General features: G+C 62.3%; 232 protein-coding genes, 2 tRNA genes and 6 pseudogenes (2 of these 240 running past the window's edge). 135 read left to right on the forward strand and 105 right to left on the reverse strand.

From position 1 onward, the window contains the following. Window positions 1-1,917, reverse strand: the 5' portion of a protein-coding gene (gene katG, locus QN085_RS15410) for a catalase/peroxidase HPI (protein ID WP_285687114.1). It extends 333 nt beyond the left edge of the window; 1,917 of the gene's 2,250 nt are visible here — the first part of the coding sequence; the start codon lies at window positions 1,915-1,917; its stop codon lies beyond the left edge, outside the window. Between the two features lie 362 nt (window positions 1,918-2,279). Here katG and QN085_RS15415 point away from each other — a divergent pair, with 362 nt between their 5' ends. Together QN085_RS15415 and QN085_RS15420 are read left to right on the forward strand one after the other, a co-directional pair. After that, on the forward strand, window positions 2,280-3,185 hold the full coding sequence (locus QN085_RS15415) for a LysR family transcriptional regulator (RefSeq protein ID WP_013973059.1): 906 nt from the start codon (window positions 2,280-2,282) through the stop codon (window positions 3,183-3,185). Between the two features lie 99 nt (window positions 3,186-3,284). Then, window positions 3,285-3,881: a hypothetical protein gene (locus tag QN085_RS15420; RefSeq protein WP_023660812.1), complete on the forward strand. Its 597-nt coding sequence runs from the start codon at window positions 3,285-3,287 to the stop codon at window positions 3,879-3,881. A gap of 106 nt (window positions 3,882-3,987) precedes the next feature. Here QN085_RS15420 and QN085_RS15425 read toward each other — a convergent pair whose 3' ends face one another. Continuing rightward, window positions 3,988-4,866: a DMT family transporter gene (locus tag QN085_RS15425; RefSeq protein ID WP_015270753.1), complete on the reverse strand. Its 879-nt coding sequence runs from the start codon at window positions 4,864-4,866 to the stop codon at window positions 3,988-3,990. A gap of 247 nt (window positions 4,867-5,113) precedes the next feature. On the opposite strand from QN085_RS15425, the gene QN085_RS15430 reads away from it, so the two are divergent. After that, the gene (locus QN085_RS15430) at window positions 5,114-5,938 is read left to right on the forward strand and encodes an aldo/keto reductase (protein ID WP_041505874.1); all 825 of its coding nucleotides are present in this window, start codon (window positions 5,114-5,116) and stop codon (window positions 5,936-5,938) included. A 173-nt stretch (window positions 5,939-6,111) separates the two neighbouring features. Here QN085_RS15430 and QN085_RS15435 read toward each other — a convergent pair whose 3' ends face one another. From QN085_RS15435 to QN085_RS15455, 5 genes are all read right to left on the reverse strand, one after another. Further along, window positions 6,112-8,208, reverse strand: coding sequence for a putative bifunctional diguanylate cyclase/phosphodiesterase (locus QN085_RS15435; RefSeq protein WP_041505873.1), 2,097 nt, complete (start codon window positions 8,206-8,208; stop codon window positions 6,112-6,114). Between the two features lie 128 nt (window positions 8,209-8,336). Beyond that, window positions 8,337-8,831, reverse strand: coding sequence for a GNAT family N-acetyltransferase (locus tag QN085_RS15440; protein ID WP_015270756.1), 495 nt, complete (start codon window positions 8,829-8,831; stop codon window positions 8,337-8,339). Window positions 8,832-9,079: 248 nt separating this feature from the next. Then, window positions 9,080-10,015, reverse strand: coding sequence for a catechol 1,2-dioxygenase (gene catA / locus QN085_RS15445; RefSeq protein ID WP_013973065.1), 936 nt, complete (start codon window positions 10,013-10,015; stop codon window positions 9,080-9,082). 43 nt (window positions 10,016-10,058) lie between these two features. Continuing rightward, on the reverse strand, window positions 10,059-10,349 hold the full coding sequence (gene catC / locus QN085_RS15450) for a muconolactone Delta-isomerase (RefSeq protein WP_013973066.1): 291 nt from the start codon (window positions 10,347-10,349) through the stop codon (window positions 10,059-10,061). A 139-nt stretch (window positions 10,350-10,488) separates the two neighbouring features. Continuing rightward, window positions 10,489-11,610, reverse strand: coding sequence for a muconate cycloisomerase family protein (locus tag QN085_RS15455; protein ID WP_024088025.1), 1,122 nt, complete (start codon window positions 11,608-11,610; stop codon window positions 10,489-10,491). Between the two features lie 135 nt (window positions 11,611-11,745). Between QN085_RS15455 and catR the strand changes: the two genes are divergently transcribed. Both catR and dsdA read left to right on the forward strand, forming a co-directional pair. Further along, window positions 11,746-12,618 carry an HTH-type transcriptional regulator CatR gene (gene catR, locus QN085_RS15460; RefSeq protein ID WP_013973068.1) on the forward strand — a complete coding sequence of 291 codons (873 nt, stop codon included), beginning with the start codon at window positions 11,746-11,748 and terminating at the stop codon, window positions 12,616-12,618. A 202-nt stretch (window positions 12,619-12,820) separates the two neighbouring features. Next, window positions 12,821-14,155, forward strand: a complete 1,335-nt coding sequence (gene dsdA, locus QN085_RS15465) for a D-serine ammonia-lyase (RefSeq protein ID WP_013973069.1) — start codon at window positions 12,821-12,823, stop codon at window positions 14,153-14,155. Window positions 14,156-14,316: 161 nt separating this feature from the next. Here dsdA and QN085_RS15470 read toward each other — a convergent pair whose 3' ends face one another. From QN085_RS15470 to QN085_RS15545, 16 genes are all read right to left on the reverse strand, one after another. Next, entirely contained in the window at window positions 14,317-15,150 is an 834-nt protein-coding gene (locus QN085_RS15470) for a LuxR C-terminal-related transcriptional regulator (RefSeq protein ID WP_230397086.1), read from the reverse strand. Window positions 15,151-15,203: 53 nt separating this feature from the next. Beyond that, window positions 15,204-16,616 carry an aminotransferase gene (locus QN085_RS15475; protein ID WP_013973071.1) on the reverse strand — a complete coding sequence of 471 codons (1,413 nt, stop codon included), beginning with the start codon at window positions 16,614-16,616 and terminating at the stop codon, window positions 15,204-15,206. Window positions 16,617-16,650: 34 nt separating this feature from the next. Continuing rightward, a complete protein-coding gene (locus tag QN085_RS15480; protein ID WP_013973072.1) occupies window positions 16,651-17,754 on the reverse strand; it encodes a polyamine ABC transporter substrate-binding protein in 1,104 nt (367 codons plus the stop codon). 275 nt (window positions 17,755-18,029) lie between these two features. Then, entirely contained in the window at window positions 18,030-18,731 is a 702-nt protein-coding gene (locus tag QN085_RS15485; RefSeq protein WP_024087323.1) for an NAD(P)H-dependent oxidoreductase, read from the reverse strand. Between the two features lie 42 nt (window positions 18,732-18,773). Beyond that, the gene (locus tag QN085_RS15490; protein WP_041505871.1) at window positions 18,774-20,189 is read right to left on the reverse strand and encodes an aldehyde dehydrogenase family protein; all 1,416 of its coding nucleotides are present in this window, start codon (window positions 20,187-20,189) and stop codon (window positions 18,774-18,776) included. Next, window positions 20,182-21,372 (reverse strand): pyridoxal phosphate-dependent aminotransferase, encoded by a 1,191-nt coding sequence (locus tag QN085_RS15495; protein ID WP_041505870.1) that lies wholly within the window; start codon window positions 21,370-21,372, stop codon window positions 20,182-20,184. The genes QN085_RS15490 and QN085_RS15495 overlap by 8 nt, the downstream gene beginning before the upstream one ends. A 23-nt stretch (window positions 21,373-21,395) precedes the next feature. Continuing rightward, window positions 21,396-22,625, reverse strand: coding sequence for an alanine racemase (gene alr, locus QN085_RS15500; RefSeq protein ID WP_023663463.1), 1,230 nt, complete (start codon window positions 22,623-22,625; stop codon window positions 21,396-21,398). 34 nt (window positions 22,626-22,659) lie between these two features. Beyond that, window positions 22,660-24,267: a 5-guanidino-2-oxopentanoate decarboxylase gene (locus QN085_RS15505; protein ID WP_041505869.1), complete on the reverse strand. Its 1,608-nt coding sequence runs from the start codon at window positions 24,265-24,267 to the stop codon at window positions 22,660-22,662. Then, entirely contained in the window at window positions 24,260-26,377 is a 2,118-nt protein-coding gene (locus QN085_RS15510; RefSeq protein ID WP_285687135.1) for an acetate--CoA ligase family protein, read from the reverse strand. The genes QN085_RS15505 and QN085_RS15510 overlap by 8 nt, the downstream gene beginning before the upstream one ends. Before the next feature lie 17 nt (window positions 26,378-26,394). Further along, window positions 26,395-27,555 carry an acyl-CoA dehydrogenase family protein gene (locus QN085_RS15515; RefSeq protein WP_039613897.1) on the reverse strand — a complete coding sequence of 387 codons (1,161 nt, stop codon included), beginning with the start codon at window positions 27,553-27,555 and terminating at the stop codon, window positions 26,395-26,397. Between the two features lie 33 nt (window positions 27,556-27,588). Further along, a complete protein-coding gene (locus QN085_RS15520) occupies window positions 27,589-28,383 on the reverse strand; it encodes an enoyl-CoA hydratase/isomerase family protein (RefSeq protein ID WP_013973080.1) in 795 nt (264 codons plus the stop codon). 340 nt (window positions 28,384-28,723) lie between these two features. Beyond that, window positions 28,724-30,130, reverse strand: a complete 1,407-nt coding sequence (locus QN085_RS15525; RefSeq protein ID WP_013973081.1) for an amino acid permease — start codon at window positions 30,128-30,130, stop codon at window positions 28,724-28,726. Window positions 30,131-30,347: 217 nt separating this feature from the next. After that, entirely contained in the window at window positions 30,348-32,600 is a 2,253-nt protein-coding gene (locus QN085_RS15530) for a hybrid sensor histidine kinase/response regulator (RefSeq protein WP_013973082.1), read from the reverse strand. Further along, window positions 32,597-33,373, reverse strand: a complete 777-nt coding sequence (locus tag QN085_RS15535; RefSeq protein ID WP_013973083.1) for a substrate-binding periplasmic protein — start codon at window positions 33,371-33,373, stop codon at window positions 32,597-32,599. Before QN085_RS15535 ends, QN085_RS15530 begins: the two co-directional genes overlap by 4 nt. Further along, window positions 33,370-34,086 (reverse strand): response regulator, encoded by a 717-nt coding sequence (locus QN085_RS15540; protein WP_013973084.1) that lies wholly within the window; start codon window positions 34,084-34,086, stop codon window positions 33,370-33,372. The genes QN085_RS15535 and QN085_RS15540 overlap by 4 nt, the downstream gene beginning before the upstream one ends. 75 nt (window positions 34,087-34,161) lie before the next feature. After that, entirely contained in the window at window positions 34,162-34,806 is a 645-nt protein-coding gene (locus QN085_RS15545; protein WP_013973085.1) for a TetR family transcriptional regulator C-terminal domain-containing protein, read from the reverse strand. Window positions 34,807-34,908: 102 nt separating this feature from the next. Between QN085_RS15545 and QN085_RS15550 the strand changes: the two genes are divergently transcribed. Further along, window positions 34,909-35,655 (forward strand): enoyl-CoA hydratase, encoded by a 747-nt coding sequence (locus QN085_RS15550; protein WP_041505866.1) that lies wholly within the window; start codon window positions 34,909-34,911, stop codon window positions 35,653-35,655. A gap of 145 nt (window positions 35,656-35,800) precedes the next feature. Here QN085_RS15550 and QN085_RS15555 read toward each other — a convergent pair whose 3' ends face one another. Genes QN085_RS15555 through QN085_RS15565 form a run of 3 tightly spaced genes read right to left on the reverse strand, consistent with a single transcriptional unit; the run spans window position 35,801 to window position 39,973 of the window. Beyond that, window positions 35,801-36,856, reverse strand: a complete 1,056-nt coding sequence (locus tag QN085_RS15555; protein WP_041505865.1) for a lipocalin-like domain-containing protein — start codon at window positions 36,854-36,856, stop codon at window positions 35,801-35,803. Beyond that, window positions 36,846-39,308: an ABC transporter permease gene (locus tag QN085_RS15560; RefSeq protein ID WP_041505864.1), complete on the reverse strand. Its 2,463-nt coding sequence runs from the start codon at window positions 39,306-39,308 to the stop codon at window positions 36,846-36,848. Before QN085_RS15560 ends, QN085_RS15555 begins: the two co-directional genes overlap by 11 nt. Beyond that, a complete protein-coding gene (locus QN085_RS15565) occupies window positions 39,305-39,973 on the reverse strand; it encodes an ABC transporter ATP-binding protein (protein WP_013973089.1) in 669 nt (222 codons plus the stop codon). The genes QN085_RS15560 and QN085_RS15565 overlap by 4 nt, the downstream gene beginning before the upstream one ends. Window positions 39,974-40,316: 343 nt before the next feature. Between QN085_RS15565 and tssG the strand changes: the two genes are divergently transcribed. The 3 genes from tssG to tssJ are packed head-to-tail and all read left to right on the forward strand — an operon-like array spanning window position 40,317 to window position 42,672. Further along, window positions 40,317-41,327 (forward strand): type VI secretion system baseplate subunit TssG, encoded by a 1,011-nt coding sequence (tssG, locus tag QN085_RS15570; RefSeq protein ID WP_023663128.1) that lies wholly within the window; start codon window positions 40,317-40,319, stop codon window positions 41,325-41,327. Further along, window positions 41,324-41,893, forward strand: coding sequence for an FHA domain-containing protein (locus QN085_RS15575; RefSeq protein ID WP_038409794.1), 570 nt, complete (start codon window positions 41,324-41,326; stop codon window positions 41,891-41,893). Before tssG ends, QN085_RS15575 begins: the two co-directional genes overlap by 4 nt. Beyond that, the gene (gene tssJ, locus QN085_RS15580) at window positions 41,890-42,672 is read left to right on the forward strand and encodes a type VI secretion system lipoprotein TssJ (RefSeq protein ID WP_285687149.1); all 783 of its coding nucleotides are present in this window, start codon (window positions 41,890-41,892) and stop codon (window positions 42,670-42,672) included. Before QN085_RS15575 ends, tssJ begins: the two co-directional genes overlap by 4 nt. A 118-nt stretch (window positions 42,673-42,790) precedes the next feature. Here the strand turns inward: tssJ and tssM are convergent, their stop codons facing one another. Further along, window positions 42,791-46,453, reverse strand: coding sequence for a type VI secretion system membrane subunit TssM (gene tssM / locus QN085_RS15585; protein ID WP_285687151.1), 3,663 nt, complete (start codon window positions 46,451-46,453; stop codon window positions 42,791-42,793). 292 nt (window positions 46,454-46,745) lie between these two features. On the opposite strand from tssM, the gene tssF reads away from it, so the two are divergent. The 4 genes from tssF to mrdA all read left to right on the forward strand — a co-directional run bounded on the left by tssF (window position 46,746) and on the right by mrdA (window position 53,104). Further along, a complete protein-coding gene (gene tssF, locus QN085_RS15590) occupies window positions 46,746-48,509 on the forward strand; it encodes a type VI secretion system baseplate subunit TssF (protein WP_025338730.1) in 1,764 nt (587 codons plus the stop codon). 15 nt (window positions 48,510-48,524) lie between these two features. Beyond that, window positions 48,525-49,328 (forward strand): type IVB secretion system protein IcmH/DotU, encoded by an 804-nt coding sequence (gene icmH, locus QN085_RS15595; protein ID WP_285687155.1) that lies wholly within the window; start codon window positions 48,525-48,527, stop codon window positions 49,326-49,328. A gap of 242 nt (window positions 49,329-49,570) precedes the next feature. Then, on the forward strand, window positions 49,571-50,923 hold the full coding sequence (gene tssI / locus QN085_RS15600; protein WP_285687157.1) for a type VI secretion system tip protein TssI/VgrG: 1,353 nt from the start codon (window positions 49,571-49,573) through the stop codon (window positions 50,921-50,923). 285 nt (window positions 50,924-51,208) lie between these two features. After that, on the forward strand, window positions 51,209-53,104 hold the full coding sequence (gene mrdA, locus QN085_RS15605; protein ID WP_041505863.1) for a penicillin-binding protein 2: 1,896 nt from the start codon (window positions 51,209-51,211) through the stop codon (window positions 53,102-53,104). 144 nt (window positions 53,105-53,248) lie between these two features. Here mrdA and QN085_RS15610 read toward each other — a convergent pair whose 3' ends face one another. Further along, window positions 53,249-53,656, reverse strand: coding sequence for a hypothetical protein (locus QN085_RS15610; RefSeq protein ID WP_232109030.1), 408 nt, complete (start codon window positions 53,654-53,656; stop codon window positions 53,249-53,251). Here QN085_RS15610 and QN085_RS15615 point away from each other — a divergent pair. Continuing rightward, window positions 53,643-53,885: a hypothetical protein gene (locus QN085_RS15615; RefSeq protein ID WP_023662350.1), complete on the forward strand. Its 243-nt coding sequence runs from the start codon at window positions 53,643-53,645 to the stop codon at window positions 53,883-53,885. The genes QN085_RS15610 and QN085_RS15615 overlap by 14 nt on opposite strands. Window positions 53,886-53,979: 94 nt before the next feature. Here QN085_RS15615 and QN085_RS15620 read toward each other — a convergent pair whose 3' ends face one another. Then, window positions 53,980-54,606, reverse strand: a complete 627-nt coding sequence (locus QN085_RS15620) for a glutathione S-transferase family protein (protein WP_024087331.1) — start codon at window positions 54,604-54,606, stop codon at window positions 53,980-53,982. Window positions 54,607-54,777: 171 nt separating this feature from the next. On the opposite strand from QN085_RS15620, the gene QN085_RS15625 reads away from it, so the two are divergent. Next, window positions 54,778-55,095 (forward strand): DUF2388 domain-containing protein, encoded by a 318-nt coding sequence (locus tag QN085_RS15625; protein WP_003260922.1) that lies wholly within the window; start codon window positions 54,778-54,780, stop codon window positions 55,093-55,095. A gap of 129 nt (window positions 55,096-55,224) precedes the next feature. On the opposite strand, the gene glcC is transcribed toward QN085_RS15625, so the two are convergent. Further along, window positions 55,225-55,989, reverse strand: a complete 765-nt coding sequence (gene glcC, locus QN085_RS15630; RefSeq protein ID WP_024087332.1) for a transcriptional regulator GlcC — start codon at window positions 55,987-55,989, stop codon at window positions 55,225-55,227. 194 nt (window positions 55,990-56,183) lie between these two features. Between glcC and glcD the strand changes: the two genes are divergently transcribed. The 7 genes from glcD (at window position 56,184) to pdxR (ending at window position 64,826) form a co-directional block, all read left to right on the forward strand. Next, window positions 56,184-57,683 carry a glycolate oxidase subunit GlcD gene (glcD, locus tag QN085_RS15635; protein WP_023663459.1) on the forward strand — a complete coding sequence of 500 codons (1,500 nt, stop codon included), beginning with the start codon at window positions 56,184-56,186 and terminating at the stop codon, window positions 57,681-57,683. Then, the gene (glcE, locus tag QN085_RS15640; RefSeq protein ID WP_041505862.1) at window positions 57,683-58,735 is read left to right on the forward strand and encodes a glycolate oxidase subunit GlcE; all 1,053 of its coding nucleotides are present in this window, start codon (window positions 57,683-57,685) and stop codon (window positions 58,733-58,735) included. Before glcD ends, glcE begins: the two co-directional genes overlap by 1 nt. A gap of 9 nt (window positions 58,736-58,744) precedes the next feature. After that, a complete protein-coding gene (glcF, locus tag QN085_RS15645) occupies window positions 58,745-59,980 on the forward strand; it encodes a glycolate oxidase subunit GlcF (RefSeq protein WP_013973100.1) in 1,236 nt (411 codons plus the stop codon). Then, window positions 59,973-60,371, forward strand: a complete 399-nt coding sequence (locus QN085_RS15650) for a heme-binding protein (RefSeq protein ID WP_024087335.1) — start codon at window positions 59,973-59,975, stop codon at window positions 60,369-60,371. Before glcF ends, QN085_RS15650 begins: the two co-directional genes overlap by 8 nt. A 152-nt stretch (window positions 60,372-60,523) precedes the next feature. Further along, on the forward strand, window positions 60,524-62,695 hold the full coding sequence (locus QN085_RS15655) for a malate synthase G (protein ID WP_013973102.1): 2,172 nt from the start codon (window positions 60,524-60,526) through the stop codon (window positions 62,693-62,695). Between the two features lie 168 nt (window positions 62,696-62,863). Beyond that, window positions 62,864-63,202 (forward strand): hypothetical protein, encoded by a 339-nt coding sequence (locus QN085_RS15660; RefSeq protein WP_013973103.1) that lies wholly within the window; start codon window positions 62,864-62,866, stop codon window positions 63,200-63,202. Between the two features lie 190 nt (window positions 63,203-63,392). Continuing rightward, window positions 63,393-64,826: a MocR-like pyridoxine biosynthesis transcription factor PdxR gene (gene pdxR, locus QN085_RS15665; RefSeq protein WP_013973104.1), complete on the forward strand. Its 1,434-nt coding sequence runs from the start codon at window positions 63,393-63,395 to the stop codon at window positions 64,824-64,826. On the opposite strand, the gene QN085_RS15670 is transcribed toward pdxR, so the two are convergent. Next, complete coding sequence (locus QN085_RS15670) at window positions 64,819-66,015, reverse strand: cyanate transporter (protein WP_041505861.1); 1,197 nt, start codon at window positions 66,013-66,015, stop codon at window positions 64,819-64,821. The two genes, pdxR and QN085_RS15670, sit on opposite strands and share 8 nt — an antisense overlap. Continuing rightward, window positions 66,012-66,470 carry a nucleoside deaminase gene (locus tag QN085_RS15675; RefSeq protein WP_013973106.1) on the reverse strand — a complete coding sequence of 153 codons (459 nt, stop codon included), beginning with the start codon at window positions 66,468-66,470 and terminating at the stop codon, window positions 66,012-66,014. Before QN085_RS15675 ends, QN085_RS15670 begins: the two co-directional genes overlap by 4 nt. Window positions 66,471-66,667: 197 nt before the next feature. On the opposite strand from QN085_RS15675, the gene QN085_RS15680 reads away from it, so the two are divergent. Next, window positions 66,668-67,105, forward strand: coding sequence for a carboxymuconolactone decarboxylase family protein (locus QN085_RS15680; protein ID WP_023661771.1), 438 nt, complete (start codon window positions 66,668-66,670; stop codon window positions 67,103-67,105). A gap of 130 nt (window positions 67,106-67,235) precedes the next feature. Here QN085_RS15680 and QN085_RS15685 read toward each other — a convergent pair whose 3' ends face one another. Continuing rightward, window positions 67,236-68,246, reverse strand: coding sequence for an AraC family transcriptional regulator (locus QN085_RS15685; RefSeq protein ID WP_003259468.1), 1,011 nt, complete (start codon window positions 68,244-68,246; stop codon window positions 67,236-67,238). A gap of 168 nt (window positions 68,247-68,414) precedes the next feature. Here QN085_RS15685 and QN085_RS15690 point away from each other — a divergent pair, with 168 nt between their 5' ends. Genes QN085_RS15690 through QN085_RS15700 form a run of 3 tightly spaced genes read left to right on the forward strand, consistent with a single transcriptional unit; the run spans window position 68,415 to window position 71,055 of the window. After that, the gene (locus QN085_RS15690) at window positions 68,415-69,599 is read left to right on the forward strand and encodes an acetyl-CoA C-acyltransferase family protein (RefSeq protein ID WP_013973108.1); all 1,185 of its coding nucleotides are present in this window, start codon (window positions 68,415-68,417) and stop codon (window positions 69,597-69,599) included. Between the two features lie 13 nt (window positions 69,600-69,612). Beyond that, window positions 69,613-70,461: a 3-hydroxybutyryl-CoA dehydrogenase gene (locus tag QN085_RS15695; protein ID WP_013973109.1), complete on the forward strand. Its 849-nt coding sequence runs from the start codon at window positions 69,613-69,615 to the stop codon at window positions 70,459-70,461. Window positions 70,462-70,473: 12 nt separating this feature from the next. Beyond that, on the forward strand, window positions 70,474-71,055 hold the full coding sequence (locus QN085_RS15700; RefSeq protein ID WP_013973110.1) for a TetR/AcrR family transcriptional regulator: 582 nt from the start codon (window positions 70,474-70,476) through the stop codon (window positions 71,053-71,055). A 109-nt stretch (window positions 71,056-71,164) separates the two neighbouring features. Here QN085_RS15700 and QN085_RS15705 read toward each other — a convergent pair whose 3' ends face one another. From QN085_RS15705 to QN085_RS15725, 5 genes are read right to left on the reverse strand one after another with little or no spacing between them, the layout of a single operon-like run. Continuing rightward, on the reverse strand, window positions 71,165-71,542 hold the full coding sequence (locus QN085_RS15705) for a response regulator (protein WP_003256176.1): 378 nt from the start codon (window positions 71,540-71,542) through the stop codon (window positions 71,165-71,167). Window positions 71,543-71,586: 44 nt separating this feature from the next. Then, window positions 71,587-72,813 carry a hybrid sensor histidine kinase/response regulator gene (locus QN085_RS15710; RefSeq protein ID WP_023660825.1) on the reverse strand — a complete coding sequence of 409 codons (1,227 nt, stop codon included), beginning with the start codon at window positions 72,811-72,813 and terminating at the stop codon, window positions 71,587-71,589. Then, a complete protein-coding gene (locus QN085_RS15715) occupies window positions 72,807-73,382 on the reverse strand; it encodes a chemotaxis protein CheB (RefSeq protein ID WP_013973112.1) in 576 nt (191 codons plus the stop codon). The genes QN085_RS15710 and QN085_RS15715 overlap by 7 nt, the downstream gene beginning before the upstream one ends. Further along, the gene (locus QN085_RS15720) at window positions 73,379-74,200 is read right to left on the reverse strand and encodes a CheR family methyltransferase (protein WP_003259474.1); all 822 of its coding nucleotides are present in this window, start codon (window positions 74,198-74,200) and stop codon (window positions 73,379-73,381) included. Before QN085_RS15720 ends, QN085_RS15715 begins: the two co-directional genes overlap by 4 nt. Beyond that, window positions 74,197-77,664 (reverse strand): response regulator, encoded by a 3,468-nt coding sequence (locus QN085_RS15725; protein ID WP_024087339.1) that lies wholly within the window; start codon window positions 77,662-77,664, stop codon window positions 74,197-74,199. Before QN085_RS15725 ends, QN085_RS15720 begins: the two co-directional genes overlap by 4 nt. A 246-nt stretch (window positions 77,665-77,910) precedes the next feature. Here QN085_RS15725 and QN085_RS15730 point away from each other — a divergent pair, with 246 nt between their 5' ends. Next, entirely contained in the window at window positions 77,911-78,261 is a 351-nt protein-coding gene (locus tag QN085_RS15730; protein WP_023660826.1) for a response regulator, read from the forward strand. Between the two features lie 120 nt (window positions 78,262-78,381). Here QN085_RS15730 and cobF read toward each other — a convergent pair whose 3' ends face one another. Then, window positions 78,382-79,131: a precorrin-6A synthase (deacetylating) gene (gene cobF, locus QN085_RS15735; protein WP_023660827.1), complete on the reverse strand. Its 750-nt coding sequence runs from the start codon at window positions 79,129-79,131 to the stop codon at window positions 78,382-78,384. 67 nt (window positions 79,132-79,198) lie between these two features. Then, complete coding sequence (locus QN085_RS15740; RefSeq protein ID WP_024087340.1) at window positions 79,199-80,488, reverse strand: OprD family porin; 1,290 nt, start codon at window positions 80,486-80,488, stop codon at window positions 79,199-79,201. Window positions 80,489-80,849: 361 nt separating this feature from the next. Here QN085_RS15740 and QN085_RS15745 point away from each other — a divergent pair, with 361 nt between their 5' ends. The 3 genes from QN085_RS15745 (at window position 80,850) to QN085_RS15755 (ending at window position 82,302) form a co-directional block, all read left to right on the forward strand. Next, a complete protein-coding gene (locus QN085_RS15745) occupies window positions 80,850-81,209 on the forward strand; it encodes a histone-like nucleoid-structuring protein, MvaT/MvaU family (protein ID WP_015270810.1) in 360 nt (119 codons plus the stop codon). Between the two features lie 225 nt (window positions 81,210-81,434). Continuing rightward, window positions 81,435-81,962 (forward strand): lactoylglutathione lyase, encoded by a 528-nt coding sequence (gene gloA / locus QN085_RS15750; RefSeq protein WP_013973118.1) that lies wholly within the window; start codon window positions 81,435-81,437, stop codon window positions 81,960-81,962. Window positions 81,963-82,059: 97 nt separating this feature from the next. Next, complete coding sequence (locus QN085_RS15755) at window positions 82,060-82,302, forward strand: hypothetical protein (RefSeq protein ID WP_023660829.1); 243 nt, start codon at window positions 82,060-82,062, stop codon at window positions 82,300-82,302. 127 nt (window positions 82,303-82,429) lie between these two features. On the opposite strand, the gene QN085_RS15760 is transcribed toward QN085_RS15755, so the two are convergent. Beyond that, window positions 82,430-83,251 carry a shikimate 5-dehydrogenase gene (locus QN085_RS15760; protein ID WP_024087341.1) on the reverse strand — a complete coding sequence of 274 codons (822 nt, stop codon included), beginning with the start codon at window positions 83,249-83,251 and terminating at the stop codon, window positions 82,430-82,432. A gap of 162 nt (window positions 83,252-83,413) precedes the next feature. Here QN085_RS15760 and QN085_RS15765 point away from each other — a divergent pair, with 162 nt between their 5' ends. Together QN085_RS15765 and QN085_RS15770 are read left to right on the forward strand one after the other, a co-directional pair. Further along, window positions 83,414-83,758, forward strand: a complete 345-nt coding sequence (locus tag QN085_RS15765) for a hypothetical protein (RefSeq protein ID WP_015270813.1) — start codon at window positions 83,414-83,416, stop codon at window positions 83,756-83,758. Window positions 83,759-83,852: 94 nt separating this feature from the next. Continuing rightward, window positions 83,853-84,035 carry a hypothetical protein gene (locus QN085_RS15770; protein ID WP_003259487.1) on the forward strand — a complete coding sequence of 61 codons (183 nt, stop codon included), beginning with the start codon at window positions 83,853-83,855 and terminating at the stop codon, window positions 84,033-84,035. Window positions 84,036-84,108: 73 nt separating this feature from the next. Here the strand turns inward: QN085_RS15770 and QN085_RS15775 are convergent, their stop codons facing one another. Together QN085_RS15775 and QN085_RS15780 are read right to left on the reverse strand one after the other, a co-directional pair. Further along, window positions 84,109-84,594 carry a glycoside hydrolase family 24 protein gene (locus QN085_RS15775; protein ID WP_023662614.1) on the reverse strand — a complete coding sequence of 162 codons (486 nt, stop codon included), beginning with the start codon at window positions 84,592-84,594 and terminating at the stop codon, window positions 84,109-84,111. 64 nt (window positions 84,595-84,658) lie between these two features. Then, window positions 84,659-85,024 (reverse strand): hypothetical protein, encoded by a 366-nt coding sequence (locus QN085_RS15780; protein ID WP_013973123.1) that lies wholly within the window; start codon window positions 85,022-85,024, stop codon window positions 84,659-84,661. Between the two features lie 162 nt (window positions 85,025-85,186). Between QN085_RS15780 and QN085_RS15785 the strand changes: the two genes are divergently transcribed. Beyond that, on the forward strand, window positions 85,187-86,011 hold the full coding sequence (locus QN085_RS15785) for a S24 family peptidase (RefSeq protein WP_013973124.1): 825 nt from the start codon (window positions 85,187-85,189) through the stop codon (window positions 86,009-86,011). A gap of 302 nt (window positions 86,012-86,313) precedes the next feature. Here the strand turns inward: QN085_RS15785 and QN085_RS15790 are convergent, their stop codons facing one another. Further along, entirely contained in the window at window positions 86,314-86,637 is a 324-nt protein-coding gene (locus QN085_RS15790) for a DUF1654 domain-containing protein (RefSeq protein ID WP_023662493.1), read from the reverse strand. A 237-nt stretch (window positions 86,638-86,874) separates the two neighbouring features. On the opposite strand from QN085_RS15790, the gene QN085_RS15795 reads away from it, so the two are divergent. Together QN085_RS15795 and QN085_RS15800 are read left to right on the forward strand one after the other, a co-directional pair. Continuing rightward, a complete protein-coding gene (locus QN085_RS15795) occupies window positions 86,875-87,549 on the forward strand; it encodes a polysaccharide lyase family 7 protein (protein WP_023662494.1) in 675 nt (224 codons plus the stop codon). A gap of 166 nt (window positions 87,550-87,715) precedes the next feature. Continuing rightward, the gene (locus QN085_RS15800) at window positions 87,716-88,846 is read left to right on the forward strand and encodes a sensor histidine kinase (RefSeq protein WP_031325291.1); all 1,131 of its coding nucleotides are present in this window, start codon (window positions 87,716-87,718) and stop codon (window positions 88,844-88,846) included. Window positions 88,847-89,151: 305 nt separating this feature from the next. Here the strand turns inward: QN085_RS15800 and QN085_RS15805 are convergent, their stop codons facing one another. After that, window positions 89,152-89,346, reverse strand: a complete 195-nt coding sequence (locus QN085_RS15805) for a hypothetical protein (protein WP_285687205.1) — start codon at window positions 89,344-89,346, stop codon at window positions 89,152-89,154. Between the two features lie 101 nt (window positions 89,347-89,447). On the opposite strand from QN085_RS15805, the gene QN085_RS15810 reads away from it, so the two are divergent. From QN085_RS15810 to QN085_RS15825, 4 genes are all read left to right on the forward strand, one after another. Beyond that, entirely contained in the window at window positions 89,448-89,930 is a 483-nt protein-coding gene (locus tag QN085_RS15810) for a DUF6998 domain-containing protein (RefSeq protein ID WP_285687207.1), read from the forward strand. Between the two features lie 408 nt (window positions 89,931-90,338). Further along, the gene (locus QN085_RS15815) at window positions 90,339-91,052 is read left to right on the forward strand and encodes a hypothetical protein (RefSeq protein ID WP_285687208.1); all 714 of its coding nucleotides are present in this window, start codon (window positions 90,339-90,341) and stop codon (window positions 91,050-91,052) included. A 567-nt stretch (window positions 91,053-91,619) separates the two neighbouring features. Further along, window positions 91,620-91,862, forward strand: coding sequence for a DNA ligase-like domain-containing protein (locus tag QN085_RS15820; protein WP_285691313.1), 243 nt, complete (start codon window positions 91,620-91,622; stop codon window positions 91,860-91,862). Continuing rightward, a complete protein-coding gene (locus QN085_RS15825; RefSeq protein WP_108479875.1) occupies window positions 91,843-92,157 on the forward strand; it encodes a hypothetical protein in 315 nt (104 codons plus the stop codon). Before QN085_RS15820 ends, QN085_RS15825 begins: the two co-directional genes overlap by 20 nt. A 14-nt stretch (window positions 92,158-92,171) precedes the next feature. Here the strand turns inward: QN085_RS15825 and QN085_RS15830 are convergent, their stop codons facing one another. Further along, complete coding sequence (locus tag QN085_RS15830) at window positions 92,172-93,071, reverse strand: alpha/beta fold hydrolase (RefSeq protein ID WP_285687214.1); 900 nt, start codon at window positions 93,069-93,071, stop codon at window positions 92,172-92,174. Between the two features lie 23 nt (window positions 93,072-93,094). Beyond that, window positions 93,095-94,135: a MerR family transcriptional regulator gene (locus QN085_RS15835; RefSeq protein ID WP_285687216.1), complete on the reverse strand. Its 1,041-nt coding sequence runs from the start codon at window positions 94,133-94,135 to the stop codon at window positions 93,095-93,097. 43 nt (window positions 94,136-94,178) lie between these two features. Here QN085_RS15835 and QN085_RS15840 point away from each other — a divergent pair, with 43 nt between their 5' ends. Further along, on the forward strand, window positions 94,179-94,337 hold the full coding sequence (locus QN085_RS15840) for a hypothetical protein (protein ID WP_285687217.1): 159 nt from the start codon (window positions 94,179-94,181) through the stop codon (window positions 94,335-94,337). A gap of 118 nt (window positions 94,338-94,455) precedes the next feature. Here QN085_RS15840 and QN085_RS15845 read toward each other — a convergent pair whose 3' ends face one another. The 9 genes from QN085_RS15845 to QN085_RS15885 form a co-directional block, all read right to left on the reverse strand. Further along, window positions 94,456-95,142, reverse strand: coding sequence for a hypothetical protein (locus QN085_RS15845; RefSeq protein WP_285687219.1), 687 nt, complete (start codon window positions 95,140-95,142; stop codon window positions 94,456-94,458). An 11-nt stretch (window positions 95,143-95,153) separates the two neighbouring features. Next, window positions 95,154-95,471 carry a hypothetical protein gene (locus QN085_RS15850; protein WP_285687221.1) on the reverse strand — a complete coding sequence of 106 codons (318 nt, stop codon included), beginning with the start codon at window positions 95,469-95,471 and terminating at the stop codon, window positions 95,154-95,156. Then, entirely contained in the window at window positions 95,468-95,716 is a 249-nt protein-coding gene (locus QN085_RS15855; RefSeq protein ID WP_285687223.1) for a hypothetical protein, read from the reverse strand. The genes QN085_RS15850 and QN085_RS15855 overlap by 4 nt, the downstream gene beginning before the upstream one ends. Beyond that, window positions 95,713-97,011, reverse strand: a complete 1,299-nt coding sequence (locus QN085_RS15860; RefSeq protein ID WP_285687225.1) for a tyrosine-type recombinase/integrase — start codon at window positions 97,009-97,011, stop codon at window positions 95,713-95,715. Before QN085_RS15860 ends, QN085_RS15855 begins: the two co-directional genes overlap by 4 nt. After that, window positions 97,008-97,436: a VRR-NUC domain-containing protein gene (locus tag QN085_RS15865; protein WP_285687227.1), complete on the reverse strand. Its 429-nt coding sequence runs from the start codon at window positions 97,434-97,436 to the stop codon at window positions 97,008-97,010. Before QN085_RS15865 ends, QN085_RS15860 begins: the two co-directional genes overlap by 4 nt. Beyond that, on the reverse strand, window positions 97,433-97,729 hold the full coding sequence (locus QN085_RS15870) for a DUF1364 domain-containing protein (protein WP_285687229.1): 297 nt from the start codon (window positions 97,727-97,729) through the stop codon (window positions 97,433-97,435). Before QN085_RS15870 ends, QN085_RS15865 begins: the two co-directional genes overlap by 4 nt. A gap of 25 nt (window positions 97,730-97,754) precedes the next feature. Next, window positions 97,755-98,438 (reverse strand): replication protein P, encoded by a 684-nt coding sequence (locus tag QN085_RS15875; protein ID WP_285687231.1) that lies wholly within the window; start codon window positions 98,436-98,438, stop codon window positions 97,755-97,757. Next, window positions 98,435-99,163, reverse strand: coding sequence for a DnaT-like ssDNA-binding domain-containing protein (locus tag QN085_RS15880; protein ID WP_285687233.1), 729 nt, complete (start codon window positions 99,161-99,163; stop codon window positions 98,435-98,437). Before QN085_RS15880 ends, QN085_RS15875 begins: the two co-directional genes overlap by 4 nt. 239 nt (window positions 99,164-99,402) lie before the next feature. Further along, window positions 99,403-99,651: a transcriptional regulator gene (locus QN085_RS15885; RefSeq protein ID WP_285687235.1), complete on the reverse strand. Its 249-nt coding sequence runs from the start codon at window positions 99,649-99,651 to the stop codon at window positions 99,403-99,405. A 96-nt stretch (window positions 99,652-99,747) separates the two neighbouring features. Here QN085_RS15885 and QN085_RS15890 point away from each other — a divergent pair, with 96 nt between their 5' ends. The 3 genes from QN085_RS15890 to QN085_RS15900 all read left to right on the forward strand — a co-directional run bounded on the left by QN085_RS15890 (window position 99,748) and on the right by QN085_RS15900 (window position 101,510). Beyond that, a complete protein-coding gene (locus tag QN085_RS15890) occupies window positions 99,748-100,590 on the forward strand; it encodes a S24 family peptidase (protein ID WP_285687237.1) in 843 nt (280 codons plus the stop codon). An 88-nt stretch (window positions 100,591-100,678) separates the two neighbouring features. After that, window positions 100,679-101,029: a hypothetical protein gene (locus QN085_RS15895; RefSeq protein ID WP_285687239.1), complete on the forward strand. Its 351-nt coding sequence runs from the start codon at window positions 100,679-100,681 to the stop codon at window positions 101,027-101,029. Then, the gene (locus QN085_RS15900) at window positions 101,004-101,510 is read left to right on the forward strand and encodes a hypothetical protein (protein ID WP_285687241.1); all 507 of its coding nucleotides are present in this window, start codon (window positions 101,004-101,006) and stop codon (window positions 101,508-101,510) included. Before QN085_RS15895 ends, QN085_RS15900 begins: the two co-directional genes overlap by 26 nt. A 157-nt stretch (window positions 101,511-101,667) precedes the next feature. Here the strand turns inward: QN085_RS15900 and QN085_RS15905 are convergent, their stop codons facing one another. Further along, a complete protein-coding gene (locus QN085_RS15905; protein ID WP_285687243.1) occupies window positions 101,668-102,165 on the reverse strand; it encodes a hypothetical protein in 498 nt (165 codons plus the stop codon). Between the two features lie 119 nt (window positions 102,166-102,284). After that, window positions 102,285-102,611: a DUF1654 domain-containing protein gene (locus QN085_RS15910; protein ID WP_285687245.1), complete on the reverse strand. Its 327-nt coding sequence runs from the start codon at window positions 102,609-102,611 to the stop codon at window positions 102,285-102,287. Window positions 102,612-102,795: 184 nt separating this feature from the next. Here QN085_RS15910 and QN085_RS15915 point away from each other — a divergent pair. After that, a pseudogene (locus tag QN085_RS15915) lies at window positions 102,796-102,975 on the forward strand (hypothetical protein); the annotation flags it as partial. After that, the gene (locus QN085_RS15920) at window positions 102,972-103,430 is read left to right on the forward strand and encodes a hypothetical protein (RefSeq protein ID WP_285687247.1); all 459 of its coding nucleotides are present in this window, start codon (window positions 102,972-102,974) and stop codon (window positions 103,428-103,430) included. The pseudogene QN085_RS15915 and the gene QN085_RS15920, both read left to right, overlap by 4 nt. A gap of 193 nt (window positions 103,431-103,623) precedes the next feature. Here the strand turns inward: QN085_RS15920 and QN085_RS15925 are convergent, their stop codons facing one another. Then, on the reverse strand, window positions 103,624-103,923 hold the full coding sequence (locus QN085_RS15925) for a hypothetical protein (protein ID WP_285687249.1): 300 nt from the start codon (window positions 103,921-103,923) through the stop codon (window positions 103,624-103,626). Window positions 103,924-104,048: 125 nt separating this feature from the next. On the opposite strand from QN085_RS15925, the pseudogene QN085_RS15930 reads away from it, so the two are divergent. Then, window positions 104,049-104,654: pseudogene (locus tag QN085_RS15930) on the forward strand (hypothetical protein). A 64-nt stretch (window positions 104,655-104,718) separates the two neighbouring features. Here the strand turns inward: QN085_RS15930 and QN085_RS15935 are convergent. After that, window positions 104,719-105,405, reverse strand: a complete 687-nt coding sequence (locus tag QN085_RS15935; RefSeq protein WP_196184412.1) for a hypothetical protein — start codon at window positions 105,403-105,405, stop codon at window positions 104,719-104,721. A 61-nt stretch (window positions 105,406-105,466) separates the two neighbouring features. On the opposite strand from QN085_RS15935, the gene QN085_RS15940 reads away from it, so the two are divergent. Next, complete coding sequence (locus QN085_RS15940; RefSeq protein ID WP_285687253.1) at window positions 105,467-106,390, forward strand: DNA cytosine methyltransferase; 924 nt, start codon at window positions 105,467-105,469, stop codon at window positions 106,388-106,390. Window positions 106,391-106,551: 161 nt separating this feature from the next. Continuing rightward, window positions 106,552-107,121 (forward strand): hypothetical protein, encoded by a 570-nt coding sequence (locus QN085_RS15945; protein WP_285687255.1) that lies wholly within the window; start codon window positions 106,552-106,554, stop codon window positions 107,119-107,121. Window positions 107,122-107,222: 101 nt separating this feature from the next. Here the strand turns inward: QN085_RS15945 and QN085_RS15950 are convergent, their stop codons facing one another. Next, a complete protein-coding gene (locus tag QN085_RS15950) occupies window positions 107,223-107,450 on the reverse strand; it encodes a hypothetical protein (protein ID WP_039615414.1) in 228 nt (75 codons plus the stop codon). Between the two features lie 123 nt (window positions 107,451-107,573). Here QN085_RS15950 and QN085_RS15955 point away from each other — a divergent pair, with 123 nt between their 5' ends. The 9 genes from QN085_RS15955 to pbpG all read left to right on the forward strand — a co-directional run bounded on the left by QN085_RS15955 (window position 107,574) and on the right by pbpG (window position 112,291). Beyond that, entirely contained in the window at window positions 107,574-107,903 is a 330-nt protein-coding gene (locus QN085_RS15955) for a hypothetical protein (protein WP_023662811.1), read from the forward strand. Beyond that, window positions 107,900-108,178 carry a hypothetical protein gene (locus QN085_RS15960; protein WP_285687260.1) on the forward strand — a complete coding sequence of 93 codons (279 nt, stop codon included), beginning with the start codon at window positions 107,900-107,902 and terminating at the stop codon, window positions 108,176-108,178. Before QN085_RS15955 ends, QN085_RS15960 begins: the two co-directional genes overlap by 4 nt. A gap of 187 nt (window positions 108,179-108,365) precedes the next feature. Beyond that, window positions 108,366-108,761 carry a phage protein NinX family protein gene (locus QN085_RS15965; RefSeq protein ID WP_285687262.1) on the forward strand — a complete coding sequence of 132 codons (396 nt, stop codon included), beginning with the start codon at window positions 108,366-108,368 and terminating at the stop codon, window positions 108,759-108,761. After that, window positions 108,758-109,093, forward strand: coding sequence for a hypothetical protein (locus QN085_RS15970; RefSeq protein WP_285687264.1), 336 nt, complete (start codon window positions 108,758-108,760; stop codon window positions 109,091-109,093). The genes QN085_RS15965 and QN085_RS15970 overlap by 4 nt, the downstream gene beginning before the upstream one ends. Before the next feature lie 43 nt (window positions 109,094-109,136). After that, complete coding sequence (locus QN085_RS15975) at window positions 109,137-109,400, forward strand: hypothetical protein (RefSeq protein ID WP_285687266.1); 264 nt, start codon at window positions 109,137-109,139, stop codon at window positions 109,398-109,400. Window positions 109,401-109,462: 62 nt separating this feature from the next. Continuing rightward, complete coding sequence (locus QN085_RS15980) at window positions 109,463-109,819, forward strand: hypothetical protein (RefSeq protein WP_285687269.1); 357 nt, start codon at window positions 109,463-109,465, stop codon at window positions 109,817-109,819. 38 nt (window positions 109,820-109,857) lie between these two features. After that, window positions 109,858-110,199: a hypothetical protein gene (locus QN085_RS15985; RefSeq protein ID WP_247727032.1), complete on the forward strand. Its 342-nt coding sequence runs from the start codon at window positions 109,858-109,860 to the stop codon at window positions 110,197-110,199. Then, complete coding sequence (locus tag QN085_RS15990) at window positions 110,100-111,233, forward strand: tyrosine-type recombinase/integrase (protein ID WP_285691317.1); 1,134 nt, start codon at window positions 110,100-110,102, stop codon at window positions 111,231-111,233. The genes QN085_RS15985 and QN085_RS15990 overlap by 100 nt, the downstream gene beginning before the upstream one ends. Window positions 111,234-111,364: 131 nt before the next feature. After that, window positions 111,365-112,291: a D-alanyl-D-alanine endopeptidase gene (gene pbpG / locus QN085_RS15995; protein WP_023662495.1), complete on the forward strand. Its 927-nt coding sequence runs from the start codon at window positions 111,365-111,367 to the stop codon at window positions 112,289-112,291. 150 nt (window positions 112,292-112,441) lie between these two features. Here pbpG and QN085_RS16000 read toward each other — a convergent pair whose 3' ends face one another. Continuing rightward, window positions 112,442-112,888, reverse strand: a complete 447-nt coding sequence (locus QN085_RS16000; protein WP_013973129.1) for a hypothetical protein — start codon at window positions 112,886-112,888, stop codon at window positions 112,442-112,444. Window positions 112,889-113,059: 171 nt separating this feature from the next. Here QN085_RS16000 and QN085_RS16005 point away from each other — a divergent pair, with 171 nt between their 5' ends. The 9 genes from QN085_RS16005 to QN085_RS16045 all read left to right on the forward strand — a co-directional run bounded on the left by QN085_RS16005 (window position 113,060) and on the right by QN085_RS16045 (window position 120,718). Further along, window positions 113,060-114,394, forward strand: coding sequence for a lysine N(6)-hydroxylase/L-ornithine N(5)-oxygenase family protein (locus QN085_RS16005; RefSeq protein WP_023662496.1), 1,335 nt, complete (start codon window positions 113,060-113,062; stop codon window positions 114,392-114,394). A 290-nt stretch (window positions 114,395-114,684) separates the two neighbouring features. Further along, window positions 114,685-115,878, forward strand: a complete 1,194-nt coding sequence (locus QN085_RS16010; RefSeq protein ID WP_013973131.1) for a PepSY-associated TM helix domain-containing protein — start codon at window positions 114,685-114,687, stop codon at window positions 115,876-115,878. Then, window positions 115,875-116,414, forward strand: a complete 540-nt coding sequence (locus tag QN085_RS16015; RefSeq protein WP_013973132.1) for a PA2404 family protein — start codon at window positions 115,875-115,877, stop codon at window positions 116,412-116,414. Before QN085_RS16010 ends, QN085_RS16015 begins: the two co-directional genes overlap by 4 nt. Continuing rightward, entirely contained in the window at window positions 116,411-116,731 is a 321-nt protein-coding gene (locus tag QN085_RS16020; protein ID WP_013973133.1) for a hypothetical protein, read from the forward strand. The genes QN085_RS16015 and QN085_RS16020 overlap by 4 nt, the downstream gene beginning before the upstream one ends. Next, the gene (locus QN085_RS16025) at window positions 116,728-117,297 is read left to right on the forward strand and encodes a DUF6162 family protein (protein WP_041505860.1); all 570 of its coding nucleotides are present in this window, start codon (window positions 116,728-116,730) and stop codon (window positions 117,295-117,297) included. Before QN085_RS16020 ends, QN085_RS16025 begins: the two co-directional genes overlap by 4 nt. A 16-nt stretch (window positions 117,298-117,313) precedes the next feature. Beyond that, complete coding sequence (locus QN085_RS16030) at window positions 117,314-118,216, forward strand: metal ABC transporter substrate-binding protein (protein ID WP_023662805.1); 903 nt, start codon at window positions 117,314-117,316, stop codon at window positions 118,214-118,216. After that, entirely contained in the window at window positions 118,213-118,959 is a 747-nt protein-coding gene (locus QN085_RS16035) for a metal ABC transporter ATP-binding protein (protein ID WP_041505859.1), read from the forward strand. The genes QN085_RS16030 and QN085_RS16035 overlap by 4 nt, the downstream gene beginning before the upstream one ends. Further along, window positions 118,959-119,858, forward strand: a complete 900-nt coding sequence (locus tag QN085_RS16040) for a metal ABC transporter permease (protein WP_285687285.1) — start codon at window positions 118,959-118,961, stop codon at window positions 119,856-119,858. The genes QN085_RS16035 and QN085_RS16040 overlap by 1 nt, the downstream gene beginning before the upstream one ends. Then, window positions 119,855-120,718: a metal ABC transporter solute-binding protein, Zn/Mn family gene (locus QN085_RS16045; RefSeq protein ID WP_023662803.1), complete on the forward strand. Its 864-nt coding sequence runs from the start codon at window positions 119,855-119,857 to the stop codon at window positions 120,716-120,718. Before QN085_RS16040 ends, QN085_RS16045 begins: the two co-directional genes overlap by 4 nt. Window positions 120,719-120,879: 161 nt before the next feature. Here QN085_RS16045 and QN085_RS16050 read toward each other — a convergent pair whose 3' ends face one another. The 5 genes from QN085_RS16050 to QN085_RS16070 form a co-directional block, all read right to left on the reverse strand. Beyond that, window positions 120,880-121,932 (reverse strand): DUF1615 domain-containing protein, encoded by a 1,053-nt coding sequence (locus QN085_RS16050; protein WP_024087350.1) that lies wholly within the window; start codon window positions 121,930-121,932, stop codon window positions 120,880-120,882. A 26-nt stretch (window positions 121,933-121,958) separates the two neighbouring features. Continuing rightward, a complete protein-coding gene (locus QN085_RS16055; protein ID WP_023662802.1) occupies window positions 121,959-122,510 on the reverse strand; it encodes a hydrolase in 552 nt (183 codons plus the stop codon). A gap of 57 nt (window positions 122,511-122,567) precedes the next feature. Beyond that, window positions 122,568-123,287 (reverse strand): thioesterase II family protein, encoded by a 720-nt coding sequence (locus QN085_RS16060; RefSeq protein ID WP_041505858.1) that lies wholly within the window; start codon window positions 123,285-123,287, stop codon window positions 122,568-122,570. Then, window positions 123,284-123,505, reverse strand: a complete 222-nt coding sequence (locus QN085_RS16065; RefSeq protein ID WP_003256222.1) for an MbtH family protein — start codon at window positions 123,503-123,505, stop codon at window positions 123,284-123,286. The genes QN085_RS16060 and QN085_RS16065 overlap by 4 nt, the downstream gene beginning before the upstream one ends. Before the next feature lie 103 nt (window positions 123,506-123,608). Beyond that, window positions 123,609-124,010 (reverse strand): hypothetical protein, encoded by a 402-nt coding sequence (locus tag QN085_RS16070; RefSeq protein ID WP_023662857.1) that lies wholly within the window; start codon window positions 124,008-124,010, stop codon window positions 123,609-123,611. 240 nt (window positions 124,011-124,250) lie between these two features. Between QN085_RS16070 and purU the strand changes: the two genes are divergently transcribed. From purU to QN085_RS16100, 6 genes are read left to right on the forward strand one after another with little or no spacing between them, the layout of a single operon-like run. Beyond that, window positions 124,251-125,117 carry a formyltetrahydrofolate deformylase gene (gene purU / locus QN085_RS16075; protein ID WP_023662858.1) on the forward strand — a complete coding sequence of 289 codons (867 nt, stop codon included), beginning with the start codon at window positions 124,251-124,253 and terminating at the stop codon, window positions 125,115-125,117. Beyond that, window positions 125,114-126,025 carry a bifunctional methylenetetrahydrofolate dehydrogenase/methenyltetrahydrofolate cyclohydrolase FolD gene (gene folD / locus QN085_RS16080; protein ID WP_013973143.1) on the forward strand — a complete coding sequence of 304 codons (912 nt, stop codon included), beginning with the start codon at window positions 125,114-125,116 and terminating at the stop codon, window positions 126,023-126,025. The genes purU and folD overlap by 4 nt, the downstream gene beginning before the upstream one ends. Beyond that, complete coding sequence (locus QN085_RS16085; RefSeq protein WP_023662859.1) at window positions 126,007-127,248, forward strand: FAD-dependent oxidoreductase; 1,242 nt, start codon at window positions 126,007-126,009, stop codon at window positions 127,246-127,248. Before folD ends, QN085_RS16085 begins: the two co-directional genes overlap by 19 nt. Window positions 127,249-127,260: 12 nt before the next feature. Continuing rightward, window positions 127,261-127,566 carry a sarcosine oxidase subunit delta gene (locus QN085_RS16090; protein WP_023662860.1) on the forward strand — a complete coding sequence of 102 codons (306 nt, stop codon included), beginning with the start codon at window positions 127,261-127,263 and terminating at the stop codon, window positions 127,564-127,566. Continuing rightward, on the forward strand, window positions 127,563-130,466 hold the full coding sequence (locus QN085_RS16095) for a 2Fe-2S iron-sulfur cluster-binding protein (protein WP_041505857.1): 2,904 nt from the start codon (window positions 127,563-127,565) through the stop codon (window positions 130,464-130,466). The genes QN085_RS16090 and QN085_RS16095 overlap by 4 nt, the downstream gene beginning before the upstream one ends. Window positions 130,467-130,469: 3 nt before the next feature. Beyond that, the gene (locus tag QN085_RS16100) at window positions 130,470-131,075 is read left to right on the forward strand and encodes a sarcosine oxidase subunit gamma (RefSeq protein WP_023661815.1); all 606 of its coding nucleotides are present in this window, start codon (window positions 130,470-130,472) and stop codon (window positions 131,073-131,075) included. Window positions 131,076-131,249: 174 nt separating this feature from the next. Here the strand turns inward: QN085_RS16100 and QN085_RS16105 are convergent, their stop codons facing one another. After that, window positions 131,250-132,134, reverse strand: a complete 885-nt coding sequence (locus QN085_RS16105) for a LysR family transcriptional regulator (RefSeq protein ID WP_023661816.1) — start codon at window positions 132,132-132,134, stop codon at window positions 131,250-131,252. Between the two features lie 145 nt (window positions 132,135-132,279). Here QN085_RS16105 and QN085_RS16110 point away from each other — a divergent pair, with 145 nt between their 5' ends. Beyond that, entirely contained in the window at window positions 132,280-133,299 is a 1,020-nt protein-coding gene (locus QN085_RS16110) for an alpha/beta hydrolase (RefSeq protein WP_023661817.1), read from the forward strand. Between the two features lie 54 nt (window positions 133,300-133,353). Beyond that, window positions 133,354-134,076, forward strand: a complete 723-nt coding sequence (locus QN085_RS16115) for a pirin family protein (protein WP_013973150.1) — start codon at window positions 133,354-133,356, stop codon at window positions 134,074-134,076. Window positions 134,077-134,190: 114 nt separating this feature from the next. Here the strand turns inward: QN085_RS16115 and QN085_RS16120 are convergent, their stop codons facing one another. Further along, complete coding sequence (locus QN085_RS16120) at window positions 134,191-134,484, reverse strand: DUF1330 domain-containing protein (protein WP_023662089.1); 294 nt, start codon at window positions 134,482-134,484, stop codon at window positions 134,191-134,193. A gap of 78 nt (window positions 134,485-134,562) precedes the next feature. Here QN085_RS16120 and ribBA point away from each other — a divergent pair, with 78 nt between their 5' ends. From ribBA to QN085_RS16155, 7 genes are all read left to right on the forward strand, one after another. Beyond that, window positions 134,563-135,684, forward strand: a complete 1,122-nt coding sequence (ribBA, locus tag QN085_RS16125; RefSeq protein ID WP_013973152.1) for a bifunctional 3,4-dihydroxy-2-butanone-4-phosphate synthase/GTP cyclohydrolase II — start codon at window positions 134,563-134,565, stop codon at window positions 135,682-135,684. A 329-nt stretch (window positions 135,685-136,013) separates the two neighbouring features. Beyond that, the gene (locus tag QN085_RS16130) at window positions 136,014-137,039 is read left to right on the forward strand and encodes an ABC transporter substrate-binding protein (protein ID WP_013973153.1); all 1,026 of its coding nucleotides are present in this window, start codon (window positions 136,014-136,016) and stop codon (window positions 137,037-137,039) included. Further along, window positions 137,036-137,953 (forward strand): ABC transporter permease, encoded by a 918-nt coding sequence (locus QN085_RS16135; RefSeq protein WP_015270844.1) that lies wholly within the window; start codon window positions 137,036-137,038, stop codon window positions 137,951-137,953. Before QN085_RS16130 ends, QN085_RS16135 begins: the two co-directional genes overlap by 4 nt. A 6-nt stretch (window positions 137,954-137,959) precedes the next feature. Continuing rightward, entirely contained in the window at window positions 137,960-138,769 is an 810-nt protein-coding gene (locus tag QN085_RS16140) for an ABC transporter permease (protein ID WP_015270845.1), read from the forward strand. 19 nt (window positions 138,770-138,788) lie between these two features. Then, window positions 138,789-139,937, forward strand: a complete 1,149-nt coding sequence (locus QN085_RS16145; protein ID WP_013973156.1) for an ABC transporter ATP-binding protein — start codon at window positions 138,789-138,791, stop codon at window positions 139,935-139,937. A 143-nt stretch (window positions 139,938-140,080) separates the two neighbouring features. Further along, window positions 140,081-141,388, forward strand: coding sequence for a substrate-binding domain-containing protein (locus tag QN085_RS16150; RefSeq protein ID WP_024087359.1), 1,308 nt, complete (start codon window positions 140,081-140,083; stop codon window positions 141,386-141,388). A 189-nt stretch (window positions 141,389-141,577) separates the two neighbouring features. Continuing rightward, window positions 141,578-142,642: a TerC family protein gene (locus QN085_RS16155; protein ID WP_024087360.1), complete on the forward strand. Its 1,065-nt coding sequence runs from the start codon at window positions 141,578-141,580 to the stop codon at window positions 142,640-142,642. Window positions 142,643-142,948: 306 nt separating this feature from the next. Here the strand turns inward: QN085_RS16155 and QN085_RS16160 are convergent, their stop codons facing one another. Next, window positions 142,949-144,178, reverse strand: coding sequence for an acyl-CoA dehydrogenase (locus QN085_RS16160; protein WP_013973159.1), 1,230 nt, complete (start codon window positions 144,176-144,178; stop codon window positions 142,949-142,951). A 140-nt stretch (window positions 144,179-144,318) separates the two neighbouring features. On the opposite strand from QN085_RS16160, the gene QN085_RS16165 reads away from it, so the two are divergent. Next, on the forward strand, window positions 144,319-145,245 hold the full coding sequence (locus QN085_RS16165) for a LysR family transcriptional regulator (protein ID WP_013973160.1): 927 nt from the start codon (window positions 144,319-144,321) through the stop codon (window positions 145,243-145,245). Between the two features lie 171 nt (window positions 145,246-145,416). Continuing rightward, window positions 145,417-146,571, forward strand: coding sequence for a cysteine desulfurase family protein (locus QN085_RS16170; RefSeq protein ID WP_285687309.1), 1,155 nt, complete (start codon window positions 145,417-145,419; stop codon window positions 146,569-146,571). A gap of 7 nt (window positions 146,572-146,578) precedes the next feature. On the opposite strand, the gene QN085_RS16175 is transcribed toward QN085_RS16170, so the two are convergent. The 3 genes from QN085_RS16175 to nfsB form a co-directional block, all read right to left on the reverse strand. Next, window positions 146,579-147,016: an RES family NAD+ phosphorylase gene (locus tag QN085_RS16175; protein ID WP_015270851.1), complete on the reverse strand. Its 438-nt coding sequence runs from the start codon at window positions 147,014-147,016 to the stop codon at window positions 146,579-146,581. After that, window positions 147,013-147,462, reverse strand: a complete 450-nt coding sequence (locus QN085_RS16180; RefSeq protein WP_013973163.1) for an Xre family toxin-antitoxin system antitoxin — start codon at window positions 147,460-147,462, stop codon at window positions 147,013-147,015. The genes QN085_RS16175 and QN085_RS16180 overlap by 4 nt, the downstream gene beginning before the upstream one ends. A 98-nt stretch (window positions 147,463-147,560) precedes the next feature. After that, window positions 147,561-148,214 (reverse strand): oxygen-insensitive NAD(P)H nitroreductase, encoded by a 654-nt coding sequence (gene nfsB / locus QN085_RS16185; protein ID WP_013973164.1) that lies wholly within the window; start codon window positions 148,212-148,214, stop codon window positions 147,561-147,563. A gap of 104 nt (window positions 148,215-148,318) precedes the next feature. Here nfsB and QN085_RS16190 point away from each other — a divergent pair, with 104 nt between their 5' ends. From QN085_RS16190 to QN085_RS16200, 3 genes are read left to right on the forward strand one after another with little or no spacing between them, the layout of a single operon-like run. Continuing rightward, a complete protein-coding gene (locus QN085_RS16190) occupies window positions 148,319-149,242 on the forward strand; it encodes a LysR family transcriptional regulator (protein WP_013973165.1) in 924 nt (307 codons plus the stop codon). Between the two features lie 47 nt (window positions 149,243-149,289). Then, on the forward strand, window positions 149,290-150,120 hold the full coding sequence (locus tag QN085_RS16195) for an AraC family transcriptional regulator (RefSeq protein ID WP_013973166.1): 831 nt from the start codon (window positions 149,290-149,292) through the stop codon (window positions 150,118-150,120). Between the two features lie 50 nt (window positions 150,121-150,170). Further along, window positions 150,171-150,755, forward strand: a complete 585-nt coding sequence (locus QN085_RS16200) for a LysE family translocator (protein WP_041505856.1) — start codon at window positions 150,171-150,173, stop codon at window positions 150,753-150,755. A 120-nt stretch (window positions 150,756-150,875) separates the two neighbouring features. On the opposite strand, the gene QN085_RS16205 is transcribed toward QN085_RS16200, so the two are convergent. Then, a complete protein-coding gene (locus QN085_RS16205) occupies window positions 150,876-152,093 on the reverse strand; it encodes a sugar transporter (RefSeq protein ID WP_041505855.1) in 1,218 nt (405 codons plus the stop codon). A 204-nt stretch (window positions 152,094-152,297) separates the two neighbouring features. Between QN085_RS16205 and QN085_RS16210 the strand changes: the two genes are divergently transcribed. Beyond that, complete coding sequence (locus QN085_RS16210) at window positions 152,298-153,617, forward strand: PQQ-binding-like beta-propeller repeat protein (RefSeq protein ID WP_013973169.1); 1,320 nt, start codon at window positions 152,298-152,300, stop codon at window positions 153,615-153,617. A gap of 136 nt (window positions 153,618-153,753) precedes the next feature. On the opposite strand, the gene calA is transcribed toward QN085_RS16210, so the two are convergent. After that, window positions 153,754-154,806: a vanillin reductase gene (gene calA, locus QN085_RS16215; RefSeq protein ID WP_041506439.1), complete on the reverse strand. Its 1,053-nt coding sequence runs from the start codon at window positions 154,804-154,806 to the stop codon at window positions 153,754-153,756. Between the two features lie 180 nt (window positions 154,807-154,986). Between calA and QN085_RS16220 the strand changes: the two genes are divergently transcribed. After that, window positions 154,987-155,892 (forward strand): AraC family transcriptional regulator, encoded by a 906-nt coding sequence (locus tag QN085_RS16220; protein WP_024087366.1) that lies wholly within the window; start codon window positions 154,987-154,989, stop codon window positions 155,890-155,892. A gap of 105 nt (window positions 155,893-155,997) precedes the next feature. On the opposite strand, the gene thpR is transcribed toward QN085_RS16220, so the two are convergent. Further along, window positions 155,998-156,543, reverse strand: coding sequence for an RNA 2',3'-cyclic phosphodiesterase (gene thpR / locus QN085_RS16225; RefSeq protein WP_013973172.1), 546 nt, complete (start codon window positions 156,541-156,543; stop codon window positions 155,998-156,000). 125 nt (window positions 156,544-156,668) lie between these two features. Here thpR and QN085_RS16230 point away from each other — a divergent pair, with 125 nt between their 5' ends. The 6 genes from QN085_RS16230 (at window position 156,669) to QN085_RS16255 (ending at window position 161,737) form a co-directional block, all read left to right on the forward strand. Continuing rightward, the gene (locus tag QN085_RS16230; protein WP_031325150.1) at window positions 156,669-157,472 is read left to right on the forward strand and encodes a hypothetical protein; all 804 of its coding nucleotides are present in this window, start codon (window positions 156,669-156,671) and stop codon (window positions 157,470-157,472) included. 147 nt (window positions 157,473-157,619) lie between these two features. Further along, complete coding sequence (lpxO, locus tag QN085_RS16235; RefSeq protein WP_023662367.1) at window positions 157,620-158,519, forward strand: lipid A hydroxylase LpxO; 900 nt, start codon at window positions 157,620-157,622, stop codon at window positions 158,517-158,519. A 119-nt stretch (window positions 158,520-158,638) separates the two neighbouring features. Then, the gene (locus tag QN085_RS16240; RefSeq protein ID WP_013973174.1) at window positions 158,639-158,983 is read left to right on the forward strand and encodes a carboxymuconolactone decarboxylase family protein; all 345 of its coding nucleotides are present in this window, start codon (window positions 158,639-158,641) and stop codon (window positions 158,981-158,983) included. Between the two features lie 78 nt (window positions 158,984-159,061). Continuing rightward, window positions 159,062-159,631 (forward strand): GNAT family N-acetyltransferase, encoded by a 570-nt coding sequence (locus QN085_RS16245; protein WP_023662368.1) that lies wholly within the window; start codon window positions 159,062-159,064, stop codon window positions 159,629-159,631. Between the two features lie 78 nt (window positions 159,632-159,709). Next, window positions 159,710-160,921 carry a serine/threonine transporter SstT gene (sstT, locus tag QN085_RS16250; protein WP_023662369.1) on the forward strand — a complete coding sequence of 404 codons (1,212 nt, stop codon included), beginning with the start codon at window positions 159,710-159,712 and terminating at the stop codon, window positions 160,919-160,921. A gap of 168 nt (window positions 160,922-161,089) precedes the next feature. Further along, entirely contained in the window at window positions 161,090-161,737 is a 648-nt protein-coding gene (locus QN085_RS16255) for a YceH family protein (protein ID WP_023661273.1), read from the forward strand. A 4-nt stretch (window positions 161,738-161,741) separates the two neighbouring features. Here QN085_RS16255 and QN085_RS16260 read toward each other — a convergent pair whose 3' ends face one another. The 9 genes from QN085_RS16260 to QN085_RS16300 all read right to left on the reverse strand — a co-directional run bounded on the left by QN085_RS16260 (window position 161,742) and on the right by QN085_RS16300 (window position 170,585). Beyond that, window positions 161,742-161,930: a hypothetical protein gene (locus QN085_RS16260; protein ID WP_013973178.1), complete on the reverse strand. Its 189-nt coding sequence runs from the start codon at window positions 161,928-161,930 to the stop codon at window positions 161,742-161,744. Between the two features lie 169 nt (window positions 161,931-162,099). Then, window positions 162,100-163,662 carry an alkyl hydroperoxide reductase subunit F gene (ahpF, locus tag QN085_RS16265; RefSeq protein ID WP_013973179.1) on the reverse strand — a complete coding sequence of 521 codons (1,563 nt, stop codon included), beginning with the start codon at window positions 163,660-163,662 and terminating at the stop codon, window positions 162,100-162,102. Window positions 163,663-163,786: 124 nt separating this feature from the next. After that, on the reverse strand, window positions 163,787-164,350 hold the full coding sequence (gene ahpC, locus QN085_RS16270) for an alkyl hydroperoxide reductase subunit C (protein WP_004375926.1): 564 nt from the start codon (window positions 164,348-164,350) through the stop codon (window positions 163,787-163,789). Window positions 164,351-164,706: 356 nt separating this feature from the next. Then, the gene (locus QN085_RS16275) at window positions 164,707-165,657 is read right to left on the reverse strand and encodes an IS110 family transposase (RefSeq protein ID WP_013970357.1); all 951 of its coding nucleotides are present in this window, start codon (window positions 165,655-165,657) and stop codon (window positions 164,707-164,709) included. Between the two features lie 243 nt (window positions 165,658-165,900). Further along, window positions 165,901-167,256, reverse strand: a complete 1,356-nt coding sequence (gene gorA / locus QN085_RS16280) for a glutathione-disulfide reductase (protein ID WP_013973180.1) — start codon at window positions 167,254-167,256, stop codon at window positions 165,901-165,903. 188 nt (window positions 167,257-167,444) lie between these two features. Further along, the gene (galU, locus tag QN085_RS16285) at window positions 167,445-168,284 is read right to left on the reverse strand and encodes a UTP--glucose-1-phosphate uridylyltransferase GalU (RefSeq protein WP_013973181.1); all 840 of its coding nucleotides are present in this window, start codon (window positions 168,282-168,284) and stop codon (window positions 167,445-167,447) included. 302 nt (window positions 168,285-168,586) lie between these two features. Then, a complete protein-coding gene (locus QN085_RS16290) occupies window positions 168,587-169,501 on the reverse strand; it encodes a c-type cytochrome (protein WP_013973182.1) in 915 nt (304 codons plus the stop codon). After that, entirely contained in the window at window positions 169,498-170,148 is a 651-nt protein-coding gene (locus tag QN085_RS16295) for a c-type cytochrome (RefSeq protein ID WP_023662562.1), read from the reverse strand. Before QN085_RS16295 ends, QN085_RS16290 begins: the two co-directional genes overlap by 4 nt. A 77-nt stretch (window positions 170,149-170,225) precedes the next feature. Continuing rightward, window positions 170,226-170,585 carry a hypothetical protein gene (locus tag QN085_RS16300; RefSeq protein WP_024087369.1) on the reverse strand — a complete coding sequence of 120 codons (360 nt, stop codon included), beginning with the start codon at window positions 170,583-170,585 and terminating at the stop codon, window positions 170,226-170,228. Window positions 170,586-170,745: 160 nt separating this feature from the next. Between QN085_RS16300 and QN085_RS16305 the strand changes: the two genes are divergently transcribed. From QN085_RS16305 to csrA, 8 genes are all read left to right on the forward strand, one after another. Beyond that, entirely contained in the window at window positions 170,746-171,048 is a 303-nt protein-coding gene (locus QN085_RS16305) for a DUF1883 domain-containing protein (RefSeq protein ID WP_004375922.1), read from the forward strand. Window positions 171,049-171,055: 7 nt separating this feature from the next. After that, window positions 171,056-171,226: a hypothetical protein gene (locus tag QN085_RS16310; protein WP_013973186.1), complete on the forward strand. Its 171-nt coding sequence runs from the start codon at window positions 171,056-171,058 to the stop codon at window positions 171,224-171,226. Window positions 171,227-171,269: 43 nt separating this feature from the next. Next, complete coding sequence (locus tag QN085_RS16315; RefSeq protein WP_041505854.1) at window positions 171,270-172,358, forward strand: NAD(P)H-dependent flavin oxidoreductase; 1,089 nt, start codon at window positions 171,270-171,272, stop codon at window positions 172,356-172,358. Window positions 172,359-172,539: 181 nt separating this feature from the next. Next, complete coding sequence (modA, locus tag QN085_RS16320; protein ID WP_023662423.1) at window positions 172,540-173,298, forward strand: molybdate ABC transporter substrate-binding protein; 759 nt, start codon at window positions 172,540-172,542, stop codon at window positions 173,296-173,298. Further along, window positions 173,298-173,978 (forward strand): molybdate ABC transporter permease subunit, encoded by a 681-nt coding sequence (gene modB, locus QN085_RS16325; protein WP_013973189.1) that lies wholly within the window; start codon window positions 173,298-173,300, stop codon window positions 173,976-173,978. Before modA ends, modB begins: the two co-directional genes overlap by 1 nt. Window position 173,979: 1 nt before the next feature. Then, a complete protein-coding gene (modC, locus tag QN085_RS16330; RefSeq protein WP_038409937.1) occupies window positions 173,980-175,071 on the forward strand; it encodes a molybdenum ABC transporter ATP-binding protein in 1,092 nt (363 codons plus the stop codon). Window positions 175,072-175,128: 57 nt separating this feature from the next. Then, window positions 175,129-176,151 (forward strand): DNA topoisomerase IB, encoded by a 1,023-nt coding sequence (locus tag QN085_RS16335; protein ID WP_013973191.1) that lies wholly within the window; start codon window positions 175,129-175,131, stop codon window positions 176,149-176,151. Window positions 176,152-176,404: 253 nt separating this feature from the next. Beyond that, window positions 176,405-176,602 (forward strand): carbon storage regulator CsrA, encoded by a 198-nt coding sequence (gene csrA / locus QN085_RS16340; protein ID WP_004375914.1) that lies wholly within the window; start codon window positions 176,405-176,407, stop codon window positions 176,600-176,602. 45 nt (window positions 176,603-176,647) lie between these two features. On the opposite strand, the gene QN085_RS16345 is transcribed toward csrA, so the two are convergent. Genes QN085_RS16345 through QN085_RS16360 form a run of 4 tightly spaced genes read right to left on the reverse strand, consistent with a single transcriptional unit; the run spans window position 176,648 to window position 179,943 of the window. After that, the gene (locus QN085_RS16345) at window positions 176,648-177,001 is read right to left on the reverse strand and encodes a response regulator (protein WP_013973192.1); all 354 of its coding nucleotides are present in this window, start codon (window positions 176,999-177,001) and stop codon (window positions 176,648-176,650) included. Between the two features lie 11 nt (window positions 177,002-177,012). Next, window positions 177,013-178,458: an ATPase domain-containing protein gene (locus tag QN085_RS16350; RefSeq protein ID WP_013973193.1), complete on the reverse strand. Its 1,446-nt coding sequence runs from the start codon at window positions 178,456-178,458 to the stop codon at window positions 177,013-177,015. Between the two features lie 6 nt (window positions 178,459-178,464). Further along, window positions 178,465-179,625, reverse strand: a complete 1,161-nt coding sequence (locus tag QN085_RS16355; RefSeq protein ID WP_031325628.1) for a two-component system sensor histidine kinase NtrB — start codon at window positions 179,623-179,625, stop codon at window positions 178,465-178,467. A gap of 42 nt (window positions 179,626-179,667) precedes the next feature. Then, complete coding sequence (locus QN085_RS16360) at window positions 179,668-179,943, reverse strand: hypothetical protein (protein ID WP_031325629.1); 276 nt, start codon at window positions 179,941-179,943, stop codon at window positions 179,668-179,670. Between the two features lie 202 nt (window positions 179,944-180,145). Between QN085_RS16360 and QN085_RS16365 the strand changes: the two genes are divergently transcribed. Together QN085_RS16365 and QN085_RS16370 are read left to right on the forward strand one after the other, a co-directional pair. Beyond that, window positions 180,146-180,230: transfer RNA gene (locus QN085_RS16365), tRNA-Leu, on the forward strand. 105 nt (window positions 180,231-180,335) lie between these two features. Continuing rightward, the gene (locus QN085_RS16370; protein ID WP_015270882.1) at window positions 180,336-180,749 is read left to right on the forward strand and encodes a DoxX family protein; all 414 of its coding nucleotides are present in this window, start codon (window positions 180,336-180,338) and stop codon (window positions 180,747-180,749) included. A 1-nt stretch (window position 180,750) separates the two neighbouring features. Here the strand turns inward: QN085_RS16370 and QN085_RS16375 are convergent, their stop codons facing one another. Further along, on the reverse strand, window positions 180,751-180,948 hold the full coding sequence (locus QN085_RS16375; RefSeq protein WP_013973197.1) for a hypothetical protein: 198 nt from the start codon (window positions 180,946-180,948) through the stop codon (window positions 180,751-180,753). Window positions 180,949-181,407: 459 nt separating this feature from the next. Between QN085_RS16375 and adhP the strand changes: the two genes are divergently transcribed. Further along, entirely contained in the window at window positions 181,408-182,418 is a 1,011-nt protein-coding gene (adhP, locus tag QN085_RS16380) for an alcohol dehydrogenase AdhP (RefSeq protein WP_013973198.1), read from the forward strand. A 165-nt stretch (window positions 182,419-182,583) separates the two neighbouring features. Continuing rightward, window positions 182,584-182,820 (forward strand): hypothetical protein, encoded by a 237-nt coding sequence (locus QN085_RS16385; protein WP_013973199.1) that lies wholly within the window; start codon window positions 182,584-182,586, stop codon window positions 182,818-182,820. Window positions 182,821-183,061: 241 nt separating this feature from the next. Here QN085_RS16385 and QN085_RS16390 read toward each other — a convergent pair whose 3' ends face one another. Next, on the reverse strand, window positions 183,062-184,258 hold the full coding sequence (locus QN085_RS16390) for an IS256 family transposase (RefSeq protein WP_060501916.1): 1,197 nt from the start codon (window positions 184,256-184,258) through the stop codon (window positions 183,062-183,064). Between the two features lie 265 nt (window positions 184,259-184,523). Then, complete coding sequence (locus tag QN085_RS16395; RefSeq protein ID WP_023662808.1) at window positions 184,524-185,738, reverse strand: aldose 1-epimerase family protein; 1,215 nt, start codon at window positions 185,736-185,738, stop codon at window positions 184,524-184,526. 217 nt (window positions 185,739-185,955) lie between these two features. Here QN085_RS16395 and QN085_RS16400 point away from each other — a divergent pair, with 217 nt between their 5' ends. After that, entirely contained in the window at window positions 185,956-186,849 is an 894-nt protein-coding gene (locus tag QN085_RS16400; RefSeq protein WP_023662809.1) for a LysR substrate-binding domain-containing protein, read from the forward strand. A gap of 98 nt (window positions 186,850-186,947) precedes the next feature. Beyond that, the gene (locus tag QN085_RS16405) at window positions 186,948-187,652 is read left to right on the forward strand and encodes an SDR family oxidoreductase (protein ID WP_013973202.1); all 705 of its coding nucleotides are present in this window, start codon (window positions 186,948-186,950) and stop codon (window positions 187,650-187,652) included. Window positions 187,653-187,805: 153 nt separating this feature from the next. Here QN085_RS16405 and QN085_RS16410 read toward each other — a convergent pair whose 3' ends face one another. Both QN085_RS16410 and QN085_RS16415 read right to left on the reverse strand, forming a co-directional pair. Further along, on the reverse strand, window positions 187,806-188,255 hold the full coding sequence (locus QN085_RS16410) for a carboxymuconolactone decarboxylase family protein (protein ID WP_013973203.1): 450 nt from the start codon (window positions 188,253-188,255) through the stop codon (window positions 187,806-187,808). Window positions 188,256-188,389: 134 nt separating this feature from the next. Next, window positions 188,390-188,683, reverse strand: a pseudogene (locus tag QN085_RS16415) (DUF2514 family protein); the annotation flags it as partial. Between QN085_RS16415 and QN085_RS16420 the strand changes: the two are divergent. Beyond that, window positions 188,681-189,088 (forward strand): annotated as a pseudogene (locus tag QN085_RS16420) (RNA-directed DNA polymerase); the annotation flags it as partial. The pseudogenes QN085_RS16415 and QN085_RS16420 sit on opposite strands and share 3 nt — an antisense overlap. A gap of 98 nt (window positions 189,089-189,186) precedes the next feature. Here the strand turns inward: QN085_RS16420 and QN085_RS16425 are convergent. Further along, a complete protein-coding gene (locus QN085_RS16425) occupies window positions 189,187-189,414 on the reverse strand; it encodes a hypothetical protein (RefSeq protein ID WP_023662810.1) in 228 nt (75 codons plus the stop codon). A gap of 123 nt (window positions 189,415-189,537) precedes the next feature. Between QN085_RS16425 and QN085_RS16430 the strand changes: the two genes are divergently transcribed. From QN085_RS16430 to QN085_RS16445, 4 genes are all read left to right on the forward strand, one after another. Then, window positions 189,538-189,867, forward strand: a complete 330-nt coding sequence (locus QN085_RS16430; RefSeq protein WP_023662811.1) for a hypothetical protein — start codon at window positions 189,538-189,540, stop codon at window positions 189,865-189,867. A gap of 545 nt (window positions 189,868-190,412) precedes the next feature. Beyond that, window positions 190,413-190,793 (forward strand): hypothetical protein, encoded by a 381-nt coding sequence (locus QN085_RS16435; protein WP_023662813.1) that lies wholly within the window; start codon window positions 190,413-190,415, stop codon window positions 190,791-190,793. A 39-nt stretch (window positions 190,794-190,832) separates the two neighbouring features. Continuing rightward, window positions 190,833-191,078, forward strand: coding sequence for a DUF4224 domain-containing protein (locus tag QN085_RS16440; protein WP_003251051.1), 246 nt, complete (start codon window positions 190,833-190,835; stop codon window positions 191,076-191,078). A 1-nt stretch (window position 191,079) separates the two neighbouring features. Further along, window positions 191,080-192,132 (forward strand): tyrosine-type recombinase/integrase, encoded by a 1,053-nt coding sequence (locus tag QN085_RS16445; protein WP_013973206.1) that lies wholly within the window; start codon window positions 191,080-191,082, stop codon window positions 192,130-192,132. A gap of 98 nt (window positions 192,133-192,230) precedes the next feature. Here QN085_RS16445 and QN085_RS16450 read toward each other — a convergent pair. Next, window positions 192,231-192,304, reverse strand: a tRNA-Cys gene (locus QN085_RS16450). 154 nt (window positions 192,305-192,458) lie between these two features. Beyond that, window positions 192,459-193,478 (reverse strand): protease SohB, encoded by a 1,020-nt coding sequence (gene sohB, locus QN085_RS16455; protein WP_023662815.1) that lies wholly within the window; start codon window positions 193,476-193,478, stop codon window positions 192,459-192,461. 197 nt (window positions 193,479-193,675) lie between these two features. On the opposite strand from sohB, the gene QN085_RS16460 reads away from it, so the two are divergent. The 4 genes from QN085_RS16460 to QN085_RS16475 all read left to right on the forward strand — a co-directional run bounded on the left by QN085_RS16460 (window position 193,676) and on the right by QN085_RS16475 (window position 196,837). Beyond that, window positions 193,676-194,386: a histidine phosphatase family protein gene (locus tag QN085_RS16460; protein WP_013973208.1), complete on the forward strand. Its 711-nt coding sequence runs from the start codon at window positions 193,676-193,678 to the stop codon at window positions 194,384-194,386. A 56-nt stretch (window positions 194,387-194,442) separates the two neighbouring features. After that, window positions 194,443-194,760, forward strand: a complete 318-nt coding sequence (locus QN085_RS16465; protein WP_003257405.1) for an SCP2 sterol-binding domain-containing protein — start codon at window positions 194,443-194,445, stop codon at window positions 194,758-194,760. 205 nt (window positions 194,761-194,965) lie between these two features. Next, the gene (locus tag QN085_RS16470) at window positions 194,966-196,033 is read left to right on the forward strand and encodes a phosphotransferase family protein (protein ID WP_023662816.1); all 1,068 of its coding nucleotides are present in this window, start codon (window positions 194,966-194,968) and stop codon (window positions 196,031-196,033) included. 36 nt (window positions 196,034-196,069) lie between these two features. Continuing rightward, entirely contained in the window at window positions 196,070-196,837 is a 768-nt protein-coding gene (locus tag QN085_RS16475) for an SDR family oxidoreductase (protein WP_015270905.1), read from the forward strand. Here the strand turns inward: QN085_RS16475 and QN085_RS16480 are convergent, their stop codons facing one another. Both QN085_RS16480 and QN085_RS16485 read right to left on the reverse strand, forming a co-directional pair. Next, window positions 196,838-197,659: a class I SAM-dependent methyltransferase gene (locus QN085_RS16480; protein ID WP_013973212.1), complete on the reverse strand. Its 822-nt coding sequence runs from the start codon at window positions 197,657-197,659 to the stop codon at window positions 196,838-196,840. A gap of 231 nt (window positions 197,660-197,890) precedes the next feature. Beyond that, window positions 197,891-198,241 (reverse strand): hypothetical protein, encoded by a 351-nt coding sequence (locus QN085_RS16485; RefSeq protein WP_016498900.1) that lies wholly within the window; start codon window positions 198,239-198,241, stop codon window positions 197,891-197,893. Between the two features lie 114 nt (window positions 198,242-198,355). On the opposite strand from QN085_RS16485, the gene QN085_RS16490 reads away from it, so the two are divergent. From QN085_RS16490 to QN085_RS16510, 5 genes are all read left to right on the forward strand, one after another. Then, the gene (locus tag QN085_RS16490; protein WP_003257402.1) at window positions 198,356-198,646 is read left to right on the forward strand and encodes an RcnB family protein; all 291 of its coding nucleotides are present in this window, start codon (window positions 198,356-198,358) and stop codon (window positions 198,644-198,646) included. Between the two features lie 129 nt (window positions 198,647-198,775). Next, entirely contained in the window at window positions 198,776-198,967 is a 192-nt protein-coding gene (locus tag QN085_RS16495) for a hypothetical protein (protein WP_003257401.1), read from the forward strand. A gap of 74 nt (window positions 198,968-199,041) precedes the next feature. Further along, window positions 199,042-199,425 (forward strand): glycine zipper domain-containing protein, encoded by a 384-nt coding sequence (locus QN085_RS16500; protein ID WP_013973215.1) that lies wholly within the window; start codon window positions 199,042-199,044, stop codon window positions 199,423-199,425. Between the two features lie 138 nt (window positions 199,426-199,563). Beyond that, window positions 199,564-201,393, forward strand: coding sequence for an SLC13 family permease (locus QN085_RS16505; RefSeq protein WP_023662098.1), 1,830 nt, complete (start codon window positions 199,564-199,566; stop codon window positions 201,391-201,393). 137 nt (window positions 201,394-201,530) lie between these two features. Beyond that, on the forward strand, window positions 201,531-202,955 hold the full coding sequence (locus QN085_RS16510; RefSeq protein WP_041505853.1) for a GGDEF domain-containing protein: 1,425 nt from the start codon (window positions 201,531-201,533) through the stop codon (window positions 202,953-202,955). A gap of 1 nt (window position 202,956) precedes the next feature. Here the strand turns inward: QN085_RS16510 and QN085_RS16515 are convergent, their stop codons facing one another. After that, window positions 202,957-203,718: a sulfite exporter TauE/SafE family protein gene (locus tag QN085_RS16515; protein ID WP_023662099.1), complete on the reverse strand. Its 762-nt coding sequence runs from the start codon at window positions 203,716-203,718 to the stop codon at window positions 202,957-202,959. Between the two features lie 98 nt (window positions 203,719-203,816). Between QN085_RS16515 and QN085_RS16520 the strand changes: the two genes are divergently transcribed. From QN085_RS16520 to QN085_RS16535, 4 genes are all read left to right on the forward strand, one after another. Further along, on the forward strand, window positions 203,817-204,722 hold the full coding sequence (locus QN085_RS16520; protein WP_024087383.1) for a LysR family transcriptional regulator: 906 nt from the start codon (window positions 203,817-203,819) through the stop codon (window positions 204,720-204,722). 838 nt (window positions 204,723-205,560) lie between these two features. After that, window positions 205,561-206,139, forward strand: a complete 579-nt coding sequence (locus QN085_RS16525; protein ID WP_023662101.1) for a cysteine hydrolase family protein — start codon at window positions 205,561-205,563, stop codon at window positions 206,137-206,139. A 120-nt stretch (window positions 206,140-206,259) separates the two neighbouring features. After that, window positions 206,260-206,460 (forward strand): hypothetical protein, encoded by a 201-nt coding sequence (locus QN085_RS16530; RefSeq protein ID WP_013973221.1) that lies wholly within the window; start codon window positions 206,260-206,262, stop codon window positions 206,458-206,460. Window positions 206,461-206,780: 320 nt separating this feature from the next. Further along, window positions 206,781-206,966, forward strand: a complete 186-nt coding sequence (locus QN085_RS16535) for a hypothetical protein (protein ID WP_013973222.1) — start codon at window positions 206,781-206,783, stop codon at window positions 206,964-206,966. A 104-nt stretch (window positions 206,967-207,070) separates the two neighbouring features. On the opposite strand, the gene QN085_RS16540 is transcribed toward QN085_RS16535, so the two are convergent. After that, entirely contained in the window at window positions 207,071-207,229 is a 159-nt protein-coding gene (locus QN085_RS16540) for a hypothetical protein (RefSeq protein ID WP_156155233.1), read from the reverse strand. 928 nt (window positions 207,230-208,157) lie between these two features. Here QN085_RS16540 and QN085_RS16545 point away from each other — a divergent pair. The 5 genes from QN085_RS16545 (at window position 208,158) to QN085_RS16565 (ending at window position 212,047) form a co-directional block, all read left to right on the forward strand. Then, window positions 208,158-208,499, forward strand: a complete 342-nt coding sequence (locus QN085_RS16545; protein ID WP_096010195.1) for a helix-turn-helix domain-containing protein — start codon at window positions 208,158-208,160, stop codon at window positions 208,497-208,499. 388 nt (window positions 208,500-208,887) lie between these two features. Beyond that, complete coding sequence (locus QN085_RS16550; RefSeq protein WP_096010194.1) at window positions 208,888-209,307, forward strand: hypothetical protein; 420 nt, start codon at window positions 208,888-208,890, stop codon at window positions 209,305-209,307. Beyond that, complete coding sequence (locus QN085_RS16555; protein ID WP_096010193.1) at window positions 209,304-209,717, forward strand: hypothetical protein; 414 nt, start codon at window positions 209,304-209,306, stop codon at window positions 209,715-209,717. Before QN085_RS16550 ends, QN085_RS16555 begins: the two co-directional genes overlap by 4 nt. A gap of 92 nt (window positions 209,718-209,809) precedes the next feature. Next, window positions 209,810-211,045, forward strand: coding sequence for a hypothetical protein (locus QN085_RS16560; RefSeq protein ID WP_143133098.1), 1,236 nt, complete (start codon window positions 209,810-209,812; stop codon window positions 211,043-211,045). Between the two features lie 192 nt (window positions 211,046-211,237). Then, a complete protein-coding gene (locus QN085_RS16565; RefSeq protein ID WP_143133096.1) occupies window positions 211,238-212,047 on the forward strand; it encodes a DUF6236 family protein in 810 nt (269 codons plus the stop codon). Window positions 212,048-212,052: 5 nt separating this feature from the next. Here QN085_RS16565 and QN085_RS16570 read toward each other — a convergent pair. Continuing rightward, window positions 212,053-212,538: pseudogene (locus QN085_RS16570) on the reverse strand (phage portal protein); the annotation flags it as partial. A 101-nt stretch (window positions 212,539-212,639) separates the two neighbouring features. Between QN085_RS16570 and QN085_RS16575 the strand changes: the two are divergent. Further along, window positions 212,640-212,939, forward strand: coding sequence for a site-specific integrase (locus QN085_RS16575; protein WP_352230947.1), 300 nt, complete (start codon window positions 212,640-212,642; stop codon window positions 212,937-212,939). A 415-nt stretch (window positions 212,940-213,354) separates the two neighbouring features. After that, entirely contained in the window at window positions 213,355-213,483 is a 129-nt protein-coding gene (locus QN085_RS16580) for a hypothetical protein (RefSeq protein WP_285687400.1), read from the forward strand. A gap of 350 nt (window positions 213,484-213,833) precedes the next feature. On the opposite strand, the gene QN085_RS16585 is transcribed toward QN085_RS16580, so the two are convergent. The 3 genes and pseudogenes from QN085_RS16585 to QN085_RS16595 all read right to left on the reverse strand — a co-directional run. Beyond that, window positions 213,834-215,183, reverse strand: coding sequence for a hypothetical protein (locus QN085_RS16585; RefSeq protein WP_285687401.1), 1,350 nt, complete (start codon window positions 215,181-215,183; stop codon window positions 213,834-213,836). Beyond that, the gene (locus tag QN085_RS16590) at window positions 215,180-216,388 is read right to left on the reverse strand and encodes a hypothetical protein (protein WP_285687403.1); all 1,209 of its coding nucleotides are present in this window, start codon (window positions 216,386-216,388) and stop codon (window positions 215,180-215,182) included. Before QN085_RS16590 ends, QN085_RS16585 begins: the two co-directional genes overlap by 4 nt. Before the next feature lie 679 nt (window positions 216,389-217,067). Continuing rightward, window positions 217,068-217,388 (reverse strand): annotated as a pseudogene (locus tag QN085_RS16595) (lysis system spanin subunit); the annotation flags it as partial. Window positions 217,389-217,517: 129 nt separating this feature from the next. Here QN085_RS16595 and QN085_RS16600 point away from each other — a divergent pair. Together QN085_RS16600 and QN085_RS16605 are read left to right on the forward strand one after the other, a co-directional pair. Beyond that, a complete protein-coding gene (locus QN085_RS16600) occupies window positions 217,518-217,805 on the forward strand; it encodes a DUF4224 domain-containing protein (protein ID WP_285687405.1) in 288 nt (95 codons plus the stop codon). Window positions 217,806-217,808: 3 nt separating this feature from the next. Further along, on the forward strand, window positions 217,809-218,659 hold the 5' portion of the coding sequence (locus QN085_RS16605; RefSeq protein ID WP_285687406.1) for a tyrosine-type recombinase/integrase. The gene runs 217 nt beyond the window's last position; 851 of the gene's 1,068 nt are visible here — the first part of the coding sequence; its start codon is at window positions 217,809-217,811; its stop codon lies beyond the right edge, outside the window.

The following is a 218,659-nucleotide window of genomic DNA, read 5'->3' on the forward strand; positions in this document are numbered from 1 at the left end:
GCGCAGGCCGCCGATCAGCACGGTCAGTTCCGGCGCGGTCAGGGTCAGCAATTGGGCCTTGTCCAGCAGCAGTTTCTCGGCCTTGACGCTGTAGCGGGCCTTGGTGAAGTTGCGGAAGCCATCAGCCAGCGGTTCCAGCACGGCGAACGACTCGACGTCGGTCTGCGCCTGGGAGGCATCGACACGCCCAGGGCGGAACGCCACGCTGACGTTGTGCCCGGCGTCCTTGGCAGCCTTTTCCACTGCGGCGCCACCGGCCAGAACGATCAGGTCGGCCAGGGAGATTGTCTTGCCACCGGCATTGAACTCGGCCTGGATTTTCTCCAGCGCCGCCAGCACCTTGCCTGTGCCCTGGTTCGCCGCCCAATCCTTCTGCGGCGCCAGGCGCAGGCGGCCACCATTGGCCCCGCCACGCTTGTCCGAACCGCGGAAGGTCGACGCCGCTGCCCAGGCAGTGGCCACCAGCTCGCCAACGCTCAGGCCCGCCGCCAGCACCTTGGCCTTGAGCGCGGCAATGTCCTGCTCGCCTACCAGCGGGTGATCCACTTTTGGCAGCGGGTCTTGCCACAGCAGCTCTTCGTTGGGCATTTCCGGGCCCAGATAGCGCGCCAATGGGCCCATGTCGCGGTGGATCAGCTTGTACCAGGCGCGGGCGAAGGCGTCCGCCAGCTGGTCAGGGTTATCCTTGAAGCGGCGGGCGATCGGCTCGTAGATCGGGTCGAAACGCAACGCCAGGTCGGAGGTGAGCATGGAAGGCGCGTGGCGCTTGGCCGGGTCATGGGCATCCGGCACGGTGCCTGCCCCCTTGCCCTCCTTCGGCCGCCACTGGTGGGCACCAGCCGGGCTCTTGGTCAGTTCCCAGTCGAAGTTGAACAGGTTGTTGAGGTATTCGTTGCTCCATCGGGTGGGGGTGGAAGTCCAGGTCACTTCCAGGCCGCTGGTGATGGTATCGCCACCCTTGCCGCTGCCGAACTTGTTGGCCCAGCCCAACCCCTGCAGCTCCAGGCCTGCTGCTTCCGGCTCGGGGCCGACGTTGTCGGCAGGGCCGGCACCGTGGGTCTTGCCAAAGGCGTGGCCACCGGCGATCAGCGCAACGGTTTCTTCATCGTTCATGGCCATGCGGCCGAAGGTTTCACGGATGTCCTTGCCCGAGGCTACCGGGTCGGGGTTGCCCTCCGGGCCTTCCGGGTTCACGTAGATCAAGCCCATCTGCACGGCGGCCAGCGGGTTTTCCAGGTTGCGCTCGACCTCCAGGGTACGGCCCTGCTCCTCGGGGCGCTTGGCCGGTTCCGCCACCAGGTCGCCCTTGCCGGGCGGCTGGGCCTTGCCGTAGCGGGTGTCACCGCCCAGCCAGACCTTTTCCGAGCCCCAGTACACATCTTCGTCCGGCTCCCACACATCGGCGCGCCCGCCGGAGAAGCCAAAGGTCTTGAAGCCCATGGACTCGAGGGCGACGTTGCCGGTGAGCACGATCAGGTCGGCCCAGGAAATCTTGTTGCCGTACTTCTGCTTGATCGGCCACAGTAGCCGCCGGGCCTTGTCCAGGCTGACGTTGTCCGGCCAACTGTTGAGCGGGGCGAAGCGCTGCTGGCCAGAGCCCGCACCACCCCGGCCATCGCCGATGCGGTAGGTGCCGGCGCTGTGCCAGGCCATGCGGATGAACAACGGGCCATAATGGCCGAAGTCGGCGGGCCACCAGTCCTGGGAGTCGGTCATCAAGGCGGTCAGGTCTTTCTTCAGTGCCTGGAAGTCGAGGCTCTTGAACGCCTTGGCATAATCGAAATCCGGGTCCATCGGGTCGGATTTGGAGGAATGTTGATGAAGAATTCTCAGGTTGAGCTGGTCAGGCCACCAGTCACGGTTGGTGGTGCCGCCACCTGCGGTTTGATGGAACGGGCATTTCGATTCGTCCGACATCTGCGGGTACCTTTGGGTCGGTTATCCAGATTTCCGGTCTATGCCAGGTGTTCTTTCAGCCGAGCGCGTGGGCTCGTGCTACCCCTCATCAGGTCTACACGGGGCTTGCGAAGCTGTCATGACGGGGTTGGCGTGGTCTTGCACACAGGTGCTGACATGCCGCCCGCTGGCAGAATTCGCGGGGCCAGGGGAAAGACTAGCCGAGCTTGGGCAGAGTTCTAATAGAGTGCCTATTGAGGGGCGATAGCTTGGCTCTGTCAGGTTCGTGCCCGCGAACAGGCCGGCACATCCATACAAGGCAACCAAGCTGCCCGCATGCTCCAATACAACGCCAACCCTTCCAACCCGGAACCCGTACCCTCATGAATCGCAACGACCTGCGCCGCGTCGACATGAACCTGCTGGTACTGTTCGAAGCCCTGATGATCGAACGCAACCTGACCCGGGTCGGCGAAAAGCTGTTCATCACCCAGTCCACCGTCAGCGCCGCCCTCGCCCGCCTGCGTGAGCTGTTCGACGACCCGCTGCTGATCCGCAACGGCCGGGCCATGGAGCCCACGCCACGGGCCATGCAGATCTTCGCCGAGCTGGGGCCGGCCATGGATGTGATTTCCGCCGCCATCAGCCGCGCCCGCGAGTTCGACCCGGTCAACAGCTGCAACGTGTTCCGCCTGGGCCTGTCGGACGATGCCGAATTCGGCCTGTTCCCGGCCCTGCTGCAGGCGCTGCGCGAAGAGGCCCCGAATATCAGTGTGGTGGTGCGCCGGGCCAACTTCCTGCTGATGCCGGGGCTGCTGGCCAGCGGCGAAATTTCGGTGGGCGTAAGCTACACCACGGACCTGCCGGCCACCGCCAAGCGCCGCAAGCTGCGCAACATCGGCGTGCGGGTGCTGCGCGCCGATGACCGCCCGGGCCCGCTGACCCTCGACGAATACTGCGCCCGCCCGCATGTGATGGTGTCGTTCTCCGGCGACATGAGCGGCAATATCGACCTCGACCTGGCACGCATCGGCCGCTGCCGCAAGGTGGTGCTGGCGGTGCCGCAGTTCGGCAGCCTGCGCGCCCTGCTGCGCAACACCGAGCTGATCGCCACGGTGCCGGACTATGCCGCCTGCGCCCTGGCCGACGACGGCAGCCTGCGCGCCGACCCGGCGCCGTTCGACATCACCGAGGCCGAACTGTCGATGGTCTGGAGCGGTGCCCAGGACAATGACCCGGCCGAGCGCTGGCTGCGCGAGCGCATCCTGCAGTTCATGGCCACGCAGTGATGCATCGACCTCATCGATAGCCACCATGAATGCCATCAAGTTCCGCTGCGGCCAGCCCGGGCGGAAGATGGCGGCATTCACCGATTGATGAGGCCTCCCATGAAAACCGGCATGATCGCTGCCCTGCTCGCCTTGCTGGCCGCCCTTGGCGGTTGTGCCAGCCCGGCAGCTACCGACACGCAGCCTTACGGGCACTTCTATTCGGCCACGGCCATTTCCAGTGTCGCCCTGGCCCCTGGCCAACGGGTGGCGGTACTGCTGGGGCGTGATGCCGAAGCAACCCTCGAATACCTCAGCAGCCATCGCACCCAGGCAGGCGCACCGGCCCAGGGCCAGCGTGCCCCTGTTGCGACCCTGGGCAGCGAAAGCCAGGCGTATGACTGGCTGGCGCGGTCACTGGCGCAGCAGTTTGCCGAAGTGACTTTCTATGACGACCTGGACACACTGCTGGGCGACCACCCGGACGTGATCGTGCTGCTGGACACCGAAAGCCGTTTGGCCAGTGCGGAGATCGAAAGCCGGGTAGTAGCGCGCTTTTTCGATGACCAGCTGACCTATATCGGCCGCGCTGAGGGGCGGGCCCGCAAAAGCCTGGGCGATGTGGCGAGGGTGGTCGAGGATGAGCGGGCGGTGCAGGCGGATGCCTTGCGCGACTTTGACGACTCATTGCAGGCGTTGTTGAAGGGTCGCGTTTGAGGGCCCCTTCGCGGGTGAACCCGCTCCCACAGGTACAGCGCCCTGTCCGCGGACTGCGCTGTACCTGTGGGAGCGGGTTTACCCGCGAAGAGGCCACTACAGGTTGTCACTTACCCCGCTGCATCCACGCCGCCCCCAGCCCGCTGAGGCAGATCACCGAGATTCCCACCAGGCTCAGGGTGTCCGGCACCTGGCTGTAGACAACCAACCCAAGCAACCCGGCGAACACGATCTGGCAATAGCTGAATGGCGCCAGCAACGCAGGTGCCGCATGGCGGAAGGCCTGGGTCAGCAGCAGGTGCGCCGTCATGCCAAAGCCCCCCAGCGCCAGCATCAGCAGCGCATGGTCCCAACGCGGCATCTCCCAGAAGAACGGCACCAACGCACTCATCGCCAGGGTGTTGCACAACCCCGCATAGAAGTTGCTGGTGGTCGGGCTGTCGTGCGCGGCCAGGATGCGCGTCAGCAACTGATAGAAGCAGAAGCCCAGCGCCGAACCAAACGGATACAGGATGGCCGGGGTGAACATCGCCCCGCCCGGGTGCACCACCACCAGCACGCCGATGAAGCCCATCACCACCGCCACCCACTGCCCCACCGTCACCCGCTCCTTCAGCAGTGGCGCCGACAGCGCGGTGACCAGCACCGGGGCAAGGAAGTTGACCGCCGTGGCCTCGGCCAGTGGCAGGTACTGCAGGCCTGTGGTGAACAGCAGGCTGGTACTCAGCAGGCTCAGGGCGCGTAACGTCTGCAACAGAGGGCGGCGAGTGCGCAGCACGTTGAGGCCGGCCTTGGGCAGGAAGATGCCGGCCATCAGCAGCGTGTGCACCACATACCGCGCCCACACCACCATGATGATCGGGTACAGACCGCCCAGGAACTTGGACAGGGCATCGTGACTGGCGAACAGGAACGTCGCCACCACCACCAGGGCGATGCCGCGCAGGGGTTGGTTGACTCCGGACAGCGGTGTGCTGGAACTCATGGCACTCTCGATGACGGCGCGGCTGGATGCGGCGCCCAGGGAAGGCCGCGCAGGCATAGCCTGGCGGATGCAACAGCTCGAATTTTAGAAGAGATGCCGAAGAATAAGGAAGTTCAATCGCCGCCAGCCAAGGCCGACTGCAATTTCTGTTCGCTGATCGACCACTTTCCGCCCCACGCGCATGGCCCGTGCCGTGCTGATCGCCGACCATCGAATGCGAACCCTGCACACCCTACAAGGAATTTACATGCAAAGGCTCACCACCCGTAACGGCCTGGCCCTGCCCGCGATCGGCCTGGGCACCTGGCCAATGACCGGCAGCGAGTGCACCCAGGCCGTGCGCCAGGCGCTTGAATTGGGTTACCGGCACATAGACACTGCCACTGCCTATGACAACGAAGCCGCCGTCGGCCAGGCACTGCGCGACAGCGATGTACCGCGCGAGCAGATTCACCTGACCACCAAGGTATGGTGGGATCGCCTGGCGCCCAAGGCCATGCGCCAGTCGCTGGAGGACAGCCTGCGCGCCCTGGGTACCGAGCAGGTCGACCTGTTCCACATCCACTGGCCCAGCCAGGACTGGGACCTGGCCCGCAGCATCGAAACCCTGGTGGCCCTGCGTGACGAGGGCAAGGCGCGCAGCATCGGCGTGGCCAACTTCCCGCTGGGGCTGCTGCGCCAGGTGGTGGAAACCCTGGGCGCGCCGTTGTCGGCGATCCAGGTGGAATACCACGTGCTGCTCGGCCAGCAACCGCTGCTGGACTATGCCCGCCGCCACGACCTGCTGCTCACCGCCTACACCCCGCTGGCCCGTGGGCAGGCGGCGGCGCAGCCGGTGATCCAGGCGATCGCCCGCAAGCATGGCGTACTGCCCAGCCAGGTGGCGCTGAAGTGGTTGCTGGACCAGGACGGTGTGGCGGTGATCCCCAAGGCCGGCAGCCGCGAGAACCAGCTGGCCAACCTGGCGGCGTCGAACGTGCAACTGGATGACGAGGACCGCGCGGCGATCGCCGGGTTGCCGAAGGACCAGCGGGTGGTGAGCCCGGCGTTTGCGCCAGACTGGAACAGCTAAGCCTTGATCAAGCCTTGAAAGCTTGCACGGCCCATGTGGGAGCGGGTTCACCCGCGAACACCGGCGCAGCCGGTGCCAGCCACCGTGTCGCCTGCTTCGCGGGTGAACCCGCTCCCACAGGTACTGCGCCGGGCCGATCGGCTGCGGTGATTCTGCAGGCCCGCGCAAGGGCACTATGCCGGCGTCACGACTTGCTTCAACCGCTCGTTCGCCGGTGCCGGCCGCCCGTACAGGTAACCCTGGAAGTGCGAGCAACCCTCCGCCACCAACCGGCGCATCTGCTCCTCCGACTCCACCCCCTCGGCCGTGGTCTTGATCATCAGGCTGTTGGACAGGTCGGTAATGGCGCGAATGATCGACATCGCCTCGCGGCTGTCGCACATGTCATGCACGAACGACTTGTCGATCTTGATCCGGTCGAACGGGAACGAACGCAGGTAACCCAGCGAGGAGTATCCGGTGCCGAAATCGTCCAGCGAAATGGACACGCCCAGGTCCTTCAGTGCACGCAGGGTACGCACGTTTTCCTCGCTGTTGCCCAGCAGCACCGACTCGGTGACCTCCAGTTCCAACCGCTGTGGCGGCAGGCCGGAGTCGGCCAGCGCCAGGGCCACGGTGTGCACCAGGTTGGCATTCTTGAACTGCACTGCCGACAGGTTGACCGACACCGTCTGCTCGCTGTCCCAGCTGGCCGCCTCCTGGCAGGCCAGGTTCAGCGCCCGGGTGCCCAGTTCGTGGATCAGCCCGGTTTCCTCGGCGATGGGGATGAAGTCCATGGGCATGACCATGCCACGGGTCGGGTGCTCCCAGCGCAGCAACGCCTCGTAGCCGGTAACGCTGCTGGTCTGCTGGTCGACCACCGGCTGGTAGTGCAGCTGCAACTGGCCCAGGTGCAGCGCAGTGCGCAGGTCGGTTTCCACCAGGCGGCGCTGGCGGGCGGCGACGTCCAGTTCGACGCTGAAGCACTCGTAGCGGTTGCGACCATTGCGCTTGGCCTCGTACAGCGCCATGTCGGCGTAGCCCAGCAGTTGCTCGGCCTGGTCGCTGTCTTCCGGCGCAATGGCAATGCCGATGCTCACCCCCACCGTAAACTGGTGCCCCTCGATCTGAAACGGTGGGCAGATCGCGTTGATCAGGCGCTGCGCAGTGTTGCATGCGGCCTCCCGGCCTTCCAGGCCGGTCAGCACCACCGCAAACTCGTCGCCGCCCAGGCGGGCCAGGGTGTCGTGCTCGCGCAGCTCGCGGCGCAGGCGCTTGCCCAGCGCGCGCAGCAGCTTGTCGCCAAAGGCGTGGCCCAGCGAATCGTTGATGTTCTTGAAGTTGTCCAGGTCCAGGCACAGTGCGGCGGTCAGCTTGGCGTGCTCGCTGTCACGCAACAGGGCCTGGCGCAGGCGTTCGTTGAAAAGGGTGCGGTTGGGCAGCCCGGTCAACGCATCGTGGTGGGCCATGTGGTGGATCTGCGCGTGGGCGGCCAGCTCTTCGGTGGCATCTTCGGCAACGAACAACACATAGTCGGCCTGGCCTTCACGGTTCTGGCTAAGCAAGGTGCGGCTGCGCAGGGTGCGTGGGCCACAGGCCGTGTCGACCCGGGTTTCGGCAGCATGCCCCTTGGTGCTGCGGGCGCCACGGGCCAGTTGCTGTTCCAGGTAACCGGCAACGCCCGGTGCCAGGCACTCGCCGGGCAACTGCCCGATCATGCTGCGCTGCGGCCCGCCGAACAGGCGTTCGGCCTGCTGGTTGGCCAGCAGGATGCGCTGGCTCTCCAGGTCCTGGACAATGACGCTGGCGGGGATGTTGGCAATCACCGAATCAAGGAACTGCGACAGCTTGGCCATTTCCTGGCTGTACTGCTCGGCCAGCTCCTTGGCCTGCAGCAGTTCCAGCTCTTGCCGGTGACGCTCGGAAATGTCGCGGGTGACCTTGGCAAAACCCACCAGTTGCCCGGCATCGTCGTACACCGCGTCGATCACCACATGGGCATGGAAGACCGTGCCGTCCTTGCGCAGGCGCGAACCGATCTCTTCGAAGCGCCCGGTGCTGCGGGCCTGCTCAAGGTTCAGCGCCGGCAGCCCGGCGGCGCGCTCGGCATCGGTGTAGAACAACGAGTAGTGCTTGCCGACGATTTCCTCGGCCAGGTAACCCTTGGCGCGCTGGGCGCCGGGGTTCCAGTTGGCGACGATACCTTCGGGGGTGAGCAGGTAGAAGGCATAGTCCACCACACTCTGGATCAACAGCCGGTACATGATGTCGGGGCTTGCGACTAGCGACATGACTTTTACCTGGGCCTTCGAAAGGCATGAAAAGGATTGGTGGCATTATGCCTTCGATGACGACTTTGTGAAGTAGCTCACAAAAAGCCACGATCCCTTCAATTAGCGAACGAAGGCTTGCAACCCCCTCAATGGCGGGCGCCCGTGACCAGGAAATTGAGCAAGCCCGGTTCGTCATCCAGGGCTATGGGCTGCGCCGGGCGCGACAGCTCGGCCAGCACGGCATTGCAGAAGGCCACGGCAGGCATGTCCTGTGCGTAACAGCGCATCAACCAGTCGCCCTCGCCGCCCAGTAGTTGCAATGCCACCGCCCGGCCGATGCCCTGTCGGCGGTACTTTTTCAGGATGAACAGGTCAGCCAGTTCGAACGCGTCGATGCCCGGCAGCTCGCTGCGTTCGACCAGCACGAAACCGGCGATGAAACCGTCTGCCAGCACCAGGTACGCGCCCCAGCCATCGGCCCCCCAGTAACGTTGCAGGTGCTCGTCATGGATATAGAAGCGGCCGTCCACTTCGACGTCTTCCTGCTCCCAGTCCGAGGACTCGTAGGCGTAGAACTGATAGAGGTTGCGAATCAGCGGGGCCTGGTCGGCAGTGGTTGCCAACAGTTCGATGGGCAGCATGGTGAGGGGCTCGGGTAAAAAGGCGGATTCTAGATCAACCGCCCCTGGCAGCAAAAAGCCCAGGCCCTCCCCGCACGGAAAGGCCCAGGCAAAACCAACACAAATACATCACTCATTGATTTAGCAGGCCCCTGTGGGAGCGGGTTCACCCGCGAACACCGGCACAGCCGGTGCCATACATCGAGTCGCATTCTTCGCGGGTAAACCCGCTCCCACAACGACCTCTACAACCGGAGCGATAACATCACTCAGGCCCCCTGCAACGCGCGCGGGCGGTGGCTGCGCGCCTCGGCGTCTGGCGCCTTGGCCGCCTGCAGATGGAAGTCGAACGCCAGCTCGGCAAAGCGCTCACCCTCTACGCCGCGAGCACGCGCTGCCGCAGCATCCTCGACAAAGCGCAGCTCGCCGACCAGCCCGTCACGGGTGGCATAGGCAAAGTCATCCCACAAGTACTTGTCGCCGGCCAGGTTTATCTGCGTGGTCAGGTGCCGGTGCCCGGGCGCAGAGATGAAGAAGTGCACATGCGCCGGGCGCTGGCCGTGACGGCCGAGCAGGTCCAGGCATTCCTGGGTTGGTCCCTGCGGGTCGCAACCGTACCCCGACGGTACGATGGAGCGCGCGCGGTAGCGCCCTTCGGCATCGGTGATGATGCGCCGGCGCAGGTTGTACTCGGACTGGGTAGTGTCGAAGTACGAATAGGTACCCTGGGTGTTGGCATGCCACAGGTCGACGGTGGCGCCGGCCAACGGCTTGCCTTCGGCATCGAACACCTGGCCCTGGAGGAACATCACCACGCCCGGGTCGCTGCCGTCATCCATGCGCGTTTCACCGTGCGCCAGCGGCGCGCCTGCCACATACAGCGGGCCTTCGATGGTGCGCGGGGTGCCGCCAGTCAGGCCGGCCTCGGCGTCCTTGGCGTCCTGCAACAGGTCGAGGAAGTGCTCGATGCCCAGGCCCGCCGCCAGCAGGCCGGCTTCGTTACGGCCACCCAGGCGGTTGAGGTAGTCGACGGCATGCCAGAACTCGTCTTCGGTGATTTCCAGGTCCTCGACCAGGCGTGCAGTGTCCTGCAGCACACGCAGGATGATCTGCTTGAAGCGTGGGTTGCCTTCAGCATGGCCCAGGCCGGCCACTTCCTTGAAGAACGCCTGAACATCGGCAGTGTGGGAAATTTTAACGGTCATCGTGCTTGCCTCATCTTGTTCTTGTCAGGTAGACAGGTGCGACTCAGCGGTCGTCGCTGTGAATCGACGAGGGGTGCCGGCACAGGCCGTCTACCTCGATATCCATGTACGGGAACAGCGGCAGCTGCATCAGGGTGTCGTGCAGCGCCTCGACGCTGGGTACATCGAACACGCTGTAGTTGGCGTAGTGCCCGGCAATGCGCCACAGGTGGCGCCAGGTGCCTTCGCGCTGCAGGCGCTGGGCCAGTTCCTTTTCGTCGGCCTTGAGCCGGGCGGCCTTGGCCGGGTCCATGTCGACCGGCAGTTTCACGGTCATCTTCACGTGGAACAGCATGCTGGTATCTCCTTTCTCTGATTTGGCGCAAACACTGTGGGAGCGGGTTTACCCGCGAACACGGGCGAAGCCCGTGCCATCCACCGCGTCGCCTGCTTCGCGGCTAAAGCCGCTCCCACAGGGTTCTGTGTGTGTTCGTTCAGCGGCGGGCGAAGCGCGCCAGGCGCTGTTCGTCCAGGGTCAGGCCCAGGCCTGGGGTACGTGGAATGTGCAGCTGGAAGTCGCGGTATTGCGGCGGCTCGTTGACGATTTCTTCGGTCAGCAGCAGCGGCCCGAACAGCTCGGTGCCCCAGGTGAGCTGGCGCAGGGTCAGGAAGGCATGAGCCGAAGCCAGGGTGCCGATCGAGCCTTCGAGCATGGTCCCGCCATACAAGGCGATGCCGGCAGCCTCGGCGATTTGCGCGGTACGCAGTACGGCCCGCGGGCCGCCGTTCTTGGCTATTTTCAGGGCGAAGATGCTGGCCGCGCCGTCGGCAGCCAGGCTGAAGGCGTCCTCGACGCTTTCGATCGACTCGTCGGCCATGATCGGTGCCGGGCTGCGCTGGTTCAGGCGTACCTGGCCGCTGCGGTTGATACGCGAAATCGGTTGCTCGATCAGGTCGATGCCGTTTTCGCCAAGCACCTGGCAGGCACGGATGGCCTGGGATTCGTCCCAGTACTGGTTGACGTCGACCCGCACGCTGGCGCTGTCGCCCAGCTCGCGCTTGATCGCCACCACGTGCTTTAGGTCCTGGGCCAACGGGTTGGCGCCAATCTTCAGCTTGAACACCCGATGCCGACGAATCTCCAGCATGTGCTGGGCTTCGGCGATGTCCCGGGCGGTATCGCCGCTGGCCAAGGTCCAGGCCACTTCCAGGCTGTCGCGCACGCGGCCACCCAGCAGTTCGCTGACCGGCAGGCCCAGGCGTTTGCCCTGGGCATCGAGCAAGGCGCTTTCGATACCCGACTTGGCAAAGGTATTGCCCTTGGCCAGCTTGTCCAGCTTGAGCATGGCGGCGTTGATGTTGTCAGCCGGCAAGCCAACCAGCGCCGGCGCCAGGTGCGCATCGATGTTGGCCTTGATGCCCTCCGGGCTTTCGTAGCCATAGGCCAGGCCGCCGATGGTGGTGGCCTCGCCGATGCCTTCCACGCCATCACTGCAGCGAACACGCAATACCACAAGGGTCTGCTGCTGCATGGTGTGCATCGCCAGCTTGTGCGGGCGAATGGTCGGCAGGTCGACGATAATTGCCTCGATACGTTCAATCAGCACGCTTGTCATTGTTGCCAGGTCCCGTTGTTTCGGGCTGCCAGCCGCAGGCCCGAGTGGTGCATTTACTTGCTTGTTCAAGGATTGCGCGAGACCCTGATAGCCGTCCAATATCGAATGAATCTCCCACCATACCCTGGAGGTCTGATGGAGCTGCGCCACTTGCGTTACTTCAAGGTCCTGGCCGAAACCCTGAACTTCACTCGCGCCGCCGAGCTGCTGCACATTGCCCAGCCGCCGCTGAGCCGGCAGATCAGCCAACTCGAGGACCAGCTCGGTACCTTGCTGGTAGTGCGCGAGCGCCCGCTGCGGCTGACAGAGGCGGGTCGCTTCTTCTACGAACAGAGCTGCACCGTGCTGCAGCAGCTGCAGAACATCAGCGACAACACCCGTCGCATTGGCCAGGGCCAGCGCCAGTGGCTGGGGATCGGCTTCGCCCCGTCGACCCTGTACAAGGTGCTGCCGGAGCTGATCCGCGAGCTGCGCCAGGACAGCGAGCTGGAACTGGGCCTCAACGAGATGACCACGCTGCAGCAGGTGGAGGCGCTGAAAAGCGGGCGCATCGACATCGCCTTCGGGCGCATTCGCATCGATGACCCGGCGATTCACCAACAAGTGCTGTGCGAGGACCCGCTGGTGGCGGTATTGCCCAAGGATCACCCGCTGGCGAGCAGCCCGCTTACACTTGCCCAGCTGGCTGGCGAGGCGTTCATCCTCTACCCGGCCAACCCGCGGCCCAGCTATGCCGACCATGTGCTGGCACTGTTCGCCCACCACGGCATGAGCATCCACGTCAGCCAATGGGCCAACGAACTGCAGACCGCCATCGGCCTGGTGGCCGTCGGCGTGGGCGTGACCCTGGTGCCGGCGTCGGTGCAACAGCAGCACCGCACCGATATCGAATATGTAAGCCTGCTCGACAGCGGCGCCGTCAGCCCGATCATCCTCAGCCGGCGCAAGGGCGATGTGAGCCCGATCGTGCAGCGCTGCCTGACATTGATTGCACAACAGGCCGAATGAGCACGCGCTCCCTGACCTCAACGGTCTGGCTAAACACCTGCCCCCTGTGGGAGCGGGTTCACCCGCGAACACGGGCGAAGCCCGTGCCATGCACCGAGTTGAATTCTTCGCGGGTAAACCCGCTCCCACAGGGTCCGCGTCTGTCTGTAGGCGCACTTTTGTGTCACACCCCGGCCATCATCAACCAACAGGAATACCCAGCATGATTCACGGCAAGACACTGCAAGCATGGTGCAGCTCCCACCCCCTGATCGACGACCTGGTGGCCCTGCGCGAAACCCGTTGGTTCAACCCGCACATTGCCCCGGCCGCCCAAGCCCTGGCCGACGTCGGTTTAAGCGCCGCCGATGTCAGTGCTGCCAGTGCCCGCCTGGCACGCTTTGCCCCCTACCTGGCCAGCGTGTTCCCGGATACCGCCGCCACCGGCGGCATCATCGAGTCACCACTGCGCCCGCTGCCCAAACTGCATGCCACCTTGCTGCAGGCAGCGGGCCTGCCTGCCAGCGGTTCACTTTGGCTCAAGGCCGACAGCGAGCTGCCGATCTCTGGCTCGATCAAGGCCCGCGGCGGTATTCATGAAGTGCTCAAGCATGCCGAAGACCTTGCCCTGGCAGCCGGCCTGATCAGCCTCGACAGCGATTACCGGGAACTGGCCAGCGACCAGGCCCGGCAATTCTTCAGCCAGTACAAGGTTGCGGTCGGCTCGACCGGCAACCTCGGCCTGTCGATCGGCATCATGAGCGCCAGACTGGGCTTTCAGGCGACCGTGCACATGTCGGCCGATGCCCGCCAGTGGAAGAAGGACAAACTGCGCGCCCATGGCGTGAACGTGGTCGAGTACGAAAGCGACTACAGCGTGGCGGTGGAGCAAGGGCGCCAGCAGGCGGCGGCGGACCCGGGCTGCTACTTCGTCGACGACGAGAACTCGCCACACCTGTTCCTCGGCTATGCCGTGGCGGCCGAGCGGCTGGCCGCCCAGTTCGAAGCCGCGGGCATCAAGGTAGATGCCGAGCACCCCTTGTTCGTCTACCTGCCCTGTGGGGTCGGCGGTGGCCCCGGTGGCGTGGCGTTCGGCCTGAAGCTGATCTGGGGCGACCATGTGCACTGCATCTTCGCCGAGCCCACCCACTCACCGTGCATGTTCCTGGGGGTGTATAGCGGTTTGCATGACGCCACCAGCGTGCAGGATTTCGGCATCGACAACCTGACCGCCGCCGACGGCCTGGCGGTGGGCCGCCCTTCCGGCTTTGTCGGCAAGGCGATGCAGCGTTTGCTCGATGGTTATTACACGGTCAGCGACGAGGCGCTGTACCGGCTGTTGGTATTGGCCCATGACCAGGAGAATGCGCGGCTGGAGCCTTCGGCGCTGGCGGGGATGCCGGGCATGGTCAGGGTGCTTGAAGCGCCTGAGTACCTGGCGCGCATGGGCCTGTCGGCCGGGCGCATGGGCCGGGCTACGCATCTGGTGTGGGGGACCGGTGGCAGCATGGTGCCGGACGCGGAGTTTGCGGCCTATCTGGCTAAAGGCAGGGGCTGAGAGTTATTGGGGGGCAGCGCTATACCTGTGGGAGCGGGTTCACCCGCGAACACGGGCGAAGCCCGTGCCATCCACCGCGGTGTCTGCTTCGCGGGTGAACCCGCTCCCACAGGGATCGCGCCAGCTTTCAAATAGTGAGCAAGGCAGTTGCTCCTTTGCTGCTATACCGGCAGGTGATCACCGCGCAGCCAGTCGATAAACCGCGCAAACAACTCCGACTGCGAGTTGATCTCCAGCTTCAGGTACAGGTTCTTGCGGTGCATGCGTACGGTTTCCGGCGAGATGCCCAGCTCCAGCGCGGTGGACTTCACCGAATGCCCACGCAAGATCATGTGCGCCACCTCCCGCTCACGGTCGGTCAGCACCTGGCAGCCGAAACTGTCGAACGCCGCCTGCAGGCTGCCACGCTCCGCCGAAGCGGGGCCGGGCTCCAGATGGTGCCGAGCGTAGCGCCCCAGCAGCTCGCGTACCATCGGCTCCAGCGCGCGCAGCAGGTCGATCTGCCCCGTACTCAGCCGTGTGCCGCTGCAGCCCTGGAACAGGCTCAGCGACAACTTGCGGCCAGCGCTGAGGTCGACGATGTAGTAGCTGTCTTCACTGCAACCGGTACCCAGGTAGTAGGCCTTGTAGTAGTCGCTGTCGAAGAAGTTGTCCGGGGCGATTTCCTGCAGGTGGTAGAAGCCCTCGGCCAGGCCGCTCTGCACGGCCAGGCAGAACGGGTCGAGCAGGTAGCCGGCAGTGAAGTAGCGCTCCAGCACGGCGGCGCGGTGCAGGTCGGGGATGCCTTGCTGGTACAACAGTTGCGGTGCCCGCCCCTGGCACTCGAGGCTGATCATCATCGATTCCACCCGCACCAGCTGGCCGATGGCGGCTGCCACATGCGCCAGCGCCTCGGGCGTTTCGCTGTGGGCCAGTGCGCGCTGCAGCGCCGCATGCCATTGCTGCAGCGCGCCCAGTGAAAGGGTAAGCGGGGTGTCGGGAGAGGCCTGGGTCATGCCCGGCAGTCTAGCCTGCCAGGCACGCCCGCGCACAGCCCTTTGCGCCAGGTTCATCGGCCCTGGTACAGGCCAAGCGCCGTGAGTTCGCGCGCGGTTTCGATGATGCACTGGCGCAGGGTTTCGACAATCTCGTCCACTTGCGCATGGGTGACGATCAACGGCGGCGACATCACGTTCAGGTGCATGATCGGCCGCACCAGCAGCCCTTTGGCCTGGGCCTTGCTGTGGATGCGTTCGCCGATGTTCACCTCGTCGGCGAACAGCGTCTTGCTGGCCTTGTCGGCAACGAACTCGACACAGGCCATCAGCTTCATGCAGCGCACATCCCCCACCAACGGCAGCTCGCGCAGGCTTTGCAGGCGCTGCTCCAGGTAGCCGCCAACATCCTTGACGTGCTCCAGCAAATGCTCGCGTTCGATGATCTCGATGTTCTTCAGCGCCGCGGTGCAGCACACCGGGTGGCCACTGTAGGTGAAGCCGTGGGTGAAGCAGCGGCCCTTGCCCGGCTCGGCGATCACCTGCCAGATGCGCTCGGAGAAGATGCACGCCCCCAGCGGCAGGTAGGCCGAGGTCAGGCCCTTGGCGGTAGTGATGATGTCGGGGGTTACGCCGAACAGTTCCTCGCTGGCGAAGAAGGTGCCCAGGCGCCCGAACGAGGTCACCACTTCGTCGGCGACGAACAGGATGTCGTAGGTCTGGCACAGCTGCCACATGCGCTGGAAGTAGCCCGTGGGCGGAATGATCACCCCGCCCGAGCCCATGATCGGCTCGGCGAAGAACGCCGCCACGTTGTCGGCCCCCAGCGAGAGAATCTTGTCCTCGAACTCGGCCACCAGGAAGTCGAGGAACTCGGCCTCGTCCATGTCGTGCGGGGCGCGGTACGGGTTGGGGTTGGACACGTGGTGGATCAGGTCGTGCTGATAATCGAACTCCGGCACCCGGTCAGCGGCCTTGTTGCCGAGCGACATGGTCAGCGTGGTGGAGCCGTGGTAGGCGTTGTAGCGGGCGATGATGTGCTTCTTGTGCGGCTTGCCACGGCAGTTCTGGTAGTACTGGATCAGCCGGTAGGCAGTGTCGACCGCGGTCGAGCCGCCGGTGGTGAGGAACACATGGTTCAGGTCACCCGGCGCCAGCTGCGCAAGCTTCTGGCACAGCTCGATGGCCACGTCGTTGGCCATGTCGGAGAACGGGTTGGAATAGGCCAGCTGGCGTACCTGGTCCGCGATGGCCAGGGCCATTTCCTCGCGGCCCAGGCCAATGTTGGTGCACCACATGCCGCCGACGGCATCGAGGAAGCGGTTGCCGTGGGTATCGCGGATGTAGGCGCCCTCACCGGCAACGATGTTCAGCGCGCCTTGCTCGCGGTGCTCGTCGAACACGTGGTAACCGTGCATGTAGTGGGCCTTGTCGGCTTCCACCAGCGGGTCGTGGGCAATGGCGAATGCTTTGCTTGGGGTGGCCATGGGCAGCTCCTTGGCAGTGATCGTTGGGCAGTGTTCAGAAACCGGTCTTGACCGTGCTCCAGACCCGGGTGATGGCGCGCATGTCCTTCGGGCTCTGGGTTTTCTGCGCGAACAGGCGCTCGCGGGTTTGCGCGTCGGGGTAGATGGCCGGGTCCTGGCGGATCTCGTCGCGCACCAGCGCCGTGGCGGCGGCGTTGCTGTTGGCGTAGTGGATGTAGTCGGTGACCTTGGCCATGGTCTGCGGCTGCAGCAGGAACTCGATGAAGCGGTGGGCGTTGGCCGCGTGCGGCGCATCCTTGGGGATGTACAGGTTGTCGAACCAGATCAGCGAGCCTTCCTGGGGGATGAAGAACGACAGCTTGATGTCCTTCTTCGCTTCCACCGCGCGGGCCTGGGCGGTGGCGTAGTCGCCGGACCAGGTCAGGGCCAGGCAGACATCGCCGTTGGGCAGGCTGGTGAGGTAGTTGACCGAATCGAACTTGCGAATGTACGGGCGAATGCCCAACAGCAGTTGTTCGGCCGCCTTGAGGTCGGCCGGTGATGCGCTGCGTGGGTCCTTGCCCAGGTACTGCAGGGCCAGCGGGATGACTTCGGTCGGCGCGTCCATCAGGGTGACGCCACAGTCGGCGAAGCGCGAGACGATCCTGGGGTCGAACAGCATGGCCAGCGAGCCGATGGGGGCATCGGGCATGCGCGCGGTGATCTTGTCGACGTTGTAGGTCACCCCCGAGCTGCCCCAGGTATAGGGCGCCGAATATTTCAGGCCGGGGTCGTAGCCTTGCAGGTTGTTCACCACCTGCTGGTCGAGGTTGTGCCAGCTTGGCAGTTGCTGCTTGTCCAGCGCCTGGAATACCCCGGCGCTGATCAGCGGGGGGACCAGAGAAGCGTTGAGCATGACCAGGTCGTAGCCGGAGCGGCCGGTGAGCAGTTTGGTCTGTACCGTTTCGTAGCCGTCGAAGGTGTCGTAGATGACCTTGATGCCGGTGGCCTTCTCGAAGTCGGCCAGGGTGGTTTCGCCGATATAGTCGGTCCAGTTGTACAACCGCAACGTGTTACCGCTGTCCACCTCTGCCGCCTGGGCCAGGCTGGCGCCAGACGCCAGCAGCAGACCGCCAATCACCTTCAGTACCTTGCGCATGGCAACTCCATCGTGTGAATGCTCGGGATCGAGCCGATGGGGGCACTATCGAGGGATTTGCCGAAGGGGGACATACCCCGAATGTGTGGGTGGTCGCTTTTTGGCGGAATGTCGTACGCCGACAGAATTCTGGGGCTGCTTTGCAGCCCTTTCGCGACACAAGGCCGCTCCCACAGGTTCACTGCCGGCTTCGAAGGCTGCGCAGTCCTTGTGGGAGCGGCCTTGTGTCGCGAAAGGGCCGCAACGCGGCCCCAGTGGCTGGTACAGGAGAAAAGTCAGGTTAGTGGGTAAAGCGCCTCATCAAACTGCTCCAGGCGCGGGAACACCAGTGGCTGGTCGTCCGGGAGCTGCTCCAGGCGCTGCCGGTACTGCTGCAAGAACACCTGCCGCGCCTCGTCACTGATGTACGGCACATGCCAGGCCACGAACGGCGGCAGCACCTCGAACCCCACATAGGCCAGCGTGCCGCGCAAGATCGGCCGCAGCATGTCCTCCAGCGGCCCATGAATCGCCCCGTCGCCAAACATGTGCTCGCGCCCGCCCAGGGTCACGGTCACCAGCGCTTTCTTGCCCGCCAAACCGCCCTGGTCGTAGAAGCGCTTGCCGCCATAGCACACCCCCGACACCAGCACGCGGTCGATCCAGCCCTTGAGCATGGCCGGCGCCGAGAACCAGAAGATCGGGAAGTTCAGCACCAGCAAGTCGGCCCACAGCAGCTTGTCCAGCTCCTGCCGGATATCCGCGGCAATGGCGCCACGCTTGACCCCTTGGCGCTGCTCCAGGGCATACACCAGGTACTCGGAGTTCTCGCGCTGGCTGAAGTCATCGGCGCTGGCCACCGGGTTCCAGCCCATGGCGTACAGGTCGCTGACCTGCACCTGGTGGCCCTGGGCGCGGAAGGTTTCCACGGCCTGGTCACGCAGGGCAGCAGTGAACGATTGCGGCTCGGGGTGAGCGTGGACGATCAGTACATTCACAAACATTCTCCTCACACAAAACAGGTTGTCTTCCAGCTGTGCTCAGCACTGCACCGCTTTCACCTCGACGAACTCGGCCAGGCCCTCCTCGCCCCACTCGCGCCCGTTGCCCGACTGCTTGTAGCCACCAAACGGTGCCTGGTAGTTGAACCCGCCACCGTTGATGAAGCACTGCCCGGCGCGTATCTGCCGCGCCAGGGCCAGGCCGTGCTCACGGCTACCGGCCCACACCGCACTGGACAGGCCGAACGGCGAATCGTTGGCCTGGGCCAGCGCCTGGGCCTCGTCGGCATAGGGGATCAGGCACAGCACCGGGCCGAAGATTTCCTCCTGGGCGATGCGCATGCGGTTGTCGACATCGGCGAACAAGGTCGGCGCCACGTAGAAGCCGCGCTCGAAGCCGGCTGGCGTATCACCGCCGCACAGCAGGCGCGCGCCCTCTTCCTGGCCCAGGCGAATGTAGTCGAGCACGGTGCGCCGCTGGCCTGCCGAACACATCGGCCCGAGGAAGCTGGCCGGGTCACGCGGGTCGCCCATGACCAGCGCCCGGGTCTCGGCCTCGGCAATCTCCAGCGCCTCGGCGTAGCGGCTGGCCGGCAGCAGCATGCGGGTCAGGGCCGTGCAGGTCTGCCCCGAGTTGATCATCACGTCCTGCACGCCATGGCGCACCGCCGCGTGCAGGTCGGCGTCGGCGGTGATCAGCAGAGGCGACTTGCCGCCCAGCTCCAGGCACACCCGCTTCACCGTCGGCGCGGCCGCCTGGGCCACGCGCACCCCGGCGCCGGTGGAGCCGGTGAACGACACCATGTCCACCTGCGGGTGCCGGGCCAGGGCCTCGCCAACCTTGGCCCCCGGCCCGCTGACCAGGTTGAACACCCCGGCCGGCAGGCCGATGGCCTCGATCATCTCGGCCAGCAGGAACGCATGCAGCGGTGTTTCCTGGCTGGGCTTGACCACCACCGTGCAGCCGGCGGCCAGGGCCGGCGCCAGCTTGCCGATCATCTGGTGCAGCGGGTAGTTCCACGGGTTGATGAACGCGCACACGCCAACGGCTTCGCGGTACACCAGCGAGTTGCCGACTTCGCGCACCTCATCCATCAGCCCGGCCAGTTCGGCGTACTGCTCCAGCCCGGCAATCGGGCCCTCCACCTGTACCGCCTGGCACCACTGCACCGGCATGCCCAACTCGTCGGTGATGACCGAGGCCATTTCCGCCGCGCGGCTTTTCAGCTGTGCAGCCAGCGCCGTTATATAGCCGGCACGTACGCTGGACGGCGTGCGCGACCAGCCATCGAAGGCCCGCCGCGCGGCCATGACCGCCCGTTCGACATCGGCCTCGGCGCCCAGCGGCACCCGGCCGATGGCCTGTTCGGTGGCCGGGTCGATCACCTCGGCCATGCCCTGCCCGCTCGGTACCTGCCAGGCGCCGTCGATGTACAGCCGCGCATACTCACGCATGGCCGTAGTCCCGTTTCAGTTCGTCGGCACAGCAGGCGATGCGCCGGCAGGCATCGATCAGCGCCGCATTGCCCAGCACCAGGCCCAGGCGGATATGCCCGGCAGCGCTGGGGCCGAACGCTTCGCCGGCAAGCACCGACACGCCTTGGCTGTCCAACAGGTAGTCGGCAAAGGTCTGGGCAGATACGCCGGTCTCGCGGATATCGACCATCACGAACATACCGCCATCGGGCTTGAGCACCTTGATGCCCGGGCAGTCGGCCAACTGCTCGCACACCAGGTCGCGACGCTGGCGATAGGCTTCGCGCATAACATCCAGTTCCGGCAGCTGCTGCTCCAGTGCCACCACGGCGGCGTCCTGGATGAAGTCCGGCGAACCGTACAGCATGCACAGGGCGAGGTTTTCCAGATGGGTGGCAAGTTCGGTCGAACCGACCACCCAGCCCACCCGCCAACCGGTCATGGCATGCGACTTCGACAGGCTGTTGAGGGTGGCGGTGCGCTCGGCCATGCCCGGCAGGCTGCCAGGGCTGACATGCTCGCCGTCGTACAACAGCTCGCTATACACCTCGTCAGAGATCAACCACAGATCGTGGGCGATGCACAGCTCGGCCAGCGCCTCCCAGGTGGCACGCGGCAGGCTCGCCCCCGAGGGGTTGTGCGGGCTGTTCAGGGCCAGGGCACGGGTGCGCGGGGTGATGCGCGCGGCCACGTCACGCGGGCACACGCGAAAGCCGTTCTCCGGCTTGACCGGCACCGGTACCACCTTGGCGCCACAAGCCCCGAACACCGCCTCGTAGGTCACGTACATGGGCTCGGCGACAATTACCTCGTCACCCGGGTCGAGCACGCACTGGGCCACGCAGTACAGCGCGCACTGGGCCCCCGCCAGCACCGTCACCTGGTCGGCATCGACGGCCTGGCCGCTGCGCTGGCGGTGGCGGTTGGCGATGGCCTGGCGCAGCGCCAGCTTGCCGCGCACATCGGCGTAATGGGTGTGGCCCGAACGCAGGCTGTCGATGGCCGCCTCGACGATCGGCGCGGGGGTGTCGAAGTCCGGGTCACCCACCGAAAGCAGCAGGATATCCCTACCCTCGGCCTGCAGCGCCAGGGCGCGATAGTGGATGTCCCAGGCCGCAGCCCCGTCGCCGGCGATGTGTTGAGTGAGCTTGGCGTAGCGCATGGCAATCTCCCTTCATTGGCAGTTCAGTCGACGAGAATCTTCGGGTTGGAACTGCCCCATACGGTGTAGAGGTCGGCGAGCAACGCGCCGTTGATTTCTTCTATCTCGGCCTGGGTGATCTCCCCCCCGGCCTGTTTGCCGAACAGCACCACTTCGTTGCCCCCCTTCACATCGGGGAAGTCGGTGACATCGACCATCAAGGTGTTCATCGACACCTTGCCCACCACTGGCACTCGGTGGCCGTTGATCAGCACATGGCCCTTGTTGGTGAACACCCGGCGGTAGCCATCGGAGTAACCCACGGTGATGTTGGCCAGGCGCGAATCACGCGCCAGGGTGAAGGTGCGGTCGTAGCCGACGGTGTTGCCTGCCGGGTAGCTGTGCACCGCCGCCACGTGCGACTTGAACTGCATGACACGTTGGTATTCGGTGCGCGTCGGCACGGTGTCGCCGAACAGCGCGCCACCGGTACGCACCATGTCCAGGTGCGCTTCCGGCACTTCCAGCGTAGCGAAGGAGTTGGCGGCATGCAGGGTGAGCTTGCTGCGATCAAGTTTCGCGTGCTTGATCAGCCAGTCGGTCTGTTCGTTGAACGCTGCCAGGCCTTTGCGCACATCGTCCTTGTCTTCCACGGCGAAGTGAGTCATCAGCGCGACCAGCTGGAGGTGCTTCTGGTCAGTGATCTGCAGCGCTTCACCCCGGCCGGACCAGGTGGTCATTTCCACGCCGTTGCGGCTCATGCCGCTGGAATTGAGCGCCATGTGAATGCGCAGGGTCTTGCCATGGCGTTCGGCGATGGCATCGAGCTGGCGGGCGAACTCGGCGCTGCCAACCAGCTCTTCCATGTCGTACTGCAAGGCATCTTCCACTTCGCCGAGGCTGGCCAGGCGTACCCGCACCAGTTGCCCGGTGAAGCCGCTGGCGCGGACCACGCGTGCCTCCTCGTTGCTGGCCACCGCCACGCAGGGCACGCCCTGGGCGATGATCGACGGCATGACCAGGCCGATACCGTGGCCATAGGCGTCGGCCTTGAGCACGGCGCACAGCTTGGACTTGCCGCCCAGCTCGGCCTGCAAGGTACGGATGTTGTGTTGCAGTGCGCCGGCACTGATTTCGACCCAGGCGTTGCTGTTCTGCGCGGTCAGGGCGGTGGTGCCGTTGTCCATCGACAGGGGCGGTGCGGCGTACAGCGGGCCCTGGCCAGTGATCAGCAGAGCGAGGGATGCAGCCAGGAGGGTACGGCTAAATTGCATGGTGATTTCTCTTGTTGTTCGTGGTGTCTGCCGCTTAGCAGACGCAGGTGTGTTTGAGTTCGATGAAGGTGACGCCGGGGGTGGCGAAACCGCTGGCCAGATCGGCCTGCAGCGCGTCCAGGTCACGCGGCTGGCGCACCGTGCAACCAAAGGCGCGGGCCAGGCCGATGAAGTCCGGGTTGCGTGGCAGTACGCCGACCGGCTCGATGTCCAGCCCGAGCATGTCGTCGCGGATCTGGCCAAGGGCGTCATTGTTCCATAACAGCACGACCAGTGGCCGGTCCAGTTCTTCGACTGCCGTGGCCAGCTCCTGGGCGGTGTAGAGGAAGCCGCCGTCGCCCACCAGCACCAGGCCTGGGCGATGGTCGCTGGCGAACATGCCGCCGATGCCGGCCGGCAGGCCATAGCCAAGGGTGCCGTAGCCGGTGGGGTTCAGCCAGCTGCGCGGCGCCCGGCTGGCGAAGGCGTAGTTGCCGGTGTAGGCCAACTGGGTCATGTCGCTGCTGACGAAGGCATCGTCGGGCAGCACGGCGGCAATGCGGTCGAGAATCGCCTGGTGCACGGCCTGCAGTGGCGCATGCCCGCCGCGAATGGCCTGGCGCAGGTTGGCCACGGCTTCGCTGGCCTGGGCCGGGTCACGATCCAGCTCTGGCAGGTGCTCGAGCAGGCCGGCCAGGGTTTGCCGGGCATCCCCGTGCAGCGCTATGGCACAGGGGTAGAAGTCGTTGAACTTGCGCGGGTCGATGTCCACGCGTAGCAGCTCGCCGCTGATCGGCAGGCGCTCGCGCCAGAAGTCGGTGTCGGCCATTTCGGTACCTACTGCCAGCACCACGTCGGCCTGGCTGATCAGCTGCCAGCCGGGCTCGACGCACAGGCTGGCGCCGGCATTCAGTGGCGCGTCCGCTGGCAGCAGGCCCTTGCCGGCCACGCTGGTGAACAATGGCGCTGCCAGCCGAGTGCTCAGCTGCTGCAGCTGCTCGGCCGCGTGCAATGCCCCTCCGCCGGCAATGATCATCGGGCGCTTGGCGGCGGCCAGTTTCATGGCGGCCTGGTCGAGGATGTCGCGGCAAGGCTGGCCGCGCCCGGGGCGGCGCACTACCTCATTGCTCCAGTCACGGCTGACCGGTGCGGCCAGTACGTCCAGCGGCACCGAGATGTGCACCGGGCGCGGCCGTTCGCTGTCGAACACAGCCCATGCGCGGGCGATCAGTTCGGGCAGGTCGTCGCCGCGCAGGGCCACGGCGGAGAACGCGGTAATCGGCGCGGTCATGGCGCGCTGGTCCTGGGTTTCGTGCAGGCAGCCCCAGCCCTTGCCCAGGCTGGCAGTGTGGTTGACGCTGGAAATCACCAGCATCGGGATGGAGTCGGCGTAGGCCTGGCCGATGGCGGTGGCGGCATTGGTCACGCCCGGGCCGGTGATGACGAAGCACACCCCCGGTTTGCCGCTTACCCGTGCATAGCCGTCGGCCATGAAGCCGGCGCCCTGCTCGTGGCGGGTCAGCACATGACGGATGCCGCTGCCCGGCAGGCCGCGGTACAGCTCCAGGGTGTGCACGCCGGGGATGCCGAATACCGTCTCCACGCCGTAGTTGGCCAGCAGGCGCACCAACGCCTGGCCGGCGGTCGGGGTGTGCTTATTCATGTCGTTCTCCTTGCGCCTGGCCGAGGCGGATCAGCGCGTCGACCGCGGTGGTGCCGTGGGCACCGACCATCAATGGGTTCACATCCAGTTCCAGCAGTTGCCCGGCGTTCTCGCAGGCGTAGTCGGCCACCGCGCGGATAGCCGCAACCAGTGCGTCGAGGTCGGCGGCCGGGCGGCCACGGAAGCCTTGCAGCAGGCTGGCACTGCGCAGGCCGAGCAGCGCGCTGCGGATGGCATCGTCGGTGGTTGGCAGCAACAGGCTGACGCTGTCCTTGAGCAGCTCGACCAGCACGCCACCGGCACCGATCACCAGGGCCAGGGCGAAGTCGTGCTCGCGCTTGATGCCAACGATCAGTTCGGCCAGCGGCGGCTCGGCCATCGGTTCGAGCAGCACCTGGTCGAACGCTACCTGCGGGGCGTAGGCGGCGATGCGCTGGCGCATCTGCACCAGCGCAACCTCGAGGGCGGCGGCATCGCGCAGGTTCAGCGCCACCGCACCGGCTTCGGTCTTGTGCGGCAGTTGCGCGCTGACCGCCTTCAATACCAGCGGGTAGCCGACGCGGGCGGCATCTGCCACGGCGCGCTCGGGTGTGCTCAGCACCCCTGCCGGTACCGGCAGGCCGAAGGCACGCAGGGCTTGCTTGGATTGCCATTCGTCCAGCAGCTGGCCCTCGCCCGCGATGGCCTTCGGGCACAGCGGCACCCGCGCGGCCTCACCCTGTTCCAGTAGCCGCTGGCGGTTGCGCTGGTAGGTGACGATGCGGCCCCAGGCTGCCAGGCCATCCTCCACGCCCTGCAGGGCGGCGATGCCACGCGCGTGCAAACGCTCGCGCGCGCAGGCGGGCAACAGCTCCGGGAATGCCGAGGTGACGAAGCCGATCTTGCCGTGGCGCTCCAGTGCATCGCAGTACAGCGCCAGCAGCAGGTCGCATTCCTTGCGTTCGCCGGTGAACGCCGCCGGGTAGTCCAGCACCAGCATGGCCGCGTCGGCTGCGCCGCTCAGGGTGCTGTCGAGCATGCGTTGCAGAGCCGCTGCATCACCCCAGATGGCCGTGGTGAAGTCCAGCGGGTTGACCAGGTTGGCATAGGCCGGCAGCACCTCGGCCAACTGCGCCACCTGCCCTTGTTCGAGCTTCGGCAGGACCAGCTGGTTGCGCTCGGCATAGTCGGCGATCAAGCCGGCATCGCCACCCGAGCAGGCCAGGGCGATCAGCTCGCCATTCACCGGAAGGCGCCCACAGGCGGCGGCCTTGAGGGTTTCAACGAAGCTCACCGGGCCACTGACGCGGATCACGCCCAGGCGCTGGAACAGGCTGTCGTACAAGGCATCGGAGCCGGACAGCGAGCTGGTGTGGCTGAGCGCCAGTTCGGCGCCAATCTGCGAAACGCCGGTCTTCAGCGCAATGATCGGCGTGCCCTGCTGCAATGCCTTGCAGGCAGCACGGGCGAAGCCCGGCACGTTCTTCAGGCCTTCCAGGTGCAGGCCGATGGCGGTTACCCGTGGGTCGTCGAGCAGCACGTCCATCAGCTCGGCCACGCCCAGTTGTGCCTGGTTGCCGACCGAGGCCATGTAGGCCACCGGCAGCGATCGGTCGCTCATCGACAGGTTGTAGGCGAAGTTGCCGCTCTGGGTGAGGATCGCCACGCCCTTCTCCACCTGCTGGCCACCATGGGCCACCGGCCACAGGGCAGCGCCGTGCAGGTAGTCGAGCAGGCCGTAGCAGTTGGGGCCGAGCAAGGCCATGTTGCCGGCGGCGGTGAGCAGGCGCTGCTGCAGCTGGCGGCCCTCTTCGCCGCTTTCGGCAAAGCCCGCGGCATAGCAGATGGCGCCACCGGCGCCGCGTGCGGCCAGCTCGGCAACACACTGCAGGGTCAGTTCGCGGTTGGTGGCGATGAACACCGCGTCCGGGGCATGGGGCAAGTCGGCCACACGTGCTACACAGGGAATGCCTTCGAGGCTGTCATGCTGCGGGTTGACCAGCCACAGCTCGCCACCAAAGCCACCTTCGGCGCAGCGCTTCAGCGCCCGCGCCATGCTGCGCCCGCCGACGAAGGCCAGGTGCCGGGGGGCCAGCAGGCGCTTGAGGTTGTCACGAATCGAATGCGACATGGGTGTTCTCCTGGCGTTCAGCGCAGCAGCGGGCGCAGCAGTTCGCGGGCGATGATGTGCCGCTGGATTTCCGAGGTGCCTTCCCAGATGCGCTCGATGCGTGCGTTGCGCCAGATGCGCTCGACCGGCCCTTCATCCATCAGGCCCATGCCGCCAAAGATCTGCACGGCTTCGTCGGCAACCTTGCCCAGCACCTCGCTGGCGAACAGCTTGGCCATGCCGGCCTCACCGTCGGTCATGCTGCCCTGGTCCATCTTCCAGGCGGTGTGCAGGGTGAGCATTTCCGCAGCGCGAATCTGCGTGGCCATGTCGGCCAGCTTGAACGACACGCCCTGGTAGCTGCCGATGGCCTGGCCGAACTGCTTGCGGTCGGCGGCCCATTGCAGCGACAGGTCGAGGGCACGCTGGGCCTGGCCCACGCAGTTGGCGGCGACCATCACCCGGCCGGCGGTGAGCCAGGCGTTGGCCACCTCCCAGCCCTTGCCGACCTCGCCCAGCACCTTGCTGGCCGGCACCCGGCAGTCGTCGAAGAACAGCTCGTAGGTGTGGTAGCCACGGTTGCTCACGCACTTGGGGCCACGGCGGATGGTCATGCCCGGCGTGCCCCGGTCGACCAGCAAGGCCGTTACCGCATTTCGCTTGCGCCCGTTGTGCTCGTAGGTGTCGGTGACGGCGAAGACGATGGCGAAATCGGCGTGGCCGGCATGGCTGATGAAGTGCTTGCTGCCGTTGATGACGAAGTCGTCACCCTGGCGCACGGCACGGGTCTTGATGGCGTTGGCATCGGAGCCGGCGCCCGGCTCGGTGAGGGCGAAGCAGTCGATCTTCTCGCCCTGCACGCAGGGCAACAGGTAGTCGTTGATCTGCTCGTCCTTGCAGGCCATGAGGATTTTCGATGGCCGCGCGACGAACACGTGCAAGGCCCAGGACACCTTGGACAGTTCGCGCTCGATAAGCGCCTGGGACAGATAGTCCAGGCCACCGCCGCCGACCTCCTCGGGCATGTTGAAGGCATAGAACCCGGCGGCGATGGCCTTGCCACGGATCTGCGCAGCCAGCTCGGGCGATACGGCATCGGCGCGGTCCACCGCCTCCTCATGGGGCAGCAGCTCCTTGGCGACAAAACTGCGTACCGCTTCCACCAACATTTCTTGTTCTTGGGTCAGTTGGAAATTCATCTGCGAAGGTCCTGGTGAGGGTCGGTTATCGGGTTACTGGCCGGTAAAACGGGGTGCGCGTCGCTCCACCGAGGCTTGCAGTGCCTCGGCACCGTCCTGGCTGCGGCCGCACAGCAGGCCGGCCTGGCGCTCGGCCTCCAGCTGCTCGGCCAGGGTGCGCCGCGCGCCATCGCGGATCAGCCGCTTGGTCTGCGCGTAGGCGAAGGTGGGGCCGTTGGCCAGGCGCCCGGCCAGCTCGGCGGCCACGGCGGGCAGTTGCTCGTCGGCACAGACTTCGCTGACCAGCCCGGCCGCCAGGGCACGTTCGGCACCCCACAGTTCATCGAGGAACAACAGGCGCTTGGCCTGCTCGCTGCCGATCAGCCGTGGCAGGTGCCAGCTGGCACCGGCATCGGGGCTGTAGCCCATGCTGGTGTAGCCGGCCTTGAAGCGCGCCGAGGCCGCGGCGATGCGCAGGTCGCAGCACAGGCTGAGGTCCATGCCACCGCCCACGGCGGTGCCGTTGATGGCAGCGATGGTGGGCTTGTCGAGGCTGTGCAGGCGCAACATCAGGGCGTGGGCGGTTTCGGTCCAGCCGTAGCTTTCCAGGGTGCCCTGGGCCTCGGCCGCGGCCCATTCGGCCAGGTCGGCACCGGCGCAGAAGCTGCGGCCGCTGCCGGTCAGCACCACCACGCGCACGGTCGGGTCGCTGTTGCAGGTTTCCAGCAGGGCGTGCAGTTGCTTGAGGGTGGGGATGTCCAGCGCATTGCGCTGCTCGGGGCGGTTGAGGGTGATCCAGGCAACGCCGGCTTCGACCTTGCTCAACAGTGACGACGACGGGGTGGTCATGGGGGGCCTCGGTGTTGTTGTGATGGTTTGAGAGGGCTTGATGAGGGAGATACTAAACGAGTGTTCAACAAGGCGGCAATTGGGCGGGGATGGGGCTGTAACAACGCTTGAAAACGATATATATCGTTGTTTTTATTAGCTTTATTTGTTGCATCAAGGTTGAGATAGGAGGTGGTTGTTACAACTTTGTACAACTGACGGATTGCTGGGGGCGCTTTGCGCCCCTTTCGCGACACAAGGCCGCTCCCACAAGTCATTCGCAGACTTCAGGTCTGCGCGGTACCTGTGGGAGCGGCCTTGCGTCGCGATGGGCTGCGTAGCAGCCCCCGAGATTGAAACCTCAGACCCCTGGCACGCTCGGCTCGAAGGCCCCCTGCCGACGGCGGTTGACGAAGAAGTACGCCGCGTAGCACAGGGCAATGAAGCCAAAGCCCCAGTACAACGACGGCCGCTGGGTTTCATCCAGCGCCAGGAACACGAACAGCGAGCTGCACAGGGTGATGCACAGCAGCGGCACCAGCGGGTACAGCGGCGCCTTGTACTTCAGGTCCTGCAGTTGCCCACCATCTCGCAGGTAGGCCTTGCGGAAGCGGTATTGCGCCAGGGCGATGACGATCCAGGTCACGGTGCCGGACATGCCACTCACCGCCATCAACACCATGAACAGAGTGTCGGCGGCAATGAAACTGGTCATCAGCGAGATCAGCGCGAAGCACAGGGTGATGCTCAGCGCACGCAACGGCACGCCACGCTTGCTCAGCGGCGACAGGCTTTTCGGCGCCATGCCGCTCTTCGACATGGCCCAGAGGATGCGCGTGGAGGCATACAGCCCGGAGTTGCCCACCGAAAGGATGGCGGTGAGGATGACGAAGTTCATCAGGTCGGCGGCAAAGGGAATACCCACCATGTCGAACACCTGCACGAACGGGCTTTCCATCAGCCCGGCCTGCTCGAACGGCACGATGGCCGAGAGCACGGCAATCGCCAGTACGTAGAAGATCAGCACGCGGAACACCACGTTGCGCACGGCCCGCGGGATGCTCTTTTCCGGGTGCTCGGTCTCGCCGGCCGCCACCCCCATGATTTCACAGCCCTGGAAGGCATAGACCACGGTCATCATCACCGCGAACACCGCCGACAGGCCATGGGGGAACAGCGACTCGCCCACCAGGTTGTCCAGCATCGGTGCTGGCGCCCCGCTGCTCAGCGGGATGGCGCCGAAGATCACCAACAGGCCGATGATGATGAAGCCGAGGATGGTCGCCACCTTGATCCCCGAGAACCAGTACTCCGCCTCGCCGAAGGCACGGGTGGCCAGGGCGTTGAGGCCGAACAGCACGACCACGAACAGCGCCGACCAATACCAGATCGGCACCTCCGGGAACCAGCGGGTCATCAGCATGCCGGCGGCGGTGAACTCCAGGCCCACGGTGGTGGCCCAGCTCATCCAGTACACCCAGCCGATCATGAAGCCGGTGGCCGGGCCGATGAACTTGGTGGCGTGGGCCTGGAACGAACCGGACACCGGCATCTGCACCGACAGCTCGCCCAGGCAGACCATCACTAGGTACATCAGCAAACCCGCGACCAGGTAGGCCAGGATCGCGCCTATCGGGCCACCCTGGTTGATGGTCACACCCGAGCCCATGAACAGCCCGGTGCCGATCACCCCGCCCAGCGACAGCATGAAGATGTGCCGGCTTTTCAGCGCGCGGGTGAGCTGGATCTTTTCGCGGTTGTCAGTCATGGCGCACCTCGCCTTTGCGGCCGGTGCCATACCACGCGGGGGTGCCGCACGGTGTGTTGGGAAGGAGGGGCTGAGCGCTACGGCATGTCATTATTCTTGTCTCCAATAAGCCTCATGGACCGCGTGCAACACGGTTGCCTTGGATTATTGGAAACGGATGTAAGGTGCCGTTGAACGAACGGATCGAAGATGTAAAAAGTCGTAAGGTTTTTGTACGTCAGCTCTGGATCAACTGTTCCAGGGTGGCGCGGGCCTGGGCAAGCTCGGTGGCCAGCGGCGCGGCGAGCGCTTTCAATGCCTGTTCGTCATGCTGCCGGGCAGCGTCCTCAAGGCGACGCAACAACGCAGCCAGCCCACAAAAGCCCAGGGAATCGCAACTGCCGGCCAGGCGGTGGGCCAGGTGCAGCACTTCGGTAAAGTCCTGGGCCGGCAGCGCCTCGGCCAACGCCGTGGCGTGATGTTCCAGCGACTGGCGCAGCACCTTCAACAGGCCTTGCAGCTTCTGTTCACCCAGCAGCGAGCGATGGGTGTCCAGCAACGACCAGTCCATTGTCGCGTCGACGCCAACCACTTCAGCAGGCGCCGCTTCGGCCAGCGCCTGGCGCAGGTTGTCCAGCCGCAGGGGCTTGGCCAGCACTCCCTGCATGCCGGCATCCAGGTAGCCTGGGACTTGCCCCGGCTGCACGCCAGCCGTCAGTGCCAGGACCCGGCTATGGCGGTTCGGCCCGGGCGTGGCACGCAGTTGCCGGCACAGCTCCACCCCGCTCATGCCCGGCAGATGCACGTCGAGCAGGATCAGGTCGAAGCGCCGCTGTGCGCAGGCCTGCAAGGCTTGCACGGCGTCTTCTGCAAAGCTCACCCGGTGGCCATCGCGCAGCAGCAAACCGCCGGCCACCTCGCGGTTCAGTGCCACGTCTTCGACCACCAAGATGTCCAGGCTGGCCATGGGCGACGGGGCTGGTGAACTGGCCAGCACTGGCTGCCCGCGGGCCAAGTCGAGCTCGAACCAGAAGCGACTGCCCTGCCCTTGCACGCTGTCCAGGCCAATGCAGCCCCCCAGTTTTTCCACCAGGTGCTTGCAGATCGCCAGGCCCAGGCCGGTGCCGCCGTAGCGCCGGGCCACCGCCTCGCTGGCCTGGACGAAGCGGTCGAAGACCCTGGCCTGCACAGCCGGCTCGATGCCGATGCCATTGTCGCTGACCGACACCCGCACGCGCTGCGAGCCCTGGTCACTGGCCAGTACCTGCACCGCAAGCCGCACTTGCCCCTGTTCGGTGAACTTGATGGCATTGGCCAGCAGGTTGCTGAGCACCTGGCGCAGGTACTGTTCGGCACCGTGCTGGTAATCGGCCAATTGCTCGTCGATATCCAGCTGCAGGGTGTCGCCATTGTCCCGGGCCATGGGTTCAAGCAGCGCCAGCACTTCCTGGCACAACTGGCGTAGCGAAAAACCGACCAGCTCCGCGCGGCTCTCGCCCTCCTCGAGCCGGGCGAAATACAGCACCTCGTTGAGAATCGCCAGCAACCCCTCGCCGGCCTTGTACAAGGCCTCGACGCGCTGGCGGTCGGCCGCCTCCAGCCGGCCGCCGCGCAGCAGCTCGGCCATGCCGAGAATGCCGTTGAGCGGGGTACGCAGCTCATGGCTCATGGTCGCCAGGAAGCGTGACTTGGCCAGGTTGGCGGCTTCGGCCTCGTCCTTGGCCCGGGCCAGGCTGGCGGTACGCCGCTCGACCATGGCCTGCAGTTCGTCGCGCTTGTCCTGCAGCGCCAGGCGGTCGCGCTCGCGGCGTTCGATGTCACTGAGGATGGCGCGGCGCATGTCATCCAGGGCATTGGCCACGGTGTCGATCTCGTCCGGGCGCGTTGACGGGCGGCGCCCCAGGCGCAACGGTTCCTGCCATTGGCCGGCGCCAATACGCCGGGCGAACTCGGCCATCACTTGCAGGTGGCGGGTGACCAGGCGGTAGAACAGCCCCGACAGCGCCACCGCCAGGCCACACAGGAACACGCCCATCCAAAGCAGGCTGGCAAGGCCAGTGGCATACAGCCGCCGGTGCACCGCGCCCAGGTCGATGCTCACTTCCAGCTCGCCCAGGTGCCTGGCCGGCCCCGAGGGCGGCTGGTAATCAAGGGGGAAACGTTCGATACGCAGCGGCCCCTTGGGCTCGGCGAGGCCGCGCAGCATCTGGAAATCGTCACTGACCAGACGCACCCGGGCGACATCGGAAAAGTCCACCAGGCCCCGCAATTGTGTATCCAGCTGTGCCTCATCCAGGTCCCACAGGCTGCGCTCCAGGCTGGCCAGGTAACCGGCGCGGATCAGCGCCATACGCGCCTCGATATCGCGCATCTCGCGGCGGTATTCGAAGTACAGCTGCACCGAGCTGGCCAGCACGGTAAAGCACAGGCTGAACAGCAGGATGAACAGCAGCAGGCGGCGCAGCAAGCCATCGGTGCGCAGGCGGATCATCGGGAGTCCGCCGGCAGGTTGACCATGTCGCGGTAGGTCACTTCGCTCTGCTCCAGCCAGCGCTCGATCTCGCCGGCCTGGTTCATGCGCAGCAACTGCGCGTCTATTTCGTCCATATGCTGGCTCAAGGGCGATTGCCGTGATATCGCGACGCGCAGGTAGTCCACGCTCAGGGCCGTGGGCAATACGCGGATGTCCTGCGCCCCGGGCAGCTTTTCGATGAACAGCTGGCCGGTGCGCCGCTCCTGGATCACGTAGTCGATGCGCCCACGGATCAGCTTGCCGAAGTTCTGCTGGCTGGACGAAACCCGTTCGATGTTCTGGTGGCGGGCGACGAAGCGGTCGAAGTCGGCGCCGTAGCTTTCGCCGTACAGCAGGCCGCCGCGGTAACTGGCCAGGTCTTCCAGGCGCTGGAACTGCACCGGCCGCAGGCGGTTGTAGAACACCGCCACTTCCTCGCGCACCACCGGCACCGTGGAAAAGCGCATGCGTTGGTCACGCTGGTCGCTGTTGTAGGCCAGCACCACGTCCACCCGCCCGGCGGCGGCGTCCATCAGGCAGCGCTTCCAGTTGCCCAGCACCACGGTCTGCACTTCGTAGCCCATGCGCGCGAACAGCTCTCGCACCACGGTGGGGGCCAGGCCGCGCACCTGGTGGCCGTCACTCCAGGAAATCGGCGGGTACACCGGGTAATCGCAATAGCGCACCGGCTGCTTTGCACTGGCTTGCACGGCGAACAATGCCAAGGCCAGCACCCAGGCGCTGCGGGTCATGCCGCCACGCTGGCGGTGAACAGGTAGCCGGTGCCGTGGATGGTGATGATCAGTTGGGGCTCGGCCGGGTCGTCGTGCAGCTTGCGCCGCAGGCGGCCGACCAGCACGTCGATGGAGCGGTCGTTGGGCACCCATTCGCGGTTGCGGATCTGGTCCATCAACTGGTCGCGGCTGAGGGTGTGGCCGCTGTTGCGCAGGAACACGCTGAGCAACTGGAACTCGCCATGGGTCAGCAGGGTTTGCCCGCCACGGGCGTCGATCAGGCGCCGGCGGTCGGTGTCCAGCGCCCAGTCGGCGAACTGCTTCAGCGATTGCGCGCAGGCCGGCGTCGGGTGCACCTCGCGGGCATGGCGCACACGGCGGACCAGGTTCTTGGCGCGGGATACCAGTTCGCGGGGGTTGAGCGGTTTGATCACGTAGTCGTCGGCGCCGCATTCCAGGCCGACGATACGGTCGATGTCGTCGTTGCGGCCGGTGATGAGGATGATGCCGACCTCCGAACGTACCCGCAGCTCACGGGTCAGGGTGAGGCCGTCCTTGCCGGGCAGGCGGATGTCCAGCAGCACCAGGTCGACATCCTGGCTGCCGAGCAGTGCTTCGGCCTTTTCCGCGGTGTCGGCGCAGTGCACGTCATAGCCTTCCTGGGACAGATAGGCCTGCAGCAAGTCACGAATAAGCGGATCGTCATCGACGATCAATACCCGAGGCGTCATTGCGTGTCGTCTCTTTTTTTTATTGGTTTGTTCTACACACTCGCGACAGCAGCCTACTCGTTACTGAACAGGCGATCAACAGCCCTCCGGCAGGCTGAAGCGACGCCGGCCACCGGCCTGCAGGCCATCGACCCAGGCCTCGCAGATCAGCACGCCCTGGTCGGGGGTGAAGGTACCGGGGTTGAGCCCCGACTCCAGCCACAGGCCATCGAGCAAGGCGCTCAGGCTGATGGCCGCGAGGTCGGCATCGAAGCCCTGCCAGCCCTCCTCCCCGGCCAGCGTGGCCAGCAGCCCGCTCAGCTCATTGCGGTACTCACCATAGGAATGGTCATGCACCTGATTGATCGCATCGGCGGTCTTCACCGCGCCCCAGAACGCCAGCCAGGCGTCGAGCAACTGCGGGTCGAGCAGCTCGGCGCAGAACGAGGCACGGAAGAACGCCGACAGCCGCTCGCGGGCATTGGGCGCGGCCTGGGCCATGGCCTCGCGCAGCAGGCCCATCACCCGACCGGTGACCGCCATGTAGGCTTCGGCCACCAGCTCATCCTTGCCGGCGTAGTGATGGCTGATCAACCCGACCGAAACCCCGGCTTCTGCCGAAATCTTGCGGATCGACGCACCCTGAAAGCCATGGCGCTTGAGGCAAACCAGGGTCGCCTCGACCAGGTTGGCTTTGCGCAATTCCGGCAGCATGCGGTGGTAGCGGGCTTCCTGGTTCATCGGCGGCTCTCGGGCTAGGGGCTGGACTGAACGACTGTACAACAAGCCGGACTGCGTGATAAACCCTTGCCAACCTTGCCCACAACAACAAAAACGGCTGCCATGAACGACCTGATCACACGTGACCTGGACCAGGGCCTGCTGACCCTGTCCTTCAACCGCCCCGACAAGCTCAATGCCGTGAACACCGCCATGTACCAACAGCTGGGCGACCTGCTGCTGGCAGCAGGTGAAGACCCTGATGTCGAAGCCATCATCATCACCGGTGGGCCGCAGTGCTTTACCGCCGGCAATGACTTGCGCGACTTCCTCGATAACCCGCCTGCCGACCTGGACAGCCCGGTGTTCCGCCTGATGCGGGTGGTGATGGGCCTGGACAAACCGCTGATTGCCGCGGTCAGTGGCGCGGCGATCGGCATCGGTGCCACCTTGCTGTTGCATTGCGACCAGGTGCTGGTCAGCCGTACGACCAAGTTGCGCATCCCTTTCGCGCCGTTGGGCGTGTGCCCGGAGTTTGGTTCCAGCCTGCTGCTGCCGCGTTTGCTTGGCCCTGCCCGGGCGGCTCGCCTGCTGCTGGCAAACGAGTTGCTTGATGGCGAACGGATGGTGGCCTGGGGGCTGGCCAATGAACTGCATGAAGACGGTGAACAGTGCCTGGCAGCTGCCCGGCGCCTGGCGCGGCAGCTGCAAGGCTACCCGCAGGCGGCGCTGCGCATCAGCAAGCGGCTGCTCAAGGACGGCCAGCGGGCCGAGCTCGAGGCGACAGTGGCGCGGGAGGCCCGGTTGTTCATCGAGTGCTTGCGCACTGAAGAAGCGCGAGCGGTATTGCGAGGGTTGATCAAAGATTGAAAACCTGGGGCCGCGTTGCGGCCCATTCGCGACACAAGGCCGCACCCACAGGTACAGCGACAACCTCGAGATCAACGCTGCACCCGCGGGCTTGCCGGCGATGGGCTGCAACACAGCCCCAGGAAAGCTCAGCCCCCCAGGATTGCTAATAGCCGGTCATCTCCAGATACCCACGGCCACCCGCACTCCCGGTCAAGCGCACTGGCCCCTCCCAATACGGGAACCGTGTATCCATCCAGGCCTGCGATTCCACAGCCTCGACCTGCACATCCACGCCATGCCCCGGCACCTGCACCCGCCATCGCGTCGGCACCTGCTTGCCGTTCTTCTGCCGAGCCCAGGCCAGCGCCTGTAGCTGGATCTGCGCCCCCTGCAGCACCACCACTTCACCCTGCGGGCCAACCCAGGTCCCGGCGCGATACGCCTCCCCCTGCACTTCGCGCACCTGGAACAGCATCAGCCTGGCGCCACTGTCCAGGTGCAGGGAAAACCAGTCCCAACCCGTCTGCCCGGCAGCCAGCGGCTGGCTGCTCCATTCCCGATCCAGCCAGGCCCGGCCGGTGACGGCAATGCACTGGCCGTCACGCTGCACTTCCCCACTCACCCGATAGAACGGCTGACTGTAATAGTACGAAGCCTGCCCCTTGCCGGACTTCTCGCTGTAGCCCTGGTCCCCGTGCAGCACCAAGGGCCGATCGCTGTGCAGTTGCAGGTCATAGCGAAAGCCGTCACCACCGGCGACCATTTGCAGATGCTCGATGCCACTGCTGCCCTGCAACGACCAGTCATTGATCCACGCCCGGAACGGCTGGGCTTGCACGCCAGCCTGGCCGATACCCCCGCGCGCCAAGGTTTCGCCAGACCGATGCCCCCCGGGACCGGTCAGCGCCGCATGCCCCATCCACAGGTTCGGGCTGCTCCAGCCGGCAGTCTCGGGGCCTGGGCGCAGGGCCGAGCGAAACAGCGTCCACTGCACGCCCCAGTCCTGCCCCTGGAAGTCCTGGAGGTTGGCGGTGACATACCACCATTCGATGCGAAAGCCATCGTGGGCCCCATGGTCACGCGGAAATTCCAGGCGATGGCCGCGCCGTACCTGGCTGAATTCACCCGCCTGCTGCCCGAGCCCGGCATAGCTTTGCTCGGCGGGCTGATCACAGCCGCCCAGCAACCCACACAGCAACAGCCAGGCGCTACGCTTCATCGGCAAACGGCCTCAACAGTTCGCGCGGCTGGCGACGCGCCAGCTGCCACAAGGGCCACGCGCTGGCCAACAGGCTGGTAAGCATGCCCAGCACCGCCAGGTGCAGCAGTTGCGCAGGGAACACGTAGAGCGGCAAACGCCAGCCGAATGCCTGCACGTTCACCACCGCGACCAGGCACCAGGCCAGCAGGATGCCCAGCGGTATCGCCAGCAGCACGGTAAGGCTGCTCAGCAGCAGTGTCTGCCCGAGGCTCAGCCACACCAGGTGCGTGCGCCACACACCCAGTGCCCACAGCGGCGCCAGCTGGCCCAGGCGGGTCTGGCCCAGGGTCAGCAGGTTGATGAACAGCGCCACGCCTGCCACGCCAAGGGTAAGGCTGTTGAGCGCGGCGGTGGCGGCGAAGGTGCGGTTGAACACGTCGGTCGACCAGCGTTTGAGACGCGCCTGCTCGACCACACGGCTGTCGTCCAGGGCGAAGCGCTGTTGCAATGCAGCCTCGAGCGCCGACGCCTGATCGCCCACCAGATCGACACTCAACCCGGTCAGGGTTGCCTGTGGCCAATGCCCGCGCAGCCAGCCGGCATTGACCAGCATGTGCCCTTTGGGGTTGCCGTAATCGGCATAGATGCCCACAACACTCAGGGCTGGCGAAGTGTCTGCGGGCAGCCTCAGGCGATCGCCCAGCTGCAGCTTCAGTCGCCTGGCCAACTGTTCACTGAGCATCACGGCCTGCCCGGCGGCCAGTTGTTGCCAGGCCTGCTTTTGCTGCGCCAGCAATGGCCAGCGAGTGCGATAGACGGGATGATCGACGATGCCCTGGAGCTGCACCGGCCAGCCCTGCAGCTGTGTTTCCACACGCCAGCCGGGCAACACCACACTCACCGAAGGTTGCTGCCCAAGCCACTCGGCTATCTGCAAGCCCTGGGCGGAGTCCCTTGGGGTGACATACAGGTCGGCGGACAGGCGCAGGTCAAGCCAGCCGACAAAGGTCTTGCGAAAGCCCTCGGTCATGCTGCCCACGCCGACGCTGGCCGCCAGCGCCAGCAACAGTGCCATCAACGCCAGGCTCAGGGCCGGCAGTTGCTGGCGGCTGTCGGCGACGAACCATTGCGACAAAGGCCGCCGGCAATGGCGCGCCAGCCAGGCCAGCACCCGGTCGAGCAAGGCCGGCAGCAGCAGCGCCGCCGCCAGCAGCAAGCCTGCCAGCAGGCCGAACGCGCTGGGCAGGCTGTCGCCCAGCACGCCACAGCCCAGGGCCAGCAAAAGCAACAGGCCGGCCACCAGGGCCTGGCGCCGCAACCAAGGCCCCTGGGCCAACCGCCATGCCTGAGGTTGCGCCAGCGCCAGCAACGGCAACTGCGCCGCACGCAGTACACTACCCAAACCCGCCAGCAGCGCCCCCAGCACGCTCACCAGCACGCCCATCAGCCACCACCCTGCGGGCAGGCTCAGCGCCCCGGCGACCTGGGCGCCATACAGGCCGCGCAAGCTGGCGGCCACATCGGGCAGCAACCACGCGGCCAGCCCGTAACCACTGGCCACGCCGGCCAGGCCGCCCAGCACCGCGAACAGCCCCAGCTCCAGCACCAAGGCGCACAGCAGGGTTTGCAGGCTGATGCCACAGGCGCGCAGGTTGCGAATCAGGCCGCGCCGCTGTTCCAGTGCCAAACCGATTGCGGCATGAGCAATGAACAGGCCGACGACAAACGCCAGCAGGCCAAGGGCGGTCAGGTTTAGGTGGAAACTGTCGGTCAGCCGCTGCAAGCCGCCATCGTCCTGCCGGGGTTGCAGCTCAAGGTAAGGCGCGATATCCGCCGGCAACGGCCTCGGCGTGCCGGCCACCAGCAGGCGCGACAACTGCCCGGGTGCATGCAGCAACGCCTGGGCATGGCCGATATCCACCACGATCAACCCCGGGGCCAGCGCTGGCTGCAGAACCAACGGCGGCAGCAGTTGCCCTTCGCTGTCGCGTACTGACGCCCCGGGGCCTGCATTCAGCTGGCGCAAGGTGTCTGACCCGACCCAGGCTTGCCCGGGCATGCCGACAAAGGCCTGCAGATCGAACGTTCCGGGCTGCACACCGGCGATGCTGCTGGCCGGCGGCAGGCTCAACGGCTCGATGCCGATCAACCGCACGCTGCGCGCCGGCTCACCAGCAAAGCGCAAGCGCCCTTCCAGTACCGGCGTCACCGCCCAGCCCAGCCTGCGCAACTGCACGTACAGTGCCTGGTCGAAGCGCTCGCCACGGCGCGGCACCAGTTGCGCCTGCAACGGCCCGGCCAGCACCGCACTGGCCCGGGCATAGTCGCTGCGTGCCTGGCTGTTCAGCGCCTGCACGCCGGTCCACAGCGCCGTGGCCAGCCACAGGCCGGTGAAGATGCTGAAAAACTGCACGCGATGGCGCCGCCAGTGGCTGAGCAGCGCGAGCAGGGCCAGCGATAGCAGCCTCATCCGCCCTGCTCGGGCCGCACGCGGCCGGCCTGCAGGTAACAACGCTGCTGAAGGCGCGCTGCCAGCCGCGGGCTGTGGGTCACCATCAGCACCCCACTGCCAGCCTCGGCGACCAGCTGCAACAGCAGGCTCAACACCTCATCGCTGCTGGTTTCATCGAGGCTGCCGGTGGGTTCGTCGGCCAGCAACCAGGCCGGGCGCCCGGCCAGGGCGCGGCCGATGGCGACCCGCTGTTGCTGGCCGCCAGACAATTGCTCCGGGTAACGCGCCAGCAAATCCGCCAAACCCAGGCGCTGCGCCAGGTAGGCCAGCCAATCGGGATCATGCCGACCGGCCAGCCGGGCCTGGAACGCAAGATTGGCCCCCACGTCCAGGCTGCTGATCAGGTTGTATTGCTGGAACACCAGGCCGATGCCCTCCCGCCGCCACAACGCCAGCGACGCCTCGGAACGGCTGTCGAGCGGGGTGTCGTCGATCAGGATGCGGCCACTGTCGGCACGGTCCAGGCCGGCCACCAGGTGCAGCAAGGTACTCTTTCCGCTACCCGACTCGCCCATCAGCGCCAGGCTGCTGCCGCGCGCCAGGCGCAGGTCGACGCCCTGCAGTACCGGAAGCGGGCCTTGGGGGGTGGGGAATGATTTGTGGAGGTTTTCGATGACCAGCATCGACGGGCCTTGGTGGGTTCAGGGGTCTTCTTAGGAATAGCAGGTTCATGGCGGTGTGAACGAACACTCGTCGTTTTCCTCGATAAAGCAATTTCCGACTCTATTCGAAAAGCGGTATCCAGCTTCAACTCTCGATGAACTTATTAATTCCACGACCCTGAAAGCCTTACCGAAAAGTCAATATAAACAGCCCCGCGCCAATAAAAAAAGACACTTCCTACAGAAAGTTCTTTTTATTGGTCGATATCCACTTTCAAACGAAAAAACAATGACCTGAATCAGAAACTATCGACTACGATCAGCATTCACTTCGCACCCGTTAGTTACGGCAAGAGACTCAACCATGGAAAAACCAGTAGTTCCGCACGCCGCTGGCCAGGTCGATATCGCTTTGGAAAGCGCCCACCAGTACGCCTATTTCCAGCTACTGGAATTGCTGTATCACGTACACGACGACGATCTGGAACAACGCCCACTTGCTCGAGAGACGAGACGCCGATTACGGCTGGAAGTGTCCCCCAGTCTGTCTTTCCCTGTTGCCGATGTGTTGCGCGCCAATCGCTTGAAGGACGACCGCTACCGCATCCAGGCAAGTTTTCTGGGCCTGCATGGCACAGACTCGCCATTGCCCACTTACTACCTTGACGAGATCGCCTACGAAAACGCACACGGCATCGGTTTACGCCCGGCTTTCCTCAATTTCTTCAACCATCGCCTTCATACCCTGCTCCATCAAGGATGGCGCAAATACCGCTACTACGTGCGCTTCCAACCGGGCGCGAAGGACGGTTTCTCCCGCTATGTCTTCGCCCTGATCGGCCTGGACGACTCAGCACTACGCGGCGCTACGCCGCTACCCTGGAGCCGCTTGCTCAGTTTCGTGGGAATGATCGCCAGCCGCAGCCGCTCGCCCGGCATGGTAGCCGGCATGATCGCGCATTGTTTCGACCTCCAGCAGGTTGCCATCCGCGAATTCGAAAAGCGCACCGTGTCCATTCCCACTTCCCAACGCAACTGCCTGGGGGCCAGAAACTACCAACTCGGCAACAACTTCCTGGTTGGCGACAGCATCGAGTCACGCAGCAGCAAGTTCACCATTGTGATTGCAGGCCTGGATCAGCAGCAGTTCCGCGAATTCCTGCCCAGCGGTGACAACTACCAGAGGCTGGCGCGGCTGGTGGAGTTCCTGCTCCGTGATGTCGGGGCCTATGACCTGGAGTTACGCATGTGCGCCGAGCAAGCCCCACCCTTCAGCCTACGGGCCGCGCATGGCACCCACCTCGGTTGGACAAGCTTCATCGCCAACCGCAATGACCCCACGCCTCCCCCTGTTCGCATCACGGTACGCACATGAGTACAAATGTTCTCCCCTCCAGCATCACGCTCACCGTCCTCAACCCGGAAAAACTCTTGCAAGGCAGCGAACCGCGGCATCGCTTCGATCGGGCTGGCGGCTCCATCGGCAGTCAAGGTGCTTGGCGCCTGCATGATCGGGGCGTTCGCATCCTGCCGGTGCACTGCGAAATCGGCTGGCATGAAGGCCATTTCTGCATCATTGACCACAGCGGCAAAAGTTTCATGAATGGCAGTGACTCCCAGTTGCTTTCGGGTACGCCTATCCGCCTCAGGCACAACGACAGACTGCAGATGGGTGACTATCAGATTGCCATACACCTGGGCGAGGACGAGGTAGAGCCGGAGCCGCATACCGGCAGAGACCCACTCTGCGAGCTGGGGGTTAATCAGCAGATGTGCCCGCTGCAGATACTTGGCGTACCGATTACGGATATCGCCGGATTTTTCCAAACCTCAATGCCTGGGCCTGTGGATGAGCTTGATCCGTTGGCCTATCTGGACAGGGCCGCACAAGCCCGGGTTGACCCGGCCATAGTCGAAATATTCGGCAAGGAGGTGCAATGAACAAGCCTGTAGGTTTGCTACTGGCCTGCCTGGCGATCAGTGGCTGTACTTCGATCAGCAAGATCTACCAGGTGGCGATGGATCCGTCTTTGCCAGTCGGTGGCCCCAACAATGAAATCAGCCACCTGGCGCTGAGCCTCTACGCCGCAGACGCCCCTGCGCCTGTCAGCCTCGAACCGACAGATTCAGGCGAACAAATACCGCTGCATGGCCACCCGGAACAGCTGGCGGCTAACCTCAGCGCCACAAGTCCTGTCGAGTTGACTGACAAGCTGAGTTCACTGGCGGAGCAGCTGCACCGCAACTACCCCGCTTCTGTCGAGGGCGAGCAAGCCATCGTCGGGCCGAAGGCGCCTGCCGCATTGGCCAGTTACGCAACGCCCCAAACTTCTTTGCCTGAGGAACTCGACCTGCAACCACAACACCAGGCCCCGTCATCCATCGTTTTCAAGGTACTTCAGCTCCGGGACGATTCGTTGTTGCTGGATGCCACTTATGAGCAAGTCGAAGAAGACCTGGATAAATCGCTGGGCACCACGCTGATCAGCGTCGATGACTACCGTCTGACCCCTGGCCAGTTCAAGTTCATCGAACACGAAGAAATCAACGAGCGCACCCGCTACATCGCCGTCGTTGCTCGCTTGGGCGATAACCCCAAGGGCCGCTGGAAAGATGCAGTACGCATCCAGGCACGCGGTTACAACCATACCGTACACGTTCACTTCGAGAACAACGCCGTTGAACTCAGGCAAGACAGTGAATACCGTCGTGACAAATGATCCGTCCAAATAAGAAATGAGCATCCTGTGAAGGCCGGACCAGGCACCGGAACAAACAGACAACGAATCCCGACCCAGGCCACTGGTATCGGGATTCTTGGGTGGCCTGCGCCGTGCCCTATCGCCCGGCCACTTCGCTGGCCGTGCCGTCACGCAACAACCGCTGCGGCAGGGCGAACCCTGCAAAGAGCTGGCGGGTAAAGGGGTTGTTTGCGCCCGTGGTGTGAACCTTGTAGCGCGCCGTATCGCCGGCAATCATGAAACCGAGATCGATACTGGTGGATGTACGGGCATTCAGCCCACCGCGGCTGAGCAGGCGGTAGAGCGACCAGGGGCCGTGATAGCCCAGGCTGACAGTGGTACCCGCAACCTGCACCAGGGTGACACGGCTATGCCCACTCTCCCCGGCAGGGCCCGGCCAGGTCATGCCGATCGGCTCCTTGCCCCGGTCCGCAAACGCATGCAGCTGCCCATCCAGGTCAAAGACACTGCCGCGCAAGCCACCGCTGATCGCCAGGGGCTCGAGGCCAAAACTCACGTTCAGCTCCCCGCGATTGTCGAAAAACGCATTGCGTATGGCTTCAGCCTGCTTCAGCTGCACCATGACTTCGGGGCGGACCAGGTAACCTTCATCCGCACGGGAGTAAAGGGCATCGAGGTTGTCTTCGAGAAACACCGCAAGGTACTGGTCCTGGAAGCGCTTGAGCTGGCCTTGCGGGCCAAAGAAGGCTTCAAAATCCTTGAGTGACACATCCGGCCCGGCCGGGTCGATGGGATAGCGTGAGGCCAGTCGTTCCTGGTAGACGCTGTAAACCTCGGCATCCCAACGCTGCTCCAGCTCCCGTAACGCCATGACCATCAGCACCTGCGAAGTCTGCTCCGCCAGCTGGCGAACATGCCGATTGAGGGGTTCCGGCAGGCCCGTGGCAATGCGCTGAAGGTTGCGAATGGGGTCGGGCGCCGTTTCCGAAAAACGGCTCAACACTAGCGCCAGGGCGGCCTTGCCCCGGTCAGGGCTGTCCTGCACCGCCTTCACGTAGTCGTGTACAGCGCTGATCGCCTGGAGTGTTTCGTCATGGTAGGACGGTTTGTCACCCCGCCCGTCGAGCATCCCCGAAAGCCCCGCGAAAGACCGATAGATACCCATGGCCTGCATGCGAACCTGCGGATCGGCTTTCGATTCCTTCTCGCTGTCCGCGGCCTGCGGATAGATCAGCGTATTGCTGCGCACGGTTTCCAGCAGCCGGCGTATCGGCGCTGCCGGGCCGCTGACTTGTTCCAGAACACCCAAGGCATGCGCAAGATCGCTGAATTCGGCAACCGAAAACTGGTTCAGCACACGCCGCCAACTGTCGATGTAGTCGGCGCTGTACAGGGCTCGCAGACGCTCCGCCAGGGCCTGGTGGTCCATGTCGGAGTAGTCGAGGCTACGCCGCTCCCCTAGCACCCACTGGTCGACCAGGGCGAGGTCGGCCACGTTCTGGCTATGCTGGTCGAAATAGTCGCGAAAGCCCGTCGCCGTCAGTAAAGGTGGCAGGGACAAATTGGCGTCGACGGCCGCCTGGTGATCGCGCTCGACCAGTGGCCTGTAGACGATATCGAACGCTGGGCCGATCTCGTTGCGCAAATCCAGCTCACCGTGCAATTGCTCCCGAGCCTGCTGCCTCAAGCCGATGTAGACACGCTCGGCCAGCGGCAGCTTGCGCAACTGCTGCTGCGCTTGGGCAACGACTTTCCGGTACTCCGGCAGCTCGACATCTGCGTAGGCCAAAGCGTACCTGAGGTGGCGCATCAGCGCGGCCTGCAGCTGGCCCTGGCCCGGATACGCCCTTTGCCACTCGCGAGCCATCCATTGCTCGACCATCTCTGCCCGACGATTACCGCGATCTTCGATCATGCGATACACGCGCAATGCCGCCAATTGCTCGTCGCTACCAGGGGCAGCTTGCTTGACAGACGCTGCCACGCCGCCCGCAATCACCGGTAGAAAGCGCTGGGCCAGGGCATTCAGGTACGCCTGGTCCACTTGCGGGCCAATGGCTTTGCCCTGGTACAGCCCCATATCCGTGAACACGCTCCAACCAGAGCGATAATCGCCGTACAGGCTCACGGCATCACGGATCTCATTCAACGGCAGCAGCAGGCTGCGCCCGGTCAAATCATCCTTGGCTTCCGTGCTGGTGTTGCTGAACGCAAGGCTTTTCTCCAGTACCTGCTCCGCCTTGTCGCGGTTGACGCTGTAGAAGTACGTCCAACCACCGGCCATGGCCAACCCGCACACACTCGCCGCCACGGCGCCGCCCTTCAACAGGCGGCCCTTGTGCCGGGCGACCTTGCGGTTGTCGCCCGCCAGGCCGGCCTCGGGGTAGACCACGCGTTGCAACAGCCGCTGCGCGAAATACACCACGGAGGTGCCTTGCGGCTTGGTCGACAAAGCCGGGGGAGCGAAGGCAAAGGCGCGGGCAGAAGCATCCGCAAGCAGGTTGCGCACTTCGCCTCGCTGGTAGACCGAGGAAAAGTACAGGCCACGCACCAGGGGTGGGGTGCTGTAGCGGTCACTGACCAGTACATCACCAAGGAAATTCAGCAACATCTCCTGCGCCCCGCTCAGCTCCCGAAGCAGCGAGCAGGCGCTCTTGCCCGTGGTGCCAGGCGCGCCCACGGTAGCGCTCATCAGTTGCCTGCCAAGGCGCCCCAGGAAGCCCTGATAGGCTCCCTCCAACTCCTGCAGCCAGGCATCGGAGTCCTTTACCGAACCCAGCGTGAAGGTAAAGCCCTGCACCTCTTCCCGCTCACGGGCCGGGAGCGCGGCGAACAGTTCCTCGAAACCGTCCAGCAAGTCGAACTTGCTCATCACCACGTACAGCGGCAAGCGCGTACCCAACTCACCGCCCAGCTCCGTCAAGCGCGCGCGCAGCATCAATGCCAGGTCACGTCGCGCCTTCGCCGATCGCCCGAACAGGTTGACCATATCCACCAGCAAGACCACGCCATTGAGTGGCCGTCGGCTGCGGTTCTGGGCAAGCCAGCCAATCATGTGCCGCCACAGGCGTCGCTCGACGCCCACCGGCAGGCCTTTGGGCTCGGCCAGTTCTCTCCCCTTCAGTGCCGCCTCCTGCACAGCTGGCAGGGTGTTGTTTTCGCCCCCCTCCTCCTTGATGGGCTTGACCACACGCGCCGGGCGCTCAGGCTGGCTGATGAACTCGCCCGGCGGATCGATCAGCACCGCGTCGTCACCTACCCACCAGTCGATGCCAAAAGCCAGGTCCGGATCCGTCCTGGCCCGCTGGGTGGCGCCATCGGTGCGGGCGAGTGCAAAACGCTGATCCGAACGGCTGACGAAGCTCGACTTGCCCGCATTCTGTTCACCAAGGATGAGGTACCACGGCACATCGTAACGGTGCCCGCGGCCACCTTGGCTGTCGCGCAAGCGGGCCAGGCTGCTGTCGAGGGAGCGCTGCTGGGCCTGCAGATACACCAGGCACGGGTCTTCCACCTCGCGCCGCTGCCGTTGCAGTTCGCGTACGATCGAGCGGTTGCGCCGATGCACCCACGCGCTCCATGCCAGCAATGGCAGCATCACCAGCAGCACGGTTGCCGCAATCCGCACCGGCAGGTCAACCAACGGTTGCTGCTCACGCCACCGCCATTCAGGCCCCAACCACCATAGCCAGACCACTGCGGCAGCAACGCCGAGCAGTACCACACCAACAACTACCGGCATTGCCTGACGCTGCACCAGCAATACACCGCGCAGCAGACTGTCCTTGTTCACTTTCATAGCGGCAAACCTTACCGACTGCATTTCCGAATGATTTAAGGCACCTCACAGTGCACACTGCCAAAAACAGTAACAGCATTGAAAAACACTATTCAATGATATAAAGCAAGAAATACCAGCTAACACTTTTCTTGCAGACGCCGGTGACTTTCCTGAATTATGAAATAAAAAGCACTTGCTCCAGGAAAGTTAACAGCCCAGCAACTTGTGGGAACTTTCCTACAAATAAGCCATGCGCATTTTGCATCAACCCCGGCACATGCCACCAGATAGAGCGTCCAACGCGATAAACATGAAGTTCAAAGACTGGTTCATGCAGGAGCAGCAGACCCTAAGGGAATTGGGTGACGACTTTGTCGAGGACGACCCGCGTCTGGCGCCTGTCCTTGGTCGCACCGCCTCGGACCCGGCCAGCGAGTACCTGATGGAACACTTCGCCTTCCTGACCGCTCGCCTGGTCATGAAGATCGAAGACCATCTGCCCGAGCTGACCCACCCGTTGCTGCAGCTGCTCTACCCCAATTTTCTGCGCCCGCTGCCGAGCATGACACTGATGCAGTTCCAGCCTGTCGACCACGCGCTGAGCGAGACCCAGGTGCTGCCCAAGGGCACCCCTGTGTTCTCCCGAGCCGTTGACGGCGTGAGCTGCGAGTTCCGCACCTGCGCGGACCTGGCTATCGCGCCGCTGGAAATTCGCAGCATCACCACGCAACCCAGTGCCGAAGCACCGGTAGTGCGCATCGACCTGGGCGCCTTGTCCGAGCAGCCGCTGCGGCAGATGAAGTGCGACCAGCTGCGGTTTCATCTGGCTGGCAGTAAACGCAATGCACTCACCCTCTACCAGTGGCTGGCGCAGCACCTGAACAAGCTTGATCTGCATATCGGCCAGCACCGCTTTGCGCTCCCCCCCTCAGTGGCCTTCGTCGGTTTCGAGGCAAATGAAGCGCTGCTGCCCAGCCCCGGCGAGCAGATGGATGGCTACCGCATCCTGCACGAATTCTTCTGCTTCCCGGAGCGCTTTCATGGGTTTCGCATCGACGGGCTCGGCAGCTACTGGCCTGACGAGGCCGCCGTTCATATCCAGCTGGAGTTCGGTTTCAGTGCGCCCCTCCCGCCCGACATACAGATCGACCAGACAACGATCCTGCTCAACTGCATCCCTGCCATCAACCTGTTCAGTTGTACGGCAGAGCCCATCCCGTTGAATGGGCAGGCACTGTGTGAAAGCGTGCGAATGGGGCGCCAGGGCGGCAAGAAAGGTGAAATTTTCAGCATTGATCGGGTCAGCAGCCAACGCCAGAAATCCAGCGATCATGTACAGGATTTCAAACCCTTCGAGGCCCTGGACCGCGACTTCCCGTTGGCCGAGCCGACGCCCGCCCGCTACTACAAGCTGGACATCGAGCAGGAACCCGTCAATGACAAGGTGCAACACAGAATTAGCCTGGTGCATCACAACCTTGCGCCCTACCTTGGCCTGCACGAAGAACTGAACATCGACCTTACCTGCAGCAACGGGCCCCTTGCGCAGCAGCTCAGGGTTGGCGAAGTCGATGTGACCACCCAGGACACCCCCTCGTTCGTCACCTATCGCAACCTCACCCGCCCCACCCGCAGCTACCCGCCGATGCTGCAGAGCGGTGGCCAAGGTGAGCGCCACTGGGCGCTGGTCTCCAACCTTGCGCTGAACAACCTGTCGCTGTCTTCTCCTGCAACCCTTGCCGCGGTACTGCGGGTTTACGACTTTGTCGCCGCCCATGACCTGCAGCAGGAGCGCAATACCACCCAGCGCCTCGACGCCATCAGACAGGTGGACAACGAGCCCTGCGATTGGCTGGTCAAGGGCGTGCCGGTTCGGGGCATGCGCACCACCCTGCACATCGACCCTGCCGGCTTCGAATGCGAGGGTGAGGTGCAGCTGTTTGGCAACGTGCTTTCCCACTTCATGACGTTGTACGCCAACAGCAACTCATTCCATCAACTGCAGATCATCAACACCGCCAACGCAACCCGCCAGCTATGGCCCGCCCGGACCGGGCGGCAGCCGGTGATGTGACCAGGAGGTCCGCTCATGAACAATGCGCCCGAGAAAGACTTCGAGAACACCCGGGTAGACGCCCGCGCCGCTCCCCCACTCAGCGAACTGTTCCCTCATGTCGACGCGCTGGGGTTCGACACCCGCTCGAACACCACATTCCCCCTCTTCGACATCGCCTCTCCCCTGTTCGGCCTGGTCATCCGCCTGGAAGGCACCGAACACTATGACCACGTCGAGCAGTTGCATGCCCACGTCAAGAGCATGATCCACGGCATGGTCGAGCAGGTACGCCAGCTTGAACACTGTGACGAAGGCGACCGCGTGGTGTTTTCCTACTGCTTGTGTTGCGTGGTCGATGAAGCCGTCATGACCACCTCCTGGGGGCGCGACTCGTCCTGGAAAGCCCAGTCCTTGCTCAGCGCCATCCATCAGGAAACCTGGGGCGGCGAGAAATTCTTCAGCGTGCTCGAACGCTTGCTGGACGCCCCCGAAAAGCGCTACGACCTGTTTGTGTTCCTGTTCTGGTGCCTGGCACTGGGCTACCGCGGCAAGTACGCCAACCAGACCAATGGCGATGAGCAACTGGCCGCCTGGCTCAAGCGGGTCCATGACCGGATCGTTGAACTGCATGGCCCCGAAGCCGAATCGCAACCCCTGACCGACCCTCTGGCCCATGTCGCGCCCCGGCATTACCGCATGAACCGCCAACTGCCCTGGTGGACGCCCTGGGCCGTGATGGGCGTGTTCTGCACAGGCCTGTATCTCTACTTCGCCAGCAAACTTGACGGCATTACCCAGCAAGTACTGGCATCACTGCAGGCGATGCTGCAGCCATGAACTCGACAACATCGAACTGACATGACGCAACAGTCACTGTGCCGATGGGCGCAGCAAGTAAAACTTTGCCCGAAACAAGATAGATCCTGCATTTAGCGAAACTTCCTACAGGTTTTTAGGAAGCAACTTTCACGACTAGGAACGGATTCCTCATTACGGTCGTGAGCACAACTAATGCCTCGCGTCCTAGGACGCGTCCGGTTTCATGAACCTGCCCGATGGGACGAACCGCAGGAGTACGCATGAGCAACCTGAATGATGTGCGCTTTACCTTCACTACCCCAGCCGACGAAGCCATTCAGTTTGATGTCGTGTCATTCGAGCTGACCGAAGGCGTCAGCCAGTTGTATCGCCTGGAAGTCGAACTGGTGAGTTTCGCCGACGATGCCGACTTCGCCACCCTGCTCGACCACCCCGCGCTGCTGACCATCTGGCAGCAGGAGCAACCGGTGCGTCACGTGCATGGCCTGATCAGCAGCTTCGAACAGGGCAAGACCGGCCACCGCCGCACCCGCTACCGCGCCATTGTCGAACCGCAGCTGGCCCGCGCCGGCCTGCAGTCGGACTGGCGCATCTTCCAGCACCGTCCCGTGCCGCAGTTGCTCGAGGAACTGTTCCGCGAGCGCCGCTGGGGAGCGTTGACCCAGTACCTGGTCAACCCGCACCAGACGCGTGAGTTCTGCGTACAGGCCGGTGATCTGGACCTGGATTTCTTCTGGCGGCTATCGGCAGAAGAAGGCCTGATCTCGATCTTCGAGCACAGCCAAGGCAGCCATGGCGTGATCCAGGCGGACCAGATCAGCCAGTTCGGCAGCCTGGAAGGCGACCCGGTGTTGTATGTGGCCAACCGGGGTGGCACGGCGCGCCAGCCCTGCCTGCATGACTTCCGCTATCGCGAACAGGTACGCACCAGTATCCAGGTCCAGCGCGACTACACCTTCGCCCACCCGCGCTACAACCTGGAACACACCCAGTACCCCAGGGACATGGGCAACCAGGGCAACGAGTACGAGCGCTACGACTACCCCGGCCGCTACAAGCACGACAACGCCGGCAAGCCGTTTACCCAGACCCGCGTCAACGCCTTGTTCGGCGATGCCCGGGTGGCCCAGGTCAAAGGCGACGACGCGCGCCTGCAGCCGGGCATTGCCTTCCAGCTGGCCGGCCATGCCCGTGAGGACATGAACATCCTCTGGCGGCCGATGCAGATCACGCACAAGGGGCAGCAGTTCACAGCGCTGGAAGAGGATGCCGCCGAAGCCGAAGTCGGCACGTCCTACACCCTAACCGCCACCTTGATTCCAGCCCGGGTCGAATGGCATGCCCGTGTTCGCGGGATCGCCCGCTCTCGTAGAACAACACATGACTCGATGGTTCAACGAGGTTCTGTAGGAGCAGCCTTGTGCTGCGAAGAGGCCGGTACAGCCAATAGACAGGCTTTGTCAGTACCGGCCTCTTCGCAGCACAAGGCTGCTCCTACAAAGAGCGATATTTGTTCTCTGCGCGACAGCGCAACCCAAAAGGGCTGGGCAATCTCCCACATTGCGCCCGACAGTTTCTCCCGCAGAGGCACGCACAAGCTTTCTAGCGCTTGACCAATACCTCCGTTCAATCACGCCTGGCTTTCAGCCACCCCCACCAACGCACTGCCGCCATGAACAAATCTTCATTTTGCTGGCGAGCGCCCTGATTGCGGGCGTGGCAGCCCTCTTCGCTTCTGCAGCCGCAGGCCTTCACCTTGAGGGGGCTCACTACCTTGCGTAGCATCACCGCCCCCCGGGGCCGCTGCGCGGCCCATTCGCGGGCACGCCCGCTCCCACAGGCGCGTGCCCACAGCGCTCACACCTCTCCCAGCCACACCATCAGCAGACAGAACACCGATGCCGCAACCCATACCCCTCAAGGACCACGAAAAGGAAAAGCACCTGGTCAACCGCCGGCTTCTGGCCTGCGCCGCCCTGGTCTTCAGCCTGGTCGCCGTCCTGGTGGGCCGGCTCTATGTGCTGCAGGTGCTGCAGCACGACCAGCAGACCGCCGTATCGGAAAACAACCGCGTGCACGTGCTGCCCATCGCCCCCGAGCGCGGGCTGATCTACGACCGCAACGGCGTGGTGCTGGCCGACAACAAGCCCAGCTTCGACCTGACCATGACCCGCGAGCGGGCCGGCGGCGACACGGCCAAGGTGCTCGATACCCTGGCCCAGGTGCTGAGCCTGACCGATGACGACCGCAAGCAGTTCGACAAGGACCTGCGCCGTGGCCGCAAGCCGTTCGAGCCGGTGACCCTGATGGTCGGTCTGAGCGAAGAGCAGATCGCCCTGGTGGCGGTGAACCAGTTCCGCCTGCCAGGCCTGGAGGTGGAACCACAGTTCATCCGCGAGTACCCGCTGGCCGAGCATTTCGCCCACTCGGTAGGCTATGTGGGGCGCATCAACGAGAAAGAGGCCAAGACCCTCGACAGCACCGAATACCGGGGCACCCAGTCGATCGGCAAGACCGGCATCGAGCACTTCTACGAAAGCCAGCTGCATGGCCACGTGGGCTACGAGGAGGTCGAGACCAACGCCCAGGGCCGGGTGATGCGTGTGCTCAACCACAAGGCCCCGACCCCGGGCCAGGACATCGTCCTGACCCTGGACGCCCACCTGCAACTGGCCGCGGAAAAGGCCCTGGGCGACCGCCGCGGCTCGGTGGTGGTGCTCGACCCGGCCAATGGCGACGTGCTGGCGATGGTCAGCAACCCCAGCTTCGACCCCAACCTGTTCGTCAAGGGCATCAGCTTCAAACAGTACGCCGCCCTGCGCGATTCCATCGACCGCCCGCTGTTCAACCGCGTGCTGCGCGGCTTGTATGCCCCCGGTTCGACGGTGAAGCCGGAAGTGGCCATCGCCGGCCTCGACAGCGGCGTGATCACCCCGGGCAGCCGGGTGTTCGACCCCGGCTACTACGAGCTGCCCAACTACGACCACAAGTACCGCAACTGGAACCGCAGCGGCGATGGCTGGGTGGATATGTACACCGCCATCATGCGTTCCAACGACACCTACTTCTACGACCTGGCGCACAAGCTGGGCATCGACCGCCTGCACGACTACATGGCCGAGTTCGGCCTGGGCCAGAAGGTGTCGCTGGACATGTTCGAGGAGGCGTCCGGGCTGATGCCGTCGGCCGAGTGGAAGCGCGCCACCCGGCGCCAGGCCTGGTTCCCGGGCGAGACGCTGATCCTGGGCATCGGCCAAGGCTACATGCAGGTCACCCCGCTGCAGCTGGCCCAGGCCACCAGCCTGCTGGCGAGCAAGGGCGTGTGGCACCGCCCGCACCTGGCCATGACCGTAGGAGGCGATGCGCCGGTAGATCCCAACCCGATGCCCAATATCGTGCTGCACGACAGGCATGCCTGGGACCAGGTCAGCCAGGGCATGCAGATGGTCATGCACGACCCGCGCGGCATCGCCCGCGCTGCCGCAGCCGGTGCGCAGTACCGGATTGCCGGCAAGAGCGGCACCGCGCAGGTGGTAGCGATCAAGCAGGGCGAACGCTACAACCGCAACAAGACCCTGGAGCGGCACCGCGACAACGCCCTGTTCGTAGGCTTTGCCCCGGCTGATCACCCGAGTGTGGTGGTGGCGGTTATGATCGAGAACGGCGAAGCCGGCGGGCGGGTGGCAGGGCCGGTGGTGCGGGAGGTGATGGATGCCTATCTGCTGGATGAGCAGGGACATCTGAAGCCGCAGTATGCAGGTGGGGTAGCGCCTCGCAGCGTGCCGCATGCTTGAGACCGCTGGAAGCCGCTCTATGGCCTGTTCGGGCCTCTTCGCGGGCACGCCCGCTCCCACAGGTGCTGCGCCAACCTTGAAAGCGGCGCGATACCTGTGGGAGCGGGCGTGCCCGCGAAGAGGTCGACACAGACACCCAAACTGCTAGCTCCGATCGCCTCCGCGATCATCCCCAACGTCATGGTCAGCCCCATCGTCGGCGCCATGCCCTACACCGTGGGGCTCGCCCACATCGTGATTCGCCTCATGATTGGCTTCGTGGTTGGCCTCGTGGTCGGCACCATCATCTGCACCATTGCGCCCGCGGCCATCATGCCCACCACCATCGCCACTGTGCCCGCTGCCACTGCCGCCGTGGCCACCACCCGAGCCACCACCGCCGCTACCGCCACCTCCACCGCCATGGCCACCGCCGCCACCGCTACCACCACCTCCGCCGCCATGGCCACCACCACCGCCGCTGCCTCCGCCACCACCACCGTGACCGCCACCGCCGCCACCACCACCATCCTTCGCATACGCGCTGGAGGTACCGTCAATGGAGTCTGGCACCAACACGGCCGAAGCCGACAACACTGTACCGATAGCCAGAGCCAACAAGCATTTCCTGAGCATCATGATGCCTCCGCTTGGAGTAGAACCGGGTTGCACGACGCACCCTGTGATTTCCGGCCCCCCATGGGGCGACTTGCTAACCAGCGCGGCCTTCCATCTGCAGTGGTTGAACGAGATCCTTCAGGGCCTGCCGGCCAAATATTTCGGGATGTTTCTTGATTTTTGAGCGTAGCCACGCCGCTGCGCTTGTCACCGACCGGCCATCAGAATGGCTGGCTCGCCAAAGGCCCACTGCACCATGGCCTGGCGAGCCGGATTGCTCAGGATGCCGCGCGGGGCATCAGTTCATACGGGTGCTTCCACCCTGGCAACGCCTGGATTCGTGCTTTCCATGCCTCGATGTGGGTGAACTGCGCCAACGCAATGCCAGTGTCCTCCGGCATGAACACATACCCGGCCAGCGACAGGTCAGCGATCGTCAGCCGGCCACCGACCATGAACGGTGTCTTCGCCAGGTGCACGTCGACGATACGGTAGGCCGCCATGGCACGTTCGCGCAGGAACCGGGTCACATCCGTTTCACCGGTTTTCTTCAGGCAGAAAAGAAAACGCAGCGCCGCGTAGTAACTGGTGAACTTATGGTTATCGAACAGCATCCAGCGCCAGATCTCGCGCTTTTCGTCTTCGTCGCGGGGGCCGAACTGCCCGGTTTTCTCTGCGAGGTAGTCGAGGATCAGCGCAGACTGGGTAAAGGATTTGCCGGCGTGTTCCAGCACCGGCACCTCGCCCTGTTCGTTCACGTCGTCGCGCCAGGCTTGTTCGCGAGTCTGGCCATTGAAGAAATCGACGAACACCGGCTGCCAGTCCTGGCCTGTGAGTTCAAGCATCAGGGCGGCCTTGTAGGCGTTACCGGATTCGGCGAAACAATGCAGCTTGTAGTCGGGCATGGGGAGAACCTTCATCCATTGAATGATTGGGCCAGCAGCCCGAGCAGATCACGCCTGGCTCGACAGGGTCAATGCCTGTTTCCGATACGAAGGGAACTACCTCCCCACCTGCGCTTTCTTAATCACTGAGTGGTTCAATTACTTGGGCTTCACGCTACTGGAGAACACACCATGCGCCACCTACTCCTCGCCCCTGCGCTGCTGCTCCTGCTGCCTGCCGGTGCTGCCCTGGCTGACGTCGACGCAGGCGACGTCGCAACCTCGGCCGGTGTTTCCGCTTCGCTTTACTCGACCTTCAAGGACGACAAACGGATCATCCCGGCGCGTGACGAGCTTTCGGCCTACGTCGCCAGCGGTGGTGCAATCCGTGGCGCCTATGTGGAGTCGGCGCTGGAACAGGCCCGCAAGGACAACCCAGGCCTGCAGGCCAATGATGAAGAGCTGGCCCGGGCCCTCCTCTCGCAGGATGACCGCATAGCCGATCATTGATGGAGCTAATCCTGCACCGGCCTCTTCGCGGGTAAACCCGCTCCTACAGGCACCGCACCGACTTGAAACCCAGTGCAGCCCCCCTGTAGGAGCGGGTTTACCCGCGAAAGGGCCGGCACAGGCAACACTTCAACCCCAGCCATCCATGCGCATGGTAGCCCTTACCAGCCGCTGCTCTTCCTGCTCGATCTCCCGCAAGCTGTCGCGGATCCCGTTGATATGCTCGCGCGCCGCGCGCTGCGCCTGCTCGGGCAACTGCTCCATCACCGCGTGATACAACCGCGCATGCTGGCGGTCGATCTGGCGCTTCTGCGCCGGCCGGCAATACAGGTTGTTGACCGAGGCGAACACCGTGCTCAAGGTCAGGTCACTGAGCGATTGCAAGGTATGCACCAGCACCGGGTTGTGCGAAGCCTCGCTGATCGCCCGGTGAAAGGCATGGTCGCGGCGGGCATGTTCACGGGCATCGATCGCTTCGGAGGCTTCGTGCGCAGCCAGCATCTCTTCATAGCGCCGGCGGATCAGCAAACGGTCGACCTCGGTGGCGCGCAGTGCCGCCAGGCGCGCCGATTCGGCTTCCAGCAACGCCCGCACTTCCAGCAGGTCGAACAGCGTACGCGGCTGCGAGCCGAACAGGTGCATCAACGGCGTGGCCCCCGCATGGCCCGTCAGGTCGGCGACGAACGAGCCGCGCCCCTGCTCGGTGTCGATGATGCCGCGCCCGCGCAGGATGCGCAGGCCCTCACGCAGCGCCGAGCGCGAGCAGCCCAGCTTGTCCACCAGGCGCCGCTCCGACGGCAGGGCCTGGCCCACCTTGAGCACGCCGTCGACGATCAACCGCTCGACCCGTTCGGCCACCTGGTCGGCGACCTTGGCCTTGCCTTCACTACCCACTGCGCCCCTCCTGCTGGTATGACCACTTCGACCACTTGCCTCAATTTAGCCGGGCAAAGCCGTCAATAACCAGTACCCGCCGCAAAAACTGGTAGGACCAGCTCACCCTGTACTCGACCCCGACGGCTACCACGCGCAGGCTGCAAGGGTGAGCGCTTTGCCAACAACAACAAAAACCGTTGCCGAGTGAGCCGATGAATATCCTGTACGACGAACGCGTCGATGGCGCGCTGCCCGACGTGGACCGGGCGGCGCTGCTGCAAGCGCTGTGCGCTGCCCTGCCGGACCTCGAGATCCTGCACCGCGAGGAAGACCTCAAGCCCTATGAATGCGACGGCCTCTCGGCCTATCGCACGGTGCCGCTGCTGGTGGTGCTGCCCGAGCGCCTGGAGCAGGTGCAGGCCCTGCTCAGGCTCTGCCACCAGCGTGGTGTGCCGGTGGTGGCACGCGGCGCCGGTACCGGCCTGTCGGGCGGCGCCCTGCCGCTGGCCAAAGGCATCCTGCTGGTGATGGCGCGTTTCAACCGCATTCTCGAGGTCAACCCGCAAGGCCGCTTCGCCCGTGTGCAGCCCGGCGTGCGCAACCTGGCCATCTCCCAGGCTGCCGCGCCCCACGGCCTGTACTACGCGCCGGACCCATCCTCGCAGATAGCCTGCTCCATCGGCGGCAATGTCGCGGAGAACGCCGGTGGCGTGCACTGCCTGAAGTACGGCCTGACCGTGCACAACCTGCTAAAGGTGGAAATCCTCACGGTCGAGGGCGAACGCCTGACCCTCGGCAGCGATGCCCTGGACAGCCCCGGTTTCGACCTGCTGGCACTGTTCACCGGCTCTGAAGGCATGCTCGGCATCGTCACCGAAGTTACCGTCAAGCTGCTGCCCAAGCCCCAGGTGGCGCGAGTGCTGCTGGCCAGCTTCGACAGCGTCGAGGACGCCGGCCGGGCAGTGGCCGAGATCATCGCTGCCGGGATCATCCCCGGCGGCCTGGAGATGATGGACAACCTGGCGATCCGCGCAGCGGAGGACTTCATCCACGCCGGCTACCCGGTTGACGCTGCGGCCATCCTGCTGTGCGAACTGGATGGCGTCGAAGCCGATGTGCACGATGACTGCGAACGGGTCGCCGACGTGCTGGCCCAGGCCGGTGCGCGTGATGTGCGGCTGGCCTGCGATGAGGCCGAGCGCGTGCGCTTCTGGGCCGGGCGCAAGAACGCCTTCCCGGCGGTGGGGCGTATCTCCCCGGACTACTACTGCATGGACGGCACCATCCCGCGCCGCGAACTGCCACGGGTGCTCAAGGGCATCAGCGACCTGTCCGCCGAATACGGCCTGCGCGTGGCCAACGTGTTCCATGCCGGCGACGGCAACATGCACCCGCTGATCCTGTTCGATGCCAACCTGCCAGGCGAGCTGGAACGTGCCGAAGCCATCGGCGGCAAGATCCTCGAGCTGTGCGTGGCCGTAGGCGGCAGCATCACCGGCGAACACGGCGTGGGGCGCGAGAAGATCAACCAGATGTGCGCACAGTTCAACAGCGACGAAATCACCCTGTTCCATGCGATCAAGGCTGCCTTCGACCCGCAAGGCCTGCTCAACCCCGGCAAGAACATCCCCACCCTGCACCGCTGCGCCGAGTTCGGCGCCATGCACGTGCACCATGGGCAACTGCCCTTTCCCGATCTGGAGCGTTTCTGATGAGCATGGACCGCGACATCAGCCAGGCCCTGCTGGAGCAGGTCAACCAGGCGCTGAACCAGGCCACGCCGCTGCGTATCCAGGGTGGCAACAGCAAGGCCATGCTCGGCTGCCCGGTGGCCGGCGAGGTACTCGACACCCGCAGCCACCGCGGCATCGTCAGCTACGACCCGACCGAGCTGGTGCTGACTGCCCGCGCCGGCACGCCGCTGCGCGAGATCGAGGCAGCGCTGCACGAGGCTGGCCAGATGCTGCCCTGCGAACCACCGCACCTGGGCCCCGACGCCACCCTGGGTGGCATGGTCGCGGCCGGGCTGTCCGGTCCCAGGCGGCCGTGGGCCGGGTCGGTGCGCGACTATGTGCTGGGCACACGGGTAATCACCGGTCACGGCAAGCTGTTGCGCTTTGGTGGCGAAGTGATGAAGAACGTTGCCGGCTACGACGTGTCGCGGCTGATGGCGGGCAGCTTCGGCTGCCTCGGGCTGCTGACCGAGGTGTCGCTGAAAGTGCTGCCACGCCCGCGCCAGTGCCTCAGCCTGCGCCTGCCGATGGGCCGCCACCAGGCGCTGGCGGAGCTGGCTGAATGGGGCCAGCAGCCGCTGCCGATCAGCGCGGCCTGCCATGACGGCGACGCGCTGTACCTGCGCCTGGAAGGCGGCGAAGGCTCGGTGCAGTCGGCACGCCAGCGCCTGGGCGGCGAGGCACTGGACAGCAGCTTCTGGAGCGAACTGCGCGAGCAGCGCCTGGCGTTCTTTGCCGGCCCCGCGCCGCTGTGGCGCTTGTCCGTGCCCAACACCACCGGCGAGCTGGACCTGCCCGGCCAGCAGCTGATCGACTGGGGTGGCGCGCAGCGCTGGCTCAAGTCCACGGCACCGGCGCAGTACATCCGCGAGCAGGTCGCCAAGGTCGGTGGCCACGCCACCTGCCATGTCCCTGGCGCTGCCAGCAGCCCACCGCTGCCCGCCGCGCTGATGCGCTACCACCGAGCGCTCAAGCAGCAACTCGACCCCCAGGGTGTGTTCAACCCTGGCCGCCTGTACCCGGACCTGTGAGGCCAGACCATGCAAACCAACCTGAGCGAAACCGCCCGACGCCTGGCCCGCGCCGACGAGGCCGAAAGCATCCTGCGCTCCTGCGTGCACTGTGGCTTCTGTACCGCCACGTGCCCCACCTACCAGCTGCTGGGCGATGAACTGGACGGCCCACGCGGGCGCATCTACCTGATCAAGCAGATGCTCGAAGGCGCGCCGATCACCGCCAGCACCCAGTTGCACCTGGATCGCTGCCTGACCTGCCGCAACTGTGAAACCACCTGCCCTTCCGGGGTGAAGTACCACGACCTGCTGGACATTGGCCGCGCCGTGGTCGAACAGCAGGTGCCACGCCCGCTCGGCCAGCGCCTGCTGCGCCAGGGCCTGCGCGCAGTGGTGCCACGCCCGGCGCTGTTCAAGGCCCTGACCCGCAGTGGCCAGGCCCTGCGCCCACTGCTACCGGCAACGCTCAAGCGCAAGCTGCCGGCGCGGGTCACCACCCCCGGCCAACGCCCCGCACCGCGCCATGCGCGGCGGGTGCTGATGCTGGAAGGCTGCGTGCAACCGGCCCTGTCGCCCAACACCAACGCAGCCGCCGCACGCCTGCTGGACCGCCTGGGCATCAGCGTGGTGCCAATCCGGCAGGCCGGCTGCTGTGGCGCGGTGGACTATCACCTCAATGCCCAGGAACAAGGCCTGCAACGGGCGCGGCGCAATATCGATGCCTGGTGGCCTGCCATCGAAGCCGGCGCCGAGGCCATCGTGCAAACCGCCAGCGGCTGCGGCGCGTTCGTGCGCGATTACGGCCACCTGCTGGAAAAGGACCCGCGCTACGCCGCCAAGGCCGCACGGGTCAGCGCCCTGTCCCGCGACCTGGTGGAGGTGCTGCGCGACGAGCCGGTCGAGCAACTGGGCCTGTGCGCCGAACAGCGCCTGGCCTTCCATTGCCCATGCACCCTGCAGCACGCGCTGAAGCTGGGGGGTGCGGTGGAGGCGTTGCTGACACGCCTGGGCTTCACCTTGACCCCGGTACCGGACGGCCACCTGTGCTGCGGCTCGGCCGGCACCTATTCGCTGACCCAGCCCGAGCTGTCGCTACAGCTGCGCGACAACCGCCTCAACGCCCTGGAAAGCGGCAAGCCGCAAGTCATCGCCACCGCCAACATCGGCTGCCAAGCCCACCTCGACGGGGCCGGACGCACACCGGTGCGGCACTGGATCGAAATCGTCGAAGCAGCCTTGAACCCGGAGAACCACCATGCATAGCAAGTTCGTGATCGGCCAGGCCGAAGTCGCCAAAGTGCTGACCGCCGCCCGCCAGGAAGCCCAGGCACAACAATGGAACGTGACCATTGCCGTGGTCGACGACGGCGGCCACCCGCTGGCCCTGGAGCGCCTGGACGGCTGCGCGCCGGCCAGCGCCTACATCGCGATGGAAAAGGCCCGCACTGCCGCACTGGGGCGCAAGGAGACGCGAGATTACGAGGAAATGGTCAATGGTGGCCGTACTGCTTTCGTTACCGCGCCGCTGCTGACCAGCCTGGAAGGTGGCGTACCGCTGCGGGTGGATGGCCAGGTGGTGGGGGCGATCGGCGTGTCCGGGGTCAAGGCCGAGCAGGATGCCCAGGTGGCCAAGGCCGGGGCGGCTGCCCTCTGAATCCTGTGCCGGCCTCTTCGCGGGTAAACCCGCTCCCACAGGTGCTGCACAGGCCTCAGGCCTTGTGAAAGCCCTGTGGGAGCGGGTTCACCCGCGAAAGGGCCGGCAAAAGCAACATTTACCCAGAAGACTGAACCTCGAGCGAACAGACAATGCCAAACCATCCACTCCAGATCGCCCCCACCCTGCAGCGCTTCATCGAAGATGAGGTCCTCCCCGGCACCGGCATCGAAGCCCGCACCTTCTGGCAAGGCTTCAGCACCCTGATCCACGACCTCGCACCACAAAACCGCGCCCTGCTCGCCGAACGCGAGCGCCTGCAGACAGAACTCGACAACTGGCACCGCCGGCACCCCGGCCCGATCCGTGACATGGCCGCCTACCAGCATTTCCTGCAAGGCATCGGCTACCTTGTAGAGCCCCCGGCAAGCGTGCAGGTCAGCACCCGCAACGTTGACCGCGAGATCGCCGTGCAGGCCGGCCCGCAACTGGTGGTGCCACTGAGCAACGCCCGCTACGCTCTCAACGCCGCCAACGCCCGCTGGGGCTCGCTGTACGATGCCCTGTATGGCACCGATGCCATCGCCGAAACCGAGGGCGCCGAGCGTGGCCAGGGCTACAACCCGCAACGCGGCGCCAAGGTGATCGCCTATGGCCGGCAGTTCCTCGACACCGCGGCCCCGCTCGACGGTGCGTCGCACAGCGACGCCAAGGCCTACGCGATCAGCCAGGGCACGCTGCAGGTAACCCTGGCCGATGGCCGCCAGGTCGGCCTCAGGCACCCCGCGCAACTGCGTGGTTACCAAGGTGAGCCGAACACGCCAACAGCGATCCTGTTGCAGCATCACCAATTGCATTTCGAAATCCAGGTCGACCCAGCCAACGCCATCGGCCGGCAGGACCCGGCCGGGGTCAAGGACATCCTGCTGGAGGCCGCGCTCACCACCATCATCGACTGCGAAGACTCGGTAGCCGCCGTGGACGCCGACGACAAGGTCAACGTCTACCGCAACTGGCTCGGCCTGATGAAGGGCGACCTCAGCGAACAGGTCAGCAAGGGCGGCAAGACCTTCGAACGCACCTTGGCCGAAGACCGCCACTACCACGGCGCAGACGGCCAGCCCCTGACCCTGCCGGGCCGCTCGCTGCTGTTCATCCGCAACGTCGGCCACCTGATGACCAACCCGGCTATCCACGACCGTGATGGCCGGGAAATCCCGGAAGGCATCCTCGATGCCGTGGTCACCAGCCTGATCGGCCTGCATGACCTCAAGCGCCGTGGCAATTCCCGCGAGGGCAGCCTGTACATCGTCAAGCCGAAGATGCACGGGCCGGCCGAGGTGGCCTTTGCCGACCAGCTGTTCGGCCGCGTCGAAGCCCTGTTGGGCCTGCCCGCACACACGCTGAAGATGGGCATCATGGACGAGGAGCGGCGTACCAGCGTCAACCTCAAAGCCTGCATCGCCAGCGCCGCGTCACGGGTGGTGTTCATCAACACCGGCTTCCTCGACCGCACCGGTGACGAGATGCACACGGCCATGGAAGCCGGCGCCATGCTGCGCAAGGGTGACATGAAAGGCAGTGCCTGGATCCAGGCCTACGAGCGCAGCAACGTACTGGTGGGGCTGGCCTGTGGCCTGCGCGGCAAGGCGCAGATCGGCAAGGGCATGTGGGCCATGCCCGACCTGATGGCGGCCATGCTGGAACAGAAAGTCGCCCAGCCCAGGGCCGGCGCCAACACGGCCTGGGTGCCCTCGCCCACAGCCGCGACACTGCATGCGCTGCACTACCACCAGGTGGATGTGGCGGCCGTGCAGCAAACGCTGGAACAGGTTGACCTGAATGCCCAGCGCGCCGAGTTGCTGCATGACCTGCTCAGTGTCCCGGTCAGCCCCGAGCGGCCCTGGAGCGCAGCCGAAATCCAGGCCGAGCTGGACAACAACTGCCAGGGTATCCTCGGTTACGTGGTGCGCTGGGTCGAGCAAGGGGTCGGCTGTTCCAAGGTGCCGGATATCCATGATGTGGGCCTGATGGAAGACCGCGCGACCCTGCGGATTTCGGCGCAGCACATTGCCAACTGGCTGCACCACGGGGTGGTCGATGCCGAGCAGGTCGAAGCGACTTTGCAACGCATGGCCGGCGTGGTCGACCAGCAGAATGCCGGGGACCCGGCGTACCGGCCGATGGCCGCCGGTTTCGAGGCATCGCATGCCTTCCGCGCTGCGCGGGAGCTGGTGTTCAAGGGGCGGCAGCAGCCCAGTGGCTATACCGAACCGTTACTGCATGGCTGGCGCTTGCGTTTCAAGCAGGAGGTTGGGCGCTGATGCTGACAGGGGCCGCTATGCGGCCCCACTGCATGAAAACAGGTGGTATCCCGGCACCTTCAGAAATTTCCTATTCGGCGCTCGGAAGCGTCCTACTTGTTGCCTCCGCCCTCTGAAAACATGATCGGCACTGGATGACGCAAGGTCGCGATCCAGAGGAGGTTCCGCATGCACCTGTACGCCCGCCCCACTGCCGAATTGCGCAGCACCCTGCGCGAACTGCTGGCCCATGACATGAACAACCCGGACGAAGACCCCCACCTGTCGGGGGTGATGTTCTTCTGCGCCACCGATGAACGCTCCCGCCAACTGATCGAGCGTATCGAGTTGCTGGCCAGCGAGTTGTTCTTCGACCCGAACGGGCGGGCCATTACCGAGCATATGAAAGCGGCGGCGGTGGAAGGCGTTCGCATCAAGCGCAACCGCAAGGCACCGGCGGACGAGACGGTGATACGTATCGCGCTGGCGGACAAGGGCTACATCACGGTGAGTACTGCCCGGATCTGAGTTTGCGTTGGCTTTCTGGGTGCTTTGCACCCCATCGCGACACAAGGCCGCTCCCACAGGACATCACAGACTTTGATTGCAGCGCTGTACCTGTGGGAGCGGCCTTGTGTCGCGATGGGCCGCAAAGCGGCCCCATGCCCTTCCCCGACCAATCCGCTATCCTGAGCACTTCCCCGCTCCGGACCGCTCCATGGAACTGCACATTCGCCTGGAAGGCCGCAAAGGCCTGGCCGACCAGCTTTACCAGCAACTGCGCGCCGGCATCGACAGCGGCCACCTGGCCGCCGGCACCCAACTGCCGCCAAGCCGCCTGCTGGCAGAGCAGCTGGGCGTGTCGCGCAAGACCGTGGCCGAGGCCTATTCCCGGCTGACCTACGACAACCTGCTGAGCGGCGTGGTCGGCCGGGGCACCTTCGTCACCCCGCGCCAGCCGCTGCGCAGCAGCGAATCGACCGCGATTCCCCTGGCTGGTGCCGCGTCGCTCGAGCGCTGGCAGCAGCGCGCCACCGTGCTGAGCCGACGCCAGCTGGAGGCTCCGTCGCGTTACGACTTCATCGGCGGGGCCTCGAGCAAGGCGCAGTTCCCGTTCGACCAGTGGCGCAGTTGCCTGAACTATGCCCTGCGCCGCAGCCAGCGCCATCCCGAGCGGCAGTTCCCTGCCCAGGGCCTGCCGGAGCTGCGCGAGGCCATTGCCCATCATGTCGCCTATGCCCGCGGCGTGCACTGCAGCGCCGCTGACCTGCTGGTGTGCAACGGCGCCCAGCAGGCACTGGACCTGATCGCACGGGTACTGGTCGAGCCGGGTTGCCAGGTAGCCATGGAAGACCCGGGCTACCCGCCAGCGCGGCAACTGTTCCTGGCCCTCGGCGCGCGCCTGCAATCGGTACCGGTGGACGATGAAGGCCTGTGCGTGGAGCAGATCGCCGACGGCACCCGGCTGATCTACGTGACGCCCTCGCACCAGTTCCCGCTGGGCATGCCGATGAGCGAGCCACGCCGGCACGCCCTGCTGGCACGGGCCGCCGAGCTGGGTGCGTTGATCATCGAAGACGACTACGACTGCGAGTTCCGCTACCACGGCCCAGCCGCCGACGCTCTGCAGCGCCTCGACCGCCATGGCCTGGTGGCCTATGTGGGGACCTTTTCCAAGACCTTGCTGCCCGAGTTGCGCCTGGGCTACGCCGTACTGCCGCCCGACGTGCTGAAGGCCGCCTGCGTGGCCAAGCACCTCAGCGACTGGCACAGCCCGACCCTGTTGCAGTGGGCACTGGCGCGCTTTCTCGGCGAAGGCCACCTGAACAAGCACATCCGCCGTTGCCACGAGGTCTACAGCGCCCGTCGCGAACGCATCCTCGCACGGCTGGGCGGCGACCTGGCACCGTGGTTCAGCGCCATCCCCGCCAGCGCCGGGTTCCACCTCAGCGCCCTGGCCAAACCTGGGGTCGATGTCGAGCTGCTGGCCAACCTCACACGCAAGGTGGAGGTCGGCCTGTATTCGCTCGCGCCGTTCTTCAGCGAAGCGCCAGTGCGCCCGGGGCTGTTGCTGGGCTTCGGCGCCATCGAGCTGCTGGACATCGACCCGGCGCTGGACCGGGTGCGCGACACCCTGCAGCGCCTCAGTTGACCGGCGCGGCCTTGCCCGCCACTAACGGGCGAGCAATCGCCGCGGCATAACCGCGAGGGTTGAACCACGTGGTAACCAGCAGCATCGCTACCACGGTCACGGTCAGTAGCGTCCAGGAGGCCTGGAAATCACCGCTCATGTCGCGCAACCAGCCGGTGACGTAAGGCACCATGCCGGTGATGATGAAGCCGATGCCCTGCACGAACGCCGCCAGGCTGCCAGCCTCGGCAGGCGTCTTCAGGTGCTCCAGAGTAAGCGTCAGGCTCTGGCTGAAGCAGGCGCCCAGGCCGAAACCGATCATCGCCACCCACAGCCCCGAGGCCAGCGTGGGTGCCAGCAGCAGGCCGAGGAAACCCACCAGCTGGATCGCCAAGGCTAGCCACAGGCCCGGGCGCCGGTCTGCCCAGCGCCGCAGCAACAGCGGCAGGCCCAGTGCGCCGGCCACCTGGAAGATGGTCATCAGGCCAACCAGGTCGGCACCGCCCTGGGCGCTGCCACCATGCTCGATGTGATAGGCCGGCAACCAGGCCACCATGCTGGTGTAGCCACCGTTGATCAAGCCAAAGTACAGCGCCAGCAACCAGGCCCGACGCGTACCGAACCAGTGACCGCCGGTGGCACCGGCCAGTTTCGCCGCCTCCTGGCGCGGCCGCAGCACAGCCCAGGCCAGCACCGCCAGCACAGCCGGGATCGCCCACACGCCCAGGCCGACCTGCCAATGGCCGAAGTAGCCACTGACGTGCGGCCCGAGCACGGCGGCCAGGCCGCCGCCGCTCATCAGCGCAGCCGAATACAGGCCCATCGCCCCTGCCAGGCGGCCGGGAAACCAGCGGTTGACCAGCCCCGGCATCATGCCCTGCACTACCGCCACCCCCAGGCCGGCGACCACCGCACTGGCAATCAGCGCCCAGGCGCTGCCCAGTTGCAGGCGCCACAGGCAGGCCAGGGCGATGGCAGACAGGCCAGCAAGCATGCCGCCATGTTCGCTGATCCAGCGCCGCAACCAGGGTTGCAGCAAGGGCACCAGGCCCATGCACAGCACCGGCAACGCCGTCAGCAAGGCCGCCTGCTGGTAACCCAGGCCAGTACTTGCGCGCATGGGTTCGAGCAACGGGCCGATGCTGGTCAGGATCGGCCGCAGGTTCAGTGCCAGCAGGATGACCAGCAGCAGGTTCAATGCCGCTCTCATTGTGCGTTGGCCTGTTTCCACTCAAGGTAAAGACCGGCTTCGCCGCTGGGCTTCAGGGCGCGCAGCGGCAGGCTCTGTTGCTGGGGCGGGCGAGCCATCTGCGCGTATACCGCCGCGGTGGACAAGCCGTAGGGTTCGCCCTCGGCGTTGTCGTAGGCAAACCAGGCCCGCTCGATACCGCACAGGTGCATGGCCGCCAGGCACATCGGGCACGGGTGGCCGCTGGCGTAGATTTCGGCGCCGTCCAGGCGTGCCTGGCCCAGGGCGTGGCTGGCCTTGCGGATGGCCTGCATCTCGGCGTGGGCGGTCGGGTCCTGGGTGCTGTGGATCTCGTTGATCGCACGCGCCAGCACCTGCCCCTGGTACACCAGCACGGCGCCGAAGGGCCGGCCACCAGCCTGAATGTTGGCGCGGGCCAGGTCGAGCGCTTCGCGCATGTAGCGTTCTTCGGACATGAATCGGTTCCCCTGTTGCAAGACCTGATCATTATCCGGGCTTCGGCGGCCTGGCAGAAATGAAGAGATTGGATGCCTGTCAGTGGCCTCCCAAATGGCCGATTGGCCTCCCGCTTATGCGCGTGATTGGCTATCGGGGAGGCCAACGTGCGGCGCTACAGTAGCGCCATCCCCACCCCACACCTTTGGAGACAGCCATGCACAACCGTATCGAATGGGCCAAGCACGCCCCCGAGGCCTACAAAGCCATGGTCGGCCTGGAGCAGGCCTTGGCCAAGAGTGGCCTGGAGAATTCCCTGCTGGAACTGGTGCGCCTGCGGGCTTCGCAGATCAACGGCTGCGCCTACTGCGTCAACCTGCACGCCAACGATGCGCGCAAGGCCGGTGAGACCGAGGCACGCCTGCAGACCTTGTGCGTCTGGCAGGAAACCGCCTACTTCACCCCGCGCGAACGTGCTGCGCTGGCCTGGGTGGAGAGCCTGACCAGGCTGCCCGAGCACGGCGCGCCGCAGGGCGAATATGAAGCCTTGCAGGAACACTTCGAGCCGGCGGAGGTGGCCAACCTGACCCTGGCAATTGCCGCCATCAATGCCTGGAACCGATTCGGGGTCGGGTTTGCCATGGTGCCGGCCTGATCACTCTTGACTTCCTGTGCCGGCCTCTTCGCGGGTGAACCCGCTCCCACAGGTACAGCACATTTTTCAGATTCTGTGAGTCCCCTGTGGGAGCGGGTTCACCCGCGAAGAGGCCGGCACAGGCAACATCTCAACGCCCGGCCAACCGCGCCCGGTAGCTGCCAGGGCTCTGCCCGGTCCACTTCTTGAACGCCCGGTGAAACGCACTGGGCTCCTGGAACCCCGTCTGCTCGGCAATCTCGGCAATGCTCAACTCCCCTTCGCGCAACCGCTCGAAGGCCATTGCCCGGCGCACCTCATCCTTGATCTGCTGGTACGAACGCCCTTCCCGCTCCAGCTGCCGACGGAAAGTACTGGCACTGACCCCCTGCTGCTGCGCCAGCGCCGCCAGCGTCGGCCACTGCCCATAACGCCGCGCCCGCAGGTGCCGGTACACTTCGGCCACCAGCCCGTTCTGGTTGCGAAAGCGAATCACCAGCCCCTGTGGCGCACTGCGCAGGAAGGTTTTCAGGGCCGCCAGGTCCTGCACCACCGGCAGGCGCAGGTAGGCGCTGTCGAACTCCACCTCGGTGCGCCCGCTGCCCAGGCGCAGGTCCGGCCCCCACAGCAGCAGGTCGTCTTCCTGGGCCGGGCGCGACACCGCCAGCTCGGTGCGGTCGATGGCGATCCGCCGCCCGGCCAGCCAGCACAGCATGCCGATCATCAGCACCAGGTAGGTTTCCTCGGCATATACCCGGGTCAGCGGGTCGGCGATGCTCGACTGCACGCTGATCAGCGCCCGCCCGCCACGCACCGTCAGGCTGCCGCGCAGATCGCGCAGGAACAGGCCAAAACCGCCCATGCACTGGCGCAAGGCCTTCTCCAGGTTCGGCTCCAGGATCAGGCCCCGGCAGATCAGGGCGAAACTGCCCGGCGGCATGCCGTGGCTGTCGAGGCGGAAGAACTCATCGTCCAGGCGCTGGATCAGCGCCAGCCACAGCTGGGCGAAGGCCTTGGCCGGTACACGCGCCTGGGGCTGCTCGAGCAGTTGTGGGTCGATGCCCACCGCACGCAGCTGCGCATCGCGTTCGGCGGGGCAGTCGCGCAGGGCATGGAGCATGGCATTGAGGAAGTACACGGCGACCGAATCGCTATCGCGCATGGCGGTTTTCGCTGTCTATGCTGAGTGGCAAAAAGTGCCAGGTTGTCTGAACAGTTCCGGCATAGGCTGCAACAGAGCCTTTGCCTAGACTCGGTCCCACTCCGGGATCGTCGGCCATTCTCGCAGAGCCTGGCCCGGTCCCGCCATGCCTTCGCAATCGGAGCCCCTATGAGCAGCGCAGAAATCTACGTCGTCAGTGCCGTCCGTTCAGCCATTGGTGGTTTTGGCGGTTCCCTCAAGGACCTGCCGCTAGCCGACCTGGCCAGCGCCATCACCCGCGCCGCCATCGAGCGCTCGGGCGTGGCCGCCGAGCAAGTCGGCCACCTGGTGATGGGCACGGTGATCCCCACCGAACCGCGTGACGCCTACCTGGCCCGCGTAGCGGCAATGAACGCCGGCATCCCCAAAGAAACCCCGGCATTCAACGTCAACCGCCTGTGCGGCTCGGGCCTGCAGGCCATCGTCTCGGCAGCCCAATGCCTGCTGCTCGGCGACACCGACGTGGCCGTGGCGGCCGGTGCCGAATCCATGAGCCGTGGCCCGTACCTGCTGCCGCAGGCACGCTGGGGCGCTCGCATGGGTGACCTGCAAGGCATCGACTACACCGTCGGCGTGCTGCAGGACCCGTTCGAACACTTCCATATGGGCATCACCGCCGAGAACGTTGCGGCCAAGCACGGCATTACCCGCGAAATGCAGGATGAACTGGCCCTGACCAGCCAGCGCCGCGCTGCCCGCGCCATTGCCGAAGGCCGCTTCGCCAGCCAGATCGTTCCGCTGGAACTGAAAACCCGCAAGGGCAGCGTGCAGTTCAGCACCGACGAGCATGTGCGTGGCGAGGTGACCGCCGAGCAACTGGCAGGGATGAAGGCGGTGTTCAAGAAAGACGGTACCGTTACCGCCGGCAACGCCAGTGGCATCAACGACGGCGCTGGCGGCCTGGTACTGGCCACTGGTGATGCGGTGCGCCGCCTGGGCCTGAAGCCCCTGGCCCGCCTGGTGGGCTATGCCCATGCCGGCGTCGAGCCTGAACTGATGGGCCTTGGCCCGATCCCGGCCACCCGCAAGGTGCTGGAGAAGACCGGCCTGAGTGTGCAGGACCTGGACGTGATCGAGTCCAACGAAGCCTTCGCTGCCCAGGCTTGCGCCGTGGCTCGCGAACTGGGCTTCGACCCGGAAAAGGTCAACCCCAACGGTTCGGGCATTTCCCTGGGTCACCCGGTGGGCGCCACCGGCGCGATCATCGCCACCAAGGCCATCCATGAGCTGCAGCGCATCCAGGGCCGCTATGCCCTGGCCACCATGTGCATCGGTGGTGGCCAAGGCATCGCCTTGGTCTTCGAGCGCGTCTGACGGAGCCTGACACATGAGCATTGAACAGATTGCCGTGATCGGCGCAGGCACCATGGGCAACGGCATTGCCCAGGTGTGCGCGGTAGCCGGCTACCAGGTGCTGCTGGTGGACGTGTCCGACGCTGCGCTGGAGCGCGGCGTGGCCACCTTGAGCAAGAACCTCGAGCGCCAGGTCGCCAAGGGTACCCTCGACGCCGACAAGGCGGCAGCTGCCCGCACCCGCATTCGCACCAGCACCGACTACACCCAGCTCAGCAGCGCGCAAATGGTGATCGAAGCCGCCACCGAGAACCTGCAGCTCAAGCAGCGCATCCTGCAGCAGGTGGCCGCCAACGTCGCCGCCGACTGCCTGATCGCCACCAACACCTCGTCGCTGTCGGTCACCCAGCTGGCGGCCAGCATCGAGCACCCCGAACGCTTCATCGGCGTGCATTTCTTCAACCCGGTGCCGATGATGGCGCTGGTCGAGATCATTCGCGGCCTGCAGACCAGCGACAGCACCTACGCCCAAGCGCTGGTGGTGACCGAAAAGGTCGGCAAGACCCCGATCACCGCCGGCAACCGCCCTGGGTTCGTGGTCAACCGCATCCTGGTGCCGATGATCAACGAAGCGATCTTCGTGCGCCAGGAAGGCCTGGCCAGTGCCGAGGACATCGACACCGGCATGCGTCTGGGCTGCAACCAGCCGATCGGCCCGCTGGCCCTGGCCGACCTGATCGGCCTGGACACCCTGCTGGCGATCATGGAGGCCTTCCATGAAGGCTTCAACGACAGCAAGTACCGCCCTGCCCCGCTGCTCAAGGAAATGGTCGCCGCCGGTTGGCTGGGGCGCAAGAGCGGCCGCGGTTTCTTCACCTACTGAGGAGCGAACGCCATGCCCCCGGTCAATGCCGCGATGCGCTGTGCCAACTTTGAAGAGCGACGTGACCGGGCCATGGCGCTGTTTGCCGAAAAGGGCTTCGGCCAGGTCAGCATGCGCGAGCTGGCGGCCCATGTGGGGCTTACCGCAGGCTCGCTGTATCACCACTTCCCCAGCAAGCAGGACCTGCTGTACGACCTGATCGAGGAGTTGTACGAGGAATTGCAGGCCACCCTGGACCAGGGGCGCCGGGCCATGGCGCGCGGGGCGTCGGCGCTGAGCTGCCTGATTGCCGCGCACTGGCAGCTGCATGCCGAGCGGCCCATGCAGTTTCGCCTGGCGGAGCGCGACTTCTGTTGCCTGAGCGACGACCAGCAGGCGCGCCTGGCCTTGCTACGCAAGCGCTATGAGGCGGGGTTGCTGAGGTTGATCGCACCGCAGGCGAAGTTGCAGGGGGAGGCCCTGGTGGCCACGGCGCATGTTGTGGCGACACTGCTGAACCAGTTGCCGGGGCTGTTGAAGGCCTTGCCCGAAGAACAGGGGCTGGGGTTGATGGAAAGCATGCTGGTGGGTGGGCTGGAGCGGACCCTGCGCTAACCTGCACCGGCCTCTTCGCGGGCTTGCCCGCTCCCACAGGAAACCCGCAGGCTTCAAGGTTTGCACAGAACCTGTGGGAGCGGGCGCGCCCGCGAAGAGGCAAACACAGTCAGCGCAGGAGCGACTGGATCTGCTCGTGCAAGGTATCCAGGTCGAACGGCTTGGCCAGGATCGGTGCCTTGCGGGTGATCGGGCTGCCGGACTCGAGAATCTCCGCCGGGTAGCCGCTGATGAAGATCACCTTCAGGTCCGGCCGCAACTTCACTGCCGGCTCGGCAATGTCCACCCCGGAAATCCCGCCCGGCAAGCGGAAGTCCGTCACCATCAGGTCGAGGTGCGGCTTGCTCGCCAGGATCGCGAACGCCTGCTCGCCATCCTCGGCCACCAGCACGTGGTAGCCCTCGCCTGCCAGGTAATCACGCAGGATCATGCGAATCGCCGGTTCATCCTCGACCACCAGTACTACATCTTGTGCATCTTCACTCATGTCAACGCCTTGAAATACTTACAGCTGGCCATCAGACCCCAGGCTCACGCAGAGGTTGCCCTTGCCTGGTCGTTTTGTTGTTCGCAGGTTGCCAGTGGCAATTGCAAGGTGAAGGTGGCGCCTTTGCCCTCTTCACTCTCCACCAATATGCGCCCGCCATGGGCCTGGACGATCTGCTCCGATATGTACAGCCCCAGGCCCAACCCACCACTGGCCTGCTGGGTGGCGACCCGCTCGAACTGCTGGAAGATGCGCTGCTGGTTGGCAATGCAGATGCCGATGCCATGGTCCTGCACCTGCACGCAGGCCAGGCCGTCCTGCTCGAATACCCGCACCTGCACCGGTTTGCGCTCACCATAACGCAAGGCATTGGACAACAGGTTGGCCAGCACCTGCTCGATGCGAAACTCGTCCCACTCGCCCAGCAGCGGCTCGCAGCGTTGCAACTCGATATGGGTGTCCAGTGCGCTGGCCTGGGCAGCAAAGTTCTCCACCAGGCCGCGCACCAGTTGGCCCAGGTCGAACGCCTTGGGCCGCAGCGACAGTTTGCCGGTGCGGATGCGCGATACATCAAGCATATCTTCGACCAGGCGGATCAGGCTGTTGATCTGCCGCTCGTCGCGCTCGACCATGGCCTGCAGCTTGTCGACGCTGAAGGCGGCAAGGTTGCCGCGTGCCAGGTGCAGCTTGCGCAGCTGGGTTTCCAGAATCAGGCCATTGAGCGGGGTGCGCACCTCATGGGACACGATCGACATGAAGTCATCGCGCATGCGCACGGCATGCTCCAGTTCACCCCGCGCCGTCTGCAGCTGGGCCAGCAGCAGTTCCTGCTCCTGGCGGCTGCGTTCCAGGGCCTGCAATTGGCGGTCGAGCACCTTGCGCTGGCGGTACAGGTCGACGAACACCGACACCTTGCTCTTCACCGCCAGAGTGTCGAGCGGCTTGTGCAGAAAGTCCACCGCACCGCTTTCATAGCCTTTGAACGCGTAGTTCATCTCGCGCCCGGCGGCAGTGACGAACACGATGGGGATGTTGCGGGTCTTTTCCGTGCCGCGCATCAGCTCGGCCAGCTCGAAACCGTTCATGCCCGGCATCTGCACGTCGAGGATGGCCAGGGCGAACTCGTGCTCGAGCAACAGTGACAACGCTGCCTCGGCCGACTGGGCCTGGTGCACCTCGCGGTCTTGGCCCTGGAGCAGGGCGTCGAGGGCCAGCAGGTTTTCTGGCAGGTCGTCGACGATCAGCAGTTTGGCGATGGTGTGGCTTAGCATGCGCTAGGTTCCAGGGCGGCGAGCAATCGCTCGATGCCACTCAGAGAAAGAATATGGTCGGGCTGGTGCAGGGCCAGTGCGGCCTCCGGCATCAGCGCCACCTGTGCGTCGCAAGGGTCCTGGACCACGGTCCGGCCCCCGTTGCGCTTGATATAGGCAAGGCCTTCTGCGCCATCCTCGTTGGCCCCGGTGAGCAACATGCCCAGCAGGCCGGCACCATAGGCATCGGCCGCCGACATGAACAGGTAGTCGATCGCCGGCCGGGAAAAATGCACCGGCGGCTCCTGGCTCAGCGACAGGGTCAGGTCACGCTCCACCGACAGGTGATAACCCGGCCCGGCCACGTAGATCTGCCCGGGGCGCAGCGGCTGTTTGTCACAGGCCTCGCACACTGGCCGCCGCAGGCGACGTTGCAGCACCTCGGCCAGCTGGCTGTGGCGGTCATCCGGCAGGTGCAGCACGCAAATTACCGGAATGGCGAAGCCGGCCGGCAACGCGCCCAGCACACTGAATAGCGCTGTAACGCCGCCGGCCGAGGCGCCGATCACCATCGCGCGTACGCCTTTCATGACTTGCGGTAGATCCGTTCGGGCTTGACCAGCGGCTCGAAGCGCTCGCTGTAGGCGGAGAAATCCACCGATTCCTTGCTGCCCAGCACCAGGAAGCCGCGGTGGCACAGGGACTCGTGGAACAGGCCCAGGGCGCGGTCCTGCAGTTCCTTGTTGAAGTAGATGAGCACGTTGCGGCACGACACCAGCTGGGTTTCGGAAAACACGCTGTCGGTGGCCAGGCTGTGGTCGGCGAAAGTCACGTTGTCCCGCAGGGTGCTGTCCATGATGGCGTTGCCGTAGGCTGCCGTGTAGTACTCGGCAAAGTCCCGTCGGCCACCGGCGATGCGATAGTTTTCGGCGTACTCGCGCATGCTCTGCATCGAGTAGATACCCTGCTTGGCCTTGTCCAGCGAATGCGGGTTGATGTCGGTGGCATAGATGATGGTGCGCTCCAGCAGGCCCTCCTCGCGTAGCAGGATGGCCATCGAATACACCTCCTCGCCCGTGCTGCAGCCGGCAATCCACACCTTGATCGACGGCCAGGTGCGCAGCAGCGGCACCACTTCGTTGCGCAGCGCCAGGTAGTGCCCCGGGTCGCGGAACATCTCGCTGACCGGGATCGTCAGGTACTGCAGCAACTGCATGAACATGCCTGGGTCGTGCAGCACGCGCTCCTGCAGCGCCGACACCGTCAGGCAGTCGAACTGGCGCAGCGCATGCAGGATCCGGCGCTTGATCGACGCGCCGGAATAGTTGCGGAAATCGTAGCTGTACTTGAGGTAGATGGCCTCGATCAGCAAGCGGATTTCGATATCGGTGTTACGTTCGCTAGTCAAATTCGCTCCAGTTGCGGCAGCCACACACGGATCAGCGAGAACAAGCGGTCCAGGTCGATCGGTTTGGCCAGGTAGTCGTTGGCGCCGGCCTGCAGGCAACGCTGCTGGTCATCCTTCATCGCCTTGGCGGTCACGGCAATGATCGGCAGCTTGCGCCAGCGTGGTTGCTGGCGGATCAGCCGGGTGGCCTCGAAGCCGTCCATTTCCGGCATCATCACATCCATCAACACCAGGTCGATGTCGTCATGCTGCTCCAGGCGCTCGATGGCCTCGCGGCCGTTGCGGCCGATTTCGACGATCGCGCCCTTGTGCTCCAGCGCGCTGGTCAGGGCAAAGATGTTGCGCACGTCGTCGTCCACCAGCAGCACCTTGCGGCCTTCGAAAACCTTGTCGCGGCTGCGCGCGGTCTTGAGCATGCGCTGGCGTTCGTTGGACAGCTGCGACTCGACCTTGTGCAGGAACAGCGTCACTTCGTCGAGCAGGCGCTCCGGCGAGCGTGCGCCCTTGATGATGATCGAGCGCGAATACTTGAGCAGGTCGGCTTCTTCTTCGCGGGTAAGATTGCGCCCGGTATACACGATCACCGGCGGGAAGGCACGGATGTCTTCGGCGGTCATGCGCTTGAGCAACTCGTTGCCGAGCATGTCTGGCAGCTTGAGGTCAATGATCATGCAGTCGTAGATATTCTCGCGCAGCAACGCCAGGGCATCCTGGGCCATGGCCACGGCGGTGATCTCGACATCGTCGTCGCCGATCAGACGGGCAATGCTCTCGCGCTGCAGGTCGTCGTCTTCCACCAGCAGGATGTGCTTGAGCTTCTGGGTCAGCTTGGCCTCCAGCCGGGCGAAAACTTCCTTGAGTTGTTCACGGCTGGTGGGCTTGACCGCGTAGCCGACGGCACCCATGTGCATGGCGGCCTCGACGCGGTCCTCAACGGAAATGATATGCACCGGGATGTGCCGGGTGCTCGCTTGCTCCTTCAGGCGTTGCAGCACGGTCAGGCCGGAATGGTCGGGCAGGCGCATGTCCAGCAGGATGGCATCGGGGATGTACTGCACGGCCAGTTCGAAGCCCTCGTCGGCGCCCTGCGCCACCAGGCAGCTGTAACCCAGCTCGTGGGCCAGGTCGAAGAGGATGCGGGCGAAGTTCGGTTCGTCTTCGATCACCAGGATGCAGCGGTTGCCGAACGGCGCGCGCTCACGGTCATCGGCAAACACTGGTGTCGGGCGTTTCGGTGCCGCCACCACTGGTGCCTGCGGCGCGGGTGGCAGGCTATCGACCGCAGGGCGCAGGCTGAGCGGCTCGATATCCTGCGCCACGCGCTCATAGCGCTCCGGCAGGATCAGGCTGAATACACTGCCCTGGCCGGGGCTGCTGTCGACGCTGATCTGCCCACCCAGCAGGTGCGCCAGGTCGCGGGAAATCGACAGGCCCAGGCCGGTGCCGCCATAACGGCGGTTGCTGGTGCCATCCACCTGGTGGAATGCGCCGAAGATCGCCTGCTGCTGGTCGGCGGCGATGCCGATGCCGGTATCGCGCACGGCAAAGACGATGCCGGTGCCAGGCTGGTAACCGATGTTCAGGCTGACCTGGCCGCGCTCGGTGAACTTGATGGCGTTGGACAGCAGGTTCTTGAGAATCTGCTCCAGGCGCTGGCGGTCGGTGAACAGCGTGGCCGGCACCTGCGCCTCGGTGGTCACCTCGAAGGCGAGGCCCTTGTGCCCGGCCAACGGCTCGAACATGCTGCGCAGGCCTTCGACCAGGCGCTCCACCTGAGTGGTTTCAGGGCGCACTTCCAGCTTGCCGGCTTCCACCTTGGCGATGTCGAGAATGTCATTGATCAGGTTGAGCAGGTCGTTGCCGGCCGAATAGATGGATTCGGCGAACTTGACCTGCTCGTCGCTGAGGTTGCCCTCGCCGTTTTCCGCCAGCAGCTTGGCCAGGATCAGCGAGCTGTTCAGCGGCGTGCGCAACTCGTGGGACATGTTGGCGAGGAATTCGGACTTGTACTTGCTCGAACGCTGCAGTTCCTCGGCACGCGCCTGCAGCTCGTCCTGGGCCTGGAGCAGTTCGTCGTTCTTGCGGTCCAGCGCCTCGGTGCGCTCCGACAGCTGCTCGTTGGTCTGCTCAAGCTCCGCCTGCTGGGTTTCCAGGTGGGCCTGGGACTCCTTGAGCACGCGGGATTGCTCTTCGAGCTCTTCGTTGGCGGTTTTAAGTTCTTCCTGCTGCACTTGCAGCTCTTCGTTCAGTTGCTGGGTTTCGGCCAGCACCTCCTGCAGGCGCTGCCGGTAACGGGCGCTTTCGATGGAAATACCGACGTTGCCACGGACCCGCTGCAGCATCTCTTCGTCACGCTCCTGCAACGGCCGCAGGAAGCCCAGCTCCAGCACGCCGTTGATCTGCCCGTCGTCGCTGGAGGGCATCAGCATGGCACTGCGCGGCAGGCCCCTGCCAAGGCCGGAGCTGAGTTGGAAATAGTCTTCAGGCAAGTCGTCCAGGCGCAGCAGCCTCGCTTCGCGCACGGCCTGGGCCAGCAGCCCCTCGTGGTCACCCAGTACCTGCTCGCGCGCCTGCTCCTCGGCATCCAGGCCATAGCTGGCAACACGCACCAGGCGGCCATGTTCGTCACGCACGTACAACGCGCCTACCACGCTGCCCAGGTAGCTGGCGAAGAAACGCAGGATGTTGTCACCGAGCATGGGCAGGGTCAGCTGGCCGAGCACCTGTTCGGACAGTTGCGTCTGCCCGTTGCGCAGCCAGGCCTGATGCTCCAGGCGCTCGGCGGCGCGCTGCTGGGCCTGGAAGTTTTCGTCATAGGTAGCGGACAGCGCCAGCAGGTCGCGCCGCCCGAGGTAGGCCAGCAAGGCGCTGAGGCCGACGATGAACAGCACGAAGGACGACATGACCGTGACGGTCACACTGTTGACCCGCTCGTTGCGCGCCATGCGCAATTGTTGTTCGCTGCCGATGAGGTTGTCGAACTCCTTGCGGATCTCATCGGTCAGGCGCTTGCCGCGGCCGTTGCCGATCAAGGCGCGGTAATCACCCTGGCTGCGGCGCAAGTTGATCATCTCGCTGCCGAAGGTGTTCCACGCTTGCTGCAGGGCGATCAGCCGGTCGATGCGTTCGACCTGTTGCGGGTTGTCCTCGACCATGCCGCGCAGGCTCTGCAGGCTGCCGAAAATGCGCGGCTTGGCCACCTCGTAGGGGTCGAGGAAACGCTCATCGCCGGTGATCAGGAAGCCACGCATGCCGGTTTCCATGTCGATCGACAGTTTGACCGCTTCGTTGGCATTGCCGATCACCCGGTCGGTGTGCTCGACCCACTGCAAGGCCGAAAGCAGGTAGTTGATCACCGCAACGAAGGCCACGGCCCCCAGCAGGCCAACCCCCAGGGGTAGGCCGACGTTGCGGCTCAACAGCTTGCGGAAGCTTCGCTGGTCCATCGAGGCTGCTTGAATCATGTGAAAACGCCCGAGCTAAAAGTCCATTGAAAAGTGTGGCGGATCTGTCTTTGTCATTATCTGCCACTGCGCCGTCCTGTTAAGCGAGTCTAACCAGCTTTGCCGGGTCTGGCAGGGCATTTAGCCAGTATTTGAAGGCAGCGTGCGCCAAACGTTCCATCTGATTGCAGTGCCCGGTATCCTCGGGAACTTCTGCTGCCATCTGGAGCACAGATTAAAGACATTCATTAGCACAGGATCCGAACCATGCACCTTCTGGTAGTCGAAGACGACGACATCGTACGCATGCTGATGGTCGAAGTGCTCGACGAACTGGGCTACAGGGTCATCGAGGCGGACAGTGCCGGCGCGGCGCTGCGTATTATCGAGGACCCGGGCCAGGAGTTGGCGCTGATGCTGACCGACGTGGGGTTGCCAGACATGGGTGGCGAAGAGCTGGCCGGCAAGGCGCGCGAGCTGCGGCCGCTGTTGCCGGTGCTGTTCGCCAGTGGCTATGCCGAGAACGTCAATGTACCGGAGGGCATGCATCTGATCGGCAAGCCGTTCAGCATCGACCAGTTGCGTGACAAGGTACAGGCCATTCTGGGTAACCCTTGAGATCGGTGTCGCCTGCTTCGCGGGCTTGCCCGCTTTCACAGGGAACGCGCAGCCCCAAAGCTGGCGCTGTACCTGTGGGAGCGGGTTCACCCGCGAAGGGGCCGGAACAGGCAGTACACCTCACAGCTCCCTGCGCAACAGGTAGCTATCCATGATCCACCCCTTGCGCGCCCGCTCCCGCTCACGCACCTCCAGTATCTGTGCCTTCACCGTTTGCAATGGCCCGGCAATCAGCACCTCATCCGCAGTCCCCAGGTACGCGCCCCAGTAGATCATCAACGCCGGATCATCGAGCCGGGCAAACGCGCACTGCCCGTCGAGCATCACCAGCACATTGTCGATCTGCCCCTGCCCGGCCAGGCGCCGCCCTGGCAATACGGTCAACGGCTCACCGATGCGGTTGAGCGGCATCTGATGGCGCGCTGCCAACGCCTGCACGCTGCTGATGCCCGGAATGACCTGCAGGCGCAGCGCCACACCACGCTCGCGGACCAGGCCAAGGATGCGCAGGGTGCTGTCGTACAGCGTCGGCTCGCCCCACAGCAGAAAGGCGCCGGTTTCCCCAATGCCTATCTCCTGTTCGATCAGTTGGGCATACAGCGCTGCACGCTGCCGGTGCCAGTCCTGCACCGCGCCCAGGTAGTCATCGGCCTGGCCATCGCGTGCAGGGTCGGCCACCTGCACCAGGCGGTAGCCACCCTCGGGCCGGTAGCGTTGCAGGATGGCCTTGCGCAGGCGCAGCAGTTCGTCCTTGTCGCCGCCTTTGTCGAGCACGAAGAACACACTGGCCTGGCGCAGTGCATCGACCGCCTCGTAGGTGACCTGGCGCGGGTCACCCGGGCCGATGCCGATCAACAACAGGTCTTTCATTGCCCTGCCCTTTGCGGGAACCAGCAGCCATTGTCAGGTGGCTGCCGGTATTTGGCAAAGCGCCCCGTCAGAAGATGGAGAAGTTGTAGCTGACGATGACCCGTGTCTCGTCCATGTCACGCGCCCATTTTTCATAATTGCTGCGGTAAGTGGAATTACGCAGGCGCACGCTTACGTCCTTGAACGTGCCACCTTGCACCTGGTACTTGAACTCGGTGTCGCGTTCCCATTCTTTGCCTTCGGCCGTACTGCCCGGCACCTTGATATTGTCACCGTTGATGTAACGGGTGAAGAAGGTCAGGCCAGGCACGCCCAGGGCCTTGAAGTCATAGTCATAACGCACCTGCCAGGAACGCTCCTGGGCCGCGGCGAAGTCGTTGACCTGGGCATAGTTGACCAGGTAAGGGTTGGTGCCATCCAGGTATGGCATGGCACTGTCGCCATACATGCGCTGCCAACCGGCACTGAGCTTGTGGCCACCCAGGCTGTAGCCGAGCATGCCGCTGAACGCGCGATGGTCGATTTCGCCGGCGCGGGCATTGCCGATGTCATCACTCTTGATCAAGCGCAGGTCTGCCGACAGGCTGCCCACCGCCAATGGCTGGCTGGCCACCAGGCCGAGGAAGTGCTGGCGGTAGATGTTCTCCAGCTTGGCCACCTGGTACTGGGCGCTGAAGCGTTCGTTGAAACGGTAATCGACACCAGCCAGGTCGAAGTGATCAGCCTCGATACCGCAGGCATAGCGCTTGTTCTTGCAATGCACGCGAATGTCCTGGCGGTCGGTGGAATCCCGTGCGGTGTACTTGTCCAGGCGGGCCAGGGTGAACTTCAGGTCGCGCACTTCTTCGGAAGTGAGCATGGCGCCATGGAACATGGTCGGCAGCAGGCGGCCATCGTTGTACTTGAGCAACGGTACATCCGGCATCATCGAACCGTACTTGAGCACGGTACTGGAAACCTTGACCTTGGCCGCCAGGCCCATCTTCGCGTACTGGTCGGCCGAGTGGCGCGGGTCGTGACCGGAAGACGGCAACAGGCCGCTGTTACTGTCCGCCGGGCTGGAGTCAAGTTTGAAGCCGAACATGCCCAGCGCATCCACGCCAAAACCTACCGGCCCCTGCGTGTAACCCGACTGCACATTGAGGATGAAACCTTGTGCCCATTCTTCGCGTTTGGACGCACCCTGGCTGGAACTGCTGTGGCCGTCACGAAAATCCCGGTTGAAATAGACATTGCGTGCTTCGACCTTTGCACTGCTGTCTTCAAGAAAACCGGCGGCCTGGGCATTGACGCCGGCACACAACAGGAACAAGCCGGCAACACGACGCCCGGGGGCGAGGGGGAAAGGGGCAAACATGGGAGAAAACATCCGGAATCAAGGCGAGTAAACAACCTGTGGCACGTGTTGGCCACGGTACTGCGAGGGGGCCGAACAATAGCCGGCCATCATCTGAAATGATCGCGCGAAGCCTCTGGCACGGGCCATTGGACCATGGTCTAAGCGCGCCACAAGACAACCGCGGAAAAACCGGACAATACCGCACGCAAAACTAGGAAAGTTCCCTGCTTACTTACAAAAAGTTTGCAGTTTACCCAGTACCCATGAATGACTACACTCGATATCAGCGAACAGCGGAACCCACCCGCGTGGCCGGCGTTTTTATTCTTCTTCAATGTTCGTCACGCCCTGCCACGACCGACGTACAGGAGTGATTACAGTGTCCAGACTTGCAGAGTTTCGTGCTGCCGAAAAAGCGCTCCAGGAACAGATGGCGCAACTGGAAGCGTTGAAAAAGGATGCCGGCCTCAAACGCGAAATCGAATTCGAGCAGAAACTAGTCGGCCTGATGAAAAGCTACGACAAGAGCCTGCGCGATATCATCGCCATCCTCGACCCGAAGGCAGTGGCCCGGGTTTCCAGTGCAGCACCCAAGCAACAGCGCCGCGCGCGCGTGGTAAAGGTTTACACCAACCCGCATACCGGCGAGCGAATCGAGACCAAAGGCGGCAACCACCGTGGGCTCAAGGCCTGGAAAGAACAATACGGCGCCGCCACGGTAGAAAGCTGGGTACGCTGATGAAACGTCCACACGCACTTCACACTTTTTTCACAAGGGCTGGCTCAGTATCGAGACAGCTAAAGGACTAGCGACCCCATCACGCGCCCGCACATGCGGGCCTCTAATTCCAGCGCCCTGCCTTGTGCAGGGCGCTTTCATTTGCGCAATCGGCACACTGCCGTATCATGGTCAGCCTGTCTGTTTTGCCGGTGCCCTGCGCCCGGCCCCGTCTCAGGAGTTCCCATGAGCCTGCACGATCTGCAAACCCTGCCTGGCGTCACCGCCCAACCGGACGCCGCCACCGCCCAGTTCGTCTTCAACCACACCATGCTGCGGGTAAAGGACATCGAAAAGTCCCTGGACTTCTACACCCGCGTGCTGGGTTTCCGCCTGGTAGACAAGCGCGACTTCCCCGAAGCTGCCTTCAGCCTGTACTTCCTGGCCTTGGTCGACCCGGCGCAGATCCCGGCCGATGACAACGAACGCCACCAGTGGATGAAGTCTATTCCGGGCGTGCTGGAACTGACCCACAACCACGGCACCGAAAACGATGCCGAGTTCGCCTACCACAACGGCAACACCGACCCGCGCGGCTTTGGCCACATCTGCGTCTCGGTACCGGACGTACGCGAAGCCTGCGCACGCTTCGAGGCACTGGGTGTACCGTTCCAGAAACGCCTGCAGGACGGGCGCATGAACCACCTGGCCTTCGTCAAGGACCCGGACGGTTACTGGGTCGAAGTCATCCAGCCGACCGAGCTCAAAGGCTGAGCACTCATCGCTGCTCGCTCGTCGGGCCGGGAACTCCCGGCCCTTTGCTGTGGTATATGAAGGTAACTGCTTCACATGCCACAGCGAGGTAAGGACGATGCAATCTCTTCACTGTGAATATCGCAAGCACACCATCACCGCCAGCGTGATGCCCCACCCCGATTCCCCCCTGCCCTATGCCGCCGGGTGCCTGATTACCGACCCCGAAGGGCACACCAGCAGGCGCATGTCGATGCCGATGAAGTTCTTCTCCGACCTCGAGAACGCACAGCATGTGTCGCTGGCCCATGGCCGGGCGCTGGTCGACCAGCAGCTGGATGAAGGGCACAAGGTGTTCTGACCTTGTCAATGCTTGTGCCGGCCTCTTCGCGGGTAAACCCGCTCCCACAGGGGTAGCGCCGTTGCTACATGCGTGCGCTATCCCTGTGGGAGCGGGTTTACCCGCGAAAGGGCCGGCACAGGAATAATCAGATATCCCGGGCGTACGCCACCGCCGCCTCCACCTGCGCCAGGGTGGGTCGCACCCCGGTGTAAAGCACGAACTGCTCCAGCGCCTGCAGCGCAATCACCTCCAGCCCGGTGATCACTGGCTTATCCAACGCCCGCGCTCGGCGGATCAACGGAGTGCTCTCCGGCATCGCCACAACATCGAACACCCGCGCCGCCGCGGCGATGGCGTTCTCGGAAAACGCCAGCTCCTCGGCCTCGGGCCCGCCCGCCATGCCGATCGGCGTCACGTTCACCAGCATGGGTGGGCACAGGTCGCCCAGCTCCGCCACCCAGCGATAACCACACACATCCGCCAGCTGCCGCCCCGCCTGCTCGTTGCGCGCAACGATGATGCCTTCGGCGAACCCGGCATCGCGCAAGGCACTGGCTACCGCCTTGGCCATGCCGCCACTGCCGCGCAGGGCAAACGCCGTGGACGGGTCGACCTGGTGCTGCGCCAGCAACTGACGCACGGCCAGGTAATCGGTGTTGTAGGCCTTCAGGTGGCCATTGGTATTGACCAGGGTATTGACCGACTCGATGGCCGCAGCCGATGGGTCGATCTCGTCGACCAGGGCCATGCAGGCCTCCTTGTACGGCATCGATACCCCGCAACCGCGGATACCCAAAGCGCGAATGCCCGCCACCGCCGCCGGCAGGTCATCGGTGCGCATGGCCTTGTAGTAGAAGTCCAGGCCGAGCTGCTGGTAAAGGTGGTTGTGGAACCGTACACCGAAGGTGCCGGGGCGACCGGCCAGGGAAATGCACAGCACGGTGTCTCTGCTTGGAGTTGCCGACATAACCTGCTCCTTTGTCATAACTGAAACGTTTGTTCAGCGTAACAGAGGTAACCGCTGGTCGTCCCTTACACAACCTTTACCGTTCCCCCGTGCTCAGCTGACGAAGAGTGGAGTCATAGTAATAGGACCCCACACTTGGGGTGTCCTTGCGAGGGTTTCTTCATGAACCGTCACATTCCCGGAATCGCCCTGCTGGTCGGTGCCCTGGCCATCAGCGCACCCGCTGTCGCCCACGGCGGCCATGGCCATGGCGGTTGGTACGGCCCCGGCCCGCTGCTGGGTGCGGCCGTGGTTGGCGCCGTGGTCGGGGCGACGGTTTATGGCGGGCGTGACCGTACCGTGTACGTCGAGCGCCAACCGGTCTACTACGGGCCGCCCCCGGTGTACATGCAACCACCGCCACCGCCGGTGTACTACCAGCCGTACTACGTGCCAGCACCACCGCCTCCGGGCTACCGCACCTACTACGGTCCGCCACCGGTGTATTACGGCCCGCCGCGCTGGTAAATGTTGATAGAACCAATGACCACTATCGAGGAAGTTAATTTCAAACCGCCCCGGCTGCTGCGTAAGGTAGGGCCATGTTTTACAGGAGGTCCACATGGCCACTATCCAGATCATGTCCGTTGTTGGCAGTGCCGTCCCCGCTTCGCTGCGTGAGCAGGGCCTGCTCGCATGCTGGTACCTGGTGCGCAACGGCGAAGCCGTAAGCGGCCCGATGCCGACCCGCGCCTCGGCCCAGGCCCTGGTCGAACAGTTGCAACCAGGCACCATGGTCGCCTGACCCGTATTTGTTGTGCGTTGCTCCCTACGCCCTTCTGGCCCGCCTACCTGGCGGGTCTTTTTTTGCCTGGGCGTTACGCCTGCACCTCCCCGCCGCAGGCAATGAACATTGCCAACAACGCGGCCAACTGGTGCTCACGCTGACCGTAGCCCGCGCCAGGCAAGCTGGCCCAGATAGGCGCGGCCTTGGCGATCGCCTGGGCAATACGGCCAGCCTTGATCAGTGCCAAGGCACCGCGTTCGCTCAGCAACTTGATTGCCGCCAGGTCCTGGGCCTCAGGGGTAAAGCGGCCATTGAAGCCATAGGTACTCACGATGGCATCCCAGGTACCGGCCAGAATCTGGTACCGCCCAGCCGCAGAACTGTGGATGCCGTAGCTGGGCAACCACACCTTCTGCTTCGGGTGCCCGCTGTAGTCATTGAACAGTTGGCCGCCGACCAGGACGTTGTAGCCATCGTCGCTGGCAGCGATGGTCGAGGTACCCTCGGACCAGGCCAGCATGTCCAGGAACGCGAGCACGTTCGCACCGCCGACAGCGGCAGAATCCAATCGAGCCATGTTGTCTCCATGCAGAAGAAGCCCATACGCATGGGCGTGAACAGAATTTGTCTTGCGGGCCGCCTCACTCACCCTGCTTCCCGCGCAGGCGGGCGACGCCCTCGCCCTGGACGGTGACCTGCCGGGGTGGATGGCCACCTCGACTGGTCAGCGCTTCGATCTTGCCTTCCAGGCGCCCTACAGTGATCACCAGTTCATTGCGTTCCTTTGCAAACTGATCGGCCCTGGCCTGTGCTTCTCTTCGGGCGTCACGCTCGATATCGAGCAACTCGTTCAGGCGCCGGACCACGCCAATATCAGCGTTGTCCATGGCACGGTCAGCCGCATCCCTGGACAGCCACTTGCGCAGCCAGAGGAATGCGCCCAGCAACACGGTGCCTGTTCCGCCCAGCCAGGTGATGGTGCCTGGGCCGAGGTCAGTCGGATCCATGAAAACCTCATTACCAATGGTGATGTCGTAAGCCTGGAGAACAGCTTCTCGGTGGCTTTCCTTGCTTGCATGATAAATTTAGCCTACAGCTAATTTCATGACAAGGAAAATTTAGCTATAAGCATATTTAGCAGCAAGCTAAACACTGGCATGCTTCGCTCCATGGACATCTACGAAATTCGCAAGCACAACCTGGTCAAGCTGATCGGCAGCCAGAGAAAGGGATCCTGCGCGGAGCGCTGGGGGATGGCGCCCGCGCACCTGAGCCAGATCCTTTCGGACAAGACAGCGAAAAACCTGGGCGATGATGTGGCCCGCCGAATCGAGGGCATCGAAGGCTTGCCGCGGGGGTGGTTCGACGCGATGGCAGTGGGCGACCAGACGCAGTCGCCGGCCGAGGCGGGTGACAGCAAGCTTTCCGCAGCCGACCTGGTCAAGCAGATGCTTGCCAGAAGCGGCAGAGGCATCCCCGAAGAAACCCGGCAAAGGCTGCTGGCCGCCGCCGAGGAGCCGGCAGATTCGACACTGGTGGCCGCTGAACCTGCTCGGCCAGGCCTGGTGGGCGACGAAGTGTGGATTGCCCACTACGACGTCCGCGCAGCCATGGGTGGCGGGCAGATCCCCCACGACTACCCCGAGATGTTCAAGGATGTTCGCGTCAGCCCAAGCCACCTGCGCGAGCTGGGCGTGGAGTTCAGCGAGCACCACCACCTGAAGATGGTGACCGGTTGGGGCCAGTCGATGGAGCCGACCATCAAGCACCGCGACCCGCTGATCGTGGACGTCAGCATTCGCGAGTTCGTCGGTGACGGAATCTACTTCTTCTCCTGGGGCGACCACATCTATATCAAGCGATTGCAGATTGCCGACGAAGAGCATTTCGAGATGATTTCCGACAACTCGCGGCACAAGGACCGCATGATTCGCCGGGAAGAGACCTACATCCAGGCCAGGGTGCTGCTGGTGTGGAATGCACACCTTGTGTAAGGCGAAGCCCACCACCCCGGCGTAATGCTGTCCCTTCGCAGGCAAGCCCGCTCCCACAGCCAAGCGGTACGCGTACCCTGTGGGAGCGGCTTTAGCCGCGAAGAATCCAACGCGGTGCATGGCACCGGCTTCGCCGGTGTTCGCGGCTAAAGCCGCTCCCACAGAGCCCCTGCTAATTTAATGAGATATGCGCGGTTCTATGGGAGCGGGCTTGCCCGCGAAGGGCTGCAAGGCAGCCCCATCGATGCCACATCAGACTTGAGTGAACAGCATTACGCTACCCCGCAGGCTCTTTCTGACCTTCAGAAAGGTGCCGCCTCCTCGGCCTGCTGCTCGCTGTCCTGCTCGACGATAAAGTCGTCGCGCTCCTCCACGCTGCTGCGCTCCCAGCGCACCGTCACGCTCTCGTCGTCGTTGAAGGTCAGTTCCAACTCGGGCGTCTCGGCCAGCAGGCCCATCACCTCCTCCCACTCGGCATCACCGTCGGTATCCAGGCGATGCACCGTCACCCAGCGCTGCGTCTGCGCGAGCGGGTGGTTGATCATCGCTGATACCCGCAAGCTCAGACGCTCCATTCCGGTTATTTCCTGGCGCTGATGGGGCGTCGACTTCATGTGCTTAGACATACTCATATCCTGACGGCTGTATATTCGTACAGTATTCAAGGAAAGCTTATCTCACCGCCAAATCAAGCGTAAAGCCCCGCTGCGGAAAATTTTCGCCAACAGGTAATTTGTCGCCCGGCGAAATAATTTTAGCCATAAGCTATTGACGATGATTTAGCGCAGAGCTAAATTCCGCTCCAGCAGCCGCCACCGTGCTGCTGCGGCACCAACCGACATTTCCATTCAGGAGTTCCCCCCATGAGCGTAGATATCAGCAACCTCACCATCGCCGTTCCGGTAGCCGAATCGTCGATCAGCACCGTAGCGGTCGAAATCACCGGCAGCGAAGCGATTGCCCTGTACCCGAACTACGTGACAGTGCTCAGCGATGGTTCGGTCCAGTTGTCTGCCCCCACCAAAGGCGCTTCGAGCAAAAGCACCCGCAGGACCCGCTGCGAGTGGTCGGAGCCGGAATACTGGAGCCTGGGCGGCGCCTTGGATCACTGGAATCGCCAGGAAATGACACTGACCAAGGTCAACTGGGCGCAGAAGGTGGTTATCGCGCAGATGCACGTCTACGGGGACGACAGCCCGCCCGTGAAGGTGTTCTGGAAAAAGGGCGACATCACCCTGGGGTTTCGGCGGACCTACAACCAGGCGGATCCTGTGAATTCGACGGTGCTCAAGGGGGTACCGCTGGGGTCGAAGTTCGAGGTGAGCATCCACGCCACGTCGGCAGGCGTGGTCACCGTTACCGCCAAGTACAACGGGGTGACGGGTTCGTCCGGCGATCTCCAGTTCGACAGTACCTGGGCTTCGCGGCTGTTCGAGTTCCACGGCGGGGTGTACAACCAGGTGGACTACTCCGACACGACGCCCGCCGATGACGGCTCGATCTGCATCATCAGCGACCTCTCGCTGATCCATGCCTGAACCCAGGCACCCGGCGAGACATCCCGATGCCCCTGCATCCCGGCACAGGTTGCATCGGGATCGCCCTGCATTTAGCGATCAGCTCGAATGGCTGTCGCCCAAACTTCCTGATTCCCGGATGAACTAAGCTGTTCGGGTCTCTTTTTTCCAGACAGGGTTAGGCCCCATGAGACTGTTCGATTTCATTGATAGCAGTATGGAACCCATTCTCCAGGCTTGGGAAAACTACGCCCGCTCGGTTGAAACAGAGCTGCCGAAGCAGGACTCCTCCGGCTTGCGCGATCATGCCGAAAAGATGCTCCGCACCGTGGCCAAAGACATGAGAACGCCTCAGAGCAGGCAACAACAGTCCGAGAAGGCACAAGGCAGAGGCCCCAGGAGTTCAAGCGAAACCGCAGCGCAGACCCACGCTGTTGCTCGCTTGATAGCTGGGTTCTCGATGGACCAGATGGTGTCCGAATACCGGGCATTGCGCGCAAGCGTTCTGTCACTCTGGCTTACCCAGGAGTCGTTCGCAGACGCGCATCATGTTCAGGACATGATCCGGTTCAATGAAGCGATTGACCAGGCGCTCGCAGAGTCGATCGCTGCCTACGGAACGGCAGTCGAGGCGACCCGGAAAATGGTGCTAGCCGTGCTCGGTCATGATTTGCGTTCGCCCTTGGGCGCGATACTCATGGCTGGCGGGCTGATCCAGCGGCAGGCCGGGCTGGATGAAAAGGGAAAGGTACTTGCGACCCAGGTTTGTGCCAGTGCACATCGGGCAAATGTCATGATCAACGATCTGCTGGATCTGGCCCGCTGCAATCTGGGGACTGGCATTCCAGTGGATTTGCGGAAAATGGATTTGAATCCAATCTGCAAGGCTGTCATTGACGAACTGCGCACGGCGTTCCCGCACGCGCGGATCATCCTGGATGAGCAGGCGCACATCACGGGCCAATTCGACCCTGACCGCATCTCTCAGGTTTTCTCCAACCTGATAGGCAATGCCCTGCGCCATGGCGATGCAACGGCCCCGATCAAGGTCACGCTGGCCAAGGTGGATGGTGTTCCACGGGTCAGCGTCCAGAATTCCGGAGAACCTATTCCGCCCGAGGTGATGCCCTACATCTTCAAGCCGGAAGGGAGATACTCGAGCTACTCATCCGGAGAGCGGGGCTCAGCAGCGGGGCTAGGCCTTGGCCTGTTCATCGCATCGGAGATCGTGGCGAACCACGGTGGCAGAATTGAGGTGGAGTCGACTGAGGAGGAAGGGACGACCTTCGAGGTTGTTCTGCTGTCCTCGGCAGAGTGATGATGGGTCCAGAATTGGTACCGGATTAAATTTCGTTCACGTTGCGCCCTTTAGTCATAAGGCATTCGACAGCAAATCAGCCATACTCCAGAAATGTTTTTTGCGCTTTGCTAAGTTTTCGTGGGTGCCGAAACCCAATGAATTCGGGGGTTTCGCCTCTCTCGACCACTCTGCACCACCCGCAAAAACTCATCTATTGGTACAAAAAATGGTACCGCCTACCGCGGAGTTCTGCCGTCCACGATTCGTCTTGGCTCACCCCTTTCACAATCCTCTGCAGATTCCAGCGTGAGCAGGCCAATGGCTCAGGCCTCTTCCTGATCGAGCAGCGCCCACAGCCTGGCCGACTCGACGATCTCCAGCATGCCGACCAGGTCGCCGTCATCGACCTTTAGCCGCCGGCGCGCGGCATAGGCCTTCTCATTTAGCACTGCGCCGGTATAGGGCCGGCCATGATCGGTTGCCCGCATCACCAGTGACTGGTTTCCGAATTGGTGCACCGCTGGAGGCCCGGTTAAACCGAACATTCGCTTTGCAGAGGCCGCATTACGAAAATCCTGTATAACTGAACGGCCAAAACTGACCTTGACGTCCACATACGATGATCACCCAAGACCGTATCCAGCAGCTGTTCGACAAATACTTTGAACTGATTCGATTGGAGACGGTTGAATTCGGCGTGAGCGCTACGGAGGTACGCCATCTTTTAGGGCGGCTGGGCGAGTTCTACTGTGCGCTAGAGCTAGAAGGCACCCTCGCTCACCTAACCAACCAGCATGGCTTCGATGTGATCTGCAGGAGTGGTAGAAAGGTAAGCGTTAAGACGACGGCTCAGAAGAACGGATTTGTTCCTATCGGTAGGTCGACCATCGACAGAGTCGACGACCTAATGGTCATCCAATACCAAGACGGTGCGCTCTCGACTGTGTATTACGGACCTGTCGCGCAGGCAATCGCAGCAGCCCGCTACTACGCGCCAAGCGGAAACTATGAGCTCGATCTATCCAAGGCGCGCCGGCTGACGACCACTGCGAGCCCTTCTCTGAAAGATGCCCTAGCTGCTTTGCCAACTGGAGACCTATAAAAAGACAGCGGCTTTCAAGACCGTGCCGTAAATGCCCAGTTCATGCGGCGTCAGCGCCAAAAACGATTCCAAAACAAAGACGAAACGGCACGGCTACGGACCGCACACTGCAGGGGTCGCCGTTTTAGTTTTGGAATCGATTTTCACCTCCCTTGATGTCCTACCGGCCCATCCCCACCTTCCAGTTGCGCCATCTCGTCGCCTTGGGTTAGCTACCAAAAACGAAGCTCATGTCCGCCTGGTGCAGATTGGCAACCGGCTCCGCTGAACCCCGGTATCCACCCATACAGTGCTTTGTCTACTGAGACTAATCGTAAACCATGGATGACTCATGTAGCATGCGACGATCAATGGTTGACCGCTGCCTGAATCACACGTCAATCGTCAGAACGTCTAGGGAGAGATTTAATGGCGCTTTTAGGATTTACGTTTGATCTGAGGGTGTGGTCTGCGAGCCAGTCAATTTTGACCATGAATATGCTGGCTCAACAGGCTGAAAGCAACATACGCTCAGCTATCGAAAAGATAACTGAAGATAAAGCCATTGAAGAGCTAGTCTTCGAAGATGAGGATACCGATCAAAATGGACAACCTTTTCAGATTCGGCAGACTTACTACAGTTTTGGCCCGGTTTCAGCCGCCGACAGGGAAGACGTCATAACTGAGTACTCATACTTAATTACACAGTTGATGCGCCGTTCGGCATATCTAACCATATTTGGCTTATTTGAAGCCAGGCTAAACAAGATCTTAGAAACGCTCGAATACCACGCTGGCAAATCATCAGGCCACCGAAAACCCATCGAAGAATCACAAAAGTTACTAGACGCGGCATTCAGAGATCCTAAGGTAGAGTCATTGAACCACCTGATGATAATCAGGAATATTTGCGCGCATAGCGATGGGGTTGCCGAAAATTACAATGAAATCCTTGAAAGAAAACACAAGCTTGAACCAAAACATCAACGACTTATAAAAGCTATTGAAAGAACACATAGCAATGGAATAAGCGTTAATTTTATGAATATGATAAATATCGAGCAATCTTTCTTGCCCTACGCCATCAGTGAATTTGAAAGATACTTATCCAATATAGAACTACTGGGAAAACATCATTTTTAATAACAAAACGCCCCGTTCAGGTGACAACCCTAATCCATTAACTATCAAAGCCATTTTATCAAGCAGGTAGTTCGTGCCACGCTAGGCGCAAGACTTGTTTCGAAGCAGCTACAGACCGTAATTCACAAAATCGACCGCTTATTTGAAGCGTATTGGCGTATTTTGGAGCCTCTCTATAGTACTGCAGCAGTAGCGGAAATAATCGACCTCAGACCGCGACCAATGCGGCCTGCGAATCGAGCCTGTCTAATATGGTTCTGCCAGTTTCAGCGACTTTCGCCCAGCAAAACCGAGATGCTTTTGAGCGGTTTTAGACACCTGAACCACCCTCCCCGGCGTTCTGCCGAACGATTCCCTTCCTTTGTGTAGCTGCTCACTGCTTGTCGGGTCGCAGGCACCTTTCCTGCCCGACAAACTCCATCGGGAACAACCCGAAGCTGAGAGGTGGCCGTCATGCAGCCCCCGACGGTACCGTGCCCTGAACGCATCGCGCCGCAGCTCGTTACGCTGGTCGGCCGGCCACCCGCCGGCGCCTGGCGATACGAGATTAAGTATGACGGGTACCGGATGCTGGCCAGGATCGATGGCTCGGTTCAGCTGTTCACCAAGAACGGGTACGACTGGACGGACCGTATGCCGCTGGTGGCCGCGGACCTGGCCCGGATGGCCGTCCACTCGGCCTGGCTCGACGGCGAGGTGGTTGTGCAGGATGACGATGGCCGGCGGCGGGCATCAGTTTGGAGAGCGACATGGAGCCGCAGTAGGCGGGGCGAATGCCCTAGGAGGCATTGTGTACGAGGTGTTGGTTGAAGCGGAGGCCAGTGTGCTGCAATGCGAGATCACCGACCTCGTTGACGAGCAGTCGAAGACCGGCGCCTGGTCGAGCGACTGGGACGCCCATGGCTACAGAGAGTTAGAGTTCCGTGTGGTCTCCGGTCAGTGGCTCGATCCAGACGGTACACCCCATGACCTGGGCATGAACGGCTGCGCAGAAGTTGTCGACCGATACGCCGAGTTCATCGAAGAAGAGTTATGGGCGCCCTGCCCTGCCGATTCAATGAAAAGGTGGCAAATTCTTTCCGCCCTTTTCCCGAAGCACAAGTGACCGAGACGCTGGGCTTACGGTTCAACACCATCTTTTGCCTTTATCGATGGAGCACCTTGAGCATCAGCGAGCCAGTTGGCAATGGCGCGTGCGACAATGCACGAACACTCAACCATCATCATGTGCTGTTCTCCTTCGATTAGATGCAGCGTCGAACCTGCTATTCGATCGGCTGTTCGCTTCATCGCGCCTTCTCCGAAGAACTGGTCATCCTTTCCGCCAATAACCAAAGTCTGTGCCTCGATGCTGTTCAGCCAATCTGCACGCTCGCCGGAACATTCCAACAAAGCATTCAGGTAACGAACAATCGTTTGGGTATTCCCCATTCGCTGAGCCAGTCGCTTACGACCAAGCCAAAGTGCCGCGCGTAGCAAGGCGTTTCGCCATGGGCGCCGAAAGACAGTGGTGAAACTTTCCATCAATGCAACGTAATCTTGAGCCAGGACGTGGGACACTTGCTGACGAACCAACCCCCTGCCGGTTTCGCCAAGCTCGTGAGCGCTTGAAACAAGAATGAGCCTGCGGACAAGGGCAGCGTTCCGAGAAGCGAGGCGCAATGCCAGGATGCCCCCGAATGATATACCGACCAGGATAATGGGCCCAAATCGTCGAGCGACCAGCTCCGCCATACGTTCCGCAAGTATCTGCAAGGTCGCACCTGGTACTGCATCGGGATACCCAAGCAAGACGAACGAAGTATTTGCAGGCAGAATTCGGGCGATTCGCCGACAATCCCTGCGCTGACGGCGAGGCGTCTGCTGCCGCATAAATCCTTGTCCACCGTTAATCACAACGACTTCCGGCGGCTTTTCTCCAAAACGAGTGTACGGGATACCACGCGCTTCGCAGAACTGGATAACGGGACCTGTTGCCTGCGATTCGGTGCCTGGACGTAAAGGATATTTCGAAAACATAATCTATGGTTTTAGTGTATTCATCATGCGCCGGGCGCCTGGACATTCGCGCTTGCAGAAACCGAAGCGACGGCCTTTTCAAGAAACTTCAGCAGACAGGGATGGAGCCAGGTACCGACGCGCAATTCTTCTTCGGACTCCTCTGCACGGCGTATGGCCTGGAGTGCGGCGTCGTCCAGTGCCAGCTTGTGCCGCATGGCCAGCCACGACCTTGCGATCAGCTGCACCTCGGCGCTCGTGGCTGGACAATCAGCGTTGCGCAGGACTTCCAGGCTATCAAGCAGGCCTGGCCACTCCCGCATCACGCCGATGTAAGTGCGTCGCAGGTATTGATAGGCGTTGGGGCTCAAATGCTTGCGATAGATCAGCAGGCGGTGCTCGCAGAACGCCTTCAGGATGTACTCTCCAAGCTGTGGAGAAAACCCCGTATTAAACAGGTCCTCCCCGCGCGAAGTGAGCAGATTGTCCACGCGCACGAACATTCCAGCGTTTGACCGCGTGTCTTTTTCCACCAGCGCAATCCAATCGCGTGCCGCACGGCGAGCAGCCGATGCGCGTGGAGACACTCCCCTTTCAAACAATGCCCTGAGGCCATCAATACGCTTCTGCCAAGGAGCCGCAAATCTTCCGTTAGCTCCAAGCAAGGGCAAACTGAGATCATCTTCACTGAGATGGTGGCGATAGAACGCCATCGCTTCCAGCGTATTGAGGCAACCCGCCTCCGACAGGTCTTCTTCAAGTAGTGCACGTTGCAAACGTTCCAGACGGGTGCGAAGTTTGTGCTGATGCGCTATCTCGGCATCGACACGGATCAGCTGCGCAGAAAGAATGGCCGGGGTTGAAAGTGTTCCTTCACACAGGATCTGGCGGATTTCACCCAGAGAAATGCCCAGCTCGCGAAGCGCCAGGATTTTGTTGAGCCGTTGGATGTCTGCCGCTCCGTAAAGCCGATAACCGGCATCGGAGCGAACTGACGGTTCAAGCAGCCCGAGGTTGTCATAGTGGTGCAATGTGCGTACCGAAAGCCCCGCCCGCTTGGCAAGTTCGCCGACTTTTAGCTGCACAGCAATGTCCCCTCACGCCAAGATCTACCGAATCGCTGCAGTGATGACGCAGACCTATCACGAGTTTCTGAACCCAGCAGACAACTGCTGGGCTGATGGCATGGTGACCTACGTAGTTGAAAACGGCGGTAAAGCGAACAAGAAGAGCGATACCGAGTACGAGATCGTCGCAACCGGCGAAATTGCTGTTCGCATAGCGTAAACCAGGCACAAAAAAGCCCAGCGCAATGGCTGGGCTTTCGGTGACCACTCCTCAACACGCGCAGGAATGACAGGATGGAGATAATTTCGCTCAGTCGCTCACTGATGTCAACCGGCAATCATGCAGCCTCTTTCATCAGCAGCCCCTCGGCTTCCAATATCACCCGTACCTCTGCCAGCGCGTCGTCGATCATCCCGTCCAGCTTCTCGTTGATATCCAGCCTCCACCGTCGGCGGGTCGACTCCGGCGTAGCATCGAGATCCCAGGTGTTCATGTCGTAGAAGCTGTCCGGCAGGATGATCACATCCTCTTCGAACGCTTCGACACGCTTCTTGGCTGCCTTGCCGGCAGCAACGGCAGCAACCACAGTGACTGCAACACGCCAAGCTGATGCGTCCAGCGGGATCTCGACCGAGACAGGCTGCGGCGCTTTCCGGCGTGCGCCCTTGAGCTTTGGGATCGCCCAAGCTGTCACTGCCTTGTAGATGAACAGTGCCGGTGCCGGGCTCGCGATCAGTGGTCGGATCAGCGTGATCGCCTGCACCTTTTTTGCCTTGTTGGTGCTGTACTTGGCGACCAAGGCATCCCAGTGCCGCCCCTTGAGCATGTGGTGCAGGCGGGCCGACAGCCAGTAATCGACCTGGGTGCGGTCGATATCACCCGACCGCCCACCCAAAGAAGCCAGGCATCCGCCCTCCTCCTCAGCCGATTTGTAAAGCTTCTGCCAGGCTTGGGCCTTCGCCGATCCTTTCTCACCCGCCGCCAGAGCGGCAACTACTGCACCCGATACGCTGTTGTAGATCATGTCCTTCCCCCTCAATCCCCGGTGTAATTGGTGCCGCCGGCGCCGCGCCGATTGCTTCCCTGATATGCCACCTCAGGCCCGGATGCCTGAAGGTTCTTCAACTGCTCGATCTGCCGGAGCGCTGCCCGAAGCCTCATGCTGAGCTGGGTCACCAGTTCATCCAGGGCCAGGGCCTCGCCGGTTGCAGCCATTACCCAGCCCGAGGCGTTGCAGTAGTCGCATGGCAGTTCGTGAAACAGACCCTTGGTTACCGCTCTCCCACGGCACAAAGGGCATACATCCAGATCAATTAAGGCCTTCTTGAAAGCCGGGCCGTGGCTTTTGCTCATTGGCGCGAACGCCCCTTCTTAGCTCGTAGCCAAGGCTTGGTCGCACGGCTGCGCGGCACGACAGCACTGCCAGCCACAATCGGCTTGTCGAACTGCTCCAGGCCAAACAAGCCTCCTTCCCGCGGCTCCACGGTTACTTCCTCGCCGAGGTCAATGCCGAACCACTCATCAATGATCACCTGACCTACGAGTCGTCCATTCACGCCGTAGAGGAAAGCGATGGCTCCGTGCTCGGAAATATTCATTTCGAATCCTCGCTAATTACAAATTCGGCAAGGTCGCTGGACGCCTTGTGTTCCGCTGGCTGGGCCGAATTCTGTGAAATTCCGGATAAGGCCTTGGTAAGGCCGTGAATGGCACCGAAGCCGATGTCGTCTAACCAGGCATGCCATTTCTCCAGCGCTGCCCGGCGCTGCTGCATGGCCTGGGTGTGGATGTAAGTGCTGGCAATCTTGCCCAGCGTGTGGTTCAGCAACATCTCGCCGATATGGCCGTCGATGCCGAGGTCGGTCCAGGTAGTGCGGGATACCTTGCGCAGGTCGTGGCTGGTCCACTCGCCCTGCCCCAGGCGGGTGAACACCATGCTGGCCTGGGTTTCGCTCAGCGGCAGCCCGCGCCGGTTCGGGAACAGGTAGACGCCCTCGTAGCCCCGGTCCTGCTGGATGGTCCGGTACCGGGTCAGCAGCGCCGCCAGCTGGGCGGTCAGTGGCAGGCGGTGCTCGGTGCGGGTCTTGGTGTTGGCCGCCGGGATGAACCACTCGGCAGCGGCCAGGGAAACCTCGCTCCAGCGGGCCATGCGGGTCTCGCCGATCCGGGTGCCGTGGGCCAGCATCATCAGGGCCAGCATGGCGTCACCCGGCTCCTGCTCGAAGGCATTGGCCAGTTGCTGCATCAGCTCAGGCAACTGCACGCCCCGCAGCCGCGCCGCCTTGGGCAGGATCCGGGCCTTGGTGAAGTCGTTGAAGCGCATGCCAGCCATGGGGTTGCGGTCGATCAGCCCCAGCTGCAGGGCCTGGCGGAATGCGGTCAGCAGCAGCGCGAACATCTGCCGCAGGTAGGACAGCGACACTTCCGCCTGGCACGGCCACATCAGGTGCTTGTCCAGCGCATCGGCATTCACGCCGGCCACGGCCAGGTCATCCAGGCGCGGCTTGAGGTGCTGGGCAATGGCGGAGCGGGCGCCGGCCTTGCGTTTCGCCGACAGCGAGCGGTCACGCGCCATCCGATCGCCGTACCAGTCCAGCAGCTGGCCCACGGTGGCCGTGCCCGACACCACCGGAGCGGTGGCCGGGTCGCGCAGCAGGCGCTGACGCAGCGCGGGTAGCTCGGCAATCACCGCCGCCACGGTCAGGTCAGGCCAGCGGGCGACCGGTACCCACTTCTTGCCGCGCACCAGGTGCCAGGTACCGCGCTCGCGGTTGCTCCAGAAGCGCAGGTACAGGCCGGGGTGACGCGGGTCGCGCAGGTCACGCACCGACTTGTCGGCGGCCTGCCGGCGCACTTCGGCTTCGCTCAGCTTCACTTCCCGGGTCGCGCTCATGCGGCCACCGTCGCAGGCTGCAGCAGGTAAGCACGGATAGCCTCGACCGCGTCGATATTGCCCCGGCACACAATGGCCAGGTAACCCTGGGCAGCCAGTGCCTGCAGGTAGGCGTACTGGCTGGGCGATACCGGCGCGTCGAACGGCGGCATGGCCTTGAACTCGATGTACAGGCCGAAGTAGCCGCCCCGCGCCATGGGCAGCACCAGGTCGGGAACGCCAGCCTTCACGCCCTGCCCCTTCAGCTTGGCGGCCACGGCCTTGATCCGGTGCCCACCGTTCGGGACGTGGTAAATCAGCTTGTAGGCTTGCGGGTAGCGCAGCTGCAGCTCCTGCATCAGCGCGGCCTGCTCTTGCCCTTCCCGGTCGACGGGCTTGGCGCGGGCCGGCTTGGCCTTGAACGGGCGAAGGGCGGGAGCATTCATCCGACCAGCACCCCCTCGCTCAGCAGCAGCGCCTGGGTGCGCATGACGCCCTCGGCGTGGTATCGGCGTGCGGTGTCTCGATCCACAGCTCGGCTCCGCCCATCACAGGCATCGTGGCAGGCGCTGCAGGACCAGGCGCCTTGCAGGTCGTGCGGCTTCTTGCCGACGCCGCAGGTGCCAGCCAGGCGGTAGTGTGCGAGGACGGTAGTCTCGGGGTTGCCGTTGCAGACGCCCGGGATGCGCACCTGGCATTCCCGGCCGCGGGCAGCCTTGGTCAGTTTTGTTTGGCGCACGGGACGCCTCCTTGAAGGTAATTGATCAGCGCCCCGCCAAGCGGGCGCGCATGGCTGCCAAGGCAGAATTTCCGACTTGCGGAGTGCGGCGCACAGAAACCTCCGCAGGAAGTGCCAGCGGCATCTTCTGCAGCGGCTCACCGGCCATAAGCCGCCGAACTGCGATGGTGTAGTTGCGCTCGAACAGCTTCGAGCTAGCATCGGATGGCAGCTTGTTGAGATTCTCGAAGCCGCACTCTTTGGCCGCGTGCCAGACCGCGTCGTGACTCCACTTACCCCGACCAGCCATCGCAGGATGGGCATTGCGGGTTGCTTCGCGGAAACCGGCCGCCAAGGCCGGCAGACCGAGCATCTCTGGTGACGGCTGACACCACTGGATGAACTCACCGGGAGGTGGGATGAACGGAGCCCCCGACTGGCGGCAGCGCATCAGTCCAAACTGCAACTGCTCGGGCTTGCAAATGCCGGCCTCTAGAAACGCAGTGAGCCATTGCTGTTTCGACGCGTTGTAGGTGGCCTGGTCGGGCCAAGCCTGCTTCCAGGCGGTGCAGATGGAGCGCAGGTCACGGAACAGATCGTTGATAACCTCTGCCGTCTTCCGGTTAAGCTCGGCCTTCACCTCATCGGGCAGATCGTATCCAGCAGAGACGTGCTGACCGGACTGAACCTTGGCCCACAGGCCATGAGTGACAACCGCGACTGGGTTCATTTGGCACTCCCTTGCTCGATCCAAGACGTATCGTGGTCATCGAGCTGCTGGCCACCCGGACCAGCACGCAGGGGAACGACCTTCGCAGCATTCGCTAGGTCGCGCTTTCTCCAGGCGACCAGGTCAGCGATCCATTGACTCTCGGTTTTAGCCAGCCCCTTCGCGTCGTGGTGGACGACAAATCCTGAAATGGCCTTTTCCGAAAACTCTGCGATAGGGACGCCTGATCGCTTGGCGTACGCCTCAAGCTGCGCCTGGTCAGGAACCCACTCGAGGTACATCGCGAACGGCTCACGCGGAGAGTGTGTATTACTTCCCTTCCCTTCCCTTCCGGGGGTGAGGCCTCGATCACCGCTAGACGAACCTTCGCCAACTTCTTCGTGAGCGCTCGGCGAGGGCTCGACGAATTCTGGATGCTTTACGGTAGGTCTATCGATCTTCTGGTGGTGCCATCCGTTGACGTGCAGGTACTGTTTCGATCCCGCCTCGTAGAGAGTAATCAGCCGGTTCGTTACCAGCTCGGTGAGCAGGCCTTCCACGGCCAGCGCAGTGATGTCGTCACCGGGGAAAACGAGAGCTTTGATGGTCTTCGGTGACATCGGGTGGTTGCCTGCGTCATCGCAGAAGTTCCAGATCCCGATGAAGAGGAGTCGAGCCATCGCCGAGCACTCCATGACCTGTTCACTGGTCCAGAACTCAGGCTTGATGGTGCGGATACGAGCCATTACGAACGCCCTCCATGACTGACAGCTGACGCGGAATGCGCGGTATTGCCTGCATCGTCTGTGCGGTGCATAATCGACCTCGATGTTGTTTCAGAAGACCGCCCTGCCAGGCGGTTTTTTTTCGCCCGCGATTCCGGTACTGGATGGATTCGCAGGTGTTTCGGCCATCTACTAGCGCAAGGCCAGGTCACGGATACTTCACCCCATCGGGCACCGAAGCGCCTGGCGGCTGGAATGGGCTAGGCGGCAGAGCGCGACTGGCTAGAGCTGCAGTCGGCCTGGTTCCACGGGAATGAGGGACACAGATCGGCTCGGCTAATCGAGCCCTCGGTCAGAGCCTCGATCTGTAGTGCGCGCTTGGGCGGGACCGGACGCTCTCCTGAACACCATTGGTTGACGGTTGGAGCCGCAACGCTCAGCCGGCGCGCCAATTCCGCCTGGCTGCCCAGTAAGCGGGATGCTTTTTTGGCTGCTTCTGCTGATTTCATGAGTTCTCCCCTGGAGATTTACCGATGAATATAAGGCAATACCTTATCTGGTACAAGCCATTGCCTAACCAGCGCCGTGATAGGCCTAATTAGGCAATGCTTACCGGACCAGAATTGGGCGCTGCCATCGAGGCCGCTCGGATCGCCAAGGGCGTATCGAAGAAACAACTCGCAGACGACTTCCAGGTGAAGCCTCCGTCGGTACAGGGCTGGGTGAAAAATGGTCGGATCGATAAGTCGAAGCTGATGGATGTCATCGCGTACTTTGCTGATGTCGTAGGCCCGGAACATTGGGGCCTGCGCCCAGGCTTCACCTATGAAAGCCTGCAGGACGTCGCCTCAGTATCGGTTGAAGAGCCGGCGCCCACCTCGGCTGCGGATATGGTTCGCACTATGCTCGCCAAGCAGGGCAAGAACCTGCCGGAAAGTGCCCGTGCGCAGCTGATGGCCGCTGCCGAGGCTTCAGATCAGGGCAACGTAATCACCGTCGACTTCTCCCGCCCTGGGCTCGTCGGGGATGAGGTTCGAATTGCTCACTACGATGTGCGCGCGGCAATGGGCAACGGACAGGCCACGCATGACTATCCTGAGATGCTGAAGGACATTCGCGTCAGCCCGAGCCATCTCCGTGAGCTGGGCGTTGAATTCGAAGAGCACTTCCACCTGAAGGTGGTCACCGGCTGGGGCCAGTCGATGGAGCCCACCATCAAGCACCGCGACCCGCTGATCGTGAACATCAACGTCCGCGAATTCGTGGGCGACGGGATTTACCTCTTCGTCTGGGATGACTTGCTCTACATCAAGCGCCTGCAGGTGGCTGATGAGGAGCACTTCGAGATGATTTCGGACAACCCGAGGCACAAGGATCGGCTGATCCGCCGGGACATGACCTACATCCAGGCCAGGGTATTGCTGGTATGGAACGCACATCTGGTTTGATTTTCGGCAACCAAATACCGGGGCATTGACCAGCGCGTGATCGCTATGCAGCGATTACGTGAGTTAAGAGCCCAAAGGAGATTACCGGGTGACAGAATTTGCGACCAAGGACGATCTGCAGGCCGTCGTTGACAGCCTCAACGAGCGGCTGAGTCATCAGCATTCGCTAAACAAAACGCTGGTCATGATCATCAATGAGCTTCTTCTCAATACCGCTTCAGCCTCTGCTGCATTGGTGATCATCGCTAAGGCTCAGTCCCAGGGCGAGATCAGTGAAGATGACCTAGCAAGGCTGAAGGAGATTTTGGATGGCTTCTTGAGTGGCAAGCCTGAGCGACACAGGGATCTTTGCGTGTTGCTGAGCAAGGCGCTGATGCTTGATGGCGGCAAGGACGGCATGGAGGAACGACTGCGTGAAGCATTCAGCAAACGAAATTGATGACTTCTTGGCTCAGGAAATGATCGCAAAGATCATCAATACGCCACCCCCGAAAGCGCTGGATCCTCTCGGCCGTGACAAATATCGTCATTCATCCGATACTCAACCCATGAACGACATCACTCGCGAAGAGCTCAACGCCCTACTTGAGAATCATCAACTCAAGGCGGATGCGCGCTTGAAGGAATTTGAAGGCCGAGTCGCTGATGGCCTGCTCAAAATGGATCACAGCCTTCAGCTTCTGGACAAAGACCTGTCTGGTGTCCGCGGGCTGAAAGGGACAATCATTCTTAACTCGGTCTTGTCAGTGATAGCGATTGTCGGCATCACCATTGCTGTGATGGCGTACGGAGTGGCGAACTTTGATTCTGGTCGCGATACATCTGCCGCCCTCCAGGAGATGAAGCAGCAATCGTTCGAGACGCGACAACTGCTGGAGCAAGTCAAGGCTCAACAGGAAGTCCCCCAGGCCACTCAATGAATTAACCGGTTAACACCAAACAGCCCGCCTCGGCGGGCTTTTTCATGCCTTCACGCTTTTTTCACGCCCCTACCCGCACAGTCAAGGCTCATCCGCTTCCCTACGTTAGCCCGCATAGCAGTGCGGGCTTTTCTTTGGCCGGTGCGCAGCTCGGTGGTCAGTTGACAGGAACTAGGCGCGCTCTCTGAGCTGGCGTTAGGTCGTCAATCACGCCCACTTTGAGGGTCTCGGCGTTGGTGTCAGCCAGGGGCTTGCCCATGTCAGCAGATGCGAATTCTGGAAGCTTGTACATCGCGCCAGTAAGGGGGTCAACGATCAGCATGCCGATCAAACCGCCAAGCAAGATGTTGCCCCAATACCAACCACTCAGGCTGGAATCAAGCTCAATGGTCTTGTCTGGGTATCCATCTTTTTTGAAGTGCAGCTTGTAGGTCTGGCCAGAAAAATACCCTTTACCAGACTTCAATGTGACGGTGCTTGGGGTGTTGCCTGAGTGGACCACGGTACCGTTTTTATCGGTGATCTCGAAGCTTGCTCCCTGGGGAGCACTTGATACAGCTACTGGGTAGCGAGACTCGCCTACAATACTCGCACACCCTTGAATACCAACGAACGCGACAACCGCAACCGCCCCAGCCACTTTCCGAAACGTCATTGATACTGCTCCATGTTGCCGTTATTGGCATGGCCGGATATCGGCCGGCGGCGATTGTACCCGGAGCAATATCATTTTGACATCATTCGAAAAAGCTTTTCGGGCCCCGGGTTGCATCCCTAGAAAGGCGCCTCCTCCTCCACCCTCTCCTCCTCCCACTCTCGCTCCACGATCAGGTCGTCTCGATCTTCGGCGTCCTGCGGCTCCCACCGTACCGTCACACTCTCGTCATCGTTGAACGTCAGGTCCAGCTCCGGCGTTTCGGCCAGCAGCCCCATCACCTCCTCCCACTCCATATTACCGTCCGTGTCCAGGCGATGGATCGTCACCCAGCGCTGAGCCTGCGCGATCGGGTGATTGATCATCGACGAAACCCGCAGGCCCAGTCGTTCCAGTCCGGTCATCTCCTGGCGCGCCTGCGGCGCCGACTTCTTCTGCTTGGCCATTCCTTCCTCCTATACCTGTACATTCATCCAGTACCAGGCAGAGCTTACCTTAGCCATCGAACGATGCAAGCACGGATAGCGGATTAGGCATGCACGAAAAGTTAGGCATTACCTATTTACAATAATTAGGCATTGGCTTATTGTTCAGCTCAAGCGGTCACACATCAGGGACTGCAGAGGCCCGCATGCCAAGGTCAGCCAGGGCGCACCGCGATACCAGGCATCTGGTAACGGCACGACCTGGGATGTGGTGGAGATCGCCACCGGAGCCAAACACGGCTTCGCCTACAGCTATCGGGCGGCGCTGCGGTTTGTGGATGCAATGGAGGCAGGCGCTGCGAGCAAGCAAGGCGGCATGCAATGAGCAAGCGCAAGCCACACAACATGCGCTCCCGGCTAGAGCGGACCTGCCGGGCTTTGGTCTCGGCCAACCACGCGGCCGTCGTGAACATTGACCCCAGCGGCCAGCAGGTGTTGATCAACTGGAAAAACCTCAAGCAGATCTGCGTGCGCCAGGTGGTTGATGCCGTGTGCGACATCCCGCACCGCTGGACCATCTACTTGAGCGTGCTGTGCCGGACGGAGTTCGGCGAGCGATACCACAAGTCGGTTGAGGTCGCGCCGCAGGGCAACTACCGGGCCGAGCACCTGACCGACGTTATCGAGGCTACCTACACCGACCTGCGGGCCACGGCCAACCCTAATCACCTGGTGGCGGCCGGCTGGATCGCCATCCCCACCGACACAACGCTCGACGAAGCAGAGGCCGCTAAGATCTTTGCTGCCGTCGGCGCCTGGAATCAGCAGAAAGCAGCATGAAACGCCTCACCGCACGCGTCCGGCACCGCCGGCGCCAGCAACACAGCAATCTGCCGCCCAGCGGTTTGGGAGGTATATCGGCCATGGTCGAGCAGATAGCAGCCCCACAGCACTCTGTGGACTACCGGACCCGCGAGAAGGCGATGGCCGAGGGCTGGAGGCCTAGGACGTGACAATCACGATGAAGGCGGTTCTATTTAGAGCGCTCGTACTCGAATCCGTCCTCTGTCTTCTTGATTTTAGTGCCCGGTTCAGTAGCACGGTGGACCACGTAGCAAACGCCGGCTATAGCCGCGATCCCAAGCGCAACCTTGGGATTCTTGCCAATAAAGGTGAGCACCTTCCCTACGACTTTTACGGTATCCGCACTGTTCAGCACGGCGGGAACAGCTGCAGCAGTCGCTGCCGCGGCCAATGCGACCTTCCCAGCATTCCTAGCTAACAAACCTTTATCAACTTCATCACCCGTTGCGTGATCGTATGTCCGGCTCATGATTCGCACCTCTGCCTCGAAACAATGAGTGTAGGAACACTTTGAAGACATAAACAAGTTCCACATACCAAATTGCCACCATGCCGCATCCGGACACGGAGGGCGGCGCATGCATGGAGAAAGCCATGATCGAAGCCACCGAGAAGCACCTCGGCCTACTCTGGCACACCCTGGGCCTGTGCGCTGAGCGCTCTGACCGCCGCAGCATCACTCGCAACCACTTCCTCACCAGCCCCGGATACGACGACTCGAACAACCTGGACGTGCTGGTGGCCGCCGGCCTGATGACCTGCGGCAAGCCACCGGCATTCTGCTCTCAGGACGAGGTAGTGTATCGCGCCACTGATGAGGGCAAGCAGTTCGCCCTGGACAAGCTGCCACCGCCCCCGCCGCCGGCCAAACGCACCAAGTTCGACGCCTACCTAGACGAGTGCGAGTGCTACGACGGCTTCGCTCACTTCCTCGGCATCAACATGCCGCAGTACCAGCAGCGCGGCGAGTGGGGTGCTCGGGAGTACAGGATGGTGCGCTACCCCCGCGGGAGCGCGTACCGGCAGTACCGCCGGCACTACAACTTCGCTCGCTGGTCACCCTAAGAAACTCTCGAAGTAGTCGGCGAGTGGGCTCCGACCCTGAAGGAAGCCAAGGCGAGCTACAAGGCAGCACTAAAGGAGTTTCGCGCCAAACCCAAGATGCCGGCCAACGACTTCGATCGCCTCTTCTCCGCCTGACCCTCCGGCGCTGCCCGCCAACACCGTAAGCCTTGCAATCATCATGTGATTGAGCAATATGATGCTAAATCCGACGTAAGAGCGGAGCGCGATTGGGCTCAGGTGGGATTGGCACCATAACAAAAGACTGGGAGCGGTACGCACCCTCATCGTTTCTATAGTTAAACGTAATAGTTACTTCGGAGTGATCTTCCAAACTATCGAGATAAAGGAAAAAGTTAAACGTTGCACCATGAAGAAGCGACGGCAGATAAACTGCAGTGCATCTATACATCTCATTATCAATTGAAGCTGTAAGCTCAGTAATTTTACTACCGGCATTTGTCACAGTGCCATTGAATCCATATTCACCCTGGCCATTATTCTGAAACCCAGCGATATCTCTGAAGGCAAAAACCGGCTCCAGAGCGGCAGCCCGACGCTCACGCTCGACCCTAAGCTGTTCTAACTCCGCAGCGACTTGCTCACGGGTTACAGCCACCATTTCTTTCTGCTGCTCAACCGAATTCTTTAACTCTTCAGCTTGCAGCCTAAGCGCTTCATTGTTTTGCCTAAGCTCTAACCCTTGCTGAAAAAAACCTAGCACCAACCATAAGATCGCCAAGGGCCCGAAAGCGCCAGCTAAAAAATCGCCAATTTCATTTAAAGCCATGGCTTGGAGGGTCTGAACTTTATCGCCAACCAACCACCAAGCAAAAACCAGATATCCCAATGTAAGCAAAGCTCCTACCACAGCTAGCACCCGCCCCATAGCTCGTCCTTTATCAAATAATTATTTCCAGTTTACCCTCTAATTCCAAAAAGGCATCCCCGTGACCACAGCAATCGACCTGTTCGCCGGCCTCGGCGGATGGAGCACCGGCGCGCGCGCCGCAGGCGTCCAGGTTCTCTGGGCGGCCAACCACTGGCCAGTGGCCGTTGAATGGCACAGCGCCAACCACCCCGACACGCAGCACGTTTGCCAAGACCTGCACCAGGCACGCTGGGAGCAAGTGCCAGCCCACGACATTCTGCTAGCCTCGCCCTGCTGCCAGGGCCACGCCAAGGCCCGCGGCAAGAAGTCGGGTAACCCGGAGCATGATGCATCACGCTCGACAGCCTGGGCCCCGGTATCGGCGCTGGAGTTCCATCGGCCACAAGCGGCGGTGATCGAGAACGTGCCGGAGTTCACCGACTGGGTGCTCTACCCGGCCTGGTTGCAAGCGGTGCAAGCGTTGGGATATCAGGCAGCGCCTCACATCGTCGACTGCGCCGACCTCGGCGTGCCGCAGCACAGGGTGCGACTGTTTATGGTGCTGACTCGCAGCAAGGCGCCGCTGATGTTGCAGCTGCCACGCGAGCGGCACGTGCCGGCCGCCAGCTTCCTCGACTTCAACGCAGGGCGCTGGTCACAGATCGAGAAGCCAGGCCGAGCCCAGGCCACGCTCGACCGCGTGCGCAACGGGCGCCAGCGCTTCGGCGAGCGCTTCATCATGCCCTACTACGGCAAAGGCTCCGGCACCACCGGCCGCGACATCAACCGGCCGATCGGCACAATCACCACACTGGACCGCTGGGCCCTGGTCGACGGCGACCGGATGCGCATGCTAAGCGCCAGTGAGGCCTTGGCCGCAATGTCGTTCCCGGCAGACACCCTGCGCCCGGACAACCACCGGCTGACCATGCACATGGCCGGCAATGCGGTACCGCCTCTTGCGGGCCAGCGTGTAATTGAAGCCCTCATGGCAGCGGCCTGAAGTCGTCAAACAGGCGCACCAGTTCATGAGCGAGCTGTGCGATTAGAAGGAAGATTTTGAGGATCTGGAGGAGGTTCATTGCTGCTCACCAAGTAGTTACGGTGAGCCGAGATTACCGACTGCAGTTTCACCATTTTTCGCATCAAGTGCAAGGTATCCCCATGCCCACAGAAAACCGATCCAGCAACACCGACCCACGCGATGTGTTCATCAGGCTAAACCCGCTCGGCCTGGGCGAGGAAGAGCTGCGCAAGGACAACACCGGCTTCGAAGACCAGCGCACCCACAGCGACTACCTGCTGTTTCTGGCCGGCTACCGCGAAACGCATCCAGCCCCGCAGCCCCACCCCGAGCCAATAGCCTGGATGGTTGGTACTGCCTTCTGGTGGACCAAAGAAGAGGCAGAGAGGGATGCGGCTGCGACTGGACTGCCTATTGTCCCCATTGGGCCGTTGGCATCCATCCCCGACGAATACTGCCTGATGCCCAAGCGGCTCACGGCCGAGAACGGCGCCAAGGCACTGCTGCTCGGTGAGTTCAAGCTGGAGGTGACCCAGGAATGCCCGGAATGCCGCGAACTGGATGAGCCTGTTGAAGGCTGCGAGATATGCGATGGCGAGGGTGAGTACGGCCAGCGCCACATCATCCCCTGGGACAAGATCAAGTACATCTACAGCGAGGCCGTGAAGGGGCTCGCTCTCCAGTCGAACGCCACCCACAAGCCATCCTGACCATAGGAGTACAAAAGTACTCCTCCCCGCTGCAACCCCTCTCCCCTCTATTCACTGCCGCGATATCGCGGCGAGGAGAATTGTCGATAGCCATCGGCCAGTCAGTCGTCGTTATGGCTTTCTGAAGCTGAATCTTTTCCTTCAGCGGCCCGTATATCGGCGAATTTGATCCACTCATCGAAGGCGATTCGGTGGGCTTTGCAGGTCTTTTCCCATTCGATCCCATTCATTCGCCCATAGGCGATCTGGTTCATCGTGGCAGCAATTTGAGCATCGAGCTCTCTGAGAAGCAGATAAGCCTGGTAATGGCTTTCCTTTGCGTTGGGCATATAGCTCACCTCACGGATGGATGACAGAGCTATCAGCTTCAACGGCTCATACGGTGGACTGCCGGTTCCCCAGTTAAATCCCATCACTTTCAAATAATTCCGATAAATCGGCAGGAGTATGTCATGCCTGAAGAAAAGCAACTGATCCAGCCGCTACAGGTGGAGCGCGATGAATACGGCTTCTGGACCCACCCGGCTTGGCCAGACGACGGCGACGAATGCGCACTTCCGTTCAGCTGGTTCGGTGACCAAGGCCTGGAGTACTGCGTGATCGAGATGGAAAACGACGGCCCGGAAGAACTGAATGCGGAATGGCTCGACGCCGGCGGCGACTATGACTGCACGCCCTGGCAGCCAAGCAAGCCGGTCGGTGATGGCTGGTTCACCTTCTCGATCCACGACACCGAAGACGGCCCTGTTTGCGTGTGGATCCGCCACAAGGTGGCGGCATGACCCGCCTCGCCCTCTGCCTCCTGCTGCTGGCCACCGGCGCCAGCGCGGAGAAACTTACGCCGAGCATAGATGTGATCCACGACGACAAGCGATCAGTTACCTGCTGGAGATATGCATCCGGTAACGCCGGTGGGCTCAGCTGCATACCTGACTGGATGTTGCGCGGCCCGGACCAGGCCGGCAACCAGCGCCAGCTCTCCCCGCACGAAACCCAACCCGAACCTACACCCGCTCTGGCGCCTGGGCGCTGGATTGATGAGAGGTATGAGCTGTGAGCAGCACGAATTGGAACGTCGCACCTCGCGATGCAGAGGCATGGGCGCCCAGCACTCCCAAGTTCATGGCCGGCTGGTACAAGACAGACGCAGAAGACCGCTGGTATTTCTCCCGATCGCGCAGTTCTGGTTGGTGGGGTATCGAGCGGCCATCGACATATCGCCAGCGCCAAATGGAGAGGCGACCATGACCGACCTGATTGAAGTGAGGGTATCCAACCTGGTCGGCGCGCCGCTGGACTGGGCTGTGGCCATGGCCGAAGGATTCAAGTCAGATCCAGAGCGCCTGACAAATGTTTGGCTCAACGAAGAAGCCCCTACCAGCGTCAGCATCCGCGGCGTCGAGATGGGCTACGGATTCAGGCCATCATCAAACTGGGAGCACGGCGGTCAACTGATCGACAAGCACAGCGGCACCGCTCAGCACATTCCTGGGCTGCCTGCCGATCTGTGTTACGCCGGTGGCCCGGCCGGCGCAGGAGTCTGGTGCTACGGCCCTACGGCGCTGATCGCGTTCTGCCGAGGGCTCGTCAACCACAAGCTCGGCGATACCGTCCAGGTGCCGAAGGAGCTGATGCCATGACCGAACAAAGCACAAAGGAATTCTACTCTGTCGATCAAGCCTCTCAGCATGCTGCTGAATGGTGCAAACGCCATCCCGCATGGCGCCGGATCTGCGACATTCCGGATACCTCCGTGTTCACGAAAACCTACGATGAGATTCCAAAACGCGAACGCGCATACTGGGACAAGAACGGCGGCGAAGAATGCTGGCGAGAATTCGGAATTGCCGGAACCAAGGTGCCTACCGGATTCATCTCTGGAAAGGGCGAGTTCTTCGACCACGTCCTCAAAGTTCCACTCCATCACAACATGATGATGGTGTTCCGCGTAGGCAAGAGGTGGAAGCCATGATCGCCCTCGCCTACATGGCCTACCTGATTTACAGGGGGCCGCGATGACCGAGATGAGCAAGATCTACCCGCACATGACGGAGAAGGAAGAGCAGGAGCACTTCAGGAAGCTGCTCGCCGAGGAGGAGCGCCAGCGCATCGAGCAGTTTGCATTGCTCAAAGCCGAAGACCATTACACCCATTGCCGCGACTGCGGGCGGTTCGTCGACAAGAGCCGCTGGTTGTTGAAGACATCGGTATGGGCACAGCGCGGCCAGCGCCCGCTATGTGCACCCTGCTTCGCCGAATACGACTTCGACTACGGCTGATTCCAGCCTAACCCCTCCCCCTACTACTCAAGCCCGCCGACATGCGCGGGCGAGGAGCAACCATGTCTGATTTTCAGACCACGACAGAACCCGTGGCCAGGAAGCGCCACGCCTGCTGCGAATGCCGTGGGCATATCGAGCCAGGCCAGCAATACCAACTGGTCTCTGGCTGCTGGGAAGGCTCGATGGAAAGTTTCAAGACCTGCATACCGTGCGTTCAGGCCCGCGACTGGGCGACTGCCCAACCTGAGTGGATGGGCGACGGAGAGCACCTCTACTACTTCGGCATGCTTGAAGAGGATCTGGCCAACTTGGCCCCAGAGATATCGCCTGGAGACGGACGACGCTTCAAGGCCAATCGACTTCAGATTCAAATTGGCCGGCGCAGGGACACTGCGCATTCGCAGAAAGCAGCCTGACCCCCAACCTGCCGCCACCGGCGGCGTGGAGAGCACCTATGCAGGAAGACCATAAGCCGTTGACTTGGGCCTTGGACAAGGTACCCGAGAAGAAAATGGCTGAATTGATTGGAATCACGCAACGCGCGCTGGAAGGAAAGCGCGTCCGTGGCGTGATCCCGGAAGGCGTTTGGAAAAAGATTGACAACCGGATTTTCTACAGCATTAGGAGATACGAAGCGTGGCTGGAAGGAGCATGGGGCTACCCGCTGGAGTTGAGTTCCACAGAAGCGCAATCCGCATCCGCTTCATTTGGAATGGTGAACGTCGAACTGAAACCCTCCCGTATCCCCAAACCGCAAAGGGGATCAAGGCGGCCGCAGATCTACGCGCTCAAGTAAAGAGCCTGATAAGGCATGGCGTACTGGATGAGCAGCGGTACGCCGAATTGTTCCCCAAATCGACTTACATCGACAGGGCAACAGAGATCACTTTCGGCGAATACGCTCAAAGCTGGCTTGACTGCCTTGAGGTCGTGAACGACACCAGGTCGAATTACAAAGGATTGTTGAATAGGTACTGGATGCCCAAGCTGGCGACACGCCCTATCAAGGGCATATCAACGCTGGACCTGAGGAGGGTGGTATCTGGTACCGCGTGGAAGAGTTCTACAGTGAAGAGAGCTGCGATTGCGATCGCGAAGCGGATGTTCAAGCAGGCAGTTTTTGATGAGGCAGTAGACAGGAGTCCTGCTGAGGCCATTCAGCTGCCGCAAAAGAATCGCAAGGCAGTAGAGCCATTCTCAGTAAAGGAAGCAGAAGTTCTGCTGGAATGGATGCGGTCGAACCTGTCCCGATGCAACCAGATCTACACTGCATTCTTCGAGTTTGCATTCTTCACCGGCATGAGAACCGGCGAGATCATGGCGCTTCGATGGGACGAGATCGACCTTGAGAAAAAGACCGCGTTCATTTGTCGAATCGTGGTCGAGAAGCAGGTTATAGAGCGGACCAAGACAAAGTACACCCGGACCGTGATGCTCAACGCACGCGCTTTGGAGGCTCTGAGCAAGGCGCGTGAGATTGCAGAAGATCGGGCAACGCAGAAGCGCCGGGTCTCAACCTCGTCGCCGTATGTTTTTCAACCGTCAGGGTCATCGCCACACATGCTTTCCCCTGACACACCTGGAACGCACTTTATCCAGGCCCTGAAGGGGACCGGCATACCTGCGCGGCCCCAGTACAATTGCAGGCACACATATGCAACGATGTGCCTAATGGCCGGCATGAATCCAGCCTTCATTGCAGGCCAGCTGGGGCACTCAGTTCAGGTTCTTCTGAGTACCTACGCAAAATGGCTAAACTCGGCGAACGACTGGGCAGAAATTGAAAAGCTTGGTCTGTCAGAAAATGGTACCAAAATGGTACCGGATTAAATTTCGTTCACGTTGCGCCCTTTAGTCATAAGGCATTCGACAGCAAATCAGCCATACTCCAGAATGCAGCGGTTTTTTGGGGGAAAACCCTTGCACAGCCAACGACATACCAACTTTTAGTGAGCCTCAACGTGAAAACATCCCTGTCCATCCTCAGCCTGCTGCTGTTGCTCACAGGTACTGCGACCCTTCCGTCGACCGCTGCTGCACAACCCCCGGCCCAGGTTCAACGTGACCCATCCAAGCTGCATCTCGCCTCGGGCAGCGCCCTGCTGATCGACCTGAACACCAACCAGGAGCTGTATTCGAGCCACGCCGACCGCGTGGTGCCGATTGCCTCGGTGACCAAACTGATGACGGCGATGGTAGTGCTGGATGCCAAGCAGCCCATGGATGAGATGCTCACCATGACCATTGCCAACAACCCGGAAATGAAAGGCGTGTATTCGCGTGTTCGGCTGGGCAGCCAGCTCGACCGCCGCGAAACCTTGCTGATTACCCTGATGTCATCGGAAAACCGTGCGGCCAACACCCTGGCCAACCATTACCCCGGCGGCTACCCGGCGTTCATCAAGGCGATGAACGCCAAGGCCCGCAGCCTAGGCATGGCGCACACCCGCTACGTCGAGCCGACCGGCCTGTCGACGCAGAACGTGTCCACGGCCCGTGACCTGGCCAAGCTGCTGATGGCGTCGCGCAAGTACCCGATGCTGAGCGAACTGTCGACCACCCGCGAGAAGACCGTGGCCTTCCGCAAGCCCAACTACACCCTGGGCTTCCGCAACACCGACCACCTGGTGAACAAGAGCAACTGGGACATCAAGCTGACCAAGACCGGCTTCACCAATGAAGCCGGGCACTGCCTGGTGCTGCTGACCCGCATGGACAACCGCCCGGTGGCCATGGTGATCCTCGACGCCTTTGGCAAGTACACCCACTTCGCCGATGCCAGCCGCATGCGTCAGTGGCTGGAAACCGGTGCTGCCAAGCCGGCGCCGGCGGTGGCCATGCAGTACAAGGCAGAGCGGCAGAACAAGGGGCGCCTGGCGGCCGAATGACCGGAGCCGGAATGATGGGGCCTGCACCGGCCCTATCGCCGGCAGCCAGCTCCCACAGTGACAGCACCAGGCCTGCGAGAGCAACTGCCCTGCGCGGTCCATGTGGGAGCCGGCTTGCCGCGATAGGGCTGCACAGCAGCCCCAAGTTCGTCAGGCCGTGGCGCTGACCATTCCGCCCGCGCTGCTGCCACCCTCTTGCTGCAACAACTCCAGTAACTGCGCCGTGGCCGCCATGATCTGCCCGTTGATAGTGGCAATGCTCGCCTGCTTGGCTCCCACCGCAGCCGCCTTGGCAGCCTCGTCCATTTTGCTGTCCATCAATGCAGCAAGCTGCTTCTGCTCCTCGGCCAGCTGCTTCTGCAAATCCTTGATCAACTGACGCAGCTCGGACACGGCCTGTGACTCCCCACTGCCTTCACTGTCCGTGGATTGCGCCTGGCCAGCCCCGCCAACCTTCATGCTGTCGCTACTGATGCTCAAGGGCCCCAGTGCCTCACCAGCCTGTTTCGCCTGCTCGCGATCGGCAGTTGCGTTCGCACTCAGCGTCTGGGCCGAAACGCCGTTGATTATCAAATTGCTTGCTGTTATCCCGCTCATCTCGGTTCCTTGCCTCGAGTTGGCTCCTTGTCGTATCCCCTATCGGCCACCCCTCACAGTTCTTTAGTCCGCTTAAATTCCCCCCCGACTGGCTCGTTCCAACACATGTACTTGCGCAGGAGCCGGAGCCCCGGCGGGCGTCCAAATTCGACCATTCAGGGAATCGCAGCCATGAGCCAGCCCTCACAGCAGGAAACCATCAAAGATCTGATCGGCGTGGGCTTCGGCCCTTCAAACCTGGCCCTGGCCATCGCCCTGGAGGAACTCGCCGAGTCCCAAGGCCATGCCCTCGACGCGCTGTTCATCGACAAGCAGCAGGACTATCGCTGGCACGGCGAAACCCTGGCCACTCAGAGCGAGCTGCAGATCTCGTTCCTCAAGGACTTGGTGTCGCTGCGCAACCCCACCAGCCCCTACAGCTTCGTCAACTACCTGCACCAGAAGCAGCGCCTGGCCGACTTCATCAACCTCGGCACCTTCTACCCGTGCCGCCTCGAGTACAACGACTACCTGCGCTGGGCCGCCGAGCACTTCGCCACCCAGGCGGTTTATGGGGAGGAAGTGCTGCGCATCGAGCCGGACGTGCAGGCGGGCCGGGTCGAGCACCTGCGCCTGGTCTCGCGCGACGCCCAAGGCCGCGAATACAGCCGCCGCACCCGTTCGGTGGTGGTCGGCAGCGGCGGTACGCCCAAAATCCCGGAAAAGTTCGGTGCCTTCAAGGACGACCCGCGGGTATTCCACCACTCCCAGTACCTGAGCAGCCTGAACAAGCTGCCATGCACCGCCGGCAAGCCGATGCGCATTGCCGTGATCGGTTCGGGCCAGAGCGCCGCCGAGGCGTTCATCGACCTCAACGACAGCTACCCGTCGGTCAAGGTCGACATGATCCTGCGTGGCTCGGCGCTCAAGCCTGCCGATGACAGCCCGTTCGTCAACGAGATCTTCTCGCCGGACTACACCGACCTGGTCTACAACGAACCGGCCGACCAGCGCAGCAAGCTGCTGGGCGAATACCACAACACCAACTATTCGGTGGTCGACCTCAACCTGATCGAACGCATCTACGGCATCCTTTACCGGCAGAAGGTCGCCCACCAGTACCGCCACAACGTGCTGTGCCGGCGCCAGGTCGAAGCCGTGGTGGCCACCCGCGAAGGCCTGGAGCTGACACTGCGCGACCTCGCCACCGGCCAGCAGCAGACCCACCGCTACGACGCGGTGATACTCGCCACCGGTTACGAGCGCCGCTCGCACCGTGACCTGCTGGCGCCCCTGGCCGGCTACCTGGAAGATTTCAGCGTCAACCGCAACTACCGCGTGCTGGCCAGCCCCGACCTGCAGGCCTCGGTGTACCTGCAGGGCTTCTGCGAAAACAGCCACGGCCTGAGTGACACCCTGCTCTCGGTGCTGCCGGCGCGCGCTGCGGAAATTGGCCGCGCGCTGTACCAGGACCTGGCGCAGCTGCACGGCAAGCCGCAACCGGCAGTGGCCCTGACCCGCGCCTGATCCCCTGCCCTCAAGGCATGCACAGGTCCTGTAGGAGCGGCCTTGTGTCGCGAAAGGGCTGCAAAGCAGCCCCGGCAATTTGTGCGTCTGCGCTGAAACCCTGGGGCTGCTGCGCAGCCCTTTCGCGACACAAGGCCGCTCCTACAGGGTCGCGCCAGCTTTCAGGCTTCTTTGCCTGAAACATTTGCTTGCATTTAAAACGGCAGGTTTTCGATTCTCATTCGTCCTTATCAATACAGCCCCTCTTTGGCTGGGCACACGCTCGACTCCCCATTGCAGAAGACCGTCAGATGGCCAAATCACCGAAAAAATCCAAATCCAGGCTGTGGTTCCTGGTCCACAGCTGGCTCGCCTTGCCGATCTGGTTCTTTGTCCTGATCGTCTGCTTCACCGGCATGCTCGCGGTGGTCAGCCAGGAAATCGTCTGGCTGGCCGACCCCGCCGTGCGCGCCAACAAGCCCGACGCCGACGCCGAGCGCCTGAGCTTCCAGCAGGTACTGGACGCCATGCACAAGGCCGAGCCGGACATGGTGGTGGAGCGGCTGATCCAGCCCGACGGTTCGCACTTCGCGGTCAAAGCCAATGTCACTCTGCCTGACGGCACCAGCCCGACACTGTATGTAAACCCCTACACCGGTGCCATCCAGGGCAAGACCCCGGACTTCAACTTCGAAGCCTTTACCCGCGCCTTGCACGGCTGGTGGCTGGTGCCGTTCACCAGCGGTTTCAGCTGGGGCTGGTACCTGGTGTCGCTGCTCGGCCTGCCCATGCTGGCTTCACTGGTCACCGGCCTGGTGGTGTACAAGAAGTTCTGGAAGGGCTTCTTCAAGCCGGTGCGCACCGGCCATGGTTCGCGAATTTTCTGGGGCGACCTGCACCGCCTGGCCGGGGTCTGGTCGATCTGGTTCATTGCGGTCATTTCCATCACCGGCACCTGGTTCCTGATCCAGGCAATCCTGGCCGACAACCACATCACCATTTCCAGCCGGCCCATCGTGCCGGTGATCGCCCGTGAGGACGTGCCGCAAACCCCGAATGGCAGCCCGGCAGCGCGCATCGACCTGGATGAAGCGGCACGCATCGCCGGCCTGGCGGTCCCGGGGCTGGAGATCAGCTTCATCTCGCTGCCGGCTACCGCCTACAGCCACATCACCCTGGCCGGACCAGGCTGGTACCCGCTGATGTTCCAGAGCGCCTCGGTGAACCCGTACACGCGTAATGTCGACAGTCAGTTCCTGATCAGCGACCGCTCCGCCCTGGAGTTCGTCACCGAGTCGATGCGCCCGCTGCACACCGGCGATTTCGGCGGCCTGCCGATCAAGCTGGTGTGGTTCTTCTTCGGCCTGGTCCTCACCCTGATGGTGTTCAGCGGTTTGCTGATCTGGACCAAACGCACCGCCCAGGCCACCGCCGCCGCCCTCAAGCGCAGCGAGCGCGCACCGCGCATGGCGCGCCATGAACCCACCGTGGAGATCCGCCCATGAGCCAGGCCCAAGCCGTGACCGTCAGCCCGCTGAAGCAACTGTGGCTGAAGTGGCGTTTTCACTTGAACATCCTGCTGATTCTCATCCCGCTGGGCTTCATGCCCAAGTACTTCGCCGAGGCCAAGCTGTTTCGCGGCGAAGCGGGGCTCGGCGCCAATGTGATCCACGACATCCAGGTCGGCCCCTATACCCTGGACCTGGCCGAGATGCGTGACGAGGCGCCCCGCGCCGATGGCCCGGCCGGCCACTTCAAGGTCTTCAATGCATCGCTGTGCAAGGCCTGCGTCAACGGCGTCAAGGCGGCCTACCTGCGCATCGGCAAACCGCGCAGCCTGCGCGCCGCCGGCACGATTTTCTTCGGTGCGCCGTACAACATGGGCACCTCGTTGCCGATCCCGCCACGCACCAAGCCCGACGCGCAGATCTGGATCACCCTGGAAGGCTGGGACGGCAGCATGCACCAGGCGTCGGTCCCCCTGGCCAAGGCATCGCCAGCCACCGTGGCCTGGCTCGAGAAACAAGGAGGCAAGAAATGAAACACCTGATACGCACCCTCGCCCTGCCCTTGCTGGTGCTGGCCGCCTGCCCGGCCCTGGCGCACAACCCGATGTGCGAGTGTGAAGAGCTGGCTGGCGGCCAGGTCAAGTGCACCGGCGGCTTCTCGGACGGCAGCGGCGCCCCCGGAGTTACCCTGGATGTGATCGGCTACGACGAACAGGTGCTGGTCGGCGGCAAGCTCGGTGATGACTCGACCCTGACCTTCAAGCGCCCGGACGGCGAGTTCTACGTGCTGTTCGATGCCGGCCCCGGGCACGTGGTGGAAGTCGACTACGCCGATATTGCCCAGCCATGAGCCGCGCCCAAGTGATTCGCCCGGCCGGCGCCGGGCACGAAACCCTGTACGTGCTGCTGGTCAGCCTGCTGATCGTGGTACTCGCCACCGGCGTGGTGCTGCTGCGCGGCGAACGCGAGGATGAACAGGCCATCGCCAGCCACCAGATAGACGCCCGTCGCGACCTGACCGCCGCCGAGCAAGGCCTGTACACCGACTTGCGGGTGGCCTTCGACGAAATCCAGCTGCTGCGTGAAGAGAACACCGCTGCGCCCAGCGTACAGGCACTTGCCGAGGAAGGCCTGCCGCCGTTCGTGGTCGATGCCGGCAGCCAGAGCCGCGGCGGCCACCAATGGTCGTGGCTGGAGACCGGGGCCTACCTTGGCCGCAGCCAGGCCCCGGAAGTGGCCGGCAGCCTGCTGCTGATCCTGCCGGCCGACAGCACCGGCCAGGCCGATGTCTGGCTGCGCCGCGACAGCGCCGCCGTGCCCCCGGACGACCTTGGCCAGGCCGCCCTGATCGCCGCCGGCTGGCAGCAGGTGGTCAGCCATTACGACGCCGGGGTCACCCGCGAACACCGTCATTGAACCCAAGGACTTCCCCATGCTCCGCTCCGCCCTCGCCCTGCTCCTGGCCATTGCCCTGCCGGCACAGACCCTGGCCGATAACGGCAAGCCCCTGCGTATCGGCATTACCCTGCACCCCTACTACAGCTATGTGAGCAACATCGTCGGCGACAAGGCCGAAGTGGTGCCGCTGATTCCGGCAGGGTTCAACCCCCATGCCTACGAGCCACGAGCCGAGGACATCAAGCGCATCGGTACCCTGGACGTGGTGGTACTGAACGGCGTCGGCCATGACGATTTCGCCGACCGCATGATCGCCGCCAGCGAGAAGCCCGACATAAACACCATAGAGGCCAACCAGAACGTACCCTTGCTGGCGGCCACCGGCATTGCCGCCCGCGGCGCCGGCAAGGTGGTCAACCCGCACACCTTCCTGTCGATCAGCACCACCATCGCCCAGGTCAACAACATCGCCCGCGAACTGGGCAAGCTCGATCCGGACAACGCCAAGCTGTACACGCAAAACGCCCGCGCCTATGCCAAGCGCCTGCGCGCACTGCGCGCCGAAGCACTGGCCAAGGTCACCGAGGCGCCCAGCGCCACCTTCCGGGTCGCCACCATCCATGCCGCCTACGACTACCTGGTACGTGACTTCGGCCTGGAGGTGACTGCGGTGGTCGAGCCAGCCCATGGCATCGAACCCAGCCCGGCCCAGCTGAAGAAGACCATCGACCAGCTCAAGGCGCTGGACGTGCGGGTGATCTTCTCGGAAATGGACTTCCCGTCGGCCTATGTCGAAACCATCCAGCGTGAATCCGGCGTGCGCCTGTACCCGCTGACGCACATTTCCTACGGCGAATACACCAAGGACAAGTACGAAGTGGAGATGAAGCGCAACCTCGACACCGTGGTCCGCGCCATCCAGGAGAACCGCGCATGACCGCCGCCGCCAACCTGGTGACAGCCTGCGGGCCGCGCATCGAGTTCGCCGGCATCGACCTCACCCTGGGCCGCACCCGCATCCTCGAACAGGTCAGCTTCAACGTCGCCGCCGGCAGCGTGCATGCCATCGTCGGCCCCAACGGCGGTGGCAAGAGTTCGCTGATCAAGACCCTGCTCGGGCAGATGCCGCACCAGGGCCAGCTGACCCTGCACTGGCCCGGCGAACGCGAAGTGATCGGCTATGTGCCGCAGGCGCTGGAATTCGACCGTGGCCTGCCGATGACCGTGGACGATTTCATGGCTGCCATGTGCCAGCGCCGCCCTGCTTTCCTCGGCTTGTCGCATCGCGTGCAGCCGGCCATCGACACAGCCCTGGCGCAGGTCGGCATGCTCGACAAGCGCAAACGGCGCATGGGCGCGCTTTCCGGTGGCGAACGCCAACGCGTGCTGCTGGCCCAGGGCCTGATCCCCGAGCCGCAACTGCTGGTGCTGGACGAACCGATGTCGGCCCTGGATGAAGCCGGCATCCAGGTGTTCGAACAACTGCTGCAGGGTTGGCGCCAGGCCGGCACCACCGTGCTGTGGATCGAACATGACCTGGAAGCCGTGATGCGTCTGGCCGACCGAGTTACCGGCCTGAGCCGCCAGGTACTGTTCGACGCCCCACCCGCCCAGGCCCTTACCCCAGAGCGCCTGCTCGGCCTGTTCTCCGTTCACCCGCGTAGCGAGAGCCTTGCCTGATGAGTTTTGAAATCTTTCGGCAAACGGTCCAGGACTGGGCCAGTGCCGGGTACCTGCCGGAGGCGCTGGCCTACGGCTTCGTGGTCAACGCTTTGCTGGCCGGTTTGATGATCGGCCCGGTGCTGGGCGGCCTGGGTACCCTGGTGGTGGTCAAGCGCTTTGCCTTCTTCTCCGAGGCGGTCGGCCATGCCGCACTGACCGGCGTGGCCATCGGCATCCTGCTGGGCGAGCCCTACACCGGCCCCTACGGCAGCCTGTTCGGCCACTGCCTGCTGTTCGGCATCTTGCTCAACTTCCTGCGCAACCGCACCGGGCTGTCGCCGGACACGCTGATCGGCGTATTCCTGTCGGTGTCGCTGGCGCTGGGCGCCAGCCTGCTGCTGATGCTGGCGGGCAAGATCAACGTGCACATCCTCGAGAACGTGCTGTTCGGCTCGGTGCTGACCGTCAGCGGCCAGGACCTGGTGGTACTGGGCATCGTCGCGGTGCTGGTGCTGGCATTGGCAGTGCCGCTGTACAACCGCATCATGCTGGCCAGTTTCAACCCACAGCTGGCAGCCGTGCGCGGGGTGGCGGTGAAAACCCTGGACTACCTGTTCGTGGTGCTGGTGACCCTGGTCACCGTGGCCTCGGTGAAGGTGATCGGGGCGATCCTCGTCGGGGCACTGCTGGTGATCCCCGCTGCCGCCGCACGCCTGGTCAGCCAGTCGCTGAAGGGCTTTTTCTTCCTGTCGGTGCTGATCGCCACGCTGAGCACGCTGCTGGGCATCCTGCTGCCGATCGTTTTCGACCTGCCGGTGCCGTCCGGCGCCGCGATCATCCTGGTCGCGGGCATCTGCTTCGCCCTGGCGGCGCTGGCCCGCGCCCTCGTCCCCCGCCTGCAAGGAAACCCGGCATGAACCTGAAACGCCTGACCCTGGCGCTGGCCCTGGCCGGCCTGCCGTCGCTGTCTTTCGCCACGCAAGTGCTGACCACCCTGCCCGTCACCCACAGCCTGGCCAGCGCCTTGCTCGAGGGCACCAAGGTGCAGCTCAAGCGTGCAGCACCCGCCAACCTGCCTGCCAGCCGCCAGCCTTCCTATTTCAGCGGTCGCGGTGGCGCCAGCCTGCACAAGGCCGCGCAGCAGGCCGACGCGGTGATCGGCGTGCGCTCGATCTGGCATGACGACCCGCTGTACCCGATGGCCCGGCGTAGCAATATCCGGATCGTCGAAATCGACGCCGCACGGCCAGTGGATGGCGCGCTGCCGGGCATAGCGGTGAGCGGCGACGAGGCCTATGGCGCCTACCCCTGGCTCAACCCGACCAACTTCGGGCGCATGGCCGATGTGGTAGCCAATGACCTGGAGCGCTTGGCGCCGGGCGACAAGGCGCAGATCCAGGGCAACCTGGCCGGGCTCAAACGCCAGTTGCTGGAGCTTTCGGCGAGCAGCCAGACACGCTTGGCCAAGGTCGACAACCTGACGGTGGTGAGCCTGTCGGAACGGCTGGGTTATCTGGCCAGCGGGTTGAACCTGGACATGGTCGAGCAGCCGCTGCCAGCCGAGTGGGATGCGACTGCGCTGAAGGCGCTGGGGTACAACCTGAAGGCGCAGGATGTGGCGCTGGTGCTGGACCATCGGCAGCCGGAAGCGGCTGTAGCCGAGGTGATCAAGGCGTCCGGGGCGAAGCTGGTGGTCGTGGAGAGTGACCCTGAGGATGCACTTGCCGGGTTGAAGGCCAGTGTGGATCAGGTAGTTGCCGCCCTGGGCGAAAGCTGATCAGGCAGGCTGGCACGGTCAATGTGGGAGCGGCCTTGCGTCGCGAAAGGGCCGCATCGCGGCCCCAGGATTTCAGCACAGATGCACAAATTTCTGGGGCTGCTGCGCAGCCCTTTCGCGACGCAAGGCCGCTCCCACAGTTGATCGCGTTGAATGCAGCGCTAGCGCTTCATGCACCGCTGATAACGCTCATCCACCCGCCCGGCAAACCACGCCGTGGTCAGCTTGCGGGTGATCTTCGGGCTTTTCAGCTGGATCCCCGGCAGCACCGCCCGTGGCACCGGCTTGCCGGCCGCTGCATCGGCCAGGGCGAACACCCCGCTGTACAGCTTGCTGTCCTCGAAGGCCAGACTATCGCCCTGCTCCAGCTGGCTGCGAATCTGCGGGTTGCGCAGGCCCAGCTTTCCTCCCAGTTTGCGTGCCGCCTTTTCAGTGGTCCCGGGCATGATCGAGCCCGGCGCCACCAGGTCGCCATCCAGCGCCAGCGTTACTCCCGTCACCTTGCTCAGTGCCGCCTGGAATGCCGCATTGCGGCTTGCGTACCAGCCCGCGTTGAAATCGGCAAAGCGGTACAGCTGGCGATCATAGTTGGTCGAATAGCCTAGCAAGTGGGCGATACCGAAATACATGCCGCCGCGCCGGGTGAACACTTCCTGGCGAATGCTGCCATCATGGCTGTAGGGGTAATCCCGCGCATGCTTTTCGGCAAAGTCGATGCTGACCTGCATCGGCCCACCGGTATGCACCGGGTTCAGCCCGCCCAGCAAGGTCTTGCCCAGCGGCACGCGAGCGATGACTTCGTCGTACAGTTCGCTCAACTGCTTCTCGCTGCGCACCGCCTGCAAACGCTGCTGGTAGCTCTTGCCATTACCCGACGGCGCCTTCAGTGCACCGTCGACCAGCAGCTTGGGGATGTGCAGGCGCGCAGCGCGGCGGTCGATTTCCTCTCGGGCGATACGCCCCAGGTTGGGCACTTGCGGGTCGGCATTGAAGGTCGATTCCTGCTCGGTCACCGCCAGCACCGCGCACAGGTTGCTCTTGCTGGGGGCAATTCGCTGGGCGTCGAACGCCACCTGGATGTCCCGGGCCCAGCCCTCGCGGTCCTTGGCCTGGGCGGGTAACAGCCGCAGCAGTTGGGCGCGGACCTTGGCCGGGTCCGTCTCGGGCGCTTCCTCACGGCGCCCGGCGCAGCCTTGCAGCAGCGCCAGGGCCATCAACCCGGCAGCCAGTAACCGGCCGTTCAGGGCTGTTCACCGACCAGGTAGATCTTGCTGATGTGCCGGAACAGCGGGTGGCTGGCACTGCCCATGAGCTCGAACAGAACCATTTCGCGGGTCACCACCTGCGCCCCCGCGGCCCGCATGCGCGCCAGCCCTGCGGCCTTGCTCGCCGGGGTACGGCTGTCGCAGGCATCCTCGACCACGAACACCTGCTTGCCCAGCGCCAGCAGGCCGAGCACGGTCTGCAGCACACACACGTGGGTTTCCATGCCACAGACAATCACTTGCTCACGCGCCATCAAACTTGCTGGCAGGCACTCGGCGGCCACACAGGAAAAATGGCTTTTCTCCACCACTTCGGCGGCCGGCGCTGCGGCCAGCAGTTCGGCCAGGGTATGGCCCAGGCCCTTGGGGTACTGCTCGGAAATCACCGTCGGCAGTTCCAGCTCGTTCGTCGCTGCCAGCAGCCATCGGGCCCGCGCGCGGGTGCCTTCAGGGTCGCTCATGGCGCCGATGAGTTTTTCCTGGATGTCGACGACCAGCAGCGTGGCCTTGTGGGGATCGATCAGCATTGTCTGCCTCTTGCCTGGGAAAAGGCCTAGCCTCCCCCAGGCAAGCGGTGACGTCAATCAGGCGGACAGCCGAAGCGATTGCAGCGACGCGGTCAGCGCAGCGAGCACCCGGTCTTCATGCTCATGGATGAAGAAGTGGCCGCCTGGGAACATCTGCAGCGAGAACGCCCCGAGGGTTTCCTTGCGCCAGGCCTGCAATTGCTCGTCACTGGCGCGGTCCTGCATGCCGCCCAACACGTGCAGCGGGCACTGCAAGGCCGGCCGCTGGCGGTAGGCGTAGGTACCACACAGCAGGAAGTCGGCGCGCAGGGTGGGCAAGGTCAGGCTCATCAGCTCGGCGTTGGCCAGCACTTCCTCTGGCGTGCCCTGAAGCTCGCGCAACTCGCCGATCAACTCGGCGTCGCTCTTGGGCTCGCGCCAGTTCTTGCCATCGTAGTCCTCGCGCCGGGTCGGTGCTGCGGTGCCGCAGGCGAACAGGGCCAGTGGCGCCGGGCAGCCCAGCGCTTGCAGCTCATGGGCAAGTTCAAATGCCAGCAAGGCGCCCAGGCTATGGCCGAGCAGCGCGTAAGGGGCGCTGGCCGCCAGGCGCTGTTCGGCGGCCAGTTGCCGGGCCAGGGCCTGCATGTCGGTGTGCAGTGGCTCGGCAATGCGCGCGCCACGCCCGGGCAGTTCCACCGGGCGCACCTGCAACCACGTCGGCAGCTTGCGCCGCCAGCGGCTGTAGACCATGGCGCTGGCCCCGGAATACGGCAGGCACAGCAGGTTCAATGCAGTCACTGGGCGGCGGCTTCGGCCATTTTCTGGCGCAGGCTCAGCGGGCGCATGTCGGTCCAGACTTCATCGATGTAGGCCAGGCAGTCCTTCTTCAGGCCGCTCTTGCCTACGGCACGCCAGCCGTTGGGGATGGCTTTGTAGTCGGGCCAGATCGAGTATTGCTCTTCGTGGTTGACCACTACCTGGAACTGGATATCGTCGCGGTCGAAAACGGAAGTCATTGCCTGTCTCCTTGAGTGATGGATGCCGCTGCGCGCCTGGCGCAGGGGGGCTTTCAAGTAGACGTGGCGTGCGGCGAAAAAATTAGTGGGGCTGACGCGGTCTTCAGGTATCCCGCAACAGGTCGTGGGTATCGAGCAAGCGGAAGGCCACCTGCGGATTGCGCTCCAGCCCACGGCGGATCGCCGCCGGGATCGACTGCCGGGTCTTGCGGCATAGGCCTAGCTGATCATCCAGCTCGATGACGATGCCGCGCATGGTGCGCACTTCGTTGAAACCGGGGGCAATGTGCACGCGAATGCCGAGGTTTTCATACATCCGCTGCTGCAGGCGTTGCAGGTCTTCCAGGTCCTTGAGGTTTTCCAGGCGGTCGAGCAGGCGTTTCTCTTCCTGGCGGGTCAGCAGGAGGATGCGCTGAGCGGCCTGCGGGTGATCGACCAAGTGTTCGCGGCCGCAGTCGCAGGCGCCAGGGGGGCAAGGTTGGCGCAGAGGCGGTGTAGTGCTCATGGAGCAATCATAGCCTGTACCGGCCTATTCGCGGGTGAACCCGCTCCTACAGGTCCCCGGTAAAACTTTCCTGCCAGGCAAAAAAAATTCACAAACCTCTAGACCGTCACCCGCCTCTTCGCCTATAAATCGCCTAAAGGAAATTTATATTCCTACCAAGAAATATTTCTTCGCCTCCACGCGAAGCCTCTTTTGCCCTTGTGCCCGACCTGCCCCACCCCATCACGAGGCCTATCCGACATGCATCCCGCTCCCGATCACTTCATCCTGCGCGTCAGTTGCCCGGCCGTGTCCGGCATCGTCGCCGCGGTGACCACCTACCTGGCCGAGCACGGTTGCTACATCAGCGAGATGGCGCAGTTCGACGACGAGGACAACGGGCGCTTCTTCATGCGCGCGGTGTTCCGCTACAACACCGGTGTCACGGGTGACACACCGCAGCTGGAAGCCGGCTTTGCCGATGTCGCCCAGCGTTTCGACATGCAGTGGAGCCTGCACAGCAGTGCCCGGCCGATGCGCGTGCTGCTGATGGTGAGCAAGTTCGACCACTGTCTGTCCGACCTGTTGTACCGCCATGCCAAGGGCGAGCTGGACATGCAGATCACCGCCGTGGTCTCCAACCACCTGGACCTGCGCCCGATGGCCGAGCGCCAGGGCATCCGTTTCGTCTACCTGCCGGTCAGCAAGGACACCAAGGCCGAACAGGAAGCCGCGCTGCTGCGCATCGTCGAGGACACCGGCACTGAACTGGTGGTGCTGGCGCGCTACATGCAGATCCTCTCCGACGACCTGTGCCGCCAGCTGTCAGGCCGGGCGATCAACATCCACCATTCGTTCCTGCCCGGTTTCAAAGGCGCCAAGCCTTATCACCAGGCCTACCAGCGCGGGGTGAAGCTGATCGGTGCCACCGCCCACTATGTCACCAGCGACCTCGACGAAGGCCCGATCATCGAGCAGGAAGTACAGCGCGTGGACCATGCCTACGCACCGCATGACCTGGTGGCCATCGGCCGCGACACCGAGACCATCGCCCTGTCCCGCGCCGTGAAATACCACCTGGAGCATCGGGTGTTCCTGAACCACGACCGCACGGTGATCTTCAAATGAACGCCACTCCCAGTATCAAGCTGATCGACGGCAAGGCCACCGCGACGCGGGTGCTGGCCGAGGTACGCGAGCAGGTGCAGGAGCTGCGCCAGGGCGGCGTGCAACCGAGCCTGGCGGTGGTGCTGGTCGGCGCCGACGCTGCCAGCCAGGTGTACGTGCGCAACAAGGTGCTGCGTGCCGAAGAGGTGGGCATCCGCTCGCTGGAGCATCGCCTGCCCGCAGACACCAGCCAGGCCGAGCTGCTGGCCCTGATCGACCGCCTCAACCGCGACACCGAGGTCAACGGCATCCTCGTGCAACTGCCGTTGCCGGCCCATATCGACGAACACCGCATTCTTCAGGCGATCAGCCCACTGAAGGATGTGGACGGCTTCCACAGCGAGAACGTCGGCGGCCTGGCCCAGGGCCGCGATGTGCTCACCCCGTGCACGCCCAGCGGCTGCATGCGCCTGCTGCGCGATGCCTGTGGCGAACTGCGTGGCAAGCATGCGGTGGTGGTCGGCCGCTCGAACATCGTCGGCAAGCCCATGGCCGCCCTGCTGCTGCAGGCCGACTGCACGGTGACCGTGGTGCATTCGCGCAGCCGCGACCTGCCGGCCTTGTGTCGCCAGGCAGACATCCTGGTGGCCGCAGTGGGCAAGCCACGGCTGATCGGTGCCGACTGGCTCAAGCCTGGCGCGGTGGTGATCGATGTCGGTATCAACCGCATCGACGAAGGCGGCCACAGCCGCCTGGTCGGCGATGTCGACTTCGCCGCCGCCCTGCCCCAGGTGGCCGGCATCACCCCGGTACCCGGCGGCGTCGGCCCGATGACCATCGCCTACCTGATGAAAAACACCCTGCTCGCCCTCGACCTGCAACAACAGGCCGCCCACCAGGAGCGCACCCCATGCCTTTCGCCCTGCTGAAATACGGCCTGAGCGCCGACTACCCGGTGGAGGTCGACCTGCCACCACCGTGCGAACTCAAGCCACGCTATGACGTGGTGATCATCGGCGGCGGCGGCCACGGCGTGGCCATCGCCTACTACCTGGCCAAGTACCATGGCATCACCAATGTCGCCGTGCTGGAGAAGGCCTACCTGGGCGGCGGCAATACTGCGCGCAACACAGCGGTGATCCGCTCCAACTACCTCACCAGTGAGGGTGTGCGCTTCTACGCAGAATCGGTGCGCATGTTCCAGAACCTGTCGAACGAGTTCGACTTCAACATCATGTATTCCGAGCGCGGTCAGCTCACCCTCGCGCACACCGACGCCACCGTGCGCGCCTTTCGCCAGCGCGCCGAGGTCAACAAGCACTTTGGCGGGCGCACTGAAATGATCGACCGCCAGCAGATCCTCGAGCTGGTGCCGAGCCTGAACCTCGACCCCGGTCACCTGCCGGTACTCGCCGGCCTTTGGCACATCGATGGTGCCACCGCCCGCCACGACGCGGTGGCCTGGGGCTACGCCAAGCAGGCTGCCAAGCGCGGCGTCGAGATCCACCAGCTGACCGAAGTGCAGGACCTGCTGATCCGAAATGGCCGCATCGAGGCGGTGAAGACCAACCGTGGCACCGTGCAGTGCGGTTGCGTGGTACAGGCCGTGGCCGGGGCCAGTTCGCTGCTGATGGCCAAGGCCGGCATTCGTGCGCCGATCCACACCTACCCGCTGCAGGCCATGGTCACCCAGCCGTTCAAGCCGTTTCTCGACCCACTGGTGAGCTCCTCGGCGCTGCACTGCTACGTGCAGCAGACCAGCCGCGGCGAGATCGTCTTTGGCGGCGGCTCCGACCCCTACCCGCTGTACAACACCCGCTCCACCCTCGACCTCAAGGAGAGCTTGCTGGCACACGCCATCGAGATGTTCCCGTTCATGGCCAACGCCAAGCTGATGCGCCAGTGGGCCGGGATCACCGACATGACCCCGGACTACAGCCCGATCATGGGCCTGTCGCCGGTGCACAACTATTACCTGGACGCCGGCTGGGGCACCTGGGGTTTCAAGGCCACGCCGATCTGCGGCAAGACCATGGCCGAGCTGGTCGCCAGTGGCGGCAAGGTGCCGGAACTGATCGCACCCTTTGCCCTGGAGCGCTTCAGCCGCTTCCAGCAAGTCAACGAAATGGGCGCCACCGCGGCCAGCCACTAAGGAGCGACGACGATGAAGATCCTGACCTGCCCCTTGAACGGCCCGCGCAATATCAGCGAGTTCACCTACGGCGGCGAATTCAGGCACATGCCCGACCCGGCCAACTGCAGCGATGCGCAATGGGCCGACTATGTGTTCAACAGCGACAACCTGGCCGGGGTGGTGACCGAGTGGTGGCTGCACAACGCCTCCAGCTACTGGTTCCTGGCCGAACGCCACACGGTGAGCGACCAGGTGCTGCGCACCTTCGACCCGAAAGAACTGTTCGACCGCCGCGTCGACTTCACCCCCGCCGCCACCCCGGAGATTGCCGGATGAACAGCCACACTCGCCTCCCCGCGCCTATGGGCCTGCTGATCGACCGCGAGCGGCCCCTGCACTTCCAGTTCGACGGCCAGGCCTGCCAGGGCTTTGCCGGTGACAGCATCGCCAGCGCCCTGCTCGGCAGTGGCCGCTGGCTGCTGTCGCGCTCGTTCAAGTACCACCGCCCGCGCGGCCCGCTGAGCATGGCCGGGCAGGATGCCAACACCCTGGTGCAGCTGCCGGACGAGCCCAATGTGCTGGCCGACCTGGAAGCCGCCCGCGATGGCCAGGTAGTCGAAGGGCAGAACTTCAACGGTAGCTTGGCGCACGATCGCGACGCCTACCTGGGCAAGTTTTCGCGCTTCATGCCGGTGGGCTTCTATTACCGCTCGTTCTACAAGCCCAAGGGCATGTGGAAGGTGTGGGAGCCGCTGATCCGCAAGAAGGCCGGCCTGGGCGTGCTCGACCTAGGCTTCAGGCCGCAGTATTACGACAAGGCCTATCTGTTCGTCGATCTGGCCGTGATCGGCGCTGGCCCGGCTGGCCTGCGTGCGGCACTGGACGCGGCCAATGCCGGGGCCAAGGTGTTGCTGATCGAGCAACAGCCGGTACTTGGCGGCTCGCTCACCTACGCCCGCTTCGACATTGCCGGCACCCGCGCTACCAGCCTGCGCCAGGAACTGCTGGCTGCCGTCGAGGGCCACCCGAACATCCAGGTGCTGCTGGACGCCACCTGCAACGGCTGGTTCACCGACAACTACCTGCCGGTGATCCAGCACAAGCGCCTGTACAAGGTGCGCGCCAGCCGCTGCCTGGTGGCGGCCGGTTCGTTCGACCAGCCAGTTGTGTTCCGCAACAACGACCTGCCGGGGGTCATGCTGACCAGCGCCGTGCAGCGGCTGATGAAGCTGTACGCGGTAAAACCCGGCCAGCGCGCGGTAGTCCTCACCGGCCACGATGACGGCTACCTCGCCGCCCTCGACCTGCAGGAGCAAGGCGTGGCCGTGGCCGCGGTGGTCGACATGCGCGCTGCGCCAGCCGATGCCGCACTGGCCGCCGAACTGAAGCGCCGCGATATACCCGTGCACCTGGGCAGCACCGTGTACGAAGCCCTGCACGAAGCGGGCATGCGCCACGTGAGTGGCGTGGATATTCGCCCGATCACCGGCCAGGGCAAGGTCGGCCCGCATGGCCTGCGCCTGGCCTGCGACCTGCTGTGCATGTCGGCAGGCTACATGCCGGTGTACCAGTTGCCGTGCCAGGCTGGCGGCAAGCTGGCCTACGATGTGAACCGCGACGAATTCGTCATCAGCAACCTGCCGGCCGGGCTGGATATCGCCGGTTCGGTGAACGGCCGTCACGCACTGGGCAATGTGCTGGCCGACGCCACTCGCGGGGCTGCCGATGCGCTGGCAGCGCTGGGCCTGGAAGCGCCGGTGCAGCCAGTGTTCAGCGCCGAAGCCAAGGTCAACTTCACCTGGCCGATCTTCCCCCACCCCAAGGGCAAGGATTTCGTCGACTTCGACGAAGACCTGCAAGTGCGCGACATCGTCAACGCCACGCGCAGCGGCTACCGCGATGTGCAACTGGTCAAGCGCTTCTCCACGGTCGGCATGGGCCCGTCCCAGGGCCGCCACTCGGCGCTGCCGACCGCTCGCCTGGTGGCCCACGCCACCGGGCGCAGCATCAGCGAAACCGGGGTGACCACCGCCCGGCCACCGTTCCAGGCGGAAAAACTGGCCCACGTCGCCGGCCGCGCCTTCGACCCGTACCGGCAAACGCCCATGCACCGCCGCCACCTGGAAGCCGGGGCGAAGATGATGCCGGCCGGCATCTGGCAGCGCCCGGCCTATTATGGCAAGCCCGAGGACCGCGAACGCTGCATGCAGGAGGAAGCCCGCCATGTGCGCGAGAAGGTCGGCCTGATCGACGTTTCCACCCTCGGTGGCCTGGATGTGCGCGGCCCCGACGCCGCCGAACTGCTGGAGCGCCTTTACACCTTCGGCTTCGCCAAGCTGGCCATCGGCCGCACCCGCTACGCGCTGATGACCAACGAGCATGGCGTGGTGATCGATGATGGCGTGTGCGCCCGGCTGGGCGAGCAGCATTACTACGTCACCGCCACCACCAGCGGCGTCGACCGCATCTACCAGCAGATGCTGAAGTGGAACGCGCAATGGCGCCTGGATGTGGACATCACCAACGTCACCGCCGCGCTGGCCGCGGTCAACCTGGCCGGGCCGCTGTCACGCCAGGTGCTGGCCAAGGTGTGTGACGATGTGGACCTGTCGGCCGATGCCTTCCCTTACCTCGGTGTACGCCAGGGCACAGTGGCCGGCATTGCCGCGCGCATCCTGCGGGTGGGCTTTGTGGGTGAACTGGGCTACGAAGTGCACGTGCCGGCGCGCCACGCCGAGCACCTGTGGGATACCTTGATGCAGGCTGGCGCGGGGTTGGGCATTCGCCCGTTCGGCGTCGAGACCCAACGCCTGCTGCGCCTGGAAAAGGGCCACGTGATCATCAGCCAGGACACCGACGGCATGACCCACCCGGCGGAGATCGACATGCAATGGGCCATCGGCCGCAAGAAGCCATTCTTCGTCGGCAAACGCTCGATCGAGATCCTCGAAGCGCAGCCGCTCAAGCGCAAACTGGTCGGCTTCACCCTGCCCAAGGGCAGCCCGCAACCGCTGGAGGGGCATCTGGTGCTGGACGGGGCGGACATCAGCGGCAACGTCACATCCTGCGAATACTCGCAAACCCTGGGGCAGATCATCGGCCTGGCTTACGCCGGTGCCCATCAGGCCACGCCTGGCATGCACATCCCGATCCGCGTGGAGGGCGGTGTGATGGTCAATGCCAAGGTGGTGCCACTGCCGTTCCACGATCCCGACAACCTGCGCCAGGAGCTCTGAGCGATGACCAGTTTGCAAGCCAAAGCTTTTATTTCACCCGGCCCGTGGGCCGAACTGCTGCATACCTGCGCGTTGACTGACCTGACCGATCTGGCACGGGTCGGGTTTCGCGGGGGCGACAGTGCCGCTTGCCTGCAGGCGCGTGGCTACCGCTTGCCGTCGCTACCCAACCAGGCCGTGCGCCAGGAAGACGGTGGCTGGATAGCGCGCTTGTCGCAGACCGAGTACCTGTTGCTGGGCAGCCTGGCCGACGGCGGTGCACGGGTGGCTGCCGAAGAGGCCGGGTGGGTGCAGGATGCCCGGCGCAACTACCTGCTGCCGCGCCAGGATAGCCATGCCTGGCTGCAGCTCTCGGGGGTGCATTGCAGCGCGGTGATGGCCAAGTTGTGCGGTGTGGACTTGCGCGCCCGGGCGTTTCCCGTTGGGGCGGTGGCGCAGACCTCGGCGGCGCGGATCAACGTGATCGTGCTGAATGTGGGGAGCGATGAGAGGCCGGCGCTGCAGTTGCTGTTTGATCGGGCATCGCTGGCGTATTTCCGTGAAGCGCTGCTGGATGCCATGGATGAGTTCGATGGTGGGTGGGTCGGGGTAGATGAACTGATGCGTTGACCTGCACCGGCCTCTTCGCGGGTAAACCCGCTCCCACAGGGTAATCACTGGGCTTGGGGCTGTGGAGTACCTGTGGGAGCGGGCAGGCCCGCGAAGAAGCCAACGCGGTGGCTGGCACCGGCTGCGCCGGTGTTCGCGGGCACGCCCGCGAAGAAGCTCACTCGGTACCGAAGGTCAGAGGTGCACCAAGCGCTCACGCAGGAAGTTCACAAACCCCTGAACCGGCCGCGCCACCTGCCGGTGCTGGGGGTACACCGCCGACAACTGCAGTGCTGGCGGCCGCCACTCATCCAGCACTGTCACCAGTCGCCCATCCGCCAGCGCCTGTCCCACGATGAAGGTTGGCAGATAGGTCACCCCCATCCCGGCAATCGCCGCATCCCTGAGCAGCTCGCCATTGTTAGCCCGCATCCGCCCGACTACCTGGATCGCCTGTACTTTGCCGCCCTGGCGGAACTGCCACTGTACCTGCCGCGAATGACCATAAGGCAGGCAATCATGCCCAGCCAGTTGCTCCGGCCTGGCCGGCACGCCCCGAGCCTTCAGGTACGCCGGGCTCGCACAATACACCCGCTCGACACTGGCAATACGCCGCGCAATCAGGCTGGAATCCTCCAGCGCACCAATCCGTAGCGCCAGGTCATAGCCCTCGCCGATCAGGTCCACTGCGCGGTCGCTCAAATCCACCTCCACATCCACCTGCGGGTGCAACTGCAGGAACTCGGTCAGCAGGCACCCCAGGTGCGCCATGGCGAACGACAGCGGCGCACTCAGACGCAAGGTGCCACGCAAGGCCTGGGCCTGGCCGCTGATGTCGTGCTCCACCTGCTGCACTTCGCCGAGCAGGCGCAACGCCGACTGGTAGTAGTGCTGGCCCAGCGGCGTGGCATCCAGGCGCCGGGTGGAGCGGTTGAGCAGGCGCACGCCCAGGCGCTCCTCAAGCTGCATCAGGCGCCGGCTGACCGATTGCTTGGACATCCCCAGGCGGTCGGCAGCCGCAGTGAAACTGCCAGCTTCCATGACCTGGGCAAAGATCCGCATGTCTTCGTAAGGGTTCATTGTCTCGCTCTTGGTGACAGTCAAACGCTTTATAGCGGCTTTTTCCCATCAACGCATCTCCCTAATCTACGCACAAGTCGCAGCGATGGCCCTGAAGGCCAGGCAAGACGCCCACTACCAACATTCAACAGAAAAGGATTCGCTCATGAACATTGTCCACAAAACCCTTACCGCTTCCCTTCTGGCCCTGTCCGTTTCCAGCGCCTTCGCCGCTGGCAGCCCGGGTATCGAACAGCACACCCAGGCCTTCCTCGAAGCCCTGGAACAAGGCGGCGGCAAGCCACTGGAGCAGCTCAGCCCGAAAGACGCCCGCGCGGTGCTGACCGGTGCCCAGGCCTCGGTAAAGGTCGATCTCTCGGGTATCGAGGTGAAGGAACGCACCATCCAGGCCAATGGCGAGTCGATCAAACTGCAAGTGGTGCGCCCGGCCAACGTGAAGGGTGACCTGCCGGTGTTCATGTTCTTCCACGGTGGCGGCTGGGTGCTCGGCGATTTCCCGACCCACCAGCGGCTGATCCACGACCTGGTGGTTGGCTCTGGCGCAGTGGCGGTCTACGTCGACTACACCCCATCGCCGGAAGCGCACTACCCGACCGCGATCAACCAGGCCTACGCCGCCACCCGCTGGGTGGCCGAGCATGGCAAGGAAATTGGCGTGGACGGCAAGCGCCTGGCCGTGGCCGGCAACAGCGTCGGCGGCAACATGGCGGCAGTAGTGGCCTTGAAAGCCAAAGAGGCCGGCACCCCGGCCCTGCGTTTCCAGCTGCTGCTGTGGCCGGTGACCGATGCCAGCTTCGAAACTGCGTCGTACAAGCAGTTTGCCGAGGGGCACTTCCTGACCACCGGGATGATGAAGTGGTTCTGGGACAACTACACCACCGATGCCAAGGCACGGGAACAGATCTACGCCTCGCCGCTGCGGGCCAGCAGTGAACAGCTCAAGGGCCTGCCGCCGGCCCTGGTGCAAACGGCCGAGTTCGACGTGCTGCGCGATGAAGGTGAGGCTTATGCTCGTAAGCTGAATGCTGCCGGGGTGACCGTTACCTCGGTGCGCTACAACGGCATGATCCATGACTACGGGCTGCTCAACCCGCTGCATCAGGTGCCGGCCGTGCAAGCGGCCATGCGCCAGGCCGCCGGCGAGCTGAAAGTGCACCTGCAGTAACCTCATCCATGCATGCGGCAGGGCCTGGTGCCCTGCCGGTTCAGGAGACCCGTCATGCTCACCGTACGCAACGCCAAAGACCGCGGCCTGGCCTTTCATGGCTGGCTGAAATCGTTCCACACCTTCTCCTTCGGCCACTACCGCAACCCGGACGAGCAAGGGTTCTCGGACCTGCTGGTGATCAACGACGACCGCGTCATCCCCGGCAAGGGCTTTGGCCAGCACCCGCACCGCGACATGGAGATTTTCTCCTACGTGCTGGAAGGCGCGCTGGAGCACAAGGACACGCTGGGCACCGGCTCGGTGATCCGCCCGGGCGATGTGCAGCTGATGAGCGCTGGCCACGGCGTGGCCCACAGCGAGTTCAACCACAGCCAGGTGCAGCCGGTGCACTTCCTGCAGATCTGGATCGTACCGAACGTGCAGGGGGCAACGCCGCGTTACCAGCAACAGCATTTCAGTGCCGAGGAAAAGCGCGGCAAGCTGCGCCTGATCATCTCGCCGGATGGCGCCGAGGGGTCATTGCAGGTACGGCAGAATGCGCGGGTGTATGCCGGCCTGTTCGACGGTGACGAGCGTGCCATCCTGACCTTGCCGGAAAACCGCCATGCCTATGTGCATGTGGCCCGGGGCAGCATCGAGCTCAATGGGCAAGTGCTGAATGAAGGGGATGGGGTGCGAGTGAGGCAGGAACAGGTGCTGGAACTGGGCAATGGGGTGGATGCCGAGGTGCTGGTATTCGACCTGCGGCCGCATGAGTTGCCTGGTATGCCTTGAGGCAGGTCCGGCCCTTTCGCGGGTAAACCCGCTCCCACAGGTACGCCACAGACTTCGAAATCTGTGGCGTACCTGTGGGAGCGGGTTTACCCGCGAAGAGGCCGCAAATCCAACTCAGGGCTCGACCCCTTCGACGATGATCACCTCAGCCTTCGCCACCCCCTGACGATGGCTGCAAGCCTCCTGGTACAGCTCGGACCGGTAACACGCCAGCGCCTGCTCGTACGAATCGAACTCGATCACCACGCTACGCTGAGGGGTAGGCCGCCCTTCCATCGCCTCGCTACGCCCGCCACGGGCCAGGAAACGGCCGCCGAATGCCTTGAAGGCAGCCGGGGCGCGCTGGGTGTACTGCTGGTATTGCTCGGGGTAGGTCACGTCCACATGGGCGATCCAATAGGCCTTCATGCGCTGCTCTCCTGTTACGGCGATATTTGTGTATGATGGTATACCATAATAATCATCCCACCACAGTGAGCGTGCAACATGGCTTTCAACACCATCGAAGAACTTCTCGAGGACTACCGGCAAGGCAAGATGGTCCTGCTGGTGGATGACGAGGACCGGGAAAACGAAGGCGATCTGCTGATCGCCGCCGAGCGATGCGACGCCCAGGCCGTCAACTTCATGGCCCGTGAAGCGCGCGGGCTGATCTGCCTGACGCTGACCGACGATCACTGCCAACGTCTGGGCCTGGAGCAGATGGTGCCGGCCAACGGCAGCGTTTTCAGCACCGCCTTCACCGTGTCGATCGAGGCTGCCACGGGCGTTACCACCGGTATTTCCGCTGCTGATCGGGCACGTACGGTGGCAGCGGCGATGGCCCCCAACGCCCGCCCGGAAGACCTGGTGCAACCCGGTCACATCTTCCCCCTGCGCGCCCGCGAAGGCGGTGTACTGACGCGCGCCGGCCACACCGAAGCCGGCTGCGACCTGGCGCGCCTGGCCGGGTTCACCCCGGCGTCGGTTATCGTCGAAGTACTCAACGATGACGGCACCATGGCCCGCCGCCCGGACCTGGAGGTGTTCGCTGCCCGGCACGGCATCAAGATAGGCACCATCGCCGACCTCATCCACTACCGCCTGAGCACCGAGCAGACCATCAAGCGCATCGGCGAACGCGAACTGCCGACCGTGCATGGCACCTTCCGCTTGGTCACCTACGAAGACCGCATCGAAGGTGGCGTACACATGGCCATGGTCATGGGCGATATCCGCCGCGAGCAGCCGACCCTGGTGCGAGTGCACGTGATCGACCCGCTGCGCGACCTGGTCGGCGCCGAATACGCCGGCCCCGCCAACTGGACGCTTTGGGCGGCGCTGCAGAAGGTGGCCGAGGAAGGCGCCGGCGTGGTGGTGATCCTGGCCAACCATGAGTCCTCACAGGCGCTGCTGGAGCGCGTGCCGCAGCTGACCCAGCCGGTGCGGCCTTACCAGCGTGGGCAATCGAAGGTGTACTCGGAGGTGGGTACAGGCGCGCAGATTCTGCAGGACCTGGGCGTGGGCAAGCTGCGCCACCTGGGCCCGCCGCTGAAATACGCGGGGCTGGCGGGGTATGAGCTGGAGGTGGTGCAGAGCATCCCCTTCGAGCCGGACATGGTCGGCTAAAACACCGAAGCAACTGACTTGGCAGGGCCCTGTAGGAGCGGGTTCACCCGCGAATGCGATGGTGAAGCCACCAACGCATTCGCGGGTGAACCCGCTCCTACAGGGCCCGCGCTGTTTCTGAAAGGGACGGAGTGATGGCCGGTAGCCTCATACCTCTTGCCAAAAGTTTGGAATACCATAATATGATATCCCGTAGACCTTGAATCTGCAGGCCGGCACCTACAATCAAAAACGGCCAAAAAACACTTTGTTTTAGCTGCTCCCCGAACACTGTTGGCGGGCGCACCACAAGCCCCGCCTCGAATAACAAAAGCAACGAGGGCGTAACCATGCTGTTGAGCAAACGTGTAACCGCAGTGCTGTCCGCCAGCCTGCTGACCCTGGCATGTCAGGCCGCCCAGGCCGCCGACAGCCTGAACTTCGTCAGCTGGGGCGGTACCACCCAGGACGCCCAGAAAGAAGCATGGGCCGTACCTTTCACCAAAGCCACCGACATCAAAGTCGTCCAGGACGGCCCCACCGACTATGGCAAGCTCAAGGCCATGGTCGAGAGCGGCAACGTGCAGTGGGACGTGGTCGACGTCGAAGCCGACTTCGCCCTGCGTGCCGCCAGCGAAGGCCTGCTCGAACCCCTCGATTTCACCCAGATCAAGCGCGACAAGATCGACCCGCGCTTCGTCTCCGACCATGGCGTCGGCTCGTTCTTCTTCTCCTTCGTGCTCGGCTACAACGAAGGCAAGCTCGGTGCCAACAAACCGGTGGACTGGACCGCACTGTTCGATACCAAGACCTACCCCGGCAAGCGCGCCCTGTACAAATGGCCCAGCCCAGGCGTACTGGAACTGGCCCTGCTGGCCGACGGCGTAGCCCCCGACAAGCTGTACCCGCTGGACCTGGACCGCGCCTTCAAGAAGCTCGACACCATCAAGAAAGACATCGTCTGGTGGGGCGGCGGCGCCCAGTCGCAGCAACTGCTGGCCTCCGGTGAAGCCTCGCTCGGCCAGTTCTGGAACGGGCGCGTCTATGCCCTGCAGCAAGACGGTGCACCGGTGGGCGTGAGCTGGAAGCAGAACCTGGTCATGGCCGACTTCCTGGTCATCCCCAAAGGTGCCAAGAACAAGGACGCGGCCATGAAGTTCCTGGCCAACGCCAGCAGCGCCGAAGGCCAGGCCGAGTTCGCCAACAAGACCGCCTACGCGCCGGTGAACGTCGACAGCGTGGCCAAGCTGGACAAAGACCTCGCGCAGAACCTGCCGACCGCCTACGCCCAGGACCAGGTCACCCTCGACTTCGCCTACTGGGCCAAGAACGGCCAGGCCATCGCAGCCCGCTGGAATGAGTGGTTGGTCAAATGAAAGTCGCCATCAACGCCCTGCATAACGCGCAAGGTGCCCCCACGGGCACCGGCGCCCCGGGAACGGCCCCCCGCCGCGTCAGCCTGAGCCAGCGCTGGAAAGGCAGCCGCAATCTGCTGCCGGCCCTGCTGTTCCTTGGCCTGTTCTTCTTCGCTCCGCTGGCCGGCCTGTTGCTGCGCGGGGTGCTGGAGCCAACGCCGGGCCTGGGCAACTACGAGCAGCTGTTCGCCAACTCGGCCTATGCGCGGGTGCTGTTCAACACCTTCTCGGTGGCCGGCGTGGTCACCCTGATCAGCGTGCTGCTGGGCTTCCCGCTGGCCTGGGCAATTACCCTGGTGCCCAAGGGCTGGGGCCGCTGGTTGCTGAACATCGTGCTGCTGTCGATGTGGACCAGCCTGCTGGCGCGCACCTACTCGTGGCTGGTGCTGCTGCAGAGCTCGGGGGTGATCAACAAGGCGTTGATGGCCATGGGTATCATCGATGCCCCGCTGGAAATGGTGCACAACCTGACCGGCGTGGTGATCGGCATGAGCTACATCATGATCCCGTTCATCGTGCTGCCGCTGCAGGCGACCATGCACGCCATCGACCCGATGGTGCTGCAGGCCGGCTCGATCTGTGGCGCCAGCCCGTGGACCAATTTCTGGAAAGTGTTCCTGCCGCTGTGCCGCTCGGGGCTGTTCTCCGGGGCACTGATGGTGTTCGTGATGTCGCTCGGTTACTACGTCACCCCGGCCCTGCTGGGCGGTGCGCAGAACATGATGCTGCCCGAATTCATCATCCAGCAGGTGCAGTCGTTCCTCAACTGGGGCCTGGCCAGCGCCGCCGCCGCACTGCTGGTGGTGATCACCCTGGTGCTCTTCTACCTGTACCTGAAGCTGCAGCCGGAATCCCCGGTTGGCAACGCGAGGTAAACCGCCATGCTCCTGTCTCCCAATGCCATGGGCCGCCCGCTGCGTACGGGCCTGTACCTGACCACCGGGGTCATCGCGGCCTTCCTGCTGTTGCCGGTGGTGTTCATCGTGTTGCTGTCGTTCGGCTCGTCGCAGTGGCTGGTGTTCCCGCCGCCGGGCTGGACCTTCAAGTGGTACGGCCAGTTCTTCTCCAACCCGGAGTGGATGGACGCCGCGCTGGCCAGCCTGAAGGTGGCCGTGCTGACCACCATCGCCGCCGTGCTGCTCGGCCTGCCCACCGCGTTTGCCCTGGTGCGTGGCCGCTTCCCGGGCCGCGAGCTGCTGTACGGGCTGTTCACCATGCCGATGATCGTGCCGCTGGTGATCATTGCCGTGGCGGTGTACGCGCTGTTCCTCAAGCTCGGCTACACCGGCACGCTGTTCGCCTTCGTGGTCAGCCACGTGATCGTCGCCCTGCCCTTCACCATCATCTCGATCATCAATTCGCTGAAGCTGTTCGACCAATCCATCGAGGATGCCGCGGTGATCTGCGGCGCCTCGCGCCTGCAGGCGATCTTCAAGGTAACCTTCCCGGCGATTCGCCCGGGGATGATCGCCGGCGGCCTGTTCGCCTTCCTGGTGTCGTGGGATGAAGTGGTGCTGAGCGTGATGATGGCCAGCCCCGACCTGCAGACCCTGCCGGTGAAGATGTGGACCACCCTGCGTCAGGACCTCAGCCCGGTCATCGCCGTGGCCTCGACCCTGCTGATCGGCCTGTCGCTGCTTGTCATGTTCATTGCCGCCGCCTTGCGCCGGCGCACCGAAGCCAACGCCTGAGCGCGCGGAGAAAACAACAATGAGTGCAGTGATCAAAGACAACGCGCACGGCAAGACCCTGGTCAGCCTGCGCGGCCTGAACAAGCACTACGGCGACTTCACCGCCGTGGACAACCTCGACCTGGAAATCCAGGACGGCGAGTTCCTGACCTTCCTCGGCTCCAGCGGCTCGGGCAAGTCCACCACCCTGTCGATGCTGGCCGGTTTCGAAACGCCGAGCAGCGGCGAGATCCTGGTCGATGGCCAGTCACTGGTCAACGTGCCGCCGCACAAGCGTGACATCGGCATGGTGTTCCAGCGCTATTCGCTGTTCCCGCACCTGAACGTGCGCGACAACATCGGCTTTCCGCTGGCCATTCGCAAGCTCAGTGCCAGCGAAACCAGCAAGCGCGTCGATGCCATGCTCAAGCTGGTGCAGCTGGAAAAGTTCGCCCACCGCAAGCCGTCGCAGATGTCCGGTGGCCAGCAGCAGCGCGTGGCTATCGCCCGGGCGCTGGTGTACGAACCGCGCATCCTGCTGATGGACGAACCGCTCGGCGCGCTGGACAAGAAGCTGCGCGAAGACCTGCAGGATGAACTGCGCCAGTTGCACCGGCGCCTGGGCATCACCATCGTCTACGTCACCCACGACCAGGAAGAAGCCATGCGCCTGTCCCAGCGCATCGCCATCTTCAGCCATGGCAAGATCGTCGGCCTGGGCACCGGTTACGACCTGTACCAAAACCCGCCGAATGCCTTCGTCGCCTCGTTCCTGGGCAACTCCAACTTCCTGCGGATCAAGGCCAGCAGCAATGGCGCGGGCAGCTTCGAGGGCCAGCCGGTAGCCATCCGCCTGACCCCGGGCCTGGCCGCCTCGCAGGATGCACTGATCATGGTACGCCCGGAAAAGGCCCTGGCCCTGACCGCCGAACAGGCCGCACGCGAGCCGCTGCCGGCGGGGTGGAACGAGGTCAGTGCCAAGGTTGGTGAAGTGCTGTTCCTGGGCGAGAGCCAGACCTGCCACGTAGTGACCGCGGGCGGAACCGAGCTGACGGTCAAGGCTTTGTCGGCGGCGGGCATGCCGATGCAGCCAGGGGATACCGTGAAGGTGCGCTGGGCGGTGGCGGATGCGTGCATCTATACCGAGTGGGCGGAAAGTGACCTGAGCAAGTCTGCCGGGGCGCATTGAAACCGCTGGGGCCGCTTTGCGGCCCTTTCGCGACACAAGGCCGCTCCTACAGGGGCGGCCTTTCACTGCCCCATGGACTGTCACATTATCATCACGCCACTGTCGTAATCTGCCGGCCATCTCTATGCCATAGGCCTTCCGGCATGCCCCGCCTGCTTGTCTTGCTGCTCACCCTGCTGCCGCTGGCGACCCTGGCCGAGCCCGCTCACCTGCGCGTGCAAGGCTCCAACACCATCGGCGCGGCCTTGCTGCCAGCGCTGGTGCAAGGGCAATTGCGCGCACAGCAAGCTACCGCCATCGAACAATACCCAGGCAAGCTGGCCAACGAGACTGTCATCACCGCTCGCGATAAGCATGGCCAGCCTTTGCGCATCGACATCGCCGCACACGGTTCCAGCACCGGCTTCGTCGCCCTGGGCCATGGCGAGGCCGACCTGGCCGCCGCGTCGCGGCCTATCAACGACAACGAAGCAAGCCAACTGCAGGCTTTGGGCGACCTGCGCGCCGCTGCCGCCGAACAAGTCATCGGCCTGGATGGCGTCGCGGTCATCGTTCACCCCGACAACCCGCTGCCACAGCTCACCACGGGGCAACTGGCACAGATCTTTGCCGGGCAGATCCAGCGCTGGGAGCAATTGGGTGTTGCCGGCGGGGCCATCCACCTGTACGCCCGTGACGACCGCTCCGGTACCTTCGAGACCTTCAAGGCCCTGGTGCTGGAACCCCAGCAAAGCGAGCTTTCGCCCAAGGCCCAACGCTTCGAGTCCAGCGACGAGCTGGCCGCGCGAGTGGGCGCCGACCGCCAGGCCATCGGCTTCAGCAGCCTGGCGGCGGTGCATGGGGCCAAGGTGCTGGCGGTTGCCGAGGGTGACGCGCCGGCCATGCTGCCGGAGCGTGCACTGGTGGCCAGCGAGGACTACCCGCTATCGCGGCGCCTGTACTTCTACCTGCCGGCCAACCCCAAGCCCCAGGCCAAGGCGCTGGCCGATTTCACTCAGAGTCCCGCGGGCCAGGCGATCGTCGCCCAGCAGGGTTTCGTTTCGCAGCAGATCAAGGCCCAACCTGTGCCCCTTCAGGCGGACATGCCGCCGCGCTATCGCACCCTCGCCCTACAGGCGCAACGGTTGAGCGTGAATTTCCGCTTCCAGGAAGGCAGCGCCAGCCTCGACAACAAGGCCCTGCGCGATGTCCAGCGCGTTGCCGACTACCTGCGCCAAGCGGGCAAATTGCAGCGCAAGGCGGTGCTGGTGGGCTTTGGCGACCCCAAGGAGACACCCGGTCGCGCCGCCCTGCTGTCCCGCCTAAGGGCCCAGGCGGTGCGCCGCGAGCTGGCGCGCGATGGCGTGGAGGTGCTGGAGGTGACGGGGATGGGGGATGAACTGCCAGTGGCAGGGAACGAACTGGAGCAAGGGCGACTGCGTAATCGCCGGGTGGAAGTGTGGGTTTATTGAACGATTGGCCTGCTCTGGCCTGACTGGTGTAGGAGCGGCCTGGCAAAGAAATGTAACAGCTCCCCATTCGGCATCACCGGCAAACGGGTCTAGGCTCAAGCCCATGTGATACCGGGCCCCTCTGACGGCTGCCAGGCCGCCATGTCGGATCACTGTTGCCATGCAACGTCGACATTCAAGGAGGGGCTCATGACAGCTCTACACACATTCCTCACCACCCCGTTCCTCGGTACCAGCACCTGGTTGTGGCTGGTGTTCATGGCCATCGTCATCGGTTTGCTGGTACTCGACCTGGGCGTGCTGCACCGCCACGACCGGGAAATCGAAATGCGCGAGAGCCTGCTGCTGTATTCGGGCTATTTCAGCGTCGGCGTGCTGTTCGGCGTCGGTGTCTGGTACCAGTTGGGCGCGCAGTCGGCGCTGGAGTTCTACACCGGGTTCCTGGTCGAACAGTCGCTGTCGATGGACAACGTGTTCGTCATGGCGATGATCTTCAGCTATTTCGCCATCCCCCGCCGCTACCAGCACCGCGTGCTGTTCTGGGGCATCCTCGGGGTGGTGTTCCTGCGGGCGATCATGATCGGCGTGGGCGCGGCGCTGGTGCAGAACTTCGCCTGGGTACTGTATATCTTCGGTGCCTTCCTGCTGTTTACCGGGGTGAAGATGGCGCTGTCTAAGGAAGATAGCCGCCCCGACCTGGCCAACAACCCAATCCTCAAGTTCGTGCGCCGGCACATGCGGGTCACCGAGCAGATCCACGGCTCGCACTTCTTCGTGCAGCAGACCCCGCCCGGGCAGCACAAGGCGCTACGCCATGCCACCCCGCTGTTCATGGCGCTGGTGCTGATCGAACTGGCCGACCTGGTGTTCGCCGTCGACAGTGTCCCGGCAATCTTCGCCATCACCCAGGACCCGTTCATCGTCTACACCTCGAACATCTTCGCCATCCTCGGCTTGCGCTCGTTGTATTTTGCGCTGGCGGCGCTGATGCACCGGTTCGTTTACCTCAGGTACGCGCTCGCGCTGGTGCTGATCTTCATTGGCTGCAAGATCTTCTACCACGGCATGGTGGGCAAGGTGCCGGCATTGCTGTCGCTGGGGGTGACGTTCGGGTTGTTGCTGGGTGGGGTGGTGGTTTCGTTGGTCAAGACGCGGGGGGAAAAGCCGGAAATCAAGGGTGCTCAATCCAGACAGCCTTCAAATGCCGATCGCACAGTCAGCGAGAAGGAGGAAGACCCGCAGATGCGGGTCTGACCATCCAGAGAACCAGTGAGCCTTCAAGGGCCTCTTCGCGGGCAAGCCCGCTCCTACAGATATTGTGCACAGCTTGGAGGCAGCACAGTACCTGTGCGCTGTCGCACAGAGAACTGAACTCGCAAGCGATCCTCGTACCCTGTGGGAGCGGCTTTAGCCGCGAAGAATCCAACGCAGTGCATGGCACCGGCTGCGCCGGTGTTCGCGGCTAAAGCCGCTCCCACAGGGTCCCTGCTAATTCAATGAGTTATGTGCAGTTCTATGAGAGCGGGCAAGCCCGCGAAGAGGCCGGAACAAGCCGGTAAATCATCGTCCGCTACGCATCATCTCCGCCGGCACGTACTTGCCGATCTCATACTTGCCGATCGCCGCCCGGTGCACTTCATCTGGCCCGTCGGCCAGGCGCAAGGTGCGTTGCATGGCGTACATGTAAGCCAGCGGGAAATCGCCACTCACCCCTGCCCCGCCATGAATCTGGATCGCCCGGTCGATCACCTTCAGTGCCACGTTCGGCGCCACTACCTTGATTTGCGCAATCTCGCTGCGGGCCACCTTGTTGCCGACCGTGTCCATCATGTAGGCCGCTTTCAACGTCAGCAGCCGGGCCATGTCGATCTCCATGCGCGAGTCGGCAATCTTGTCGACGTTGCCGCCCAGACGCGCCAGTGGCCGGCCGAAGGCGGTACGCTCCACCGAGCGCTTGCACATCAGTTCCAGCGCGCGCTCGGCCATGCCGATTGAGCGCATGCAGTGGTGGATACGGCCAGGGCCAAGGCGCCCCTGGGCAATTTCGAAGCCACGGCCTTCACCCAGGATCACGTTCTCATACGGTACCCGCACGTTCTCGAAGAGCACCTCGGCGTGGCCATGGGGAGCATCGTCATAACCGAACACCGGCAGAGGGCGGACGATCTTGACCCCAGGCGCATCGGTGGGCACCAGCACCATCGAGTGCTGCTGGTGGCGTGGCCCTTCAGGGTCGGACAGGCCCATGAAGATCATTACCTTGCAGCGCGGGTCGCAAGCGCCAGAGGTCCACCACTTGCGGCCGTTGATTACCCATTGGTCACCGTCACGCACGGCGGTGGCGGCCATGTTGGTGGCATCCGAGGAGGCCACGTCCGGTTCGGTCATGGCGAACGCCGAACGGATCTCGCCACGCAGCAGCGGCTCCAGCCACTGGCGCTTCTGCGCTTCACTGCCATAGCGCACCAGCACTTCCATGTTGCCGGTGTCCGGCGCCGAGCAGTTGAACGGCTCCGGGCCGAGCAACGAACGGCCCATGATTTCAGCCAGCGGGGCGTATTCCAGGTTGCTCAGGCCGGCACCGTATTCCGATTCGGGCAGGAACAGGTTCCACAGCCCTTCAGCGCGGGCCTTGGCCTTGAGTTCTTCCATGATCGCGGTGGGCTGCCAGCGGTCACCCTCGGCGACCTGGCGCTCGAACACCGCCTCGGCGGGGTAGACATAGGCGTCCATGAACGCGCTGACGCGCTCACGCAGTGCCTGGACCTTGGGCGAATAGGCGAAATCCATCGGGGCTACCTTCACGGTTCGGAGTACATGGGCCAGAGCCTAGAGCAGCATGGCCTCATCCACCTAGCCTATTTTCCGCGTGTATAAACATTCATAACCGATATATGATCGGCCAATAATTCCAACAAAGAGCGGCGCCCATGAACCTCAGCAAGGTCGACCTCAACCTGTTCATCGTGTTCGATGCGATCTACACCGAAGCCAACCTGACCCGCGCCGGGCAGATCGTGGGCATCACCCAGCCGGCAGTGTCCAACGCCCTTTCACGGCTGCGCGAAACCTTCAATGACCCGCTGTTCGTGCGCACCGCGCAAGGCATGGTGCCAACGCCCATGGCGCAGAACATCATCGGCCCGGTGCGCAATGCCTTGGCACTGTTGCGCACCTCGGTGCAGGAAAGCCGCATTTTCAACCCGCAACAGGCCAACAAGACTTTCCGCATCAGCATGACCGACCTGACCGAAGCGGTCATCCTGCCGCCGCTGTTCCAGCGCTTGCGCCGCCTGGCGCCGGCGGTGCTGATCGAAAGCTTTTTGTGCAAGCGCCGCGAGACCACCAAGGAACTTGCCGCCGGCCGCCTGGACTTCGCCATCGACGCACCGTTGAACACCGACCCGCAAGTACGCCACGTAAAACTGATGCAAGACCGCTATGTCTGCGCCCTGCGCCAGGGCCACCCGCTGGCCGACAGCAAGCTGACCCTCGACAACTACCTCGGCATGACCCACATCCATATTTCCAGCCGCCGCAACGGCCTGGGCTATGTCGACCTGGCCCTGGGCAAGATGGGCGTGCAGCGCAAGGTTGCCTTGCGCTCGCAGCATTACCTGATGGCCTCGCAGGTGTTGCAGCAGACCGACATGGCGATGACCGTCCCCGAGCGCTTCGCCCGCCGCCATCAGTTGCGTTACCAGCCACTGCCGGTGGAGGTGCCTGCGCTGGAAACGCACCTGTACTGGCATGAAAGCACCGATCAGGACCCGGCCAACCGCTGGATGCGCGAGCAGATCACCGAGTTGTGCGAACGTGTGGTGGCCGAGGAAGAAAGGGCCTTGGAACCAGCCTGAACAGAATGGCGGGATGCGGAGAAAAAAATCCCAAGAAAAACTCGATAGAGAGAAATTTTTCTTGATCATTTCCAGAATAGAGCCGCTGGAAGTGAAAAATATCTCCGAAGTAGCGGGTACGCTTGCTCCAACGATTGCCGATTTCACGGCGACAGACACGGACCCGCCCTCATGCCCAGCGCCCCGCTCTATTTCGATTACGCCGCCACCACTCCGGTCGACGACCGGGTCACCGAAACCATGCTCGCCTGCCTTGGCAGCCAGGGCAACTTCGGCAACCCGGCGTCCAGTGGCCATGCCTTCGGCCAGGCAGCCCGCCACGCCGTGGAGCAGGCCCGTCTGCAAGTGGCCGAACGCGTCGGCGCGCAGGCCGATGCACTGGTCTGGACCTCAGGTGCGACCGAGTCCAACAACCTGGCGCTCAAGGGCATTGCCCAGGGCCTCGGCCAGCCCGGGCACCTGATCACCAGCCAACTGGAACACAAGGCCGTGCTCGACACGGTGGCCGAACTGGAGCGCCAGGGTTGGGCCGTTACCCGCCTGGCACCGGATGCCGCCGGCCTGATTCAGCCTGCGGCGGTGCAGGCAGCGTTGCGCGCCGACACCCGCCTGGTATCGCTGATGGCGGTGAACAATGAACTGGGCACGATCACAGACTTTGCCGCGATTGGCGAACAGGTACGTGCCCACGGTGCCCTGCTGCACGTGGATGCGGCGCAGGCGGTGGGCAAACTGGCCATCGACCTGAACGCCATGGCCGTGGACCTGATGTCGTTCTCGGCGCACAAGGTGTATGGGCCCAAGGGCATCGGTGCGCTCTACGTGGGGCCACGCGCCCGCACGCTGATGCGTGCGCAGATGCACGGGGGCGGCCATGAGCAAGGCCTGCGCTCCGGCACCCTGGCGACCCACCAGATTGCCGGCATGGGCAGTGCCTTTGCCCTGGCCGGCCAGCCCGGCGACAGCGAACACCTGCGCCTCGGACAACTGGCCAGGCGCCTGCGTGAAGGCCTGCTGGCCCTGCCCGGCGTCACCCTCAACGGCTGCGCCAAACAACGCATTCCCCATACGCTGAACCTGTGTATCGACAGCAAGGGCTTCAACAGCGCGGCGCTGGCCAGCGAGCTGGCGTTGTCGACCACCTCGGCCTGCAATTCGGCGAGCGATGCAGCCTCGCATGTGCTGCTCGCGTTGGGGCTGGATGAACGCCAGGCACGTAACAGCGTGCGCCTGAGCATCGGGCGTTTCAGCAACGAGGCCGAAGTGGACAAGGCCCTCGAAGTGTTTGGCCGGGTGCTGACAGCGGCGTCAGCGGCACTTTGGTGAAACTTCCCTAAAACAGCCGGCTGTCCGGGGTGAAGTCCTCGACCTCGAGCCTGGCACTGTTTGCCTGCGGATGGCGCGGGTTGAAAAGGTAATTGGTGGTGCTGGGCATGATCGCGCTCGGCACCGGCAGCAGCAACGCCGAACACTCATCCAGAAAGCGGTTGCCCAGGCCCCGGGTCAGTTCGGTCTGGCTCGACCAGCCAGGCTGCAAGGCGGGCAACTGCGCTTGCGAAACGGTGTCAGGCAACTCGATACGCAGCAGCCGCATGGTGGTGGGGAAATCCTCAGGGTCGATCTCCAGGTGCACCAGCACCTCCAGCATCGCCCCGGCCGGGCTGGTGGCGGCATACACCACTGGCCGGCCCGCCTGGTGCCAGCGGCCGCTGACACGCAAGCCGCCCGTTCCGCTCAAGTCTGCATAGGCGCTGATACGCCACAGAATCACAGGCCGAAGCCCTCGGCGATCTGCAGCAACATCTCTTCGACCTGGGTGGTGCCCTGCTGGGTGGTTAGCATCTGCATCGGCGTCAGCCCCGAGAAGCGCTCCTTGGGCTTGGACAGCCAGCGTTTTGCCTTGCCTGCCTCGCCGAACACGGCTTCGGCCATGGCGGTGATATGGGCCGAACGGAACAGCCGGTCGCTTTCTTCCACGGTCAGCGGCTGGTCACGTTCGATGCGGGTTTTCAGCGTGCGCAGGGGAATGATCTGGTCACGCTCCACAGGGGTGAACACGCCGAGTTCGGTCAGTTTCACCAGCCAGGTGGCAGCGAAGCCATGGGTGATGCGGGTGTGGATTTCGAAGTCACTGGCGAGTTCGGGGATTTCCAGCAGTGCATGCAGGCGCGCCCGGTACTCGTGGTAACCGTTGTCGCGAAGCACTTCGGCAAGCATGGCTCTCTCCTTTCCGGCGTTTGCCGACAAGTATGCGGCATATGCCGGATTTTGCAAGCCGACCGGAAAGACGGGGCCGCAGAGCGGCCCCGGCAACCTCACAGGAAGGTGAACACCTGCGAAGCCGGCAACCGCGACTTGTTCAGCCCGGCATTGAAATCCGCCTCGCTGCGATAGCCCAAGCTGAGAATGACCACACTGCTGTATCCACGCTCACGCAAGCCCAGCTCGGCATCGAGAATCTTGCTGTCGAAGCCTTCGATCGGGGTGGCATCCAGCCCATGTGCCGCAGCCCCCAGCAAGGCAGTACCCAACGCCAGGTAGGTCTGCTTTTCCATCCAGTGCTGCAGGTCTTTCTGGTCGAAACGGTGCAGGTCGACGTAATGCCGACGGCTCTGGTTCTGCCCGGCACGCGCCTGCTCATCGCGGAAGCGGCCATCGGCGGCTTCCTGATGGAGCACGGCATCCAGGTGCGCTTCGGTCATCTCGGTTCGGGTGCAGAACACGATCACATGCGAGGCATCGAGGATCTTCGGCGAATTGTAGGCATAGCGCTCTGCGGTGCTTTTGGCCAGGCGAGCCTTGCCTTCGGCGCTGTCGGCAACGATGAAATGCCACGGCTGCGAGTTGACCGAGGAAGGGCTATGGCGCAGTTGCTCGAGCAGGGCATCGACAGTCGCCTGGGGAATGCGGCGCGAGGCATCGTAGGCTTTGGTGGTGTAGCGGCGCTTGGCCAGAGAGACGGTATCCATGCAACAACTCCGGGAATGAACAGAGGATTTGCCGGGCATCTTATCTTTCCTGCAGAAAAGAAAAACCGGCACAATGCAGCAACACTTTCATCTCTGGAGTGAAAATGCTGCGCATCGCCGACCTCGAACTGTTCGTCCGCAGCAGCGTGCTGGGCAGCTTCACCGCCGCCGCCCATGAGGCCGAACTGCTGCCGGGGCAGGTGGCCGCCGCGATCAAGCGCCTGGAGCGCGACCTGGATGTGCGCCTGTTCGCCCGCACTACCCGCAGCCTCCGCCTGACCGCCGAAGGCGAGTTGTACCTGCCGACTGCCCTGAATGTGCTGGAGAGCCTGCGCCAGGGGCGTGAAGACCTGCATGGCAACGCCAACACCCTGCGCGGTACCCTGCAGGTTTCGGCACCGTCAGACCTGGGCCGCAACATGTTGCTGCCGTGGCTGAGCGCCTTCCGCCGCGAGCACCCGGCCCTGCACCTTCGCTTCTTCCTGTCTGACCAGATTGCCGACCTCAACCGCGACCCGGTAGATGTGGCGATCCGCTACGGCCTCAACCAGGACGCCAACTACATTGCCCTGCCGCTGGCAGACTGGAACCGCCGGGTGCTGGTGGCGGCGCCCGACTACCTGGCCCGTCACGGCCGCCCCCTCACGCCCGACGCCCTGCAGCAGCATGCCTGCCTGCTGTACATGCAGCACAACCGGGTCTACGACAAGTGGCGGGTGGGCAACCGCACCGTGCAGGTGAGTGGGCCGCTGGTCAGCGACGATGCCGACGTGATCCGCCGCCTGGCCTTGCAGGGCGAAGGCATCGTCTACAAGTCGTGGCTGGATGTAAGCGCCAACATCGCGGCCGGCGAACTGGAAATCATCCTGCCCGAGCACTTTGGTGAACCCGCCCCGGTCACCCTGGTGTGCCCGCACCGCAAGCAGCTCACGCCCGCAGTGGCACAACTGCATCTGTGGCTGCGCGAACGCTTCGAGGCCTTGCGTAACCGGGCGCTGGCCAACGGCTGCACAATCGTTCCAGACTGAGCCTGGCCGTTGCGCTAAGGTAGCGATTTCTGCCACGACACGCCCCCATGAGCAACTGGATCGACCTCAAGCAGGACGCCGACACCGGCATCGAGTCGGTCCGCGCGCATTTCGTCGGGCATGCCTACGACCCGCACTGGCACGACAGCTTCCTGGTTGGCGTTACCGAGCAGGGCGTGCAGCAATTCGATTGCCGGCGAGTGCGCCATCGCAGCACGCCGGGGAACGTATTCCTGCTGGAGCCCAGTGAAATCCATAACGGCCATGCGCCCACCGAGGACGGCTTCACCTATTCGACCCTGTACCTGGAACCCACCTGGGTGGACAGCCAACTGCGGGCACTTTTCGAACACGCGCCGGGCGACAGCCTGCCCAGCTTCGCCGATACCTTGTGCCACGATGAGCGCCTGGCGCGTGCCACTGCCCTCGCCTTCCAGGCCGTGCATACCCAGGACTTGCGCATTGTCCGGCAGACGGCCATGGACGACCTGCTGGCCTGCCTGACCCGCCACCTGCACTGGCGCCGGCGCCTGAACCCGGACCCGCGCCTGCCGCTGACCGCGCAGCGCGCGCGGGATTACCTGCACGCCAACCTGGAGCGCGACATCGGCCTGGAAGACCTGGCCCAGGCCTGTGGCATCGACCGCTTCCGCCTCACCCGCGCATTCAAGGCCGCATTCGGCCTGGCGCCGCATGCCTATCTGATCCAGCTGCGCCTGGCCCGGGCGCGGCGCCTGCTCGCCCAGGGCCAGACTCCCACCGAAGTGGCCATGGCCCTGGGCTTTGCCGACCAGAGCCACCTAGGGCGCTGGTTCCGCCGTGCCTACCAGCTGACCCCGGCCGACTACCGCAGGCGCTGCTCAAACCTTCCAGACTGAAAGGCAGCGGGCAGCGAGCATGGTGCTTCGTTTATCCGGAGCCCTTGATCATGTCGCAGTCGTTGTTGCCCTTCATCCTGTTTGCGTTGGTATCCAGCATCAGCCCCGGGCCGACCAACCTGTTGATTCTTGCCCATGGGGCCCGCTTTGGCCTGTGCGCGAGCCTGGCGCCGGTCGTTGCGGCCTGCGGTGCCGCAGCGGCGATCGTGCTGATGGTGGGCCTGGGGCTGGGTGAACTGCTGCTGCGCCACCCGCTGGCCCAGCAGTTGATGAGCTGGGCCGGGGTTTTGTGGTTGAGCTGGCTGGCGTGGCAGATGCTGCGCAGTGCCGCCGCCCCGCTGCAGGCGGCCACGGCGCAAGGCTTCAGCGCACTCAGCGCAGCCTCGTTGCAGGTGGTGAACCCCAAGGTGTGGTTGATGGCCGTGGCGGTGGTCGGGGTGTTTGCCTCGCCGTCGTTGCCGGTATGGCAGCTGGCGCTGGCGTTCTGGCTGATTGCCCTGCCATGCATGGCGGCGTGGGCGCTGCTGGGGGTGGGCAGCGCGCGATGGTTGCAGGCACCGCGGCGGTTGCGGGTGTTCAACCAGGTATTGGCGGGGGTGCTGTTGATTTCTGCATGGGCTGCCGTACTGGCTTGAGCCCGCTATTGCCAGTACCGGCCTCTTCGCGGGCACGCCCGCTCCCACAGGTACTGCATCGCGCCTGAAGTTGATGCAGTACCTGTGGGAGCAGGCGTGCCCGCGAAAAAAACAGCACGGTCATTCAGGAATGCCTTGCCCCCCGCCCAGCGCCTCGCGGAACTGCCGGGTGCTGGCCACAGCCAGCAGCAACCCGGCCACCGCCACGCTACCGCCCACCAGGCCGATATCCGCCACATCCAGCTGGCTGCTGACGATACTGCCCAGCAACGCGCCACCGCCAATACCGATGTTGTAGATACCCGAGAACAGCGCCATGGCCACATCGGTGGCATCGGACGCCAGTTTCAGGGTCTTGGACTGCAGCGACAGGCTGAAGCTGAGGATCGCCACACCCCAGAACATGCTCAACGCGGCGAAAACATAGAAGTTGCCCGACAGCGGCAACAGCAGCAACAGGCACGCCGCCAGCAGGCCGATCGAACCTACCAGGAAGCCATGCGGGAAGCGGTCGCTGTAACGGCTGAACAGCACCGAGCCGAACACCCCGGCGCCGCCGAACAGCAGCAGCAATAGCGTGGTGCGCTCTCCGCCTATCTGCGCCACGTGCAGGGCAAACGGCTCGATATAGCTGTAGGCGGTGAACTGCGCGGTAATCACCAGCGTCACCAGCACATAGGTGATCACCAGCGCCGGGCGCTTGAACAGGATCGGCAGGCTGCGCAGCGAGCCCGAGTTCTGGCTGGGCAGCAGCGGCAACGACTTCATCAGGCACAGCATGGTCGCCAGCGCCACCCCGGCAATGCTCAGGAAGGTGATGCGCCAGCCCAGCGCTTCACCCACTACGCGGCCCAGCGGGATACCCAGGACCATGGCCAGGGTGGTGCCAGTGGCCAAAAGGCCCAGCGCCTTGGCCTGCTGCCCGGGCGGCGCCACGCGCACCGCCAGGGAAGCCGTGATGGCCCAGAACACCGCATGCGCCAGGGCAATACCGATACGGCTGACCAGCAACATGGCAAAGCTCTGTGACATCCACGACAGCAAGTGGCTGACGATGAACACCAGGAACACGAACAGCAACAGCCGCCGCCGCTCGATGTTGCGCGTCAGCAGCATCATCGGCAGCGAGGCCAGTGCCACTACCCAGGCGTAGATGGTCAGCATCAGGCCGACTTGCGCGGTGCTCAGGTCGAAGCTGCGGCCAATGTCGCTGAGCAGCGCCACCGGGACGAACTCGGTGGTGTTGAAGATGAAGGCCGCCAGGGCCAGGGCAATGACGCTCAGCCAGCTGCCGCTACCCGCCGTGGGTGGCATGTTGGTGGGTATGGGTCCATTCATGGGTACAAACCGCTTCTCCGCAGGCAAGGCAACAGGACGCACGTCGGCCACCCACTTGCCGGGGTGTCGACGCACGCTTTGTTATTGAAAGGAATGCCCGGCATGGTACGCGTCAAGCCGGGGGCTCACAACCGCGAGGCGGGCAGAAGGAGTAACATGCGCGCTTTGTGCGAACGCGTATGCAACAAGGAGCCCGATCCGCTCATGGACCAGCAGCACTCCCAGCAGCAACAGTGGCAGCAGGCGGTCACCGCCTATGCCCAGGCCGTCAACGACTATGTCGCGCAGGGCCGCGCGCAAGGCTGGGATGACCTCGAAGAGCCCCTGCCGCAAGCCACCGAGCATTTGCTCGATGCCTGGCTGCAAGCCCTGCAAGCAGCCAACCGGCCTGGCGTCGAAGCCTTCGAGCAGCAAGCCTTCCGCGAAGCCTGGCCGCCCGCCCACCACCCTTTGCTGCCGCTGATCAAGGAGCACGGGCAAGGCATCGGCAACGTCCTGCTGCTGGAGGATGGCAGCCTGCTGGCACGTATCGGCATGCCGCATGACAAAGGCCAGGTGGTGCGCATCGACCCTCTCGGGGTGACCCCGGTGATCGGCGTCGATCACTTCGGCCGCTGCCCGGCCCGCCGCTATTTCGCCCTGGCCAATGCCGAGGGCATACGCGTGACAGATGGCTGGGGCGGCCCGCAGGTGCTGCGCCTGGCCTGGCCCACGGGGTTGGAGGGGTTGCCGCCGGGTTACCCGTTCGAGCCTTTCGACCTGCCGCCCACGCCGACCACGCTGATCCCCTTCCCGGATGGCCAGCGGGTGCTGCTGGTGAGCGCTGAGGGTATCTTCCTGCTGACCCGCCACGGCGCGACCCGCCTGCTGCCGCACCAGGGGCGGGTGCTCGACGAACTGGACGAAGGCACCGACCCGGACGACATCAGCCTTGGGCTGAGCATGGAGCACGGTGCGGTATCGGCGGATGGTCGGTTGATCGTGGTTGGCGAGCAAGGCAGCCGCCACCTGGTGCTGGATGACCAGCTCCGGCCCGTGGCGGCCATCGGCCCGGCCAGCGAGTATCCGCACTTTGCGCTGTTCAATCGTGCGGGTGACCAGTTGATAGTCAATGCCTGCCATTTCTATAGCGGTGCCACGCTGGCCGTCAGGGTGGCCGACTTGCCGGGGCTGGATACCGACTACTACAGCCAGGACCCGCGTACCCCGCTGGTACAGGATGGCGCACGGGTGTATGCCGGCGTGGCGCGCGAGGGCGAATATATCGTGGGGGATGCCTATGGTTACCTGCGGGCATTTGGCGAAGATGGCACCGAGCATTGGCAGCATTACCTGGGGTCGACCATCAGTGCCCTGGATATCAGTGCCGACGGGCGTACGCTGGTAGCGGCGAGCCATGCCGGGTTCGTTTCGGTGATTGCCCTGGACAACGGGCGCCCGGCCTGGCAGATCGGTACCGGGGCGCATGGCGAGGTACGGCGGTGGTTGTTCTGGAAAGGCTGGGACAGGGCATTGGCCTGGTAACAGTTGCAGCATCTTCATTGCCTGTACCGGCCTCTTCGCGGGCTCGCCCGCTCCCACAGGTAAATCACAGCTTACGAAGTCTGTGCAGTACCTGTGGGAGCGGGCGAGCCCGCGAAGAGGCCGGGTCAGGCAACCATCAGCCCTGCAAAGTAGCCATATCGATCACGAACCGGTACTTCACATCCCCGGCAATCATCCGCTCATACGCCTGGTTGATGTTGCGGATATCCAGCAACTCGATATCACAACGAATCGCGTGCTCGGCACAGAAGTCCAGCACTTCCTGGGTCTCGGCAATACCACCGATCAACGACCCCGCCAGCACCCGGCGCTTCATCACCAGATTGGCCGCATGCACCGCCGGGTCGATCGGCTCGATCAGCCCGACCAGGATGTGCACGCCATCGAATTTCAGGGTTTCCAGGTACGGGTTGAGGTCGTGCTGCACCGGGATGGTGTCGAGCAGGAAGTCGAAACGGCCCGCCGCGGCGTGCATCTGCTCGGCATCGGTGGACACGATCACATGGTCGGCACCCTGGCGACGGGCTTCGTCGGCCTTGGCCTGGGAACGGGTGAACAGGGTCACTTCGGCGCCCAGCGCCTTGGCCAGCTTGATGGCCATGTGGCCCAGGCCGCCCATGCCGAGGATGCCGATCTTGTGACCAGGGCCGACGCCGTGGTGCTTGAGTGGCGAATAGGTTGTGATGCCGGCGCAGAGGATTGGCGCGGCGCTGGGCAGGTCCATGCCGGCCGGGATGCGCACCACGAAGTGCTCGCTGACCACGATGCTGCTGGAGTAACCGCCCATGGTGTTGCTACCGTCGACTCGGTCCGGGGTGGCATAGGTCATGGTCGGGCCTTCCAGGCAATATTGCTCCAGGTCCTTGGCACAGGCTTCGCAGTGGCGGCACGAGTCGACCATGCAGCCAACGCCGACCAGGTCGCCGACCTTGTGTGTGGTCACTTTGTCGCCCACAGCGGTGACGCGGCCGATGATCTCGTGGCCAGGCATCAGCGGGTACACGGCAATGCCCCATTCGTTGCGCGCCTGGTGGATGTCGGAGTGGCATACGCCGCAGTAAAGGATGTCGATGGCGACGTCGTCAGGGCGCGGGCTGCGACGCTCGAAGGTCATGGGAGCCAGAGGGCTGGTGGGGGTCTGGGCGGCGTAACCGATGGCGGTATACATGCAGGGCCTCGCTATGAAGTGAAACGATTCAGGCTGCGCATTCTGCGCGCCATGCGTCGCTTCGCCCACGACTGATTCTCCGGTATCGATGCCTGATTCTCCGAAGATGCCATGCAGCATCTGGCGCCGAGCGTTCATTCTGCGATGATCAAACTGTCTGATCCTCTGCCCAGGTCCATCATGCAACTGACCCGCCACGTCGACGCCAATGCGCCGCTTTGCACACTGATCCGCAGCCTTGCCACGCGCCCAGGCTTCGTGCCCACGCACCTGCCCCAGGTGCAGGTGCTGAGCTGGGACCACTATGTGGCCAGCAGCCCGCAGATCTACGAACCCAGCTTGATGATCCTGGCCCAAGGCAGCAAGCTGGCGCGCCTGGGGCCGCGTACCCTGGAATATGGCGCCGGGCATTACCTGGTGCAGGCACTGTCGGTGCCGTTCATGTGCGAAACCTTTGCCACCCCCGAAGCACCGTTGCTGGGCGTGGCGGTGGACATCGACCGCGGCGTGCTGGGTGAACTGGTGCAAAGCATGGCCCTGGCGCCGGATGCCGCGGTGCAGGCGCAAACCCCGCATTCAATGACCTCGGCTGCACTCGATGCGCCGATGCGCGAATGCGTGGAACGGCTGCTGCGCTGCCTGCAGGACCCGGTGGACGCCAAGGTGCTGGGCCCGGCGCGGGTACGCGAGGTGCTGTACACCGCCTTGCGCGGCCCACAGGCGGGCGTGTTGCGGGCGCTGGTGGAGCAACAAGGGCACTTCGCCCGCATCGGCGCCGCCCTTGCCCACCTGCGCGAACACTACACCGAGCCGCTGAGCGTTGAAGCGCTGGCCGCACGCGCCAACATGAGCGTTTCGACCTTCCACGAGCACTTCAAGCGCTGCACCGACATGGCGCCGATGCAGTACCTCAAGCGCCTGCGGCTGCTGAAGGCGCAGCAGATGCTGATCGGCGAAGGCCTGGGGGTGGCGCAGACCGCGCACCGGGTGGGGTACCAGAGCACCTCGCAGTTCAGCCGCGAGTACAAGCGCCAGTTCGACCGCAGCCCGGGGGATGAATTGCCGTACCAGAGCCTGCCAGTGTAATCGCCTGCCCTGGCCCCATCTCCGGCAAGCTGGCTCCCACCGGGATAGCAAAGCCCTTGAGGTCAATGCGGTCGAGATAGCTGCAACTGTACTGCATGGCCTGAATCAGCTTGAAAGCGGCCATTGCGCCAATGGCCAGTAGGCGCCCTTGCGCGACTCGTACAGTGTGAAATGGCGGGCGGCGAGGTAGAAATCCGGCGCGCTGCTGGCCTCTGGCGGCTGGCCGCGGTAATCCCTGGCCAGCGTCAGGTGCGGGCGATACTCACGGTCGGCCGCGTCCACCCCCAACGGCAGCAGCGCCTGCTGCAAGCTGTACACCAGTTGCAACAGGGCCGGTGGGGTCTTCTGCGCCTCCAGCACCAAGGCGCTGGCCCGCTGCCACACCTGCAGGCGGTCCAGCAACAGCCGTGGTGCCGTGGCTGGAAGCTCCAGCTGGTCGACCGCCGCGCAAATAGCAGGCATATGGGCGGTATCCACATCGCCGAGAAACAGCAGTGTCACATGGAAGTTGGCGGCCGGCACCGGTCTTCCGCTGCGCAGGCTCAGGCCACGTCGCCACTGGGCCAGGGCGCGGCGCTGGGCATCGCTCACCGGCAAGGCGAAGAACAGGCGCTTGAATGGTTTTTCGATACGTCCGCTGACCGGTGTCATCGTGCCGCTCCTGAAGATGCGCAAAGCACGTACTGATGCGCTGGGAAACTCGCAGGGCTGCCAGTTTCGCGGGCAGGGACCCAAACCATACGCTGAGGTCTCCATTCAATCATATAGATACGGTTATGAAACAGCGTCAGCACACCCGTAATACCCAACCTCCCATGCAAGCAGTACTGAAGTGGGGCCAGCGTGAGTACGCGTTCAAGGCTTCTGAAGTAGAAACAGATGTCAGTGAGGGCAACCGCACATTTTTTGCCGCTCATTACAAGGAGGGATCGGATGACGTTCATAGCTTCATCCACATGGATATCCCTGAAAGCTGCTTGGTCACAGGCGAATCCCACAAGATCGGCCCAGGTCAGAAAGCCGAGATCAACGCCTATTTCGGCTCGAGTTCGATTGGCCGCTCAGGTTGGGCGACCGAAGGGGAAATACGAATTGTCCAGATGGATCAGGCTTCCAAGGCATTGGAGGCAGAGTTCAAGTTCACCATTGTAGACACCATGGGCCAGGTTGACATCGTGGATGGCAAGCTGTCCTTGTCGCTGGCCGACCATGCGACGCAATGCATCTCCAGCACCGGCCAGGTCAAGGCCAACATCGACCCTGCCATTTTCCCCTCGCTGGGCAACCTCGACGCTCAAACCATCAAATCCAGGGAGCTGGAAGACGGGCGCATCCAACTCACCGCAAAACAGCAAGTGGACAACGCTACCCAAGGCATCATGATGCTGTTCAGTGAACACCACGCACGCCTGTTCTTCTTGATTGGCAGTTTGTACTATCCCCTGACCGGGGGCCGTCTGCAGCATGAGTGGAACGTGGAGAACAGGACCCTGACCGCCGAATTCACTGATTATGTGGTCAGCTACCAAGGCAAGGACCATCGCATCACGGATGGCCGCATCGAGGCTACTCTGGCCTGATGCATCGCCTGCAGACCTTGGCACAGCGGTGACGCTTGTACCAAGGTCTGCCACTGTTGCGTCACATTCTTCTATAAAGCATCGACTCGATTGTTTATGCTGGCGGGCTTAGCCATCACGCATGGCCATTACTTGACGTATCCGCCCATGAAAATCGCCTTAGTCCTCATCTTCGTCCTCTCGATCGCCTATGTTCACCTGCGCGGTCGCGTTCGCCACAAGCTGACCCGTCAGCTGGGCGACCACTCCAGTTTCCTGGCCCCGGTCAACAGCTTCCTGTACCTGTTTTCCCGGCACCCGGCCAAGCCTTACCTGCCGGTGGAGGCCTTCCCCGAACTGCAGACGCTGCAGGACCATTGGCAGGAAATCCGCGAGGAAGCCCAACAGCTGCTGCATGTGGGCGAAATCAAGAAGTCCGACAATTACGATGATGTCGGTTTCAACTCATTCTTCAAGACCGGCTGGAAGCGCTTCTACCTGAAGTGGTACGGCGAAAGCCACCCGTCGGCGATGACCCTGTGCCCACGCACCACCGAGTTGCTCAAAGGCATCGGCACGGTCAAGGCCGCCATGTTCGCCACCCTGCCACCGGGCGCCAAGCTGGTGCGCCACCGCGACCCGTATGCCGGCTCGTACCGCTACCACCTGGGCCTGGACACGCCTAACGACGATGGTTGCTACATCGATGTGGACGGTGAGAAGTATTCCTGGCGCGATGGCGAGGGCGTGGTCTTCGACGAGACCTACATCCACTACGCGGCCAATACCACTGAGCACAACCGCATCATCCTGTTCTGCGACGTGGAACGCCCGCTCAAGTACCGCTGGGCAACCGCGTTCAACCGCTGGTTCAGCCGCAACGTCATGGCCGCTGCCGCCGCCCCCAACGATGCCGGCGACAAGACCGGTGGCATCAACCGGCTGTTCACTCGTATCTACAAGATCCGCGAACGTGGCAAGGCGCTGAAGAAGCGCAACCGCACGCGCTACTACCTGGAGAAGTGGGCGTTCGTCGCGGCGTTGGTGCTGGTGTTCATCTATATCTGATCGATGTGGGAGCGCGCAGTCCAAAGGCCTGCGCGCAACCAACCAAAGTACAAGCCTCACACTTTCCACTCTTCGACTAGCCTGAAAGCTCCACTCGCAACCTCCCCAAGGTGAAGACGATGAGCATGATGGACTGGGACGCCTACCGTAAGCAGTTGATGGCCGGCATCGGCGATCTCAAGCAGCTTTCCCCTGACACCGTGGCCGGCTACATGACCGCCAGCGGCGCAGGGGCCAAGACCAACCACCTGGACGCCAAGACCCGCGAGCTGATCTCCCTCGCCGTGGCCGTGACCACACGCTGCGATGGCTGCATCGCGGTGCATTCGCAGCAGGCCGTCAAGCACGGTGCCAGCCGCGAGGAAATCGCCGAGGCCCTCGGCGTGGCCGTGGCGATGAACGCTGGTGCCGCGCTGGTGTACTCGGCACGTGCCATGGATGCGGTGGGCAAGGCCAACGGCTGAACGCAAATGGCGTCGCCGCCCTTGCGCGACGGCGCCGCGCCACCCAGACTGGGCGGCCCAGCCCTTGCAGGAACCCGCATGATCCACATCCGCCCCATGACACCGGAAGACTTCGAACACTTCTGGCCCACCTTCCAGGCCGTCGTACAGGCCCGTGAGACCTACGCATTCGACCCGGCCCTCAGCTTCGAACAGGCCCGCCAGCTGTGGCTGGAACTGCCCATGCGCACATTCGTGGCCGAGGATGACGGCGCGATGCTGGGGTCGTATTACCTCAAGGCCAATGCCGCCGGGCCCGGTGGGCACGTGGGCAATTGCGGCTACATGGTCTGTGAAACGGCACGCGGCCGCGGCGTCGCGCGGTTGATGTGCGAGCACTCCCAGAAACAGGCACGCCAGGAGGGCTTTCTGGCCCTGCAGTTCAACTCGGTGGTGGCCACCAACGAGGTAGCGGTGGCGCTGTGGCACAAGCTGGGCTTCGAAACCGTTGGCCGCTTGCCCAAGGCCTATCGCCATGCCCGCCTGGGGCTGGTGGACTGCCTGGTGATGTACAAGTGGCTGGCGGACGAGCCGGTAGTGGAGAAGCCGCCACTGCTGATCGGGCGCAAGAACATCGAGGCGCGGGTGTCGCGGCGGCGCGGGCGCTGACTTCTTCAGGCCGCCCTGCTCGACGAAGGTCTATGGTAAAGTCGCGCCCTTTTTGAACATGCTGGGATATCGTTGCACATGACCCCCGTCCTCCGCTTCCTCAACCGCACCAGCCTGGTGACGCAGATCGTCATCGGCCTGATCGCCGGCATCGCCCTGGCCCTGCTTGCGCCCGCCATCGCCCGCGACATGGCCTTCCTCGGGAAAGTCTTCGTCAGCGCCCTCAAGGCGGTGGCGCCCGTGCTGGTGTTCATCCTGGTCATGGCCTCGATCGCCAACCACCGCCACGGCCAGGAAACCCATATCCGCCCGATCCTCTGGCTGTACCTGCTGGGCACCTTCAGCGCAGCGGTAGTCGCCGTGGTCGCCAGCATGCTGTTCCCGTCCAACCTGGTGCTGACTACCAGCGACGCTGCGCTGAGCGCGCCGGGGGGCATTACCGAGGTGCTGCAGAACCTGCTGCTGAGTGCGGTCGACAACCCGATCAACGCCCTGCTCAACGCCAACTTCATCGGCGTACTGACCTGGGCCATCGGCCTGGGCGTAGCCCTGCGCCATGCCGGCGAAACCACCCGCACCGTGGTAGAGGACCTGTCCAATGGCGTGACCCTGATCGTACGCGTGGTCATCCGCTTCGCCCCGCTGGGCATCTTCGGCCTGGTCAGCGCCACCCTGGCCCAGTCGGGCCTGGACGCCCTGCTCGGCTACCTGCACCTGCTGGCGGTGCTGATCGGCTGCATGCTGTTCGTGGCGCTGGTGATGAACCCGCTGATCGTATATTGGAAAATCCGCCGCAACCCCTACCCGCTGACCCTGCTCTGCCTGCGCGAAAGCGGTATCACTGCGTTCTTCACTCGCAGCTCGGCAGCCAACATCCCGGTTAACCTGGCCCTGTCGGAGCGCCTTGGCCTGCATGAGGACACCTATTCGGTGTCGATCCCGCTGGGTGCAACCATCAACATGGCCGGCGCCGCCATCACCATTACCGTGCTGACCCTGGCGGCGGTGCATACTCTGGGTATCATGGTGGACCTGCCGACCGCCGTGCTGCTCAGCGTGGTGGCGGCGGTTTGTGCCTGCGGCGCTTCGGGCGTGGCCGGTGGCTCGCTGCTGCTGATTCCACTGGCGTGCAGCCTGTTTGGTATCCCTAGCGAAATTGCCATGCAGGTGGTGGCGGTTGGCTTCATCATCGGCGTGCTGCAGGATTCGGCCGAGACGGCGCTGAATTCTTCGACCGATGTGCTGTTTACCGCGGCGGCGTGCCAGGCTGAAGAGCGGCGCAACGCTTGAGCGTTGCCGGGCCCCTGTGGGAGCGGGTTCACCCGCGAATCAGGCGACGCGGTGCATGGCACCGGCTGCGCCGGTGGTCGCGGGTGAACTGGCTCCCACAGGGGCCAATTGCCTAACACGATGGCATTACCTACCCTAGTGGCCTTTCCCCACCAATGAGACAGGGCCATGTCAGAACACGAAACCGCCGGTGAAGGCCGCTTCAGCAGCATCGAGATCCGTATTCTCGGCTCGCTGATCGAGAAGCAGGCCACCAGCCCGGAAAGCTACCCGCTGACCCTCAACGCCCTGGTCCTGGCCTGCAACCAGAAGACCAGTCGCGAGCCGGTCATGAACCTCACCCAAGGCCAGGTCGGCCAAGCCCTGCGCGCCCTCGAAGGGCAGGACATGACCCGCCTGCAGATGGGCAGCCGCGCCGACCGTTGGGAACAACGGGTGGACAAGGCGCTTGAGCTGGTGCCGGCGCAACTGGTGCTGATGGGCCTGATGTTCCTGCGCGGGCCGCAAACCCTCAACGAACTGCTGACCCGCAGCAACCGCCTGCACGACTTCGACGACACCGAGCAGATCCAGCACCAGCTGGAGCGCCTGATCTCGCGCGGCCTGGCCTTGCACCTGCCGCGGCAGGCCGGCCAGCGCGAAGACCGTTACACCCATGCTTTGGGCGACCCGGCCGAAATCGAGGCAATCCTGGCTGCCCGGCAACAAGAAGGTGGGGCACGCAGCAGCGGCGGCAATGTGTCGGAAGAACGCATCGAAGCCCTCGAAGCACGCATCGCGGCGCTGGAAGCACGCCTGGCCGAACTGGAAGGCTGAGCCGTCACGGCTCGGGGTCGGGGAAGTTGCGGCAGCTCTTGCGCTCGGCCAGCTCCCGGTCACTGGGGCGCTGGTCGACGAACACGGTGCGGCCGTCGGCGTAGATTTCCAGGTAGCCCCAGTGCAGGTCCTGCTCTTGCTGCCCGGGCTTTGGGGGGACTAGCCACCAGGGTTCGCGGCTGATCAGGGTCATGGGTGTGATTCCTGAGGGTGTCTGCAGTAATCATAGACATCCTCGGTTATTGCTTTGCTTGTACCGGCCCTTTCGCGGCTAAAGCCGCTCCTACAGGGATCTGCACAGTTTGCAAAATCTGCGCAGTACCTGTGGGAGCGGCTTTAGCCGCGAAGAGGCCGGTACAGGCTTACGCCGGTGCCGAAGTGCGGATCAGGTGGTCAAAGGCCGCCAGCGATGCCTTGGCCCCCTCACCCACCGCAATCACGATCTGCTTGTACGGCACAGTCGTCACGTCACCCGCCGCAAACACACCCGGGATGCTGGTCTGGCCCTTGGCATCGACAATGATCTCGCCACGCGGCGACAGCTCGACGGTGCCTTTCAGCCAGTCGGTGTTCGGCAGTAGGCCGATCTGCACGAAGATGCCTTCCAGCGACACTTCATGCTGTTGGTCGGTGGTGCGGTCCTTGTAACGCAGGCCGGTCACCTTTTCGCCATTGCCCAGCACCTCGGTGGTCAGCGCACTGGTGATCACCTTCACGTTCGGCAGGCTGTGCAACTTGCGCTGCAGTACCGCATCGGCACGCAGCTGGCTGTCGAACTCGATCAGTGTCACCTGGGCGACGATACCCGCCAGGTCGATGGCCGCTTCCACACCCGAGTTGCCTCCACCGATCACCGCCACGCGCTTGCCCTTGAACAGTGGGCCGTCACAGTGCGGGCAGTAAGCCACGCCACGGGCGCGGTATTCCTGTTCGCCCGGCACGTTCATCTCACGCCAGCGGGCACCGGTAGCCAGGATAACGGTCTTGGCCTTGAGCGAGGCACCGCCGGCCAGGCGTACTTCGTGCAGGCCGCCATCGGTGGCCGGGATCAGCGCTTCACCGCGCTGCAGGTTCATGATGTCCACGTCGTACTGCTTGACGTGCTCTTCCAGCGCCGTGGCCAGCTTCGGCCCTTCGGTTTCCTGTACCGAGATGAAGTTCTCGATGGCCAGGGTGTCGAGCACCTGGCCGCCGAAACGCTCGGCCGCAATACCGGTGCGGATGCCTTTACGCGCGGCATAGATAGCTGCCGAGGCGCCGGCGGGGCCACCACCGACCACCAGCACGTCGAAGGCGTCCTTGGCGTTGATCTTTTCGGCCTGGCGGCTGCCAGCGTTGGTGTCGATCTTGCCGAGGATTTCTTCCAGGCCCATGCGGCCCTGGCCAAACACTTCGCCGTTCAGGTAAATGCTCGGCACCGCCATGATCTTGCGCGATTCCACTTCCGCCTGGAACAGCGCGCCATCGATGGCCACGTGGCGCACGTTGGGGTTGAGGACCGCCATCAGGTTCAGCGCCTGGACCACGTCCGGGCAGTTCTGGCACGACAGCGAGAAGTAGGTCTCGAAGGTGAACTCGCCTTCCAGCGCCTGGATCTGTTCGATCACTTCGGCACTGGCCTTGGACGGGTGGCCCCCGACCTGCAGGAGTGCCAGCACCAGCGAGGTAAATTCGTGGCCCATGGGGATGCCGGCGAAGCGCAGGTTTATGTCGGCTCCCGGGCGGTTCAGCGAGAACGATGGACGACGGGCATCGTTGCCGTCCGCGCTGAAGGTAATAAGGTTCGACAGGCTGGCAATTTCCACCAGCAGGTCGTGCAATTCGCGGGATTTCGCGCCGTCGTCGAGGGAGGCAACGATCTCGATCGGCTGGGTGACCCGCTCCAGGTAGGTTTTCAGTTGCGATTTAAGCGTGGCGTCCAACATACGGGCGATTCCTTTTTCAAAACTCGGATACAAAAACGCCCAGGCGAGCTCGCCCGGGCGCTTTACGGGGCGGTAGGTACTTCAGCTTTGGCGGCTGGCTACCGCCCGCGACATACACATCGGCTTAGATCTTGCCGACCAGGTCCAGCGATGGAGCCAGGGTGGCTTCGCCTTCTTTCCACTTGGCCGGGCAAACTTCGCCTGGGTGAGCGGCGACGTACTGGGCAGCCTTCACCTTGCGCAGCAGTTCGGCAGCATCGCGACCTACACCACCGTCGTTCAGTTCGACGATCTTGATCTGACCTTCCGGGTTGATCACGAAGGTACCGCGATCGGCCAGGCCGGCTTCTTCGATCAGCACGTCGAAGTTGCGCGAGATAACGTGGGTCGGGTCACCGATCAGCGGGTACTGGATCTTGCCGATGGTGTCCGAAGTGTCGTGCCAGGCTTTGTGGGTGAAGTGGGTGTCGGTGGACACGCCGTAGATTTCCACGCCCAGCTTCTGGAATTCGGCGTAGTTGTCAGCAAGGTCACCCAGCTCGGTCGGGCAGACGAAGGTGAAGTCGGCCGGGTAGAAGAACACGACAGACCACTTGCCTTTCAGGTCGGCTTCGCTGACCTGGACGAACTCGCCCTTGTGGTAGGCGGTGGCGTTGAACGGTTTGACCTGGCTGTTGATGATTGGCATGAGAGACGCTCCTTCATGGGGTTGGAATCAGTTGATGGAGAGAATCCTAACCGCTGGTCCCGATAAAGGCTCATTGGCAAAGCTCATGCTTTTGATTGGTTTTGGCTATAACCGAGGATAATTGATAGAAGGGAATGGGCTGAGCAAAGGATTGCGGGGCATTCAAGGGCTCCATCGCCGGCAAGCCAGCTCCCACAGGTACCGCGCAGGTCTCTGCACTTGTGCAATCCCTGTGGGAGCAACTGTCTTTAGAAATTTATTTTCAAGCGTGCCATTCGGGCAGGGCTTCGCTCGATACCGCGTAGCGGTGTCGCTGGCGAAGCCCGCATTTGTAGAAAATCGATCCTCGTTCGTGATCAGGGTGCGGGTACCTGAGGCTTGAGCTCTTTCCACTCCGTTCCGTCACGCAGCATTGCGTTCAGGCGCACCAGCAACACGCGCATGCACGCCACTGCGGCAACTTTTGCGCGCTTGCCTCGGGCTATCAGGGCTTCATAGCGGGTTCTAACTTCTGGGACATGCTGGATCATTGACCAGATCGACATGTAGGCCGCCTTGCGGACTCTGTAACGCCCGCCTTCGATCTTCCTGGGGCCACTCTTCTTGCCGCTGTCTTTGTTGTACGGCGCTAACCCAGCCAAGGCTGCAATTTCGCGCCCCGTCACGCTTCCCAGCTCAGGTAGGTAGGCCATGAAGGTGCCACAACTGATGACGCCAATCCCTTTCACAGACCTTAGCCGCATGGCTGTCGTGCGATCCAGCACGTTCGAGGCACGCTCAATCGCCTTGTCCAAGGCCTTAATCTGATCATTCAGGTAAGCGACATGCTCGGTATAAACGGTAATGGCCGTAGCTGAAGTGGTTTGTTTCATCCGACGCTTGTCATCATCCCGATGCTGGACAAGATTGCCACGGAGTTTGATGAGCTCTCCCAGTTCATCCCGATCTTGATTAGGCTCTATCTGCGGCAAGTCCTCGAAGTCCCTGGCAAACCGCGCCAGCATCTGGGCGTCGATCTTGTCAGTCTTGGCAATTTTGCCCATGGCACTCGCATAGTCCCGACAGCGCCTGGGGTTGACCCTGACGACGTTCAAACCCTCCAGTCGCAAGGCTTTGAATACGGCCCGTTCATAGCCACCGGTGGCTTCCAGCAAGACCCGTTCGACCTCAAGCTCGTTCAGGCATGCGATCAGTTGCGCAAAGCCCTCAGAGTCATTCCTGACCTGGAACTGGGGAATACTTTCAGGAAGAAAGCCCACATCCAGAGTCGCTTTCGAAACGTCGAGACCAACGAAGTAGGAAATCATCGCCAAGCCCTCTTACACTCAAGAAGTGAGAGCACTCTGACTTAGCCCTAGCTTGTGACTGCGAGTTCGCCACTCATTCAACTGTTCGGGCTTAGGTCAGAGTGGGAGGTGGATGGCGACTAGGCTCCCACTCGTGCTTTAGAGCACACCTGGCTTTCAGTCTGCCATCCACTGCTCTCACCCTTTCGAGTTTAAGAGACCTTGAAGACACAAGCTGGCTTGCCGGCGATGGGGCCAGTGGCATCAGCGAGTGACCGTGCGCATGGTCACGAACTCTTCGGCCGCCGTCGGGTGCACGCCGATGGTTTCGTCGAACTGTTGCTTGGTCGCACCGGCCTTCAGGGCAATGCCCAGGCCCTGGATGATCTCGCCGGCGTCGGGGCCAACCATGTGGCAGCCCAGCACCTTGTCGGTCTCGGCATCGACCACCAGCTTCATCAGGGTCTTTTCCTGGATGTCGGTCAGGGTCAGTTTCATCGCACGGAAGCGGCTCTCGAATACCTGCACCTTGTGCCCGGCCTCCAGCGCCTGCTCCTCGGTCAGGCCCACGGTGCCGATGGGCGGCTGGCTGAATACCGCGGTGGGTATGTTCTGGTAGTCCACAGGGCGGTATTGCTCAGGCTTGAACAGGCGCCGGGCCACGGCCATGCCCTCGGCGAGTGCCACCGGGGTCAGTTGCACGCGGCCAATCACATCGCCAATCGCCAGAATCGACGGCGCGGTGGTCTGGTATTGCGGGTCTACCCGGATATAACCGCGTTCATCCAGCTCGACGCCGGTGTTCTCCAGGCCAAGGTTGTCCAGCATCGGGCGCCGGCCGGTGGCATAGAACACGCTATCGGTGACCAGCTCGCGGCCATCCTTCAGGGTGGCCTTGAGGCTGCCGTCCTCGAGCTTGTCGATGCGCTGGATGTCGGCATTGAACTGCAGGTCAAGGCCGCGCTTTTCCAGTTCTTCCTTCAGGTGCGTGCGCACCGAACCGTCGAAGCCACGCAGGAACAGGTCGCCACGGTACAGCAGTGTGGTAGCCGACCCCAGGCCCTGGAAGATGCCGGCAAACTCGACGGCAATGTAGCCACCGCCCACCACCAGCACCCGGCGTGGCAGGTCCTTGAGGTAGAATGCTTCGTTGGAGGTGATGGCCAGTTCCTTGCCCGGAATGTCTGGCACCTGTGGCCAGCCACCGGTGGCGATGAGGATGTGCTCGGCGGTGTAGCGCTGGCCTTCCACTTCCACTTCATTGGCACCGGTCAGACGCGCATGCCCCTGCAGCAAGGTAACCCCGCTGTTGACCAGCAGGTTGCGGTAGATGCCGTTGAGGCGCTCGATTTCCCGGTTCTTGTTGGCAATCAGGGTGCCCCAGTCGAAGTGCCCTTCTTCCAGGGTCCAGCCGAAGCCTGCGGCCTGTTCCAGTTCGTCGGCGACGTGTGCGCCGTACACCAGCAGCTTTTTCGGCACGCAGCCGACGTTGACGCAGGTGCCGCCCAGGTAGCGGCTCTCGGCCACTGCCACCTTTGCCCCGAAGCCGGCGGCAAACCGCGCCGCGCGCACACCGCCGGACCCGGCACCAATCACGAACAGATCAAAATCGTAGGCCATGTATTCACTCTCCTAGGCAGGCGCCCAGCATAACGCACTGGGGCCGCTTTGCGACCCTTCGCGGGCCCGCCCGCTCCCACAGTACCGGCGCAGCCTTGAAGGCCTGCACAATACCTGTAGGAGCGGGCGTGCCCGCGAAGGGCTGCAAAGCAGCCCCAGTTATCAGCTTTGATACAAGTAGCGGCTTATCAGTAAGCCTTGCCAGTCTTGTAGTAGTTCTCGAAGCAGAAGTTGGTCGCGTCGATGTAGCCCTCGGCGCCACCGCAGTCGAAACGCTTGCCTTTGAACTTGTAGGCGATCACACAGCCGTTCTGCGCCTGTTGCATCAGGGCGTCGGTGATCTGGATCTCGCCACCTTTGCCCGGCTCGGTGTTGGCGATGATGTCGAAGATGTCCGGGGTCAGGATGTAGCGACCGATGATCGCCAGGTTCGACGGGGCATCTTCCGGCTTTGGCTTCTCGACCATGTTGGTGACGCGGAAAATGTCGTCACGGATCATGTCGCCGGCGATCACGCCGTACTTGTTGGTTTCCTGCGGATCGACTTCCTGGATGGCAACGATCGAGCAACGGAACTGGTTGTACAGCTTGACCATCTGGGTCAGTACGCCGTCACCCTCCGGGTTCACGCACAGGTCGTCCGCCAGCACCACGGCGAACGGCTCGTCGCCAATCAGCGGGCGGCCGGTCAGGATGGCGTGGCCCAGGCCTTTCATTTCGGTCTGGCGGGTGTAGGAGAACGAGCACTCGTCGAGCAGGCGACGGATACCAACCAGGTATTTTTCCTTGTCGGTGCCCTTGATCTGGTTTTCCAGCTCGTAGCTGATGTCGAAGTGGTCTTCCAAAGCACGCTTGCCGCGCCCGGTGACGATGGAGATCTCGTTCAGACCGGCATCCAGTGCCTCTTCAACGCCATACTGGATCAGTGGCTTGTTGACCACCGGCAGCATTTCCTTGGGCATGGCTTTGGTAGCGGGAAGGAAGCGGGTGCCGTAACCGGCTGCCGGGAACAAGCATTTTTTGATCATATACGTCCTTACAAAAGGCTAGGCCAGTGGAATTCGGCGCAGTCTAATCAGGCGGCAGTCACCTTACAATGCCCTACCTGTGGCCGATCGATGGGAAGATAGAGATAACCTAGTGTAGATAGTTCCGGGGGATCGTAAATATTGCTGTCATCCATGACCGTTGGATGACAGGAAATCGGGGTTTCCTGTACTGGCCTCTTCGCGGGCAAGCCCGCTCCCACAGGTACTGCACAGCATTCAGAGTCTGTGGTGATCCTTGTGGGAGCGGGCTTGCCCGCGAAGAGGCCAGTACAGGCAATACATCAGCTACCCGTGCCCTGCCCGATCAACACACCATCGACCTTCTGCCCATACAGGTTCACCCCGTCATTGGCATGGAACTTCACCCGCGTCTTCTCGATGGAGCCTTCCACCAGCCGCGGATCCTGCGGCCGTTCATGGCGGTTGACCCAGGCCGCCACATCCCAGGCCTGCTGATCGCTAAGGCTGCCCGGCTTGCCCAGCGGCATGTTGTACTTGATGAACGACGCCGCGGTATTGATCCGGTGCATGCCGGCGCCCCAGTTGTAGGAGTCCTTGCCCCACAACGGCGGCATCACGTACTCGCCCGCCACCTTCTGCCCTTCGCCATTGTCGCCGTGACAAATCGCACACTGCTCACGATAAACCTGCTGACCGCGCTTGAAGTCGTATCCGCCCTTTGGTTGCGGCACCTCCGGGTACCCGCGCCCGGCAATCTCGACGCCGGTCGGCGCCTTGGTCGACAGCCAGTACGAATACACCGCCAGCGCCGTCATCTGCGGGCTATCGGCCGCAGGCGGCTTGCCGTTCATGCTGAACTGGAAGCAGCCCTGGATGCGCTCGGCATAGGTGTTGACCTTGTCATTTTTCTTGCGGTAGGCGGGGTACATCGGGTACGCCCCCCACATCGGCGCGGAATGCGCCAGCCGCCCCTGGTCAAGGTGGCAGTTGCTGCAGTTCATGCCGTTGCCCACAGCCTCGGGCATCAACCTGCGGGTGTCGACGAACAAGGCATGCCCCTCGCGTACCATCTTGCCAAAGGCATTGTCAGGCAACTCGCTTTCCGCTGGTGGCACGAACTGCGGCGCGGCCTGCACGCCAGGCACTTTCAACTGCGACTGGTCTTCCATGGCTATCTGGGCGGCGTGTGCGGTGCCCATGGCCAGCAGCAGCAGGGCTGGAATCATCGGTTTCATGGCGTGACCTCCTGGCTGGCGGGGCGGGCGAAGAACTCGGCAACGGCCTTGATCTCGTCATCGGTCATGGCCTTGGCCACACCGACCATCAGCTGGTTGGGGTCATTGCTGCGGGTGCCGTCACGCCAGGCGTTGAGCTGCGCCACCAGGTAACTCGCGGGCTGACCGGCCAAGGGCGGGAAATGCTCGCCAACCCCGCCACCGCCCGGGCCATGGCATTGCACGCAGCCAGGAATCTGCCGGCTCCAGTCGCCGTACAGGGCCATGCGGGTGGTGGGATCATCGGCGATCTGCTGGCGGCGCAGGTCGCCTGCAGGGTCTGCCGGCAGGCTGGCCAAATAGGTGCTGACCGCCTTGATCTCCTCCTCGGTCAGGGCCTTGGCAAGCGGTTCCATCACTGGCTGCTTGCGGCTGCCGTCGCGCCAGTCATGCAGTTGCTTGCTAAGGTAGGCGGCAGGTAGCCCGGCAAGGCGCGGGAAGCCGGCAGCGACAATGCCCTTGCCGTCCGGGCCATGGCAACCCAGGCAAGCCATGGCGGCAGGGTTGGCCCCACCCTGGGTGAAGACTTTCTGGCCATCGGCGGCATGCGCCGTGGGCCAGGCCAGGATCAGCAGGCTGCCGACCAAGGCGCGATTCAACGGTGTCATCACGAATCTCCTTTTCTATTGTTATAAGCTTAGGCTTAAAACATATAAGCAAAAGGAGCGTGATCAGTTGCCCTGGATCAACTACCGGAAATGCATTGGGTGGCTGCGGTGCGCACGTCGCCCAGGCGCAGCGGGAAATTGTTCAGCCGCTCGTGCAGCTTGATGCTGCTGCCGCTGCCACGCTTGTCGATATCCACCAGCGCCGCCGGACCCACACCCGAGCTGATCTTCTGCGGCACGATCAGCCGCAGGCCATCGCCACGCTGCTCTTCCACCAGCGGCTCGCGGGTATCGGCCAGCTTCTGCTTGACGCAATCGGCATACGCGCGTGGGGACTTGCCCGAGATTACATCCAGCGTTTCGCGCGACTGTTCCAGTTCCGTAACACTCACACAGCCACCCAGCGTCATCGCCAACGCCGCCACCATCCACTTCATTTGCAGCACCTCTGCCTTCAAGAATCCGCTTCGACCACAGCCAGGCCGATTTGCTCCCTGCTTTGGCAGATTTATCTACGCCTGGCGGAACAGCGCGGCAGTGTAACCCGACATCGTGGTATCTTTCGCCTTTGCAGAACCAATCCTTGCGGAGCATCACATGAAATTCGTACACCAGCGCGAGCACCTGAACGAGGACGATATCGTCGTCATCGAGTGCTCCCAGCGCTGCAATATCCGCCTGATGAACGACGCCAACTTCCGCAGCTTCAAGAACGGCGGTCGTCATACCTACCACGGTGGCCATTTCGACAAGTTCCCGGCGAAGATCACCGTGCCAAGCACCGGATTCTGGAACATAACTATCGATACCGTGACCACCCGCCCGATCTCGGTCACCCGCAAGCCAACCTTGACCCACAAGATCAAGATTGTCCGTCGTTCATCGTCGAAACTAAGATAAGGCCACCATGACCCAGACCACCAAGTACGTCATCAAGTACAAGCTCGACGGCCAGCGCCGCTGGGACTTCGCATTGATGCCCGACGCCTCCCTCGAACAAGCCCTGGAAGCCCTGCGCAAGATTCACGGCGAAGACGCCGAGAAGATCAGCGACATCCAGGTCAGCAAAGCCTTGTAAACACCCGCACCACCGTACTGCCCGCCCGCGCAAGGAGAATCGCATGAGCCACTGGCCCGACCGCCGCATCCTCGACCTGCTGGGTATCGAGTTGCCCATTCTGCAGGCCCCCATGGCCGGTGCGACGGGCTCGGGCATGGCCACTGCCGTGGGCCTGGCGGGCGGTTTGGGCGCCCTGCCCTGCGCCATGCTCACGGGCGACCAGGTGCGCGCCGAGATCGCCGCCTTCCGCGCCGGCTGCCCGGGCCGCCCGTTGAACCTGAACTTCTTCTGCCACCAGCCGCCAGCGCCCGATGCCGAGCGCGATGCACGCTGGAAGCGGGCACTCGAACCCTATTACAGCGAAGTGGGTGCTGACTTCACGGCGCCCACGCCGGTGTCCAACCGGGCGCCTTTCGACGAACAGAGCTGCCAGCTGGTCGAGCAACTGCGCCCGGAGGTGGTGAGCTTCCACTTCGGCCTGCCCCATGCCGACCTGCTGCAACGGGTAAAGGCCAGTGGTACCAAGGTGCTGTCCAGCGCCACTACAGTAGAGGAAGCCGTGTGGCTGGAGCATCACGGCTGTGATGCGATCATTGCCATGGGCTATGAGGCGGGCGGCCATCGCGGCATGTTCCTCAGCGACGATATCACCAGCCAGATCGGCACCTTCGCGCTGGTGCCGCAGGTGGCCGATGCGGTCAGCGTGCCGGTGATTGCCGCTGGTGGCATTGCTGACCACCGCGGCCTGTTGGCGGCATTGGCCTTGGGTGCTTCGGCAGTGCAGATCGGAACGGCGTACCTGTTCTGCCCCGAGGCCAAGGTGTCGCCGGCGCATCGCCAGGCCCTGGACAGCGCACCTGCCAGCGACACGGCGCTGACCAACCTGTTCACCGGCCGACCGGCGCGTGGCATCAACAACCGCATCATGCGCGAGCTGGGGCCGATGAGCGATTTGGCCCCGCACTTCCCGCTGGCCGGCGGGGCCTTGATGCCTTTGCGGGCGATTACGGATCCGCAGGGCAATAGCGATTTCAGCAACCTCTGGTCGGGGCAGGCGTTGCGGCTGGGCAGGCATATACCGGCGGGTGAGTTGACCCGGGAGATTGCCGAAAAGGCGCTGGCCGTGGTCGGCCGCCAGGCGTCTGCATAAGCAGGTCTGGCCTCTTCGCAGGTGAACCCGCTCCCACAATTCGAATATTGGGGCGCCCCTGTGGGAGCGGGTTTACCCGCGAAAGGGCCTGGCCTGCTTACGCATGACCTTGCCCCTTCCCGGCCCATGGTCTACCGCTATATAGTTCAGGCTATAACGATAACCCCAAGGAGCTGTCTTCATGCGTATCCGCCCGCCCCACTTGGCTGCCACCGCCCTGGCCAGCCTGCTTGCCTTCAACACTGCCTGGGCCGATGAAGTCCAGGTCGCGGTCGCAGCGAACTTCACAGCCCCTATCCAGGCCATTGCCAAGGACTTCGAGAAAGACACTGGCCACAAGCTGGTCGCTGCCTATGGCGCCACCGGCCAGTTCTATGCACAAATCAAGAATGGCGCGCCGTTCGAGGTATTTCTCGCTGCCGACGACAGCACCCCAGCCAAGCTCGAGCAGGAAAACGCAATTGCCCCAGGCTCACGCTTCACCTACGCCATCGGCACCCTGGCGCTGTGGTCGGCCAAGCCCGGCTATGTCGACGCCAACGGCGAAGTGCTGAAGAACAACCAGTTCAAGCACCTGTCCATTGCCAACCCGAAAACCGCGCCCTACGGCCTGGCCGCCACCCAGGTGCTGGACAAGCTGAAGCTGACCGAAGCCACCCGGCCCAAGCTGGTCGAAGGGCAGAACATTACCCAGGCGTTCCAGTTCGTATCCACCGGCAACGCCGAACTGGGCTTTGTCGCCCTTTCGCAAATCTACAAGGACGGCAAGGTCGAAAGCGGTTCGGCCTGGATCGTTCCCTCGTCCCTGCACGAACCCATCCGCCAGGACGCGGTAATCCTTGAAAAAGGCAAGGACAACCCCGCCGCCAAGGCCCTGGTCGACTACCTGAAAGGCCCGAAAGCCGCGGCAGTGATCAAATCCTACGGTTATGAAATCTGATGCCACTGGATGCCAGTGACCTGGGTGCCATCTGGCTGACCGTGAAACTGGCCAGCATGACCACCCTCATCCTGCTGATCGTCGGCACGCCCATCGCCTGGTGGCTGGCGCGCACGCGCTCGTGGCTGCGCGGGCCGGTGGGCGCGGTGGTGGCCTTGCCGCTGGTACTGCCACCCACAGTGATCGGTTTCTACCTGCTGATCGCCCTCGGCCCGCATGGCTGGCTGGGCCAGGCGACCCAGGCGCTGGGTTTGGGCAGCGTGGTGTTCAGTTTTACCGGCCTGGTGATCGGCTCGGTGATCTACTCCATGCCGTTCGTGGTCCAGCCGCTGCAGAATGCCTTCGGCGCCATTGGCCAGCGCCCGCTGGAAGTGGCCGCAACGCTGCGCGCCAGCCCCTGGGACACCTTCATCCACGTAGTGCTGCCGCTGGCCCGCCCAGGCTTCATCACCGCCAGCATCCTCGGTTTCGCCCACACGGTGGGCGAGTTCGGCGTGGTGTTGATGATTGGCGGCAACATCCCCGACAAGACACGCGTGGTCTCGGTGCAGATCTTCGATCATGTCGAGGCCATGGCCTATTCGCAAGCACACTGGCTGGCAGGTGCCATGCTGGTGTTCTCGTTCCTGGTACTGCTCCTGCTGTACGCAGGACGCCGCGGCAAGGCTGGCTGGAGCTGAAATGAGCACATCGATTGTGGCGCGCCTGAAACTGGCGCGCGACGACTTCACCCTGGACGTAGACCTGCACCTGCCCGGCCGCGGCATCAGTGCGTTGTTCGGCCACTCCGGCTCTGGCAAGACCAGCTGCCTGCGTTGCCTGGCCGGGCTGGAGCGGGCCGGCAGCGCCTACATCGAAGTCAACGGCGAAATCTGGGAAGACAGCGCCCGCGGCTTCTTCCTGGCACCACACCTGCGCCCGGTAGGCTACGTGTTCCAGGAGGCCAGCCTGTTCCCGCACCTGTCGGTACGCGGCAACCTGGAGTTCGGTTGGCGCCGGGTGGCCGCTGCCCAGCGCAAGGTCAGCCTAGACCAGGCCTGCCAACTGCTGGGCATCGGCCACTTGCTGGCACGCCGGTCGACGACCCTGTCTGGTGGCGAGGCGCAGCGGGTAGGCATTGCCCGCGCCCTGCTCAGCAGCCCGCGCCTGCTGTTGATGGACGAGCCGCTGGCTGCACTGGACGGGCCGCGCAAGCGCGAGATCCTGCCCTACCTGGAGCGTCTGCATGGCGAACTGGACATCCCGCTGGTATATGTCAGCCATGCCCAGGAGGAAGTGGCTCGGCTGGCCGACCACCTGGTGTTGCTGGAGCAAGGCCAGGCAGTGGCCAGCGGCCCGATCGGCGACACCCTGGCCCGTCTCGACCTGTCGCTGGCCGAGGGCGAGGATGCCGGGGTGGTGTTCGAAGGCCTGGTGGTGGCACACGACGCGCACTACGACCTGCTCGACCTGCGCCTGCCCGGAAACGACGGGCCGCTGTTGCGTATCACCCACCCTGCCCAGGTGATGGGCAGCACCTTGCGGGTCAAGGTGCAGGCGCGTGACGTCAGCCTGGCCCTGGTAGCCGACAGCACTTCGAGCATTCTCAACCGCTTGCCGGTGCGCGTGCGCGAAAGCCGCCCGGCCGCCAACCCGGCCCATGTACTGGTCAGCCTGGATGCTGGCGGCAACGCCTTGCTCGCGCGCATCACCCGCTTCTCGGCAGACCAGCTCGGCCTGCACCCGGGCCAGGTGCTGTTTGCCCAGATCAAGTCGGTGGCACTGCTGGGCTGAGCATCGGCCACGTCGCTGGTGTCCATTGATCAGTGACCTGATCGAGGCCTGCCAACCATGCTTGACTGCCCCCTGCCGCGCACCCTGCACTACGTCGACGACAGCCAGCCGGGCCTTACCCGGAGGCGCTGGAGAGGGCGCTTCATCTACCTGGATGCCGACGGCCAACGAGTGCGCGACAGCGATACCCTTGCCCGCATCGCTGCACTGGCAATCCCCCCGGCCTATACCGAGGTGTGGATCTGCGCCGACCCGCAAGGCCACCTGCAAGCCACAGGTCGCGATGCCCGTGGCCGCAAGCAATACCGCTACCACGCGCAGTGGCGCGAAATACGCGACCAGCACAAGTACGGGCGCATGCTGGCGTTTGCCCAGGCCCTGCCGAAATTGCGCGCACAGCTGCACGACCACCTTGCCCGGCCAGGCCTGGACCGGGAAAAGGTGATGGCGCTGGTGATCAGCCTGCTGGACCACACCCTGATCCGCATCGGCAACCAGCGCTACCTGCGTGACAACCAGTCCTATGGACTGACCACCCTGCGCAACCGCCATGTCGAGGTGAAGGGCAGCAGCATCCGCTTCCAGTTCCGCGGCAAGCGCGGCGTCGAGCACAACGTCAGCCTCAACGATCGGCGCCTGGCCAACTTGCTCAAGCGCTGCATGGAGCTGCCCGGCCAAGCGTTGTTCCAGTACCTGGACGACGACGGCCAGCGCCATAGCGTCGGCTCCAGCGAGGTCAACCAGTTTCTGCAGCAGCTGACCGGTGCCGACTTCACCGCCAAGGACTACCGCACCTGGGCCGGTAGCAGCCTCGCCCTGGACCTGCTGAGGCCCTTGGCCTGGGAGCCCGAGAGCGAAGCCAAGCGCCAGGTCGCCGCCATCGTCCGCCAGGTAGCATCACGCCTGGGCAATACACCGGCAGTGTGCAGGCGCTGCTACATTCACCCGGCTGTACTTGAACACTATGCCCTGGGGCGCCTGGCCAACTTGCCGAAGAACCGTGTGCGCAAAGGCCTGGACCGTGAAGAAGTAGCCTTGCTGTTATTTCTTCAGGCACTCGAGGAACAGGATGACCATTAACCCGGTCTATTCAGACCATGATGCGAAGAAATTTCCCATTGGCCGCCAAGCCCCCTATTCTTGCCACCGAGCACCTTGGCCGACAAACCGCTGGCGGTTTGCTTCGGCACCTGCGACTGAAGACACGCAACAGAATTTGTCTGTCGGGGAATTACTATCCGCCGAAAGCGTCTTTAATGAGAAGGAAGAGGGACAAGCTCCCGCCGCCGTGGCAACTAGCCCGACGGACTTTTACATCACCAAGGAGAACTACATGCTGATACTCACCCGCAAGGTTGGCGAAAGCATCGTCATCAATGATGACATCAAAGTCACCATTCTGGGCGTCAAAGGGATGCAGGTGAGGATCGGTATCGATGCACCGAAAGACGTCCAGGTCCATCGAGAAGAGATTTTCAAGCGTATCCAGGCCGGCAGCCCGGCCCCGGAAAAGCACGACGACTCGCACTGAGCGACCTGCCTCAAGCCGCACGGACGCGCCTGATCGCCCCGCGCTTCAGGTGCCTAGCAGTTCGTGCACCTTGGCGATCATACAGTCCATGTCGAACGGTTTGTCGAACACCGCGGCGAACAGTTCCGGGCATCCCTGATTGGCCTGCGCGCCACTCATGAGGATGACCGGCAACTCGCTCAAGGCCGGGTCTTCACGCATCGAGCGCACAAGCTCCTCACCGTTGAGCAGTGGCATCATGTAGTCGGTGATAACGAGCTGAACGCGCTTTTCTTTCAGTGCCTCCAGCGCCTTGCAGCCGTTGCTCGCCTTTTCCACCAGAAAACCTTCGTCCTCCAGGGCAAAACCGAGAATGTCGGCAATCAGGTACTCGTCATCGACGATCAGGATGGTGTTCATCGCCCGCCCCGTCACCCGCTCCCCTGCGGCACCGGCGTTCCCGAAAGCACACCGCAGGCGCCTTCGAACGCCTTGCGCAGGGTAATGCCTTGCGGCCCGATCAGCAGCTCGTGCAAGGCAGGGTCATGGTGGCTGTCACGGACCTTGAGGATCGACAGCATGCGCCGCAGCTGCGAATCCAGCTCGACGAAGCGCATCAGCATCAGGTTGTCGACGATGCTCGACAGGTCCGGGGCTGGGGCGCTGATTTCCGCGCCGAAAATGTCGCGCATTTCCCAGGTCAGCATCACGCTGACATCGCGCGCGCGCAGTTCGCCGACCAAGGCGCGGAAAAACGCATTGAGCCGCGCCGGGTCGATGGCCAGGCGGCTGAACGCCCCCAGGCTGTCGATCAGCACGCGCTTGCTGCCTTGCGCTTCGACCCGCTCGAGCAGGCGCGCACCGACCTGGTCCAGCAGGCCCTCGGTAGTCGGTTGCCAGCAAAGCTGCAGGATGCCAGCCTGCTCCATGGCTGCAAAATCGTAACCCAGCGAAGCGGCCTTGATACGCAGGCGCTCCGGCGTTTCGTAAAAGCCGAAATGCAGCCCCGGCGCCTGCAGGCTGCTGGCACCGAGAAATGCCAGGCCCAATGACGTCTTGCCAATACCCGAGGGCCCGATCAGCAGGCTGACCGAGCCCGTGGCCAGGCCGCCACCGAGCATTTCATCCAGGGTCGCCACCCCGCTACCGATGCGCTCCAAGGTGGCGCTGCCCGCCTGGCTGGGGTGGCTGAACAGTGACTCCAGGCGCGGGTACACATGCATGCCGGTTTCATCGATGAGGCATTCATGGCGCCCCGACAACGCCGCACTGCCCCGCGTCTTGCGCAGCTGGATATGACGCACGGCGCGGCTGCCAAACAGTTGCTCGCCCAGTTCGATCACCCCGTCGACCATCGTGTGCTCCGGGCTACCCTCTTCCAGCCGGGCGCTGGTCAGCAGCAGCACGGTGCAGCCCGCAAAGGCCGCATGGCCCTGTAGTTCAGAGACGAATTTCTTGGTATCCAGCGCGGTTTCCGCACGCACCCGGGCATTTAGCACGCCATCGACGATCAGCAGGCTGGCCTGCTGGCGGGCGATTTCCTGACGCAGCAGCCGTACCACGGCGTCCAGGCCTTCCTGCTCCAGGGTATCGAAGGCACTGACGAACTGGATCGGATCACCGACCAGCGCCGGGTCGAAGAACTCCAGGGTCGCCAGGTACTGGAACAGCCGCTCGTGCGACTCGCTGAGCAACGTGGCCACCAGCACCCGGCCACCACCGCGCACATGCCCGCAGGCCAGCTGATTGGCGAGGATGGTCTTGCCAGCCCCCGGCGGGCCCTGAATGATGTAGGACGCGCCAGCCACCAGGCCACCCTGGAGCAACGCATCGAGCCCATCGATCCCCGTCACCAGCCGCCTGAGTGCCTGTGCCATGGTGTTCTACCTGTCGAGTTGGCTGTCCGTCTGGCCCTGATAGATTGGCAAGTAAAGCTGCATGCAAGTTCCCCGGCCGGGCTCACTGTCGACGCAAATGGCACCACCGCTCTGCCTGGCAAAACCATACACCTGGCTGAGGCCCAGGCCAGTCCCCTTGCCAAAGGGCTTGGTAGTGAAAAATGGTTCGAAGATCCGCGGCAGTACCGCTGGCGCGATGCCCTCGCCGCTGTCTTCGACCTCGAAACGCACAAACCCGCCGTGCAGGCCCTCCACCTCGCCGGTCAGTTCGACCACATCGACGGTCAAGCCGATCCGGCCCTGCCCCGTGATGGCATCGCGGGCATTGAACAACAGGTTGAGCAGCACCATCTGCAATTGCCCGGCATCCACCTCGATCAGGGGCAGATCCGGTTGCAACAGCACCTTCAGGTCGATCGAACCAGGCAGCGCATGCTCCAGAAGACCACGGGTCGCAGCAACAAGGTTCGCCGGGGCGACGCAAGTCACATCAAGCTTGCGATGGCGGGCAAAGCTGAGCAGCTGCTGGGTCAGTTCGGTGCCCCGCTGCCCGGCATCGAGAATATGCTGCAGCATGCGCTGGGCGCGTGCCGGGTCCTGGGTGGCCAGCGCCAGGCGCGCCGAACTGATGATGATGGTCAACATGTTGTTGAAGTCATGCGCCAGGCCACCGGTCAACTGGCCCAGGGCCTCCAGCTTCTGTGCCTGGAACAGCTGGGCGCGCACCGCGTCCAGTTGCAGCGCCGACTCGCGGCGGTCGGTGATGTCCCGGGTCACCTTGGCCAGGCCGACAATCTGGCCCTGGTCATCGCGAATCACATCCAGGGCGGCCAGCGCCCAGAACTGCGTGCCATCCTTGCGTACGCGCCAGCCCTCATCCTGCGCCACGCCCTGCTCCAGCGCCTGGCGCAGCAAGCGCTCCGGGCGGCCCTCGGTGCAATCCTGCGGAGTGAAGAACAACGAGAAATGCTGGCCGATCACTTCATCGGCACGGTACCCCTTGATACGTTGCGCGCCTGCGTTCCACGACACCACATGGCCGGAAGGATCAAGCATGTAAATGGCGTAATCCACCACCGACTGAACCAGCTGTTCATAGCGGTGGGCAGGCATGACAGGGTGATCGAGACAGTCAGCTGAGACCATGCGAACTCCACCGGCACAGCAGGAGGGAAAACATTGCGAGGTTCAACGCCCAGGCTCAACCAGCACAGGGCTGATGCGCCGAGGCATCGCCACTTTCAGCAGCCACAAGCCGACCAGCAGGATAAGCCCGCCACCGGCCAGGGCCATTAGCCGCTGCGGTTGAGCGTGTTCGGCATCGAACCCCAGCATCAACAGATAACCACCCAGGCTGATCAGGCTCAGGTAGAGAAATGCCGCCAGCACTACGACCAGCACGAACAAAAGTCGCCACAACAGCCGTGGGTGCACGATACGCTCGGAAGTATCGGACAGAGTCATCACCGCACACTCTTTGGATCCAATAAAAGGGCAACAGTGGCGTAATGACAGCAAGGTGTCAATTGCCCATTCGATCGACCCTTCATTCTGTTGATCATAGGCGCTGTGGTTGACTCAACTATAACAATGGGTTATAAAGCGCGCTTGATTGCGAAGCCCTTCTGCTTAGAAGCGAGCTGGTCGTTACGGCCCCTTCAAGCGTGCGAGTGTGGTGGAATTGGTATACACAGCAGACTTAAAATCTGTCGGCGTGAGCCTTGCGGGTTCGAGTCCCGCCACTCGCACCAAATTTCTTCGCAAAAGGCGCCCTCGCGGCGCCTTTTTGCTGCCCGCCTGCAAGGTGTTGCGCAGCTGCTAGAGTGGAGCTTGAACCCGTCCACTGGAACGCCGCCATGCGCTACTCCCTGTTCGATGGTCAACGCGACATCATTATCCTGATTGCCCGTGTGCTGCTGATGATCCTGTTCGTCTTGTCTGGCTGGGGCAAGCTGACCGGGTTCGAAGGCACGGTCGGCTACATGACTTCACTGGGCGCTCCTGCCCCCATGTTGGCAGCGGCAGTAGCCGTGCTCATGGAATTCGCCGTCGGCATACTGCTGATCCTCGGTTTCTACACCCGGCCTCTGGCCTTCCTGTTTGCGTTGTTCGTGCTGGGCACGGCGCTGCTGGGCCACCCGTTCTGGAACATGGTCGACCCTGAGCGCAGCGCCAACATGACCCAGTTCCTGAAAAACCTCAGCATCATGGGCGGCATGTTGTTACTGGCGGTAAGCGGCCCCGGGCGTTTTTCGGTGGACGGGCGCTGAGTCAGTCGTCTTCGCGGTCGTCGAACCAGGCTGGGTGATCACGCTCTTCTTCATCAAGGTCATCCAGCGTTTCTTCGTCCTCCTCGATGTCATCCTCGACGCCTCGGGCATCGGCTTCTGCTTCAGTGTCGTCGTAGAGGAATTCGTGATCAAGCAGGTGATCATGTTCGGGTTCGTGCAGGTCATCTTCGTCGCGCATGCTGACTCCTGGGCTGGTGGCAGGCCTGTATAGGCGGATCGGCTGCACAGGTCAATGCATTACCGCTTAATGCTGGGTTAACCGGCCAGACCCAAGCTGCAGGCTCTCCCTTCAAACGTTGCTTGCCCGCCATACCCGGCGGGCTTTTTTATTGCTGCCACTCCCCCTCCGTCCAGTGCAGTTAAATCACATGGAACCCGGCCCATGCTGACCACACTCGAGCTGAGCCATGCATGACAAGTCCATCACCTGAGCTTCACAAAATGCTGACATCCCGCTGGGCACACTAACCCTGCTCCCTATGTTCTTACAGCCCGCCGCATCGTTGCCGCGGGCTTTTCTTTTTGTGGCATGCACAGTGCCTCTGACCATGACCTGAGGCAGTTTTACCGTATCGACCCAGGGCTATGCTTAGCCGGCGATAAGCAAGCCCATTCGGAACAGGATACGGAGGCTCGTATGAAAGCTGCTGTTGTTGCACCAGGCCGTCGCGTGGAAGTGGTGGAGAAAACCCTGCGCCCCCTCGAGCACGGTGAAGCGCTGCTGAAGATGCAATGCTGCGGTGTGTGCCACACCGACCTGCATGTGAAAAATGGCGACTTCGGTGACAAGACCGGTGTGGTGCTAGGTCACGAAGGCATCGGCGTGGTCCAGGCAGTAGGGCCAGGCGTCACCTCGCTCAAACCGGGCGACCGCGCCAGCGTGGCCTGGTTCTACCAGGGCTGCGGGCATTGCGAGTATTGCAACAGCGGCAACGAAACCCTGTGCCGCGAAGTGAAGAACTCCGGCTACACCGTGGACGGCGGCATGGCCGAAGCCTGCATCGTCAAGGCCGACTACTCGGTCAAAGTGCCCGACGGGCTCGACTCCGCTGCCGCCAGCAGTATTACCTGCGCCGGCGTCACCACCTACAAGGCGGTGAAGATCTCCAACATCCGCCCCGGCCAATGGATCGCCATCTACGGCCTCGGCGGCCTGGGCAACCTTGCCCTGCAATATGCCAAGAACGTCTTCAACGCCAAAGTGATCGCCATCGACGTCAACGAAGAGCAACTGCGCTTCGCCAGCGAGATGGGCGCTGACCTGGTCATAAACTCACGCACCGAGGATGCCGCCAAGGTCATCCAGGCCAAGACCGGTGGCGCCCATGCCGCCGTGGTTACCGCCGTTGCCAAGGCTGCCTTCAACTCGGCCGTTGACGCCCTGCGTGCGGGTGGCCGCCTGGTTGCGGTCGGCCTGCCGTCGGAAGCCATGAACCTGAACATCCCTCGCCTGGTGCTGGACGGTATCGAAGTGATCGGCTCGCTGGTCGGTACCCGCCAGGACCTGCAGGAAGCTTTCCAGTTTGCGGCGGAAGGGAAAGTGGTGCCGAAGGTGACTCTGCGACCGATCGAGGATATCAACCAGATCTTCGATGAGATGCTGGAGGGCAAGATCAAAGGGCGGATGGTGATTCAGTTCGAGGGGTGATGACCCATGTGCGCTGGCTATTGGTGCAGCGCACACTACCCTGAAATGGGCGCGCCTTAGGTCCTGGTTTCAGGTAAGCGCTATGCTTGATACACGATTTTATCCAAGTCGTGGTTTGTAGTCGGTTCGCAAGCAGAAGACTGGCTAGCACATCGGAGTGAACGTATGGGCATCCGCAGCTTGGCGAAAAACCTGCCACCCGACCCGGACAACGACGGCTGGGTACTTGGATGGGGCGTACTGAGAGACCGGCATCCCTGGCATTTCGTCGATGTGTTTGCCGACCAGAGGACCGCCAGGGCCGAGGCGGTGCGCCGCGGGGCAGGCTATGTTGTGGAGTTCGGCTCGCACCGCCTGGGATCGGATGAATTCGTTTGTGGGATATCCCCGCCTGAAGGCTAGCGTTTGAATGGGCGGAGCGGCGGGCGATGGATCCTAGGGCCGTAGGCGACAGACAGCTATCGACCCATAGCGGAAATCTGTAACCAGGGCCGCTTCGCGGCCCATCGCCGGCAAGCGCGGCTCCCACAGGTACAGCGCATGCCTGAAGGCTGGTGATATTCCTGTGGGAGCCGGCTTGCCGGCGGATCGTGTCCCAGGAAGTGGTGTAACTCATCATGGCTCTGGCCACTGAGTTTGCCGTTTAGTTGATCACGGCCGACAGCTTGGCCTGTGGATTATCGCTGACTGCCTCGAAGGCCTCCAACTGCATGTAGCGTCGTTGCAGGCACCACTCGTCGTTCTGCTCCAGCAGCATCGCGCCTACCAGCCGTGTAATCGCCGGATCGTTGGGGAATATGCCCACGACATCGGTGCGGCGCTTGATTTCGGCGTTGAGCCGTTCCAGTGGATTGGTGCTGTGCAGCTGCTGTCGGTGCGCTTTGGGAAATGCCATGTGTGCCAGCACTTCGTCCTCGCAGCCGTCCATGAGCGTTGCGATCTTGGGGTATTTTTCACGCAGCTGATCGGCGACCAGGCGCCACTGTTGATGACATTCGGTGCGGCTATCTTGGGCGAAAACCGTGCGCAGAAGCGCCGCCACCATGGTGCGTTGGCCCTTACCGACATGGGCCATGGCGTTACGCATGAAGTGCACACGACAGCGCTGCCAGGTTGCATTGAAGACTTTGGAAACAGCCGCCTTCAGGCCTTCGTGGGCGTCGGAGATGACCAGTTTCACGCCACGCAGGCCACGCCGCATCAGGCTTCGCAGGAAGTCCGTCCAAAAGGGCTCGGCTTCTGATGGGCCAACCCGCATGCCCAGAACTTCACGGCCACCGTCGGTGTTAACGGCGACGGCGATTATGACGGCGACCGAGACGATACGCCCGGCCTCCCGCACCTTGACGTAGGTTGCATCGATCCAGAGATAGGGCCAGTCGCCTTCAAGCGGGCGATCAAGGAAGGCGTGAACGCGCTCATCGATCTCACCAGCCAGCCGTGACACTTGGCTTTTGGAGATACCGGTCATGCCCATGGCCTTGACCAGTTCGTCCACCGAACGCGTTGAAACGCCTTGAATGTAGGCTTCCTGGATCACCGCTGCCATCGCCTTCTCGGCAGTACGTCGAGGCTCAAGGAAGCCTGGAAAGTAGCTGCCTTGGCGCAGCTTTGGGATCTTCAGGTCAACGTCACCGGCGCGGGTTTGCCAGAGGCGATCACGGTAGCCATTGCGGCTGTTTGTCCGGTCTGGGCTTTTGACATCGAAGCCGGCGCCACACAGGCCTTCGACATCGAACTCCATCATGCGCTGGGCTACGAACTGGATCATTTGCTTGAGCAGATCAGCGTCTGCCCCTTTCTCAACCAACTCGGTCAATGCGATAGTGGGCTTGGTCATCGTGGTTTCTCTGGTGAAGGTTAAGTCCGCAAACTCAACGTTAGCCAAGAACCACGATGGCCATCCTCTTTCGCCCCAGGGCGCCTTCGGTTGGTTCAGTTACACCACTTCCCGGGACACGATCTGCCGGCGATGAGACCGGTACTGACTACAGAGCTTTGGATCAGTGTCCGCCGTGGGTCGAAAGCAGCCTTTCAGCAAAGGTATGAAACCAACAACTTGATAGATCTGACTAGTCGACAGGGCCGGCATGCCCTGGTCGGCGTTACCCCTTGGTCAGATCAACCAATGGCGTCTGCCGCACCTCGGTTTCGCGCCCACCTTGTATCTCGCCAACCTGTTTCAAGGCCTTGTCCACTGCCACCTTGTCCGCCAACAAGCTGTAGCTGATGTGGAACTGCCTGTGTTCCTTCGGCCCGATTGTCGGCACTAGGTTCAGTGGCCGCTGGTAACGGCGGTTGTAGGAAAAACTCGTCCCCGGCTCGAGCCCGGTCACATAACCCTGGCCTTGTGTATCGGTATTTTTCCACAGGGAAAATACAGGCAATGTCCGAGTATTGAAGCCGACCGAAACGCCCAGATTGCCAGCCTTGTCATGCAACACGGTCAATGTATTGCCCTGGTCATCGGCATACGGCACCACGTTGTAAACCGTTTCGTCATAGTCCTTGGTCGGCGCTCGGTAGGTTTGCCAGTCGGGCAGATCTGCCCTTGCCTTGTCGTTGAATGGCGACACTTGCTTCACTGGCGCGGCAAAACGAGCGCCCTGCTCCAGAAACGGGGTGCTGAAGTTACTGTGATAAAGCGCCTGGTATTCCTTCGGATAGTCACCGTTGTTGGTCAAGGTGTCGTTGAGGGCGAACTTCACGCTGCCGGGTTCGGTGACCAGTTCGGTCACGACGGAGAAGTCGACTTTCTTGAATGCCTGCTCTTTCAGTACACCACGCAAGGTAATGGCGTAAGGGGGCTTCTCATCAATGTGCAGGGTGACTTGGTTCGCAGGAGTGTTGGCAGCCCGACCGTGCAGGGTCAGCAGTTCGCCGTTGTCGACGCCAGGGTGGCCGACCCATTCGTAACCGCAGCGGGTGACCAGTTCATTGAAACCTTCCAGCCAGCCCAGGCCATTGCGCCCGTTGAGGTCGATGAAGGACGGGTTGACCACTTCCTTGACCGGCGAATCCCAGCCCATGCGCACATTGCCGACCGACGCCTGCAAGACGTTCATTCCACGGGTCGGCACGACCGAAAGTTTCATCGTACCGTTATCGATGTCGACGATGCTGACACCCTCTTGCCGACCGCCGTGCAAGGTGCGCAAGGTAACGCTGAAGGGCTTGTCGGTTTTTACGCCAAGTTGCTGGCTGGTGATCTGCCAGTTCTGGGCGGCTTTGTCGGTGTCGAGCAGAACGTAATCCCAGGCCAGGGTGTTGGAAGCCGCAGTCAGGGCGCCAAGCGCAACGAAGAGTTTGAGGAGGGGCATGGCAGGTTGCCTTTCTTGGAGTTGTTCCCTTTTATAGACTCGAAGAAACGTTTCAGCAAGCTAGCCAAGCGATGCTTTCGATTGGCACGGGTTTCTTTAGCTATTTTCGGAGAGTAGCCTCGGCACAGTGAATCTTTCGAGCCCGATCAGGTTATCAACCTTGTGAAGGCATCAGAGAAACAGAAAAACTGCACAACTCGATAGAATTTTCATTGCCATGCCAGACGGTTTCCCTGATTTGCCCTCACTGAACGCGTTGCGTGTTTTTGAAGTGGTGGCTCGCCGCTTGAACTTCCGTGTGGCTGCCGAGGAACTGGGTGTGACCCAGGCGGCAGTTGCCCAGCAGATACGCGGGCTGGAAGCGAGCCTGGATCTGCGTTTGTTTGAACGCCTACCCCGCGGTTTGGCGTTGACTGATGCAGGCCTGGGCTATAGCGGGAGCATTCGAAGTGCGCTGGCCATAATCGACGAGGCAACACGCCTGCTTCGGCCACAGACTTCTCACCTGACAGTCAGCGTTACACCTACCTTCGCCTCAAAATGGCTGATTCCCAGGCTCGGCAATTTTGCGCAGAGTCATCCAGACATCGATTTGCGTGTGCTGGCAACCGATCGGCTGTCGCACTTCAGCACCGATGGTGTTGATATCGCTGTCCGTTATGGCAAGCCCGAGTTCGGAGCGGGCTTGAATAGCGAACTGCTGATGGAGCAGCTAATCGTTGCGGTGGCCAGCCCAAAGCTGTTCGAAGGCAGCGAAATACCTGCAAGCTTTGCGCAATTGCAGGATTTCGTCATGTTGCACGACGCCCATAATTTCTGGCCTCAGTTCCTTGCAGAGCTGTTCCCACAACACATGCAGCCCACGGCCAGAAACCTGCGTTTCAATCAGACCTCATTAGCCATTGAAGCGGCAATCAGCGGCCAGGGCATTGCCCTGGCCAGCCCTGCGTTCGTCGGTGATGACATTGCCGCAGGCCGGCTGATGCAGGTTTTTCCCCAGCAACTCAGGATCGACAAGTCGTTTTATCTGGTCTGGCCACGCAAGATGAAACAGCCGGACTCGTTGAGCGTGGTCCAACGCTGGCTCAAGCAACAAGCTGCCGATAGTTAATCTATCGTAATAGTGAAGTTTAGCTGTCTCCCTCACCAATGGGGCTGCTGCTAAGGTGAATGCACCTGAAAAATCAGCATTGAGAGATTGGAGGCAGCATGCCAGTAGAAAAAGTTGCGATTATCACGGCAGGTGGCAGCGGCATGGGCGCTGCGGCAGCACGACGCCTGGCCGCCGAAGGCTTCAAGGTTGGGATTCTCTCCTCTTCGGGCAAGGGCGAGGCGTTGGCTGCCGAACTCGGCGGTATTGGTGTAACCGGTAGCAACCAGTCGGTTGAAGACCTGCAACGCCTGGTCGACGCTGTCGTGGAGAAGTGGGGCCGTATCGATGTGCTGGTCAATAGCGCCGGCCATGGTCCACGCGCGCCAATCCTGGAAATCAGCGACGAGGATTGGCACAAGGGCATGGATACTTACCTGCTCAATGTCATTCGCCCGACTCGGCTGGTGACGCCTTACATGCAGCGTCAGAAGAGCGGAGTGATCATCAACATCTCCACTGCCTGGGCGTTCGAACCCAGCGAACTGTTTCCGACTTCTGCGGTATTCCGCTCGGGCCTTGCCGCGTTCACCAAGATCTTCGCCGACAATTTCGCCGGCGATAACGTGCGCATCAACAACGTCCTCCCTGGCTGGATCGACAGCTTGCCGAGCACCGAGCAACGCCGCGACAGCGTGCCGCTCAAGCGCTACGGCACCAGCGAAGAAATCGCTGCGACCATTGCGTTCCTTGCTAGCGAAGGCGCGGCCTACATCACTGGGCAGAACATCAGGGTCGATGGCGGCGTAACACGCAGCATTTGATCGTCCGTGGCCGCAGCACTGCTTCGCCCCAGTGCCCGCTATTCAGTGGATCGAGGCGATGCGGCTACAATTGACCCTGACTTCACACCCCGATAAGGCGGAAAACCGAGCTCCACCTTGGCGACTTCCTTCGCAGGGTTAGGCGGTTGACAGCTACCCCTTCGCGGCAGGCTTGAGTCTGAACGTAACCCCCATCCTGTTGAAAGCGTTCATTGCAGCAATCGTGGCAGTCAAATCCACCAAGTCTCGCTCGTTGAAGACCGCGGAGGCGGCAGCGTAGGCCTCGTCCGAAACATGGGTTTCTCCCACATTGGTCACCTCTTCTGCCCACTTCAATGCAGCGCGCTCTAGATCAGAGAATAAGTGTTCCGCCTCATGCCAAACCGCGACTAGCAGCACCTTGTCAACTGGCATGCGGCCTTTGATCAAGTCACGAGAGTGAAGATCGATGCAGAACGCGCAACCATTGATCTGTGATACCCGAAGGAAGACCAGATGTATCAACTCCGGAGGTAGATTCGTTCCGGTGGTTACATAGTGGTGTAAACCGGTCAGCGCTTTTGCTGCACCGGGAGACTTTTCAAACCAATTCATACGAGTCATACATACTCCATAAGCGCTTTCGTAAACACAGACGCATTTTATTGCGTACGCGGCTCGGCTCATGGGTCCAATCCGCTGTAATTTCTGGGTTCCAATAGGTGGCTAGGGCGCTTTTCTGCCTCCCTGCTTCCTTGCTATGGAGAGAACTTTCCAAAACCGTCGATCACCGCCTCACAAGCCAGGCCGGCTATTCGGCTTCTCTCAAGCGCTGCTGCGCAGCTGCCCGCCATTCGGTCAGACTCTTCAAGCAATCCCCCGAGCACCACGACGGCAGAGGTTCCTGCCTGGCGCTGCTGGGCAGCGATGGTATCGCAGGTGGCTCGGCGGCCGGCGCGCAGTCGGGCGATCTCATCGTACAGCCCGCCAGCAGCAGACTCAGCAGCAGTAGCGCGGCTGGTGACCTCTTCCAGTTTCTTGCGTGCATGCTCAAGGCCAAGCACTACATTCGCTATGTCGACGACTTCGTGCTGCTGCATGAGTCGCCGCAGCAGCTGAATGACTGGCTCCGACAGATCGAGGACTTCCTGCCCAGCCTGGGCGTCAGGTTAAACCCCTCGAAGACCATCCTGCAGCCAATTGACCGTGGCGTGGACTTCGTCGGCCATGTGATCAATCCATGGCGGCGCACCACTCGCAAGAAGTCAGTGGCGCAGGCCATGAAGCGAACGGCTGCAGTGCCAGCAGAGAACCTGCTCGAGACGGCCAACAGCTACTTCGGCCTGCTTGGTCAGGCCAGCCATAGCCTGAAGGATCGTGCAGCACTGGCCAATCTTGTGCTGCGGCGCGGGCATGTGGTCAACAGCGCATTGACCCAGACGTACCGTAAGCGATGACAGGAGCACATTTGTACTCCACTCCGCTGCAACCCCTCTCCCCTCTATTCACTGCCGCGATATCGCGGCGAGGAGAATTGTCGATAGCCATCGGCCAGTCAGTCGTCGTTATGGCTTTCTGAAACTGAATCTTTTCCTTCAGCGGCCCGTATATCGGCGAATTTGATCCACTCATCGAAGGCGATTCGGTGGGCTTTGCAGGTCTTTTCCCATTCGATCCCATTCATTCGCCCATAGGCGATCTGGTTCATCGTGGCAGCAATTTGAGCATCGAGCTCTCTGAGAAGCAGATAAGCCTGGTAATGGCTTTCCTTTGCGTTGGGCATATAGCTCACCTCACGGATGGATGACAGAGCTATCAGCTTCAACGGCTCATACGGTGGACTGCCGGTTCCCCAGTTAAATCCCATCACTTTCAAATAATTCCGATAAATCGGCAGGAGTATGTCATGCCTGAAGAAAAGCAACTGATCCAGCCGCTACAGGTGGAGCGCGATGAATACGGCTTCTGGACCCACCCGGCTTGGCCAGACGACGGCGACGAATGCGCACTTCCGTTCAGCTGGTTCGGTGACCAAGGCCTGGAGTACTGCGTGATCGAGATGGAAAACGACGGCCCGGAAGAACTGAATGCGGAATGGCTCGACGCCGGCGGCGACTATGACTGCACGCCCTGGCAGCCAAGCAAGCCGGTCGGTGATGGCTGGTTCACCTTCTCGATCCACGACACCGAAGACGGCCCTGTTTGCGTGTGGATCCGCCACAAGGTGGCGGCATGACCCGCCTCGCCCTCTGCCTCCTGCTGCTGGCCACCGGCGCCAGCGCAGCACCACAGCCCCAAGAGAACGTCATCGACGTACAGCACGAGCCCTGGCTACAGGCGTCGAATCGCTGCTGGCTGAGAACGAGGCGCTGCGCAAGAACGCCGACCGGTACCTGTGGTTACGCGAACATCACTGGCTCTGCGAGAAGGATGTGGACAGCAAGATGGCTGCCTGGGACGCGCCGAAGGAGGTGCAGCCATGATCCTGCCCCTGATGTACATGGCCTACCTGATCTACCGAGGCCCACGGTGAACAACCACCGGTACCAGCCATTCTCGGCGCGCGGCATGGGTAGCTGGCACACCTGCAGCATTTGCGGGACATCCAAACACAGCGGCTTCTACTGGCTAGCCGGCTACAAGAGCAAAACCGAGCCGCCCTGCATCGCCTGGAAGATCGATCCAGAGTGGAAGGCCCAAGCCATCCCCGCGCCAATCACCGAACCCTAATCACCCACCCACTACTCAAGCCCGCCGACATGCGCGGGCGAGGATCACCCCATGCCCGAAATAAAGTGCGAGCACGGCCACACCATGCGGATCGGAACTGACCAGTGGGTGGAAACCCTTACCCTTGACCAGTTGCGGTACGCCCGCGACCAGATGGCCCTGAAGATCCAGGCAGCTGAAGCCCAGCCGAAACGCTGCGTGTGGCGCATCTGCCGCGGCGCCCTGGTCGAGGAGAACTACCGCGAGGAGGACTTTGAGAAGGCGGCCGACCATCTGGTGCGGATATTCAAGGAGAGCTTTGTCGAGGAGGCAAAGGCTTTCGCCGAGCGTCACTACGGCACGCTGCGCTTTGAACGCGAGATCCCCCACATCTCTGTCGAGCTGGTCAGCCAGTTCGAATATGACAACGAGTGGTTCCCGGCCAAGGCCTGACCACCAACCTGCCGCCACCGGCGGCGTGGAGACCATCCCATGGAAACCGAGATCCTTTCGGACGAAGAGCTGGTGGCGATCACCGGCTACAAACCCCGGGCGTGGCAGCGCCGTTGGCTCACAGAAAAAGGCTGGCACTTTGTCGAGAGCCGCGGCGGCCGGCCACTGGTTGGCCGCCAGTACGCCCGACAGAAGCTGAGCGGCGTGGTGATCGACACCGTGCCTGTCGCTGCAGCCCCGCCCCCAGCACCGGCCTGGACCCCTGATTTCTCCCGAGTAAAGTGACATGCGACCCAGAAGTACCGAGAACCGCGACCTGCCGCCGGGCATGTACCGGCGAAAGCGCACCAGGAAAAATGGCAACACATGGGTCGGCTACTACTATCGCGACCAAACCGGCAAGGAAATCCCACTCGGTACCGACCTGGTGCAGGCCAAGCTGAAGTGGGCCGACTTTGAAGCCAAGGCCACTCCCGCCGAGCTGAAGACGATGAAGGGAATCTTCGACGAGTACGAGCGCAAGATCATCCCGGGCAAGGCCGCCAGGACCCAGAAGGACAACATCTACGAGCTCAAGCAGTTGCGCGCCGTATTCGACTCAGCGCCCATCGATGCGATCACGCCGGCCATGATTGCCCAGTACCGCGATTCGCGGTCGGCAAAGACCAGGGCAAACAGGGAAATCGCCCTGCTCTCCCATGTTTTCAACACGGCAAGGGAATGGGGGCTCACCACCAGGGATAACCCTTGCCTGGGTGTACGCAAGAACAAAGAGAAACCTCGCGACTATTACGCCAACGAAGCTGTGTGGAAGGCCGTGTATGAGGAAGCGTCGGAAGAATTGAAAGACGCTATGGACTTGGCATATCTCACAGGCCAGCGGCCAGCAGATGTGCTTTCAATGCGAAGGGACGATATTGAGGGGATTTATCTGCTGGTGAGCCAGGGCAAGACAGGGAAGCGTCTTCGGATCATGCTGCAGACGAATGGCGTGAACAACAGCCTGGGTACTCTGCTGGAGCGCATCATGCGCCGAAATAGTGAGCACCTTTCGCCGTTCTTCATCCTGAACAGCAACGGCAAGCGATTGTCGTGGGAGATGTTACGTAACCGCTGGCAGGACGCCAGGGAGACAGCGCGGGTGAAGGCAATAAGCAATAAGCAGCCCGAACTTGCAAACCGAATTGCTCAGTTCCAGTTCAGGGACATCCGACCCAAAGCCGCATCCGAAATCAACGATCTGACTGATGCAAGCTTGCTGCTGGGCCACTCGAAAGAGGGAATTACCGAGCGGGTCTATCGTCGCGTCGGCGCCATCGCGAAGCCTTCGAAAGGTTGAAGTTTCGGAACTCCACCCTAAAAGTTTCGGAACTCTTGGCCTTTTCAAACCCATAAAGAAAAACCCCGCAGACGTTAATCTGCGGGGCTTTCGAATGGTGGAGGCCGAGGTCGGAATCGAACCGGCGTAGACGGATTTGCAATCCGGAGCATAACCACTTTGCTACTCGGCCTCAAAGGTCGGATTTAGCAGCTTGCGCTTCGCTATCTCCTTGAAACGCTGAACCTTTTTCAAAGTTTGCTGCGTTTCGATGGGCGCCATTATGTCTTCATTCCTTTAACCTTGCAACCCCCTGAACGAAAAAAAATTTCAACGGGTTCAAGGTGTTAGCGCAGGCGGCCGAGTTTACTCCACAAGCCCACCACTGTGTTCTCCACGGTGCCACTGGCAGCCATGCCGATTCGCTCCTGCAGGCTCTTGCGTTCGGCGTAGTGCAGGTGGAACAGGTTGGCGTTGCGCGCGCGTTCGCTGAGGTACTCGTCGCTGGTCTGCAACTCGTCCACCAGTTTGCGGTTGAGTGCCGCGACGCCCAGCCAGACTTCGCCGGTGGCCACTTCGTCGATGTGCAGCTGCGGGCGATAGCGGGCAACGAAGTCCTTGAACAGCTGGTGGGTGATGTCCAGATCTTCCTGGAACTTCTCCCGGCCTTTCTCGGTGTTCTCGCCGAACACGGTCAGGGTGCGCTTGTATTCACCGGCGGTCAGCACTTCGAAATCGATGTCGTGCTTCTTCAGCAGGCGGTTGACGTTGGGCAGCTGCGCCACCACGCCAATGGAACCCAATACGGCGAACGGTGCGCTGACGATCTTCTCGCCAATGCAGGCCATCATGTACCCGCCACTGGCGGCTACCTTGTCGATGCACACGGTCAACGGGATGCCGGCCTGGCGAATGCGCGCCAGCTGCGATGCGGCCAGGCCATAGCTGTGCACCAGGCCACCACCGCTTTCAAGGCGTAGCACCACCTCGTCGCGCGGGGTGGCGAGGGTGAGCAGCGCGGTGATTTCGTTGCGCAGGCTTTCGGTGGCAGAAGCTTTGATGTCGCCATCGAAATCCAGCACGAAGACCCGGCCCTTTTCCTCGGCCTTGCCCTTCTTCTGCCGCTTTTCCGCCTTGGCCTGCTGCTTGCGCAAGGCCTTGAGCTGGGCCTTGTCGAGCAGGCCGGATTCCAGGCGCTCGCGCAGGTCCTTGTAGAACTCGTTCAGGCGGGTGACCTGCAATTGCCCACCCGATTTGCGCCGCCCCTTGCCGCGCAGCCCGGCGATGGCCGACAGCACTATCAGGATGGCGATGACCAGGGTGGCGGTTTTGGCGAGAAAGCTTGCGTATTCAGCAAGAAACTCCACGTTGACTCCTTCAAGACTTGCGCCACTACGGCGCGTAACTGTAGCAAGCATACCGTTGCGCCTGAGGTGCTGCCAGCCGTGGCAAACGCTGGCAACATCTTTCAAACAACCTTTTCAAACGCTTGTATGTTTTTTCGTTGACAGCCCGTGTGCCGCATCCTAACCTCGCAGCAACCTCCAACAGGCCGGAACCTTTCGTGGGCAACCTCTACCTGATCCGACATGGCCAAGCCTCCTTCGGCGCCGATGACTACGATGTCCTCTCGCCCGTGGGTGTGCGCCAGAGCCAGGCCCTGGGTGAGCACCTGGCCCAGCTCGGTGTAAGGCTGGACCGCTGCGTGGCAGGCGACCTGCGCCGCCAGCAGGATACCGCGCGCCTAGCCCTGGATGCATTGCACGCCAATGGCTGCCCGGTGCCGGCTGTTGAGACCGATACAGCATTCAATGAGTTCGATGCCGATGGTGTGATCCGCGCCTTGTTGCCCGGGCTGCTGCCGCAGGAGCCCGACGCCCTGCACATCCTGCGCAATGGCGCGCAGCACCGCAGCGAGTTCCAGCGCCTGTTCGCACTGATGGTGCAGCGCTGGCACGATGGCGAACATGCCGACGATGGCCTGGAGACCTGGCAGGCGTTCACCGCCCGCGTGCAAGGCGGCCTGCAGCGCGTACTGGATGCCGCCGGTAGCGGCGACAATATCGCCATCTTCACCTCGGGCGGTACCATTGCCGCCCTGCTTCACCTGGTCACCCGTATTACCCCCGGACAGGCGTTCGCGCTGAACTGGCAGATCATCAACACGTCGCTCAGCCAGCTGAAGTTCCGCGGCCGCGACGTGGCACTGGCTTCCTTCAACAGCCAGGCCCATGTGCAGCTGTTGAGGGCGCCGGAGCTTGTCACCTATCGATGAGCCCGGCTTGTTGTGTCCCTGCGGGGACGTGTAAATCACTCTATAAGGAATGCGCCATGACCTCCGTAGCTGATGCCGTTAAAAAGATGCAAGAGAAGTTCAACCCATCCGCTGCCGCCGGCCTGGACCTGGTGTTCGGCTTCAACATCACCGACGAAGACAAGCACTACGCGCTGATCGTCAAGGACGGCACCTGCGACCTGCAGGAAGGCGAAAACCCGGATGCCAACTGCACCCTGGTGATGGATAGCGAAACCCTGAAGGGTATCGTCAGCGGCGAAACCGACGGCATGCAGGCATTCATGGGCGGCAAGCTGCGCGTTGAAGGCGACATGATGCTGTCGATGAAGCTCAGCGAGCTGTTCCCGTCCTGAGGGCTGGAAATAGCGGATGATCGAAAAACCGAAGCCTGACCGGCTTCGGTTTTTTTTTGCCCGCCTGTTCGGGCCCTGTCGCTTCATCAAGGCAGTTGATCAGACAGCAACACCCTCACCTATATGGCATCTGGCACGCTTGTTCCATCGCAGGCAGACCATTAGATTAACCAATAGTCCTTGCGATCGAGAATAAGGAAAACGCATGACGCTCACCGACCAGTCCACCCAGGTACGCCCCGGCGAAGAACTCGACGCGGCTGTCATCGACCCTTACCTCAAAGCCAACATCCGCGGCCTGGATGGCCTGCCGAGCATCAGCCAGTTCCCTGGCGGCGCCTCCAACCTTACCTACCTGGTCAGCTACCCGGGCCGCGACTTCGTGCTGCGCCGTCCACCGTTCGGGCAGAAGGCCAAGTCGGCCCACGACATGGGCCGCGAGTTTCGCATTCTCAACCAGCTGAACAGCGGCTTCCCTTACTGCCCCAAGGCCTATGTGCACTGCACCGACAGCAGCCTGATCGGCGGAGAGTTCTATGTGATGGAGCGGGTCAAGGGCGTTATCCTGCGCTCGGACATCCCGGCCGAGCTGGGCCTCGACGCCAACCGCACCGAGGCCCTGTGCAAGAGCTTCATCGACCGCCTGGTGGAACTGCACCAGGTGGACTACAACGCCTGCGGCCTGGCCGACCTGGGCAAACCGGAGGGCTATGTACAGCGCCAGATCGAGGGCTGGACCAGCCGCTATGAAAAGGCCCTGACGCCCGACGCCCCTCGCTGGGAACAGGTGACTGCCTGGCTGCACGAGAAAATGCCCGCCGACCACCCGCGGCCCGGCATCGTGCACAACGACTACCGTTTCGACAACGTGATCCTCGATGCCGACAACCCCATGCGCATCATCGGTGTGCTGGACTGGGAAATGGCCACCCTGGGCGACCCGCTGATGGACCTGGGCAACAGCCTGGCCTACTGGATCGAGGCCGACGACCCGGCCCCAGTGCAGCTGATGCGTCGCCAGCCGAGCAACGCGCCGGGCATGCTCACCCGCCGCCAGTTCGTCGATTACTACGCCGAGCGCGCCGGCATCCGCCTGGACAACTTCGATTACTACTATTGCTATGGCCTGTTCCGCCTGGCCGGCATCGTCCAGCAGATTTACTACCGCTATTACCACGGCCAGACCCAGGACAAGCGCTTCGCCCAGTTCATCCACATGAACCGCTTGCTGGAGCAGATGACCTTGCAGGTCATCGCCAAGTCCAGCCTCTGAGCCCCGACCTAGACGACGGATAACAAGGAAAACAGCATGTCCAAGACCCACCTGTTCGACCTCGACGGCAAGATTGCCTTCGTTTCCGGCGCCAGCCGTGGCATCGGCGAGGCCATCGCCCACCTGTTGGCCCAGCAAGGTGCCCATGTAATCGTGTCCAGCCGCAAGCTCGACGGTTGCCAGCAGGTGGCTGACGCCATCATCGCCGCCGGCGGCAAGGCAACGGCGGTGGCCTGTCACATCGGTGAACTGGAGCAGATCCAGCAGGTGTTTGCCGGCATCCGCGAACAATTCGGGCGGCTGGACATCCTGGTCAACAACGCCGCTACCAACCCGCAGTTCTGCAACGTACTGGATACCGACCCAGGGGCTTTCCAGAAGACCGTGGACGTGAACATCCGTGGCTACTTCTTCATGTCGGTCGAGGCCGGCAAGCTGATGCGCGAGCATGGTGGCGGCAGCATCATCAACGTGGCGTCTATCAACGGGGTTTCACCCGGCCTGTTCCAGGGCATCTATTCGGTGACCAAGGCGGCAGTCATCAACATGACCAAGGTCTTCGCCAAGGAGTGCGCGCAGTTCGGGATCCGCTGCAACGCCCTGCTACCGGGCCTGACCGACACCAAGTTCGCCTCGGCACTGGTGAAGAACGACGCCATCCTCAATGCCGCGCTGCAGCAGATCCCGCTCAAGCGCGTGGCCGACCCCAAGGAAATGGCCGGCGCAGTGTTGTACCTGGCCAGCGATGCCTCCAGCTACACCACCGGTACCGCACTCAATGTCGACGGTGGCTACCTGTCCTGATCAGGCTTTTACTGCAACCAGGGTGTAGCTCAGGGGCAGGCGTGCGGGCTGCTCGCGCAGGCGATATTCACCGTCGTCGCCCTTGACCATCTGCCCCGGCAGCGCCTCCCAGGGGATGCTCTGGTGCTCGACCAGGGCGGTCAGTTGCAGGCCGTGGGCCAGCAAGGCGCTGATCACCTCGCCCAAGCCGTGGTTCCACTCGTGGGTTTCGGTGTGGGAAAGGCGCTGCTCGGTTTCGACGTAGGTTTGGTCGTTGTGCCACACCGTCGGCTCTTCGTGTTCGAAGTACGGGTATTCGAGTTGCAGGCGGTCCTGGTGGTCTTCGTTGACTGCCATCAGCATCGGGTGCCCGTCGCGCAGGAACAACCGCCCACCCGGCTTCAGCAGGGCCGCGACAGTACGCGCCCACGGCTCGATGCGAGGCAGCCAGCAGAGCGCGCCGATGCCGGTGTAGACCAGGTCGAACGTGCCGGCCGGCAACACCTTGTCGGCGGCGTAGACGTCAGACTCGACATACGCGATGGGTGCCGCACAGCGCTGGGCCAACGCACGCGCTTCGGCCAGCGAAGCCACGGAATAGTCCAGGCCACAGACCTTGGCACCAAGGCGCGCCAGCGAGAGGGTATCGGTACCGATGTGGCACTGCAGGTGCACGGCGTTGAGCCCGTCGATATTGCCAAGCAATGGCAGGTCGAAGCGTACGGTTTCGGAAAGGTGTTCGGGATGCTGGACGAGCCGTTCGACTTCGTAGTCGTTGGAAGCAGCGTGCAGCGGGGCACGTTCATCCCAGCTGGCGCGGTTGAGTTGCAGTGAGCGGTCCATGGTGTCTTCCTTGATTCGTGGGGGCTCATGCTAGCCCCCACCAAGCTCCCTGCGACAGGACAGCCTTGCTAAAAATTGTAAAGCTGGTGCGGTCACTGTGGGAGCGGGCGTGCCCGCGAAGAAACAACGCGGTGGCCGGCACCGGCTACGCCGGTGTTCGCGGGCGCGCCCGCTCCCACTCGCCCCACACAGCCCCTGCCAAGTCAACCAGCCATGTGCAGTCGCCAGCCGTTACAGGCAGGTCGCCGCCGCCGCCCGGCGCTGCAGGGCCACACCGTCGTTCTTCTGCGCGTAGTAATCCACCCGCGCCCCGCCCGCCTGCGGGTACACGTCCACGAACGCCTCGGCCTCACGGGTATACACGGTGAAGCCACCTTGCTTGCGTGGTTCCAGATAACCACTGGCGTCGTCGCCGAATACCTTCTCTTCCTGCCAGCTGAACTGGATGCACTGGGCCACCAGTTCCGGCGCCTTGTGCGAGTCGAGTTGCGCGGTCGGCTTGCCGCCGCGGGCCGTTTCCATGGTCGCAGAAGCACAACCGACCAGCATCAACGCCGCGGCCATCGGCAGAATCGCACGCATGTTCCATCCTCAGGATAAAAAAGAAGGCGACTCTAGCACTGGCAAGCATCGCGAGTGAATTGTCGCGCTCAGGTGGCTGTCGCAGATAAGGCATTCCTTCACAAGGAGATAACCATGAAACTACACCACCTGCTGTTCGCCGTCCTTGCCAGCCTGCCCCTGGCTGCCACCGCAGCCCCCTCCAGCGAAGAAAGCGTCACCGCACCAGAAACCCACAACCGCGAGCTCAAGGTCGGCGACAAGGCACCCGACCAGTACAAACGCGATGACCAGGCTATCAAGGACTGGAAAGCCAAGGGCCTGCCAGCACCGGAAAAGGAAAGCCACTGGGTAGACATGGGTGGGCGCTACGTGCTGGTGCAGATCACCAACGGTGTGGTGCTGGCGATCCAGTCAGCCCGCTGATTCAACACTCTTCACTCCCGCCGCTCTCGCTGGCACGACAATTTTTTGCCTGCCAGCGAAACCAAATGGATCCTTTCCAGTCTCAGGAGGTGTGCCGTAAACCTTTGCGGATCAAGGACCTATATCGTGATGACCCGTCTTGCAAGCCTTTCGCTGATTGCTGTTGTCCTGCTGACTGCCGGGTGCCATAGCCATCGCTACCATGACGACGACGATGGCTGGCGTGACCGTGACCGTGACCATCGTCACCACCATCGGCATGACCGCGACGACGATGATGACGACTATCGTCGATATCGTGGTGACCGCTACTACCGCTGAAACGTCTTTTTCAACCCTGGCCCGCCGCCCATTGCGCGGCACCTTAACCTGATGATTCCTTTGAGGTTCGTATCATGCGTCTGACTCTGCCTTCCCTTGCCCTTGGCCTGCTGCTGTGCCAGGGCGCTTTCGCCGGTGACGGTACCGCCGCCATTGGCGGTGGCCTGGGTGGTGTTCTGGGTAACGTTGTCGGTCAACAGATCGGCGGCAAAACGGGGGCGGCCATCGGCGCCGGCCTCGGCGGCGCAGCCGGCAGTGCGGTAGGTGCACGCAAGGGCAACCGTACCGAAGCCGCGATTGGCGGTGGCCTGGGCTCGGCGGGCGGTTCGCTGCTGGGCGGCGCGGTGGGCGGCAAGACCGGCTCCACCGTGGGTGCCGGCCTGGGTGGTGCGGCCGGTGGTGCCATCGGCAACCACCTGGGCGACAACAACGGCAAGCACCACCGTCACCGTCACTGATTCCAGTGACAAAGGGGCCGCAATGCGGCCCCTTTTGTTTTGCAAACCCTGCAGTACATCAACACCCCCTTCAGCACAATCCGGCACACTGGCTGCTACTGTCTATCGTGCCCCCGTGTGAAGGAACACCGCCTCCCCATGAACCAAGAGCTGCTATGGGTCCTCGGCCTGCTGGCCATCGTCATCACCCTGTTCGTCATCAACCGCCCACGCATGGACGTGGTCGCGCTACTGGTGATCCTCGCCCTGCCGCTGTCGGGCATCCTCACCGTGGAGCAGGCGCTGGCCGGTTTCAGTGACCCCAACGTGGTGTTGATCGCCGCCTTGTTCGTGATCGGTGAAGGCCTGGTGCGCACCGGCATTGCCTACCGTATCGGCGAATGGATGAGCGAGCGGGCCGGCAACAGCGAGGCGCGCCTGCTGGTGTTGCTGATGGTAGCCGTGGCGGGGCTGGGTTCGATGATGAGCTCCACCGGCGTGGTGGCCATTTTCATTCCGGTGGTGCTGAGCATCGCTGCACGCCTGCAGCTTTCGCCCGCCCGCCTGATGATGCCGCTGGCTTTCGCCGGCCTGATCAGCGGCATGCTCAGCCTGGTGGCCACACCGCCCAACGTGGTGGTACACAGCGAGCTGGTACGCCATGGCGAAGCGGGCTTCAGCTTCTTCAGCTTCACCCCGTTCGGCCTGGTGGTGCTGGTGCTGGGCATCGGCTACATGCTGCTGACCCGGCACTGGCTGAATGGCGAAGTGCGCAAGGACGGCCGCGTGGAAAGCCGCCGCACCCTGCTGGACCTGGTGCTGGACTACAAGCTCAATGGCCGTGAACGGCGCCTGCGCATCCGCCCCCACTCGCCGCTGATCGGTCATACCCTGGGCGAGCTGGAGCTGCGCACCCGGCATGGCGCCAACGTGATCGGTATCGAGCGCCAGCACAAGTTCACCACGCGGGTGATCGCCGCCGACTCCAGCACCGTGCTGCACCAGGGCGATGTGCTGCTGCTCGACCTGTTCGCCAACCGCGACGACCTGCGCAGCCTGTGCCAGACCATGCAGCTGGAGCCGCTGCACTTCAAGGCGGCCTACTTCATCGACCAGTCCCAGGAGCTGGGCATGGCCGAGGTATTGCTGCCACCGGGTTCGAAACTGCTCGGCAAGAGCGTCCTCGAACTGGCCTTCCGCACGCGCTTCGACCTCAACGTTGTCGGCTTGCGCCGCGAGCAGGTGGCGATCGAAGAACAGCTGGTGGAAGAAAAGCTGCGCCTGGGCGACACCCTGCTGGTAGTCGGCCCGTGGAAAGCCGTGCGCCAGTTGCAAAGCAAGCCCAAGGACTTCCTGGTACTGAGCCTGCCCGCAGAAATCGACCTGGTCGCGCCCGCCCGCACCCGCGCACCACAGGCGTTGCTGAGCCTGGCGGTGATGGTCGGGCTGATGGTCAGCGGCGCGGTCCCCAATGTCATTGCCGCGCTGATCGGCTGCCTGCTGATGGGCGCAGGCCGCTGCATCGACATGAACAGCGCCTACCGGGCCATCCACTGGCAAAGCCTGGTGCTGATCGTCGGTATGCTGCCCTTTGCCCAGGCACTGCAGAAAACCGGCGGCATCGACCTGGCAGTGGGCGGCCTGGTCAGCGTGCTGGGCGGTGCCGGCCCCAGTGCCATCCTTGCCTGCCTGTTCGCGGTCACGGCGGTGATCGGCCTGTTCATCTCCAACACGGCCACTGCGGTACTGATGGCACCCGTGGCTGTCAGCACCGCCACGCAGCTGGGCATGTCGCCCTACCCGTTTGCCATGACCGTGGCGCTGGCTGCCTCGGCGGCCTTCATGACGCCGGTGTCATCGCCGGTGAACACCCTGGTACTTGGCCCGGGGCAATACCGCTTCGCTGACTTTGTCAAAGTTGGCGTGCCGTTCACCATACTGGTGATGCTGGTGACCGTGTTGATGGTGCCGTGGTTCTTTGGGCTGTAGGGTTTGGCCAGGAATGAAGGCAATTTGGCATTATCTCGACCGATCGCGGCAGATTGACATCAAGTCCCCTGACGAAACACACTTATGCGCAATTGCCCCAGGTGCTTCAAGCCGTTGTCCTGGATTTCGTTTCCGCCTTGCCGGTCGAGCCCATGGTTTTTCCAGCCCAATCGCGCTTGTTGCACTACGTCGTTCTACTCGGCCTGACCTTCGCCCTGACCCTGGGCGGCATCCTGGCCCGCCCGATCGAATCCCTGTCGCTGTTCTGGCCGGTCAATGCGGTCCTGGCTGGGGTGCTACTGCGCTACCCCCGCCAAGCCACGCTGACGGGCTTTACCCTGGTCTGGCTGGCCATGGTCGGCGCCGACCTGCTGTGCGGCAGCGCCTGGATGCCTGCCCTGTGGTTCAACCTGTGCAACCTGGGCGTGGTGGTCACCCTCTGGCTGATGCTCTCGCGCTTGCCGCGCCTGCACCGACGGATGCGTACTCCCCACGGCGTCCTCAGCGTGTTCGGCGCCAGTGCCGCCGGGGCAATAGTGGCTGCCAGCATGGCGGCGGCAGTGGCCGCGCCGTGGTTCGAACAGTCGTTGCGCGCCACCTGGCTGGCCTGGTTCAGTGAACAGTTCTCGACCAGCGTGCTGGTGCTGCCAGTGCTGCTGACGACCCCTTCGGCACGAGCGCTGGTGCGCGGTGGCGCCCAGGCCATCCGCCTGGCGCCGTTGCTGGTGCTGCTGGCCTCGCTGGCGTTCAGCATTGCCTTCGGCGGCCCCGGGGCCATTGCCTTCCCGATTGCCGCGCTGCTGTGGTGCGCCTGGACTTACTCACCGTTCCTGGTTTCTCTGCTGACACTCACCGCTGGCAGCACGCTGATCGTGGCGGTGGCGCAAAACCTCATGCATTTCAGCGTGCCGCAAAGCGAGCCCGGAGTGACCACACTGATGTCGGCGCGCCTGGGCATCGCCATGCTGGTGCTCGGGCCGCTGGTGGTGGCCTGCGTCAGCCAGGCCAACCGCAGCCTGATGGCCCGCCTGGCGCATCAGGCCAGCATCGACCACCTCACCGGTGTGCTCACCCGCAGCGCCTTCACCCGCCGCGCCAACGCGCTGCTGGAAAGCCGCCAGCAACACGCCCAGGCGCTGCCGCTGACCCTGATGATGCTGGACATCGACCACTTCAAGTCGATCAATGATGTCCATGGCCATGCGGTCGGTGATCAGGTGCTGCGCCAGTTCGCCAGCACCCTGCAGGACCAGTTGCACGATGGTGAACTGTTCGCTCGCCTGGGCGGCGAGGAATTTGTCGTGGTCCTACCGGGCCTGGCGCCAGATCGGGCCAAGTTCACTGCCGAGCGCCTGCGCCGTGCGGTGCAGGACCTGCATGTGATGCAGGCCGGCCAGTCCCTGCAGATTACCGTCAGTATCGGCCTGGCCGGTTGTGCCGCCGACATGCCGGCCCCCACCCTCGATGAACTGCTGGCACGCGCCGACCAGGCGCTGTACCGGGCCAAGGCCCATGGCCGCAATCGCGTCGAACAGGCCGAGCCACAACGCCAGGCGATGTGAGCTAGCCACCCAGCAGGTCCCACGTCAACTTGGCGATCAGCACGCACAAGAGCACCAGGAACAACCCACGCACAAAGCCCGCGCCCTTGCGCACCGCCAGCCAGGTACCGGTCAGCGCGCCGAGGATGTTGCACACCGCCATGGGCAAGGCGATGGCGTACAGCACATTGCCTGATGGCACGAAGAACACCAGAGCCGCCAGGTTGGTGGCGATGTTCACCACCTTGGCCGATGCCGAGGCGTGCAGAAAGTCCAAAGCGAAGAAGCGGATGAACAGGAAGATCAGGAAGCTGCCGGTACCCGGCCCGAACAGGCCATCGTAAAAGCCGATCGCACCACCGATCAGTACCGCCAGGCACTGCTCCTTGCGGCCGATCCTTGTGGGTTTGTGCAGCGTGCCGAAGTCCTTCTTGCAGAAGGTGTAGATGGCCATCAGCACGATCAGCACCAGCACCGCCGGGCGCATCACGCTGGGCGGCACCAGCGACACCGTGGCGGCACCGGCGAACGACATGACGAAGGCACTGAGCGCTGCCGGCACGATCAACCCCCAGTCCAGCGTCACCCTGCGGATGAACGAACGCGCAGCGAAGGCCGTGCCACACACCGACGCCAGCTTGTTGCTACCGAGCAGTGCCGCCGGTTGCGCGGTGGGCAGCACATTGAACAAGGCCGGGATCTGGATCAGCCCACCGCCACCCACGGCGGCGTCGATCAGGCCAGCGGCGAAGGCAAACACGGAAAGCACAGCGATATCCATCATGACGCGGTTCCAGGCAGTGAAGACGCTTTCAAGGCTAATCAAAGTGCCGTGCTTGTGTTGAAATGCCATATTGCGAAAACTGCAACGAGGAGCAGGCAATGGCGTTGGACATGCTGCGGGAAATTCAGGCGTTCGTCAGCGTGGCGCACAAGCGCAGCTTCGTCGCCGCGGCCCGCTCCCTGGGGCGCTCACCCAGCGCGGTTACCCGCGCGGTGCAAACCCTGGAAGACAACGCCGGGAGCAAACTGCTCAACCGCAACGCCAATGCCGTGACCCTGACCGAAGCCGGCGAGCGCCTGCTGCCACACGCCGAACGCTTGCTGGATGTGCAACGTGATGCCGCCGACGAACTGGCCGCGCTCAGCGGCAGTGCACAAGGCTGGATCCGCTTCGCCGTGCCGCAGGTACTGGGTGAACATGTACTGCCCCAAGTGCTTGCCGAGTTTTCCCGCTGCCACCCCCAGGTAACCCTGGACGTGCAGTACAGCGACGGGGCCCTGGACCCGCTGCAAGGCAAGTTCGATTTCGTGGTGCGCGGCGCCTTCCCACAGTCGAGCGAGCTGATCGGCTACCCACTGTGGGATTACCAGCGTCACCTGTATGCAAGCCCTGAATACCTGGCCCTGGCCGGCACGCCACAACAACCCGAGGACCTCGAAGGCCACGCGCTGATCCTGCACACCGCCCCGCGCATCCTAAAGGCCTGGCACTTCTGCCGCGACGGCCAGATCACCAGCCTGCGCCCCAGGCCCAGGCTGCGCCTGGACTCAGGTGACGCGGTGTACCACAGCACCTTGGCCGGCGCCGGTATCGCCCGCCTGGCCGCCTGGGTCGGCGAAGCACAGGTCAAGGCCGGGCGGTTGGTGCGGGTATGCCCGCAGTACCGCCTGACCTCCAGCAACGGCCAGGACCCGCAGATGCATGCCGTGTACCCCGCCGGCGAGCTGCCGGCGCGGGTACGCGACCTGCTGGCAGCCCTGCGCCGCACCGGCCTAGCCTACTGAAACAACGCCCTGAAACGGCTGTTCAATTTCTGCTCAATTTAACAGAGCCCGCCGCGGGCTTGGCTTGCAGAACTTTATCCACAGACCTACCCACGTTTTTTGTGGACAGTTTTCCCAGTGCAAAGAATGACTTATCGTACAAATCGGTAGGGTGAATCGGCCAACAATGAAGAGGAATGGGCCCGCCCGAAGGACAGGCAGGCCGCGAGGGATAGGTGTGGTGAACGTCAGCTTGGCGGAATGGTGCCAAGGATACCGATCAGAATGGTCAGCAGCAGAAAACCACCCAGGAATAGCGCGAGCTTGCCCATTGGAACCTCTACAAGTGTGATGCGGGAATGGGCATATTGTCGGGCTTGGGCTGATACCGTTACAGATTCAGCTTTATGGAAAAAAAGCGGATCAGATGTGAGGCACCCGGTTCTTTTGTGTGAGCGGCCTTGCTTCGCGAAAGGGCCGCAGGGCGGCCCCGGCAATCTTGAGGGATGCATCGAAAACCTGGGGCCGCTGCGCGCCCCTTTCGCGACACAAGGCGCCGCTCCCGTAGAACTGCACATAACTCATTGAATTAGCAGGGGCCCTGTGGGAGCGGCTTCAGCCGCGAACACCGGCGCAGCCGGTGCCATGCACCGCGTTGGATTCTTCGCGGCTAAAGCCGCTCCCACCGGTACGCGGATTGCTTGCAATTTCAGTTATCTACGCGACAGCGCAGCCCAAAGGGCTGGGCCCTCTCCCACAAGAGCGGCGCATCTGGCCCTTACGCGTGACAGCAATTTTTGCAGTCATCCACGCTGTGCTAGGGTCAAGCGCTCGAACCTGCCAGGAGTGCCATCCCTTCATGACCGCTTTCGCGACCAACGCTGCCTTGTTGTTGATCGACCTTCAGATTGGTATCCACCACCCGCGCCTGGGCCGGCGCAACAACCCTGAGGCCGAACTGCGTATAGGCGATCTGCTGGCTGCGTGGCGTCGGACAGGACGCCCGGTGATCCATGTGCGCCACCTGTCCCGCTCGGTAGACTCGGTGTTCTGGCCGGGCCAGTCCGGTTGCGAATTCCAGCCCGCATTTACCCCACTGGCCAGCGAAACCGTGTTCGACAAACATGTGCCCGATGCCTTCGCCAACTCCGGCCTGGAGCGCTGGCTGCATGCGCGCAGCATCAACGCACTGGTCATCGCCGGGGTAATTACCAACAACTCCGTGGAATCCACCGCACGCTCGGCGGGCAATCTCGGTTTCGATGTGGTGGTGGTGGAAGATGCCTGCTTCACCTTTGACCAGCACGACCTGCAAGGCCGGCTTTGGCCGGCGGAGGATGTACATGCGCTGTCGTTGAGCAACCTGGCTCTGGATTACGCGCGCATCCTGCGCACGGAGCAGGTTCTGATCGGTGACTCGCTTCAGGTCAACCGCTGAAGCTTCTGCGCAGGCAACCAGCCAACTCGTCATTGCCATGGCGGCGACACCAGACCCAGCCATTGAGCGGGCGCACCATCTGCACCTGCTCTTGGCGAAGCGGATGGGCGCAGATGCCCGATGTCTACCCGCCACTCGACCACCACCCTGCCACACCGTTTCAGCCGTACACTGCTCGCCTGTACCCTGCTGCCACCTGGCCTGCTGACGGCGGACATCACCACGGCTGCAGCACAGCAGCCCCAGCCAGCCGCTACAGCGGCGGATGACTTCGACCCGCTTAACAACTTGCCGCAGGAAGCGCCTCAGACGTTCACCTAGGCGGTGGTGGATGCGGACCACCTGTAGCGCGCGGGGCGGCAATTGCTACATAAGGTTTCGAAAAGCACTGCAGCCTCTGGATCAATCCGCCTTGAGGGCCTGCATTGCCAAACACCTATCATCGCCACCTACCATGCGGGCTCAGGAGGGTTTGAAAGACATGATTTGAAACGCTGACTGTAGGATCTTTTGCCGCGCAATGTAGGAAGAATCTATGTAGTGGGATTTGCCTGTATGAAACATCAGTTTCTCCAGCAAATTCGAACTGCTACGGTCCAGTTTTCCTACAGCGGCACGGAAGCCTACAGCATGAGAAAAGCATGGATCCGTTCAATACCTCGGCCCTGAAACTACAGAAGAATTTGCTTAACCTGCGCCTTGAGCGTGACCGCCTGAGAAGGGAGGGCAAGGACAAGGAGGCGGACGAACTCGCGGCACCGATCGAGCGGATAGAGGCAGCTATTCGTCAATTACCGGATGCCATGAAGCCAGTGACCCTGCAATAAAACCTGCGGGAGCGGGCATGCCCGCGAAGAATGCAAAGCGGTGTATGGCTCCGGCTGCGCCGGTGTTCGCGGGTGATGCTGCTTCCACAGATACAGTGCAGACCTCAAGCTTTACGCAATCTCTGCAGAATATTACCCACCTCCGCGCTGCGCCACGGATTGTGAACATCAACGTCCGCGGTTTTGTAGGTGACGGGATCTACCTCTTCTACTAGGATGACCACGCCTGCATCAAACGCCTGCAGGCCACTGATGTGGAGCAAGGTTTGGGTCCAGCCTACAGATCCGATTTCCGCGCAGTTGTCAGTAATGCAATTTGGCTTGAGAGGCTGCGGCTAGCGCTCAGTAGCAAGCGAGGAGCTTGCCTCGGCGGGCTTTTTCGTGCTTGTAAGAATGGGATGAAGCCAGTTAAGTTGGAGCCTTGGCGAAACCGACCAAGCAAGAAGTATCGGAAGCGCCGAAACAAAACATTCCCACGGATGGTCCCATGGATTGTTTCCTATGCCCCAAAAACGCAAAAAGCCCTGAATAATCAGGGTTTTGAATATGGCGGAAGCGTAGAGATTCGAACTCAACGGAACGGCTTCGGCCGGGCTGGAGGCCTTGATTTCCATGGGATGAAGAGTGCGTTGACGCGTGATTTTGTTCCCAAGGTGTTCCCAGAGTGGGTGGGTACGTCGCCTCGCCTGGACCTCCCCAGTACGGGAAACGCCGTTTCAGTTGACCCATCAAAAAATGGTAATTTTGGTAATTAGATGTCGAAAAAGCTCTGGATGCCACGTAACTAAGCGGCTACAGCAATATTGAAAAAGGTAATTTTTGGGTAATTGAAAGGTAATAGGATTACCTCAAAGCAGGGTTGGAAGTCAGAAATACAAAACCCTTTAGAATCAACTAGTTAAGAAAAAATTACCTTTCACCTTACCTCTGATTACCTTCTGAGGTAATCGCTCAAAACCATGTGCCGCAAGGCCTACAGCACCACTCGGTCCCCCTCCTAACCAAAATTACCCTTTTCTGGTGGTGGCCTTGAAAATTGGGAAGTGCACGAAGACGCACCGTGCCATCCACCAATGCTATGGCTGCACGGAATGTACACAAATAATGTTCATGGCGATTTCAGTGATACTTGAGTCGGTTTCGTGACGCGTGTACCCTGACGGCTCACCAACACAGACTGAGAGCACACCGATGCTACCCAACCCTAAGAGCTCGAACTTTAGACACGCACTGAAAAACGCACGCAAGGAGGCAGGCCTCAATCACAAGGAGCTCGCTGAGAAAGCAGGCATCTCTCACGTCATGCCCGGCCGTTACGAACGAGGTGAGTCGCGTCCGACGATGAGCACCTGGCAGGAGCTGAATAAGGTTCTGTTTGATGACGAGGATTTCGAGGAAGAAGACGATGGCACCGAAGACGGTGTAACCAAAAAATCTGTCATGGCTCTGACACTCACCGAGGCCACGATTGAGGACATCCTAGATGAACTGAGCAGCCGCGGCTTTTCAAACGTAAGTCTCGAGTGGAGCTAACCATTCACTGGGCAGCGCCCTGCGATCAGCACTGCTCGCAGGGTTTTGCAGAATTGCGCCCCTCCCACCTCCGGCAATGCAGCCCAGTGACTGCGCTCTTCTGACTGAGCTGCAGGTATGCGGAATATCCAACACGTTTAGCCCGCAGGCGTGGCGGGGGGACGAGGGCGCGCGCCGGGGTCAAGCGGCAATGTAGAAGCCGTACTCGACTGAAAATCAGAAAGCGCTGATACGGCCAATGAGGGAACCAGGTGGGCTGAGTTTTGCCAGTACAGGGCGCAGCCATCCGAGCCGCCTCCCTCAAAAGCGGCGCCGAAGCTCTGCGTACGATTGACTTCACTCTGCGTCGCTTCCACCATGCGCTCCAGCCGAATAACGAGAACTATCAATGGACGCATCGTTCAAATGGCTCATATGGGAAGGGGTGTTGCCTTTAGTGGGTACGGCGCTTCTCTACTGGGCTCTGTTGGGCTGCTTTAGAATTGCTCAATCTGCTTCATTCACCTTCAAATGGGGTGAAGCCATCGACTCCCTAGGCTGGCTCTACGGCGCCGCAGTGTTGGCGATCCAGGCCGGGGTAAAGGGATGGGGTAACGAAACCATGGGGCCAATCCCATGGTTCTGCTGGCTGATTGCGCTCGCGTGCTCATTGCTGCTAATTGCAGCAATGTGCTCGAAAGCCGCGGATCCGACTTGGCAACCAGGGTGGCCAATGAAATTAGTAGCTACTCTCTTTACAGGGCTCGTTCTTTTTGCCGGTTTTGAGACCCAAAATGTCATCTGCTGCTCGCCGGGAGGTTCTTCATGAGCCAGACGAACTCAAAAGAGTCCACTGAGGACCTCAAGGAGACGCTTGAGATCCTGCTCGAAGACGCCCTAATGGAAAAGAAATCAACCTTGAGCAAAGAGGAGCGGGAAGCCTTAGTTGAGCAGGCTGTCAGGTTGAAAGCGCGTGGGTATGTCCGAATTCGCAGTGCTAGGAAATTACGTGCAGCCAAAAAACTTCAGCAAGAGCGAGCGGCCAAAGTTGCCAGTTCACTGGCAATGGCCGTTGGCGGCACAGCCGCTGGAGGTATGCTCGCTGCATTCGCAGTTCCATCCGCGCCTGCTTTGGCTGCTGTCGGTGCCGTAGCTGGCCTCATCGGGGGAGCGTGGAGCGCTTGGAAGTCAACGCATTCAGCAGATGGTCGCAAGAAGCAAAAGAAGAAGCGCCAATAGGTGACTTCTTCAAAAATTTTGAAAGTGACGGCAACTGCCACACTAAATTTCAGCACTTTCTTACCTTGGAAGACTAAGACAGGAGTCCCCTGGTGATATATCATGCTCTTCTTGCCCCCCATGAGAGTCCTAACTCATCACTTGAAATCAAGAGAGCACTATTAACCTACGAAAAAGTCTTAATCATTGACCCTAGCGATCGCGACCTCATACCATCCAATGCATTAGTTAGTGTACTAATGGGCTTACCAATATTCGGAATGAGCATGGGAGATGTTCGGCCGATGGGTAAAGCAGCAGACTATGACGAGCGATTTGATAGAGTAATAGATGGCGTCAGCGAAGCGGTAAAGCAAGGACTTATTGAGGTTTGCTCAACTTACCAACCGCATGACCCAGGACAAGTGACAATAGGTGGAGTTGATCTAGGCGGCTACCCCATTGATCCAAGCTCAGTTTTTTGGATCTATAGAGCAATGGCGTCAAACCAAGATTTCTTAGCGTCTGCAGTTCAAAACAAGGCCGACATACAAGAGCTACTATCACAAGCGGATAAAGTATCCATCCAAGGAAGCGGCGACCAAGGCATTAATGATTTACCAGAACTCCCTGCACTTGAGCACTACAAAGACGCAACGCTAGTTGCAAGATCTAGACTTGCAGCCTTTATAAAATATGCTGGGTACTGCGAAGCCAAAGAAATCGTCCCCGTGTTCGACTCAAATATTTATGGCGGAATAGCTTCTCTACTACTCAGCAACGCTTCAGCCGCCCTAAAAATTGCTGATGAAGATGGTGAATTGATACGTGCCGGGAGAGTATTGGAGCTTTGCCATAACGAGTTCATCGATGACATCGCACTTCAAAATCTAAGCATTAAAGAAGTTATTAAACTTAGGACATCCGCATGGGGGCGGCAAGCTAAGTCGCGCGAAGCCCTGTTCTCCTCGGTATTCGAACTGGCAAATGAAAATGCGCGCAGCAGCAACTTCGAGGCATCGGCAAGAAATCTAATTTCGAACTACAAAAAAGATTCAGAAGACCTGTCACTGGAGCGGCGAAATTTAAAATTTCAAATTAAATGTGACTTGGGCAAGGCTGCTTTAGGGTTGACGGGTGCCGAAGGTATTATATCCCAGTTGGAATCCCCTTTCGCCGGCGCATTCAGCACCTTGGTCGCAGGTGGATATTGGGCACTCGACAAGGCCAAGGAATACGCCCCCCAGCTTCGGCTGTTAAAAAAGCAAGAGTCCCGAATGAAGAGAGGCGCTGCGTTTGGGATGCACAATTTCTATACAAACCCGCGAATTAAAAAAATCACGAAATAAAAGCCAGGACAAACAGCCATACCCCTAACAGAGCAGCGGATGACCCAGTCCTTTTAGCACATCAAAAGCAACAATCAAAAGTCCTGACGGAGCAAGATTACGGGGCAAGCCAAACAGCGAAAAGCAAGCGATCCTAATTATGGAAAGTACTCATTAAAACCAAGGGGACTGATAGTTTTCAGCCCATCCTCGGTGACTGGAACATCTTTTAACCTAGCCAGCGCCCATTTAGACCAGCAAGAATTACGCTCATCTCTTTTGTACTGGGACAAACTAGCATGGCCGAAAAATAATTTTATTTACACTCCAAATACGAATGAAATCGAAGAACTTGTACGCATTGGAGTGATGCAGACCCCTACCCTACCACTGAGCGGCGGCGGGCCAGTTGAAGACATCATGACCGCAGCACACGAATATGCATTAACATATTTTGAAACTCAGTCACCTGGAATGTGGAGCGCCGGAGAAGGAGTCAACTCCTTTATTAATAATAATAAAACCCCACCTAAGTCCGGCACCGGACTAACACTTTATAACGCCCTCCCAATCCCCAATCCAGACGTACCGTTAGTCGAGATACTCGATTTCAAAGATCGAAGGAAAGCAGAATTACTTATTTTTCGCGCTCATCTTGATGCAATGGCAAAGGAGATATCAGGCGCAGACGACAGCGTTGAGTCCTTGGATAGAGCCCTCAAAGAACTAGATGCCGCGTGCTCGGACTTGATAAAGGTCACTCGCGAGTGGCAATTCCCTGTCAAACTAGCCAACTTAAAAGCGACAATGAACTTCAATTTGGCGACCTCAGCATCTGCTGCCGTCACTGCATGGAAAAATGCAGAATCCTTCAACCTAGGCAACACCGAGAAGGCTATTGCTGCGGTAGCAGCTGGTGTGGCGAGTAATTTTAAGATCGACGCAGACATCAGCTTTCAGAAAATAAAAAGACCCGCCTCACCCTTCAAATACCTTTATCAGGCGACTCGTGAGTTAGGTTGATGCTATTAGTCGCCAAGGGGTTGGAATCTCACTACTTCCTCCCCTACCCATTCATTCACCTGAAATAGCCTCGACTGAACCGGCATCAGCTCATTCCGTGTCCAAATTTCGGTTGCTTCTTTGGTCGAGCCAAAACCACCTGAGTTTTGAGGCACGATCCCCATCAACTGGGGCGGGATACGCAGTGCCGCCAGCAGATCGTCACGACGAATGTTTTTAATTGCCGCAAAGTCATCCTTGGCCGCCACCTCGCTGATAGGTAGCAACTGGATGCCGTTCTTCTTCCCACCAGGTGCGTACATGAACAGATTCCGGAAGTTGCCCGGGCCTTTACTGTTCTTCATGGCATCCCGCAGGTCATCGACAAATTTCTCGTTCTGAGCCGCGTCCGTCATGTACAGGATGAACCCGGCGTGACTGCCGTTCTGGTAATACTTCCGACGGAACAGCGTGGCACTCTCGTTGAGCAAAGCGCTCAGAAGGGCAGCCAGCCCTGCGCGCTCTGCAGGCGCAAGCCAAGTTCACCCAGCACCTGGCGCCGGAACTGATCGAGGTCGTCGATCGCGACAATCGGACGGTACGGGAGCAGCGCGTGCGCTTTGTCTTCCACAACAGTGCCACTGGTGAGCCGTACCGCTCTTCCGATGTTCTGCGCCATGGGTGGTGGATCACGCATCTGGAAAAAGCCAGCGTACGCCAGCGCGGGCCGAACACCTGCCGGCACACGTTCGCCAGCCAGATGCTGAGCAGCGGCATCGCCACGCCTGAATGGATTGCGGACCAGATGGGGCACACGTCGACGGCGATGATCTTTAAGCACTACGCGAAGTGGATCAGCGAGGACGGCCCGGACGTGGTGGGGTTGTTGAATCAGGCGCTCAGGTTGAGCTGAACGCACAAAAAAAGGGGCCGCAAGGGCCCCTTTCTTCTGCCTGTCATTCCCAAAGTATTCCCAAAACGCTCCCATTTGAGGGTCAAGCGGCGGCGAACACTAATGAAATCAAGCACTTGTATGGCGGAAGCGTAGAGATTCGAACTCTAGGATAGTTGCCCATCGACGGTTTTCAAGTCTACGAATTTTTTATTGTAAATCAGTGAGTTAACCTAAAAAAATTCCCGCAAATCTTCACCAAAGCTCTTGCTGGAGGCCGCATTTTCCGCTGGTCCATTTCGCCTTTGCGGAACTGATTTCAGCGTGTTATCCCCGCTCACTGGCACCTCAATGTCGCATGTGGCTTACTCAGGTCTCAGGCGGACCACAAACTGCACTAATATTGCCCTCGAATCTACGCTGCCAAGAGCCAGCTATGGACGATCAAGCCACGATTACAGCAGACACAATGGAGCTGCTGCTGTTGAATCAGACTGCCATCAGAGCAGCCCTGGAAGAGCTGACGCTCTGGGTCCAAGGCATGGTCGACATGCCACGAGCGTAAGCCGCTGATCCTCAAGCCCGAACTGGCTAGGTAAGTCGGCCATCCGCTCCTTCTCGTCGAACGGGAAATCTATGCCATAGCCGACGCTCTGCTAGTCCATCTACAATGAAGGGCAACGATTCTCCCCGAATCAATTGTGAATGTCTTTCCACGAACGACAGTGCCACCGGCAGCGGCCGCCCCATAACTCCGCCCTCCAGAGCCGCTGTAACAGGCCAATAGGAGACAGCGGGTCCACTTTGCATGTACACAGCCCAGAGCTCGCCATGCAAAGTCGGAACAATTAGCGCTGAGTTCAGCGTAGTGGCAGAGCAGCGATCAAATCCCACCCTACTGTGGCTAAAGCGCGGTCAAGCCGAAAGACTCCATAATGTAATAGAGTTAGAACGATACCAAACAACATCATTATCTTCAGCCATTGCCAGAAAAACAAACTCCTCAAGTACAGGCAACAGATATTTCTCCATAACCAAGCGACAACCAGCACCATATGTCTCATTAGAAATATGGAACTCTGTCTCTTTATTATGAACTATCGAACACCTCATCTGATAAATAAGCGCCGAGAAATACCCAGCGAATTGCGCAACGGTATTAATCACTGAACTTCCATTAACCAAGCCAGACAAGAAACTGTTTATCTCAGCACTGTTTGCCGCATGCGCAGCCAAAAAACGTTGCCAAGAAGAATGCGCAAAACCTCCAAAATCGGCAGTTGCGTAAGGCAATGAGAAAATTGACTTAACAAGTTTCCCGATGGCATCTACCTCAGAAACCTCTACTGCCTTGTTAAGCCTCCTGAAGTCTCTAATCGAGAACATCGCCCCATTTGCCTTGCGCTCAAGTTTAACTATCTGACTTTTTATCATGAAATTTTCGATAACATGATACATCGACAGATATTTTGCAAGTACATCTGTTCTATCTAGATACTCACCCAATATGTGAATAACATCGCTAAACTGAGCATAGCTATTGGTGGGCAAATAATTTTGCCGAGATGAGTTTTGAGGTAGCACACTATACAAGTTAGAACGCGTAATTCTATTACCCGAACTAACCATATGCAACTTCAAAAGCGCAACTACGTTTGCGCTTGCGGAGGACCTATCTGTAACGCAAGTTCTATCACAAACAATCATCGACTTGCCAAGCGCAAAATCAATATCCGACCCCACCGAGGCCAAATAATACAAAAGATCGGGCGACACATTGCTATTCGCTAGCGCTGTCAGAGACTCAATTGACCCAGGATTTACCCAGAGAATATTCCGATTCAGTACAGGCACATTTGTTGAGAACGCCTTGCACTCAAAATCTAAGTCGCTGTAGAAAAAATCAAACCCCTGATCGACATCATCCACAGGCAATGGGGAAGTTTCATTCTGAAGAATTCGCTCGGCGAGCATCAAGCCAAACATGCAAGCTTTATAATCAAAACCAGGGAAGTGACCAAAGTTATTATGGAACTTTTCTACAAGAGCATACAACTGCGAGAGGGCCGGATAAACATCCAACTCACCTCTAAAACTCTCCAAGTTTTCTTTTTCATCAAAAAACGCTACAAAAAGACTCTCGAAAAGATCTCTCTCCGGGCCGGCTTGAAGCGCCTCTGAAAAATTGTCAGCTCTCGCTACATCATCACAAATCCTACCAAATTGAGTGATGAGCATAGAGTAAACTGCATCTACCTTTCTCATTGCGGCTCCCTCGCAAATACCGAGGCCCAATCAATCTTGCGAATGTAATTAGAGGTGATAAGTGATTCCAGTCCATTGAAAATAGAAATACGGTTAATATTACCTACATTAACCTTTGCAAGGTCTACGCTGTTTCTTGCCTGCTCATACCCACCAAGATCAACTAATTCAAAGTGCTGGGCTAGCCGTTCAGCAACTTTTCGTAGCTCATCGGGCGAGTCGGCAGAAGCTCCGATAGCAGCAAACATCGCAGCTAACGAAACCTCGCGCCCCATCCACTGGACCCCATCTGTACCGAACGCATCAGAAGCAGCAACATCTAATGTATATAGCGCACGAATAAAGTCCTCAAGGAATTTATAGGAAAACATTTCAACAAATACTTCTAGTTTCCCCTGGTCATTCTGCATACTTTCAACAAACATTGTATTAGTTGTCACTGGTGCGCGATTAACATAAGACACCAATGCAGCGATTAACTGTGAAAACTGATAGTCGCCAACCTTCCTCACCTTACTAAATGAAGTTGCAGAAACCTCCTTCTCCCTCTTTATTCTAACCTTATGACTTTTAATCTCAGCCATGACTGGCAAAAGGTTTAAAAATAAAAGTTCCAACTGATGCTTTATATTGACTGGCTTATGCCCAGCATTCAGCAGTAACATTTTTTTTACTTCTTGCTCAGGCGTTAGGCCTACCCATACTTCAAACCATTGAAAATTATCTGAAAAACACTGCTCCAAGCTCTCCCTTCCATTTCTATCGAAATAATCTTTTATTGATATAAGAATATTCCCTACAGAACCGATAGAGACCAAGTCATCTTTAAATTTTCGCTTTATTTGAAAGTTAGTCAACCCTTCAGCCTGGCCAAGGACTTTATTCAGGAACAAATCTTTCGTATCACTTATCATCTTTAGACGATATGTACGCTGCAAACCATCTAGAATTTTAAATTCGCTATTCGTATAATCGCGGAGAGCTATATCCTGATCCGTCGTAACCAACGTAATTGAAGGGATATGCCCTTTACTCAAAACAGTCTGTATCATGCGATCCAAATATACATTGCTTACAATGGATCGCTGAATAGAGTACTGATCATAGTCTGCGGGCAAAGAGGCAAGATACTCTTTCAACGTAGATCTTACCAGAAAACACTTACTTTGGGCCTCATCCTTGGAATCTAAAATACTGTATTTCATAGCTACTCCTGCTCCTATAGATCTCAAGACCACCCAGCAAATCTTTACTTGCAGCCTTGACACATTCACAACCAGTCAAAAATTCAGCCGAAATCAAACATTATGCCAAATCCGTAAAATTCGCAAGCCATGCCACTGACGGCAACTCATTAAAGAGCGGGTAGCCAGCTTGCTCTTCAATTTTCTGTGATTTTATCTTTAGCGACAGGCAGACTCGGGCCGATTTCAAAAGTTAACCTCCATCGGATTTTCAGACCTTGGGTTCTGCGGACAAACAAAAAACTTTGTAGCCAGATAAGTAACGATCAGAATCTCTTAGCTCTGAGAACAACCTTAAACTGCGCCTGTCATTGACATATCAAACATCTCCCAAGGCTATCGCTGAATCCAAATCAAACCCAATCTAAGCATCCACAACCACCATATTCGAATTACCCTTATTTTGAATAATAGAAACGCTGACCGCCTGCCTCACTAATGACCGACCGCAGGTAGTCTGCACGTTTTACTTTGAAAAGCGTATCTCCATTTAGCCTATATGCTTGCTCGCGACTGTGGTTCGGACAAGAACAGAGACTGTAAATGATGATGAGAACAGGGGCGTGATTAGGTGGCGCAAACTGTGACTGGACTGGATATAGGACTGCGGGTTCAGCGGGCCGGGCTGGATGTAGCACATTTACCCGCCTCGCGTCTTTTCATTGGTGACTTCGCGGACGTAAGCCTGGCAGGCCTTCAGTGCGATCAATCCTCGATCACCGTCATCGGTGATGCCGATAATTCGTTGACCATGCGCTGGGTCAAGTTGGGCGCGTGCGGCGCCATGTACCAAGCCTCCGGTGCCGGCAGCTTCCCGCATCCCACCGTCACCACCCGGGGCGGCAAAGGCTCTGGCGTCGACAAGGACTGACAGCCGCAAGTCAGCAGTAGCCAGCCTGTCACGAAGGCGAGCTTGAATTTGTTTTGCATCGTTCATCTCCTTCCAATGTGTTTTGCCCTGCAGGGGTGCGCTGGTGAGAGGCAGCGCATGGGTTCACGGGCATAAGGCGTCCGCGCCGTGCGGTATTTGCCGGGCTCGGCTGCACCGGAATTCCATGGGTTGGAGTCAGGGTATTGGTGAGGTGATGTGATGAAGGTAAACAGCCCAGCAGTGATTCCCAGTGACCATTCAGCCTCCCTCGTTTCATTCCCCGGGGAGCTGCTGACGGAAGATGAGATAGCCACGATTACAGGCTATCTGACTCCTTCCAGACAAATTCAGTGGCTCGCTTCCAACGGTTGGAAGCATGTTTTAAATGGCGCCCGCCGCCCTGTAGTGGGCCGTCTATATGCCCGGCTCAAGCTGGCCGGACTGAACGCATCTGAAATGAACGCAGTGACCGATACCTGGACGTTCGACCTGACACGAGTGAGTTGATAAATGCGCTTTAAGAAAGCGAGCAATCGGGACCTGCCTCCGCGGATGTTACGGCGGGTCCGCACCTTAAAAAGTGGAAAGCAATGGGTTGGATATTATTACGACGGTCGTGATGAGAATGGCAAGCGCATTGAGATCCCGCTCGGTACCGACTTGGATGTAGCGAAAATTGAATGGGCCAAGCTTGACCGAAAGTCAGTACCGAAAATTACTCGTCTGCTGGGTGATGTCTTTAATCGGTATGAGCGTGATGTCATCCCCGGGAAGATGCCACGCACTCAAAAAGACAACCTGCTCTCATTGAGACAACTTCGCGCAGCGTTCAACGATGCACCGATCGACGCAATCACTCCTCAGATCATCGCTCAGTACAGAGATAAGCGGTCAGGTAAAGTTCGCGCCAATCGAGAGATCTCTCTTCTATCGCACATCTATAATATGGCGCGAGAATGGGGCATAACAGAAAGGGAGAATCCTGCAGCTGGTGTGCGCAAGAACAAAGAACGGCCACGTGATTTTTATGCCGGGCCAGAGGTCTGGGATGCAGTATATAAATTTGCAGTACCCGAGTTGCGAGACGCCATGGATCTGGCGTATCTGAGTGGCCAACGACCCGCCGACGTGCTCGCTATGCGAGCAGCTGATTGCGTAGGGGGCTTTTTGCTGGTTGCACAGAACAAGACATCGAAAAAGCTTCGAATACAACTCTTTGCGAACGCAGAGCTCAATCAGCTTGGCATTTTGATAGAGCGCCTTCTGAACCAGCGAAGCGCACTCAGAGTTCGCAACCCTTATCTGATCATCACAGAGGACGGCCGGCATGTAACGGCATCAATGCTTAGGCTTCGGTTCGA

Source organism: Pseudomonas sp. M2(2023), from assembly GCF_030263955.1.
Classification (GTDB): domain Bacteria; phylum Pseudomonadota; class Gammaproteobacteria; order Pseudomonadales; family Pseudomonadaceae; genus Aquipseudomonas; species Aquipseudomonas asiatica.

Excerpts from the sequence above, each read along its gene's own strand:
- QN085_RS15415 (WP_013973059.1), top strand. The coding sequence starts at position 2,280 with ATGAATCGCAACGACCTGCGCCGCGTCGACATGAACCTGCTGGTACTG.
- QN085_RS15420 (WP_023660812.1), top strand. The coding sequence starts at position 3,285 with ATGAAAACCGGCATGATCGCTGCCCTGCTCGCCTTGCTGGCCGCCCTT.
- QN085_RS15425 (WP_015270753.1), bottom strand. The coding sequence starts at position 4,866 with ATGAGTTCCAGCACACCGCTGTCCGGAGTCAACCAACCCCTGCGCGGC.
- QN085_RS15430 (WP_041505874.1), top strand. The coding sequence starts at position 5,114 with ATGCAAAGGCTCACCACCCGTAACGGCCTGGCCCTGCCCGCGATCGGC.
- QN085_RS15435 (WP_041505873.1), bottom strand. The coding sequence starts at position 8,208 with ATGTCGCTAGTCGCAAGCCCCGACATCATGTACCGGCTGTTGATCCAG.
- QN085_RS15440 (WP_015270756.1), bottom strand. The coding sequence starts at position 8,831 with ATGCTGCCCATCGAACTGTTGGCAACCACTGCCGACCAGGCCCCGCTG.
- catA (WP_013973065.1), bottom strand. The coding sequence starts at position 10,015 with ATGACCGTTAAAATTTCCCACACTGCCGATGTTCAGGCGTTCTTCAAG.
- catC (WP_013973066.1), bottom strand. The coding sequence starts at position 10,349 with ATGCTGTTCCACGTGAAGATGACCGTGAAACTGCCGGTCGACATGGAC.
- QN085_RS15455 (WP_024088025.1), bottom strand. The coding sequence starts at position 11,610 with ATGACAAGCGTGCTGATTGAACGTATCGAGGCAATTATCGTCGACCTG.
- catR (WP_013973068.1), top strand. The coding sequence starts at position 11,746 with ATGGAGCTGCGCCACTTGCGTTACTTCAAGGTCCTGGCCGAAACCCTG.
- dsdA (WP_013973069.1), top strand. The coding sequence starts at position 12,821 with ATGATTCACGGCAAGACACTGCAAGCATGGTGCAGCTCCCACCCCCTG.
- QN085_RS15470 (WP_230397086.1), bottom strand. The coding sequence starts at position 15,150 with ATGACCCAGGCCTCTCCCGACACCCCGCTTACCCTTTCACTGGGCGCG.
- QN085_RS15475 (WP_013973071.1), bottom strand. The coding sequence starts at position 16,616 with ATGGCCACCCCAAGCAAAGCATTCGCCATTGCCCACGACCCGCTGGTG.
- QN085_RS15480 (WP_013973072.1), bottom strand. The coding sequence starts at position 17,754 with ATGCGCAAGGTACTGAAGGTGATTGGCGGTCTGCTGCTGGCGTCTGGC.
- QN085_RS15490 (WP_041505871.1), bottom strand. The coding sequence starts at position 20,189 with ATGCGTGAGTATGCGCGGCTGTACATCGACGGCGCCTGGCAGGTACCG.
- QN085_RS15495 (WP_041505870.1), bottom strand. The coding sequence starts at position 21,372 with ATGCGCTACGCCAAGCTCACTCAACACATCGCCGGCGACGGGGCTGCG.
- alr (WP_023663463.1), bottom strand. The coding sequence starts at position 22,625 with ATGCAATTTAGCCGTACCCTCCTGGCTGCATCCCTCGCTCTGCTGATC.
- QN085_RS15505 (WP_041505869.1), bottom strand. The coding sequence starts at position 24,267 with ATGAATAAGCACACCCCGACCGCCGGCCAGGCGTTGGTGCGCCTGCTG.
- QN085_RS15510 (WP_285687135.1), bottom strand. The coding sequence starts at position 26,377 with ATGTCGCATTCGATTCGTGACAACCTCAAGCGCCTGCTGGCCCCCCGG.
- QN085_RS15515 (WP_039613897.1), bottom strand. The coding sequence starts at position 27,555 with ATGAATTTCCAACTGACCCAAGAACAAGAAATGTTGGTGGAAGCGGTA.
- QN085_RS15520 (WP_013973080.1), bottom strand. The coding sequence starts at position 28,383 with ATGACCACCCCGTCGTCGTCACTGTTGAGCAAGGTCGAAGCCGGCGTT.
- QN085_RS15525 (WP_013973081.1), bottom strand. The coding sequence starts at position 30,130 with ATGACTGACAACCGCGAAAAGATCCAGCTCACCCGCGCGCTGAAAAGC.
- QN085_RS15530 (WP_013973082.1), bottom strand. The coding sequence starts at position 32,600 with ATGATCCGCCTGCGCACCGATGGCTTGCTGCGCCGCCTGCTGCTGTTC.
- QN085_RS15535 (WP_013973083.1), bottom strand. The coding sequence starts at position 33,373 with ATGACCCGCAGCGCCTGGGTGCTGGCCTTGGCATTGTTCGCCGTGCAA.
- QN085_RS15540 (WP_013973084.1), bottom strand. The coding sequence starts at position 34,086 with ATGACGCCTCGGGTATTGATCGTCGATGACGATCCGCTTATTCGTGAC.
- QN085_RS15545 (WP_013973085.1), bottom strand. The coding sequence starts at position 34,806 with ATGAACCAGGAAGCCCGCTACCACCGCATGCTGCCGGAATTGCGCAAA.
- QN085_RS15550 (WP_041505866.1), top strand. The coding sequence starts at position 34,909 with ATGAACGACCTGATCACACGTGACCTGGACCAGGGCCTGCTGACCCTG.
- QN085_RS15555 (WP_041505865.1), bottom strand. The coding sequence starts at position 36,856 with ATGAAGCGTAGCGCCTGGCTGTTGCTGTGTGGGTTGCTGGGCGGCTGT.
- QN085_RS15560 (WP_041505864.1), bottom strand. The coding sequence starts at position 39,308 with ATGAGGCTGCTATCGCTGGCCCTGCTCGCGCTGCTCAGCCACTGGCGG.
- QN085_RS15565 (WP_013973089.1), bottom strand. The coding sequence starts at position 39,973 with ATGCTGGTCATCGAAAACCTCCACAAATCATTCCCCACCCCCCAAGGC.
- tssG (WP_023663128.1), top strand. The coding sequence starts at position 40,317 with ATGGAAAAACCAGTAGTTCCGCACGCCGCTGGCCAGGTCGATATCGCT.
- QN085_RS15575 (WP_038409794.1), top strand. The coding sequence starts at position 41,324 with ATGAGTACAAATGTTCTCCCCTCCAGCATCACGCTCACCGTCCTCAAC.
- tssJ (WP_285687149.1), top strand. The coding sequence starts at position 41,890 with ATGAACAAGCCTGTAGGTTTGCTACTGGCCTGCCTGGCGATCAGTGGC.
- tssM (WP_285687151.1), bottom strand. The coding sequence starts at position 46,453 with ATGAAAGTGAACAAGGACAGTCTGCTGCGCGGTGTATTGCTGGTGCAG.
- tssF (WP_025338730.1), top strand. The coding sequence starts at position 46,746 with ATGAAGTTCAAAGACTGGTTCATGCAGGAGCAGCAGACCCTAAGGGAA.
- icmH (WP_285687155.1), top strand. The coding sequence starts at position 48,525 with ATGAACAATGCGCCCGAGAAAGACTTCGAGAACACCCGGGTAGACGCC.
- tssI (WP_285687157.1), top strand. The coding sequence starts at position 49,571 with ATGAGCAACCTGAATGATGTGCGCTTTACCTTCACTACCCCAGCCGAC.
- mrdA (WP_041505863.1), top strand. The coding sequence starts at position 51,209 with ATGCCGCAACCCATACCCCTCAAGGACCACGAAAAGGAAAAGCACCTG.
- QN085_RS15615 (WP_023662350.1), top strand. The coding sequence starts at position 53,643 with ATGGAGTCTGGCACCAACACGGCCGAAGCCGACAACACTGTACCGATA.
- QN085_RS15620 (WP_024087331.1), bottom strand. The coding sequence starts at position 54,606 with ATGCCCGACTACAAGCTGCATTGTTTCGCCGAATCCGGTAACGCCTAC.
- QN085_RS15625 (WP_003260922.1), top strand. The coding sequence starts at position 54,778 with ATGCGCCACCTACTCCTCGCCCCTGCGCTGCTGCTCCTGCTGCCTGCC.
- glcD (WP_023663459.1), top strand. The coding sequence starts at position 56,184 with ATGAATATCCTGTACGACGAACGCGTCGATGGCGCGCTGCCCGACGTG.
- glcE (WP_041505862.1), top strand. The coding sequence starts at position 57,683 with ATGAGCATGGACCGCGACATCAGCCAGGCCCTGCTGGAGCAGGTCAAC.
- glcF (WP_013973100.1), top strand. The coding sequence starts at position 58,745 with ATGCAAACCAACCTGAGCGAAACCGCCCGACGCCTGGCCCGCGCCGAC.
- QN085_RS15650 (WP_024087335.1), top strand. The coding sequence starts at position 59,973 with ATGCATAGCAAGTTCGTGATCGGCCAGGCCGAAGTCGCCAAAGTGCTG.
- QN085_RS15655 (WP_013973102.1), top strand. The coding sequence starts at position 60,524 with ATGCCAAACCATCCACTCCAGATCGCCCCCACCCTGCAGCGCTTCATC.
- QN085_RS15660 (WP_013973103.1), top strand. The coding sequence starts at position 62,864 with ATGCACCTGTACGCCCGCCCCACTGCCGAATTGCGCAGCACCCTGCGC.
- pdxR (WP_013973104.1), top strand. The coding sequence starts at position 63,393 with ATGGAACTGCACATTCGCCTGGAAGGCCGCAAAGGCCTGGCCGACCAG.
- QN085_RS15670 (WP_041505861.1), bottom strand. The coding sequence starts at position 66,015 with ATGAGAGCGGCATTGAACCTGCTGCTGGTCATCCTGCTGGCACTGAAC.
- QN085_RS15675 (WP_013973106.1), bottom strand. The coding sequence starts at position 66,470 with ATGTCCGAAGAACGCTACATGCGCGAAGCGCTCGACCTGGCCCGCGCC.
- QN085_RS15680 (WP_023661771.1), top strand. The coding sequence starts at position 66,668 with ATGCACAACCGTATCGAATGGGCCAAGCACGCCCCCGAGGCCTACAAA.
- QN085_RS15685 (WP_003259468.1), bottom strand. The coding sequence starts at position 68,246 with ATGCGCGATAGCGATTCGGTCGCCGTGTACTTCCTCAATGCCATGCTC.
- QN085_RS15690 (WP_013973108.1), top strand. The coding sequence starts at position 68,415 with ATGAGCAGCGCAGAAATCTACGTCGTCAGTGCCGTCCGTTCAGCCATT.
- QN085_RS15695 (WP_013973109.1), top strand. The coding sequence starts at position 69,613 with ATGAGCATTGAACAGATTGCCGTGATCGGCGCAGGCACCATGGGCAAC.
- QN085_RS15700 (WP_013973110.1), top strand. The coding sequence starts at position 70,474 with ATGCCCCCGGTCAATGCCGCGATGCGCTGTGCCAACTTTGAAGAGCGA.
- QN085_RS15705 (WP_003256176.1), bottom strand. The coding sequence starts at position 71,542 with ATGAGTGAAGATGCACAAGATGTAGTACTGGTGGTCGAGGATGAACCG.
- QN085_RS15710 (WP_023660825.1), bottom strand. The coding sequence starts at position 72,813 with ATGCTAAGCCACACCATCGCCAAACTGCTGATCGTCGACGACCTGCCA.
- QN085_RS15715 (WP_013973112.1), bottom strand. The coding sequence starts at position 73,382 with ATGAAAGGCGTACGCGCGATGGTGATCGGCGCCTCGGCCGGCGGCGTT.
- QN085_RS15725 (WP_024087339.1), bottom strand. The coding sequence starts at position 77,664 with ATGATTCAAGCAGCCTCGATGGACCAGCGAAGCTTCCGCAAGCTGTTG.
- QN085_RS15730 (WP_023660826.1), top strand. The coding sequence starts at position 77,911 with ATGCACCTTCTGGTAGTCGAAGACGACGACATCGTACGCATGCTGATG.
- cobF (WP_023660827.1), bottom strand. The coding sequence starts at position 79,131 with ATGAAAGACCTGTTGTTGATCGGCATCGGCCCGGGTGACCCGCGCCAG.
- QN085_RS15740 (WP_024087340.1), bottom strand. The coding sequence starts at position 80,488 with ATGTTTGCCCCTTTCCCCCTCGCCCCCGGGCGTCGTGTTGCCGGCTTG.
- gloA (WP_013973118.1), top strand. The coding sequence starts at position 81,435 with ATGAGCCTGCACGATCTGCAAACCCTGCCTGGCGTCACCGCCCAACCG.
- QN085_RS15755 (WP_023660829.1), top strand. The coding sequence starts at position 82,060 with ATGCAATCTCTTCACTGTGAATATCGCAAGCACACCATCACCGCCAGC.
- QN085_RS15760 (WP_024087341.1), bottom strand. The coding sequence starts at position 83,251 with ATGTCGGCAACTCCAAGCAGAGACACCGTGCTGTGCATTTCCCTGGCC.
- QN085_RS15765 (WP_015270813.1), top strand. The coding sequence starts at position 83,414 with ATGAACCGTCACATTCCCGGAATCGCCCTGCTGGTCGGTGCCCTGGCC.
- QN085_RS15770 (WP_003259487.1), top strand. The coding sequence starts at position 83,853 with ATGGCCACTATCCAGATCATGTCCGTTGTTGGCAGTGCCGTCCCCGCT.
- QN085_RS15775 (WP_023662614.1), bottom strand. The coding sequence starts at position 84,594 with ATGGCTCGATTGGATTCTGCCGCTGTCGGCGGTGCGAACGTGCTCGCG.
- QN085_RS15780 (WP_013973123.1), bottom strand. The coding sequence starts at position 85,024 with ATGGATCCGACTGACCTCGGCCCAGGCACCATCACCTGGCTGGGCGGA.
- QN085_RS15785 (WP_013973124.1), top strand. The coding sequence starts at position 85,187 with ATGGACATCTACGAAATTCGCAAGCACAACCTGGTCAAGCTGATCGGC.
- QN085_RS15790 (WP_023662493.1), bottom strand. The coding sequence starts at position 86,637 with ATGTCTAAGCACATGAAGTCGACGCCCCATCAGCGCCAGGAAATAACC.
- QN085_RS15795 (WP_023662494.1), top strand. The coding sequence starts at position 86,875 with ATGAGCGTAGATATCAGCAACCTCACCATCGCCGTTCCGGTAGCCGAA.
- QN085_RS15800 (WP_031325291.1), top strand. The coding sequence starts at position 87,716 with ATGAGACTGTTCGATTTCATTGATAGCAGTATGGAACCCATTCTCCAG.
- QN085_RS15810 (WP_285687207.1), top strand. The coding sequence starts at position 89,448 with ATGATCACCCAAGACCGTATCCAGCAGCTGTTCGACAAATACTTTGAA.
- QN085_RS15815 (WP_285687208.1), top strand. The coding sequence starts at position 90,339 with ATGGCGCTTTTAGGATTTACGTTTGATCTGAGGGTGTGGTCTGCGAGC.
- QN085_RS15820 (WP_285691313.1), top strand. The coding sequence starts at position 91,620 with ATGCTGGCCAGGATCGATGGCTCGGTTCAGCTGTTCACCAAGAACGGG.
- QN085_RS15830 (WP_285687214.1), bottom strand. The coding sequence starts at position 93,071 with ATGTTTTCGAAATATCCTTTACGTCCAGGCACCGAATCGCAGGCAACA.
- QN085_RS15840 (WP_285687217.1), top strand. The coding sequence starts at position 94,179 with ATGACGCAGACCTATCACGAGTTTCTGAACCCAGCAGACAACTGCTGG.
- QN085_RS15845 (WP_285687219.1), bottom strand. The coding sequence starts at position 95,142 with ATGATCTACAACAGCGTATCGGGTGCAGTAGTTGCCGCTCTGGCGGCG.
- QN085_RS15850 (WP_285687221.1), bottom strand. The coding sequence starts at position 95,471 with ATGAGCAAAAGCCACGGCCCGGCTTTCAAGAAGGCCTTAATTGATCTG.
- QN085_RS15855 (WP_285687223.1), bottom strand. The coding sequence starts at position 95,716 with ATGAATATTTCCGAGCACGGAGCCATCGCTTTCCTCTACGGCGTGAAT.
- QN085_RS15860 (WP_285687225.1), bottom strand. The coding sequence starts at position 97,011 with ATGAGCGCGACCCGGGAAGTGAAGCTGAGCGAAGCCGAAGTGCGCCGG.
- QN085_RS15865 (WP_285687227.1), bottom strand. The coding sequence starts at position 97,436 with ATGAATGCTCCCGCCCTTCGCCCGTTCAAGGCCAAGCCGGCCCGCGCC.
- QN085_RS15875 (WP_285687231.1), bottom strand. The coding sequence starts at position 98,438 with ATGAACCCAGTCGCGGTTGTCACTCATGGCCTGTGGGCCAAGGTTCAG.
- QN085_RS15880 (WP_285687233.1), bottom strand. The coding sequence starts at position 99,163 with ATGGCTCGTATCCGCACCATCAAGCCTGAGTTCTGGACCAGTGAACAG.
- QN085_RS15885 (WP_285687235.1), bottom strand. The coding sequence starts at position 99,651 with ATGAAATCAGCAGAAGCAGCCAAAAAAGCATCCCGCTTACTGGGCAGC.
- QN085_RS15890 (WP_285687237.1), top strand. The coding sequence starts at position 99,748 with ATGCTTACCGGACCAGAATTGGGCGCTGCCATCGAGGCCGCTCGGATC.
- QN085_RS15905 (WP_285687243.1), bottom strand. The coding sequence starts at position 102,165 with ATGACGTTTCGGAAAGTGGCTGGGGCGGTTGCGGTTGTCGCGTTCGTT.
- QN085_RS15910 (WP_285687245.1), bottom strand. The coding sequence starts at position 102,611 with ATGGCCAAGCAGAAGAAGTCGGCGCCGCAGGCGCGCCAGGAGATGACC.
- QN085_RS15920 (WP_285687247.1), top strand. The coding sequence starts at position 102,972 with ATGAGCAAGCGCAAGCCACACAACATGCGCTCCCGGCTAGAGCGGACC.
- QN085_RS15925 (WP_285687249.1), bottom strand. The coding sequence starts at position 103,923 with ATGAGCCGGACATACGATCACGCAACGGGTGATGAAGTTGATAAAGGT.
- QN085_RS15935 (WP_196184412.1), bottom strand. The coding sequence starts at position 105,405 with ATGGGGCGGGTGCTAGCTGTGGTAGGAGCTTTGCTTACATTGGGATAT.
- QN085_RS15945 (WP_285687255.1), top strand. The coding sequence starts at position 106,552 with ATGCCCACAGAAAACCGATCCAGCAACACCGACCCACGCGATGTGTTC.
- QN085_RS15950 (WP_039615414.1), bottom strand. The coding sequence starts at position 107,450 with ATGCCCAACGCAAAGGAAAGCCATTACCAGGCTTATCTGCTTCTCAGA.
- QN085_RS15955 (WP_023662811.1), top strand. The coding sequence starts at position 107,574 with ATGCCTGAAGAAAAGCAACTGATCCAGCCGCTACAGGTGGAGCGCGAT.
- QN085_RS15960 (WP_285687260.1), top strand. The coding sequence starts at position 107,900 with ATGACCCGCCTCGCCCTCTGCCTCCTGCTGCTGGCCACCGGCGCCAGC.
- QN085_RS15965 (WP_285687262.1), top strand. The coding sequence starts at position 108,366 with ATGACCGACCTGATTGAAGTGAGGGTATCCAACCTGGTCGGCGCGCCG.
- QN085_RS15970 (WP_285687264.1), top strand. The coding sequence starts at position 108,758 with ATGACCGAACAAAGCACAAAGGAATTCTACTCTGTCGATCAAGCCTCT.
- QN085_RS15975 (WP_285687266.1), top strand. The coding sequence starts at position 109,137 with ATGACCGAGATGAGCAAGATCTACCCGCACATGACGGAGAAGGAAGAG.
- QN085_RS15980 (WP_285687269.1), top strand. The coding sequence starts at position 109,463 with ATGTCTGATTTTCAGACCACGACAGAACCCGTGGCCAGGAAGCGCCAC.
- QN085_RS15985 (WP_247727032.1), top strand. The coding sequence starts at position 109,858 with ATGCAGGAAGACCATAAGCCGTTGACTTGGGCCTTGGACAAGGTACCC.
- QN085_RS16000 (WP_013973129.1), bottom strand. The coding sequence starts at position 112,888 with ATGAGCGGGATAACAGCAAGCAATTTGATAATCAACGGCGTTTCGGCC.
- QN085_RS16005 (WP_023662496.1), top strand. The coding sequence starts at position 113,060 with ATGAGCCAGCCCTCACAGCAGGAAACCATCAAAGATCTGATCGGCGTG.
- QN085_RS16010 (WP_013973131.1), top strand. The coding sequence starts at position 114,685 with ATGGCCAAATCACCGAAAAAATCCAAATCCAGGCTGTGGTTCCTGGTC.
- QN085_RS16015 (WP_013973132.1), top strand. The coding sequence starts at position 115,875 with ATGAGCCAGGCCCAAGCCGTGACCGTCAGCCCGCTGAAGCAACTGTGG.
- QN085_RS16020 (WP_013973133.1), top strand. The coding sequence starts at position 116,411 with ATGAAACACCTGATACGCACCCTCGCCCTGCCCTTGCTGGTGCTGGCC.
- QN085_RS16025 (WP_041505860.1), top strand. The coding sequence starts at position 116,728 with ATGAGCCGCGCCCAAGTGATTCGCCCGGCCGGCGCCGGGCACGAAACC.
- QN085_RS16030 (WP_023662805.1), top strand. The coding sequence starts at position 117,314 with ATGCTCCGCTCCGCCCTCGCCCTGCTCCTGGCCATTGCCCTGCCGGCA.
- QN085_RS16035 (WP_041505859.1), top strand. The coding sequence starts at position 118,213 with ATGACCGCCGCCGCCAACCTGGTGACAGCCTGCGGGCCGCGCATCGAG.
- QN085_RS16040 (WP_285687285.1), top strand. The coding sequence starts at position 118,959 with ATGAGTTTTGAAATCTTTCGGCAAACGGTCCAGGACTGGGCCAGTGCC.
- QN085_RS16045 (WP_023662803.1), top strand. The coding sequence starts at position 119,855 with ATGAACCTGAAACGCCTGACCCTGGCGCTGGCCCTGGCCGGCCTGCCG.
- QN085_RS16050 (WP_024087350.1), bottom strand. The coding sequence starts at position 121,932 with ATGGCCCTGGCGCTGCTGCAAGGCTGCGCCGGGCGCCGTGAGGAAGCG.
- QN085_RS16055 (WP_023662802.1), bottom strand. The coding sequence starts at position 122,510 with ATGCTGATCGATCCCCACAAGGCCACGCTGCTGGTCGTCGACATCCAG.
- QN085_RS16065 (WP_003256222.1), bottom strand. The coding sequence starts at position 123,505 with ATGACTTCCGTTTTCGACCGCGACGATATCCAGTTCCAGGTAGTGGTC.
- QN085_RS16070 (WP_023662857.1), bottom strand. The coding sequence starts at position 124,010 with ATGAGCACTACACCGCCTCTGCGCCAACCTTGCCCCCCTGGCGCCTGC.
- purU (WP_023662858.1), top strand. The coding sequence starts at position 124,251 with ATGCATCCCGCTCCCGATCACTTCATCCTGCGCGTCAGTTGCCCGGCC.
- folD (WP_013973143.1), top strand. The coding sequence starts at position 125,114 with ATGAACGCCACTCCCAGTATCAAGCTGATCGACGGCAAGGCCACCGCG.
- QN085_RS16085 (WP_023662859.1), top strand. The coding sequence starts at position 126,007 with ATGCCTTTCGCCCTGCTGAAATACGGCCTGAGCGCCGACTACCCGGTG.
- QN085_RS16090 (WP_023662860.1), top strand. The coding sequence starts at position 127,261 with ATGAAGATCCTGACCTGCCCCTTGAACGGCCCGCGCAATATCAGCGAG.
- QN085_RS16095 (WP_041505857.1), top strand. The coding sequence starts at position 127,563 with ATGAACAGCCACACTCGCCTCCCCGCGCCTATGGGCCTGCTGATCGAC.
- QN085_RS16100 (WP_023661815.1), top strand. The coding sequence starts at position 130,470 with ATGACCAGTTTGCAAGCCAAAGCTTTTATTTCACCCGGCCCGTGGGCC.
- QN085_RS16105 (WP_023661816.1), bottom strand. The coding sequence starts at position 132,134 with ATGAACCCTTACGAAGACATGCGGATCTTTGCCCAGGTCATGGAAGCT.
- QN085_RS16110 (WP_023661817.1), top strand. The coding sequence starts at position 132,280 with ATGAACATTGTCCACAAAACCCTTACCGCTTCCCTTCTGGCCCTGTCC.
- QN085_RS16115 (WP_013973150.1), top strand. The coding sequence starts at position 133,354 with ATGCTCACCGTACGCAACGCCAAAGACCGCGGCCTGGCCTTTCATGGC.
- QN085_RS16120 (WP_023662089.1), bottom strand. The coding sequence starts at position 134,484 with ATGAAGGCCTATTGGATCGCCCATGTGGACGTGACCTACCCCGAGCAA.
- ribBA (WP_013973152.1), top strand. The coding sequence starts at position 134,563 with ATGGCTTTCAACACCATCGAAGAACTTCTCGAGGACTACCGGCAAGGC.
- QN085_RS16130 (WP_013973153.1), top strand. The coding sequence starts at position 136,014 with ATGCTGTTGAGCAAACGTGTAACCGCAGTGCTGTCCGCCAGCCTGCTG.
- QN085_RS16135 (WP_015270844.1), top strand. The coding sequence starts at position 137,036 with ATGAAAGTCGCCATCAACGCCCTGCATAACGCGCAAGGTGCCCCCACG.
- QN085_RS16140 (WP_015270845.1), top strand. The coding sequence starts at position 137,960 with ATGCTCCTGTCTCCCAATGCCATGGGCCGCCCGCTGCGTACGGGCCTG.
- QN085_RS16145 (WP_013973156.1), top strand. The coding sequence starts at position 138,789 with ATGAGTGCAGTGATCAAAGACAACGCGCACGGCAAGACCCTGGTCAGC.
- QN085_RS16150 (WP_024087359.1), top strand. The coding sequence starts at position 140,081 with ATGCCCCGCCTGCTTGTCTTGCTGCTCACCCTGCTGCCGCTGGCGACC.
- QN085_RS16155 (WP_024087360.1), top strand. The coding sequence starts at position 141,578 with ATGACAGCTCTACACACATTCCTCACCACCCCGTTCCTCGGTACCAGC.
- QN085_RS16160 (WP_013973159.1), bottom strand. The coding sequence starts at position 144,178 with ATGGATTTCGCCTATTCGCCCAAGGTCCAGGCACTGCGTGAGCGCGTC.
- QN085_RS16165 (WP_013973160.1), top strand. The coding sequence starts at position 144,319 with ATGAACCTCAGCAAGGTCGACCTCAACCTGTTCATCGTGTTCGATGCG.
- QN085_RS16170 (WP_285687309.1), top strand. The coding sequence starts at position 145,417 with ATGCCCAGCGCCCCGCTCTATTTCGATTACGCCGCCACCACTCCGGTC.
- QN085_RS16180 (WP_013973163.1), bottom strand. The coding sequence starts at position 147,462 with ATGCTTGCCGAAGTGCTTCGCGACAACGGTTACCACGAGTACCGGGCG.
- nfsB (WP_013973164.1), bottom strand. The coding sequence starts at position 148,214 with ATGGATACCGTCTCTCTGGCCAAGCGCCGCTACACCACCAAAGCCTAC.
- QN085_RS16190 (WP_013973165.1), top strand. The coding sequence starts at position 148,319 with ATGCTGCGCATCGCCGACCTCGAACTGTTCGTCCGCAGCAGCGTGCTG.
- QN085_RS16195 (WP_013973166.1), top strand. The coding sequence starts at position 149,290 with ATGAGCAACTGGATCGACCTCAAGCAGGACGCCGACACCGGCATCGAG.
- QN085_RS16200 (WP_041505856.1), top strand. The coding sequence starts at position 150,171 with ATGTCGCAGTCGTTGTTGCCCTTCATCCTGTTTGCGTTGGTATCCAGC.
- QN085_RS16205 (WP_041505855.1), bottom strand. The coding sequence starts at position 152,093 with ATGAATGGACCCATACCCACCAACATGCCACCCACGGCGGGTAGCGGC.
- QN085_RS16210 (WP_013973169.1), top strand. The coding sequence starts at position 152,298 with ATGGACCAGCAGCACTCCCAGCAGCAACAGTGGCAGCAGGCGGTCACC.
- calA (WP_041506439.1), bottom strand. The coding sequence starts at position 154,806 with ATGTATACCGCCATCGGTTACGCCGCCCAGACCCCCACCAGCCCTCTG.
- QN085_RS16220 (WP_024087366.1), top strand. The coding sequence starts at position 154,987 with ATGCAACTGACCCGCCACGTCGACGCCAATGCGCCGCTTTGCACACTG.
- thpR (WP_013973172.1), bottom strand. The coding sequence starts at position 156,543 with ATGACACCGGTCAGCGGACGTATCGAAAAACCATTCAAGCGCCTGTTC.
- QN085_RS16230 (WP_031325150.1), top strand. The coding sequence starts at position 156,669 with ATGAAACAGCGTCAGCACACCCGTAATACCCAACCTCCCATGCAAGCA.
- lpxO (WP_023662367.1), top strand. The coding sequence starts at position 157,620 with ATGAAAATCGCCTTAGTCCTCATCTTCGTCCTCTCGATCGCCTATGTT.
- QN085_RS16240 (WP_013973174.1), top strand. The coding sequence starts at position 158,639 with ATGAGCATGATGGACTGGGACGCCTACCGTAAGCAGTTGATGGCCGGC.
- QN085_RS16245 (WP_023662368.1), top strand. The coding sequence starts at position 159,062 with ATGATCCACATCCGCCCCATGACACCGGAAGACTTCGAACACTTCTGG.
- sstT (WP_023662369.1), top strand. The coding sequence starts at position 159,710 with ATGACCCCCGTCCTCCGCTTCCTCAACCGCACCAGCCTGGTGACGCAG.
- QN085_RS16255 (WP_023661273.1), top strand. The coding sequence starts at position 161,090 with ATGTCAGAACACGAAACCGCCGGTGAAGGCCGCTTCAGCAGCATCGAG.
- QN085_RS16260 (WP_013973178.1), bottom strand. The coding sequence starts at position 161,930 with ATGACCCTGATCAGCCGCGAACCCTGGTGGCTAGTCCCCCCAAAGCCC.
- ahpF (WP_013973179.1), bottom strand. The coding sequence starts at position 163,662 with ATGTTGGACGCCACGCTTAAATCGCAACTGAAAACCTACCTGGAGCGG.
- ahpC (WP_004375926.1), bottom strand. The coding sequence starts at position 164,350 with ATGCCAATCATCAACAGCCAGGTCAAACCGTTCAACGCCACCGCCTAC.
- QN085_RS16275 (WP_013970357.1), bottom strand. The coding sequence starts at position 165,657 with ATGATTTCCTACTTCGTTGGTCTCGACGTTTCGAAAGCGACTCTGGAT.
- gorA (WP_013973180.1), bottom strand. The coding sequence starts at position 167,256 with ATGGCCTACGATTTTGATCTGTTCGTGATTGGTGCCGGGTCCGGCGGT.
- galU (WP_013973181.1), bottom strand. The coding sequence starts at position 168,284 with ATGATCAAAAAATGCTTGTTCCCGGCAGCCGGTTACGGCACCCGCTTC.
- QN085_RS16290 (WP_013973182.1), bottom strand. The coding sequence starts at position 169,501 with ATGAAACCGATGATTCCAGCCCTGCTGCTGCTGGCCATGGGCACCGCA.
- QN085_RS16295 (WP_023662562.1), bottom strand. The coding sequence starts at position 170,148 with ATGACACCGTTGAATCGCGCCTTGGTCGGCAGCCTGCTGATCCTGGCC.
- QN085_RS16300 (WP_024087369.1), bottom strand. The coding sequence starts at position 170,585 with ATGAAGTGGATGGTGGCGGCGTTGGCGATGACGCTGGGTGGCTGTGTG.
- QN085_RS16305 (WP_004375922.1), top strand. The coding sequence starts at position 170,746 with ATGAAATTCGTACACCAGCGCGAGCACCTGAACGAGGACGATATCGTC.
- QN085_RS16310 (WP_013973186.1), top strand. The coding sequence starts at position 171,056 with ATGACCCAGACCACCAAGTACGTCATCAAGTACAAGCTCGACGGCCAG.
- QN085_RS16315 (WP_041505854.1), top strand. The coding sequence starts at position 171,270 with ATGAGCCACTGGCCCGACCGCCGCATCCTCGACCTGCTGGGTATCGAG.
- modA (WP_023662423.1), top strand. The coding sequence starts at position 172,540 with ATGCGTATCCGCCCGCCCCACTTGGCTGCCACCGCCCTGGCCAGCCTG.
- modB (WP_013973189.1), top strand. The coding sequence starts at position 173,298 with ATGCCACTGGATGCCAGTGACCTGGGTGCCATCTGGCTGACCGTGAAA.
- modC (WP_038409937.1), top strand. The coding sequence starts at position 173,980 with ATGAGCACATCGATTGTGGCGCGCCTGAAACTGGCGCGCGACGACTTC.
- QN085_RS16335 (WP_013973191.1), top strand. The coding sequence starts at position 175,129 with ATGCTTGACTGCCCCCTGCCGCGCACCCTGCACTACGTCGACGACAGC.
- csrA (WP_004375914.1), top strand. The coding sequence starts at position 176,405 with ATGCTGATACTCACCCGCAAGGTTGGCGAAAGCATCGTCATCAATGAT.
- QN085_RS16345 (WP_013973192.1), bottom strand. The coding sequence starts at position 177,001 with ATGAACACCATCCTGATCGTCGATGACGAGTACCTGATTGCCGACATT.
- QN085_RS16350 (WP_013973193.1), bottom strand. The coding sequence starts at position 178,458 with ATGGCACAGGCACTCAGGCGGCTGGTGACGGGGATCGATGGGCTCGAT.
- QN085_RS16355 (WP_031325628.1), bottom strand. The coding sequence starts at position 179,625 with ATGGTCTCAGCTGACTGTCTCGATCACCCTGTCATGCCTGCCCACCGC.
- QN085_RS16360 (WP_031325629.1), bottom strand. The coding sequence starts at position 179,943 with ATGACTCTGTCCGATACTTCCGAGCGTATCGTGCACCCACGGCTGTTG.
- QN085_RS16370 (WP_015270882.1), top strand. The coding sequence starts at position 180,336 with ATGCGCTACTCCCTGTTCGATGGTCAACGCGACATCATTATCCTGATT.
- QN085_RS16375 (WP_013973197.1), bottom strand. The coding sequence starts at position 180,948 with ATGCGCGACGAAGATGACCTGCACGAACCCGAACATGATCACCTGCTT.
- adhP (WP_013973198.1), top strand. The coding sequence starts at position 181,408 with ATGAAAGCTGCTGTTGTTGCACCAGGCCGTCGCGTGGAAGTGGTGGAG.
- QN085_RS16385 (WP_013973199.1), top strand. The coding sequence starts at position 182,584 with ATGGGCATCCGCAGCTTGGCGAAAAACCTGCCACCCGACCCGGACAAC.
- QN085_RS16390 (WP_060501916.1), bottom strand. The coding sequence starts at position 184,258 with ATGACCAAGCCCACTATCGCATTGACCGAGTTGGTTGAGAAAGGGGCA.
- QN085_RS16395 (WP_023662808.1), bottom strand. The coding sequence starts at position 185,738 with ATGCCCCTCCTCAAACTCTTCGTTGCGCTTGGCGCCCTGACTGCGGCT.
- QN085_RS16400 (WP_023662809.1), top strand. The coding sequence starts at position 185,956 with ATGCCAGACGGTTTCCCTGATTTGCCCTCACTGAACGCGTTGCGTGTT.
- QN085_RS16405 (WP_013973202.1), top strand. The coding sequence starts at position 186,948 with ATGCCAGTAGAAAAAGTTGCGATTATCACGGCAGGTGGCAGCGGCATG.
- QN085_RS16410 (WP_013973203.1), bottom strand. The coding sequence starts at position 188,255 with ATGACTCGTATGAATTGGTTTGAAAAGTCTCCCGGTGCAGCAAAAGCG.
- QN085_RS16425 (WP_023662810.1), bottom strand. The coding sequence starts at position 189,414 with ATGCCCAACGCAAAGGAAAGCCATTACCAGGCTTATCTGCTTCTCAGA.
- QN085_RS16430 (WP_023662811.1), top strand. The coding sequence starts at position 189,538 with ATGCCTGAAGAAAAGCAACTGATCCAGCCGCTACAGGTGGAGCGCGAT.
- QN085_RS16435 (WP_023662813.1), top strand. The coding sequence starts at position 190,413 with ATGCCCGAAATAAAGTGCGAGCACGGCCACACCATGCGGATCGGAACT.
- QN085_RS16440 (WP_003251051.1), top strand. The coding sequence starts at position 190,833 with ATGGAAACCGAGATCCTTTCGGACGAAGAGCTGGTGGCGATCACCGGC.
- QN085_RS16445 (WP_013973206.1), top strand. The coding sequence starts at position 191,080 with ATGCGACCCAGAAGTACCGAGAACCGCGACCTGCCGCCGGGCATGTAC.
- QN085_RS16465 (WP_003257405.1), top strand. The coding sequence starts at position 194,443 with ATGACCTCCGTAGCTGATGCCGTTAAAAAGATGCAAGAGAAGTTCAAC.
- QN085_RS16470 (WP_023662816.1), top strand. The coding sequence starts at position 194,966 with ATGACGCTCACCGACCAGTCCACCCAGGTACGCCCCGGCGAAGAACTC.
- QN085_RS16475 (WP_015270905.1), top strand. The coding sequence starts at position 196,070 with ATGTCCAAGACCCACCTGTTCGACCTCGACGGCAAGATTGCCTTCGTT.
- QN085_RS16480 (WP_013973212.1), bottom strand. The coding sequence starts at position 197,659 with ATGGACCGCTCACTGCAACTCAACCGCGCCAGCTGGGATGAACGTGCC.
- QN085_RS16485 (WP_016498900.1), bottom strand. The coding sequence starts at position 198,241 with ATGCGTGCGATTCTGCCGATGGCCGCGGCGTTGATGCTGGTCGGTTGT.
- QN085_RS16490 (WP_003257402.1), top strand. The coding sequence starts at position 198,356 with ATGAAACTACACCACCTGCTGTTCGCCGTCCTTGCCAGCCTGCCCCTG.
- QN085_RS16495 (WP_003257401.1), top strand. The coding sequence starts at position 198,776 with ATGACCCGTCTTGCAAGCCTTTCGCTGATTGCTGTTGTCCTGCTGACT.
- QN085_RS16500 (WP_013973215.1), top strand. The coding sequence starts at position 199,042 with ATGCGTCTGACTCTGCCTTCCCTTGCCCTTGGCCTGCTGCTGTGCCAG.
- QN085_RS16505 (WP_023662098.1), top strand. The coding sequence starts at position 199,564 with ATGAACCAAGAGCTGCTATGGGTCCTCGGCCTGCTGGCCATCGTCATC.
- QN085_RS16515 (WP_023662099.1), bottom strand. The coding sequence starts at position 203,718 with ATGATGGATATCGCTGTGCTTTCCGTGTTTGCCTTCGCCGCTGGCCTG.
- QN085_RS16520 (WP_024087383.1), top strand. The coding sequence starts at position 203,817 with ATGGCGTTGGACATGCTGCGGGAAATTCAGGCGTTCGTCAGCGTGGCG.
- QN085_RS16525 (WP_023662101.1), top strand. The coding sequence starts at position 205,561 with ATGACCGCTTTCGCGACCAACGCTGCCTTGTTGTTGATCGACCTTCAG.
- QN085_RS16530 (WP_013973221.1), top strand. The coding sequence starts at position 206,260 with ATGTCTACCCGCCACTCGACCACCACCCTGCCACACCGTTTCAGCCGT.
- QN085_RS16535 (WP_013973222.1), top strand. The coding sequence starts at position 206,781 with ATGGATCCGTTCAATACCTCGGCCCTGAAACTACAGAAGAATTTGCTT.
- QN085_RS16545 (WP_096010195.1), top strand. The coding sequence starts at position 208,158 with ATGCTACCCAACCCTAAGAGCTCGAACTTTAGACACGCACTGAAAAAC.
- QN085_RS16550 (WP_096010194.1), top strand. The coding sequence starts at position 208,888 with ATGGACGCATCGTTCAAATGGCTCATATGGGAAGGGGTGTTGCCTTTA.
- QN085_RS16555 (WP_096010193.1), top strand. The coding sequence starts at position 209,304 with ATGAGCCAGACGAACTCAAAAGAGTCCACTGAGGACCTCAAGGAGACG.
- QN085_RS16580 (WP_285687400.1), top strand. The coding sequence starts at position 213,355 with ATGGACGATCAAGCCACGATTACAGCAGACACAATGGAGCTGCTGCTG.
- QN085_RS16585 (WP_285687401.1), bottom strand. The coding sequence starts at position 215,183 with ATGAGAAAGGTAGATGCAGTTTACTCTATGCTCATCACTCAATTTGGT.
- QN085_RS16590 (WP_285687403.1), bottom strand. The coding sequence starts at position 216,388 with ATGAAATACAGTATTTTAGATTCCAAGGATGAGGCCCAAAGTAAGTGT.
- QN085_RS16600 (WP_285687405.1), top strand. The coding sequence starts at position 217,518 with ATGAAGGTAAACAGCCCAGCAGTGATTCCCAGTGACCATTCAGCCTCC.